This is a genomic window from Methanoculleus formosensis (assembly GCF_025384765.1).
Taxonomy (GTDB): domain Archaea; phylum Halobacteriota; class Methanomicrobia; order Methanomicrobiales; family Methanoculleaceae; genus Methanoculleus; species Methanoculleus formosensis.
On the sequence record NZ_VHLL01000002.1, the window covers coordinates 171,488 to 400,325 of the forward strand.

General features: G+C 61.7%; 214 protein-coding genes, 3 tRNA genes and 2 pseudogenes (2 of these 219 cut by a window edge). 113 read left to right on the forward strand and 106 right to left on the reverse strand.

Annotated elements, in window-relative coordinates; all coding sequences use genetic code 11:
- The 5 genes and pseudogenes from FKB36_RS04350 to ppsA form a co-directional block, all read right to left on the reverse strand.
- On the reverse strand, positions 1-27 hold the beginning of the coding sequence (locus FKB36_RS04350) for an METTL5 family protein (RefSeq protein WP_261596812.1). The gene continues 585 nt to the left of window position 1, outside the view; the window shows 27 of its 612 coding nt (coding positions 1-27); it begins with the start codon at positions 25-27; the stop codon falls past the left edge of the window.
- On the reverse strand, positions 24-977 hold the full coding sequence (gene dph2, locus FKB36_RS04355) for a diphthamide biosynthesis enzyme Dph2 (RefSeq protein WP_390895691.1): 954 nt from the start codon (positions 975-977) through the stop codon (positions 24-26). Before dph2 ends, FKB36_RS04350 begins: the two co-directional genes overlap by 4 nt.
- A pseudogene (hpt, locus tag FKB36_RS04360) lies at positions 958-1,419 on the reverse strand (hypoxanthine/guanine phosphoribosyltransferase); the annotation flags it as partial. The pseudogene hpt and the gene dph2, both read right to left, overlap by 20 nt.
- Positions 1,412-2,509, reverse strand: coding sequence for a tyrosine decarboxylase MfnA (gene mfnA, locus FKB36_RS04365; RefSeq protein ID WP_261596815.1), 1,098 nt, complete (start codon positions 2,507-2,509; stop codon positions 1,412-1,414). The pseudogene hpt and the gene mfnA, both read right to left, overlap by 8 nt.
- Complete coding sequence (gene ppsA / locus FKB36_RS04370; RefSeq protein WP_315901819.1) at positions 2,502-4,790, reverse strand: phosphoenolpyruvate synthase; 2,289 nt, start codon at positions 4,788-4,790, stop codon at positions 2,502-2,504. Before ppsA ends, mfnA begins: the two co-directional genes overlap by 8 nt.
- A 94-nt stretch (positions 4,791-4,884) precedes the next feature.
- Between ppsA and serA the strand changes: the two genes are divergently transcribed.
- The 4 genes from serA (at position 4,885) to FKB36_RS04390 (ending at position 9,084) form a co-directional block, all read left to right on the forward strand.
- Positions 4,885-6,468, forward strand: coding sequence for a phosphoglycerate dehydrogenase (gene serA, locus FKB36_RS04375; protein WP_261596816.1), 1,584 nt, complete (start codon positions 4,885-4,887; stop codon positions 6,466-6,468).
- Positions 6,469-6,602: 134 nt separating this feature from the next.
- A tRNA-Val gene (locus tag FKB36_RS04380) sits at positions 6,603-6,676 on the forward strand.
- 839 nt (positions 6,677-7,515) lie between these two features.
- Entirely contained in the window at positions 7,516-7,644 is a 129-nt protein-coding gene (locus tag FKB36_RS04385; protein ID WP_261596817.1) for a hypothetical protein, read from the forward strand.
- Between the two features lie 369 nt (positions 7,645-8,013).
- The gene (locus tag FKB36_RS04390) at positions 8,014-9,084 is read left to right on the forward strand and encodes a PDDEXK nuclease domain-containing protein (protein ID WP_261596818.1); all 1,071 of its coding nucleotides are present in this window, start codon (positions 8,014-8,016) and stop codon (positions 9,082-9,084) included.
- Between the two features lie 57 nt (positions 9,085-9,141).
- Here FKB36_RS04390 and FKB36_RS04395 read toward each other — a convergent pair whose 3' ends face one another.
- On the reverse strand, positions 9,142-9,324 hold the full coding sequence (locus FKB36_RS04395; RefSeq protein WP_261596819.1) for a hypothetical protein: 183 nt from the start codon (positions 9,322-9,324) through the stop codon (positions 9,142-9,144).
- A 658-nt stretch (positions 9,325-9,982) separates the two neighbouring features.
- On the opposite strand from FKB36_RS04395, the gene FKB36_RS13390 reads away from it, so the two are divergent.
- Together FKB36_RS13390 and FKB36_RS13395 are read left to right on the forward strand one after the other, a co-directional pair.
- Complete coding sequence (locus FKB36_RS13390) at positions 9,983-10,336, forward strand: glycoside hydrolase family 3 N-terminal domain-containing protein (protein WP_390895692.1); 354 nt, start codon at positions 9,983-9,985, stop codon at positions 10,334-10,336.
- A gap of 9 nt (positions 10,337-10,345) precedes the next feature.
- Positions 10,346-11,194, forward strand: coding sequence for a fibronectin type III-like domain-contianing protein (locus tag FKB36_RS13395; RefSeq protein ID WP_390895693.1), 849 nt, complete (start codon positions 10,346-10,348; stop codon positions 11,192-11,194).
- A 54-nt stretch (positions 11,195-11,248) separates the two neighbouring features.
- Here FKB36_RS13395 and FKB36_RS04410 read toward each other — a convergent pair whose 3' ends face one another.
- Together FKB36_RS04410 and FKB36_RS04415 are read right to left on the reverse strand one after the other, a co-directional pair.
- Complete coding sequence (locus FKB36_RS04410) at positions 11,249-11,812, reverse strand: SRPBCC family protein (RefSeq protein WP_261596820.1); 564 nt, start codon at positions 11,810-11,812, stop codon at positions 11,249-11,251.
- Between the two features lie 165 nt (positions 11,813-11,977).
- On the reverse strand, positions 11,978-13,096 hold the full coding sequence (locus FKB36_RS04415) for an acyltransferase (protein WP_261596821.1): 1,119 nt from the start codon (positions 13,094-13,096) through the stop codon (positions 11,978-11,980).
- 132 nt (positions 13,097-13,228) lie between these two features.
- On the opposite strand from FKB36_RS04415, the gene FKB36_RS04420 reads away from it, so the two are divergent.
- Positions 13,229-13,678 carry a PPC domain-containing DNA-binding protein gene (locus FKB36_RS04420; RefSeq protein ID WP_261596822.1) on the forward strand — a complete coding sequence of 150 codons (450 nt, stop codon included), beginning with the start codon at positions 13,229-13,231 and terminating at the stop codon, positions 13,676-13,678.
- The gene (locus tag FKB36_RS04425; protein ID WP_261596823.1) at positions 13,675-15,465 is read left to right on the forward strand and encodes a YgiQ family radical SAM protein; all 1,791 of its coding nucleotides are present in this window, start codon (positions 13,675-13,677) and stop codon (positions 15,463-15,465) included. The genes FKB36_RS04420 and FKB36_RS04425 overlap by 4 nt, the downstream gene beginning before the upstream one ends.
- A 5-nt stretch (positions 15,466-15,470) precedes the next feature.
- Here FKB36_RS04425 and FKB36_RS04430 read toward each other — a convergent pair whose 3' ends face one another.
- From FKB36_RS04430 to FKB36_RS04440, 3 genes are all read right to left on the reverse strand, one after another.
- A complete protein-coding gene (locus tag FKB36_RS04430) occupies positions 15,471-15,743 on the reverse strand; it encodes a hypothetical protein (protein ID WP_261596824.1) in 273 nt (90 codons plus the stop codon).
- Between the two features lie 25 nt (positions 15,744-15,768).
- Positions 15,769-16,056, reverse strand: coding sequence for an HNH endonuclease (locus FKB36_RS04435; RefSeq protein ID WP_261596825.1), 288 nt, complete (start codon positions 16,054-16,056; stop codon positions 15,769-15,771).
- Positions 16,057-16,170: 114 nt separating this feature from the next.
- The gene (locus FKB36_RS04440) at positions 16,171-16,458 is read right to left on the reverse strand and encodes a hypothetical protein (RefSeq protein ID WP_261596826.1); all 288 of its coding nucleotides are present in this window, start codon (positions 16,456-16,458) and stop codon (positions 16,171-16,173) included.
- Positions 16,459-16,638: 180 nt separating this feature from the next.
- Between FKB36_RS04440 and FKB36_RS04445 the strand changes: the two genes are divergently transcribed.
- Genes FKB36_RS04445 through FKB36_RS04455 form a run of 3 tightly spaced genes read left to right on the forward strand, consistent with a single transcriptional unit; the run spans position 16,639 to position 19,545 of the window.
- The gene (locus FKB36_RS04445; protein ID WP_261596827.1) at positions 16,639-17,328 is read left to right on the forward strand and encodes a TIGR00266 family protein; all 690 of its coding nucleotides are present in this window, start codon (positions 16,639-16,641) and stop codon (positions 17,326-17,328) included.
- Between the two features lie 31 nt (positions 17,329-17,359).
- A complete protein-coding gene (locus FKB36_RS04450) occupies positions 17,360-18,394 on the forward strand; it encodes a DUF2117 domain-containing protein (RefSeq protein ID WP_261596828.1) in 1,035 nt (344 codons plus the stop codon).
- 2 nt (positions 18,395-18,396) lie between these two features.
- Positions 18,397-19,545 (forward strand): hypothetical protein, encoded by a 1,149-nt coding sequence (locus tag FKB36_RS04455; RefSeq protein ID WP_261596829.1) that lies wholly within the window; start codon positions 18,397-18,399, stop codon positions 19,543-19,545.
- A 150-nt stretch (positions 19,546-19,695) separates the two neighbouring features.
- On the opposite strand, the gene FKB36_RS04460 is transcribed toward FKB36_RS04455, so the two are convergent.
- Positions 19,696-21,342 carry an ATP-dependent DNA ligase gene (locus FKB36_RS04460; RefSeq protein WP_261596830.1) on the reverse strand — a complete coding sequence of 549 codons (1,647 nt, stop codon included), beginning with the start codon at positions 21,340-21,342 and terminating at the stop codon, positions 19,696-19,698.
- A gap of 88 nt (positions 21,343-21,430) precedes the next feature.
- On the opposite strand from FKB36_RS04460, the gene FKB36_RS04465 reads away from it, so the two are divergent.
- Entirely contained in the window at positions 21,431-21,664 is a 234-nt protein-coding gene (locus FKB36_RS04465; RefSeq protein WP_261596831.1) for a hypothetical protein, read from the forward strand.
- Between the two features lie 16 nt (positions 21,665-21,680).
- Here FKB36_RS04465 and FKB36_RS04470 read toward each other — a convergent pair whose 3' ends face one another.
- Together FKB36_RS04470 and FKB36_RS04475 are read right to left on the reverse strand one after the other, a co-directional pair.
- Entirely contained in the window at positions 21,681-22,154 is a 474-nt protein-coding gene (locus tag FKB36_RS04470; RefSeq protein WP_261596832.1) for an SdrD B-like domain-containing protein, read from the reverse strand.
- Between the two features lie 340 nt (positions 22,155-22,494).
- Positions 22,495-25,020 carry an SdrD B-like domain-containing protein gene (locus tag FKB36_RS04475; protein ID WP_261596833.1) on the reverse strand — a complete coding sequence of 842 codons (2,526 nt, stop codon included), beginning with the start codon at positions 25,018-25,020 and terminating at the stop codon, positions 22,495-22,497.
- Positions 25,021-25,274: 254 nt separating this feature from the next.
- Between FKB36_RS04475 and FKB36_RS04480 the strand changes: the two genes are divergently transcribed.
- From FKB36_RS04480 to FKB36_RS04490, 3 genes are all read left to right on the forward strand, one after another.
- Positions 25,275-25,790, forward strand: coding sequence for a DJ-1/PfpI family protein (locus FKB36_RS04480; protein WP_261596834.1), 516 nt, complete (start codon positions 25,275-25,277; stop codon positions 25,788-25,790).
- Positions 25,784-26,497, forward strand: a complete 714-nt coding sequence (locus FKB36_RS04485) for a dolichyl-phosphate beta-glucosyltransferase (protein WP_261596835.1) — start codon at positions 25,784-25,786, stop codon at positions 26,495-26,497. Before FKB36_RS04480 ends, FKB36_RS04485 begins: the two co-directional genes overlap by 7 nt.
- A gap of 79 nt (positions 26,498-26,576) precedes the next feature.
- The gene (locus FKB36_RS04490; protein ID WP_261596836.1) at positions 26,577-27,530 is read left to right on the forward strand and encodes an HD domain-containing protein; all 954 of its coding nucleotides are present in this window, start codon (positions 26,577-26,579) and stop codon (positions 27,528-27,530) included.
- Between the two features lie 346 nt (positions 27,531-27,876).
- On the opposite strand, the gene FKB36_RS04495 is transcribed toward FKB36_RS04490, so the two are convergent.
- On the reverse strand, positions 27,877-28,026 hold the full coding sequence (locus FKB36_RS04495; protein ID WP_074368634.1) for a YHS domain-containing protein: 150 nt from the start codon (positions 28,024-28,026) through the stop codon (positions 27,877-27,879).
- Entirely contained in the window at positions 28,016-30,481 is a 2,466-nt protein-coding gene (locus FKB36_RS04500; RefSeq protein ID WP_261596837.1) for a heavy metal translocating P-type ATPase, read from the reverse strand. The genes FKB36_RS04495 and FKB36_RS04500 overlap by 11 nt, the downstream gene beginning before the upstream one ends.
- 166 nt (positions 30,482-30,647) lie before the next feature.
- Here FKB36_RS04500 and FKB36_RS04505 point away from each other — a divergent pair, with 166 nt between their 5' ends.
- On the forward strand, positions 30,648-31,406 hold the full coding sequence (locus tag FKB36_RS04505) for a HEAT repeat domain-containing protein (protein WP_261596838.1): 759 nt from the start codon (positions 30,648-30,650) through the stop codon (positions 31,404-31,406).
- Between the two features lie 774 nt (positions 31,407-32,180).
- Positions 32,181-33,092: a HEAT repeat domain-containing protein gene (locus FKB36_RS04510; RefSeq protein ID WP_261596839.1), complete on the forward strand. Its 912-nt coding sequence runs from the start codon at positions 32,181-32,183 to the stop codon at positions 33,090-33,092.
- Positions 33,093-33,116: 24 nt separating this feature from the next.
- On the opposite strand, the gene FKB36_RS04515 is transcribed toward FKB36_RS04510, so the two are convergent.
- Positions 33,117-35,051, reverse strand: coding sequence for a kelch repeat-containing protein (locus FKB36_RS04515; protein WP_261596840.1), 1,935 nt, complete (start codon positions 35,049-35,051; stop codon positions 33,117-33,119).
- A 177-nt stretch (positions 35,052-35,228) separates the two neighbouring features.
- A complete protein-coding gene (gene hisD, locus FKB36_RS04520) occupies positions 35,229-36,479 on the reverse strand; it encodes a histidinol dehydrogenase (protein WP_261596841.1) in 1,251 nt (416 codons plus the stop codon).
- A gap of 158 nt (positions 36,480-36,637) precedes the next feature.
- On the opposite strand from hisD, the gene FKB36_RS04525 reads away from it, so the two are divergent.
- From FKB36_RS04525 to FKB36_RS04555, 7 genes are all read left to right on the forward strand, one after another.
- Complete coding sequence (locus FKB36_RS04525; protein WP_261596842.1) at positions 36,638-37,573, forward strand: substrate-binding domain-containing protein; 936 nt, start codon at positions 36,638-36,640, stop codon at positions 37,571-37,573.
- Between the two features lie 179 nt (positions 37,574-37,752).
- The gene (locus FKB36_RS04530) at positions 37,753-38,718 is read left to right on the forward strand and encodes a substrate-binding domain-containing protein (RefSeq protein WP_261596843.1); all 966 of its coding nucleotides are present in this window, start codon (positions 37,753-37,755) and stop codon (positions 38,716-38,718) included.
- Positions 38,719-38,773: 55 nt separating this feature from the next.
- Positions 38,774-39,469 carry an ABC transporter permease gene (locus FKB36_RS04535; RefSeq protein WP_261596844.1) on the forward strand — a complete coding sequence of 232 codons (696 nt, stop codon included), beginning with the start codon at positions 38,774-38,776 and terminating at the stop codon, positions 39,467-39,469.
- A gap of 4 nt (positions 39,470-39,473) precedes the next feature.
- Entirely contained in the window at positions 39,474-40,559 is a 1,086-nt protein-coding gene (locus FKB36_RS04540) for an ABC transporter ATP-binding protein (RefSeq protein WP_261596845.1), read from the forward strand.
- 123 nt (positions 40,560-40,682) lie between these two features.
- Positions 40,683-41,750 (forward strand): tungstate ABC transporter substrate-binding protein WtpA, encoded by a 1,068-nt coding sequence (gene wtpA / locus FKB36_RS04545; protein WP_261596846.1) that lies wholly within the window; start codon positions 40,683-40,685, stop codon positions 41,748-41,750.
- Between the two features lie 37 nt (positions 41,751-41,787).
- Positions 41,788-42,699 carry an ABC transporter permease gene (locus FKB36_RS04550; protein ID WP_261596847.1) on the forward strand — a complete coding sequence of 304 codons (912 nt, stop codon included), beginning with the start codon at positions 41,788-41,790 and terminating at the stop codon, positions 42,697-42,699.
- Positions 42,686-43,753 (forward strand): ABC transporter ATP-binding protein, encoded by a 1,068-nt coding sequence (locus FKB36_RS04555; protein ID WP_261596848.1) that lies wholly within the window; start codon positions 42,686-42,688, stop codon positions 43,751-43,753. Before FKB36_RS04550 ends, FKB36_RS04555 begins: the two co-directional genes overlap by 14 nt.
- On the opposite strand, the gene FKB36_RS04560 is transcribed toward FKB36_RS04555, so the two are convergent.
- Positions 43,734-43,988: a SemiSWEET family sugar transporter gene (locus FKB36_RS04560; RefSeq protein WP_261596849.1), complete on the reverse strand. Its 255-nt coding sequence runs from the start codon at positions 43,986-43,988 to the stop codon at positions 43,734-43,736. The two genes, FKB36_RS04555 and FKB36_RS04560, sit on opposite strands and share 20 nt — an antisense overlap.
- A gap of 142 nt (positions 43,989-44,130) precedes the next feature.
- Positions 44,131-45,264 carry a putative sulfate/molybdate transporter gene (locus FKB36_RS04565; protein WP_261596850.1) on the reverse strand — a complete coding sequence of 378 codons (1,134 nt, stop codon included), beginning with the start codon at positions 45,262-45,264 and terminating at the stop codon, positions 44,131-44,133.
- Positions 45,265-45,567: 303 nt separating this feature from the next.
- Here FKB36_RS04565 and tsaA point away from each other — a divergent pair, with 303 nt between their 5' ends.
- Positions 45,568-46,080: a tRNA (N6-threonylcarbamoyladenosine(37)-N6)-methyltransferase TrmO gene (gene tsaA / locus FKB36_RS04570; protein WP_261596851.1), complete on the forward strand. Its 513-nt coding sequence runs from the start codon at positions 45,568-45,570 to the stop codon at positions 46,078-46,080.
- A gap of 29 nt (positions 46,081-46,109) precedes the next feature.
- On the opposite strand, the gene FKB36_RS04575 is transcribed toward tsaA, so the two are convergent.
- From FKB36_RS04575 to FKB36_RS04590, 4 genes are read right to left on the reverse strand one after another with little or no spacing between them, the layout of a single operon-like run.
- Positions 46,110-47,048: a mechanosensitive ion channel family protein gene (locus tag FKB36_RS04575; RefSeq protein ID WP_261596852.1), complete on the reverse strand. Its 939-nt coding sequence runs from the start codon at positions 47,046-47,048 to the stop codon at positions 46,110-46,112.
- A 39-nt stretch (positions 47,049-47,087) separates the two neighbouring features.
- Positions 47,088-47,972 carry a mechanosensitive ion channel family protein gene (locus FKB36_RS04580; RefSeq protein ID WP_261596853.1) on the reverse strand — a complete coding sequence of 295 codons (885 nt, stop codon included), beginning with the start codon at positions 47,970-47,972 and terminating at the stop codon, positions 47,088-47,090.
- A 27-nt stretch (positions 47,973-47,999) separates the two neighbouring features.
- Positions 48,000-48,353: a hypothetical protein gene (locus tag FKB36_RS04585; RefSeq protein WP_261596854.1), complete on the reverse strand. Its 354-nt coding sequence runs from the start codon at positions 48,351-48,353 to the stop codon at positions 48,000-48,002.
- 49 nt (positions 48,354-48,402) lie between these two features.
- Positions 48,403-48,639 (reverse strand): hypothetical protein, encoded by a 237-nt coding sequence (locus FKB36_RS04590; RefSeq protein WP_261596855.1) that lies wholly within the window; start codon positions 48,637-48,639, stop codon positions 48,403-48,405.
- A gap of 94 nt (positions 48,640-48,733) precedes the next feature.
- On the opposite strand from FKB36_RS04590, the gene FKB36_RS04595 reads away from it, so the two are divergent.
- From FKB36_RS04595 to FKB36_RS04620, 6 genes are all read left to right on the forward strand, one after another.
- Positions 48,734-49,540, forward strand: coding sequence for an amino acid kinase family protein (locus FKB36_RS04595; protein ID WP_261596856.1), 807 nt, complete (start codon positions 48,734-48,736; stop codon positions 49,538-49,540).
- Between the two features lie 80 nt (positions 49,541-49,620).
- Entirely contained in the window at positions 49,621-50,319 is a 699-nt protein-coding gene (locus FKB36_RS04600; protein ID WP_261596857.1) for an ABC transporter substrate-binding protein, read from the forward strand.
- A 125-nt stretch (positions 50,320-50,444) separates the two neighbouring features.
- Positions 50,445-51,368 (forward strand): substrate-binding domain-containing protein, encoded by a 924-nt coding sequence (locus tag FKB36_RS04605; RefSeq protein ID WP_261596858.1) that lies wholly within the window; start codon positions 50,445-50,447, stop codon positions 51,366-51,368.
- 57 nt (positions 51,369-51,425) lie between these two features.
- Positions 51,426-52,127 (forward strand): ABC transporter permease, encoded by a 702-nt coding sequence (locus FKB36_RS04610; protein WP_261596859.1) that lies wholly within the window; start codon positions 51,426-51,428, stop codon positions 52,125-52,127.
- Positions 52,128-52,131: 4 nt separating this feature from the next.
- The gene (locus tag FKB36_RS04615; RefSeq protein WP_261596860.1) at positions 52,132-53,208 is read left to right on the forward strand and encodes an ABC transporter ATP-binding protein; all 1,077 of its coding nucleotides are present in this window, start codon (positions 52,132-52,134) and stop codon (positions 53,206-53,208) included.
- A gap of 193 nt (positions 53,209-53,401) precedes the next feature.
- Complete coding sequence (locus FKB36_RS04620; RefSeq protein ID WP_261596861.1) at positions 53,402-54,187, forward strand: MBL fold metallo-hydrolase; 786 nt, start codon at positions 53,402-53,404, stop codon at positions 54,185-54,187.
- Positions 54,188-54,189: 2 nt separating this feature from the next.
- On the opposite strand, the gene FKB36_RS04625 is transcribed toward FKB36_RS04620, so the two are convergent.
- Together FKB36_RS04625 and FKB36_RS04630 are read right to left on the reverse strand one after the other, a co-directional pair.
- Positions 54,190-55,449, reverse strand: a complete 1,260-nt coding sequence (locus tag FKB36_RS04625; RefSeq protein WP_261596862.1) for a PAS domain S-box protein — start codon at positions 55,447-55,449, stop codon at positions 54,190-54,192.
- A 238-nt stretch (positions 55,450-55,687) separates the two neighbouring features.
- On the reverse strand, positions 55,688-56,863 hold the full coding sequence (locus FKB36_RS04630) for a hypothetical protein (RefSeq protein WP_261596863.1): 1,176 nt from the start codon (positions 56,861-56,863) through the stop codon (positions 55,688-55,690).
- Positions 56,864-57,170: 307 nt separating this feature from the next.
- On the opposite strand from FKB36_RS04630, the gene FKB36_RS04635 reads away from it, so the two are divergent.
- The 8 genes from FKB36_RS04635 to FKB36_RS04670 all read left to right on the forward strand — a co-directional run bounded on the left by FKB36_RS04635 (position 57,171) and on the right by FKB36_RS04670 (position 64,692).
- Complete coding sequence (locus FKB36_RS04635; RefSeq protein WP_261596864.1) at positions 57,171-58,268, forward strand: RNA-guided endonuclease InsQ/TnpB family protein; 1,098 nt, start codon at positions 57,171-57,173, stop codon at positions 58,266-58,268.
- A gap of 86 nt (positions 58,269-58,354) precedes the next feature.
- Complete coding sequence (locus tag FKB36_RS04640; RefSeq protein ID WP_261596865.1) at positions 58,355-58,765, forward strand: PaaI family thioesterase; 411 nt, start codon at positions 58,355-58,357, stop codon at positions 58,763-58,765.
- Positions 58,766-58,899: 134 nt separating this feature from the next.
- Entirely contained in the window at positions 58,900-60,486 is a 1,587-nt protein-coding gene (locus tag FKB36_RS04645; protein WP_261596867.1) for a CTP synthase, read from the forward strand.
- 6 nt (positions 60,487-60,492) lie between these two features.
- Entirely contained in the window at positions 60,493-61,410 is a 918-nt protein-coding gene (gene guaA / locus FKB36_RS04650) for a glutamine-hydrolyzing GMP synthase (protein WP_261596868.1), read from the forward strand.
- 4 nt (positions 61,411-61,414) lie between these two features.
- Entirely contained in the window at positions 61,415-62,539 is a 1,125-nt protein-coding gene (locus FKB36_RS04655; RefSeq protein ID WP_261596869.1) for an aspartate aminotransferase family protein, read from the forward strand.
- Positions 62,523-63,581: a histidinol-phosphate transaminase gene (gene hisC / locus FKB36_RS04660; RefSeq protein ID WP_261596870.1), complete on the forward strand. Its 1,059-nt coding sequence runs from the start codon at positions 62,523-62,525 to the stop codon at positions 63,579-63,581. The genes FKB36_RS04655 and hisC overlap by 17 nt, the downstream gene beginning before the upstream one ends.
- Positions 63,578-64,090, forward strand: a complete 513-nt coding sequence (locus FKB36_RS04665) for an adenylate kinase family protein (RefSeq protein WP_261596871.1) — start codon at positions 63,578-63,580, stop codon at positions 64,088-64,090. The genes hisC and FKB36_RS04665 overlap by 4 nt, the downstream gene beginning before the upstream one ends.
- Positions 64,087-64,692, forward strand: coding sequence for a CDP-alcohol phosphatidyltransferase family protein (locus FKB36_RS04670; protein ID WP_261596872.1), 606 nt, complete (start codon positions 64,087-64,089; stop codon positions 64,690-64,692). The genes FKB36_RS04665 and FKB36_RS04670 overlap by 4 nt, the downstream gene beginning before the upstream one ends.
- 272 nt (positions 64,693-64,964) lie before the next feature.
- Here the strand turns inward: FKB36_RS04670 and FKB36_RS04675 are convergent, their stop codons facing one another.
- Together FKB36_RS04675 and FKB36_RS04680 are read right to left on the reverse strand one after the other, a co-directional pair.
- Entirely contained in the window at positions 64,965-65,450 is a 486-nt protein-coding gene (locus tag FKB36_RS04675; protein WP_261596873.1) for a TspO/MBR family protein, read from the reverse strand.
- A 107-nt stretch (positions 65,451-65,557) separates the two neighbouring features.
- Complete coding sequence (locus FKB36_RS04680; protein WP_261596874.1) at positions 65,558-67,501, reverse strand: hybrid sensor histidine kinase/response regulator; 1,944 nt, start codon at positions 67,499-67,501, stop codon at positions 65,558-65,560.
- Positions 67,502-67,896: 395 nt separating this feature from the next.
- Between FKB36_RS04680 and FKB36_RS04685 the strand changes: the two genes are divergently transcribed.
- On the forward strand, positions 67,897-70,032 hold the full coding sequence (locus FKB36_RS04685) for a Kelch repeat-containing protein (protein WP_261596875.1): 2,136 nt from the start codon (positions 67,897-67,899) through the stop codon (positions 70,030-70,032).
- A gap of 411 nt (positions 70,033-70,443) precedes the next feature.
- Here the strand turns inward: FKB36_RS04685 and FKB36_RS04690 are convergent, their stop codons facing one another.
- The 6 genes from FKB36_RS04690 to nifS are packed head-to-tail and all read right to left on the reverse strand — an operon-like array spanning position 70,444 to position 73,895.
- Entirely contained in the window at positions 70,444-70,701 is a 258-nt protein-coding gene (locus tag FKB36_RS04690) for a DUF1894 domain-containing protein (protein WP_261596876.1), read from the reverse strand.
- The gene (locus tag FKB36_RS04695; protein WP_261596877.1) at positions 70,698-71,174 is read right to left on the reverse strand and encodes a DUF1890 domain-containing protein; all 477 of its coding nucleotides are present in this window, start codon (positions 71,172-71,174) and stop codon (positions 70,698-70,700) included. The genes FKB36_RS04690 and FKB36_RS04695 overlap by 4 nt, the downstream gene beginning before the upstream one ends.
- Positions 71,171-71,920, reverse strand: coding sequence for a formate dehydrogenase accessory sulfurtransferase FdhD (gene fdhD, locus FKB36_RS04700; RefSeq protein ID WP_261596878.1), 750 nt, complete (start codon positions 71,918-71,920; stop codon positions 71,171-71,173). Before fdhD ends, FKB36_RS04695 begins: the two co-directional genes overlap by 4 nt.
- Entirely contained in the window at positions 71,920-72,237 is a 318-nt protein-coding gene (cutA, locus tag FKB36_RS04705; protein ID WP_261596879.1) for a divalent-cation tolerance protein CutA, read from the reverse strand. Before cutA ends, fdhD begins: the two co-directional genes overlap by 1 nt.
- Positions 72,238-72,261: 24 nt before the next feature.
- Complete coding sequence (locus tag FKB36_RS04710; protein ID WP_261597227.1) at positions 72,262-72,696, reverse strand: iron-sulfur cluster assembly scaffold protein; 435 nt, start codon at positions 72,694-72,696, stop codon at positions 72,262-72,264.
- Positions 72,696-73,895 carry a cysteine desulfurase NifS gene (nifS, locus tag FKB36_RS04715; protein ID WP_315901820.1) on the reverse strand — a complete coding sequence of 400 codons (1,200 nt, stop codon included), beginning with the start codon at positions 73,893-73,895 and terminating at the stop codon, positions 72,696-72,698. Before nifS ends, FKB36_RS04710 begins: the two co-directional genes overlap by 1 nt.
- Positions 73,896-74,009: 114 nt before the next feature.
- On the opposite strand from nifS, the gene FKB36_RS04720 reads away from it, so the two are divergent.
- The 5 genes from FKB36_RS04720 (at position 74,010) to FKB36_RS04740 (ending at position 79,517) form a co-directional block, all read left to right on the forward strand.
- Positions 74,010-75,158 carry an LL-diaminopimelate aminotransferase gene (locus FKB36_RS04720; protein ID WP_315901825.1) on the forward strand — a complete coding sequence of 383 codons (1,149 nt, stop codon included), beginning with the start codon at positions 74,010-74,012 and terminating at the stop codon, positions 75,156-75,158.
- Positions 75,155-76,447, forward strand: a complete 1,293-nt coding sequence (gene lysA, locus FKB36_RS04725; RefSeq protein ID WP_261596881.1) for a diaminopimelate decarboxylase — start codon at positions 75,155-75,157, stop codon at positions 76,445-76,447. The genes FKB36_RS04720 and lysA overlap by 4 nt, the downstream gene beginning before the upstream one ends.
- A gap of 16 nt (positions 76,448-76,463) precedes the next feature.
- Positions 76,464-77,750 (forward strand): OB-fold nucleic acid binding domain-containing protein, encoded by a 1,287-nt coding sequence (locus FKB36_RS04730; protein WP_261596882.1) that lies wholly within the window; start codon positions 76,464-76,466, stop codon positions 77,748-77,750.
- A 94-nt stretch (positions 77,751-77,844) separates the two neighbouring features.
- Positions 77,845-78,819 (forward strand): DNA repair and recombination protein RadA, encoded by a 975-nt coding sequence (gene radA, locus FKB36_RS04735; RefSeq protein WP_261596883.1) that lies wholly within the window; start codon positions 77,845-77,847, stop codon positions 78,817-78,819.
- Entirely contained in the window at positions 78,813-79,517 is a 705-nt protein-coding gene (locus FKB36_RS04740; protein ID WP_261596884.1) for a phosphoglycolate phosphatase, read from the forward strand. Before radA ends, FKB36_RS04740 begins: the two co-directional genes overlap by 7 nt.
- Here FKB36_RS04740 and FKB36_RS04745 read toward each other — a convergent pair.
- From FKB36_RS04745 to FKB36_RS04755, 3 genes are all read right to left on the reverse strand, one after another.
- The gene (locus FKB36_RS04745) at positions 79,499-79,750 is read right to left on the reverse strand and encodes a PRC-barrel domain-containing protein (RefSeq protein WP_261596885.1); all 252 of its coding nucleotides are present in this window, start codon (positions 79,748-79,750) and stop codon (positions 79,499-79,501) included. The two genes, FKB36_RS04740 and FKB36_RS04745, sit on opposite strands and share 19 nt — an antisense overlap.
- Before the next feature lie 188 nt (positions 79,751-79,938).
- Positions 79,939-80,148: a histone family protein gene (locus FKB36_RS04750; RefSeq protein WP_011844756.1), complete on the reverse strand. Its 210-nt coding sequence runs from the start codon at positions 80,146-80,148 to the stop codon at positions 79,939-79,941.
- A gap of 144 nt (positions 80,149-80,292) precedes the next feature.
- Positions 80,293-81,174, reverse strand: coding sequence for a CBS domain-containing protein (locus tag FKB36_RS04755; protein ID WP_261596886.1), 882 nt, complete (start codon positions 81,172-81,174; stop codon positions 80,293-80,295).
- 48 nt (positions 81,175-81,222) lie between these two features.
- Here FKB36_RS04755 and FKB36_RS04760 point away from each other — a divergent pair, with 48 nt between their 5' ends.
- Positions 81,223-82,203 carry an NOG1 family protein gene (locus FKB36_RS04760; RefSeq protein ID WP_261596887.1) on the forward strand — a complete coding sequence of 327 codons (981 nt, stop codon included), beginning with the start codon at positions 81,223-81,225 and terminating at the stop codon, positions 82,201-82,203.
- On the opposite strand, the gene FKB36_RS04765 is transcribed toward FKB36_RS04760, so the two are convergent.
- Entirely contained in the window at positions 82,136-83,047 is a 912-nt protein-coding gene (locus FKB36_RS04765) for a presenilin family intramembrane aspartyl protease PSH (protein WP_261596888.1), read from the reverse strand. The genes FKB36_RS04760 and FKB36_RS04765 overlap by 68 nt on opposite strands.
- Positions 83,048-83,104: 57 nt before the next feature.
- Between FKB36_RS04765 and FKB36_RS04770 the strand changes: the two genes are divergently transcribed.
- The 5 genes from FKB36_RS04770 (at position 83,105) to FKB36_RS04790 (ending at position 87,355) form a co-directional block, all read left to right on the forward strand.
- Complete coding sequence (locus tag FKB36_RS04770; RefSeq protein ID WP_261596889.1) at positions 83,105-83,419, forward strand: hypothetical protein; 315 nt, start codon at positions 83,105-83,107, stop codon at positions 83,417-83,419.
- A gap of 48 nt (positions 83,420-83,467) precedes the next feature.
- Complete coding sequence (gene fen, locus FKB36_RS04775) at positions 83,468-84,469, forward strand: flap endonuclease-1 (RefSeq protein ID WP_261596890.1); 1,002 nt, start codon at positions 83,468-83,470, stop codon at positions 84,467-84,469.
- 354 nt (positions 84,470-84,823) lie between these two features.
- Complete coding sequence (locus FKB36_RS04780) at positions 84,824-86,323, forward strand: DUF2193 domain-containing protein (protein WP_261596892.1); 1,500 nt, start codon at positions 84,824-84,826, stop codon at positions 86,321-86,323.
- Between the two features lie 11 nt (positions 86,324-86,334).
- Positions 86,335-86,544: a DUF2180 family protein gene (locus FKB36_RS04785; protein ID WP_261596893.1), complete on the forward strand. Its 210-nt coding sequence runs from the start codon at positions 86,335-86,337 to the stop codon at positions 86,542-86,544.
- A gap of 67 nt (positions 86,545-86,611) precedes the next feature.
- Positions 86,612-87,355, forward strand: coding sequence for an MIP/aquaporin family protein (locus FKB36_RS04790; RefSeq protein ID WP_261596894.1), 744 nt, complete (start codon positions 86,612-86,614; stop codon positions 87,353-87,355).
- A 320-nt stretch (positions 87,356-87,675) separates the two neighbouring features.
- Here FKB36_RS04790 and FKB36_RS04795 read toward each other — a convergent pair whose 3' ends face one another.
- From FKB36_RS04795 to FKB36_RS04805, 3 genes are all read right to left on the reverse strand, one after another.
- Entirely contained in the window at positions 87,676-89,295 is a 1,620-nt protein-coding gene (locus FKB36_RS04795) for a thiamine pyrophosphate-binding protein (protein ID WP_261596896.1), read from the reverse strand.
- Complete coding sequence (locus tag FKB36_RS04800; protein ID WP_261596897.1) at positions 89,276-89,473, reverse strand: rubredoxin; 198 nt, start codon at positions 89,471-89,473, stop codon at positions 89,276-89,278. Before FKB36_RS04800 ends, FKB36_RS04795 begins: the two co-directional genes overlap by 20 nt.
- A 92-nt stretch (positions 89,474-89,565) precedes the next feature.
- Positions 89,566-90,522, reverse strand: coding sequence for a slipin family protein (locus FKB36_RS04805; RefSeq protein WP_261596898.1), 957 nt, complete (start codon positions 90,520-90,522; stop codon positions 89,566-89,568).
- An 86-nt stretch (positions 90,523-90,608) separates the two neighbouring features.
- On the opposite strand from FKB36_RS04805, the gene nfi reads away from it, so the two are divergent.
- The 4 genes from nfi to FKB36_RS04825 all read left to right on the forward strand — a co-directional run bounded on the left by nfi (position 90,609) and on the right by FKB36_RS04825 (position 95,332).
- Positions 90,609-91,319 (forward strand): deoxyribonuclease V, encoded by a 711-nt coding sequence (gene nfi / locus FKB36_RS04810; protein WP_261596899.1) that lies wholly within the window; start codon positions 90,609-90,611, stop codon positions 91,317-91,319.
- Between the two features lie 157 nt (positions 91,320-91,476).
- Entirely contained in the window at positions 91,477-92,667 is a 1,191-nt protein-coding gene (locus FKB36_RS04815) for an FprA family A-type flavoprotein (RefSeq protein ID WP_261596900.1), read from the forward strand.
- A 101-nt stretch (positions 92,668-92,768) separates the two neighbouring features.
- Complete coding sequence (locus tag FKB36_RS04820; RefSeq protein WP_261596901.1) at positions 92,769-93,794, forward strand: phosphoribulokinase; 1,026 nt, start codon at positions 92,769-92,771, stop codon at positions 93,792-93,794.
- A gap of 80 nt (positions 93,795-93,874) precedes the next feature.
- Positions 93,875-95,332 (forward strand): TrkH family potassium uptake protein, encoded by a 1,458-nt coding sequence (locus FKB36_RS04825; RefSeq protein ID WP_261596902.1) that lies wholly within the window; start codon positions 93,875-93,877, stop codon positions 95,330-95,332.
- Positions 95,333-95,667: 335 nt separating this feature from the next.
- Here the strand turns inward: FKB36_RS04825 and FKB36_RS04830 are convergent, their stop codons facing one another.
- Positions 95,668-96,288, reverse strand: a complete 621-nt coding sequence (locus FKB36_RS04830) for a hypothetical protein (protein ID WP_261596903.1) — start codon at positions 96,286-96,288, stop codon at positions 95,668-95,670.
- Positions 96,289-96,515: 227 nt separating this feature from the next.
- Between FKB36_RS04830 and cfbC the strand changes: the two genes are divergently transcribed.
- Positions 96,516-97,334: a Ni-sirohydrochlorin a,c-diamide reductive cyclase ATP-dependent reductase subunit gene (gene cfbC, locus FKB36_RS04835; protein ID WP_261596904.1), complete on the forward strand. Its 819-nt coding sequence runs from the start codon at positions 96,516-96,518 to the stop codon at positions 97,332-97,334.
- A complete protein-coding gene (locus FKB36_RS04840; protein WP_261596905.1) occupies positions 97,294-98,361 on the forward strand; it encodes a nitrogenase component 1 in 1,068 nt (355 codons plus the stop codon). Before cfbC ends, FKB36_RS04840 begins: the two co-directional genes overlap by 41 nt.
- A gap of 30 nt (positions 98,362-98,391) precedes the next feature.
- On the opposite strand, the gene FKB36_RS04845 is transcribed toward FKB36_RS04840, so the two are convergent.
- From FKB36_RS04845 to FKB36_RS04875, 7 genes are all read right to left on the reverse strand, one after another.
- Positions 98,392-99,117 carry a M48 family metallopeptidase gene (locus tag FKB36_RS04845; protein WP_261596906.1) on the reverse strand — a complete coding sequence of 242 codons (726 nt, stop codon included), beginning with the start codon at positions 99,115-99,117 and terminating at the stop codon, positions 98,392-98,394.
- Entirely contained in the window at positions 99,114-102,071 is a 2,958-nt protein-coding gene (locus tag FKB36_RS04850; protein ID WP_261596907.1) for a type I restriction endonuclease subunit R, read from the reverse strand. The genes FKB36_RS04845 and FKB36_RS04850 overlap by 4 nt, the downstream gene beginning before the upstream one ends.
- Positions 102,068-103,432: a restriction endonuclease subunit S gene (locus FKB36_RS04855; RefSeq protein WP_261596908.1), complete on the reverse strand. Its 1,365-nt coding sequence runs from the start codon at positions 103,430-103,432 to the stop codon at positions 102,068-102,070. The genes FKB36_RS04850 and FKB36_RS04855 overlap by 4 nt, the downstream gene beginning before the upstream one ends.
- Positions 103,432-105,339 (reverse strand): SIR2 family protein, encoded by a 1,908-nt coding sequence (locus tag FKB36_RS04860; RefSeq protein WP_261596909.1) that lies wholly within the window; start codon positions 105,337-105,339, stop codon positions 103,432-103,434. The genes FKB36_RS04855 and FKB36_RS04860 overlap by 1 nt, the downstream gene beginning before the upstream one ends.
- Positions 105,329-106,195 (reverse strand): DNA damage-inducible protein D, encoded by an 867-nt coding sequence (dinD, locus tag FKB36_RS04865; RefSeq protein WP_261596910.1) that lies wholly within the window; start codon positions 106,193-106,195, stop codon positions 105,329-105,331. The genes FKB36_RS04860 and dinD overlap by 11 nt, the downstream gene beginning before the upstream one ends.
- Before the next feature lie 100 nt (positions 106,196-106,295).
- Positions 106,296-107,801 carry a type I restriction-modification system subunit M gene (locus FKB36_RS04870; RefSeq protein WP_261596911.1) on the reverse strand — a complete coding sequence of 502 codons (1,506 nt, stop codon included), beginning with the start codon at positions 107,799-107,801 and terminating at the stop codon, positions 106,296-106,298.
- A gap of 10 nt (positions 107,802-107,811) precedes the next feature.
- Positions 107,812-108,426, reverse strand: coding sequence for a hypothetical protein (locus FKB36_RS04875; RefSeq protein WP_261596912.1), 615 nt, complete (start codon positions 108,424-108,426; stop codon positions 107,812-107,814).
- A 73-nt stretch (positions 108,427-108,499) separates the two neighbouring features.
- Between FKB36_RS04875 and FKB36_RS04880 the strand changes: the two genes are divergently transcribed.
- Together FKB36_RS04880 and FKB36_RS04885 are read left to right on the forward strand one after the other, a co-directional pair.
- Positions 108,500-108,961 carry a hypothetical protein gene (locus FKB36_RS04880; protein WP_261596913.1) on the forward strand — a complete coding sequence of 154 codons (462 nt, stop codon included), beginning with the start codon at positions 108,500-108,502 and terminating at the stop codon, positions 108,959-108,961.
- A 732-nt stretch (positions 108,962-109,693) separates the two neighbouring features.
- Complete coding sequence (locus tag FKB36_RS04885; protein ID WP_261596914.1) at positions 109,694-110,167, forward strand: universal stress protein; 474 nt, start codon at positions 109,694-109,696, stop codon at positions 110,165-110,167.
- A 31-nt stretch (positions 110,168-110,198) separates the two neighbouring features.
- Here FKB36_RS04885 and FKB36_RS04890 read toward each other — a convergent pair whose 3' ends face one another.
- The 7 genes from FKB36_RS04890 to FKB36_RS04920 all read right to left on the reverse strand — a co-directional run bounded on the left by FKB36_RS04890 (position 110,199) and on the right by FKB36_RS04920 (position 115,907).
- Positions 110,199-110,783, reverse strand: a complete 585-nt coding sequence (locus FKB36_RS04890; protein WP_261596915.1) for a PH domain-containing protein — start codon at positions 110,781-110,783, stop codon at positions 110,199-110,201.
- A gap of 9 nt (positions 110,784-110,792) precedes the next feature.
- Positions 110,793-111,278: a GNAT family N-acetyltransferase gene (locus FKB36_RS04895; RefSeq protein WP_261596916.1), complete on the reverse strand. Its 486-nt coding sequence runs from the start codon at positions 111,276-111,278 to the stop codon at positions 110,793-110,795.
- Between the two features lie 66 nt (positions 111,279-111,344).
- Positions 111,345-111,551: a hypothetical protein gene (locus FKB36_RS04900; RefSeq protein ID WP_261596917.1), complete on the reverse strand. Its 207-nt coding sequence runs from the start codon at positions 111,549-111,551 to the stop codon at positions 111,345-111,347.
- A gap of 88 nt (positions 111,552-111,639) precedes the next feature.
- The gene (locus FKB36_RS04905; protein WP_261596918.1) at positions 111,640-112,797 is read right to left on the reverse strand and encodes a nitrogenase component 1; all 1,158 of its coding nucleotides are present in this window, start codon (positions 112,795-112,797) and stop codon (positions 111,640-111,642) included.
- Between the two features lie 255 nt (positions 112,798-113,052).
- On the reverse strand, positions 113,053-114,174 hold the full coding sequence (locus tag FKB36_RS04910) for a 3-isopropylmalate dehydrogenase (protein ID WP_261596919.1): 1,122 nt from the start codon (positions 114,172-114,174) through the stop codon (positions 113,053-113,055).
- Positions 114,159-114,650 (reverse strand): 3-isopropylmalate dehydratase small subunit, encoded by a 492-nt coding sequence (locus FKB36_RS04915; protein ID WP_261596920.1) that lies wholly within the window; start codon positions 114,648-114,650, stop codon positions 114,159-114,161. Before FKB36_RS04915 ends, FKB36_RS04910 begins: the two co-directional genes overlap by 16 nt.
- 3 nt (positions 114,651-114,653) lie before the next feature.
- On the reverse strand, positions 114,654-115,907 hold the full coding sequence (locus FKB36_RS04920) for a 3-isopropylmalate dehydratase large subunit (protein ID WP_261596921.1): 1,254 nt from the start codon (positions 115,905-115,907) through the stop codon (positions 114,654-114,656).
- Positions 115,908-116,051: 144 nt separating this feature from the next.
- Between FKB36_RS04920 and mutS the strand changes: the two genes are divergently transcribed.
- Together mutS and mutL are read left to right on the forward strand one after the other, a co-directional pair.
- Positions 116,052-118,670, forward strand: a complete 2,619-nt coding sequence (gene mutS, locus FKB36_RS04925) for a DNA mismatch repair protein MutS (protein WP_261596922.1) — start codon at positions 116,052-116,054, stop codon at positions 118,668-118,670.
- Positions 118,667-120,418, forward strand: coding sequence for a DNA mismatch repair endonuclease MutL (mutL, locus tag FKB36_RS04930; protein WP_261596923.1), 1,752 nt, complete (start codon positions 118,667-118,669; stop codon positions 120,416-120,418). The genes mutS and mutL overlap by 4 nt, the downstream gene beginning before the upstream one ends.
- 765 nt (positions 120,419-121,183) lie before the next feature.
- Here the strand turns inward: mutL and FKB36_RS04935 are convergent.
- Positions 121,184-121,789 carry a hypothetical protein gene (locus FKB36_RS04935; protein WP_261596924.1) on the reverse strand — a complete coding sequence of 202 codons (606 nt, stop codon included), beginning with the start codon at positions 121,787-121,789 and terminating at the stop codon, positions 121,184-121,186.
- 465 nt (positions 121,790-122,254) lie between these two features.
- Between FKB36_RS04935 and FKB36_RS04940 the strand changes: the two genes are divergently transcribed.
- The 5 genes from FKB36_RS04940 to FKB36_RS04960 all read left to right on the forward strand — a co-directional run bounded on the left by FKB36_RS04940 (position 122,255) and on the right by FKB36_RS04960 (position 127,679).
- Positions 122,255-123,364 carry an ABC transporter substrate-binding protein gene (locus FKB36_RS04940; protein WP_261596925.1) on the forward strand — a complete coding sequence of 370 codons (1,110 nt, stop codon included), beginning with the start codon at positions 122,255-122,257 and terminating at the stop codon, positions 123,362-123,364.
- Positions 123,365-123,417: 53 nt separating this feature from the next.
- A complete protein-coding gene (locus FKB36_RS04945; protein ID WP_261596926.1) occupies positions 123,418-124,476 on the forward strand; it encodes a FecCD family ABC transporter permease in 1,059 nt (352 codons plus the stop codon).
- 2 nt (positions 124,477-124,478) lie between these two features.
- Positions 124,479-125,282, forward strand: a complete 804-nt coding sequence (locus FKB36_RS04950; RefSeq protein ID WP_261596927.1) for an ABC transporter ATP-binding protein — start codon at positions 124,479-124,481, stop codon at positions 125,280-125,282.
- Positions 125,283-125,326: 44 nt separating this feature from the next.
- Positions 125,327-125,920 carry a class I SAM-dependent methyltransferase gene (locus FKB36_RS04955; protein WP_261596928.1) on the forward strand — a complete coding sequence of 198 codons (594 nt, stop codon included), beginning with the start codon at positions 125,327-125,329 and terminating at the stop codon, positions 125,918-125,920.
- Positions 125,921-125,990: 70 nt separating this feature from the next.
- Positions 125,991-127,679, forward strand: coding sequence for a radical SAM protein (locus tag FKB36_RS04960; protein ID WP_261596929.1), 1,689 nt, complete (start codon positions 125,991-125,993; stop codon positions 127,677-127,679).
- A 63-nt stretch (positions 127,680-127,742) separates the two neighbouring features.
- On the opposite strand, the gene FKB36_RS04965 is transcribed toward FKB36_RS04960, so the two are convergent.
- Positions 127,743-128,597 (reverse strand): S16 family serine protease, encoded by an 855-nt coding sequence (locus tag FKB36_RS04965; RefSeq protein ID WP_261596930.1) that lies wholly within the window; start codon positions 128,595-128,597, stop codon positions 127,743-127,745.
- Between the two features lie 143 nt (positions 128,598-128,740).
- The gene (locus tag FKB36_RS04970) at positions 128,741-130,129 is read right to left on the reverse strand and encodes an MATE family efflux transporter (RefSeq protein WP_261596931.1); all 1,389 of its coding nucleotides are present in this window, start codon (positions 130,127-130,129) and stop codon (positions 128,741-128,743) included.
- Positions 130,130-130,917: 788 nt separating this feature from the next.
- Between FKB36_RS04970 and FKB36_RS04975 the strand changes: the two genes are divergently transcribed.
- Both FKB36_RS04975 and FKB36_RS04980 read left to right on the forward strand, forming a co-directional pair.
- Complete coding sequence (locus FKB36_RS04975; protein WP_261596932.1) at positions 130,918-131,421, forward strand: YkgJ family cysteine cluster protein; 504 nt, start codon at positions 130,918-130,920, stop codon at positions 131,419-131,421.
- Between the two features lie 202 nt (positions 131,422-131,623).
- Positions 131,624-133,534, forward strand: a complete 1,911-nt coding sequence (locus FKB36_RS04980; RefSeq protein ID WP_261596933.1) for an ATP-binding protein — start codon at positions 131,624-131,626, stop codon at positions 133,532-133,534.
- 155 nt (positions 133,535-133,689) lie between these two features.
- On the opposite strand, the gene FKB36_RS04985 is transcribed toward FKB36_RS04980, so the two are convergent.
- The 22 genes from FKB36_RS04985 to FKB36_RS05090 all read right to left on the reverse strand — a co-directional run bounded on the left by FKB36_RS04985 (position 133,690) and on the right by FKB36_RS05090 (position 147,200).
- On the reverse strand, positions 133,690-134,256 hold the full coding sequence (locus FKB36_RS04985) for a HemK2/MTQ2 family protein methyltransferase (RefSeq protein WP_261596934.1): 567 nt from the start codon (positions 134,254-134,256) through the stop codon (positions 133,690-133,692).
- A 2-nt stretch (positions 134,257-134,258) separates the two neighbouring features.
- Positions 134,259-135,032, reverse strand: a complete 774-nt coding sequence (rsmA, locus tag FKB36_RS04990; protein WP_261596935.1) for a 16S rRNA (adenine(1518)-N(6)/adenine(1519)-N(6))-dimethyltransferase RsmA — start codon at positions 135,030-135,032, stop codon at positions 134,259-134,261.
- A complete protein-coding gene (locus tag FKB36_RS04995; RefSeq protein ID WP_261596937.1) occupies positions 135,029-135,592 on the reverse strand; it encodes a DUF655 domain-containing protein in 564 nt (187 codons plus the stop codon). Before FKB36_RS04995 ends, rsmA begins: the two co-directional genes overlap by 4 nt.
- 17 nt (positions 135,593-135,609) lie before the next feature.
- Positions 135,610-135,960 carry an RNA polymerase Rpb4 family protein gene (locus tag FKB36_RS05000; protein ID WP_261596938.1) on the reverse strand — a complete coding sequence of 117 codons (351 nt, stop codon included), beginning with the start codon at positions 135,958-135,960 and terminating at the stop codon, positions 135,610-135,612.
- Positions 135,961-135,982: 22 nt separating this feature from the next.
- Positions 135,983-136,276, reverse strand: a complete 294-nt coding sequence (locus tag FKB36_RS05005) for a 50S ribosomal protein L21e (RefSeq protein ID WP_261596939.1) — start codon at positions 136,274-136,276, stop codon at positions 135,983-135,985.
- Between the two features lie 2 nt (positions 136,277-136,278).
- Positions 136,279-137,517: a tRNA pseudouridine(54/55) synthase Pus10 gene (locus tag FKB36_RS05010; protein ID WP_261596940.1), complete on the reverse strand. Its 1,239-nt coding sequence runs from the start codon at positions 137,515-137,517 to the stop codon at positions 136,279-136,281.
- Complete coding sequence (gene trmY, locus FKB36_RS05015; protein ID WP_048181664.1) at positions 137,517-138,086, reverse strand: tRNA (pseudouridine(54)-N(1))-methyltransferase TrmY; 570 nt, start codon at positions 138,084-138,086, stop codon at positions 137,517-137,519. The genes FKB36_RS05010 and trmY overlap by 1 nt, the downstream gene beginning before the upstream one ends.
- On the reverse strand, positions 138,083-139,414 hold the full coding sequence (locus tag FKB36_RS05020; RefSeq protein WP_261596941.1) for a signal recognition particle protein Srp54: 1,332 nt from the start codon (positions 139,412-139,414) through the stop codon (positions 138,083-138,085). The genes trmY and FKB36_RS05020 overlap by 4 nt, the downstream gene beginning before the upstream one ends.
- A complete protein-coding gene (ftsY, locus tag FKB36_RS05025; protein WP_261596943.1) occupies positions 139,414-140,505 on the reverse strand; it encodes a signal recognition particle-docking protein FtsY in 1,092 nt (363 codons plus the stop codon). Before ftsY ends, FKB36_RS05020 begins: the two co-directional genes overlap by 1 nt.
- Positions 140,505-140,954, reverse strand: a complete 450-nt coding sequence (gene pfdA, locus FKB36_RS05030) for a prefoldin subunit alpha (RefSeq protein WP_221058774.1) — start codon at positions 140,952-140,954, stop codon at positions 140,505-140,507. Before pfdA ends, ftsY begins: the two co-directional genes overlap by 1 nt.
- A gap of 1 nt (position 140,955) precedes the next feature.
- Positions 140,956-141,147, reverse strand: a complete 192-nt coding sequence (gene rpl18a / locus FKB36_RS05035) for a 50S ribosomal protein L18Ae (RefSeq protein WP_054848057.1) — start codon at positions 141,145-141,147, stop codon at positions 140,956-140,958.
- A gap of 6 nt (positions 141,148-141,153) precedes the next feature.
- Positions 141,154-141,816, reverse strand: coding sequence for a translation initiation factor IF-6 (locus FKB36_RS05040; RefSeq protein ID WP_261596945.1), 663 nt, complete (start codon positions 141,814-141,816; stop codon positions 141,154-141,156).
- A 1-nt stretch (position 141,817) separates the two neighbouring features.
- Entirely contained in the window at positions 141,818-142,081 is a 264-nt protein-coding gene (locus FKB36_RS05045; RefSeq protein WP_261596946.1) for a 50S ribosomal protein L31e, read from the reverse strand.
- Positions 142,082-142,085: 4 nt separating this feature from the next.
- A complete protein-coding gene (locus FKB36_RS05050) occupies positions 142,086-142,238 on the reverse strand; it encodes a 50S ribosomal protein L39e (protein WP_054848054.1) in 153 nt (50 codons plus the stop codon).
- Between the two features lie 20 nt (positions 142,239-142,258).
- Positions 142,259-142,849 (reverse strand): DUF7411 family protein, encoded by a 591-nt coding sequence (locus FKB36_RS05055; protein ID WP_261596947.1) that lies wholly within the window; start codon positions 142,847-142,849, stop codon positions 142,259-142,261.
- Positions 142,849-143,190, reverse strand: coding sequence for a DNA-binding protein (locus tag FKB36_RS05060; protein ID WP_261596948.1), 342 nt, complete (start codon positions 143,188-143,190; stop codon positions 142,849-142,851). The genes FKB36_RS05055 and FKB36_RS05060 overlap by 1 nt, the downstream gene beginning before the upstream one ends.
- 18 nt (positions 143,191-143,208) lie before the next feature.
- Positions 143,209-143,658 carry a 30S ribosomal protein S19e gene (locus tag FKB36_RS05065; RefSeq protein ID WP_261596949.1) on the reverse strand — a complete coding sequence of 150 codons (450 nt, stop codon included), beginning with the start codon at positions 143,656-143,658 and terminating at the stop codon, positions 143,209-143,211.
- A gap of 51 nt (positions 143,659-143,709) precedes the next feature.
- Positions 143,710-143,970, reverse strand: a complete 261-nt coding sequence (locus FKB36_RS05070) for a YhbY family RNA-binding protein (protein WP_261596950.1) — start codon at positions 143,968-143,970, stop codon at positions 143,710-143,712.
- Positions 143,967-144,284, reverse strand: a complete 318-nt coding sequence (locus FKB36_RS05075) for a ribonuclease P protein component 4 (protein WP_261596951.1) — start codon at positions 144,282-144,284, stop codon at positions 143,967-143,969. Before FKB36_RS05075 ends, FKB36_RS05070 begins: the two co-directional genes overlap by 4 nt.
- A gap of 71 nt (positions 144,285-144,355) precedes the next feature.
- Positions 144,356-144,982, reverse strand: coding sequence for a phosphoribosylglycinamide formyltransferase (purN, locus tag FKB36_RS05080; RefSeq protein WP_261596952.1), 627 nt, complete (start codon positions 144,980-144,982; stop codon positions 144,356-144,358).
- 14 nt (positions 144,983-144,996) lie between these two features.
- Entirely contained in the window at positions 144,997-146,280 is a 1,284-nt protein-coding gene (locus FKB36_RS05085; RefSeq protein WP_261596953.1) for a hemolysin family protein, read from the reverse strand.
- Positions 146,281-146,375: 95 nt separating this feature from the next.
- Entirely contained in the window at positions 146,376-147,200 is an 825-nt protein-coding gene (locus FKB36_RS05090; RefSeq protein ID WP_261596954.1) for a sugar phosphate isomerase/epimerase family protein, read from the reverse strand.
- 39 nt (positions 147,201-147,239) lie between these two features.
- Between FKB36_RS05090 and xseA the strand changes: the two genes are divergently transcribed.
- Entirely contained in the window at positions 147,240-148,487 is a 1,248-nt protein-coding gene (xseA, locus tag FKB36_RS05095) for an exodeoxyribonuclease VII large subunit (protein ID WP_261596955.1), read from the forward strand.
- Positions 148,471-148,656: an exodeoxyribonuclease VII small subunit gene (gene xseB / locus FKB36_RS05100; protein ID WP_261596956.1), complete on the forward strand. Its 186-nt coding sequence runs from the start codon at positions 148,471-148,473 to the stop codon at positions 148,654-148,656. Before xseA ends, xseB begins: the two co-directional genes overlap by 17 nt.
- A gap of 609 nt (positions 148,657-149,265) precedes the next feature.
- Here the strand turns inward: xseB and FKB36_RS05105 are convergent.
- Complete coding sequence (locus tag FKB36_RS05105) at positions 149,266-149,706, reverse strand: DUF371 domain-containing protein (RefSeq protein ID WP_261596957.1); 441 nt, start codon at positions 149,704-149,706, stop codon at positions 149,266-149,268.
- Between the two features lie 33 nt (positions 149,707-149,739).
- On the opposite strand from FKB36_RS05105, the gene FKB36_RS05110 reads away from it, so the two are divergent.
- On the forward strand, positions 149,740-150,327 hold the full coding sequence (locus FKB36_RS05110) for an HVO_0476 family zinc finger protein (protein WP_261596958.1): 588 nt from the start codon (positions 149,740-149,742) through the stop codon (positions 150,325-150,327).
- 217 nt (positions 150,328-150,544) lie between these two features.
- Here the strand turns inward: FKB36_RS05110 and FKB36_RS05115 are convergent, their stop codons facing one another.
- Positions 150,545-150,823, reverse strand: coding sequence for a thioredoxin family protein (locus FKB36_RS05115; protein ID WP_261596959.1), 279 nt, complete (start codon positions 150,821-150,823; stop codon positions 150,545-150,547).
- Positions 150,824-150,870: 47 nt separating this feature from the next.
- Positions 150,871-151,569, reverse strand: coding sequence for a hypothetical protein (locus FKB36_RS05120; RefSeq protein ID WP_261596960.1), 699 nt, complete (start codon positions 151,567-151,569; stop codon positions 150,871-150,873).
- Between the two features lie 156 nt (positions 151,570-151,725).
- Here FKB36_RS05120 and FKB36_RS05125 point away from each other — a divergent pair, with 156 nt between their 5' ends.
- Together FKB36_RS05125 and FKB36_RS05130 are read left to right on the forward strand one after the other, a co-directional pair.
- Entirely contained in the window at positions 151,726-152,196 is a 471-nt protein-coding gene (locus FKB36_RS05125) for an Hsp20/alpha crystallin family protein (RefSeq protein ID WP_261596961.1), read from the forward strand.
- A gap of 67 nt (positions 152,197-152,263) precedes the next feature.
- Entirely contained in the window at positions 152,264-153,052 is a 789-nt protein-coding gene (locus tag FKB36_RS05130; RefSeq protein WP_261597229.1) for a CBS domain-containing ParB/RepB/Spo0J family partition protein, read from the forward strand.
- Positions 153,053-153,355: 303 nt separating this feature from the next.
- Here FKB36_RS05130 and FKB36_RS05135 read toward each other — a convergent pair whose 3' ends face one another.
- Positions 153,356-154,534 carry an NDP-sugar synthase gene (locus tag FKB36_RS05135; RefSeq protein WP_261596962.1) on the reverse strand — a complete coding sequence of 393 codons (1,179 nt, stop codon included), beginning with the start codon at positions 154,532-154,534 and terminating at the stop codon, positions 153,356-153,358.
- A 93-nt stretch (positions 154,535-154,627) separates the two neighbouring features.
- Between FKB36_RS05135 and FKB36_RS05140 the strand changes: the two genes are divergently transcribed.
- Positions 154,628-155,125 carry a YkgJ family cysteine cluster protein gene (locus FKB36_RS05140; RefSeq protein WP_261596963.1) on the forward strand — a complete coding sequence of 166 codons (498 nt, stop codon included), beginning with the start codon at positions 154,628-154,630 and terminating at the stop codon, positions 155,123-155,125.
- Positions 155,118-155,378, forward strand: a complete 261-nt coding sequence (locus tag FKB36_RS05145) for a hypothetical protein (protein ID WP_261596964.1) — start codon at positions 155,118-155,120, stop codon at positions 155,376-155,378. The genes FKB36_RS05140 and FKB36_RS05145 overlap by 8 nt, the downstream gene beginning before the upstream one ends.
- A gap of 5 nt (positions 155,379-155,383) precedes the next feature.
- Here FKB36_RS05145 and FKB36_RS05150 read toward each other — a convergent pair whose 3' ends face one another.
- The 3 genes from FKB36_RS05150 to FKB36_RS05160 form a co-directional block, all read right to left on the reverse strand.
- Positions 155,384-155,719 carry a ribbon-helix-helix domain-containing protein gene (locus FKB36_RS05150; RefSeq protein WP_261596965.1) on the reverse strand — a complete coding sequence of 112 codons (336 nt, stop codon included), beginning with the start codon at positions 155,717-155,719 and terminating at the stop codon, positions 155,384-155,386.
- A 128-nt stretch (positions 155,720-155,847) separates the two neighbouring features.
- A complete protein-coding gene (yciH, locus tag FKB36_RS05155) occupies positions 155,848-156,153 on the reverse strand; it encodes a stress response translation initiation inhibitor YciH (protein WP_011844832.1) in 306 nt (101 codons plus the stop codon).
- Between the two features lie 41 nt (positions 156,154-156,194).
- Complete coding sequence (locus FKB36_RS05160; protein ID WP_261596966.1) at positions 156,195-157,841, reverse strand: adenosylcobalamin-dependent ribonucleoside-diphosphate reductase; 1,647 nt, start codon at positions 157,839-157,841, stop codon at positions 156,195-156,197.
- Between the two features lie 58 nt (positions 157,842-157,899).
- Between FKB36_RS05160 and FKB36_RS05165 the strand changes: the two genes are divergently transcribed.
- Entirely contained in the window at positions 157,900-159,384 is a 1,485-nt protein-coding gene (locus FKB36_RS05165; RefSeq protein WP_261596967.1) for a cobyric acid synthase, read from the forward strand.
- A 191-nt stretch (positions 159,385-159,575) separates the two neighbouring features.
- Here the strand turns inward: FKB36_RS05165 and FKB36_RS05170 are convergent, their stop codons facing one another.
- The 4 genes from FKB36_RS05170 to FKB36_RS05185 form a co-directional block, all read right to left on the reverse strand.
- On the reverse strand, positions 159,576-160,628 hold the full coding sequence (locus FKB36_RS05170; protein WP_261596968.1) for a type II secretion system F family protein: 1,053 nt from the start codon (positions 160,626-160,628) through the stop codon (positions 159,576-159,578).
- A 1-nt stretch (position 160,629) separates the two neighbouring features.
- Entirely contained in the window at positions 160,630-161,553 is a 924-nt protein-coding gene (locus tag FKB36_RS05175) for a type II secretion system F family protein (RefSeq protein ID WP_261596969.1), read from the reverse strand.
- Positions 161,550-163,763 carry a type II/IV secretion system ATPase subunit gene (locus FKB36_RS05180; RefSeq protein ID WP_261596971.1) on the reverse strand — a complete coding sequence of 738 codons (2,214 nt, stop codon included), beginning with the start codon at positions 163,761-163,763 and terminating at the stop codon, positions 161,550-161,552. Before FKB36_RS05180 ends, FKB36_RS05175 begins: the two co-directional genes overlap by 4 nt.
- 199 nt (positions 163,764-163,962) lie before the next feature.
- Positions 163,963-164,601, reverse strand: coding sequence for a hypothetical protein (locus tag FKB36_RS05185; protein ID WP_261596972.1), 639 nt, complete (start codon positions 164,599-164,601; stop codon positions 163,963-163,965).
- Between the two features lie 375 nt (positions 164,602-164,976).
- Here FKB36_RS05185 and FKB36_RS05190 point away from each other — a divergent pair, with 375 nt between their 5' ends.
- The 4 genes from FKB36_RS05190 to leuS are packed head-to-tail and all read left to right on the forward strand — an operon-like array spanning position 164,977 to position 170,889.
- Positions 164,977-165,780, forward strand: coding sequence for an A24 family peptidase C-terminal domain-containing protein (locus FKB36_RS05190; protein WP_261596973.1), 804 nt, complete (start codon positions 164,977-164,979; stop codon positions 165,778-165,780).
- Between the two features lie 5 nt (positions 165,781-165,785).
- Entirely contained in the window at positions 165,786-166,151 is a 366-nt protein-coding gene (gene hisI / locus FKB36_RS05195; protein ID WP_261596974.1) for a phosphoribosyl-AMP cyclohydrolase, read from the forward strand.
- Between the two features lie 23 nt (positions 166,152-166,174).
- Positions 166,175-168,073, forward strand: a complete 1,899-nt coding sequence (locus FKB36_RS05200) for a PINc/VapC family ATPase (protein WP_261596975.1) — start codon at positions 166,175-166,177, stop codon at positions 168,071-168,073.
- 53 nt (positions 168,074-168,126) lie between these two features.
- Positions 168,127-170,889, forward strand: coding sequence for a leucine--tRNA ligase (gene leuS / locus FKB36_RS05205; protein ID WP_261597230.1), 2,763 nt, complete (start codon positions 168,127-168,129; stop codon positions 170,887-170,889).
- Positions 170,890-171,441: 552 nt separating this feature from the next.
- Here the strand turns inward: leuS and FKB36_RS05210 are convergent.
- Positions 171,442-171,768 (reverse strand): DUF5611 family protein, encoded by a 327-nt coding sequence (locus tag FKB36_RS05210; RefSeq protein ID WP_261596976.1) that lies wholly within the window; start codon positions 171,766-171,768, stop codon positions 171,442-171,444.
- 59 nt (positions 171,769-171,827) lie between these two features.
- Between FKB36_RS05210 and FKB36_RS05215 the strand changes: the two genes are divergently transcribed.
- The 9 genes from FKB36_RS05215 (at position 171,828) to FKB36_RS05255 (ending at position 177,681) form a co-directional block, all read left to right on the forward strand.
- Positions 171,828-172,541 (forward strand): proteasome assembly chaperone family protein, encoded by a 714-nt coding sequence (locus tag FKB36_RS05215; protein WP_261596977.1) that lies wholly within the window; start codon positions 171,828-171,830, stop codon positions 172,539-172,541.
- A gap of 6 nt (positions 172,542-172,547) precedes the next feature.
- Positions 172,548-172,937, forward strand: coding sequence for a DUF473 domain-containing protein (locus FKB36_RS05220; RefSeq protein ID WP_261596978.1), 390 nt, complete (start codon positions 172,548-172,550; stop codon positions 172,935-172,937).
- 78 nt (positions 172,938-173,015) lie between these two features.
- Positions 173,016-173,090: transfer RNA gene (locus FKB36_RS05225), tRNA-Arg, on the forward strand.
- Between the two features lie 263 nt (positions 173,091-173,353).
- Complete coding sequence (locus FKB36_RS05230) at positions 173,354-174,154, forward strand: 4Fe-4S binding protein (protein WP_261596979.1); 801 nt, start codon at positions 173,354-173,356, stop codon at positions 174,152-174,154.
- A 60-nt stretch (positions 174,155-174,214) separates the two neighbouring features.
- The gene (nudC, locus tag FKB36_RS05235) at positions 174,215-175,051 is read left to right on the forward strand and encodes an NAD(+) diphosphatase (RefSeq protein WP_261596981.1); all 837 of its coding nucleotides are present in this window, start codon (positions 174,215-174,217) and stop codon (positions 175,049-175,051) included.
- A gap of 62 nt (positions 175,052-175,113) precedes the next feature.
- Complete coding sequence (locus tag FKB36_RS05240) at positions 175,114-175,698, forward strand: flavodoxin family protein (RefSeq protein ID WP_261596982.1); 585 nt, start codon at positions 175,114-175,116, stop codon at positions 175,696-175,698.
- Positions 175,699-175,720: 22 nt separating this feature from the next.
- The gene (locus FKB36_RS05245; RefSeq protein WP_261596983.1) at positions 175,721-176,398 is read left to right on the forward strand and encodes a TetR/AcrR family transcriptional regulator; all 678 of its coding nucleotides are present in this window, start codon (positions 175,721-175,723) and stop codon (positions 176,396-176,398) included.
- A 384-nt stretch (positions 176,399-176,782) separates the two neighbouring features.
- Positions 176,783-177,085: a YunC family protein gene (locus tag FKB36_RS05250; protein ID WP_261596984.1), complete on the forward strand. Its 303-nt coding sequence runs from the start codon at positions 176,783-176,785 to the stop codon at positions 177,083-177,085.
- Between the two features lie 95 nt (positions 177,086-177,180).
- Positions 177,181-177,681, forward strand: coding sequence for a hypothetical protein (locus FKB36_RS05255; protein WP_261596985.1), 501 nt, complete (start codon positions 177,181-177,183; stop codon positions 177,679-177,681).
- On the opposite strand, the gene metG is transcribed toward FKB36_RS05255, so the two are convergent.
- Positions 177,656-179,650 (reverse strand): methionine--tRNA ligase, encoded by a 1,995-nt coding sequence (gene metG, locus FKB36_RS05260; RefSeq protein ID WP_261596986.1) that lies wholly within the window; start codon positions 179,648-179,650, stop codon positions 177,656-177,658. The genes FKB36_RS05255 and metG overlap by 26 nt on opposite strands.
- A gap of 42 nt (positions 179,651-179,692) precedes the next feature.
- Between metG and FKB36_RS05265 the strand changes: the two genes are divergently transcribed.
- The gene (locus FKB36_RS05265; protein WP_261596987.1) at positions 179,693-180,478 is read left to right on the forward strand and encodes a hypothetical protein; all 786 of its coding nucleotides are present in this window, start codon (positions 179,693-179,695) and stop codon (positions 180,476-180,478) included.
- On the opposite strand, the gene FKB36_RS05270 is transcribed toward FKB36_RS05265, so the two are convergent.
- Positions 180,465-181,439 carry a DHH family phosphoesterase gene (locus FKB36_RS05270; protein ID WP_390895694.1) on the reverse strand — a complete coding sequence of 325 codons (975 nt, stop codon included), beginning with the start codon at positions 181,437-181,439 and terminating at the stop codon, positions 180,465-180,467. The two genes, FKB36_RS05265 and FKB36_RS05270, sit on opposite strands and share 14 nt — an antisense overlap.
- A gap of 108 nt (positions 181,440-181,547) precedes the next feature.
- Here FKB36_RS05270 and FKB36_RS05275 point away from each other — a divergent pair.
- The 5 genes from FKB36_RS05275 to FKB36_RS05295 all read left to right on the forward strand — a co-directional run bounded on the left by FKB36_RS05275 (position 181,548) and on the right by FKB36_RS05295 (position 186,050).
- Positions 181,548-181,621 (forward strand) — tRNA-Phe (locus FKB36_RS05275).
- Between the two features lie 581 nt (positions 181,622-182,202).
- Positions 182,203-182,505 carry a helix-turn-helix domain-containing protein gene (locus FKB36_RS05280; RefSeq protein ID WP_261596989.1) on the forward strand — a complete coding sequence of 101 codons (303 nt, stop codon included), beginning with the start codon at positions 182,203-182,205 and terminating at the stop codon, positions 182,503-182,505.
- 341 nt (positions 182,506-182,846) lie between these two features.
- Positions 182,847-183,173 carry a hypothetical protein gene (locus FKB36_RS05285; protein ID WP_261596990.1) on the forward strand — a complete coding sequence of 109 codons (327 nt, stop codon included), beginning with the start codon at positions 182,847-182,849 and terminating at the stop codon, positions 183,171-183,173.
- Between the two features lie 280 nt (positions 183,174-183,453).
- Positions 183,454-184,017, forward strand: coding sequence for a hypothetical protein (locus tag FKB36_RS05290; protein WP_261596991.1), 564 nt, complete (start codon positions 183,454-183,456; stop codon positions 184,015-184,017).
- Positions 184,014-186,050 carry a minichromosome maintenance protein MCM gene (locus FKB36_RS05295; protein ID WP_261596992.1) on the forward strand — a complete coding sequence of 679 codons (2,037 nt, stop codon included), beginning with the start codon at positions 184,014-184,016 and terminating at the stop codon, positions 186,048-186,050. Before FKB36_RS05290 ends, FKB36_RS05295 begins: the two co-directional genes overlap by 4 nt.
- A gap of 1,076 nt (positions 186,051-187,126) precedes the next feature.
- Here the strand turns inward: FKB36_RS05295 and FKB36_RS05300 are convergent.
- Positions 187,127-188,197, reverse strand: a complete 1,071-nt coding sequence (locus FKB36_RS05300) for a hypothetical protein (protein WP_261596993.1) — start codon at positions 188,195-188,197, stop codon at positions 187,127-187,129.
- 552 nt (positions 188,198-188,749) lie between these two features.
- Between FKB36_RS05300 and FKB36_RS05305 the strand changes: the two genes are divergently transcribed.
- Positions 188,750-192,229, forward strand: coding sequence for a helicase-related protein (locus FKB36_RS05305; protein WP_261596994.1), 3,480 nt, complete (start codon positions 188,750-188,752; stop codon positions 192,227-192,229).
- Here FKB36_RS05305 and FKB36_RS13400 read toward each other — a convergent pair.
- Entirely contained in the window at positions 192,175-192,579 is a 405-nt protein-coding gene (locus FKB36_RS13400) for a helix-turn-helix domain-containing protein (protein WP_390895695.1), read from the reverse strand. The two genes, FKB36_RS05305 and FKB36_RS13400, sit on opposite strands and share 55 nt — an antisense overlap.
- A 234-nt stretch (positions 192,580-192,813) precedes the next feature.
- Here FKB36_RS13400 and FKB36_RS05310 point away from each other — a divergent pair, with 234 nt between their 5' ends.
- Together FKB36_RS05310 and FKB36_RS05315 are read left to right on the forward strand one after the other, a co-directional pair.
- On the forward strand, positions 192,814-196,248 hold the full coding sequence (locus FKB36_RS05310) for an SIR2 family protein (RefSeq protein WP_261596995.1): 3,435 nt from the start codon (positions 192,814-192,816) through the stop codon (positions 196,246-196,248).
- A pseudogene (locus FKB36_RS05315) lies at positions 196,247-196,462 on the forward strand (IS66 family transposase); the annotation flags it as partial. The gene FKB36_RS05310 and the pseudogene FKB36_RS05315, both read left to right, overlap by 2 nt.
- A 62-nt stretch (positions 196,463-196,524) precedes the next feature.
- Here the strand turns inward: FKB36_RS05315 and FKB36_RS05320 are convergent.
- On the reverse strand, positions 196,525-197,277 hold the full coding sequence (locus tag FKB36_RS05320; RefSeq protein WP_261596996.1) for a hypothetical protein: 753 nt from the start codon (positions 197,275-197,277) through the stop codon (positions 196,525-196,527).
- A gap of 110 nt (positions 197,278-197,387) precedes the next feature.
- Here FKB36_RS05320 and FKB36_RS05325 point away from each other — a divergent pair, with 110 nt between their 5' ends.
- Together FKB36_RS05325 and FKB36_RS05330 are read left to right on the forward strand one after the other, a co-directional pair.
- Complete coding sequence (locus FKB36_RS05325; protein ID WP_261596997.1) at positions 197,388-200,270, forward strand: DUF1156 domain-containing protein; 2,883 nt, start codon at positions 197,388-197,390, stop codon at positions 200,268-200,270.
- Between the two features lie 70 nt (positions 200,271-200,340).
- Complete coding sequence (locus FKB36_RS05330) at positions 200,341-203,304, forward strand: ATP-binding protein (protein ID WP_261596998.1); 2,964 nt, start codon at positions 200,341-200,343, stop codon at positions 203,302-203,304.
- Positions 203,305-204,427: 1,123 nt separating this feature from the next.
- On the opposite strand, the gene FKB36_RS05335 is transcribed toward FKB36_RS05330, so the two are convergent.
- Complete coding sequence (locus FKB36_RS05335; RefSeq protein WP_261596999.1) at positions 204,428-204,598, reverse strand: hypothetical protein; 171 nt, start codon at positions 204,596-204,598, stop codon at positions 204,428-204,430.
- Positions 204,599-205,307: 709 nt separating this feature from the next.
- On the opposite strand from FKB36_RS05335, the gene FKB36_RS05340 reads away from it, so the two are divergent.
- The 3 genes from FKB36_RS05340 to FKB36_RS05345 all read left to right on the forward strand — a co-directional run bounded on the left by FKB36_RS05340 (position 205,308) and on the right by FKB36_RS05345 (position 207,554).
- Positions 205,308-205,910 (forward strand): site-specific integrase, encoded by a 603-nt coding sequence (locus FKB36_RS05340; RefSeq protein WP_261597000.1) that lies wholly within the window; start codon positions 205,308-205,310, stop codon positions 205,908-205,910.
- A gap of 542 nt (positions 205,911-206,452) precedes the next feature.
- The gene (locus FKB36_RS13405) at positions 206,453-206,824 is read left to right on the forward strand and encodes a PEGA domain-containing protein (protein ID WP_390895699.1); all 372 of its coding nucleotides are present in this window, start codon (positions 206,453-206,455) and stop codon (positions 206,822-206,824) included.
- A gap of 73 nt (positions 206,825-206,897) precedes the next feature.
- A complete protein-coding gene (locus FKB36_RS05345) occupies positions 206,898-207,554 on the forward strand; it encodes a CAP domain-containing protein (RefSeq protein WP_261597001.1) in 657 nt (218 codons plus the stop codon).
- A 978-nt stretch (positions 207,555-208,532) separates the two neighbouring features.
- Here FKB36_RS05345 and FKB36_RS05350 read toward each other — a convergent pair.
- Together FKB36_RS05350 and FKB36_RS05355 are read right to left on the reverse strand one after the other, a co-directional pair.
- Positions 208,533-209,516: a tetratricopeptide repeat protein gene (locus FKB36_RS05350; RefSeq protein WP_261597002.1), complete on the reverse strand. Its 984-nt coding sequence runs from the start codon at positions 209,514-209,516 to the stop codon at positions 208,533-208,535.
- A gap of 110 nt (positions 209,517-209,626) precedes the next feature.
- Positions 209,627-211,015, reverse strand: a complete 1,389-nt coding sequence (locus tag FKB36_RS05355) for a site-specific integrase (RefSeq protein WP_261597003.1) — start codon at positions 211,013-211,015, stop codon at positions 209,627-209,629.
- Positions 211,016-211,793: 778 nt separating this feature from the next.
- Here FKB36_RS05355 and FKB36_RS05360 point away from each other — a divergent pair.
- Positions 211,794-213,314 (forward strand): transglutaminase-like domain-containing protein, encoded by a 1,521-nt coding sequence (locus tag FKB36_RS05360; RefSeq protein ID WP_261597004.1) that lies wholly within the window; start codon positions 211,794-211,796, stop codon positions 213,312-213,314.
- 365 nt (positions 213,315-213,679) lie between these two features.
- A complete protein-coding gene (locus FKB36_RS05365; RefSeq protein WP_261597005.1) occupies positions 213,680-214,321 on the forward strand; it encodes a phosphoribosylanthranilate isomerase in 642 nt (213 codons plus the stop codon).
- 75 nt (positions 214,322-214,396) lie between these two features.
- Here FKB36_RS05365 and FKB36_RS05370 read toward each other — a convergent pair whose 3' ends face one another.
- Positions 214,397-215,641: a ferritin-like domain-containing protein gene (locus FKB36_RS05370; protein ID WP_261597006.1), complete on the reverse strand. Its 1,245-nt coding sequence runs from the start codon at positions 215,639-215,641 to the stop codon at positions 214,397-214,399.
- Positions 215,642-215,948: 307 nt separating this feature from the next.
- Here FKB36_RS05370 and FKB36_RS05375 point away from each other — a divergent pair, with 307 nt between their 5' ends.
- Entirely contained in the window at positions 215,949-216,386 is a 438-nt protein-coding gene (locus FKB36_RS05375; protein ID WP_261597007.1) for an Hsp20/alpha crystallin family protein, read from the forward strand.
- Positions 216,387-216,398: 12 nt separating this feature from the next.
- On the opposite strand, the gene FKB36_RS05380 is transcribed toward FKB36_RS05375, so the two are convergent.
- The 3 genes from FKB36_RS05380 to FKB36_RS05390 form a co-directional block, all read right to left on the reverse strand.
- Positions 216,399-217,727 carry a glycosyltransferase gene (locus FKB36_RS05380; protein ID WP_261597008.1) on the reverse strand — a complete coding sequence of 443 codons (1,329 nt, stop codon included), beginning with the start codon at positions 217,725-217,727 and terminating at the stop codon, positions 216,399-216,401.
- Positions 217,728-217,816: 89 nt separating this feature from the next.
- Entirely contained in the window at positions 217,817-218,242 is a 426-nt protein-coding gene (locus tag FKB36_RS05385) for a response regulator (RefSeq protein ID WP_261597009.1), read from the reverse strand.
- A gap of 3 nt (positions 218,243-218,245) precedes the next feature.
- Positions 218,246-220,042, reverse strand: coding sequence for a PAS domain-containing sensor histidine kinase (locus tag FKB36_RS05390; RefSeq protein WP_261597010.1), 1,797 nt, complete (start codon positions 220,040-220,042; stop codon positions 218,246-218,248).
- 221 nt (positions 220,043-220,263) lie between these two features.
- Here FKB36_RS05390 and FKB36_RS05395 point away from each other — a divergent pair, with 221 nt between their 5' ends.
- Positions 220,264-220,959, forward strand: coding sequence for a 2,5-diamino-6-(ribosylamino)-4(3H)-pyrimidinone 5'-phosphate reductase (locus FKB36_RS05395; protein ID WP_261597011.1), 696 nt, complete (start codon positions 220,264-220,266; stop codon positions 220,957-220,959).
- A 60-nt stretch (positions 220,960-221,019) separates the two neighbouring features.
- On the opposite strand, the gene FKB36_RS05400 is transcribed toward FKB36_RS05395, so the two are convergent.
- Positions 221,020-221,460 (reverse strand): hypothetical protein, encoded by a 441-nt coding sequence (locus tag FKB36_RS05400; RefSeq protein WP_261597012.1) that lies wholly within the window; start codon positions 221,458-221,460, stop codon positions 221,020-221,022.
- Between the two features lie 256 nt (positions 221,461-221,716).
- Here FKB36_RS05400 and FKB36_RS05405 point away from each other — a divergent pair, with 256 nt between their 5' ends.
- From FKB36_RS05405 to FKB36_RS05430, 6 genes are all read left to right on the forward strand, one after another.
- Positions 221,717-223,306 (forward strand): FMN-binding glutamate synthase family protein, encoded by a 1,590-nt coding sequence (locus FKB36_RS05405; RefSeq protein WP_261597013.1) that lies wholly within the window; start codon positions 221,717-221,719, stop codon positions 223,304-223,306.
- Between the two features lie 183 nt (positions 223,307-223,489).
- Positions 223,490-224,623 carry an NAD-dependent epimerase/dehydratase family protein gene (locus FKB36_RS05410; RefSeq protein WP_261597014.1) on the forward strand — a complete coding sequence of 378 codons (1,134 nt, stop codon included), beginning with the start codon at positions 223,490-223,492 and terminating at the stop codon, positions 224,621-224,623.
- A gap of 53 nt (positions 224,624-224,676) precedes the next feature.
- Positions 224,677-225,423 carry a hypothetical protein gene (locus tag FKB36_RS05415; RefSeq protein WP_261597015.1) on the forward strand — a complete coding sequence of 249 codons (747 nt, stop codon included), beginning with the start codon at positions 224,677-224,679 and terminating at the stop codon, positions 225,421-225,423.
- 222 nt (positions 225,424-225,645) lie between these two features.
- Positions 225,646-227,304: a 2-oxoacid:acceptor oxidoreductase subunit alpha gene (locus FKB36_RS05420; RefSeq protein WP_261597016.1), complete on the forward strand. Its 1,659-nt coding sequence runs from the start codon at positions 225,646-225,648 to the stop codon at positions 227,302-227,304.
- Positions 227,301-228,173: a thiamine pyrophosphate-dependent enzyme gene (locus FKB36_RS05425; RefSeq protein ID WP_261597017.1), complete on the forward strand. Its 873-nt coding sequence runs from the start codon at positions 227,301-227,303 to the stop codon at positions 228,171-228,173. The genes FKB36_RS05420 and FKB36_RS05425 overlap by 4 nt, the downstream gene beginning before the upstream one ends.
- 86 nt (positions 228,174-228,259) lie before the next feature.
- Positions 228,260-228,838: the 5' portion of a glucose 1-dehydrogenase gene (locus tag FKB36_RS05430; RefSeq protein ID WP_261597018.1), read on the forward strand. 225 nt of this gene lie beyond the right edge of the window; 579 of the gene's 804 nt are visible here — the first part of the coding sequence; its start codon is at positions 228,260-228,262; its stop codon lies off the right edge, out of view.

Here is a 228,838-nt window from a genome sequence, read left to right on the forward strand (position 1 = left end):
CCGCATCTCAAGGTGGCGCAGGTTCATGGCGCGAGGTACTCGTCGATGGCATAGTCGTCCCAGTCCCGGGCGCCGCAGAGGATCTCGAACTCCGGCGGGGTCAGCACCGGAACGGGGAACCTGACCTGGTCGTCGTAGGCGAGCCGGGGGCAGGCGGTGTTCACGTAGGCCCCAAACCCGAGGTCGAGCATCTCGGCAGGCGAGACCTCGCGCATCGCGACCAGGAACGCCCGGTCGGAGAGGGCGGCGAGCCTTCGGGCGAGGGCCATCCGCTGCTGCCCGCTCTTGGTGCTGACGAGGATCCCGTAGTTCGCGGCGTCCCGCGCCTTCTCCATCACCGCGGCGCGGCGGCGGACCAGGCGGTCGGCGTCCACCTCCTGCGCCTCGCCGGTGTAGGGGTCGAGCGCGACGACGCGGGCCCGGGTCGCGAGCCGGATCCCGATGGGGTGGAAGACCCCCGTCCCCACGAAGAGGATCTCCTCCGCTCCCGTCGCCCGTGCGGCGGCGAAGTTGCACCCGAGCACCTGCCCGGGGATCGGCGTCCGGCCGTCGCCGGGGGCGACGATCGCCTCGATGCCGCGATCGTGGAGATACGCCGCCATCGCGTCGAGGAGGTGGACGTGCTGGACGGTGGTGACGAGGCCGATCCGGCGGGCGGTCAGAAGAGGAAGGGCCATCTCAAGCACGGTTACGTCAAAGTCGAACCGGACGGGCTCGTAGATGACATTAGATCGCTCATCGACCGGGGCGTGGCCGAAGTGCACCAGGACGTCCGCGTACGCGAGGGTGTCGAGCGCGAGGTCGCAGGCCCCGTAGCAGGGGTCGCCACTGACGATCACCTCGAACCCCTCGCGGCGGAGGGCGGCGGCCGTCCCCGGCGCCTGCCGGGCGAGCCCGGCGGGGAACTGGAGGGCGACCGAGCGTGCCCCGCGTTCGCGGAGCCGCTCGATGAGATCAGAGACAGGTATCAACGACACGCACCTGTGTCTCGGCGCCCGTCATCTCGATCGCACTGATGAGGGCGCGGAGCGTCCCGCCGGTGCTGCAGACGTCGTCGATGATCACGACCCGGTCACCCGGATTGACGCCGTTTAAGTAGAGCTCGCCCTTCGAGTAACCGGTGGCCTGGTGGACCGCGACCTCGCCGGGGAGGCCGTAAGGGCGTTTCCTGACGACCACGAGGGGGATGTCCGTCATCATCGAGAATGCAACGCCGATGTGGATGCCCATAGCCTCGCAGACGACGATCTTGTCGACGTCCGCAAGGTCCAGGCTCCGCACCATGGCGCACCCGATCTCGCGGAGGAGCGCGGGCTCGAGGAGCGGCACCCCGTCGGTGATCGGGTTGATGAAGTAGTTGTACTCTCCCCGCTTCATGACCGGGGAGGTTTCCAGCGAATGAATCAGGCGTTCAAGCATCGATATCACCCATATCTACAAGGAACCGCTCGATGACGTCGCGGGTGACGTGGGGCATGCAGACGGTCCGCATATGCCCGCTCCGGGTCCTCGAGACCCGCCACCCGGGGGGCGTCCGGTCGCAGGAGAACGTCGCCACGTTGACGTCGGGGGAGACGGCTCTCGGGAAGCCGAGCGCCTCCATCCCCTCGATCAGCCTCCGGGTGTTCTCCATGCACCCGGCGACCACCGCCCGCATCCCGTCCATCCCCAGGTACTCGAGGACGGCGACCGCCGCGGCCACCGACGCCCCCGGCCGGGTGCCGGCAAGGGTGCACTCCCGCTTCACCGTCAGGTAGGGGGTGTCGACGTTGAGGCACGCGAACCAGTCCGGGTTGCGCGTAAGAAGGCAGCCCGCCGGGATGGTGCTCATCCCCATCTTGTGGGGGTCAATGGAGATGGAGGAGACGCCCGGGAGCCGGAAGTCGAACGGGATCGGTCGGTCGAGGAACGGGACGACCATCCCGCCGAACGCGGCGTCGACGTGGAGGAAGATATCCCGGTCGAGGGCGATCTCCGAGAGCCGGGCGATGGGGTCGACCATGCCGTACTCCGTCGTCCCGGCGACCCCGACGAGCGCGACTGTATCGTCGTCCACGAGGCAATCGACCGCCTCCGTGTCCATCCGGAACGCGTCGTCGAGCGGCACTGTCCGCATCTCAAGTGACAGGATGTCGCAGGCTTTCGTGAACGAAAAATGGCTCGATGCCGGGACGACGATGTTCGGGGACTTCACCGGCTTTTGTTTCTTTGCGATCCGGAGCGCCTGGATGTTCGACTCGGTTCCCCCGGAGGTCGCGTACCCCCCGGCGTCCGGGTGGTGCATCAGGGCGCCGAGTCTCCGGACAAGGAGATCCTCGAGCGCGGCCGTCCCCGGAAAGAGCCCGGGATCGCCGAGGTTGGTCTCAAGGAACATGGCATGCGCCCGCGCCGCGACCGGGTGCGGCGGCGTGCACATCGAACTCAGGATATTCCGGTAGCCGAGATCCTCCTGCCGCCGGGCGAGGAGGAAGGAGAAGAGATCCTCCTCGGGGCAACCAGTTTCACGCATTTCGTCTCGCCGCATCAAGGAGAATCTGGCGCTCTTTGCGCGCTACGGCCTCGCGGATGCGGGGAACCGCATCGATGTTCGCCGAGACGCTGGAGATACCGTGCTCGACGAGCCACGTGACCATCTCGGGGTCGGAGCCGGCCTGGCCGCATATGGAGCACTCGACGCCGTTCTCCCGGCAGACACCGATCGCGTAGTCGATCAGCCGGAGCACTGCAGGGTGCTTGGGCTGGTACATATCGGCGACGTTCTCGTTGTTCCGGTCGATCGCGAGCGTATACTGGATGAGGTCGTTCGTCCCGAACGAGGCGAACCGGATCCCGGCCTGGATGAACTCCTCGACCATGAGGGCACTGCCCGGGACCTCGATCATGACGCCGAGGGTCGCGTTCTCCACGTCGACGCCCCACTCCTTCATCATCGCCCGGGCCTGGGTGAACTCGTTCGGGTGGTTGACCATGGGGAACATCACGCCGAGGTTGTCGTAGCCCGCCGCCCAGAGCCGCTTGAACGCCTCCACCTGCAGGCGGAACTGCTCAGGGCTCCGGAGGTCGCGGCGGATGCCGCGCCAGCCGAGCATCGGGTTGTGCTCGAACGGTTCTTCCTCTCCGCCTTCCATGTTGCGGAACTCGTCGGTCGGGGCGTCGAGCGTCCTGACCCAGACGGGTTTACCCGGGAAGGCGTCGAGGACGGTCTTGATGCCGCCGTAGAGTTCGGCGATGAACTCCTCCTCAGCGTCGTGCTCGATGTACCAGCCCGGAGTCTTTGCGAGGCCGAGGATAAGGTGCTCGATCCGGAGAAGGCCGACCCCGTCCGCGCCGGTGGCGGCGGCACGCTGTGCGGCCTCGGGCAGGGAGACGTTCACCTTGACGAGGGTGCCGGTGATGACCGGAGTGGCCGCTGCCGCCGCCGGAGCGGCTGCCGGGGCTGCTGCCGCAGGCGCTGCGACCGCACCTTCGTAGATGATGCCCTTCTCGCCGTCGACGGTGACGACCTGACCGTCCCGCAGGAGTTTCGTCGCTTTCTTGGTTCCGACGACCGCGGGCGTCCCGAGTTCACGGCTCACGATCGCCGCGTGGCAGGTCATACCGCCTTCGTCGGTGACGATGGCGCTGACCCGGCGCATCGCCGGCACCATGTCGGGGTTGGTCATCTTCGTGACCATGATGTCGCCGTCCTTGACGGCGCTCGTGTCTTTGACGTCGCGCACGATGACGACCCGGCCGCTCACGACGCCGGGGGAAGCCCCCTGGCCTTCGACCAGCACCACGCCGAGAGAGCTTTTCTGCTGCTCTGCAGACCCGCCGTGGGGGATCTCAGGGCGCTTTATCGTCGTTATCGGCCGGGACTGGAGGATGAAGAAGACATCGCCGACGATCGCCCACTCGACATCCTGCGGGATGCCGTAGTGGTCTTCGGCGATCTTGCCGAGCGTGGCGAGGCGCGCCACCTCCGCGTCAGAGAGAACCGGCGCGGTGCGCTGTTTCGCAGAGAGGGTGACGGTCTTCGTCCCGCGCTTGCCCTCGGGAACGATCATGATCTCCTTTTCGGCGATCAGGCGGTCGACGACCCGTTCGGAGCGCAGGTCAAAGACATAGTTGTCGGGAGAGACGCTCCCCGAGACGACGGCCTCCCCGAGACCCCAGGATCCCTCGACGATCGTCAGGGGCTCGCCGGTGACGGGGTGGGAGGTGAACATGACGCCGGACTTCTCCGAGCGGATGAGTTCCTGGACGACGACGGCGATGTTCACGCTCCGGTCGTCGAACCCCTGCTTCGAGCGGTAGTAGATGGCGCGCGCGCCATACAGCGAGGCCCAGCATTGCTGGACTGCTTCGAGGAGGTCGGTCTCCCCAAGAATATTGAGGAAGGTATCCTGCTGGCCGGCGAAACTGGCATCCGGTAGATCCTCGGCGGTAGCACTCGAACGGACGGCGACGACCGTTCCATCCTCACCCATCCGGTCGTATGCCGCGACGATCTCCTCGCGGATCTGATCGGGCATCTCGACGCTGAGGACGAGGCCCTGCACATCCTTCGAGACCGATTCGAGCGCTCCGTTGTCGTCTACGTCCAGACGCTCCAGCCTGCGGAAGAGTTCCTCTTCGATCCCGGTTTCAATAAGAAACTTTCGGAATGCCTGGGCGGTCACCACAAACGCCTTCGGCACAGGAAGGCCGATGGCCGTCATCTCGCCCAGTGAGGCTCCCTTTCCACCTACAGAATTGATATCTTCCTTTTTTATTTCTTCGAGCCACAGAACGTTGGGCATTTCCTTCATGCTCGCACCACACATATACTTCTCACCATTACATAAAAGATTTCGGAGGAAAAAGCATCAATACATATGATGTTGAAATAGTATGGGTTGAACCGTGAAATATAGAGTGCTGGTCAGCGACCCGCTGGCAGAGGAAGGGATTGAGATCCTGAAGGAGTTTGCCGATGTGGATGTCAACACCGGGCTGACCGAGGATCAACTTGTTGCGAGTATCGGGAACTACGATGCCCTGCTGGTGCGCTCGGGGACCGAGGTGACGGCGCGGGTCATAGATGCGGGGGAGAGACTCAAGTTCATCGGCCGTGCCGGCGCCGGGGTCGACAATATCGATACGGAAGCCGCAACGCGCCGGGGCATCATCGTTGCGAACGCTCCCGAGGGAAACACCCTCGCGGCGACGGAGCACACGATGGCGATGATGCTCTCGCTCGCGCGCAATATCCCCCAGGCGACCGCATCCTTGAAGAAAGGCGAGTGGAAGCGCTCGAAGTTCATGGGCGTGGAACTGAACGACAAGGTCCTCGGCATCATGGGATTCGGACGTATCGGGCGCGAAGTGGCAAAACGGGCACAGGCACTGGAGATGAAGATCATCGCCTACGACCCGTTCATCACGCAGGAGAGGGCGGCGAGCCTCGGCGTGGAGATGGTGCCGCTCGACGAACTCTTCCGGAGGGCGGACGTTATCACCGTCCACACCCCGCTGATCAAGGAGACGCGCCACGTCATCAACGCGAAGACAATCGCGACGATGAAGGACGGCGTCCGGCTGATCAACTGCGCCCGCGGCGGGATTATCGACGAAGCGGCCCTCGCGGACGCGATCACGAGTGGCAAGGTCGCCGGCGCGGCGCTCGACGTCTTCGAGAGCGAACCGCCGACGGACTCGCCGGTCATCGGCCTCGATAAGGTGATCATCACCCCGCACCTCGGCGCAAGCACGGTCGAGGCGCAGCAGAACGTCGCGATATCGGTCGCGAACCAGTGCATCAGCGTCCTTTCAGGCGGCGCGGCGAAGTACGTGGTGAACGCGCCGATGATCCCGGCGGAGCAGCAGGCGCTGGTCGAGCCCTACGCGGTGCTCGCGCAGAAGATGGGGAGCCTCCTCATCCAGCTCACCGACGGAAGACTCGAGTCGATCAAGGTCACCTACGGCGGCGAGGCCGCAGCGCTCCCGAACACGAAGTTCATCACCCGCATCATCTTAAAGGGCATGCTCGACCCGATCCTGCAGGCGCCTGTCAATATCGTGAACGCGGAGTTCGTCGCGAAGGAGCGCGGCATCCGGCTGAGCGAGACGACGACCGAGGAGGCGCACGGGTTCAGGAACATCATCAGCATCACCGCGAAGACCGATAAGATGACCGAGTCAGTGAGTGGGAGCGTCTCGGCCCCGGACCACGCGCGGATCGTGAGCATCGGCGGCTATATGACCGACCTGACCCCGACCGGCCACGTGGTCATCTCCCGCCACACCGACAAGCCGGGCGTCATCGGCAAGGCCGCGACGATCCTCGGCCGGGTGAACGTGAACATCGCGGGGATGCAGGTCGGCCGTCACAAGCCCGGCGAGGAGGCCCTGATGGTCCTCACCGTCGATTCTGCGGTGCCGGCCGAGGCGATGGACGAGATCAAGAAGATCGACGGTATCCACACGGTCAAGCACGCCGAGATCTGATCGACCGGATCATCACCCCCTTTTTGCACCGCGTGCCGACCCCCGATGCGGCGGAGTCGGGACGGGGCAGATTCTGGTGGGTGACAATAATTTTATACCCGGAGAACCAACCTTATGGATCGTCGGGCAGACACGGGCTCGTGGTCTAGCTGGTTATGACGTCGCCTTGACATGGCGGAGGTCCTGAGTTCGAATCTCAGCGAGCCCATCACCGTTTTTCCTAAAATACTATTCTTACAAGGTTATTCCCAGAGATGTTACTCAAGACGATACTATCTATATGAACCGAGAGATGTCTCCCATACCTTCGTACAAATAATCATACACTTCCTGCAAGACGATAATATAAACCGGGGGCTTTTGCGCTTCTTTTTCAATTTACGCACCACTTTTATCATCACCACCTCCCCCTCAAGTGATGTCCAGATACTCGCGCCGGAGTCCGGACACTTCGATCTGTTGGCGATGCGTGGTAAGAGTTATAATAAGATTGGTAGTTGGCATGACCACAGTTGGGACCGCTGCCTCGATACTCTTTCATGATGTCGCATAGCGTGGCGACCTTTCAGTAACCCTACGGCGTGGCGTGCTTTCATGGAGCACAGCAGGCGACACGCATGTACGTGTATGAGCAAAACATATCTCAGGGACTGATTCGCACGGGATGTGGCAACGTGTTTAAGAAGGTATTGGGACGACTCAAACATCTGGTTCAAGCATTTAGTGCATTCATTCCAACATCTTAACGTTATACCCCAGTTGCGAGGACTGTCAAAACGAAAAGTATTTAATCATATCACAATATTTTAGGACATGGAAGTTATCGATATAAACTTTAGGACAGGATTATATCCAGAATGCTTTCGGTTGTCAAATAATAGAGTATTGAAAGTCCGAAGAAATTGCAAGTATTTCAAGATTGGAATAACGCATAATTATAATGAACGGAAAGATGGGTACCTAGACTCTCTTGCACTGGGCCGAGAATTTCCATACGATCGTATGGAAATTCTTTATCGAACAGGATCTCTACCCTTATGCAAAAAAATGGAGATCGAGCTTATAAAAAAATTCAGAGATGGCGGGGTTAAATGTAAAAACGTTAGGGATGGGGGGGAGGGAAAAATTGACAAGTATCCTGCGCCTTACTATGCCTATGTTGTTTGGAAAGACTAAGTTTAAGTTCCTCAACTATAGGAGATATCAATGAGATTAGGAATATTGTCCTTCTCCAGACATATGGATGATAATTAGTGTATTTATGATACGTATTCGTAGGATTACTGATCTCGTAAATAATGAAGGTGAGATTGTCCCAAAAGACCTTTGCCGGGCTTCGAATCTGCCCCAGATTAATGTCGGCAAGATGCAGGAAAGCCAAAGGATGAAATCATCGGAGCAGTTCGTCCGGGTACTGAAACAGGTCTGCCAACGCCGCACCGAGTAAAAGTAACAGGCAGCGAAGGTGTCCAGAATCCCTTAACCCCGAGAATCTAGATATTTACAGAGCACAAAGGGCACAGCCAAGCTGCCAGAGAAAAAGCAATGACGCATGATGAACGGAATACTGAGAAAACGGCACTGGTCACACCGTCTGTTCTTTTAAACGATCTCCGCAGCATCATCGAGGAGACCCGGCAGGGAGTCGCTGCTACAGTCAACGCTGCCCTGACCCTGCTATACTGGCGTGTTGGCAAGCGGATCAACGAAGAGATACTCCAGGGTGGACGGGCGGAATATGGAGAACAGATTCTTGCCACAGTGTCGCAAGAACTGATGCACGACTACGGCAGGGGTTTCAGTTATTCCGCGCTCACACGGATGGTGAAATTCAGTCAGGCGTTTCCGGACCCGAGGATTGTTGCCACGCTGTCGCAAACATTGAGTTGGTCGCATTTTCGGGAACTTCTCCCCCTTGAAAAGCCACTTCAGCGTGATTTCTATGCAGAGATGTGCCGCATTGAACGCTGGAGTGTCCGTACTCTGAGACAGAAGATTGCCTCCATGCTGTATGAGCGCACCGCTCTCTCAAGGAAGCCGGAGGAACTGGCTCGCGTTGAACTTGATGCACTCCGGAACGAGAATAAGCTCACCCCGGATCTGGTCTTCCATGACCCATACTTCCTCGATTTTCTGGGGCTTACCGGGGCATTTCAGGAAAAAGACCTAGAAACTGCCATTTTGCGTGAGATGGAGGCCTTCATACTGGAACTGGGTGTGGGATTTACCTTCGTCGCCCGTCAGAAGCGGATTACAATGGACGGGGATGACTTCTATATCGATCTGCTTTTCTTCCATCGTCGCCTGCGCCGTCTGGTTGCAGTTGAACTCAAACTGGACAAGTTCCGTCCTGAACACAAAGGACAGATGGAGCTGTATTTACGCTGGCTGGATAAATACGAACGCCAGCCGGGGGAGGACTCGCCTATCGGCATAATTCTCTGCGCAGGCAAAAAACAGGAGCAGATCGAACTGCTGGAACTTGGGAATTCCGGCATCCATGTTGCCGAATATCTTGTGGAACTGCCATCCAGGGAACTCCTGCGAAATAAACTGCACCGGGCAATTACGCTCGCACGGGAACGTCTCGGGGATGAGAATACGGCTGCCTCATGATGCCGTGTTGCACAATAAGCCCCGCAGTTTCCTTATCAGTGTCTGCTGCGCTCTCGCTCAGGCCACCGTAGCCATCGGCATATTGCAGCCGCTCACTTTCATCCGGAGCTCGCGAAACATCTCTACCCGGGACGTCGCCTGCACCCTTGCACCGAAGGTCCTTTCGAGGGCGGAGAAGAGGGCGCGTGGAGAGAAGCGCAGACCGGCACGGACCCACTGCCCGGCGAGCCCGGTTCGCACGGGTGGGGCCCCCATCCAGGCCTCGCAGGAAGGCAGAAGCGCACATTCGCTGGTGAAACGAAAGGAAAGCCGGCGATCGAGCCTTCGCGGAGCCCTCCGCCCCACGTGAGCGGGTGTACGGGGTTGTAGGCCCGGTCCTCGAACGGATGGCGGGGCTCAGACAGGCTGCTTCATCGACAATACCAGCGGCATCGCCAGGCTGTCCCGCCAGCAGGCCGGGTCTGCGGGGTTAACGGTGTCCGGAACGCCCGACGCTCATCAACCGGGACTGCCGGTTCTTTGGATCCGGAGACCGACCGGGGCATCCCTGCTCGCCCAACGTCCGGACGTCATCATCGCTGGATCCATGTCGAGGGCAAAGGCTTCGACCTCGTCGACCTCTCGGTGCCCGGGGCTAGGATGCCAGCACCGAGGTCGTGGTGCCGGAGACCAGCAACCCGGGTGCGATGCCGTGGCCGATAAGGTAAAGGCGTTGGGGAGGTCTACCAAGGATCTGGTATTCATGGGCGATACGCTTTTATCCGCGGGGCTGTTCGGGAGGTGACCGATCCCGGCAGGAGAGGATAATACGGTACAAAAGGTTATGACACCGGAAAAATCGGCAGAAGAAGCCGCCTCGCTCACCCCGATGCAGCGCGCGGATGAACTGCTCCGCTAGATGACCATCGAGGAGAAGGCGATGCAGCTCTCCGCCGTCATGCCCATGGGTCTGCTCGGCACCGGGGGCCCCATCCACAGCATGCTCGACGCCCGGCTGAAGCACGGCATCGGGCAGATCAGCGGGCTGGGCCTCTTCGGCCACAAGACGCCCGAGACGGTCGCGAAGACGGTCAACGCCATCCAGCGCTACCTGGTCACCGAGACCCGCCTCAAGATTCCGGCAATCTTCCATAACGAGGCACTGAACGGCGTGGCCTCGGCCAACTTCACCCACTTCCCCACCGCGATCGGGCTCGCGGCGACGTGGGACCTCGGAGCCGTCGAGGAGATGGCGGACCTTGTGCGCCGCTAGATGCGGTCGGTGGGCCTGCTCCAGGCACTCTCGCCCGTCATGGACGTCGCCCGCGACGCCCGGCCGGGGACGGGTCCACGAGACCTTCGGGGAGGGCCCCTACCTGGTCACCGCCATGAGCGTCGCGTTCACACGGAGGATGCAGGGGACGACCTGCGCGAGGGGGTGCTGGCGACCGCGAAGCACTTCCTCGGCTACGCGGTGACCGAAGCCGGCCAGAATATGGCTGCGACCGCTATCGGCGGCACGCGCGAGTTCTATGACGTCTACGCCCGTCTGTTCGAGGCTGCCATCCGGCTCGCCGGGCAGGTCCCGGTCCACCACGGCCAGAAGACCGGCAGCGGCTACCGGCGGACTGCCATCGACATCCACAAAGGCTACATCGACATGCCGTCGACGCCGCTCTTCGCCTTCGGCCACGGTCTCAGTTACACGACCTTCGACTACGGCCCGCTGCAGCTGGAGAGCGAGACCGTCGATGCGGGCGGCGAACTCCGGGTCTCGCTCACCGTCACCAACACGGGGAGCCGGCGCGGGACCGAGGTCGTGCAACTCTACGCCGCCGACACGGCCACCGGCGTGACCCTCCCCGCGCAGCAGCTCATCGGGTTCGCCCGGCTCGACCTGGAGCGCGGCGTGTCGAGGACCGTTGCGTTCACGGTGCCGATGAGCGTGCTCGGCTACACGGGGCTCTCCGGCGAGTTCGTCATCGAGCCCGGTCCGGTGGAGGTGAGCGCGGGCAGCAGTTCGAGCGACATCCGGTCCAGCGCCGGGTTCACCGTCACCGGGGAGACTCGCTCCATCCGCGGTGAGGACCGCGCGTTCCTCTCCGTTGCGACAGTCAGCCCGCCGGGGTGACCGGGAGCCGGGCTCATGAACGGGAGGGCGGGACTCTCCCCACCCCCGACGACCCTACTTCTGCAGCCGCTCCAGGAGTTCGTCCAGCCGTGAGTAGGAGTCTTTCATACCTTCTTCCATATCGGACCCCATCATCCCGTCGCGGTCCTCCACCGAGAGGAAGACCGACCGGCCGGTGAACCGTGTCCGGTTGCCGGGCAGTTCCTCGAACTTCGCCTCCTCGAGAATGACATGCCCGGACTCCGGGAGCCCCTCGTACTCGAAGGTCTGGATGATCCGCTCAGGAGGAGTCAGGTCGTGGTTCACCCCATGGAATCCGTACTCGTTCCCCTCCTCATCCGTCTGAACATACCGCCAGCGACCCCCGTTCCGCGCCTCGAACGTCTCTATCCTCGTAGAAAGACCTCGCGGCCCGATCCACCGCTTATAGAGTTCCGGGTCGGTGTGGGCCCGAAAGACCAGGTCTCGCGGAGCGTCGAACTCCCGGACGACGACCATCTCCTGCTTTCCGGGCTCTGCCGTGATCCGGGTGGGGTTCTTCTCTGCCGGGGCCTGCCCACCCTCAATCGTGCCGCGGCCGGCGGCCGGCTCTTTGCTCTTCTGGAGTTCCTGTGCCATTCTGTCCATCTCCTTTCGCATCCCCCCGGGACCCCCATCATTGTTATAGATTATCGGCCGTGCTGCGGAACACCACCGTGAGCGGTCGAGAACGATCGGGAGAATCCGTCCCGGGCGAGACTGTACAGCGAACCCGAACGGTGTCGGATTAACGGCAGAACTCCTTCACTGCAGCGGCCCTCGCCGCACCCGCGGTTCCCCGAGCAGCCACCCGGCGTACGGCACCACCGATAGCCCCCGCACCGCCGCGTAACTCCCGAGCACCGCCGCGATAAAGACCACCGGGTAGGTCGGCCAGTCCGCCCACGAGAGCCCGGTGAGAGAGAACCAGAGGGTCGCGGCGGCGGCGATGACGAGCGGGTGGACGAGGAAGATCCCGTAGGAGTGCTCCCCGAACGACCGGGTGGCGCCCGCTCCCCTCCAACCCGCTCCATCCAGCCGCCAGGCCGCGAGGACGAGGACGGCGATGACCGGGACGTAGTAGAGCGGCTCCAGGACCCGGTAGATGCAGAAGACCGCGAGCGTCGTGCCCGTGAGGCTCCCGTAATGGATCACGCTCGCAACCCAGACGCCGCCGAGGAGGAGAGCGCCCGCACCGGCCGCGACGAGAACCCACCCCGGCGGGACCGACCGGAACGCCGAGCGGCAGTCATCGGTATGCCGGGCGACGTGGATACCGAGGACGAAGTAGAGAAGGTGCGATGGAAAGAGGCGGATCAGGACGGTATACCACTCAGGGCCCAGATACGCCCCCGCAAGGTGGGCGCCGGCGTTCCAGAGGATCTGGATGAGGAAGAGCGAGAAGAGGAGGAAGAGTGCCGTCCCGGCCCGGTCAAAGAGGTCGTAGCCCCGGACGATCAGCGGGAAGAGGAGGTAGAGCTGGATGATCAGCGCGAAGAACCAGAGGTGGTAGGCCGCGGTTCCGAGGAGAAGGGCTTCCGCCACCCTCGCGAGAGAAGGCACCCCGGCAAACCCGATCGTCCCCTCCACGCGCACAACGAGGTAGAAGGCGGTGAAGAAGAGGTAGGGCGGGAGGATCGTCCGCGCCCGCCGGCGGTAGAACTCACCCGGGGAGCGATCGCCCCTATACCGCGCCGCGAGCACCCAGCCGGATACGAAGATGAAGACCGGGACCGCGAAGTGGGCGGCGATATAGATGAAGAGATCGAGGAGGGCGAGCAGGTTCACGGCGGGGATCCGGGTATAGTTCATCGAGACGTGAACGGCGATCACGGCGAGGGCGGCAAACCCCCGCATGTACTCGACCTCCCGGAACCAGACCACCGCAGCCACACCTCGCTCTTACCCGCAGGACTCTGTACCATGGCAGGCCGGGCATATAACTCTCCACCCGGGGGGCGGGTCAGGCACTAATAATACAGGAAGAGACCATCAATATCCAGGAGAGTTGAGTCCATGCAATACTCGGAAGGGCAGGTCGGCAGGGTCTTCACCGTCCGGATCGACGACGGAGAGGACTTCCTCCGGGAGATCCAGCGGTTTGTCGCGGCGATGAACATCAGGTGCGGGACGGTCCAGTTCCTTGGCGCCGTCCGGTCGGCAACGCTCGTGACGGGCCCGAAAACGCCGGTCATCCCGCCGTCCCCGCGGGCCGAGGAGATATTCGGGGGCTGGGAACTCCTCGGGTTCGCGACCATCTACCCCGGGGAGGACGGGCCGTCCATCCACCTCCACGCGGCGGCGGGGAAGGGGATACGGTCGCTCGCCGGGTGCCTCCGGGAGAAGGCGGAGGTCTACCTGGTGGTCGAGGCGATCGTGACGGAGTTCGTCGGCATCACCGCAAAACGGCTCCCGGACGAGAAGACCGGCGTCAACCTCCCGGTCTTCGACCGGATGCTCCCATGACCAGACAACCGGAATACCTCCCCATGACGATGGGGGAGGCGAGAAGGCTCGGTATCGACCAATTCGACATCGTCCTCGTCACCGGCGACGCCTACGTCGACCACCCCTCCTTCGGGACGGCACTGATCGGCCGGGTCCTCGTCGACGCCGGTTACTCGGTCGGGGTCATCGCCCAGCCCGACTGGAAGAGCGATGCCGACCTCCGGCGCCTCGGCGAGCCGCGTCTCTTCTTCTCGGTCTCGGCGGGAAACGTCGATTCACTGGTGAACGCCTTCACGCCGAACCTGAAACGCCGGAGCTCGGACGTCTACTCGCCGGGAGGGAGACTTCTCCGGCCTGACCGGGCGACCCTGGTCTACACCGACCGCATCCACGCCCTCTTCCCGGAGACGCCGATCGTCATCGGCGGGATCGAGGCGAGCCTCCGGCGGTTCGCCCACTATGACTACTGGTCCGACTCCATCCGGCAGGCCATCCTCGCCGACGCACCCGCCGATCTGCTTGTCTTCGGTATGGGCGAGCGCCAGGTGGTCACGATCGCCGACCGCCTCGCCGCGGGCGAAAGAGACCTCACCGGTATCCCCGGCACCGCCCGCCGGGTCGACCTGAAGACCTGGCGGAGCATGGACCAGTCCGGCTACGTCGTCCTTCCCGGCTACCCGGAGGTGAAGGAGGACCGATATGCTTACGCGAGAGCGTTCGCGCTCCACTACAACGAGCAGGACCCCGTCCGGGGGAGACCGGTGGCCCAGCCGCACCCGAAGACCGTCGTCGTCCAGAACCCGCCGGCGATGCCGCTCTCAGGCGTTGAACTCGACCGGGTCTACGAACTCCCCTATACGAGGCGGGCGCACCCCTCCTACACCGAACCCATCCCCGCCCTCGAACCCGTCAGGTTCTCGGTCGTCACCCACCGGGGCTGCTTCGGCGCCTGCTCGTTCTGCGCCCTCACCCACCACCAGGGGCGGATCATCCAGAGCCGGAGCGCCGACTCGATCGTCCGCGAGGTGGAGCGGATGGCGCGGATGCCGGAGTTCACCGGGGTCGTCCAGGACGTCGGGGGGCCGACGGCGAACATGTACGGCATCCACTGCGGCCGGTGGGAGAACGACGGCACCTGCCCCGAGCGCCGCTGCACCGACTGCCCCGCGCTCGACCGAAGCCACGAGGAGCAGGTCCGCCTGCTCCGTCGCATCCGGGATATCCCGGGGGTGAAACGGGTCTTCATCGCTTCAGGCATCCGTTATGACCTGATCCCTCCGGGGGAAGAGTACCTCGCGGAGATCTCACGCCACCACGTCTCCGGACACCTCAAGGTCGCGCCCGAACACGTCTCGGAACGCGTCCTCGCCTGCATGGGAAAACCCCCCCGCGAGACCTTCGACGCCTTCCGCGAACGGTTCGAGGCTCTCCAGGAGGGGAAGAAGAAACGGCAGTACCTCGTCCCCTACCTCATGTCCGGCCATCCCGGGTGCCGGATCGCCGATATGGTCGAACTTGCCGAGTACGTCCGGGACGCCGGCCTTTATACCGAGCAGGTCCAGGACTTCACGCCGACCCCGATGAGCATCTCGACGACGATCTACCATACCGGCCTCGACCCGTTCACCCTCAAAGAGGTCTACGTCTCGAAAGGCCGGGAGAAACGGGTCCAGCGGGCGCTCATGCACTACCGCGATCCGGCGAACTACGCTCTCGTCTGCGAGGGGCTCCGCGCCGCCGGGAGGGAGGACCTCATCGGGAGCGCGTGGCGGTGCCTCGTCCCGGCGAGACGAAAGAAGAAGTAAGGGTATCAGCGCAGGACCGAACCGACGGCGAACCCGGCGGCCATTGCGAGCACCGGGTTCGGGATCCGGGGGATCACGAGCGCCGTCACCGCGAGCGTGGCCGCACAGTTGGCTGCCGTTCCGCGGGTGAAGACGTCGCTTGCCATCCGCATCGTCGAGGAGCGCCATTCATGATGGGGCCCCGAAGGGAGCGCTACCCGCTCGACAAGGTCGCTCGCCGTCCGCATGGTAATCGAGCGCCATGAAGCCGTCTGCGACACGCTCTTTCTGCAGGGCATGGTAACCGGTGATGAGGAGCGGGGATTACTTATTTCTATGGTCGGCGAACTCCCCCCGGATCCGGCGCATGTGGTTCAGGTGGCAGGAGGGGCAGAGGGCCGCCAGGTTCCCGAGTGTATGGGGCCCGCCGCGGATCACCGGTTGCCGGAGGTCGAAGTATGTTGATACGGCATCGAGCGGGGTGCCGCACCCGGCGCACAGGTTATCCTGCCGCTCAAGAACGGCCTGGACAGCCTCGTGCGTGAGATACGCATCTCCGATAGGCATGTCGTCGAAATGCACCGCGGCATGAACCCCGCGCCCAGATGTCACGCGGAGAAATTATTTTTCCAGATGATATACCTTACGGTCCTGCACCGGGCTGCAGCATCCGAAAAGAGAGATCTGTACCGGCGAGCAAGATGCAGGCGTATTCCCGCTCCGAGTTCAGGGGGAAGGCGCGACCCGTTCGACCGCCCGGTTCACCAGGCTCATCCCCGACTCCGCCATGTCCATCAGGCGTTCGAGATCCTCGCCCCACGTTTCAAGCCATTCGGGGACGTCGCGGGCGAGCGAGAGCAGGTCGCCGCCAATTTGCGCGATCCCATCGATAAATTCCCCGAACGCTTCGGCCGTCTCGAAGACACGCTCCGTTGCGTCGGAGACAGCGGGCATCCAAGCGCTGGTAGCCATTACGACGACGGCGAGGAGCAGGACGAGAGCGGTCGTCCTCATGGCGCCGCCTCACCGGCCGGAACGCCAATGAAGCGGACGGGAGGCGATCCGTTCTGCATATGGATCGTTACGGTATCGAAGGATATTAAGCCGCCCGTTGTGTGGTTCTCAAAAAACTGCTGCCGGCATCCGGCGAAGAAAGAGAAAAGTCCAATTACCCAAAACGGAAGATAATCAGGCATGCAGTACGAGATCACGGGAGACAACCTGCAGATGGTGACCCTCCGCCTCGCCCCGGGCGAGAAAGTCTGCGCCGAGGCCGGCGCCATGGTCAACATGAGCGGGAACATGCAGATGACCACTAACATGAAGGGCGGGCTCTTCAAGGGGCTCAGACGGATGATGACCGGCGAGGGACTCTTCATGACCGAGTTCACCCCCGAGGGAGGGAACGGGTTCGTCTCGTTCGCCGGGAACGTCCCGGGAAAGATCTTCACCCTCGACCTTAACGGAAACGAGTTCATCGCCCAGAAAGACGCGTTCCTCTGCTCCGAGCAGGAGATCGACCTCGATATCGCGTTCACGAAACGCCTCCGTTCAGGTGCGTTCGGCGGCGAGGGGTTCGTCCTGCAACGCATCTCCGGTAGCGGGAAGGCGTTCCTCCACTGTTGCGGGGACATCATGGAGATGACGCTTGCACCGGGCGAGGTGGTCAAGGTCGAGACGGGGCTCGTCGTCGGGTTCGAGAGCACCGTCGATTACAGCATAGCGCTTGCCGGCGGCGTGAAGACCGTCTTCTTCGGCGGCGAAGGGCTCTTCCTCGCTACGCTGACCGGGCCGGGTAAGGTCGTCATGCAGTCGATGGACGTCGCGAAACTCGCGAACTCCCTGATACCCTTCCTCCCCATCCAGAACTCATCGGGGCAGTAACCTGATAGTCCGCGAGACCCAAGATCTGGGTATGAGATCCCCGACGGCGGACCCCGTCATGGTGGTGCACGGTCCCGAGGCGTTCGATGCCGGCGACGTGGGGCGGCTGATCGATCTCCTCTCGCCCCGGCAGGTGCTGGTCGCGGGAGTGATGGCCCGGACGGCCGCCGAGGAATCGGGGCTTATGGTCGTCTGCACGGACGAGCGGCCGAGCGTGGTGCTCGCCGCCCTCTCCGGGCGGGCCTTCCTGGTCAACCGGGGAAAGACCCCGGAGTCGGGCCGGATATTCGGCGAGCTTGTCGCCGGCAAACTTCCGGGGCTCGTCCATGTCGAGACATCGAGCGGGACCGTCTACTGCTGGAACCGCGGCGACGTCGTGCTCGCGGAGGAGATTGCCCGGCTGACGGGTTACGCCCTCGCCCCCGTAGCGAGCGACGAGACCCAGCGGGAAGACGTGCGGGAGATCCGGGGGTGCCTGCCCGGGGAGGCGGTCTTCGTGAACGGGATCGTCATCGGGACGGCGACGGCGGAGACGGTCGTCCTCGCGAGCGAGGACGGGAGCCTCCGTCCCGTCTCCGGCCTCGATCCGAAACCGCACGGGTTCGAGAAACTCCTCCGGGCGGGTCTTCCCGATATCCGGAGAGCCTGGTGCAAGAGCGGGGCGGTAAGGAGGGCGCCGCCCGGCCGGGGCGAGCGCGCCCGCTGCAGGGGGAGGATCGCGGTCATCGACCACTGCGGCCACACCCTCTATGGCGAGCTCGGGGAAGACGTCTGCGGCGTCCTCGCCGTCGGCGACGACACCACCGCCGTGTGCGGGCATATCTGCTCGCACTCCGGCATCCCCGTCTTCGGCGTGGTCGACGGGGATGGGGACGGGATCGTAGCGCCCGGGTACGCGTCCGGATCGGTGGTGGTTGAGGTCCAGATTGGCCGCGACGACGACGTTGGGCAGGAACTTGCGGCCGTCCGGGATCTCGAGACCGACTCGTGGGAGGAGTGGGTGGAAGAGACGCTCCGCGTTCTCGGTGGAAGGGTGCGGGTCGTCATCGACCTTCGTGGAGGATGAGCATGCAGTGCGCCGAGTGTAAGGGAAGAGGGTTCTGCGGACTCGAACGCTGCCCGATCATGAGCAGGTTCTACGCGCAGCTCCCGGTCCGGCAGAGCGACCGTTACCAGGGGGCTGCGCCGTCGGTCTTTGTGGGGAGTTACGGCTACCCGAAGGTCGCGGGCGGCCCGCTGATGATCGACGACGCCGACCACCCGCCGGACTGGGTGGCGCGGGGCCTCGGGATCGAGGAGATCGTGGGGCTCCGGGCCCGGACTATCCGCGGCGCCGGCGAGGCGAAGAACCTCTCCGGGAGCATCCAGGAGATCGCGCTCTCGAGCAGTCCGCTCGACGTCGAGGTGCGGTTCACGAAACCTGTCGCCTTCGACCTCCGGTTCGACGGGACGATCACCCCTGTCGGGCTCACCGGCGCCATCCAGAAAATGGACGTCCTCGAGAACGCCCGGGTGGACCGGGCGGTCGACCGGGTGACCTCCGACACCGATCTCGGCGCAACCGACGCCTGCGAGATCCTCAACGCCTCGGGAACCGACGTCTACCAGATCACCCAGCTCCTCACCGCCGGCCTCCTCGGGAGCGAGAAGAAGCGGCACGTCGTCCCCACCCGCTGGGCGATCACGGCGGTCGACGACACCGTCTCAAAGCAGCTCAAGAAGAAGATCGCCCGCTACCCCCCGCTCTCCGGGATAGAGGTCTTCTCCGCCGCGCTCTACGGCAACCACATCGTCTGCCTCCTCGTCCCGGGGGACTGGAAGTTCGAGATGATCGAGGTCTGGGGAAAACAGTCGCTCTGGGGCGGCGGGAACGAGTCGATCACCGTGGACGGCGAAGGACTCACCAAGTCCGGCTACTCCCCGATCGCAGGGGCCTACTACTCGGCACGCCTCGCGGTCGCGGAGTACCTGGAGAGCGTGCGCCGTTCGGCGCGGGTGCTCGTGCTCAGGAATGTCACCGGCGAGTACTGGGCGCCGCTCGGCACCTGGGTCGTGCGGGAGGCGACGCGGAAGGCCATGCAGGGCGAGAAGACGGTCTGCGCCGACCTCCGGCAGGCAATCGATCTCGCCTCCCGACTGATCGGGTTTGCCCACTGGCAGCCCCACAGCAGGCTCATCCCGGAACTCACGACGCAGAAGACGCTTTTTGACTTTTGAGTGAACACAGGGCGCGAGTTGAGGGGGCTTGGGGGGCCTCACGCGAAAAGCGCGAAGCCGCGAAGGGAAGTTGCACACCCATTTACCAATCTTCGCGTCCTTCGCGGCTTCGCGTGAGATTAGATCACTTTCTCTGCTGACACGAGATATCTACAGAGACTCCTGCCCGTTCCTCTGCCTTCCGTAGCGTTCCGCGAGGGAGTCGAGGGTCTCGGCCTCGTCGACGCTCTTGTCCTCGCGCACCCGGACAAAACGCGGGAACCGGAGCGCGTAGCCGCTCTCGTAGTTCGGGCTCGTCTGGATCTCGGAGTAGCCCACCTCGAAGACCACCTCCGGCTCGAGCGTCACTTCCTTTCCAGAGCGGGCGATCACCCGGTCCTTGAAGAGGGCATAGAGCTCCGCGAGCATCTCGTCGGTGATCCCGGTCGCCACCTTCCCGACGGTGAGGAGCCGGCCCTGGTCCTGCACCGCGAGCAGGAACGAGCCGAACGTCCCGGCCCGCCGGCCTTCGCCCCACTCCGCCCCGACGACCGCGAGGTCGAGCGTCTCGACGCCGGGTTTGACCTTCACCCAGATCCGGCCCCGGACACCGGGGGTGTAGGGCGCATCGAGGACCTTCACCATCACGCCTTCGTGCCCGAGGTCGAGGGCTGCGGCGTAGATCGACTCCGCCGCGGCCGCATCAGTGACCCGGAACTGGGAAGTGACGTGCTCGCGAAGCGCCCCCTCGAGGGCTTTGCGCCGCTCAGAAAAAGGGCGATCCATCAGCGTCTCGCCGTCCAGGTAGAGGATGTCGAAGACCCTCGGAACGAGCTCGATCTTCTCCATCATCGCATCGACCTCGTGCTTGCGCCGGAACCGCCGGATGACATACTGGAACGGCATCGGCCTCCCGTCGCGGACGGCGACCGCCTCCCCGTCCAGGATGACGTCGTGGTCGGTCGCCTCCCGGAGGAGGGTTACGATGTCGGGGAGGCTCTCCGTGACATCCTCCAGTCTTCGCGAGTAGATCCGGCAGACGCCTCCCACCTTGTGGAACTGGAACCGGCTCCCGTCGTACTTGTACTCGACCGCCACCTCACCGTGGTCCTCAATCTGGGCGGCGATGGTTCCCGCCTGCGCAAGCATCATCTTCACCGGCCGGAACGGCTCGATCGTCACCCGGGAGAGCGCGTCGGGGTCGCGCCGGGCAAGGAGGGCGACCGCCCCGAGATCGTTCATCGCCTGGTGGGCATGCTCGACCAGGCGGACGTCGACCTCGAAGGCCTTCGCGACGGCGTCGCGGACGTTTCCTTCCCCCACCCCGATCCGGAGCTCCTCGAGCATCAGCCGTGCGAGATACCGTCCTTCGAGCGGCAGGGCGTTGCCGAAGAGCCACTGCGCCACGCGGAGTTTCTCCCGCTGCGACCGCTGCCCCTCGGCGGCCGCAATCCGCTCGAACTCCCGGTAGACCCCGGTAAGGTCGAGTTCCTCGGTGAAGAACGACGTCTGCTCCTTCTTTGCAAGGAGGGCCTCGACGGCGAGACCCGCGTCGCCGGTCGTGTTGATCGCCTCGCGGACGGTCTCCCGCTTCGTCCCGACGACGTAGGCCACGGCGTCGTAGAGGAGGTTCGGGCCCACGCCAAGTTTTTTGCTGCTCCAGTCGGGGAAGACCCGGCCCATGACGAACCGGACGAAGACGGGGAGCTCCTCGTCGTCGAGCCCGGGGAGGACGGCGGCGACCTGCTCGATCATATCGAGGCGCCCGGGGGTCCCTTCGAGACGTTCGCAGACGCGGGCGAACTCCAGAAACTGCATACCCATAATCTCTGAAGTATTTCCCGGCGGGGCCAATCAACCCTTCTATTGAGCACGATTGATGTGGGAGAAGTGCCCATCTCTATCCATGCACCAGGACGAAGAAACGAAAGAGATGCTCCGTGACCTCCTCTGGCTCAACGCCCTGATAGCCACGGAGCTGATCCAGATCACCGAGAACACTTCCCGGATCCTTCGCAAGGCAGATCCACCGGAGTCCTGCATCGTGGAGCACGCGGCTCTCCGGGAGACGGCGCTCAAGATCGCCGACCGCTACAAACCCGACACGATGCTCCGAAAGCACGTCGCAGAGCACCAGTGAAAAAATGTGACCGCCGTCAGAGAGCGGCCGGCACCAGGCCGGCATCCCTGACGACAAGATCCGTCGTCGTGATCGCCTCTTCTGTCAGGTCGATGGGGGTGGTCGTCCCATTTGCCGCATCGACGGTGCTCGCCGTCTCCCCGGGTTCCCCCATGCCGGGGACGGTGAAGCCGTAGCCCTCCGGCGGGACGACCTCGACGGTGTAGTTCCCCGCGGGGACGCCGCTGAAGATGTAGAGCCCTTCACAGGCGTGGGCGAACGTCTCGGCCGTTGCTATCCGTTCCCCTGCGGTGTCGAGGAGGTGGACGACAACGCCGGTCGCACCCCGCTCACCGGGATCCTGGACGCCGTTCGCGTCGGCATCTAAAAAGACCGTCCCCCCGATCGTGCCGAGGGTCTTCTCTTCTCCCATACCCGGGACGGCGGCACCCGCCGTCGAACCGAAGACGAACGCTGCTATGATGATTCCAAGAACGCTGATATACCTCATCCGATTCACCTCACCTGCCCGGGCGCTCCCGGGCATCTAACCCCCGGCGATTGGTCACCGCCTGCATCGCGTTCCGGCGGCCGGGCAGGGCGAAATTTTTCCGGCCCGTTCTCTTCCCGGGGTTCAGGCTCAGAATAGCGTTTATAATATATTAATATTTTTATATGCTGTGCAAGGAGTTTTGCGAGGGCTGTGGCCGTATCCAGGCGATTCGATGCAAAATAGTGGATGATGTCGCGCCCCTCACACCGGAATAGCCGGAGCAAGAACCCGGGGTGGAGAGGCGGCCATAGAGGAGCCGCGCACCCCCCGCTGCCGTCAGGGACCTGTCCCGGGCCCGTCAATCATCCCGGTCGTCGTCCTCCTTATCGTCGTCCTCATTCGCACCACCGGCAGTCACCATACGAGCATCGTCCTGCTCCCTGCCAGATCCGTCATCGGTATCGTCCGTTGATACCTGAGTTGCATTCCCGGGGTTCTGCAATGCAGCGGTCATGGTGGGCATTTTCCGCTCGTCATCCCCCGCCCCACCGCCATCATTCTCCTGCTCATCACCCGCTCCGTCTGATGTGCCGCCCGTCTCATCATCGTCCGCACTTTCCTGCTCCCCGGCTCCCGGGGTCCGGGCAGGGGAGGCGGGGACCAGCCCCGCATCCCTGACGACCGTCTCACCGCCGCCGACCTGGAACCGGGTCGTCGCGCCGGTCACCGGGTCAGCATGGCTGTCCCCGCCGGTGCTCGTGAAAGCATAGCCGTCCGGCGCGGTGAACGCGACGGAGTACTCCCCGGGCGGGAGCGGGCCGAAGAGGTACAGGGAGAAGTAGCGGTCGTGATACCCGGTGCGGGCCGATGAAACCAGGTTCCCGCCCGCATCCAGGAGGCGGACCTCGACGCCCGTCAGGCCGGTCGTCTCCCCCTTCTTGAGCCCATCAGCGTCATCGTCGCTCCAGACCGTCCCGAGCACCCACCCGTAGGCCTCTGCCGGCGTCGCCGGGTGGTAGTTGCCGATGAAACCCGCGTTCAGGGTCTGCCGGTCAACCCCGCTCTCAGCGAACGCCACGATATCATCCAGGGAGCTCGCATCGCTGCCCTTACCGGAGACGGTGCAGGAATACCCGTCCGGGAGGACGAACTCCACACCGGCGTAACCGACGGAGGGGATGGTCCCGAACCGGTATGACCCGTCCGGGCCGGTGGCGGTATGATCGATCATGCTCCGCTTGCCGATCAGCCGCACGTTGATCTCGGGGATACCCGGCTCGCCGGGATCGCGGACGCCGTCACCGTTCAGGTCGTACCAGACCGTCCCCGAGAGCGATTCTGCCGCGCCGCCGGTCTGGTTATTCCCGTCGTCATCGTTGTCGTCGTCATCACCGTCGTCATCGTCGCCGACCGGTGTCATGGTCGGAGACGGCACGGCCGTCATGGTCGGTGAGGGCGTAGGCCCGGGCGTCCAGGTGGGCCCGGGTGTCGGGATCCCCGTCGGAACCGATGTCGGGGTCACCGACGGGGTCACCACCGGGGTCGGGATGGCAGTCGCCGTATCGGTCGGTACGGGCGGCGCCCTGGAGATTATCGGCGCTTTCGGGGGTTTTGATGGTGCCGTCGTGGGTGCGGGCGTCGGGGTCACGGTCGGCGTCGGCGTCGGTGCAGGCCCCAGTCTCACCGCCCAGGCGTCCGTATTCGCCGGCCCGTCTCTCTCTGTCGCGTTGAACTGCCCTGCGAAGACGTACTCGCCCGGCGCGGCCTCGATGAGCGATGCGGCCTTATCGCCGGGGTTCTCGCCGCCGAACGTCCTGCTCCACGCCACCGATCCGCCGGCGTTGGTCGCGACCAGCCAGGCGTCGGTGTCCGCCACCCCGGGGTAAGCCGTCTCCCCGGCGAAGAGGTAGCCGCCGTCCGCAGTCTCGATGACGGCTGCCGCCGTCTCGTTCACGCCGAAGTCACCGTAGATCCAGTTCCAGAGGGTATCCCCGTCAGGCGTGAACTTGATGAGGAGGGCGTCGGTATCGACCGTCGTGTTATCGGGCCGCTCCGTGAACGTCCCGGCGACGACCAGGTTGCCCTCAGAGGTGTTGATCACCGCCCGCCCGGCATCGTCATCGGGACTGCCGAACGTCCGGTTCCAGATCTCGTTACCGGACCCGTCCAGCCTGACCACCCAGACGTCGGCCATGCCCGCGCCCGAGGACTCGGTGCTCCCGACAACGACATAATCCCCGCCGGGAAGCCGGGTGACGGCGTTCGCGGCGTTCTCCCCCGCCCCGCCGAACGTCCGGTTCCAGGCCTCGTCCCCCGTCTCGTTCACCCTGGCCACCCAGGCCGAGGACCCATTGCCCTCCCGCGGCGCGATGGAGCCGACGACGACGTAACCCCCGCCTTCCGCCTCGATGACCGCGGTTGCCGTGGCGTTGTCGTCCGCTCCACCGTAGGTCCGGTTCCAGACCTCCTCGCCGGAGGGGTCTATTTCCATGAGCCAGGCATCGGTGTCCGCCTCAGTCCCGTTCGTGACGAACGTGAGGTTCCCGGCGAAGAGGAGGTTCCCTCCACCGGTCCGGATGATGGAGTGCGCAGCATCAGCCTCCTCTCCGCCGTATGTCCGGTTCCACTCCTCGCTGCCGTCCGGCGCGAGCCTGACCACCAGGGCGTCCGTCTTCCCATCAGCGGGAGATGCCGTCTCCCCGGCGAGGAAGAATCCGATCCCGCCGGGGCCGGGGACGATCGCATATGCCGCGTCGTAGGTGCCGGGTTCTCCGTACGTCCGATTCCAGATGACCACAGGATCTCCTGCCTGTGCTCCTGCGCCCGCGACGAGCGCGAGTGCCGAGAGCAGGACGATCCAGAAAAAGATACCGCGTCGCATCATGTCTCTCTCCTCATCTCCGCCCCGGGAACAGGCACGCGCCCCGTGCCGGGGACGGCCCGATCCGGATGAAACCGGGCCTCCGGCAGAGCCTTCGGGACTCACGCCGCCGCAGGGCCTGCACTTCAATGACACAATTAATATAATAATCTTATTTCAAACACGACCCGGACATTTCCCGGCATCCTGCCCGGGGACACGACCCTGCTCCACAACCATCAATACGCTTATCAACAAATCCTTGATAGAAGACGCGTATGAAACTCTTGCTTGCGATTGCACCTGAACAGTTCAGGGACGAGGAACTGGAGATCCCAAGACGGACCTTCGAGGAGGCGGGGATCGGCACCGACCTCGCCTCTACGGCCGCCGGCACGTGCACGGGGATGCTCGGGGGCACCGCGGAGGCGACCATGGCGTTCGAGGACGTGAACGACGAAGACTACGTCGGGATCGTGGTCGTCGGGGGAAGCGGCTCGGAGAAGCATCTCTGGGGAAGCGAGAGGCTCCGGGAGCTCGTCCTGTCGTTCTTCGAGCAGGGCAAGGTCGTCGGTGCCATCTGTCTCGCGCCGGTCGTCCTGGCACGGGCGGGCATCCTCGCCGGACGGCATGCGACGGTATACCCGAGTCCGGCGGCGGTCGCAGAGATGAAGAAGGCGGGAGCGAACCTCCTTGAGATCCCCGTCGTCGCCGATATGCAGGTCGTGACCGCGAACGGCCCTGCTGCCGCCGCACAGTTCGCCGATACCATCATCACGAAACTGGAATGTTAGACGATACCGACAACGGCGGCGTGAGCCCTGCGGACTGCACCCTGGTGGTTCCCGCATACAACGAAGAGCGGCGGATCCGGTCCGTCCTCGAGGACGTCTCGGGTTTTGGGGGCGATCTCGTCTTCGTCTGCGACGGGACGGATTCCACCGCCGCGATCATCGACGCGTTCGCGGCCGATCACCCGTCGCTCTCCATCCGGTGCCTGACCTACCCGACCCGGCTCGGAAAGGGGGGAGGCGTCGTCGCCGGGATGGAGGCGGCGGCGACCCGCTACGTCGGCTACATGGACGCGGACGGCTCGACCGCGCTAGCCGAGATGGAGCGGCTCTTCGGCCGCCTGACCGCCATGGACGGTGCTATCGGGTCGCGCTGGGTCGAGGGCTCCATCCTCCCCGTACGGCAGGGGTTCCGCCGCCGGGTCGAGAGCCGTCTCTTCAACTTCATGGTCAGGGCACTCTTCGGCCTCGACTACCGGGACACCCAGTGCGGCGCAAAGGCCTTCCGGAAAGATGCGCTCGAAGAGGTCCTCCCCTCGATCCAGTCGACCGGATTCGAGTTCGACGTCGAACTCCTATGGCGGCTCCGGCAGAGCGGCTGCCGGGTGGAGGAGGTCCCGATCACCTGGGAGAACCGGGACGAGTCGAAGGTGGCGACAACGGACGCAAAAGCAATGCTGCTCGGGATGATCCGGCTCCGGTTCGGGTAGTCCGCCTCCCCCTCTCCTCCTGGAACAGATCGCCGGGTTTTAAGCCTCTTTACGTGGATGGAATCTTGACGGTGATCCGGTGCTTGAGAAGACGGTCTTCGTGGAAGAACTGAGCGGGAGCGTCCAGGTCGACGCGCCCTTCGTGGTGGAGGCTGCAGAACTCCGGGATAAGCGGGGCGGCAAATACATCCAGCTCGCCATATCCGATAAGACCGGACGGGGGACCTGCAAGGTCTGGGGGACGCCGGACCTCAGCGCGGGAGAGATCGAGGCGTTCTGCCGGGCGATCCGGCCGGGCGAGGTCTACCGGATCCAGGGATACGCGAAGGAGTTCAACGGCACCTGCGAGGTGAACGTGAACGACGGGATAGCGAACCTGACCGACCCGATCCGGGGAGACCTCCTCGATCCCTCCTGGTTTGTCCATGCGCCCGCCGACGATGAAGGAGTCCGGCGGGGACTCGGGCGCATGACCGCCCGGATCGAGGATCCGGGCGTATTCTCCCTCGTCTCACGGGTGATGAACGACACACCCGGGTTCTTCGAGGCGCCCGCGGCCAAACGCCGGCACCACGACTATATCGGAGGGCTTGCGGAGCACACCCTCGAGACCGCGGAGATTGCGGCGAGCCTCGCGGGCAGCGTCTCGCGGGCAGAGATGGACACCGACGTCCTCCTCGCCGGAGCGCTCCTCCACGACGTCGGCAAAGCCTCCTGCTTCTGCCGCCGCGGGTTCTCGTTCGTCGCGCTCCCCGACTACACCCTGGTCGGGCATACGGCAATCGGGGCCGCAGCGCTCATGAAGTTCTCCGCAGGGGTCGATCCCGCGCGGTTCAGCCACATCCTCCATATCGTGATGTCGCACCACGGCCCCCACGGCGATGTCCAGCCCCGGACGCCCGAGGCCTGGGCGGTTCACTTCGCCGACAACGCGAGCGCCACCCTCCGGAGCGTCTGCGACGATGCGAGCGGCCTTGGCCCCGGAGAGGAGCGGCAGGGAGCACGGACGCGGCAGATGGTCTACCGGTTCTGAAGGACACCAGCACCTCGCTAATTTCAGCATTTGCAATCGAGCAAGTCACGCCCGGCGACCGGAAGCGGGATCAACGGCACCTGGATACCGGTCTTCGCGGCTTCGCGTGAGGCTCTGTCGACACCAACACTAATTCATTCACGCGAAGAACGCGAAGGGAAGCCGATGGGGTGTTCTCTTGAAAATTACCTCGACCATTTGAGCGGAGTACCGGGCACGCACCGGCGTAAACCATATGATGCTATATCAAAAATAACGATTTTTAGGAGTTAGATTCAAGAATACCCTATTATCCCTTGAGTATAAGGGCTTTGTGATCCTCGCGCGAGGGGGCACGGTGACAAACTCACGCCCCCTTCAGGTACGCCTCCGGGTCGCGCTCGAAGAGCTTCTTGCACCCCGGGGCGCAGAAGTAGTAGGTCTTCCCCTTATACTCGGACGTGAACTTCGCCGTCGCCTCATCGACGTCCATCTTGCATACCGGATCAACTGCCACGTGTACCAACCTCCGACATGATCCCCCTCTTCACCGGCGGTATATATGTCTTGAGCATCAGCGAGAGCGAGACGACCGTCACCGACGAGAGGGCCATCGCGAGGGCCGCATACTCCGGCCGGAAGGTGATGCCGAAGAAGGGGTAGAGCACGCCTGCCGCGAGGGGGATGAGAGCGGCGTTGTAGGCGAACGCCCAGAAGAGGTTCTGCTTGATCCGGCTCATCACCTTCCGGGAGAGTTCTATCGCCGCGACGGCATCAACGAGGTCGTCCCGGACGAGGACGATATCCCCGCTCTCGATCGCGACGTCCGTCCCGCTCCCTATCGCGATCCCGACGTCCGCCTGCGCGAGCGCCGGGGCGTCGTTGATCCCGTCGCCGACGAAGGCCACGACCTCGCCCCGCACCTGGAGGGCCCGGACCTCCTCGGCCTTCGCCTGCGGCAGCACCCCGGCGTGGACGTCATCGATCCCGACCTCGCGGGCGATGGCGTTCGCCGTCCGCTCGTTGTCGCCGGTGATCATCATGACGGAGAGGCCCATCCGTCTCAGTTCCGCGACGGCGGTCCGCGTCGTCGGTTTAAGGGTATCGGCGATGGCGAGGATGCCGGCGAGTTCGCCCCCTATGGCGACGAGGACCGCGGTCTTCCCCACGTCCTGAAACACGGTCACCCGCGTCCTGGCTTTTTCGGGGACGACGATGCCGTGCTCCTCAAGGAACGGCTGGTTCCCGATAAGGACCTCCTCCCCCTCCACGACGGCGCTGACCCCCAGGCCGCCGAAGGTGGTGAACCGCTCAGACACCGGGAGAGCGAGACCCGCGCTCTCCGCCCGCCGGACGACCGCCGCAGCGAGCGGGTGCTGCGAGTTATTCTCGACCGCCGCGGCGACCGAGAGCAGCCGGTCTTCCGGGATCCCGAAGGCGACGACGTCGGTGACGTCGGGTTTCCCCCGGGTGAGCGTCCCGGTCTTGTCGAAGACGATCGCGGTCAGTTTCTCCGAGACCTCGAGCGCCTCGCCGTTCCTTATCAGCAGCCCGAGTTCGGCGCCCCTCCCGATTCCGACGGTCACGGCGGTCGGGGTGGCAAGGCCGAGCGCGCAGGGGCAGGCGACGACCAGGACGGAGATGAGCACCGTGAGCGCAAAGAGGAGCGAGGAGCCGAGCCCCACGTACCAGGCGAGGAAGGCGGCGAACGCTATCAGGAGAATGACCGGGATGAAGTAGGAGACCGCGACGTCGGCGATCCGCTCCACCGGGGGGCGCGAGCCCTGGGCGTCCCGGACGAGGCGGATGATCTGCGACAACACCATATCCTTCCCGATCTTCTCGGCACGGATACGGAGCACGCCGTTCACGTTCAGGGTGCCGCCGACGACCCCGTCGCCCTCCCGCCTGTCGGCCGGGATGGGCTCGCCGGTGATCATCGACTCATCGACGGAACTCTCGCCGCCGACGACCGTCCCGTCCACCGGCACCTTCTCCCCCGGCCGGACCAGGAGGATGTCGCCGACGACGACCGCCTCGACCGGAACCTCGACCTCCCGGCCGTCCCGGATAACCGTCGCTGTCTTCGGCCGCAGGCCGATGAGGTTCTTGATCGCCTCAGACGTCCTTCCCTTCGCCCGGGCCTCGAGATAGCGGCCGAGCGTCAGGAACGCCGCAAGCATCACGGCGGTCTCGTAGAAGTTGAACTCCGGGGTGAGGACGATCTCAAACGTCCCGAGGACGCTCGCGCCGTAGGCGACGCCGATCCCCATCGCGTACATGACGTCCATCGTCAGCGTCCGGTTCCGGAGCGCGGCGGCCGCGGCCTTGAAGATGGGAGCGCTGACGTAGACGAAGACCGGCAGGGTGATGACAAGCATGACGAGGTTCACGGAAACCGGGAGGGCGGAGGCCCCCGGCATACCGAGGAGCATGTAGAAGAAGAGCGGGATGCTCACCGCAAACCCGACGACCATCCGCCGGAACTTGTCCCGGAGGTCTTCCTCGCGCATCCGGGTCTCGACGTCTCCGGTGACCTCCTCCTCGAGGCCGAGATACTGGTAGCCGGCATCCTCGACGGCGGCCCGGAACTCGGATGTCGTGACGAGCGCGGGGCTGTAGACGATCCGAACGCTCTCGGTCGCAAGGTTGACCCGGGCTTCGTAGACCCCGTCGAGATCGCCGAGCGATGCCTCGATCACCTGAGCGCAGGAGGCGCAGACCATCCCGCCGACCCTGACGGTGACTTCGTCCCTTACGACCTGGAAGCCGGCATCGGCGACCGTCCGTTCAAGATCCACGAGGGTTGCCTTCGCCGGGTCGTACTCGACGACGGCGGTCTCGGTTGCGAGGTTGACCCGGGCGTCATAGACGTCGTCCCGGCCCTGGAGAGCGCGTTCTACGTTGAGGGCGCAGGATGCGCAGTGCATCCCGGAGATCTTCAGTTCCGCCCTTCTCTTCTCCTCCGGCATGATACTCTCCTCGCTCTGCGCAGATAAAATACCTGCTCCTGCCCGCCCGGGCTCGTAGAACCGCTCCGGAGAGAGGCCGGATCGCCGTTACAGCGGACGGCAATTTTTATCCACAATATTATTATACTCCCGGCGGATTACATCGTCCCATCCTGAGGTGATTGTGATGCAGAGAAGGGAGATTCCAGCAGGGGAGAAGCAGTACGATATCGAGCATACGGCATCGAGAGAGGACGTCGACAGCCTGATCAGGACGCTGCAGAGCGGCGATCCGACCTCGCGCCGGACCGCCGCCCTCGGCCTCGGCGCGCTCGGGGAGTGGCGGGCGGTGGACCCCCTCATCCGGGCGCTCAACGATCCAATACAGGACGTCCGGGAGGGCGCGGCAAACGCGCTCGTCATGGTCGGAACACCGGCGGTCGAACCACTGATCGCCCTCCTCGACCGGCCCGGAGTCGGGGTGCCACGGGAGCCGACCGGCCATGGCCTCACCCAGATCGACCTCCTCGGCGGGCCCGAGGGGATACCACCCGAGAAGAGGAGGCTCCAGCACGGGAGCGAGATCACCCAGCACGATCTCTTCGGGGGGCCGGCGGATCTCGGGACGAGAAAGAGTCTCCGGCACCGCGAACTCGCCCAGCACGATCTCCTCGGCGGCCCGGAGGACGCAAGGGAGCACGAACGACTCTTCCCCGGAGCGAGGAGGGCCGGCGTCGTGCCGGAAGGGGTTACCCCCGGCACGGCGCTGCGTCGGGCCTACGCCGCCATCATCCTCGGGGAGATCGCCGACCCGCGGGCGGAAGGAGCGCTCGACCGGGCGCTCTCCGACAGCGATCCCCGGGTCCAGAGGGCAGCAGAGGACGGGATGGTGCGGTACCAGCAGAAGCGCGGGATGACCACGCAGGCCCCGCCGGCGCCCCGGTGATGCCGGAGCGACCCACTCATTCCTTTTGGCCGTCGGGAGCATCTTCGGACCTGAAGGGCCCTCGGCGAGGGGTAGAGCCGGGGGTATATATGGGTGAACCTCACATGTTAGACACCTTAGGCGCCCCGGGTGCAGCCATGACCCTGAACTCCAGGCATACCACCTCTTCGGAGTTACTCTGATGTGGGTCTTCACATTCTTGACTGTACAAGAGAGCACGCACCGGGCGTAGACCGACTCCGCGCGTGACGATACGCCGCGTAAGGCGGTCGGCCCGGACAGGCAGCCTCTACCACCCCGGGGAGACCGTCCCCATCGCTCTCTTACGAGTTTTGCCGATGCCGGCGGTTGCCTATCCAGGACAGCGAGCCCGGAGAAGACCCAGGAACACTCTGCCGGGTTCAAGAGAGTTATACCATGACAGCAAACACAACCGAAAACTACGCCTTCTATTACTGTGGCAAGTGCCATCACCGATGGACAGGAGAATCTACCAGCGGATCCGTCAAATGTCCGATATGCCGAAACTACAGCACCATCGGGCGCACGGAACCGAGAAATCGGCGGAGGTAGTGACGGGCGTTGCCTTGATCCCGGGAAGCCACGTGGCTTCCCGGGATCGCACGTCCCTTACCCCCGTTCTCTCTTTTGAAGACTGTCCCCGCCAGAGCAGATCGCCTCTCAGATTCAGGGTTTCCGGACGCCTCCCGAGACTGCCTTACGAAAGTTATTATATTGACCATTTGTCATACACCGGCCACGGAGGCGAAAAGATTGGCACAAGAGAGTCGGTTCAACATCGATCTGCTGAGAGCGGAGAAGGATATCGACGGCCTGGTCAAGGCTCTGCGGAGCGATGACGGCCTGATCCGCCAGCGGGCCGCCCTGGCGCTCGGGGACCTCGCCGGGCTCGAGGCAGTCGGCCCGCTCATCCGGGCGCTCGGCGACCCGGTGACGGCGGTGCGGGAGGCGGCGGTGGACTCGCTCACGCTGCTCGGGAGCCCGGCGGTCGGCCCGCTGATCGAACTCCTCGACAACCCGGAGGCGTCGGGGAGGTACGACGAGTCGGCGGCCGCTGCAGGCCCGGTGACCGTGACCGGCCCCGGAGGCCTGACCTGGGAGATCGAGGCCGGGAGGGATCTCCGGCGGGTCTACGCGGCCGCCATCCTCGGCGAGATCAACGATCCCGCCGCGATCGAGCCCCTTGTCCGGGCAGCCAGGGATGCGAACGACGACGTCCGGTGCCACGCGACCGGAGCCATAGCGAAGTTCGGGAGCAGGGCGGTCGAGCCGCTCGCGGGGCTGCTCGCCGACCCCGACCCCGAGATCCGGATCGTCGCGGCCGGCGTCCTCGGCGATACCGGCGATCCGGGTGCGGTGGAGCCGCTCATCGGGGCGCTCCGGGACAAGAACGACGACGTCCGGGGGGCGGCGGGAGGCGCCCTCATGCGGATGGGCGACGCCGCGGTCGGACCCCTCGCCGCGGCGACGAAGGACGCCGACAGAAACGTCAGGCTCTATGCGGCGGGGGCGCTCAAGTACATCGGCAACCCGCGGGCGATCGAAGCGCTCCAGGAGCTCGCCCGGAACGGGGATACGGAGGAGAGGAGCGTCGCGGAGGATGCGATAGAGGCGATCCGGATGGTCCGGGGCGAGGCCACGCTGTCGGCGCCGACATCGCGGTAGCCCGTCCCACTTTTTTTTGCCGGATCAATCGTAGTCCTTGAACAGCGCCGGGTTCTGTCTCCTGATCCACCAACGGCGGACCAGATAGCCGCCGGCAGCAAGCACCAGGACGGCCCCGGTGACGATAGCGATCGTCGGGAGCGGGAAGTCCGGTATCGTATCGCCGGCCGGTACGGCCGTGGTCTGCTCCGCGGTGGGCTCTGCCGTCGCCTGAGCGGTGGTCTCTGCCGTGGTCGGGGTCGTCACGGCTGTCGGCGTCGTCACCGGATCGGTCTGCTCGGCGCTGCTGATAGCAAAGAGGGAGAATCCGGGGCTCGTTGCCATGAAGGTGACCGTCGTCCCGGCGGTGTCCGTGACCGCCGTCGGGAGCGCTTCCCACACGGTGCCGTTGTAGCGGTAGAGCACGATCTGCCCGGGAGAGAGGCCATGTTCAGCAAGCCACGCGGCCGGGATGGTGAAGGTGATATTCGCGCCGGTGATCTCTTCGAACCGTGCCGGCGTCAGCTCGACGTACTGGTACGGGGTTCCCGGCGCCGGGGGGATGTCGGCTCCGGGGGAGGACTGCGTCCGGCCGGTGACGATGAACGTCTTGAGCCCGGTTCCGGTGACGGTGACCTTGCTCACGGCGGAGTTCCCGCCCACGTTATACCCGTCCGGCCCGCCCGTCGAGCCGCCGCCGCCACCGTTATGGACCGGCCCTGGGATCGGTTCTGGTTCCGTGACCGTGATGTAGTCGGGCATTCGCGTGACGCTGTAACCCTCGCTGTTGTGCGCCTGCAACGTCACCGGGTAGGTGCCCGGGGCGGTATAGGTGTGCGTGGGGTTCTGGAGCGAAGACCCGGTGGGCTGGAGCCGCCAGGTGTCATTCAGGGGGCCGTTATCATCCTGCCCGCCCATGAGCATGATATTCCCGTCAGGCAGCACGACGCCGGTGTGATCGCCTCTTGCCGTCCACCCGGCGTCGCGCAACTGCGTCCAGGTGGCTCCGCCGTCAGCCGACCGCCAGGTGTCGTTCAAGGGGTTCAAATCCCCGTCCTGCCCACCCATGAGTATGATGCTTCGGTCAGGCAGCGCGACGCTGATATGACCGCTTCTCGCCATCCACCCGGAACTCGCATTCACCTCGGTCCATGTTGTGCCGTTATCAATCGACCGCCAGGTGTCGTTCAGGAAGGTCCTGCCTGCCCCTACGCCGCCCATGAGGAGGATGCTCCCGTCCGGCAGTGCGACGCTGGTGTGACCGGATCTCGCCATCCACCCGGAACTCTCGTTCACGCACGTCCATGTGGTTCCGCCGTCGGTCGACCGCCAGGTGTCGTTCAGGCACCACCAGGGTGACGCAAACATGCCACCCATAAGTACAATGCTCCTGTCCGGCATCGTGACGGCGGTGTGACCGTCTCTTCTCGTCCACCCGGAGCTTGCGTTCACGCATGTCCAGGTGGCCCCGCCGTCGACCGACCGCCAGGTGTCGTTCAGAAACCCATCATCACTATGCCCGCCCATAAGGAGGATGCTTCCATCCGGCACCGCGACGCTGGTGTGGTAAATTCTTTCCGTCCACCCGGAACTCGCGTTCACCAGCTCCCAGGTTACGCCGTCGTCGACCGACCGCCAGGTGTCGTTCAGCCAGTCACCACCAGCCTGCCCGCCCATGAGCACGATGCTTCCGTCCGGCAGCGCGACGGTGGCGTGATAGGCTCGCGCCGTCCACCCAGAACTGTTGTTTACTGGCGTCCACGGCCCCTCATATGTCTCATCACCGAAGAACCAGGCCCACCCGGTCGGGCTGCTGTTCGACTGGTCGGTGAACTGTACGGCGAGCGGTGCGGACCCGGAGGTCGGGGTGCCGCTGAACGCTGCAGTAGGCGCCGCGGCACTCACCGTGCAGATAAGCAAGAAAACTACAAGGATCGTGCAGGATAGTATCCGGAGAACGCTCTTCGCGCAACCGTCCATGCGGTTAACTCAGCAAATTTGTACTTAAGGCTGCTGAATTCTCTCTGGCAAGATCCCGGAAAGATCGGTTATTCCCGGCCCCCGAACGGCCCGGAAAAGGATGAGAAACTCGAACTTCCCCGATCAGGGGGAGCTCTGTGCGGGGCGACGCCACATACCGCTAAAAAGAGTGTTCGATTAGCCCCTTCTCCGCACCCTTACCGACTCCGCGTGGGCGTGGAGCCCCTCCGCGTCGGCGATCGTCTCCACCACGTCGCCGATCGCGTCAAGCCCCTCCCGCGTGATCACCTGCACCGTCGAGCGCCGGCAGAAGTGGTTCACGTCGAGACCGGAGTAGAGACTGGCATAGCCCGCCGTCGGGAGGACGTGGTTCGTCCCCGATGCGTAGTCGCCGCAGGCCACCGCCGCGTAGGGGCCGACGAAGATCGACCCGGCGCTCCGGATGCGGTTCAGGACCGCAAGCGGGTCGGCGACCTGGATCGAGAGGTGCTCGGGGGCGACCCCGTTGACGGTCGCAACTGCCTCATCGAGGTCGGCGGCGACGATGTAGCCGGAGTGCTCAAGTGCCTTTGCGATGATATCGCGGCGCTGTGCAGTCGCCGCCATCCGCTTCACCTCGGCGCCGACCGCATCCGCGACGGCCGCGTCGGTCGTCACGAGGACACAGGCGGAGTTCGGGTCGTGCTCGGCCTGGGCGAGGACGTCGGCCGCGACGAACGTCGGGTTCGCCGTCTCGTCCGCGAGGATCGCGATCTCGCTCGGCCCCGCGGGGAAGTCGATCTCGGCCTCGTCCCGCAGAAGCATCTTCGCCGCGGTGACGTAGACGTTCCCCGGACCGACGATCTTCTCCACCCGCGGGATAGACTCCGTTCCGAGCGCCATCGCCGCGATCGCCTGGGCACCACCGACCCGGTAGATCTCGTCGATCCCGGCGATGTCGAGCGCGACGAGGGTGATCGGACTCGTCGGCGGCGGAGTGCAGCAGCAGATCTCAGCGACGCCCGCGACCTTCGCCGGGATCGTGCACATCAGCGCCGTCGAGGGGTATGCCGCCCGCCCGCCGGGGACGTAGGCGCCGATCCGCGACAGTGGCGTCGTCTTGACCCCGAGGGTGATCCCCGGCTCCACCTCCTGCAGCCAGAGGTCGCGACCGCGCTGCAGTTCATGGAACCGGCTGATCCGCTCTTCCGCCTCCACCAGGCTCGCGACGAGCTCTGCGTCCACCTCGTCGTAGGCCGCCTCCCGCTCCTCCTCGGTGACGGCGATCTCTGCCAGGTCGATCCCGTCGAACTTCTTCGTCAGGTCAAGCAGGGCGGCGTCTCCTTCCGCCCGCACCCTCCCGATGATCTCGGAGACCGGTCCCTTCACCCGGTCGAGGTCCGACCGCCGTCCCGCGAGCCAGGTCCCGATATCCAGCGCCTGCCACATGAGGAAGAGGGTCGGCGGGGAGGAGCGTTAAGGTTTCGCCACCCTCCGGGGGAATGCCTCTCCTCCGGAGGGCGGGTGTGCAGAAGAGATTGATATTTTCCACTTTGTAACTAATATAATAACATATAAATATAAATCCCGACTGAGTGCGGGCCCGTATGAGATCGAGAACGTGGGTGCCCCTGGTGGGCATCATGGTAGTGCTGCTTGTCTCCTGTGCCGTCTCCGTTACCGCACAGGAGGCAGCGGATCCGGGTACACTCCGGATAGCAACGACGACGAGCCTCTATGATACGGGGCTTCTCGACGAACTTGAACTGATGTACGAGAACACCTCCGACGTGGACGTGCAGATCACCGCCCAGGGCACCGGCCAGTCGCTCGATACCGCGCGACGCGGCGATGTCGACCTGGTCCTCGTCCATTCGCCGTCGCTTGAGCAGCAGTTCATCGACGAAGGCTACGGCATCAATGAGCGGTGCTTCGCCTACAACAACTTCATCATCGTCGGGCCCGCGTCCGACCCGGCGGGGATCGCGAACATGACCCCGGACGAAGCGTTCAGGGCAATCTACACCGCAGGCACGAACCAGACGCCGGGCGTCTCGTTTGTCTCCCGTGGTGACGATTCCGGGACTCACACCCGGGAGAAGGAGATCTGGGCGGCGGCCGGCTACAACTATACCACCGACATCCAGGACTCCGGGGACTGGTACCTCGAGACCGGGAGCGGCATGGGCGAGACCCTGACCATCACCAACCAGCGGGAAGCCTACACCCTCTCCGACATCGGGACTTACCTCGCCTTCCAGGACCAGTTGAACCTCGTGCAGCTGGTGACGGAGGGTGACGAGCTCATGAACCGCTACAGCGCAATCGCGGTCAACCCCGAGATGGCGCAGGGCGTCAATATCGATGAGGCGAACCGGTTCATCGACTGGATCACCACGAACGAGACCAAGGAGTTCATCGGGAACTTCGGCGTCGAGGAGTTCGGCCAGCCGCTCTTTACCCCACTGTACGCTCCCGAATGCACGGAACCGCCGTTCAACTGCACCACCTGCTCATCAGGAGAGACGAACACTACGGCGTGACGCGGGATACAGGCTCCCGTCACCGGTCTTCATCCGCCGGGCGGGGGAACTCATCCCCCAACCTTCTGCGGCCGCCCGGCCCCGGCGAACCCTCCGGCTTCCCCCGTAGTTGATCGAAATTCATTGACCCCACGGAAGAGATAACTATTTATGGGTGAGCTGCGTGCTAACGCGCTGTTATGAAGACGAACGTTGCCATTCTATCAACTCTCGCCATCGCGATCCTGCTCATTCTCGCCGCCTGTGCAGGATGCACGGGGACGGCGCCGGACGGGAACGCGACACCGAGTGCCACGACCGCTCCCGCCGGTGGGGCGAACCTCGTGCGGATCGCCACCACGACGAGCCTTGAGAACACCGGGCTCCTCGCGGAGCTCGAACGGGTCTATGAGAACGAGACCGGGGTCGACCTCCAGTTCATCTCCCAGGGCACCGGGCAGTCCATCGACTCCGGGAGGCGCGGCGACGTCGACCTGGTCCTCGTCCACGCCCCGGATCTTGAACAGCAGTTCATCGACGACGGCTTCGGGATCAACCCGCGGTGCATCGCCTACAACTACTTCATCATCGTCGGCCCCGAATCCGACCCGGCGGGGATCGCGAACATGAGCCCGATGGAGGCCTTCCAGGCGATCTATACCGCCGGCACGAACCAGACGCCAGGCGTCGCCTTCGTCTCCCGCGGCGACAACTCGGGCACCCACTCCCAGGAGAAGACGCTCTGGAAGGAGGCGGGCTACAACTACACGACCGATATCCTGGACTCCGGTGCCTGGTACGTCGAGGCCGGCAAGGGCATGGGCGACACCCTGATCCTCGCAAACGAGCAGCAGGCATACACGCTCTCCGATGAGGGAACCTATCTCTCGTTCGCAGACAGGCTCACCCTGGTCCCGGTCGTCGCCGAGGGCGCGGAACTCCTCAACCGCTACAGCGCGATCGCCGTCAACCCTGAAAAGCACGCGGGCGTGAACGCACAGGGGGCAGCGGACTTCATCAACTGGCTTACCACGAACGAGACGAAGCAGATGATCGGGGAGTTCGGCACCGAGGAGTTCGGTAAACCGCTCTTCACGCCACTCTACGCGCCCGAGTGCACCGAGCCACCGTTCAACTGCACCTGCGCGGAGCCGGTGACGCCGTAAGTCTCAGGAGCAGGATGGAGAGCGAGGTGACGGGGAGCCGGGAGGGTGAGTTCGCATGGTGAACGGGAACCCGATCATCGAGGGGTTCATCGAGGCGATCGAACTCATCATCGCCCTCGACCCCCAGGTGGTGGAGATTACCATCCGCTCGCTCTACGTCTCTCTCACCGCCACCTTCTTCGCGGCGCTGATCGCGCTTCCCATCGGCGCGTTCATCTACTTCTACGACTTCCGGGGGAAGCACGCGGTCGTCTCCCTCCTGCAGACTCTCTACGCCCTCCCGACAGTCATCGTGGGCCTGGTCATGTTCCTGATGCTCTCGAACATCGGCCCCTTCGGATTCCTCCGCCTCCTCTACACCCCCGGGGGCATGATCGTCACCCAGACGGTCCTGATCATACCCCTTCTGATGGGGCTGACGGTCTCGGCGCTCTCCGGGATCGACCGGGACAAGCGCTACACGATCACCGCCCTCGGTGCGAGCAGGCTCCAGACGATCATGACGATCATATCGGAGGCCCGGTTCGCGGTCATGGCCGGCGTCCTCCTGGGGTTCGGGCGGGCCATCGCTGAGGTGGGGTCGGTGATGATCGTCGGCGGGAACATCCGGGGCGCCACCCGCGTCCTCACCACGGCGATCACGCTCAACACGTCGATGGCGAACTACTCCCTCTCGATCGCACTCGGGATCATCCTCCTCTCGGTGGCGCTCGGGGTGAATATCGCGCTCTCCCTGGTGCAGAGGAGGTGATGGGATGGCGATCATAGAGGCACACGGCATACGGAAGTCCTACGGCAGCCTTCTCGCCCTGCACGACGTCGATCTCACGGTCGGAGAGGGGGAGATCCTGGCGCTCATCGGACCGAGCGGCTCCGGGAAGAGCACGCTTCTCCGCGTCCTCGACCTGATAGAGCCGGCAGACGAGGGAAGACTCTCGGTCTTCGGCATCGAAGTGGCCAGCGAGCGCGGCAGCTGGCTCGACCTCCGCCGCCGGATGGGGATGCTCTTTCAGAGGCCGATCGTCTTCAACGCGTCCGTCTACGACAACGTCGCGATGGGGCTCCGATACCGGCGGGCCTCCGGCGAGGAGATCGACCGGAGGGTGAAGGAAGCCCTCGAAGCCGTCGGACTCTCCCGCTACATCAAGAGCCGGGCGACCGACCTCTCCGGCGGTGAGCAGCAGCGGGTGGCGCTCTCAAGGGTGCTCGTGACCGACCCCGAGATCCTCTTCCTGGACGAACCGACCGCGAACCTGGACCCGACGTCGACCGCCACCATCGAGGAGATCGTGATGCGGCTCAACCGCGAGGCCGGGATGACCGTCCTCATAAGCACCCACGACCTCGCGCAGGGGCAGCGGCTCGCCCACCGGGTCGGGGTGATGATCGAGGGGACGATCGCCCAGACGGGAGCCTCCAGCGATGTATTCCGCGCACCGAAGGACCGGAGGATCGCCCGGTTCGTGGGCGTCCAGAACATCATCCCCGGCCGGGTCGTCTCCCGGACCGAGGGGCTCACCACGGTGGAGGCGGGCGGGAGGCAGATCCTCTCGGCGACCCCGCCGCCCGCCGACGAAGTCGAGATAGTCATCCGGGGCGAAGACGTCTCCCTGCACCGGAGGGAACCCATGCACGAGGAGGCGGAGAACCTCTTCCCGGCCATGGTCACCCGTATCGAACCTGCGGCGCCGTTTGTCAACGTGACCATCAGTTGCGGGTGCGATCTCGTCGCGCTCGTGACGGCGAGACGGGGGGATGCCCTCGGACTTCGTGAGGGGATGGGGGTCTGGATCTCCCTCCAGGCGAAGGCGGTTCACCTCATCCCCCTGACCGGACACTGAACAGGTATCAGGGCACCTTCCCGAGGCAAATACACTGAATTATCCCAAAATATTAACATATTTACTTTAATTTCTTGCAGGAAAGGATAGTTTTAACAATCGATTGCCCTAAAAAGTTATTTCATGAAAAAATCGAATTTAATGGCTTTTATCGCCCTCATCGTCGCTGTCGCGGTCCTGTTCTGCGGCTGCACGGGGACGACCGACGACCAGACGACGACCCCCACGCCGACGGCAACCGCCGCCGAAGACGTCCAGGTGAAGATCTTCCACGCCGGAAGCCTGACCGGACCGTTTGAGAAGGTGAAAGCAGAGTTCGAAGTTGAACATCCCGGCGTCACCGTGCTCCTCGAGCCCGCCGGCAGTGTCGACTGCATCAAGAAGATCACCGAGAACGGCAAACCCGCCGACGTCCTCGCCTCCGCCGACTACGCCCTCATCCCGGAGATGATGCTGCCCGATCACGCCGACTGGTACCTGACGTTTGCGAAGAACCGGATGGTGCTCACCTACACGAACGAGAGTAAGTACGCCGACGAGATTACCGCCGAGAACTGGTACGAGGTCCTCGACCGCGACGGCGTCCGGTGGGGCTTCTCCGACCCGAACTCCGATCCCTGCGGCTACCGCACCCCGATGGTGATCCAGCTCGCCGAGGCTTACTATGAAGACGACCAGATCTTCGAGACCCTTGTCAGCGAGCACAGCGCGATCACCGTCACCGAAGAGAACGGCACCTACACGATCCACGCCGCCGACCCGAAGCCCGACAGCACCACCCTGACGATCCGGCCTAAGAGCGTCGAGTTAGTCCAGATGGTTCAGGCCGGCGGACTTGACTACGCCTGGGAGTACCGGAGCGTTGCCGTCCAGAACGACCTTCAGTTCATCGAGCTCCCCGAGGAGATCGACCTCTCGGCCGTCGCATTTGCGGATAACTACGCGACCGTCCAGACCGAGGCGAAGAAGGGCGACGGCACGACGCTCTACGTGGGCTCGCCGATCGTCTACGGCGTGACCGTCCCGAAGATCGCGGAGCACCCCGACCTCGGCGTTGCGTTCGTCGAAATGTTGATCGGCGCTACCGGCCAGGAGATCCTCGAGCGCGACGGCCAGCCCCCGATCGTCCCCGCGGACGGTTACGGCACCGTTCCGGCCGAGCTCCAGTCGCTCGTTACGGTCAACCCCTGACCTCTCTCTTTTTCCCAAAACAGGCTTTCTGTGAAGCGTGCATAACCAGTACAACACGATCACGAAGATGAAGACCGAAACGCTCTCAACCGAACCCCTCCCGGCAGGCGAGGAGGCGAACGTTACCCGCTGGAACGAGTATCGGGGGCGGTATCTCGATTGGTGCATCGTCGGGTTCTGCATTATGGGCGCGGCGATCGTCGGGATAACGGTGCTTGCCATCGCCAACATCACGATGACGGAACTCGCCGACCCGGCCCATCTCCTCAAGGTCGCAGCGTCATCGGAGGTGATCGGGTCTATCCTCCTCACGTTCGGCGCGGGGGCGAGCGCCGTCCTCCTCCTTATCCTCTTCGGGACACCGCTTGCCTACGTTCTCGCCCGGGCCCGCCCCTCCCGGCTCAAGGGTGCCGTCGAGAGCATCGTCGACATCCCGCTCATCCTGCCGCACACGGTGGCGGGCCTGCTCGTCTACCTCCTCTTCATGCGCCGGGGATGGCTCGGCGCGCCGCTCTCGGAGATCGGGCTTGCGTTCGAGGACGCGCTCCCGGGGACGATCGTCGCGATGCTCTTCGTCGCCTCGCCGTTCTACGTCAACTCCATGCGGGAAGGGTTTGAGAAGGTGCCGGTCCACCTGGAGAACGTCGCCCGCACGCTCGGGGCGGGCACCTTCACGGCGTTCTGGACGGTCACCCTCCCCTTAAGCCTCCGGCACATGTACAGCGGGGCCATCCTCGCCTGGGGGAGGGCGATCGGCGAGTTCGCCGGCGTCATCATGATCGCCTACTACCCGTTCATCGTATCGACGCTGATCTACTACTCATTCACGACGGACGGCATCCACACGAGCAGGAGCATCGCGTTTACGGTCATCCTGGTCAGTTTCGGAGTATTCTACCTCCTGCGAAGGATGACCCGGTACTTAGGGAGGTACGATGATAGAGTTTGACCGTGTATCGCTCACACTCGGCTCGTTCCGCTTAAACGACGTCAGCCTGAGGATCGGGAAGGGCGACTACTACTTCATCGTCGGGCCGTCGGGGGCGGGAAAGACGGTGCTCCTCGAAGCGATCGCCGGGCTTCACCGGCCGGAGAGTGGCCGCGTCCTCCTCCGGGGCGAAGAGATCACCGCCCTCCCCCCGGAGATGCGGAAGGTCGCCCTCGTCTACCAGGACTACTCGCTCTTCCCGAACATGCGGGTCATCGAGAACGTTTCCTATGGTCTCCGGGTGCAGGGGATGCGGAAGAAGGAGGCCCGGGCCGAGGTCGCCCCTCTCCTCGAACGGTTCGGGATCGCTCACCTTGCGGACCGCTACCCGGGGACGCTCTCCGGCGGGGAGCAGCAGCGGGTGGCGCTTGCACGGGCCGTCGCGGTGAAACCCGACATCCTCCTCCTCGACGAACCGCTCTCGGCCCTCGATCCCATCACGCAGGAGAAGTTCATCGCCGACCTCAAGCGGCTTCACCGGGAGGACGGGCTCACCGTCGTCCAGGTGAGCCATTCGCGCCGGGAGGCGCATCTCCTCGCCACCCGGATGGCGGTGATCATCGACGGGGCGCTCGTGGACGAGGGAGAGGCCGGTGTCGTGCTGAACGCGCCGAGGAGCCGGGAGGTCGCGTCGTTCGTCGGGATCGAGAACATCCTGGACGGAACGGTGACGGCAAACGAGGATGGGCTCGCGACGGTGGACGTCGGCGGACTGGTCTTCGAGGCGGTGACGGACGCCGCCGCGGGTGAGGAGGTCACGCTCTGCATCCGGGCCGACGACGTCGTCCTCGCCGTCGGGAATGACCGGCGCACCAGCGCCCGAAACAGGATGTCCGGGACGGTCGTCTCGGTCGCGGAGAACGGTCCCGTCGCCGAGGTGCGGGTTGACGCGGGCGTCATGCTCACCGCGGTCCTGACCCGGCGGTCGGTGCAGGAACTCGGCCTCGTTCCGGGAACCCCCCTCACCCTCTCCGTGAAGGCGACGGCGATCCATGTCATCCATTCTTTTTCTTGAGCGAGAGGGTGAGCCCGACCAGAACGGCTGTCGCGGCGTTCGCCGCAACGATGGCAGGATCCCCTCTCACCACCCCGTAGGCAAGCCAGAGCAGAACGCCAGCGAGGAGGACGACGAGCATACCAAGCGAGAGGTCGCCGGTCGAGCGCGTGCGCCACGCCCGGACGGCCTGCGGCGCGAACGAGAGTGTCGTGAGCGTGCCGGCGAGAAGGCCGAGTGCGGTGACGGTGTCCATCTTTGCCCGGGTCTTACGCCGGATGAGATAAACCCTGGTCAGATCCTTCGCGCTCTTCGCGTGAGGCTGTACCGCTACCTACACCATACACCAATGAACTCACGTGGAAGCACGCGGGAGAACGAGAAGTTCAGTAGATAGGTCATGACCGGGGCGCCCCCACCTTTCCCCACCGCTCCAGCGCATATGCAAGGACCATCCCGACGATGAACGCGACGGTGAGACCGACCACGAGGGTGAGGACGGCGATGACCCCCGTGACCAGGTAAGACTCCGTCTTCGCGCTGTGCTTCCCGAGTTCGAGCGCCACGAAGACCAGGAGCCCCCCGAATACCCCGAACGGGATGAGGGTCAGGACCTCCGGCGGGGCGAAGGCGACGGCGAAGATGAGGATGAAGAGCCCGGCGATGATGTTCGCCCCGCCGGTCCTCGCGCCGAACCGGTACATCGCCGCGAGCCCCCCGGCGCCGTGGCACATCGGGAACCCGCCGAGCGGCGTCGAGACCAGGTTCATGGCGCCGATCGTCCGGGAGAGCCGGTCGGGATCGACGCCCTTCTTCGGGAAGAGGTCGTAGGTGAGGAGGGACGTCGCAAGGATGGCATTCGCGATCGTGAGCGGTATCTGTGGGAGGACGAGATCCCAGGTGCCAGCGATGAAGTCCGGCAGCGCCGGGATGATGAGTTCGGGAAGCGGCATCAGCCGGAACGGTGGCATCCCCTGGACGACGATCCCGGCGACAAGCCCGATGATGAGGACAAGGAGGGCGGAGATGTCCGGGATCCGGGTACGTTGCGACGCGATGAAGAAGGCAACGATGACCGCGATCGCGAGCACTGCAACGAGCGGGTCGGCGACGATGTAGCCGAGCGACGTCCGGAGGAGGAGGAGCGCGAGGCCTGCCTGGACACCGCGGATGACGCTTCTCGGGATCCGGCCCTCAAGCCAGGCCATCCCGCCGACGAGGCCGATCGCGAGGAAGAGCACCCCGACGATGATCCCCGAGGCCACGATCTCGCCGGCACAGAGGCCTTCCGCGATGACGACGGCGCCGATCGCCTTCATCGGCTCGATGGGGATGGGAAGGCGGTAGTAGAGCCCGGTGATGATGAACCAGGCGGCGACGAAGAGGAAGAAGTGGCTGACGTTCACGTCGGGGCAGACGATCGCGACGCCGAGCAGGATGGGGAAGATGGTGCCGAAGTCGCCGACGGCTCCTGCGATCTCTTCGAGGGTAAACCGGATGCCTCGCTCCTCCGTTCCAGTGCTCTCCGCCATACGTAATCTCCCTCTATGTCTCCTCTCCTTATTGGGGATTGTGGAAGGAGACCTCCCCATCATAAATGTTGCCGGTGTACCTTTTCCGTAGGTCTCTCAGGGTAAGCGATATGATTTATCATCGCGGCGAATGTAAACGCTTATTTTGACCTATCGGGTAATAATCTCTATGGAAACGCACCACCCTTCCGTTCTTCCGCTGGCATTTACGGCAACGTTCGCTACATCCTGCAGGTGTGCCGGACTGCTCGCCTCCATCACCCCGACGGGGATGAGACCCTGACGGGAGAGGAGCATGAGACCATGGAGACCGCCACCTACCGGGTCATCGGAACGATCCACTCGCCGTTCACCGACGGGGATACAACGCCCATCCAGAGCATCTTCTCTGAAGCAGAGGGGACGATCGAGGTCTCCCCCGGGTACGCCGACGGGCTGGAGGGGCTTGACGGGTTCTCCCACATCTACCTCCTCTACCACTTCCACCGGGTAAACGGGTTCTCCCTGCGCCAGCGCCCGTTCGCCGACGGCAGCAAGGAGCGCGGGATCTTTGCCATACGCCACTGCAACCGCCCGAACCCCATCGGGATCTCCCTCGTCGAGGTCATCGCCGTCGAGGGCAGCACCGTCCGGGTCCGCGGGATCGATGTGCTGGATGGAACGCCGCTCCTCGACATCAAGCCCTACGTCCGCCAGTTTGACCACCGTGACACGGTCAGGAGCGGGTGGGTTGACGCGCGGCGCATCGAGGAGATGAAGGGGCGGAGTTTCACGCCGGAGGATCTCCGGGAGGATGAGGAATCCTCGCGAACCTGATAATGCCTCCTGTTCAGGTTGCATGCCGCCTACCCGGTCGCGGCGCCCTTCTCCAGGCCCACGGCCTCCGGCCCGGCATCCCCCCACTTCTTTTCGTCGAGGAGGTCTTCGGCCTTCAGGTGCTCGACGACGGTATCGAGGTACTCGGAGACGATCCGGTCCCTCTCGGGGATCTCCCGGATCCAGACCCGCACCGCCAGCCGGACCCACTCCTCCTTGATCGACGTCACCTGCATCTTCGGCTCGAAGATAGCAAGGCCGGAACGGGGAAAGTCAGAGGAGAGGCGCCCGATGTAGGGGAGGTCGAAGAGACTCTGGACCGCCAGGTGCTCGGCCGGCCCGACGTGCGGCAGGATCCGGGGATGGTCGCGGGCCGCCGCGAGGGCTATCTCCTCCACCCGCCCGAGATCCGTGGTGACCGGGACGGAGAGCGGGATCGAGATCTCCTGGAGCCCAGCGCGGGAGTAGTTGATCACCTTCGAGGTGATGATGCTCGAGTTCGGGGTGAGGATCAGGCCGCCGTCGAGCCCTTTCAAGGTCGTCGTCGTGAAGGAGATGTCCTGCACCTTGCCGGGCCCGGTCTCCGGCCTTCCGCTGACGATCACCCATTCCTCGAGCTGGACCGGACGGTTGATCGTGATCAGGATGCCGGCGATGGCGTTCTGGATGATCTGGCGCGATGAGAAGGCCAGCGCGATACCGAAGATACCGAGCGATGCCGCAAAGGCTTTCGGGTCGAAGGCGAGGAAGTGCCGGGCGCTCGCATAGATCCCCCCGACGATGATCCCGTACTGCAGGATGGCCGCCATCCATTTGGCCGTCCCGCGGGAGACCCGGCCGTCGAGCGCCCGCCGGATGAGGAGGTAGGCAAGGTTGCCGAGGAAGAGAAAGGCGACAAAGGTGAGGATGAACGCGAGGAACGCGTCAAGGCTAACCCCCCCGATGAAGGCCGGGAAAATATCCTGCATGTAGAAAGGAGTGAGAGACGGGAGGATTAATCCCTTCCGTCACGACATCTCGGCCTTGACCGGGATCCCTTCGGCCTGCAGGCGGCCAAGGACTTCTCTGAGGTAACGTGACGCGATCTCGTCTTTCTGCGGGAATTTCTTGATCCAGACCCGGACGGTCAACTTGATCCAGCCGTCGGTGACCGAGACGAGCTGGACGGCAGGCTCCAGGTGCGCAAGGTCCGGGCGCTCGGAACGGAGGCGCCTGTTGTAGGGGAGGCCGAAGAGGTCCTGGACGGCGGAACGCCCGTTCCGATCGAGGTTCTGGATGATCCGCTGGTCGTCACGGGCTGCCGCAAGGGCGATCCCGCGCACCTGCGCGAGGTCTGCACTGACCGGGACGGAGAGCGAGACGCGGATCTCCTGGAGTTCGCCCCGGGAGTAGTTGATCACCTTCGAGGCGATGATGCTCGAGTTCGGCATCAAGACCAGCCCGCCGTCGAGCCCCTGGAGGATCGTCGTCGTGAAGGAGATGTCGCGTACCTTGCAGAGCCCCGTCGAAGGCAGTTCCCCGACGACGATCCACTCTTCGAGCTGGACCGGGCGGTTGATCGTGATCAGGATACCGGCAAGGACGTTCTGGATGATCTGGGTCGACGAGACGGCGACGATGATGCCGATGATACCGAGCGATGCGGCGACGGCCGTGAGATCGAAGGCGAGGAGGTAGCGCGCGCTCGCATACGCCCCGCCGATGATGACGGTATACTGCAGGATGGCCGCCGCCCACTTGGCCGTTCCCGGGGAGGCGCGCCCGTCGAGTGCCCGCCGCAGGAGCATGTAGGCGAGGTTGCCGAGGAAGAGGAAGGCGACAAGGGCGAGGAGGAACGTAAAGAATGCATCAAGGGGCACCCCACCGATGAGGACCGGATCACTCGTCTGCATGTGGAGGAGAGTAGGTGGGCGAGGGAGTTAACCCCTCTCATACCCTCTGCCCTGTCCCCGGAGCACCGAAAAGACCGCAGCGCCGAGGACCTCTTCTGCGCGCTCCGGGTAGTGCTCCGCCATGATCGAGAGGAGCCGCTCTGTCCCCGCCGCCGTGGTGGAGATCCCGACCCGCTCGATCCTGCGGATCAGTCCGTCGCGCTCCATCTCCCCGAACCGGGGGAGGACGTAGTAGTGCGGGATCCCGAGATGTTCGGCGAGCTTCCGGGTCGTCGGGAAGCGAAACGAGACGCCCTCCGGGGAGAAACTGAGGGTGATGCACCCGTCCTCCAGGAGGAGAATCCGGGCAGCCGCCTCAAAGATATCGTCGTGTCTGGACATCCGATCGTAACAGTAGTCGCGCCGGGCGCAAAAAAGGAGGTCGGTTTGGTTACGCCGCTTCCGCCGCCTTCATCTCGCCGCGCTCTTCATCGGGCATCCCCTCGAGGTAGACGATCTCGGCGCCGATGTCTTTTGCGATCTGTTCGAGTTCGACCTTCCTGAAGTGGGTTCCCTCAACCTTCAGGTGTTTCTCTTCGCCCTGCTCTTCGACGACGGCGACGACGCGAAACCTGGGTTGTTTCACGCCGGTACCGACTTTCTGGCGTTCTCGTGCGTAGATCTTCATTACTTCTTCACCCCATAACCAACTGATATACCAGCAGATATACCACGAAGATACTTAATACTTACGCCCGCATACGCTATGTAGGAGATTAACCATGGCAGAGCGTTTTGAGATGGGATCGAGACTCAAGGGTGAGAGCCTGGTTCGGCGGAGCCTGCTCCGCGCGACCGGGGAGGTCCGGCAGATCCGGATCATGCCGGATTTAAACGTGGTCAAGATCGGCGGCCACGGCGTCATCGATTACGGGCGGGCGGTCGTTCACCCGCTGATGGAGGAGATCGGCGAACTCTCCCGGGACCACAAGATCGTGGTCGCCACCGGCGGCGGCGCCCGGGTCCGGCACATCCTCGATGTCGGGATCGACCTCGGGATGCCAACGGGGGTGCTCGCGGAACTCGCGGGCAAGATCAGCGAGCAGAACGCTACCATGATCTCGCTTCTCCTCTCGAAGTACAACGGCGTCCGGATCAGCACCGGCGAACTCCTGAACCTCCCCTCGCTCATATCCCTTGGTATGCTCCCGGTCGTCCAGGGCACCCCGCCCTACGGCCTCTACGAGCACCCGCCGAAACTCGGCAGCATCCCGCCGCACCGGACGGATACCGGCGCCTTCCTGATGGCGGAGGTCGTCGGCGGAAAGAACTGCATCCTCGGGAAGAACGTGAACGGCCTCTATACCGAGAACCCGTTCCTGAACCCCGACGCCGAGTTCATCGCGGATATCACGGCCGATGAGCTCCTTGAGATGCAGCTCGAAGATATGGTCCTCGAACCGATGGCGGTCGAACTCCTCCGCGACGCCGTCCATATCAGAGAGATCAAAGTGGTGAACGCCCATGTCCCCGGCAACATCACGAAGGCCGTCAACGGGGAGCGGGTCGGCACCATCATCCGGGCCTGAACCCTCCATCAACTTCTTTTCCTTAACTCCGGAGGAGCCTTATTTAGTCTTGTGGGCGGATCAGTACAGCAAGCGATCCCATGACCATCTATCTCGGCATCGACGACACCGACACCCTCGAGTCCCGGGGCACCGGACGGCTCGCCCGTGCAATTGCAGCAGAACTCGCCCGATCGTATACGGTTACGGGGGTGACCCGGCACCAGCTCTTTGTTCATCCTGCCGTCCCGTATACCTCCCACAACAGTTCCGCGGTCATCCATATCCGGGATACCGAAAACGTGATCGCAGGCGACGTCTTCGCGACGGCAAAGGAGATGATGCTCGCCGACTTCATCGAGGGGAGCGACCCGGGCATCTGTGTCGCTGCCGGCCCCGAGATCAACGGCGACCTCTCTCGCTTCGGGTTTGCCGCGAAGACGAGCATCGTGACGCAGAAAGAAGCGCGCACGCTCGCCCGCGATGCCGGAATCCTCCTCGAAGGGCTCGGCGGGACAGAGGACGGCGTCATCGGCGCGCTTGCCGGGGTCGGGCTTGCGGCATCGGGGAACGACGGCCGGTTCGTCCAGAAGGGGACGACCCGGGACCTCCGCGGCAGCCAGACCATCGCCGCGATCCTGGCCTCCGGTGTCGACCGGGTCGAGACCCGCGAGGGGGCGGCGGTCGGCGAGGGCACCATCAACTTGCGGAAGTTCCCGAAGCCCGCGTTCATCGGGGGAAAGGCGATCCTCTACGTCGAGGCGGACGGCGACGGCTACCGCGATATCGTGATGGGCTGAGGAACTTATCAATAATATCCCTTTTACCGTAACGCGATGTAAAATGAATTAACCACATTATGTTTCCATTAACCCAAACCACATCTATTTTAATGCATGTATTACGATACTTCTGTCTGATAACTATGCACAGACGAATTATTTTTGCCGTTGCGACCATCATGGTCGCCCTCATGCTTATTTGCGGCTGTACCGGGACGACAACCGACCCGACGCCCGTAGAGAAGCAGCAACTCCGTATCGCCACGACGACGAGCCTCTATGACACCAAGCTCCTCGACCACCTCACCCCGATCTTTGAGGAGAAGTACAACGCCGAGGTGCTGGTCGTCTCCGCCGGGACCGGCAAGGCGCTCGAGTATGGGCAGCGCGGCGACGTGGACGTCATGATGGTGCACGACCGTGCCCGTGAAGACACCTTCATCGCCGACGGCTACGGCATCGACCGGCGCGTCTTCGCTTACAACTACTTCGTCCTCGTCGGGCCCGAGTCCGACCCGGCAGGCGTCAAGGCGATGGCTCCTGAAGCAGCGTTCACCGCCATCCGCGAGAAGGGAATGGCCGACAAGAACGTCGTCTTCGTCTCACGCGGCGACGCGTCCGGCACGCACTCCAAGGAGAAGGCCATCTGGAAGGCCGCCGGGTTCAACTACTCTGCGGACGTGCAGGGCTCCGGCGACTGGTACCAGGAGGCCGGGACAGGCATGGGCGCGACCCTGACGATGACAAACGAGAAAGAGGCCTACACCCTCTCCGACATCGGGACGTATCTTGCCTACAAGGGCGATCTCAAACTCGTGACGCTCGTGGATGAGGGCGACATCCTGCTCAACGTCTATTCCGTGATGCAGATCAACCCCGAGAAGTTCCCCGAGACCAACAGCACCATCGCGAAGGACTGGATCAACTTCCTCATCTCCGACGACATCCAGAAGGAGATCGGCTCCTTCGGCGTCGACAAGTATGGCCAGCCGCTCTTCTACGCCGCCCAGAACGACTGGGAGAAGATTGGCGTGGCCGAGGCTGAAGTGAAGAACCCGGTCGCCTGAACGGGCCATAAACCCCACTCATTTTTGCCTCCGCGAGATCAGAGATAGGTGCAGAAGATGTACGAGATCGTTGAGGGGGTCCTGGAGGCGCTCAGGCTCATCGTCACGCTCGACCCCGACGTGATGGCCATCGCCGTGCGGAGCATTGTCATATCGCTCACCGCAACGATCATCGCCTCGATCTTCGCCATTCCGCTCGGGGCCGCGATCAACTTCGGAACGTTTCCGGGCAGGAAGAGCCTCATCAACCTGATCCAGACGCTCTACTCTCTTCCGACAGTCATCGTCGGGCTGCTGATATTCCTGCTCATCTCCCGTGTCGGGCCGTTCGGCTTCATGCGGCTGCTCTTCACCCCGACCGCGATGATCATCGCCCAGACGATCCTGATCCTCCCGATCATGACCGGCCTCACGATCTCCGCGCTCTCGGCTGTCGACCCGGTGATCAGGGATACCCTCCGGTCGCTCGGAGCTACAAGGCTCCAGTTCCTGGTGAACGTCTTAAAGGAGGCCCGGTTCGCGATCCTTGCGACCGTCGCGGTCGGGTTCGGGCGGGCGATATCGGAGGTCGGGGCGGCGATCCTCGTCGGCGGCAACATCGCGGCGTCGTCGTTTGCGAGTTCGACCCGGGTCCTGACGACCGCGATATCGCTCGAGACCTCGATGGGCAACATCTCCCAGTCGATCGCGCTCGGGATCGTCCTGCTTGTGATCGCCCTCGGCGTGAATCTCGCCATAACCACGGTGCAGCACCGGTGATACCATGATCGAACTCGATAACGTCTCAAAGTATTTCGGCGATACCCGGGTGCTCGACGGCGTCACCGGGAAGGTGAACCGGGGCGAGATCTTCGCCATCATCGGCCCCTCCGGGTCGGGGAAGTCGACCCTGCTGCGCCTCATCGATCTCCTCGATACCCCGACGGGAGGGGCGATCCGGATCAGCGGAACCGAGATCCACGCGCAGCACGAGAAGGATCTCTCCATCCGCAGGATGATGGGGATGGTCTTCCAGAAACCCGCCGTCTTCAACGCGACGGTCGCGGAGAACGTCGCCGTCGGCCTCCGGTTCCGCGGCGCGAGCAAGAGCGAGATCGATGCCCGTATCGGGGAGGCCCTCGATACGGTCGGACTTGCGAGCTACCGGGAGCGGCGGGCAAGGACGCTCTCGGGCGGGGAGATGCAGCGGGTGGCGCTTGCCCGGGCGATGGTGATCGAGCCCGAGATCCTCCTCCTCGACGAACCGACCGCGAACCTCGACCCGGTCTCGGTGGCGATGATCGAGAATCTGGTGGTGCGGATCAACCGCGACCTCGGGACGACGATCGTCTTCTCCACCCACGACATGTACCAGGGCCAGCGGCTCGCCCACCGGATAGGGGTGCTGATGAACGGGGTGTTTTCGCAGGTGGGGACGCCGCGGGAGGTCTTCACTCTCCCGGCAAGCCGCGAGGTCGCCCGGTTCGTCGGTATCGAGAACATCGTCGAGGGCGTCGTCGTCAGCGAGAACGGCACCTCGGCCGTCGATGCGGGAGGTATCCGCATCCGGGCACGGTCGCCGTTCGGGGCGGGGGAGGCGGTCAGCCTCTGCATCCGCTCTGAGGATATCCGAATCGCCCCGGCGATCCGGGGGAGGAGGGTCTTTGACGGGAACATCCTCCCCGGCACCGTGACGTCCGTCGTCCCCCGCGGCCCGTTCAGCAGGGTGACGGTCGATTGCGGGTTCGCGCTCTCGTCCATCCTCTCCTGGAAGAAGGTGGATGACCTGGATATCCGGGAGGGGAGCCAGGTCGTGGTCTCGTTCTCGCCGGAGTCGGTTCACGTCGTCCGGCGGGAGTGAGGGGGCGGCAGCGGACTTCGCGGCAACGCGTTCTTCGCGTGAGAGCATATTGCTATCTTCGCCCATTAACTCACGCGAAACCGCGAAGAGAGGTCGATGGGTTGACCTCTCAAAGATTACCTCAACCATTTTAGCAAGTACTGGGGACCGGTATCCCCGGTCTTAAATACCCATACGGCCCACAATTTCTATAATGCAACTGACCGTCCTCGCCAGCGGGAGCAAAGGAAACTGCACCTATATCCGGGGGGAGCGGGGTGCGCTGCTCATCGACGCGGGGCTCTCTGCTAAGGAGACCCTCCGGCGCCTCTCGGAGGCCGGAGGAGATCCGTCGCTCGTCGAGGCGATACTCGTCACACACGAGCATATTGACCATATCCGGGGCGTCGACGTCCTGGCACGGAGGCTCGGGGTGCCGGTCTACGCGACCGGCGGAACGCTCGATGCCTTCACCGCGAAGTGCGGGGGAACCACCGCGGAGATCCGGCGGTGCCGGTGCGGCGAGACATTCTCTGTAGGCGACTTCGCGATCGAGCCGTTTGCCGCGTCCCACGACGCCCGGGAACCCTGCGGGTTCTCCGTCGCCGAAGGCGATCTCCGGATCGGGTGTTGCACCGACACCGGCACCGTCACCACCTCGATCTTCGACACCCTCGCGTCCTGCGACGCCGTCCTCCTCGAGAGCAACCACTGCCCGGATATGCTTGAGAACGGCCCGTATCCCGCCTACTTAAAGAGCCGGATACGGTCGAAACGCGGCCACCTCTCGAACCCCGACGCCGCCCGCTGCCTGCAGATGCTCGCTGACCGCATCCACATGGCGATGCTCGCCCACGTGAGCGAGATCAACAACACGCCGGAAAAAGTGCTCCTCTCCGCGCTCGAAGGGCTCGGGTTCTACTCCGACCAGGTCGGAGTCACCGTTGCGCCTCAGGACCCGGGAGCGGTGCACCCGGAGTCCTACGGCTTCCGGCTCTAGGTTCACGCACGATAGAAGGTGCAGACCATCCCGAGCACGGTGCCTGAACCGTCGACGATCGGGTCGCCGGAGACGCGGACGGTCTCTTTCGACCCGTCTTTTCTCACGAGCTCCGCGACCTCTTCGCACTCTGCCGACCGGCCCTGCTCCAGCACCTCACGGGAGAGATGTTCCCGGAGATCGCCGCCCGTAAAGAGCGACCAGACCGACTTCCCGGCCATTTCGTCCCCCGTATAGCCGGTAAGACGTTCAGCCGCCATATCCACGATGACGATCGTTCCGGCGGCATCGGTGGTGATCCTCGCCTCCCCGGACTCGTCCAGCCACGGAGATTCCAGTTCGACCGGTGAGTCCAGCCACTCCTCCGCGGCCTTGCGCTCGGTCATCTCGATGTGGTAGAGCAACTGCTCCAGTTGCGCGTTCGCGCGCTCAAGTTCAGTGGTCCGTGCGGCGACGAGTTCCTCCAGGTGCTCGCGGTGGCGGTGCAACTCCTCCTCCGCCCTCTTGCGCTCCGTTATCTCCCTGATGATGAGCATCAGGTGCAGCTCCCGGAGCGGCATGACGCGGGCTTCGTAGTGCCGGATCTCTCCGGCTTTCGTGCGCCGGAACTCAAGGGGTGCTGCAGGCAGATTCGTGCTGACGACCTCCTGCAACGCACCCGAAAGCGCTTCGCCCACCCCGGCGGGGAGGAGATCCTGCATCCGCCGCCCGAGGTGCGCCCGGGAGATGGATGTCGCCGCCGCAAGCCTCCCCGCCCTGACATCGAGGATCGTGCCGTCGGCGTTCAACCGGACGAAGAGGTCGGGAAACGCCTCGATCACCGCGGTCAACTCCGACGTCGCCTGCCTGAGGTCCTCCTCGACCAGGGCTTGATCGGTGACGTCCCGGACGGCGAGCAGAACATAGCCGCCCTCGATCGCCGCCCGCCGGAGTTCGATCTCGCGCACCCTGCCGTCCCGGCAGACCACGCTGGCGACCAGGAGGTTCCGGACGCCTGAAAACAGTTCCTCACCCTGCCCCTGCACCTTCTGCCGGTATGCGGGGTTCGGGTGAGCGCGCTCGAACCACCGGGCGAGGGTGGGAAGATCCTCCAGGGCATACCCGGTGATCCGGGTGAACGCCGGGTTCAGGTACCGGCATCTCCCCTCGCCGTCCAGCAGAACGAGGCCGTCCGGCGTCTCACTGAGGATCGAGAGGCAGGTATCCGCTCCAAGGTCCGGCAATCCACAAGCGCCGTCCGGGGCTGTCTTCTTTCCCGTCATTGTAACCGATCCTTCACGGCATATCTGGTTATTTTGGCCCGTAAGCGCCGCTCACAGGAGGTTTTGCCTTGCGAGATAGATATATGCATCGTTCTGCCTCTCCTCGTTATTTTAGCGATGGGACGATTTAGCCCGGTTTTTCGAGGAGAATCGGCATCCCGGCACCGGTTTAGAGCAACGGACGGCCCCGGGGTCTCCCACCCGAAAGAGAGTCTTTGCAGCATGACGGCCATCTCCGTCACCCCCTGATCTTCAGGGCCTGCATGCAGTACTGGTCCACGGACATGAAGAGTGCAGACCTCGCGCGTTTCGACCGTTCTTCATCCCCTTCGATGAAGTCGCGAAGGATGTACTCCAGCGCCGTGGTGAAGTAATCCCGTCCGGGAGAGGTTTTCTTTGCCTCCTCGAAGCAGACATAACTCTCCGTTTTGCGGTTGCTCATCACCTCGAAGACGGTATCGAGCATCAGGAGCAGGGATCGGGGGAACTCCTTTAAGAGCGCCAGTTTCCGGAACGTCGCGTAGGATCTTGGTTGGGCTCCGAGGATCGCGAGTTTCATCCCGTAGTAGAGCGGTTCGAGGTCGTCAGGATACTGCTGCATCATCTGTTTGACGACAGCGGCGGCACCACCCCCGTTGCGCAACTCCACACGGGTGTTGAACGCCTCTGCAAGGAAGAACCGATCGTCCGAGAACCGCTCCGTTGCATGAGCGAGAAGAGTGTTCCGGCGCTCGATATTGCCATCCTCCTTCGTTTTGGCGATGCCTATGCGGTAAAACTCCGGTTCGCTGGGAAACCAGGTGAACGCCAGGTCCAGCATGAACCAGAAGATCGTGTCCAGCCGGCTGTCCTTGCGCTTGAAGATCGTGAGACGGTTGAGCGGGGCCCGGAGACGGGAGACGTTCAGCATCTCCTCGCGGGCGTGCAGTTCCAGGTCATCGGGGCGAATCTTCGACTTCTGGTTCTTTGCGAGGGAGAGGGCGTAGTAGCAGTAGGCGACCGCAGCGTTGATACGGCCGTCGAAACTCCGGTGGGGCATGAGGTACTCGATAGCCTGATAGTAGTTGCCGGAGTCGATCAGCTTCAGGGCCACGGCCGTGTCGAGCGTCGCCCGCCCCTTGCGGCGCCGCTTGTTCCCCATTGCGTGGCGTAGAAACTTCTCGAGATATTCCGTCGTAGGGGCCTCGCGCGTGACGTTGAGGAGCGTAAAAGCGGTCGCATCGATGAAGTCGTCGTATGTTCTGTCGTCGAGATCGGGAAACGTCTTATCGAGCGTGGCAGCAACGTGGCCGAAGAAGACCGGGAGGTTCTCCTCGACCTGTCCGGCGTTCTTTACGATGTAATCGTCCATGGTAGCCCGGAGCTGTTCGAGCCGCCGGTTCCGGAGCGCCTCGGGCTGCCACGACTCTTCCATATCACTACAGATGGAAGGATGGGATGATATTTGTTTTCATATCGTTTCCGGTCATTCTCAACAAGGAGAGAGCGCTAAATCCTGAATATCCGGAGGTACAGGGAGATACAACTGAGAGAAATATATCTCCGGGACGGCGGCGCGGGGATGGGGCCTGACGGTGAACGAACAGGGCAGGCAAATCGAATCCTGTTTCCGACGCCGTTTTTCATCTGAATTGGGCAAGGAGACCCCCGCCTTTAGGTCGGGGAGGAATTGCCCTGTCACCTCCGATATCTCTTTCTCCTAACCTCGTCATTATATGAATGTGATTAGGACAATCACGTTCAAACTTCAGTTGCCCGATGGCGGGTCCACGGCTCTCCTCGATACGATGCGAGCCTATTCCATGGCGTTCTCTGCTTCCGCACTGTGGGGGTTCGAGAACCATACCTGGAACAAGGTGGAGAACCATAAGGCAACCTACCAGGCTGTTCGCGAGGCTGTTCCTGATCTTCCGTCCTCTTTGGTGCAGGGTGCGCGCGATTGCGCGTGTGAAGCCCTGAAAGCCTCCCGGTGTAAGAGTCTGCCGGAACAGAAACCGCTCGCTGCTATGCGGTACAACCAGCGGGTCATCACGGTGAATCTGATCCACGGCATCGCCACCATTGCATCGGTACAAGGACGGATCAAAGCGACGTTCCCCATCTCGGAGTATCATCGCCAGTACCTTTCCTGGACCGTCACTTCTTCGACCGTCTCGTATGATCGAAGGAAGGGAGTGTTCTATCTCCACATCTCGATGGACCATCCTGATGTCGAACCGGTACAGGAGGTCAGAGTGCTTGGTATCGACCGAGGGATCGTGAACGTCGCGGTCTGCTCCGATAACTCCTTTTTCAACTCCCGGCGCGTCAAGAATGTGCGGGCAAAATACGCTCATCTTCGCACGGAGTTGCAGTCCAAAGGCACCCGGTCGGCAACGCGGAAACTCCGCAGGATTGCCGGACGGGAAAGACGGTTTGTGACTGACACCAACCATTGTATCGCGAAGCAGATTACCAATTCGGACTTTACGGTCTTCGCTCTCGAGGATTTGAGCAAGATCCGTGTCCAGAAACGGCGCAGCAAATCGTTCAACCGGAAGTTGAACACCTGGTCGTTCCACGAACTGGAGCAGTTCCTCCGGTACAAGGCCGAGGCACTCGGGAAGCAAATTCTCCAGATGGATGCCCGGTACACTTCGCAGAAGTGTTCGGTGTGCGGGCATACCTACAAGGGGAACCGGGAAGGGTCGTCGTTCCAATGCCGAAAGTGCGGGTTCCAGCTCCATGCTGACCTCAATGCTGCTCGTAACATTGCTCAAGCAGGTATATCTTGCCTGAGTAGGCTGCCCGTCAACCAGCCGAATGTAGCGTGTCGCTGACATGGTTACAAGCCCCGCCCTTCAGGGCGGGGTAGTTGACAACGTTTATCCCGGCAGACTCCGTATCCTCCGGGAGGTAAGGTCGCGTGGGCTACATTGACGAATTGGAACGGGTCGGAAGGGATGCAAACCCCTTCTTCAAACTGATGGGGATAGATGTGGACGAGTACGGCGACGGACGCGCCCGCCTCACGATGGAGGTCCGGCCGGATATGCTGAACGGCGCCGGGTGGCTCCAGGGCGGGATCTATGTGGCGCTCGCCGACGAGGCGATTGCGCTTGCACTGTATACGCTTCTCGCCGAGAACGAGCGGATCGCCACGATCGACGAACATACCAGTTTCCTGAAAGGCGTCAGCATGGGGGCGATCGTCGCCACGGGGCAGGTTGTCAGGAAAGGCCGGCGGGTGGCGTTTGCAGACGGGGAGGTCAGAAGCGCGGCGGACGGCACCCTTCTTTCCCGGACATCGACATCGTTCGCGGTCATTGAAGGGTAGCCCGGACACCCCGCTGGAAGACCGCGTTACCCCGGCGGGGATTTCCCGGTGGATTGCCGAAACAATACATTCTCAATACCCGAGATCACATACATAAGATAGAGCATCCGGCAGAACCGGAGGGGAAAGAGACCTTGAAGTATATCGTTGTAACCGGCGGCGTCATGAGCGGGCTCGGGAAAGGCATCACCACCGCATCCATCGGCCGCCTCCTGAAAAATCGCGGCTATGAGGTGACGGCGGTCAAGATCGATCCGTACCTGAACATCGATGCCGGAACCATGAACCCCGCCCAGCACGGTGAAGTCTTCGTCCTCTCCGACGGAGGGGAAGTCGACCTCGATCTCGGCAACTACGAGCGGTTCCTAGACATCAACCTCAAGTCGATCCACAACATCACGACGGGCAAGGTCTACCGGAACGTCATCGAGAAAGAGCGGCGCGGGGACTTCCTCGGCGCGACCGTCCAGATCATCCCCCACATCACCGACGAGATCAAGCACTGCATCAGCCGTGCGGCCGAAGAGGCGGTCAACGGCGGCAGGGTTGCCGACATCTGTCTGGTCGAGGTCGGCGGCACGGTGGGCGACATCGAGAGCATGCCGTTTCTCGAAGCCGTGCGGCAAATGCACGGCGAACACGCGCCGGAAGATATGATCCTGGTTCATGTCACCCTGGTCCCGATGGACACGATGGGAGACTTCAAGACCAAACCCACACAGCACTCGGTGAAGGCGCTCAGGGAACTCGGGCTGCAGCCCGACATCATCGTCGCGAGGAGCAGCGACGTGATCGGGCCGCAGACGAAGAAGAAGATATCCACCTTCACCGACGTCCCGGTGAAAGCCGTCGTCTCCGCAAAGGACGCGCCGGACATCTACCAGATCCCGATGGAACTGGAGAAGGAAGGGCTCGCGGACGTTGTCTGCAGTTACCTCGGCCTTGAGAACCGGGAACCGGATCCTGCGTGGTACCGGGTCGTCTCGCAGGAGTACACGAACCGGGTGACGGTCGCCGTCATCAGCAAGTACGGGATCGAGGACGTCTACATGTCCATCAAGGAGTCGCTCAAGCACGCCGGGCGGACGCTCTCCACCGAGGTGAAGATCCGCTGGCTGGACGCGGAGACGTTCGAGGATCGCGATCTCGCCGATGTCGACGGCATCCTGATCCCGGGCGGGTTCGGGAAGCGTGGTATTGAGGGAAAGATCCGGGCAATCCGATACGCCCGCGAGAACCAAAAACCCTACCTTGGCCTCTGCCTCGGGTTCCAGCTCGCGGTGATCGAGTATGCCCGGCACGTCCTCGGCATCCCCGGCGCCACGAGCGAGGAGATGGGTGAGGGGGCGCACGTCATCGCCATCCTCCCCGAACAGGAAGGGGTCAGCGACCTCGGCGGCACGATGCGCCTCGGGAACTGCGACGTCGTCTTGAAGGAAGGGACGATGGTGGCCGGCCTTTACGGCAGAACTGCGATCGTGGAGCGGCACCGTCACCGCTACGAGGTGAACCCGGAGTTCATCGCCGACCTCGAAGGAGCCGGGCTCGTCTTCTCGGGTGCCTGCGGGCCGCGGATGGAGGTCTGCGAGATCCCGGACCACCCCTTCTACCTCGCGACGCAGTTCCACCCCGAGTTCAGATCGAGCCCGACAAAACCCTCCCCGCCGTACATCGGCTTTGTGGAGGCATGCAAGAAGAATAAGTCATCCGGGACCAGGTGAATGAGTATGGTAAACGTCGAGAAGTTCATCGACCGGGCGGTCAGGGAGATACGCGATGCCGCCGGTGTAGAGAAGGTCGTGATGGCGCTATCCGGCGGGGTGGACTCGTCGGTCTGCGCGGCGCTCGCGACCCGCGCGATAGGCGACCGTCTCGTTCCGATATACGTGGATACCGGCCTCATGCGCAAGGGCGAGACCGAACAGATCCGGTCGCTCTTTGCCGACGCAGACCTCCGCGTCGTGGACGCCGCAGACGAGTTCTTCGAGGCTCTCGCGGGCATCACCGACCCCGAGGAGAAGCGCAAGGCTATCGGCGCGAAGTTCGTGCGGATCTTCGAGCGTGAAGCGAAACGGACCGGGGCGACGATGCTCCTGCAGGGGACGATCTACCCCGACCGGATCGAGAGCGAAGGGGGCATCAAGAGCCACCACAACGTCGGCGGGATGCCCCTCGATATCGAGTTTAAAGGTGTCATCGAGCCGATCGCCGACCTCTACAAGGACGAGGTCCGCGAGGTCGCCGGCGGGCTCGGCCTCCCGGCGGAGATCCAGCACCGGATGCCCTTCCCCGGCCCCGGGCTCGCCGTCCGGGTGCTCGGCGAGGTGACGAAGGAGAAGGTTGCAGTCGTCCGGGAGGCGAACGCCATCGTCGAGGAGTGCCTGGTGGAGGAGTTCGGCCCCTGGCAGTGTTTCGCGGCTCTCATCGGGCTTGGAACCGGGGTGAAGGGAGACGTCCGGCTCCACGGCTGGATCGTCGCCGTCCGAGCAGTCCAGTCGCGGGACGGGATGACCGCCGAACCCCTGCTCCTCCCCTACGAGACACTTGCGCGGATGGCGGCCCGGATCACCGGCGAGATCCCCGGCGTCGCCCGGGTCGTCTACGACGTCACCCCCAAACCCCCCGCGACGATCGAATACGAGTGATATCATGGCGGAAGACTCACGCGTGCTTGATGCGCGCTACTACATGCCCGCGTTCTCCCGGACGATGAAGATCGTCCGCGGCGCGGGATCGCACGTCTGGGACGACCAGGGGCGCGAGTATATCGACTGCGTGGCGGGTATTGCGGTCTGCAGCACCGGCCACTGCCACCCGCTGGTCGTCAAGGCGATCTGTGACCAGGCCCACGAGTTGATCCACTGCTCGAACCTCTACTACATCCCGAACCAGGCGGAACTCGCGGAGAGGCTCGTCGGGATCTCGGGGCTCGCGAAGGCGTTCTTCTCGAACTCCGGCGCGGAGGCGAACGACGGCGCGATCAAACTCGCCCGCGTCCGGACGGGGAGGAAGAACTTCGTCGCGTTCACCCACGGGTTCCACGGTCGGACCTGCGGGTCGCTTGCGGTCACCCACAAGCCCGCGATCCGGGAGACGTTCGAGCCGCTCTCGGTCCCCTGCAGATTCGTCGACTATGGCGACCTCGACGCGCTCGCGGGGGCGGTCGATAAAGAGACCGCCGGGGTCTTCGTCGAGCCGATCCAGGGCGAGGCCGGGGTGCTGATCCCGCCCGACGAGTTCCTCCGGGGCATCCGGGATATCTGCGATGACACCGGCGCGCTGATGATCGTCGACGAGGTGCAGACGGGGATGGGCCGGACGGGCAGATGGTTCGCCTTCCAGCACTCGGGCGTCACCCCCGACATCGTCACGACTGCAAAGGGGCTCGCGAGCGGGTTCCCCATCGGTGCGCTCGTCGCCCGCGAGGGACTCGAGTTCAAGAAGAGCGAGCACGGGAGCACGTTTGCCGGAGGCCCGCTCGCCTGCGCGGCGGCGCTCGCGACGATCGGCGTCATCGAGGAGATCCTCCCCGACGTTCTCCGGAAGGGCGAGCGGTTCATGAAGGGCCTCGCGCGCCACAACCCCCGCGGCCGCGGCCTGATCATCGGCATATCGGTCGGCGACCGGTGCCCGGAGGTGCAGCAGACCTGCGCCGAGAACGGGGTGCTCGTCAACTGCGCCGCCGACGGGAACCTACGGCTGATCCCGCCGCTGGTGATCACGGACGAGGAGATCGACGCGGCTGTCGGTGTCATCGATGCGGCGCTTGATTAGAGCGTGTTATACGGGTGCGGGCGGCTACTCCTACGCGAAGAAGGCCGGGGACGTCGCGCGGGAGCACGGGTTTGACCGGGTGGCCCGGCTCGCGAGCAACGAGAACCCCCGCCCGCCCTCGCCCGCCGCGCTGGAGGCGGCGATAGCGGCTCTCCGAGAGGGGAACCGTTACCCCGATGAGCGGATGTCTGCCCTCGTCGAGGCCCTCCGCCGCTACCACGGCGACTACCGGTTCGTCACCGGCGCCGGGATGGACGGGGTCATCGAGACGGTGATCCGGACGGTCGTCGAGCCCGGCGAGAGGGTGGCCGTCTCGACCCCGACCTTCTCCTTCTACGGGATCGCGGCCGCGGCGCACGGCGCAGAGGTCGTGGATGTCCCGCGGGAGGAAGACTTCTCGGTCGACCCGGGGAAGTTCGTCGAGGGGGCCCGGGGCGCAAAACTCGCCTTCCTCTGCACCCCGAACAACCCCACGGGGAACTCCGTCCCGCCGGAGGCGGTCGAGGATATCCTCGATGGGATGGACGGGCTGCTCTTCCTCGACAACGCCTACGTCGATTTTGCGGATATCGATTACCGGCCGCTGATGCGGCGCTACGAGAACCTGGTCATCGGGCGGACGATGTCGAAGATCTTCGCCCTCGCGGGGTTCCGGGTCGGCTACGCGTTCGTCCCTGCATGGTTCGAGCCGTACTACAACCGGGCCGCGACACCGTTCGCGCTGAACTCCGTCTCGGCGGCCGCGGCCGCAGGGGCGCTCGCCGACGCCGACCGGGTGAGGGAGACCCGCGACCATGTCCGGGAGTGGCGGCGGCGGTTCACCGCGGAGGTCCCGTTCAGGGTGTACCCAACGGACGCGAACTTCGTCATGATCGACGTCGCGCCCCACACCGGCGACGACGTGACGGAACGCCTCGCGGAGAAGGGCGTCCTCGTGCGGTCCTGCACCAGTTTCCCGGGGCTCGGGGATCATTTCATCAGGGTCAGCATCGGTGAAGACTGGGAGAACATCCGATTCCTCGAGGCGATGAGAGACCTATGATGACGGGCATCACCGGCACGCCGGGGACCGGGAAGACATCGGTCGCCCGCGAACTCGAACGGCGCGGCCATACCGTCGTCCGCCTGACGGATACGGTACGGCCCTACGTCATCGAGGAGGACTCTCGCCGCCGGACGATGGTGGTGGACGTCGACCGGTGGGTGGAGGAGTTCGAGCCCGTCGACGGGATCGTCGAAGGCCACCTCGCCCATCTCCTCCCCTGCGACCGGGTGGTGGTGCTCCGGTGCCGCCCGGACGTCCTCCGGGAGCGCCTCGCACCGCGCGACTACCCGGAGGAGAAGATCGCGGAGAACGCCGAGGCGGAGGCGCTCGACGTCATCCTGATCGAGACGCTCGAAGAGCACCCGGACGAGCGCGTCCTCGAGGTGGATACGACCGATCTCCCCATCGGCGAGTGTGCCGACCGGATCGAGCGGTTCATCTGCGGCGAGTTCCCGCCATCCTACGGCTCCATCGACTGGACGGGGTACCTGGAGGTCGGGCGATGACGCTCGACCAGTTCCGGCCGCACGTGCAGGGGATCATCCAGCCCATGGTGAACCTGATGCGGAGGATCGGGGTCACCCCGAACGCGCTGACGATAGCGTCGTTCTTCGTCTCGGTGCTTGCGGGTATCGCGTTCTACGCCGGGGGGGTCGTCCTCGGCACCATCATGGTCGCGTTCAACGCCGTCTTCGACGCGCTCGACGGGGCGCTCGCACGGGATATAGGGGTCGCGGGGCTTCGCGGGGACTTCCTCGACCACGTCATCGACCGTTACGCCGATATATTCATCATCACCGGGATATTTGCGGGCGGGGCTGCACCCTGGCAGATCGGCGTCCTTGCGCTGACGGGTGTCCTGATGTCGTCCTACCTCGGCACCCAGGCGCAGGCCGTCGGGGTGGGCAGGATCTACGGCGGGATCCTCGGCCGGGCTGACCGCCTGGTGCTGATCATCATCGCAGGCGCCCTCACGGTGCTGATACCAGGAGAGATCTACGGGCTGAACTATCTCGGGTGGCTCCTCGTCATATTCGGCGTCCTCGGGCACTACACCGCGTTCCAGCGATTCGCTCACGCCTGGCGGCAGATCGAAGAACAGCAATAGGGGGATTATCTCCCCGTCATTTTTACATCCCTGATACTTCGCTCAAATGACCGGAGTAATTTTCAAGAGATCACCCCACTGACTTCCCTTCGCGTGAATGAACTAGTGTTGGTGTCGACAGAGCCTCACGCGAAGAGCGCGAAGCCGCGAAGACCGGTATCGGGGTGCTGCTGATCCCGCTTCCGGTCGCCAGAGGGGTGACTTGCTCGATTGAAGATGCTGAAATTGGCGAGGTACTGATCCTGCGAGCGGAGACGATCTCTGCAGCGTCCCTACGGGTTGAGGGCGTAGATCCCGTAGTTGAGGTAGGCCGCGAAACTCACCCAGAGGAAGTACGGGACGAGCAGAATCGCCGCGGGCACCGAGACCCGGTCGAAGGCGACTATCGTCATGAGGATCGCAGCCCAGAGGATCAGGATCACGATGAACGCGAAGAACGGCTCCTGCATCCCGAAGAAGACGAACGACCAGAGGACGTTCAAGACCAGTTGTACGCCGAAGATCGCCGTCGCAACCTGCACGTTCTTATGTCCCAACCCCTTGCTCCAGACGAGGTAGAGCGCGATGCCCATGAGGATGTAGAGCACCGTCCAGACGGGGCCGAAGACCCACGCCGGGGGACTGAACGCGGGCATTGTAAGACCGGCATACCAGGTGGGGATGGCCGGCATCGTGAAGATCGAGCCGATCCACCCGGCTGCGAGACTGACCCCTATCGCCACGATGAACTGAACGATTCGGACGTAGGTTGGTGTCACGCTGGGGAATAAGGCTTCCCGCATCCTTAAGCCTTTTGATCCGGGTAGCAGTCGTCAGCCCGATCTCCGACAGAAAGCCGACAGCGTGCAGTTCTCGACGCAGAATGTTATTCGCTGTCCGGGCACTCGTCGTCACCGGCAGGGAGAACCTCGCGGAGGGTGAACCGGAACGCCGTACCGAGATCCGGCCGTCCTTCCACCCGGTCCTCCACACGGATGGTGCCGCCGTACTTCTCCACCAGCGTCCGGACGACGAAGAGGTCGAGGCCGTCGCCGTATCCCCCAACCCATCCCCGCTCGAACCGGTGAAAGATCACCTCCTTCGCGGGGTCGGGTATGCCCGGCCCGGTATCCTCGACGGAGACGAGCACGCTCTCGCCGTCGTAGTCCTCCACCCGGATGGCGATCCTGACCTCCGGGCCGCCGAACTTGACGGCGTTCCGGATGAGGTTCGTGAAGATCTCGGGGAGGAGGTCGTCCGCCCAGACCCGGGCGGGAGTGCCCTCTGCAACCTCTATCGCGACGTCGGGGAAGGCGGCGGCCTCCTCCCTGATGACGGCGGAAAGATCGACCGGCGCGACGTCGGGCGAGTCGTGGTGGACGCGGCGGATGGTGGTGACGTTGCCGAGGATCTCCGCGCTCCGGTGGATGCTGCTCCGGATCTTCCTCGCGTAGAGCGCGGCTTCTCCCTCCAGGACCTCGAGGAGGAGGTCGGTGTAGAGGTTCGAGACGTTCTCGGCGTTCTTGATCTCGTGCGTCATGATGTCGAGGTAGAGGTTCGCCTCCCGGTTGGCCGCCTCGAGTTTCTTGTGCAGCATCCCTTTCAGGATCCCCGACCCGATCTCCTGGCCTATCGTCTCGAGGAGCGCCCTCTCGTCGCGGGAGAAGGACGTCTTCGTTCGGCTCCCCGCGTATACCGCCCCGACGACGACCGATTCCGCGACGAGGGGGATGCAGGCGAGCGCGGAGACCTCGAGTTCCCGGAGTATGCCCGCCTCGATGGAGTTCAAGTCCGCCTGCTGCTCGATGTAGCGGGGCTGGCCGGCGATGAAGATGAAGTTGAACGGCCAGTGGTGGACCTTGATCAGGCGGTGCCGGGCGAGAGAAGATTCGGGGAGTCCGTTCTGGTGCTGCAGCAGCGCCCGCTTCCGTTCGGAGTCAAGCATGTAGACGATGCCGACGTCGAGCCTCATCAGTTCGAGCGTCTTTTCGAGCGACTCCTCCAGGAGCCCGGCAAGGGAGAGGGAGGCGGCCGTGACGCCGGTGACCTGGTTGATCACCATGAGATGCTCGTTCCGGATCCGGATCTCCTCTTCGGCGCGTTTGCGCTCGGTGATATCCATGATGCCGGCGATCGAGCCCTGGAACCTGCCGGTCTCGTCGGTGACCGGCGACGTGACCACGAGCGCGTGGACGTGTCCACCGTCGCAGTGGAGGAGATCCAGTTCGAATTCCTGCCGTTCGTCGGTCGTCCGGCAGAAGAGGTTCGCGTCACGGCTGCCGGGATCGATGAACCAGGCAACCGGCGATCCGACCAGGCGTTCCACGGGGCAGCCGAGGATCTCCTCCATCGCCGGGTTCGCAAAGGTGATGAGGCCGGTCTCGTCGACGGCGATGACGCCTTCGTTGAGGTTCTCGACGAGCCTCCGGTACATCGTCTCCGAGTGCCGGAGCGCGGCCTCCACCCTTGTGCGCTCGAGTGCGTGCCGGATCGCCCGGTTGAGGAGTTCCGCATCGGTCTTCCCCTTTACCAGGTAGTCCTGCGCGCCGTTCTGCATCGCGTGGAGCGCGGCGGGGTCGTCTTTTGCCGCAACAAGGATGATGACCGGGACGCCGGGGGCCGCCCGGCGCAGGCGGCCGAGGGTCGCCGTCCCCCTGCGGCCGGAGATATCGAGGAGCACCACGTCGACTCCGCCCCCCGATACCCGGGTAAGCCCGTCCCGGGACCGCTCGCAGTGGATCAACTCGACGTCGCGCCCGCACTCGCAGAGCATCGCCCGGAGATCGCCGGGGCTCTTCCCGATCAGCAGCACGTTCAGGGGTTCGCTCATGGTCTCACTCGCATCCGGGGCCCATACCCGCCGGTGTGGGTTCAGGTCTCCCGGTCGGGCTCTCACTACTGTAGTACCACTCTTCGGGGATTTATACCTCGTTCATTTGGCGCGGCCGGGGGGGCGGGAGGGGGGCGGCGGGGGCGGCGGTGTCGTGCGGGGCAGAACCCGGCGCTCTCCGGCGGCTGCGAGTGATGCAGTGAGATACGGAAAACGTTCATCCCCTCTCGATCCGGATCCGGCGTGAAACAGGGGACGCATGCCCGATATAGCCCGATAACCCCGATCTATTTAAAAGGATATATGACCAGATCCCTGGTAAAAAAACCGAAAACTTATAGATTCTCACATACGTTTAATAGCATATGGGGATTCCTTCGAAAAGCATTCCATTGATGGCGCTGTGCCTGATCGCTGCAACCCTGCTGCTGATCGGCACCGCAAGCGCCGCCGCACCGCAGGCGGCGTTCAGCAGCGACACGACTTCCGGGGCAGCGCCCCTGACTGTAGAGTTCACCGACGCCTCGGCCGGCGGCCCGGACGGGTGGGCGTGGTTCTTCGGCGACGAGACGTATAACGGGACGTGGACAGAGGCGAACGGGAGCGCCGGGTGGTCGGCATACGATCACACCAGCGTCGTGCTGCCGAACGGAAGCATCATACTCATGGGCGGCTCCGGGAATGCCGACGTCTGGCGATCGGCCGATAACGGCATCACGTGGGACAGGATTGCGACCACTCCCTTCGGTGGGTTGGGGCGGCAAGGTCACACCAGCGTCGTGATGCCGAACGGAAGCATCATACTCATGGGAGGGAAGAATTCTTGGCCCGATGTGTATCGTGACGTCCGCCAGTCGACCGACGGCGGTGCAACCTGGACGAGGGTTATAAACAATGCCCCCTGGTCGGCAAGATATGACCACACCAGCGTCGTGATGCCGAACGGGAGCATCATACTCATGGGCGGTAGTAACAGCGACGGCAGCGGCTTGAACGACGTCTGGCAGTCAGACAATTACGGTGCAACCTGGACGCAGTTGCCCGATGCCCCCTGGGGGGCAAGATATGACCACTCCAGCGTCGTGCTGCCGGACGGGAGCATCGTACTCATGGGCCGCAACGGGGATAACGACGTCTGGCGATCAGACAATTACGGCGTAACCTGGACGCGGGTGGCCGAGCACGCCGAATGGTCGAACCGGCAGGGCCACACCAGCGTCGCGATGCCGGACGGAAGCATCGTACTCATGGGCGGGTATGACAACAACCCGAGGAACGACGTCTGGCGATCGACCGACAACGGCACGACATGGACGCAGGTGACCGAGCACGCCGGGTGGCCGGCACGGCACCATCACACCAGCGTCGCGATGCCGGACGGGAGTATCGTAATCATGGGCGGGCTGGGCGGCACGAACGAGGTCTGGCGCCTTGAAACCGCAGGATCAAACACCCGGAACCCCACGCACACCTACACCGAGCCTGGCACCTACCCGGTAGCGCTGCAGGCGTTCAACGCCGACGGCTACAGCGCCACGCGACAGATCGGTTACATCACCGTCACCGCCGCACCGGTCGCCCCGACGGCAAACTTCACCGGCACCCCGACCTCCGGCACCGCGCCGCTCGCCGTGCAGTTCAATGACACCTCCACCGGTTCGCCCACCGTCTGGAACTGGTCGTTCGGGGACGGCGCGTGGCACAACACCACAGACGCGGCGGCGAGGAACGCCACGCACACTTACGCCGCCGCCGGAACCTACACCGTCAGTCTGACGGCCAGTAATGCGGGAGGGAGCGACACGCACACCGAGACCGACTACATCACGGTCTCCGCCGCGCCGACTCCAACAGCAACCCCGACCAGTAGGCCGGTCTACAGCGGCGGCGGCGGTGGCGGCGGCTCGACGGCCGGGCCGGACGGCGGCTATAACGTCGGCGGCGACTCCGCCGTGAGCAAGGTCACCGTCACCGGAACCGGGCTCAAGACATTCATCGTCACCGGCCGGACGCAGTCCTCCCCGGGAGCCGGGATCCCCCCGGCACCGGGCACCCCGTACCAGTACGTCGACCTGGTACCGGCCCGGTTCGAGGAGATCACCGGCGCGAACATCACCTTCTCCGTCCCGGCCGCGTGGCTGGAGGAGCACGGGTTCACCCCGGGTGAGATCGTGATGTACCACTACAACGGCACAGCGTGGGAGGCCCTCCCGACGTGGGTCGTGGACGACAGCGGTTCAACGGTCACCTTCACGGCGACGACCCCCGGGTTCTCGCTTTTTGCGATCAGCGGGGTCGAGAAAGCCGGTGAGGCCATAACGACCCCGACAGCGACAACGCCGCCGGCGACGGCAGAACCCACCGCGACAGAGACCACGGCCGCGCCGGCCAGTGGGACGGCACCCGAGTTCCCGCTCGGGACGGTCGCCCTTGTCGGAGGGGCCATCCTGGTGCTCGCCGGGGCCGGCTACCTGGTCCGCCGCTGGTGGATCATACGGCAGAACCCGGCGCTCTTCCAGAAATACAATTGACTCCGCGATCGATGAGACGGGGCAGATCGCTCCCATTTTTTCTGAGGGATTCCCCAGGAGTCTCTATCAATATACTCTTTTAAGGAAAAAAACCGGCTTTGTTGAAATCCTTCCCCGGAGGACGAATCACCTCCAAATTGTGCATCACCCCTGCATAGTTGCCTCACGCGAAGGCGCGAAGCCGCGAACTCCGGCATCCAGTTTGTGGCGACCCTTCACGTTCTTCGCGGCTTCGCGTGCGCCGTGGGGATATAGCCTCACCCCGGGTGTGATGGTTTGTGAGTGCGACTACCGTCCTGGCAGGAACTCGAACACTATCAGGCGCGAAGATGCCACTAGTCTTATGGGTTCCGCACAAAGCAACGGTGCAACTGAACGGCCGGGACAAACACAGCGGGTTCTAAAAAAGGGCTACTTCTTCCCCGCCCGCAGCCGCGCGATCTCCTCGCCGCCGGCGACCTTCACCACGAACGTCCCGTGGCAGGGCTTGGTGTAGGGGAAGATGAGGTCCTCGCCCTCTACGCCGACATAGAGCGGCGGAACGCCTATGATATGGACGTCGAAGATCTTGTAGCCCGGCTCGACCTCGTGGTACTCCCGGACGTTCTTCTTGATGTACTCCCGTGCATCCTTGAATGTCGTCCGCGAGAGGATGATCTCGGGTTTCATCGCTTCGAGACAGCCGCCCACTGCATCACCTCGTCGAGTCTCCGCTTCAGCGGCATCGGGTTGTGGGTGGCTTTCGCCGCCACGATCTCGCAGGGGAACTCGATCTCCTCCGCGAGCTCTTCCGCGTGCTCCCCGAAGATGAGCGCATAGACCCACGCCTTCGATATGTAAGCCATCGTCCCGGCATACGCGATCCCGGAATCATTGTGGATGAAGACGAAGCAGAGGTCAAAGTCCCGCTTCTTCTCCGTGATCTCGTCGATTGTCGCGTCGAGATCGTTCATCTCATCGAGGTAGTGCCGGCCCGGGTCGGCCACCTCCATAAGTTTCCGTGCCGCCGTCGTCCCGGCGATCACCGGCCGGATTCCCCGCTCTGAGAGGCCGTGCGCCAGGTAGAGCACCATGCTCGTCTGGACGGGCACCTGCGGGCACCCGAGCAGGAGCAGTGCGGTCTGTTCGTTCTTCTCCGTCATATCCTGGTCTTCTCCAGTTCTTCGAGGACTTCGGGCACCCGCTCGGGGTGCGTGTAGATCGTGAACCGCTCCCCCCGCGAGAACCCGACCAGGGTGAGCCCTGCGTTCTCCGCCGTCAGGATGCCGCGGTCGGTCGTGGCGGCGCGGGAGACGACGACCGGGATACCCGCGTTCGCCGCCTTCGCGACCATCCCCGCCGGCTGCCTGCCCGTGCAGCCGAGGATGCAGGTCGACCGGTCGAGCCCCCGGAGGGCCGCGTAGCCCACGACCTTGTCGACGGTGTTGTGCCTCCCCACATCGCACGCACGGGTGACGAGTTCGCCGCCGCAGAAGAGCACCGAGCAGTGGACGCCGCCGGTCTTTTGCCAGGTCTCGGACTCGATCGCCGCCGTGACCGCACGGATGCCGTCCGCCGTGATGGTGATCGACGACTCGACCGTCCTCGGCTCGCCGAGCGCGCAGGAGCCCCCGGACGACTCCGTCGCGAGTTCGGGGTTCCGCCGGGCCGGGGCGGTGATATGGACGTCGCTTCCCGATACGCTCACCGAGTCGACCTCATCGACGATCCCCTCGCTGATGACGAACCCCGCCCCGAGGTCGTCGAGACGGTCGTGGCTCGCCACCAGGGTCGTCAGGAGGTTGCCGTTCAGGAAGAGCCGGACGCGCCCCTCGACGATGATCGAGTCGCTGACCTCGTGCGCCCCCTCGCCCGTCACCTGGATACCGGTACGGCGGACGATCTCCATCAGGACGTCTCACCCCGGATCCAGTCGAGGTACTCGGCGGAGCCGCCGATGATGGGCATGGCGATGACCTCGGGGGTTTCGTAACTGTGAAGTTCCTTGATCCGGGCAACAAGCAGGTCGAGCAGGCGGTGCTGCGTCTTGATGATCAGGAGTTGTTCGGGCTCGTTTGAGACCGTGCCCTCCCACCGGAAGCAGGACTGCACGCCGGTGATGCTCACGCAGGCGGCCAGCCGTGTATCCACAAGCGCTTTCGCGAGCCGCTCCGCCTCTTCGACAGGGGCCGTGCAGAAGACCACGATATATTCCGGGAGATCCATGATTTACCTTCGTAGCGTCCGTATTTAACTTTTCTTGGGGCAGGAAGCGCAGTCGCCACCCCAGGAGCAGGACTTCCTCTCCCAGGGCTCAAGCCCCCGGCGGACGCGGTAATCGTTGATCGCAACCCGGATGGCGTCGGGGGCGAGGAGCGAGCAGTGCACCTTCGGCTCCGGAAGGCCGCCGAGGGCGTCCAGCACCTCGGCGTTCGAGAGGCTCCACGCCTCGGACAGCGTCATCCCCAGGATCATCCGGGTGGCCACCGAACTCGAGGCAATCGCCGCCGCGCACCCGAACGTCCGGAACCGGGCGTCGGTGATCCGGTCGTCCTCGATCTTCAGGTAAATCCTCATGATATCCCCGCAGCTCGGGCTCCCCACCTCGCCGAAACCATCGGCGTCGGTGAGTTCGCCGACGTTCTGGGGGTTCGTGAACTCTTCAATCACTCTATCGGTATACATCATTCGGCCTCCGGCGCCCCCGGAGATGGCGGCGTCAACGGAGATATATCCCGCAGCCGCCCGATCACCTCCGGCAGCACTTCAAGGATATAATCAACGTCGTCTTCCGTGTTCGCATCGCCGAGGGTGAGCCGGAGCGACCCGTGCGCCTCCTCGTGGGAGAGGCCGATCGCGAGCAGGACGTGCGAGGGGTCGAGCGACCCCGAGGAGCAGGCGCTCCCGGTGGATGCGGCTATCCCACGTCCGTCGAGCAGCAGCAGGATCGACTCCCCCTCGACGTAGCGGAAACTGAAGTTCGCGTTGTTCGCGAGCCGCTCGGTCGGGTGGCCGTTCAGGCGGGCGTCGGGAATCGCGTCCAGGACGCCGCGGACCAGCCGGTCGCGCATCGCGGCTATCCGGCGGTTGTGTCCCGCGATATCGGCGGTCGCGAGTTCGATCGCGCGCCCGAGTCCCACGATGCCGGGGACGTTCTCCGTCCCGGCGCGCCTTCGCTGTTCCTGCCCGCCACCGTGGATCAGGGTCTCGATCCGGGTCCCCCGCCGGATATAGAGCGCCCCCGTCCCCTTCGGCCCGTAGAACTTGTGCCCGGAGAGGGAGAGGAGATCGACGTTCATCACGTCGACGTCGATCGGCACCGCACCGATCGCCTGGACAGCGTCGGTGTGAAAGAGCACGCCGTGGTCGTGCGCGACGCGGCCGATCTCTGCGACCGGCTGGACTGTCCCGATCTCGTTGTTTGCCGTCATCACCGAGACGAGGATCGTCGCGTCCGTGATCGCCGCTTCGACGTCGCCCGGGTCCACCCGCCCGAACCCGTCGACGGGGAGGTAGGTGACCGAGAACCCCTGCTTCTCCAGCCACTCGCAGGTGTGGAGGACGGCGTGGTGCTCGATCGCGGAGGTGACGATATGGTTGCCGCGCGCCCGGTTCGCAAGAGCGACACCTTTGATCGCCCAGTTGTCAGCCTCCGTGCCTCCCGCAGTGAAGAAGATCTCCTGGGGCGTAGCGCCGATCGCCACCGCCACCTGCCGGCGCGCCGCCTCGATGCCTTCCCGGGGCTCGCGGGAGAACCGGTACAGGGAGGAGGGGTTGCCGAAGTACTCCGAGAGGTACGGGACCATCGCCGCGACGACCTCGGGCTTCATGAATGTCGTCGCCGCATGATCCATATACACGGGACGCTCTACCTGGTCGTTCATGTCCGGGTACAACGTTCGCTCCGGTAGCGTATCAGCGTTGCCGGTCGCGGGGCGGCCCGGGGACACAAAATGGGAGTGAGAAAATACATAGGCTCCCGTGCGCAATAGTTGGTGATGTATTCGAGACGGATGGATAACCTTCCCCCTTACCTTTTTGCCCGCATCGACGAGATGAAAGAGGAGAAACGGCGCCAGGGTGTCGACGTCATCGACCTCGGGGTCGGCGACCCCGACCTCCCCACCCCGCCGCATATCGTGGAGGCGCTCTGCACCGCGGCACGCGACCCGAAGAACCACCACTACCCCTCCTACACCGGGATGCTCGCCTACCGCGAGGCGGTGGCGGAGTGGTACCGGAACCGGTTCGGGGTCGACCTCGATGCGAAGAAGGAGACCCTCGCGCTCATCGGCTCAAAAGAGGGTATCGCGCACATCGCCGAGGCCTTCGTCAACCCGGGCGAGGTCGTCCTCGCCGCCGACCCGGGCTACCCCGTCTACAAGACCTCCACGCTCTTTGCCGAAGGGAAGGTCCACGAACTCCCCATCCGTGCGGAGAACGACTTCCTCCCGGTGCTCGAGGATATCCCCGCCGACGTCGTGAAGCAGGCGAAACTCATGTTCATCAACTACCCGAACAACCCGACGGCGGCCATCGCGCCCCTCTCGTTCTTTGAGGAGGTCGTCGAGTTCGCGCGGGAGCACAAGATCGTCGTCGTCCACGACAACGCCTACTCCGAGATCACCTTCGACGGCTACAAGGCACCCTCGTTCCTCGAGGCCGACGGCGCGATGGAGGTCGGGATCGAGATGCACTCGCTCTCGAAGACCTACAACATGACCGGGTGGCGGATCGGGATGGCCTGCGGCAACCCCGAGATCGTCGCAGGGCTCGGCCGGGTCAAGACCAACGTCGACTCGGGCGCCTTCGACGCCATCCAGCACGCGGCGATCGCGGCGCTGACCGGCCCGCAGGACTGCGTGGCGAAGGCCTGCTCGATCTACCAGGAGCGCCGGGACGTACTCGTGAAGGGACTCACCGAACTCGGGCTCGACGTCACGGCGCCGAAGGCCACCTTCTACGTCTGGGCGCCGGTCGACGACTGCATGGCGTTCTCTGCACAGCTCCTCGATAAGGCCGGGATCGTCGCGACGCCGGGCGTCGGGTTCGGGAAGAACGGCGAAGGGTTCGTCCGGTTCGCGATCACCCGGTCGATCGAGCGGATCAACGAGGCGGTCGACCGGATGCGGGGGATCGATCTGTGATCCTCCCCTCGCACATCACGGTCAGGGACGGCCGCCTCCGGATCGGGGAGCACGACACGGTGAGCCTCGCGGAACGATTCGGCACCCCGCTCTACGTCACGAGCGAGGACCGGATCCGCGAGAACTTCGGACGGCTCTCCGGCGCGCTCACCGCCCACTACCCCAAAATCCGCATCCTCTACGCCGCAAAGGCGAACGGCAACCTCGCGGTCTTTAAGACCCTCGCATCCATGGGCGCCGGAGCCGACGTCTTCTCCGCCGGTGAGGTCGCGCTCGCCCTCGCCGCCGGTATGCGGCCGGAGTCGCTCCTCTTCAACGGGAGTTCAAAGACCCCCGCCGACCTCGCCCTCGCGGTCGAGAAGGGTATCCGGGTCTCGGTCGACTCCCCCGACGAACTCCGGCAACTCGATGCCGCGGCCGGCAAAGAGGGAAGAACCGTCGATATCGCCTTCCGGGTCAACCCGGCGATCGAGGTCCCCACCCACCCGAAGATCGCGACCGGGCTTGCCACGAGCAAGTTCGGCATCCCGGCGGGAGCGATCCTCGACGCCTACCGCGAAGCGCTCGCACTCGAGCACGTGAACCCCGTCGGCATCCACTGCCACATCGGCTCACAGATCCTCGCCGTGGAACCCTTCGCCCGTGAGGTCGAGGTGCTGATCGATGTTGCGGGCGATCTGCGCGATATCGGGGTCGATCTATCGTTCATCGATATCGGGGGCGGCCTCGGGATCCCCTACCGGCGGGAGACCGATCAGGCGCCGACGCCCGAAGAATACGCGGGAGCAATCATGCCGGTCTTCCTCAGGGGTATCAAAGACCTCGGGATCGAGCCCGAACTCTGGGTCGAGCCCGGCCGGTGGCTCGTCGGCGACTCGACGATCCTCCTCTCCCGGGTCAACTCCGTCAAGACCGCTCATAAGACGTTTGCGAACGTCGACGCCGGGTTCAACCTCCTCGTCCGGCCGACGATGTACGACTCCTACCACGAAGTCGTCGCGGCGAACAAGGCCGACGCTCCCGCCGTGCGGGAGTACTCCGTCACCGGGCCGATATGCGAGACCGGCGACATCCTCGCGAAAGACCGGATGCTCCCGGAACTCGCCGCCGGCGACATCATCGCGGTGCTGGACGCCGGGGCGTACGGGTTTGCGATGTCGTCGCAGTACAACAGCCGTCCCCGGTGTGCCGAGGTCCTCCTCGCGGGGAAGGAGGCCGCCCTGATGCGCCGGACCGAGACGATCGACGACCTGACGGCCGCGATGGTGACACCACCCTGGCAGGAGTAGGAGCGGAGCCCCGACCGTGAAGTTCCACTACCTCCTGGTCGACGACCTCCTCGAAAAGGGGGAGTTCGAGCGGCGGGTGGAGGAGAAGGTGGCGGAGTCGGGCGACCTCCTCGACGAACGGGCGGCGGCGATGCTGGTCGTCAGGGATCTGGGCCGCTCGCACATCCGTATACGCGACCTCGCGGCCGCCCCGAGCCTCGCCTGCTTCTTTGCAAAGGTGCTTGCCGTCGAGGAGCCCCGGGAGTTCGAACGGCCCGACGGCGCCCCCGGCATCGTCGCGAACGTGACGGTGGGCGACGAGACGGGGAGAGCCCGGCTGACCCTCTGGGACGAGAAGGCCGCTGCGGTCTCGGAGATCGCGGTCGGCGACGTCCTCGAGATCCTCGGCCGGCCGAAGGGCAGAGGGAAGGTTCCCGACGTCACCGCCGTCGCCGTCCAGGAGGCGGCCTGCGAGATCACCTGCGAGGAGACTGCGACCTCCGGGGGGCCCGGGCCCGCGGGGGACCTCGAGGTCCGGCTGATCGCGGTCGAGAGCCCGCGGACGTTCAAGCGCCGCGACGGAACGGAGGGCGAGATGGTCGAGGCGGTGGTCGGGAACGAGGACGGCGTCTTCCGGCTCGTCGCCTGGGCGCCGGACGTCCTCCTCGGGGTGGAGCCGGGGGAGAGCGTCGTCATCCGCGGCGCGACCGCCCGCGAGAACGACACTGCGATCGAGTACAGCCTCGGCGAGTCCGCGTCCGTCACGCCCTCCGACCACGAGATTGATATCCCGATGGACGCCGTCGCCGATCTCAAGGAGGGGGGGCGATACTCTCTTGCCGGGACGGTGATCTCCGTCCAGCCCCCGCACTCCTTCGTCACGCGGAACGGGCGGCAGTCCTCGGTCAGGAACCTGGTCATCGCCGATCCGACCGGCGAGACCCCGGTTGTCATCTGGGGAGAGAAGGCAGACGAGCACCTGGCGCCCGGCGACCGACTCTCACTCTACAACGCGACCGCACGCCGGGGACGTTACGGCGATCTCGAGGTGCACCTCTCGTGGGGGAGCGCGCTCGTCGTCCACGGCGAGGAGGAGGAGATCGAGGTGACAGGGACGGTCATCGCCACCCGGCAAGGGACCGCTCTCGAGACCGGCGACGCCTGTTACCTTCTCCGTGACCCGCTGCCCGTCGGATATACCGTGCGCGTCCGGGGAATCGTGCACAGGGGCGTGATCAGCCCGGGCAGTATCGAGGCCGTAGAGCCAGATCTCGATGCTCTGCAGCGCCGCCTGGATCGGTTCTCCAGGCAACAGCGATCCTGATCTTCACTTTCACCCCGCACGGCAAGCGACCTTTATGTCTCCGGCTAAAGACTCTAGTGTATCAAACATACCTAGAGATCAAGTGAGGAATGAGATGTCAGAGATTGATCTTGAAGACTTACCAGGCGTTGGACCAACCACCGCCGAAAAACTCCGGGAAGCCGGATACGGAACCGTCGAGAGCGTTGCGACGGCCACCACATCGGACCTCGCCGAGGCGGCGGAGATCGGTGAGGCCACGGCAAAGAAGGTGATCCTCGCCGCCCGGAAGATGGCGGATATCGGCGGGTTCAAGACCGGCAGGGATATCCTCGACAAGAGGAAGGACATCAAGAAACTCCGGACGCTGGTGCCCGAGTTCGACGAACTGGTCGGCGGCGGCCTCGAGACGCAGGCGATAACGGAGGTCTACGGCGAGTTCGGGTCGGGGAAGAGCCAGATCGTCCACCAGATGGCCGTGAACGTCCAGCTCCCTGAAGAACTCGGCGGCCTCGGCGGCTCGGCCATCTACGTCGACACCGAGAACACCTTCCGGCCGGAACGGATAGAGCAGATGCTTGCCGGCCTCCCCGAAGAGGCGGAACTCGGGGATATCGAGAATGTCCTCGAACGGATCCACGTCGCGCGGGCGCACAGCTCCGACCATCAGATGCTGCTCCTCGAGACAGCACGGGAACTCGCAAACGAGCTGCGGAACTCCGACTACCCGGTGAGGCTCTTCATCATCGACTCGCTGACGTCGCTCTTCCGTTCGGAGTACGCGGGACGGGGCACCCTTGCCCCCCGGCAGCAGAAACTGAACCGCCACATGCACGATCTCCTGAAACTGCTCGACGACCACAACGCCGTCGGCCTCGTGACCAACCAGGTGATGTCGAACCCCGGCATCCTCTTCGGCGACCCCACGAAACCGATCGGCGGCAACATCGTAGGGCACACCGCAACCTTCCGGCTCTACCTCCGTAAGAGCAAGGGCGGCAAGAGAGTTGCCCGCCTGGTGGACAGCCCGAACCTCCCCGAGGGCGAGGCGGCGTTCATGGTCGAGCAGGCAGGACTCAAGCAGTGCTGAAAGCGCTCGTAACGGACGTCGACGGCACCATCACCGACCGGCGGCGGCGGATCAACACCCCCGCCGTCGAGGCCGTCCGGACGCTCATCGACGCCGGGGTTGAGGTGGTCTTCGCGAGCGGCAACACCGTCTGCTTCATGGACGGGCTCTGCAAGATGGTCGGGACGGACGGGACGATCATCGGCGAGAACGGCGGCGTCTACCGGAGGGGGTTTTCCGGCACCCTCCGTGTCCCCGGCGACAAAAAGGCCTGCCTTGCGGCGTTCGAGGTTCTCAACGACTATTTTGCCGGGAAAGGCGTGGAACTCGAGCTCTTCGGAGAGCAGTACCGGTTCGCCGACGTCGCCTTCGCCCGGAACATCGACCCCGACGAGGCAAGAGCGGTCATCCGCGACCACGATCTCTCCGTCCGGGTGCTCGACACCGGGTTTGCAATCCACCTCCAGACCCCCGGCGTGAGCAAGGGGGCAGCGCTCACGGCACTTGCCCGCGAGATGGGGGTCTCAACCGACGATATGATGGCCGTCGGCGACTCCGAGAACGACATCGAGATGCTTGAGGCCGCCGGTATCGGTGTTGCGGTGCGAAACGCCCCCCCCGCGGTGCAGGCGGCGGCGGACCGAGTCACCGAAGGAGCCTACGGGGACGGGTTCGTGGAAGCGGTAAAAAAGTATTATCCCTATCTTTTCAGCAGGTAGCGGTCGACGACGACATAATCTTTTATATCCTTCACCGCCTCGAACGGCACGAGCATCTTGTCCCCGTCCGTCCTGTAGCCGTCGGTCTTGAACGTCTCGTCCGGTTTGACGAGCAGGTCGACGACCTGCCCCGTGTTGAGGTCGACGATGATATTCTTGATGATTCCGATGAGCATGCCATCATTACTCATCAATCTTTTCCTCGCAAGGGAACGGCAGAAGGTTTTGGTCATATAAAACCGTGGGGCGTTTGTACTATTTATAATTTCTAAATCCGATGAAATCACGGAAAAGAGCGTTACAGGGAATTGTCAGAGATGCATGCGCCGCCGTTGCCCGGAGCAGAGAGTCGGAGAGAGAGGCGCTCTCAACCGGAGGAATGCATACCGGATCGATAGGGTTCCAAAAAGAGGTTTTCGGGTTATTTCACGGTTTCAGCCGCCATCCTGACATCGGTTGCCTTGACCGTCTTCCTGCCGGCGTGACCCGCCAGCTTGATCGCCTCTTTCGCAATCCGTGACGCGTACTGCTCCATCAGCTTCGCAAGTTCTTCATTGGCGTCGGAACTCACGCGCTCCGCGCCGGATTTTTTCACGATTCTGCCAACAGGTGCCAGCGGTATATCAGTCATGATCCATTTTCCCCCTTTTCATTGAGTTCTGTGAAATGTACTCACACACAGAACTCGTTTGACAGAAGCACCATAGGTATCCTCATATAAATACTTATCCCCCATTAGAGGGGTTGAAGCGCAAAATTTCGAACGGGGAGGGGATCAAAGTGAGGGAAAGACCCGAATTATATCGGTCTGGGTAACGATCCCGACGGGCTTGTCGTCCTCGACCACAATCAGTCTCCCGATCTCCCGTTCCTTGAACCGGCCCACGAGCTCATAGAGCCGGATCGACGACGGCGCCTCGACCACATCGGCCGTCATGACTCCGGCAACCGGCGTATCCAGCGTCAGCCCCTCGTCCAGGGCGCGGGCGACATCGCTCAGTGTCACGATGCCCACGAGTTCTTCGCCGTCCTTCATCACCGGCGCGCCGTGGATATGGTGGGTATTGAAGAGGCGCACGGCATCGCGGAGGGTGGCGGTGGACGGCAGGGTCAGGAGCGGGGTGCTCATATAGTGCTTGATGGGCTGTTTCGGGAGGGATATCATCTCGGAGACGCTGATGAGGAGTGCCTGCAGGTTCTCGTCCATCCCGAAGACCTCGCCGCGGACGAGGAGTTTATTCACCGGCGTGGGACCGATCGAGACCATATCCCCAATGCGGAAGAGTTTCACGCTTCCGATGATCCGTACCATCGCCTGGCAGAGGTCGGGGTGGCAGAGGGTGGTGAACCCGAGCTCCGTGACGCGGACGCCCCTCACCTTCTCGCCGTCGCGGAAGATCGGTACCTCGGACTGGTGCTCGAGATCCCCGAGATTCAGTTCCCGGTAGGCTTCTGCAGTCGGGCTGTATCCTCCTTTCGGGCCGGGGACGCCTTCGACCAGCCCGAGAGCCTTCAAAGCCTGCATCTGGTTGCGGACGGTCCCGGGGTTGCGCTTCAGCACCTCTGCGATCTCCTCACCTTTTATAGAGTGGGAAGACTGATGATATAGGGTAATCAGGGTTATCAGGATATCCTTCTGAATCGGAGAGAGCTCCATAATTATCAGTGATTATACGTTGTTTAAATACATTAGGTTGTGCGTACCGTGGAATTTGAAACCATCCCGACCGTTCCGACGGCTGACGAGGTGCTCGACCGCAGTCTCCGGAGAGCGGCAGCCAAAAAGAAACTGAAGACCAACATCGATACCGCGAACGAGGAATTCGTGCGGGCGGTCGGGAGCGCCATCCACGACAAACTCAAAAGCGTGGTCAGTTCGTTCCCGAGTTTCGAGCGGCTCTCCCCCTTCTACCAGGAGGCGGCCGACATCCTGGTCTCGCTCGACCGGCTGAAGAAGTCCCTCGGCGCCGTCACCTGGGCGGCCGACCAGGTCAGGGCCATCGGCTCCGGCTACGCCCGCAGCATGCGCAAGGCCGAGGAGACCGACCGGAAACGGAAGCAGGCCGTCGCCCGCATGGCCTCGATCGTTCACCAGGTGGGAGACGACCTCCTCTACCTCAACGAAGCGAGGAACGTCCTGCGAAAACTCCCGCACGTAAGCGAGGACGAGTTCACCGTAGTGGTGGCGGGGTTCCCGAACGTCGGGAAGTCCTCGTTCATCAGGCTCGTCTCGACGGCGGAGCCCGAGATCGCCGCCTACCCCTTCACCACCAAGGGGATCATCGTCGGTCACCGCGAGATCGGGAAGCGCGACCGGATCCAGTTCATCGATACGCCCGGCGTCCTCGAACGCCCGGCAGAGGAGAGGAACCCCATCGAGCGGCAGGCGGTCAGCGCCATCACCAACACGGCCGACGTCGTCCTCTTCATCCTGGACGCAAGCGAACACTGCGGCTACTCGCTCGACGACCAGAAGAGGCTTCTTCTGGAGATCGAAAGTCTCCTCGACGTGCCGGTGGTGACGGTCGCAAACAAGGCGGACATCCAGGGGCTCGAGGGCTATCCGGCGATGTCCACGCTCACCGGCGAAGGGGTGGAGGAGGCGCTCGATATCCTGCTCAAACACCGAAAAGAAGCCACGAAAACGAGCCTGCGAGAGCCGCCCCAACCAGAAACCCAAGAATAGCCCCACCGTTCAGTGACGGGAGCCCCGCCTGGGGGTTGCCCTTGTTGACGAAGTAGAGGAGCACCCCGAGCCCTGCAAGCGATCCCACCATCGCACCGAGTGTCGGGGCGGAGAGGGTCCAGATGACCGCGGGCGCGTCCACGAAGACGTGCGACGAGACGACAAGGATCGAGGGCATGATCAGGTCGCCCATGCCCATGACGAACGCGCCGCGCTCCTCCCCGCCACCGATGTTGAGCCCCTCTTTTCTGAACGAGTAGTCCGCCCTCTTCGGGACCACGACCATGATGGGCGCCTTCGTCTCGAGGACGCCTTCGGCGAGGGTGATCATGTGTTTTGTCCGGTAGACCGATATGGCATCGTAGATCGCGAGCAGCACGAGCAGCACGATCACCGGCAGGACGGCGAGGGATATCCCGAAGATGGACGCAATCCCGGCGGAGATCAGCACGCCGAGGATATCGATGACGTACCACTCCGGGTAGAGGTAGAGGAGCGCCGTCGCCGCTACGGCGCCGATGAGCGTCCCTGCCGCGGCGGCGGCGGTCGACCCGAACAGGAGGAGGGAGAGCGCGCCGAATATGTAGAGGAACGTCATGAAGAGCGCGAACCCGATGAAGACGGCGATGAACCGCCGCCCCCCTTTCCGGATCAGGAAGAGCAGAACCAGCGTAAAGGCGAGCAGCATCCCTATGAATATCAGGGAATTCGCCACCGATTCGGGATCTTCAAATGCAATAAGCCCCGCCGCCTGCATGGGCGTGACGAGGATGACGGCGATGATCTGGACGAACAAAAGCATCAGGGCCATTCCGAGAATTGGCAGCCAGTCGCGTATCTGCATCACAAAACTCCACCCATGATAGGTAGGTTAATTAATGCATCCTCATCATTTTAAATTATGGAGATTCGCGAACTCATCGGCGATATCGTTCTCACCATCGTGATGGTTGTCTCCACCGTCGTGCTGGTGATGCGGTTCTGGCAGGACCTGACCATAGCGATTGCTGCAACGCTCATGATGCTCTCCCTCGGGGGGCTGCTTATCTCTCTCGGCATGAAGATCGTGAGCCTTGAGCAGAGCGTCGTGCAACGGGAGCGCACCATGCGCGTGAACATGGAAGAGATGAGCAATGCGATGGCCGCCCGGTACGACAACACGGTGAGCCACATGGAGGAGATCGTCGACGGCCTCTCCCGGCGGATGTACCGGTGAACCGGATCGCCACCTTAATGGCATCTCCCTCTCTCATGAATAGGTAGCATGGGCGTTGCAATCCGGGATATCCTGACAGACAGTAAAGAGGCGTTGACGTGGGACGATCTATCCGGTATCGCGGCACTGGACGCCCATAACGCGCTCTACCAGTTCCTCTCCATCATCCGGCAGCCGGACGGAACCCCACTGATGAACGGTGCGGGGAGGGTCACCTCGCACCTCTCCGGCATCCTCTTTCGAACGGTGAACTTCCTGGAGAAGGGGATCCGTCCGGTCTTTGTCTTCGACGGAAAGCCCCCCGAGTTCAAGCAGGAGACGATCGACGAGCGGCGCGAAATCCGCGCCAGGGCCGACGAGGCCTGGAAGACGGCGCTCCGGGAGGGTGACATGGAGGAGGCCTACAAGCAGGCGAGCGCGTCCGCCCGCATCGACAGCCACATCATCGCATCGTCCCGTGAACTCCTCGACCTGCTCGGCATCCCCTGGGTGCAGGCGCCGAGCGAGGGCGAAGCGCAGGCGGCCCATATGGCGCGGCAGGGAAAGGTCACCTACGCCGTCTCCCAGGACTACGACTCGCTCCTCTTCGGTTCTCCGGTGCTGGTGCGAAACCTCACCGTCAGCGGCCGGCGTAAGATGCGGGGACGGACGATCACCGTGAACCCCGAACGGATCGTCCTCTCCTCCCTCCTCGACTGCCTCGCCGTCACGAGGGAGGAACTCGTCGAGATCGGCATTCTGGTGGGGACGGACTTCAACCCGGGCATCCGGGGCGTCGGCGGCAAGACCGCCCTGAAGATCGTCCAGAAAGGCGGGTTCGAGGAGACGATCGCCGAGAAGCAGCCCGGGTTCGACCCGGCTCCCGTCCGGGAGTTCTTCCTCGACCCGCCGGTCACCGACGACTACACCCTCGAATGGGGGACGCCGGACGTCGACGGGGTTATCGAGATGCTCTCCGGCCGCTACGACTTCTCTGAGGAGCGGGTCAGGGGCGCCCTCGCCAAGGTCTCGGTGAAGGCGACGCAGAAGACGCTGGATGCCTGGTTCTGATACGCCGCCTCCCGGGAGAAAATCTCAAATTGGCGCTCGATCCTGGAAACCGAAGGTCTCCTTTTTTGAATGGCGCATCGGAAGACGACACAACAGATATATGCCAGAACGACCAAGTAAGCCAATTGATAAAGAACTCCCAGGCCTTCAAGACAGGATGGGGAGTGCAGGGACCGAAAGCGGACAGGCACAATCTCTGATTACCGTTCAGTCTCCCGGACTATTATCGACCTTTCGTTCTCCCGGCTCATCCGGGCTATTCCCCGGAACCTCCCCCCTGTCTTCCAGCGTCGCCCTATAACCACGGTGGCCCTGCCGGACCGCCGTTAAACGCTACCCTGACAGGTGATTGATATGAAAGAACTCTACGAGAAGATGATAAACGAGGCCATGACCGCCCAGCGGGCGGACGTGGATACGTTAAAGGTGAAACGCGGCCAGAAGTTCGTGATCGAGGACACAAAACCCTACGTCGACGCGGTGAAGACGATGACGGCGATCGGCAACCAGAGCCAGGCGGTCATCGACCTCCACAAAAACTCGGTGGTCTCGCATTACGAGATTCTGAAAGGCCTTACAACGACTGTCCGCCCCGAAGACGACCCGTTCGTCGAGCACTACCAGACCCCCGTGGTGCTCGAGATCCTGAAGGAACAGGACGAAGCGTTCGCAAAGAGCGTCGATGCCTTTGCGCAGGCGATCGCGGACGCGGAAGCCCTGATCAGCCTTGAGGCGGTGCGGCACTACGGCGGGTTCTACGGCCCTACCTGCGTCGTCGACTTTGCGCTAATCCCGGGGAGCACTAGCAACGTCGTGAACCAGGTGCTCCTGAAGACCGATATCCCGGTCGAGCACAAACGGGCGATCCTCGCCGCCAAATCATGGGGCATGAACACCTCCTATGGATTTGGCGAGCACTTCTCCCATGCCCTCGAGGCAGGAGCCACCAACGCCGAGGCGACGGCAAAAGAGATCGCGACCATGCAGAAACTCTACCTTGAGCCGGTCAACGCCCAGGCGGAGCTGATGGATGATGCCGGGATGACCTCCTTTGACCAGCGGAAGTACATGAGCGAGTATCGGCGGCGGATGGAAGGGACGATCAAGGCCGCGATCGACGACGGCGTCCACTACGGCAACATCCTGACCGTCCCGGCCTACAGCGTCGGAGACGTCTCCCACCACATCGCGCAGTCGACCTTCAACATGTGCAAGGACGACGTCGTCATGGCGACGATCGAGGCGGTCACCGACGTGATGGAGTCGTCGCTGCGGAAATCGCTCGACTCCTACAAGAGTTACTGGGACATCCTCTCGGTCGCGACCGGGTCGTCTGCCGCCGCAACCGAGTACCTCCTCCAGCTCGATGGGTTCAACGCTCCCATGGTCGTCGACCTGCTCACGAGGCGGTTCCACAACTACGTCCAGCTCTACCCGTCCCGGGGCGCGGCGGCGGAACTCCACAACTGCGACTTCATGGACATGATCTACCGCGGGTGGAAGATCCTCGACAAGGCACAGCGGATGCGGAACGGTTCCGGTGAGGAACTGGTCCCCATGATCGGCAAGTACCCCGTCGATCTCTCGCCCATCAGCAAGAATGAGGTGTTGATGAACCCGCAGTGGTATGTCTACCCGGCCTGCGCCATAACTGTCCGGTTCGCCGCCCTGATGAGTCTTGCCGACTACCCGTGCCTCCTGACGAGCGAGCCGGTGACGGCGACGATGATGACGAACATCATCGCTCTCGAGAAGGAGACGGCGGCCGCCCCGGTGCGGGCCTGCAAGAACTGTGCCTCTGCGTGCCTGGTCGACATGCGGCACCAGTACTGCCAGTGGAGAGAAGCGGTATAGAAGGAGCGATCATGAAGTGCTACTACTGCGCCCTCGAGGGCAAGGATAGCGAGGCGGTGGCGATCTGCATCGTCTGCGGGATGGGGCTCTGCATGGAGCACGCGATCAGAAAGGACGTCGACGTCTGGGAGGGGGGCTACCCGCTCCCCAGCAAGCGTGTGAAGGCTCCGCTGCCGAGGATCCTCTGTCCCGAGTGCTATAACGCCCTGTATGGAAAGTAAGATCACTCCCAAGCCTTTTTTTGGCTGAAGTCGCTTAACAAGAAGTATACTCAGTATTGGTGTAATCATGACCACATCTCTTGGAAAACGATGCGTCGCCGAAGCCGTCGGGACATTCATCCTGGTCTTCTTCGGTGCCGGCGCCGCGGTCGTCACGCTGATGCTCGCCGCGGGAACGACCCCGGCGACCCCCTTCAACATAGGGATCGGGGCGCTCGGGGGGCTCGGCGACTGGCTCGCCATAGGTCTTGCCTTCGGTATCGCCATCGCAGGGGCGATCTACGCCTTCGGGAGGATATCGGGCTGCCACATCAACCCGGCGGTGACGATAGCCCTCTTTGCAACCCGCCGGCTCCCCGGACGCGACGTCGCCCCGTACATCGCCGCACAGCTCGTCGGCGCGGCCGCCGCGAGCCTCCTCTTTGCCTGGGCGGTCGGCCCGGACGCCGTCACGATCGGAGGGCTCGGGGCGACGGCCCCCTTCGCCGGCATCGGCTACCTGCAGGCGATCGTCATCGAGGCGGTCGGGACGTTCCTTCTGATGCTCGTCATCATGGGAGTCGCCGTCGACGAGCGGGCCACACCGGGTTTTGCCGGGCTTATGGTGGGCCTCGCGGTCGCGGGCATCATCACGACGACCGGGAACCTGACCGGCGCGTCGTTGAATCCTGCCCGTACGTTCGGGCCCTACCTCGGGGACTGGCTGCTTGGCGGGTCGAACCTCTGGGCATTCTTCCCTATCTACATCATCGGCCCCATCGTCGGTGCGCTGCTCGCTGCGTTCCTTTACGACTACCTCTGCAAAGAATAACCCCAACCCCTCTTTTGGAGTGGCAAAAAAGTCCGGCCGATTACGGCCGCAAGAACGGTGAACCGGAGCGGATCCGGCTCGCCGAAGTCTACCCCGGGCGCCTGCTCGCTTCGCAGGTTCCCGGGGACCCTCAGCGTGGAGCGAAGAACGAATTACCGATCCTCCCACCCGGATCAACATCCGGAGATCCGCGCATTCCCGTAACGGGCATCGCAGACTGCGCTGCCCTGGACGGGATGTTCACACTACCCTCGGCCCTTCATTCCCTTGCACGGACTTATAAATTTCGGCTGAGCGCTGTGACGCGGCCACCCGGCCCCTTACTCGAACCGCACCGGATCGGTCTCGATATCGATGACGACGGGTTTCTCCATCGATACCGCCCTGAGAACGGCGTCCCGGAGGTCACCCGGCCGCGTCACCCATATCCCGACACCGCCGCATGCCTCTGCATACGCCGCGAAGTCCGGGTTCGTGAGATCGGTGCCGTAGACCGGATAGTTCGCCTCCCGCTGCTCCTCGCTGATCATAGCAAGGTGGTGGTTGTTTAAGACCGCGACGACGATGGGGAGGTCGTACCTGACCGCCGTGACGAAGTCGCCCATGACCATAGAGAACCCTCCGTCGCCGGTGATGCAGACGACGGTCGCATCAGGGTAGGCCAGTTTCGCCGCAATCGCCCCGGGGAGCCCGAACCCCATCGTCCCGAGGTAGCCCGACATCGCGAACCGCTGCCGCTTCATCCGGAAACTCCTCCCGAACCACCACTGGTTCTCCCCGACGTCGAGGGAGATAACCGCGTCCTCCGGGAGCGTCTCGGAGAGGACCTTCATGATGTAGGGGGGGCGGATCGGGACCGCCTCCGGGTCGGCCTCCCGGTCGAGGCGCTCCGACCACTCCCGCTTCTGCTCCCTGAGCCATGCCCCCGTCCCCGTATCCTCCCGCGGCCTGACCCGTTCCCGGATCAGGGGTACGGCAACGGTGCAGTCGCCATAGACCCCTGCCGCGAGCGGGTGTTTGCCGAGCTGGAGCGGGTCGATGTCGATATGGACCGCCCGTATCTCCCGGGGAATCCCGGTGAAGTCGGAGAAACTCGCCCCGCAGGCGATCACGAGGTCGGACTCCTCGACGATCCTTTGGGCATGCGGCGTCCCGAGCGGGCCGTGCACCCCGGCGACCCACTCGTTCTCGTCGGGGAGGATCCCCTTCGCCCGGAAGGTGGTGACGATAGGCGCCCGGAGCGTTTCCGCAAGGTCGAGGACCGCTTCCGCCGCACGCATGGCGCCGAAACCGGCAAGGATGACCGGGCGGGCGGCACCGTCGATCGCCTCCGCCGCCGCACGGACGGCCTCGTCGGTCGGGGCCGTCGTGACCGCCGAGAGGCAGGTCTCGCGTTCGCAGTAGGCGGCCTCGAGCGGTTCTCTCTGTATATCGTTCGGGAGCGACAACTGGGCGACGCCGCGGCCGACGATCGCGTACCGGAGCGCCCGGGTGAGGAGTTTGACCGCCGTCGAGGGGTCGGCGACGGTGTTGTTGAAGACCGCGATCGGGCGGAAGAACGCGTCCTGGTCGATCTCCTGGACGCCGCCGGGGCCGGCATACTGCGCCTGCACCTGCCCGTTCAGGGAGAGCACGCTCGCCCGGTCTTCTTTCGCGTCATACAGGCCGGTCGCGAGGTTCGTCGCCCCCGGCCCGGCGATCGTCAGGCAGACGGCGACCTTCCCCGTGAACTTGTTGTAGGCCGAGGCGGCGAGGGCCGCGGTCTGCTCGTGCCGGACGACGATATACTGTGCGTCCGGGTTCCTCCTGACCGCGTCCACGAGCGGGAGCGACGACGAACCGGGGATGCCGAAGTAGAGGGTGATCCCCCAGGCCGCGAGCTCCGCGACCAGCACGTCGGCCACGGTCGTGGTGGCTCCTTCAGAGGTAGTCTTCGTCATTCGTCCCCACCTCTTCTTCGCCGGCCCGCACGAACGCCTCCTTTCCCACGCTGCAGCGGGGGCACCGCCAGTCCCCGGGAAGTTCCTCGAAGGGCGTTCCCGGCGGTATCCCGGTAGCCGGGTCTCCCGCCTCCTCAACATACTCGTAATCACAGACACTGCAGACCCATCGTGCCATATCATCCACGCTCCGAGAGTGACTCTCCGCGCCGTACCCAATCTTCACGTATAAAAATGCCTCGCCGCCCGGTGACCGGGTCGGGGTTCCGGTCAGGGAACCCCGGGTTCTCCCGCCGCAGGCGGATTGGCTGTCTCGTCGCCGGCCGGGGTTCCCCGGCGGTTCCCGTTGTCTTCCGTCACGGTCTTCGCAAGCGCCGAGAGACCGAGGGTCGTTCCGAGGTTCATCGTATCGAGCACCGATGCGGGGACGAGGACAAGCGTCGCCTTCTCTTTGAGCCCTTCGTAGAGCATGTTCATCGCCCGGAGGTGGAGAGCGGTCGGGTTGTCCTGGTAGGTTCTCGCCGCCTCCTCGAACTTCTTTGCGACCTGCAGTTCGGAGTCGCCGAGGATCACCCGGGCCTGCCGCTCCCGCTCCGCCTGCGCCTGCATGGACATCGCGTCCTGCAGTTCTCGGGGGATCAGGATGTCGCGAATCTCAACAGAACTGACGTGGATACCCCACTGTTCGGTTCTGACGTCGATGATCCGCTGCAACTCCGCGTCCAGCCTCTCCCGGCCTTCGAGCATGTTTGCGAGATCGGACTTCCCGATAACCTCCCGGAGTGCTGTCTGCGCCGCCCAGCTGATGGCCGAACGGTAGTCCTCGACCTCCAGCGCCGCCCTCTCCGGATCCCTCACGCGCCAGAAGAGGACGGCCTCGACGTCGACTGGGACGGTGTCCCGGGTGAGTGTCTTCTCCGCCCGAAACGACGTCGTGATCGTCCGAAGATCGATCCAGTAGGCCACCGTATCGATGAGCGGCACGATGGCAAAGACTCCCGGCCCCCTGAGACCCGAGAACCGGCCCAGGCGCAGCACGAGCGCTTTCTCCCACTGGTCGGCGATCTGCACCGAGGCGGCGGCGACCACCCCCGCAAGGACGACGGCGGCGGCAGCCCAGAGAAGAGGAGAGAGACCGGGAGTCGTGAGAGCGGCGTAGGCGATCAGCACTCCGAGGAGCGCGATCAGGAGAGCAATCGCATAACGAAGCGGGTTATTGCGGCTCATAGGATGTTACCCGTGGTGTGCTGCATGCGCCAAGCATATAATAGTAGGTATACAACACCACCCATACTGGGTAGCAGGAGACGACCATGGATATCAGAGAGACCCACCCCTTCGACCTGGCCCCAGCAGAGGCGATCCGCCTCCAGGAGAGGCTCCGAAAGCAGGTCAAGCCTTCCGGCGACGCAGGGGAGGTATCCCTCGTGGCCGGCGCCGATGCCTCTTACGCGAGGGGCTCGGACGTCATCCACGCGGTCGTCGTCGTCCTCCGCTACCCCGACCTCAGCGTCGTCGAGCGGGCCAGCGCCGCCACCGCGACCGCCTTCCCCTACATCCCCGGCCTCCTCACCTTCCGGGAAGGCCCCGCCATCATCGAGGCGTTCCAGCAGCTCGCCTCCGAGCCGGACGTGATCTTCTTCGACGGGCAGGGGATCGCCCACCCCCGGGGGCTCGGGATCGCGAGCCACATGGGCGTCCTCTTCGACCGCCCCGCCGTCGGGGTTGCAAAGAGCCTCCTCGTCGGCACGGCGACCGAACCCGGTCCCGGCAGGGGATCGACTGCTCCCATCCTCCAGGACGGCGAGACGATCGGGATGGCGGTGCGGACAAAAGAGCGGGTGAAACCCGTCTACGTCTCGGTGGGCCACCGGATCGATCTATCGCAGGCGGTCGATCTCGTCCTCGCGACCGGCCGGGGTTACCGGCTCCCGGAACCGACCCGACAGGCCCACCTCTTTGCAAACACCGTCCGGAGGGAGGAGGGGCGGGACGACAGGCAGACCGGCCTCCCCGCCCGGTAAGGAAGAGAAACCGTTATCAAGGTTCGGACTGAATTAGCGTTCACCGACCGGCACGGTGGAAGATCGCGGCCGGTTGCAGTTTATGGAGCGTGAATATGTCAGAAAACCACTCACATACACTGTATCGCCACCGGAATGCACCCGCGGGGGGCAGCACATGACCCCGCGTGAGGTTGTGCCTGGTGTCTTCTCCGTCGGGGCCATCGACTGGGACCTCCGTCTCTTCGATGAGTTGATCCCAACGCCTGACGGCACCTCCTACAACAGTTACCTCATACGGGGCAGCGAGAAGACGGCGCTGATCGATACCGTCAACCCGCCAAAGTTCACGGACCTCACGACGAACCTGGACCGGCTCGGCGTCGAGAAGATCGACTACATCATCGCCAACCACGCCGAGCAGGATCACTCGGGCTCGATACCGGCGATGCTTGAGAGGTTCAGCGGGGCGAAGGTGGTGACGAACGCAAAGTGCCGCGATTTCCTGGTCGACCTCCTCCAGATCTCCGCCGATCAGGTCATCGTCATCGAGGACGGCGATACGCTCGCCCTCGGGGACAAGACGCTTGAGTTCATCATCGCCCCCTGGGTCCACTGGCCGGAGACGATGCTGACCTACCTCCAGGAAGACCGGATTCTCTTCTCCTGCGACCTCTTCGGCTCGCACTACGCGACAAGTTCCCTCTATGTCCCCGATGAAGCGACGATCTACGAGTCCGCGAAGCGCTACTACGCCGAGATCATGATGCCCTTCCGGTCAAGCATCACGGCGCACCTCTCAAAACTGGAACCACGCGAGATCGCCATGATCGCCCCGAGCCACGGCCCCATCTACGACCGCCCGGCGTTCATCATGGACGCCTACCGCGACTGGACGGGCGACGCCGTGACGAACATGGTGCTGCTTCCTTTCGTCTCCATGCACGGGAGCACCCAGGCGATGGTCGACCACTTCGTCGGCGCCCTGATGGAGCGCGGTGTCCAGGTCCAGCCGTTCAACCTCTCGAAGACCGACATCGGCGAACTGGCAAAAGGTATGGTGGACGCTGCGACGATCGTGATCGGGACCCCGACGCTCATCTTCGGCCCCCACCCGCAGGCAGTCTACGCCGCCTACCTTGCAAACCTCCTCCGCCCGAAGACCCGGTATGTCTCGGTGATCGGGTCCTACGGCTGGGGCGGGAAGACGGTCGATACCCTGGCGGGCATGCTCGGCCGGCTCAAGATCGAGGTGATCGACCCGGTCTATATCAAGGGCTACCCGAAGGAGGAGGACTTCGCGGCGCTCGACCGGCTCGCGGACGAGATCAAGAAGAAGCACGAGGAGGCGGGGGCCCTCTCCCCATAGACACCCAATCCATTTTTCACGGTCGCCGCCCGCCCCCGGATCTCTCGGCCTGTACCGAAATCTTAACGCGCTGTGGTGCCGATCAACCTCTGAGCTGCATCATGCCCCCATCCGACTTCAAGAGCGTCATTGCCGAATCACCCTACGTCTTCATAATCGGCGTAGCGGGAGACAGCGGATCCGGAAAGACGACCTTCACCCGGGCGATCCGGGAGATCTTTGGAGGAGAACTCGTCTCCACGATCACCATCGACGACTACCACCGGTACGACCGCCGGGAGCGCAAGGCTCTCGGGATAACTCCGCTCGTCCCCGAGGCGAACCGGTTCGACCTGCTCGAAGAGCATCTTCTCGCCCTCAAGGCAGGGGAGACGATCGAAAAACCGGTCTACAACCACGACAACGGGCAGTTCGATCCCCCGGTGCCCTTCAGCCCCACGAAGATCCTGATCCTCGAAGGGCTGCACCCCTTCGTCACGGGGACGCTGCGTGACCTGATCGACTTCAAACTCTACGTGGACCCCGACCCCGACGTCAAGCGCGCCTGGAAGATCAAGCGCGACGTGGAGAAGCGGGGCTACGCGGTCGATACGGTCATCAAAGAGATGGAGGTGCGTAAACCCGACTACGAGCAGTACGTCGCGCCGCAGTGCCTCTTTGCGGATGCGGTCATCCGGATAGCCTTCTCGAAGTACGGCCGGGAGGTGAGCGAGGAGCGCAACGTCTATCGCGTCACCCTCTGCCAGAGCAGGCTTGAGAAGAGCATCGGCGACGTCGACCTCTCGATCGACCTCTTCGGGCTCCTCTCGCTCTCCGAGCGCGACTTCATGGTCGAGTTCACCACCGAGGACGTCGGCGGGGAGGCGATGGGGGCGCTCACGTTCGACGGGGAGTTGAATGACACCGTTGCACGAAAACTGGAGCGGAACATCGAGATCCAGACACAGGTGGAGCCGATCGACCTCAGCCAGGGCGGTGACTACCTGACGGCCGGGGATATGGCCCAGCTCATCCTCGCCTGGCGGATCATCAACCGGCGGATCTTCATCGAGAGCGCGCCGGGGACGGACGGCGGGAGAAAGGAGATGCCGGGCGGGAGCAGCGGGTGCGGATGCGGCCGGCGGTGATTTTATCGCTCGTCGGCGCCTGGAACCCCGAACGGTCGTGTGAGAGAAGATAGATAAGAGCGCCCGGAGAACGTGTAACGATGGACAGGATCGAGCGGTTCTCGACCATCGCGCCCGATATCGGCAATATCTTCCGGTATATGAGCGTCGCCACAGCGGCGCCGCTTCTTGTGGCGGTGATCTACCGGGAGTGGGATATGATCCTGCCCATGGCCTCCGTCCCGGTCGTCCTCCTCCTCCTCGGCATGCTCCTCCGCCGGGTGCCCCGCGATGACCGCGAGGCGCCCCTCTCCGCCGCCCTCATGGCGGTCGCCCTGATCTGGCTCGTCATCGCGATGGTGAGCGCGCTCCCGTTCTGCCTCGGGCTCGGCGTCCCGTACCTCGACGCCGTCTTCGAGGCGATGTCGGGATGGACGGACACCGGGCTGACGATGATGCGGTCGGTCGAAGACCTGCCCCGGACGCTCCTCTTCTGGCGGTCGCTGATGCAGTGGCTCGGTGGTCTCGGGATCGTCGCCTTCACCATCGCGATGGCATCGAGGACCGGGCTGACTCAGTTCCGCCTCTACCGCTCAGAGGGGCGCTCAGAGGCGCTGATGCCGAGCGTCGTCGCAACGGGCATGGAGATGTGGAAGATCTACCTGGTGCTGACCGCCGCCTCGATCGCCCTTATCCTCCTCTCGGGGGTACCCCTCTGGGACGCGGTGAACATCGCCCTCGTCGCGATCTCTACCGGGGGGTTCACCGTCCACTCGGCCGGGATCCCGTTCTACAACAACCCGCTGCTCGAAGTTCTCATCGTCCCGGTGATGATCGCAGGCGCCCTCCCGTTCAAACTCTACTATCTCCTCTACCGGGGGAAAGGCACGCGGTTCTTTGACGACCAGCAGGCACGACTCCTCTTCATGCTCGTCGCGCTCGGGATCGTCGTGATAGCGTGGGATCTCGTCACGCTCACCGCGGCCGATCTCCCGACAGCCATCCGTCAGGCGCTCTTCATGTCGGCGGCGGCCGTCACCTCTACCGGGTTTCAGACCGGCTCCCCGAACGAGTGGGCAAGCGTGACCGTCCTCTTCCTCGCGATGCTGATGGTGATCGGCGGAGCATCCGGGAGCACCGCCGGCGGCATCAAACTTTCCCGGGTGGTTCTCGGGTTCCAGAGCCTGGTCTGGTGGTTCCGGCGGATGTTCGTCTCGGGGAATGTGCTCGTGCCCTTCAAGTACGACGGCAGGGTGATCCCGAAGAACGTCGCCGACCTCGAGGTCTCCCGGAACATGCTGACGATCATGCTCTACTTTTTGATCATCTTCGTCGCCACGATACTGGTGATGCACCTGCAGCCGACGGCCTTCGACTCGAGCAACGTGATCTTCGAGGTCGTCTCTGCGATGTGCAACAGCGGCATATCCACCGGGTTCGTCTCGCCCGATATGGCCGATTCGGGAAAACTCCTCTTCATCCTGATCATGTGGATCGGGCGTCTCGAGGTCATCCCGGTGATCATGCTCGTCATGGGCCTCTTCAGGAAGTCCGACTGAGGGATCGCCCACCAGGGGCGGGCGGTGCCCTGCTATCTTAATCAAAGGTCATCCCGAAGAGATCCTGAACCTCTCCGGCACCCCCTGATCGGAACACTCACCTCAGAGGTTTCTCCCCTTCTGTTCGATATCGCCGGCAAGGGGGTGAAACGGCTTCCCATCGGGTATCGCCACTCGGGGGAGGGGCCGGAGTGGGACACTCCCTCCCGGCAAAAGCACCCCGGGATCTCCTCAAAGACTGAAGAACCGGGACATCCAGGACCCGAGCACCGAAGAACAGCGTTCCCCGGGGGTCAACCGGCCCGGTTCTCCCGGAAAAAAAGGAACCGGCCGGATCACTCCGGCTGGTGGTGCAGGTACAGGTCGTCCACTGCCGCCCTGTTCCCGCCGTTCTTGACGAGCATGTCCATGTAGGTGTGAACCTCCGGGGCATACTTCTTCAGGACCTCAGGCGAGGTGTGGTAGAGCATGAAGGCCTCGGCGAAGATCGCCGCCTCCCGCTCCTCACCGGCGGGTGCGGTTATCCGGGCCAGGTAGGTGCCCGGGTCTTCGGCAAGCGCCGCAAACGCCTTGCTCTCGCCAACACCCGTCGTGTGGTAGACGCGGTAGCCCACCTGCTGGACAAAGACCTCGTCGGCTCGCGCCGGGTCCCTGTCCGATCGGATGTAGACGGCGTTCTCCTCCGGGACGTAGACCCCGCCCACGTCCCCGCTCACACCCTCCCGCTTGAACGCATCATTTCTGCTGTCGATATAGACGGTGAGGTTCTCGATGAACTCTTCCCGGATCTTGGTGCTCTGCTGCAGCACCAGGGCCTCCGCAAGCGCAGCTTCAGTGCCGCTCCCATCCCTGTTCTCAAGGTGGAAACCGGCGACCGGGCTGACTGAGAAGACCGAACAGACGACGAAGATGAGGATCGTCGCCGCAACCAGCCGTGATCGGAATCGTGGATCCATAGTCTGTTTCCCCTGCCTGACAAGAGTTTCAAATTGTTTATTATATATTTTTCTAATTTTAAAAGACGAATTATAAATGTCCAATTATTAAAAAAGGCCGGGAAGAGAACTGATCCAGGAGAAGAGACCCCCCAGGACGTCGATCGGTCTGCAACAAAGCATATATAGTTCCGCCGTGCGAACCGCATCCGACACCTAATTACCCATGCGAGCGCATAGTAGATACAATGAAACAGATCGCCCTCTACGGGAAGGGGGGAATCGGAAAATCCACCACCGCAGCGAACCTCTCGGCAGCACTCGCGGGGGAGAATCTCGATATCCTGCAGATCGGCTGCGATCCGAAGCACGACAGCACCCGCATGCTGATGCACGGGACCTGGATCCCGACCGTCCTCGACCTCATCCGGGAGCGCGGAGACGAGAACATCACCGTCGACGACGTGGTCCACCGGGGCTTTGGCGGCGTGCGCTGCGTGGAGGCGGGAGGGCCCGAGCCCGGGATCGGGTGTGCCGGCCGGGGGATCATCGCGACGTTCCAACTCCTGGAACGCCTCGACGCCCTCAAGGGCGATGTGATCGTCTACGACGTCCTCGGCGACGTCGTCTGCGGCGGGTTTGCGATGCCGATGCGCGAGGGGTACGCGCAGGAGGTCTACCTGGTCACCTCCGGCGAACTGATGTCCATCTACGCGGCAAACAACATCGCAAAAGCCATTGCGCGCCTCTCGCGCCGGGTGCGGAGCAGGTGTACCCTCGGGGGCGTCATCTGCAACGCAAAGAACATCGAGGGCGAGCAGGAACTCGTGGAGGAGTTCGCCCGCCGGATCAACTCCCGGCTCATCGCCTACATCCCCCGCTCCCGGGTCGTCCAGGTCGCGGAACTGCAGAAGCAGACGGTCGTCGAGTACGCCCCGGAGTCCGATCAGGCCGCGGTCTACCAGGAGCTGGCACGCACGATCCAGAGAAACGAGACGACAAGCATCCCCACACCCCTCGAGATGGATGAACTCGAATCTTTCGCCCTCGAATTCGTCCAGGTTTGAGGGGTGCACCCTGACCGGGGCGCTCTCGGTACTCACGGAGGTACGGGACGCCATCGCCGTCATCCACGGCCCTGCGGGGTGCACGCACCATAACTTCTCCCTCCTGCACGCTACCCACCTCGCAAACGACCGGCTGGAGGCTCCCCGCCTCCTCTCCACCCGCCTGACAGAGAACGGCATCATCTTCGGGGGCGAAGACGCACTGGAGGAGACCCTCGCGCGGGCGGTCTCGCTCTCGCCCGCCGCCGTCTTCGTCCTCTCGACCTGCATCGTCGAGACGATCGGAGACGACGTCGCGGCGATCTGCGCGAAACACCAGGAAGTCCCGGTGATCCCTGTCCCGACCGCCGGGTTCCTCGGCGGGGTCTTCGAGACGGGGGTGAGAAACGCCCTCTCCTCGGTCGCATCGCTCGCCGGTCCCGCGGACGAAGAAACCCTCTCGGCAAACCTGGTCGGCGAGAAGAACCTTGAATACGGCGTCGAGGAGAACGCAGCCGAGATCGTGCGCCTTCTCTCCCGGATCGGCATAGGGGTCAACCTCCGGTTCGTGCGGGGGATCGAGACGCGGGATATCGGGCGGCTCGGATCGGCCGCCGTCAACATCCTCCGGGAACCGGCGCTCCGCCCGGTCGCCGAAGACCTCCAGCGGAGGTTCGGTACGCCGTACGTGGACTCGTTCCCGGCGGGCCTCGCCGGGACGTGCCGCTTCCTCGAAGAGGTCGGCCGGATCTGCGGCATCGACGCCGACGCCGCCGTCGAGGAGGAGCGGGCCTACCAGGCGGAGATGCTCGGGGCGTTCGACGACATCGCCGGGAGCCGGGTATCGTTCCAGTCGCCCCACCCGATGCTCAGGGGCGATCCGGGCGCGGAAGCCATCTGCACCGAATGCGCCGGGGCTCTCGATCTTGCGGTCGAAGAGGACGGGGCGGCGATCCCGCTCCCCTACCCGGCGCCCGTCGGGACCGCCGGCCTGCGGCGGATGCTGAACCGGTGGCGGGTGCTGATCCGGGAGAAGCAGCGCGGGTGAGACAACAATTTCAAGCGAGATCTTGAGCATTCACAGCACATACCTCCATCCTTCCTTCCGCAACCTCTCTTTTCGGATCTCATAGTCCGGCATTAACAATCTGAGAAGGTCCCAGAACTCGGCGGAGTGATCCTTGTGCCGAAGATGGCAGAGTTCATGGGCCACCACATACTCCACCTGGGACATGGGCGCCATGATAATCAGGAAATTGATGTTGAGCACACCGTCTTTCGTGCAACTCCCCCATCGTTTCAACTGGCGCCGGATTGTTATCTTCGGGGGATCAAGACGAAGTCGTTGAGCATAGACTCGCACCGCCTCACGCGCTTTCTGCAGGGCGTGCTCTTTGTACCAGGCGCAGAGAGCATGCCTGACCGGGTCAACCTCAGGGCACACGTCATCAGGTATCGTCACCTCAAAATACCCTCCCACAAGTTTTACAGATAATTCCTCCCCCCTGACGGCGATCTTCAGTCGATACTGCCGTCCCAGGTAGAGAAATGTCTCACCGCTGACATACCTCTTCGTGGCGTCGAACATAGCGAGGTGCTCAAAGCCCCCAATCTGCTCCAGGATCCAGGGAGCCTTTTTCTGGACGAGTTCGCGCACCGAGTCGTGAGTCGTGCCGGTCGGGACCGTCACGGCCACACTTGTATCTGGGTAGACCGCAATCGCCGCCTTCTTTCGCCGGGAGCTGAACGAGACGGTATACCGGATCGTTGTTGTCCCGAACAGTATGGCTCCAGTCCCGGTCATCCTCGATACCTCCGTGCGGCCAATTCGATGAGACGGGCCGCCATATCCTGGACCTTGTCCTGCGGGTATCCGACCGATCGGAGCACCCTCTTGACATTCTGGCGCATCATTCGCTTGGTATTCTCTTTCTGCTGCCAGTCGATCACTGTGTGCCCCCTGATAACCGCGCAGATATCCGACGCTGCCTCTTTGAAACGCTCCGGATTCTCGATTTCCGCTGCCATCACCAGATAGAAGGGTGCGACTTCAGGGTCGAGGCCAAGGGTTTCGGCGTGCCGTTGCGGGTTCTTGGCATCGTCGAGGACTGCAGTGAGGCAGGCGAGGCGTTCTGCGCTGCTGATCTGCTGCTGTTCATACTCCTGTAATATCCTGTTCAGGCGGTCCAGCAAAGACTCGTAAAAGATCGGATCCTCTTCGAGCTTAAGATGGATCTCCCGTTTGACAGCGTGCTCGATCATGCTCGCCTTGGCATCGTCCGAGCTGAGCCTTCCCACTTCGGCCTTAAAGTCCGTCGAATAGATGGATACCGGCTCAAAGACGCTGATAACACCATCAGCCCGGACGTGCTCGTCGATGAACGTCCGTACCTTTGCTTCAATATCTTCGATGGGATCGTCGTCCTCGCTGAACATGTTCCGCGCCCCGATACGGATGTCGGCGAGCCATCTGAGGTCAGACACATAGCGCAACGCTTCGGGGTCGGGGAGGAGCATGTCGAGATACTGCGAGAACTGCTTGAATACCTGATCAAAGGCGATCCGGTAGTCCTCAGGTTTAAGGTAGAGGATGCAGGCCTGTTTGTAGTCGTCCTTCCGACTTACTCTTGGCACGGGTGCAAAGAAGTTTATGGCGGCACGGTGGGCTGCCTGGAGGTGGGGGAGGATCTCCCTCTTGAAGTCGGTGTGGACCAGGCCCTCGATGTCGTTGTCGTCATACATGCTGAGAGCATCCCGGAGAGCGCCACCAAGACCCCAGTAATCGACCACAAGGCCGTAACTCTTGCCTTTATACCGTCGATTCACCCGGCCCATAGCCTGGAGGAGAGTATGCTCTTTGAGGGGGCTATCGAGGTACATCACCTGCTCTCGCGGTGCATCGAAGCCGGTGAGGAGCTTGTCGCAGACAATAATGATCTTCGGGTCGTCCTCCTCTTTATACCGGCGGATGATCTCCTGCTCCTCTGTCCTAGAGATGTGATAGGGTCTGTAGTGCTCCTCGTCGTTGTGCATCTTGGAGATGAGGACTGCAGAGTCGTGTCTGCCAAGGGCGTCGAGCGCCTCCTTATACCGGACAGCCCCGAGCCGGTTGGGAGCAACTATCTGGGCCTTGAAACCGTTGGGCTCGATCCGGGTCCGGTAGTGTTCGAGCAGGTCCTCACTGATCCGCCTGACCCGTTCCGGGGCGATGGCGATGGCGGTTTTAGTGACATACTTCCTCATGAACTTCGCCCGCTGTTCCTCGGAGTAGCCGGCAAAGAGGCGCTCTGAAAGATCTTTGAGATTGTTCCCGGCGATGGAGAGCTTCGACATCCTGCCTTCGTAGTAGATCGGGACGGTGATCCCGTCTTTGACCGACTGCCGGTGATCGTATCGGTCGATGCAGGGACCAAACTCGGCGAAGGTGTCACGCTTCTTCTGGGAGATGGGGGTGCCGGTGAACCCGATGAAGCAGGCGTTCGGGAGGGCCTTGCGCATGTTGGCAGCGAGGATGGTGTACTGGCTGCGATGTGCCTCGTCGACGAGGACAAAGATGTTCCTTTCCTCGGTGAGGGTTGGGTAGACTTCAGCGGCGTCCTGGAACTTCTGGATGGTGGTCATGACGGTCTGGCCGACGGGGCGGGAGAGGGCCTCCTTGAGGTCGGCGGCGCTCGCGGCGTTGACGGGGTTGGGGAAGCCGCAGTGGAGGAAGGTGCCGTGGATCTGCTGGTCGAGATCAGTCCTGTCGGTGACGACGACGATGGTCGGGTTGGCGAGGGCTCTGTTCCGCCGGAGTTTGACGGCGGTGAACTCCATGGTGAGACTCTTGCCACTCCCCTGCCAGTGCCAGACGAAGCCGCCCCTGCGCTCAGGGGCGGTGACCTGCGCGAGGATCTTGTTGGCAGCCCGGAACTGCGGGTACTTGGCCACCTTCTTGACCACCCGGCCGTCTTCGCGCTCGAAGACGATGCAGTTCTGGATGAGATCGAGGAGATTGTTCTTCGAGCAGGTGCCGAAGAGCAGGGCGTCCTGGGAGGTGGGGAGCCTGCCGAGGGTGAGGGTGAGATCCTCAAGGGTCAACGGCCAGGGGTCTTTCCACTCCGCCCAGTGGCGCAGGGGGGTGTAGTTCGTCCCAAATCTGGCAACCGTGCCGTGCGTGGCGATGAGGAACTGAGCGGTCCTGAAGAGCTGCGGGCAGCCCTGGTTCCTGAACCCGGAGCCGTTCTCCTGGTAGCGGTTGAGTTGCTTGAGAGCCTCGGCCATCGCCCGGACTATGTAGGGGCTCTTGCACTCGACGATGCCGATGGGGATCCCATTGACAAAGAGGGCGATGTCAGGGATACACTCGGTGTAGTGTTCGATGGAATACTGCCTGACGACGGTGAAGTCGTTGTTCTCGATCGTATCGTAGTCGATGAGCCGGACGGTCCGGCTCCGCTCGCCCCAGCCGTCACCGAGGTCCTGCAGGACTGTGGTGCCGAGGTCGAGCATGACATGGATCTTCTCGTTGGCTTCGAGAACCGAGGAGGCCGGGATGCTGGTGAGCTGGTAGACAGCCCGGTCGATGTTCTCCTCCGAGATCCAGGGGTTGAGGTCCCGGATCTTCTCCTTGAGGAGACCGACGAGGACTGGCTCTTTACGCGAGGGCCGGAGGGCGTCGGCCTCGCGGGCCGTACGTTCGGTCCAGCCGAGGTGGCGGGTGAGCACCTCGACGGCCGGGTTCTCTACTTCCGTCAGTTCCTTGGGATCGCGGGTCATGGGCGGTCCTCCGGGGGAGTATTGCACGACATTACGCTTTGAGAACCGGGGTCGGCCATCCTGCCAGCGCCGTTGAGCGGCACCCGCTTCCGCCCGGTGAGGAGATCCCGCATCAGGCCCTTCTTGAGGGTCAGGAGGTGGGCGCGGTGGGCGCGCTCGGCAGCGAGGTCGCGGTCGACGGTGGAGAGGATGGCGGCGATGCGGTGCTGTTCGGGGAGGGGAGGGAGAGGCAGATACAAATTTCCGATAATCTTCTGGTCGATCTTCTTCATGCTTCCGGAGGTTCCCTTCGCAGAGCGCCGGAAATATGTCCGACTCCTAGGATGCAATATGCTTTCGAGGAGAATCTTTGGCAAGATCATCTCGCGGTTTGCTCTTGCCCGGACCAGGAGATCCGGGTAGATAGCAAAGGGTTCGTCCCCTTCGTATAGTGCAGCAAGACCGACCAATGCTAACGTGTTTGACCGCTCGATGAAAATGTCATTTCTTCTGATGAAGAGATCCTTCACTCGTTCATGGTCCGCTTTGATGTACTTTGTATTGCTGACGTCTATCCTGTTTTCTGTCACCGCGGTAAGTGTTAGTGCTCTTATTCCGTCACTCTCGCCAGTCTCGTATCCGGAGTATCCGCTTTGCAGTTTTTCGGAGATCACATCTTTCAACTGAGCAACTTCCCACCCCACCGGCACTCGCATTCTCTGTACCTCACAGAACTCATGTATCTCCTCGGATCGAATACGTCCATTCTCATCGATACCCTTCGTGAGGAGGTCTTGCACAAGGCCTCGTTTCAGTTCTTCAATCTTTGCGATGACCTCGCCGGTGGCGGTGATGCCGACGTCGACGGTGGAGAGGACGGCGGCGATGCAGTGTTGTTCGGGAAGAGGGGGGAGGGGGAGGGGATATTCGCCGATGGTATTGAAAGATGTCCTCGGCATCTTTGTTCCAAATGCGTGAGAGACATTATGTCCAACGAAGTCGTCCGAGTGGATGTGATAGATGAGAAATTGATTCAGTGAATTTTCTTTAGCATCCATTACAACGATTTCTGTTGAACATATTCCGTCAAAAGGTGCAATTATGGCCTTATCGAGATACGGCCGCAACTTGCCGTAGAGAATATCACCCGCTTTAAACGCTGAGCAGGTACTTTGCACGAGGGATGGGTCTCCGCACCCGCTAGCGTCCATTTCACCCGAATCCAGATGTTCAAGCCCAAGATATGGCACTTCGGGGTGTGGGGGATAGGACTTATCTTTAATTTCGCGAAGGCAGTTCTTCATCCTTGTTAGGTGCCATTCCTCCGGGATTACTTCCGCCATTTTCTGCCTGTATCCCGGCGAAACATCCGTGTCCTTCATCACCTGCTCACCGTTGTGAATGCAAATGATGGCCTAGAAGCCTGCGATGTCTTGATTCCGAACCCTTTTGCATATTTCCGGCTTGCCGCTTCGAACACAGGACAATTCCCTTCGAAGAAAGTCGAGATTCTAACCCTTTGTCTGAGAACTGCAAGGCAGTCGATGACATGGGGGGGGAGAGACAGAAATGGTTGAGTCGGATCGAGCATTGCATGACGGCACAGATACAGGTTCCGGGATCGTAAGGGTCCAGGTATCTTTGAACGAAGGAATGCCCCTTCATCGACATTTCCTTCGATGTCTGCAAGATATGCAAGCCCGAAGATGTACTCAAAGACATCGAGCGATTCAAAGAAGGCATCCTGGTTAGGGAGCAGGATCTTCATGAACTCGTATATGGCCCGGTATGGATAATCCCGATAACTTATTTCGTCTCCGAACCGCTTGTGCGTGAGAGCGGCAAGCCACTCATGATCTAATCCAATGGCGTCCCAGACGTTTACATACTCATAGTAAGGCACCTTCTCCCGCAACAGACCATTGTACCGAGACTTCATCGGCCTCCGGACAATCGCCTCCAGAGTGTTGAAATGTCCGGTACGGATGGCAGCGATACCTGATGCATAGATCACAAGGATAGCTGAGTAGTATCGTAACTGAAGCAACCCCTCGACATAATCGCTCACTGCCATTTGCCTTCGGTTTTGGATCTCCGAGAACTCCGGAGTAACAGGAGGCACGTTGATCAGCCGCTCGATCGTGTCCGAGACGAGGTCTACAAACACCTCATCGTCGTACTGTGCCACCGTAGCGACCATCGCTGCCAGGGGTGCGGCGGTACCTTCCAATCCCATGAGCATCGCTGTGTAGAACTCCCTGCCATCAATAGTGTCGGCCTGGTATCGACTCTTGTCTGTGAGGAACGCAAGGACTCGATCCGTCTCTTCATTGATGAGATCGGGAAGAACAAGTTCGGGTTTGTCTTGCCGGAGGGCGTCCTTGACTTTCCTCACCGCCGGAGCGGCGGTTAGAGTAGTCCTCGGCTCAAACCGCGCAAACCTTTCAATCACCACTTCGAGCGTCGTGAAGAACTCGTCTGCGTCGTCGATATCGATCCCGTTTGGTAAGAGGGACTTGCACACCTCGGAGGGGTCGCTCCCCCCATTCCTCCGGCACCAGAAGACCGGATACCGGCGAGGAGTATCCGTAGCGCAGAGGATCTCTACGAGGTGTGTGTCGTAATTCCCGGACCATCCGCAGGTCACGAGGCCGTACTCCCCGAAGATCCGTCTCAGGTAGTCCTCCATCGCCGGAGGATACTGCCTGAGGTCTTCCGGAGTGATCCGGAGCGTCCCCCGCTCGAAATCGCCGTTGACCTTCAGGACCCGGCACCGGTCCGGGAATACCGACATCTGCCTGACGTCCGACTCCTCGGTGATGACCTCGTAGGGAACCCTCTCTACCTTCAGCGCCTCCTCCATCAGCGTGTCGAAATTCGTGGTGATGATGAGGGAGATCCTTCCGGACTTCACCAGCCTCGCAATGACGCGGTGAGCCTCGGTAGGGGTTCCAGGGGCGGGACCGCCGTTCACGTCGGTCCGATAAATGAACTTTTTCAGCCCGTCTTTCCGGTTCGCCTCGGAAATCCCGAGTTCCTTCATGAGGTGCTGGAATGTCGCAGGTTCCCCAAACGCCTCCTCGAACCACGCAAGACAGACCTCATTATTCTCCCCTCTCTCCACCTTCTCGCCCCGCCCTTCGGCGACGGCAAGGATCATATTCCCGGAGACGTCGCTTGCCGTCGGAAGGGCCGCAGCAACCGAGATCCCCGCCCCAAGCAACAGGGCGTAGCGTTTCGGGGAGGCCTGCATCGCGTATGCGACCGGCACAACAGCATCAGCCTTCATCGTCGGTCTTCTCCGCGTTTGTCAGCCGTCCGGCAGTGCCGGCGATCTTCTTCTCCTGCGACCTCGTCCGTCGTTCGAGTTTCTTCAGGTCCTCCTCCGGAGGGAGGGACTCGGGCTTGATCCCGCGCCGCACGAGGAGGTCTCTGACATCTGTGTTATTCTGGACATGTTCGTCCGTGATCGCACGCTCGCCCTGGAGATCCTCTTTAGCCACGTTGAAGTTCGTGATCTCGGTGGCGAGGTTCTTCGCCGTGATCGTCACCGTCGGGAGGAAATCAGCAAGGGGACGATTTTGGGGCGTCCCAAGCCGCTCCTTCATCGCCTGGGTGGTATATCCGCCGAAAAGCGCCATATCACCTCTGCTGCGGATCCGCCCGAACCCTGCCTCATCCACGCCGCGCTCGTAGATATTCCGCGAAAGTTCGGACTCTGATTCTCGCAGCCGTTCCCGGGCTTTCAGGCGTTCGGTGAGATGGATGTGCTCCTCGATGAGCTCCTGCTTGCGGGTCTGCACGGCGAAGTAACTCTGGGCAAACGCGATCTCCTCTTTCCTGGGATCCCCGTTCTGGGCGATGAGGTAACAGGCATACCGGGTCAGCATGATGTCAGAGATCTCCCGCTCCGACCCCGACCCGAGGGAAACCATTTTGTTGACGTCAACAAAATGGTCTGAAATCTCGTGTTTCGTAGTTTGGCAGGATTCTTTAGCCTTTACAACAACTTTGACGAAATTCCGCCACTCCTTGTAACCCAGCAACACCTGAAGGTCCCGGGCATACCAGAACTCGACCCCGCCTGCATCGTGGACGTAATCCTCGAAATGTCGGTGAAGCCGGTGCACAACTTCGGGTTTCATCGGAAGTCTCCACGCCGAACAATTCGGAATTCCCGAATAGTTGCCTCAGGATCGAGTATCCGGGCCACAATACGGTTAGCCGCACCCGGCATCTCCTCGCTCACGCCGACCGCCCCGTATAGCCCAGTTCATCCAGGTACCGGTCCATCTCCGCCTCAACCACTGCCCGGCGCTCCCGCAGGTCGTGCAGTTCTCTGGCAACCGCCGCGACATCCACAACCTCTTCCTCGGGCGTCGTGTCCACGTAGCGGGTGATGTTCAGGTTGTAGTCATTCTCCGCGATCTCCTCCATCGGAACAACTCGGCAGAGCTTCTCTATATCCTGGTAATCCCGGTAGGCCGTCACGATCTTCTCGACGTCCTCCCGGCGCAGGCAGTTCTGGTTCTTCCCCTCCAGGAACTCCGCCGAGGCCTCGATGAAGAGGACCTTCTCCTTCCGCTCGGCGGGCTTGTCCTTGTTGACGATCAGAACCCCGGCCGGGATCGATGTGCCGAAGAAGAGATTCGGCGCAAGCCCGATCACCGCCTCCACCAGGTCATCCTTAAGGACGTTCGTCCGGATCCTCCCCTCGGCACCGCCGCGGAAGAGCACTCCATGCGGCACGATGACTGCAAGTTTCCCGATCTCGTTGAGGATGTTGATCATGTGGAGCACAAAGGCCCAGTCCCCTTTCGTCGCCGGGGGTATGCCGTAGCCGAACCTGCCGAACGGATCTTTCTCCGCCATCTCCTGGCCCCACTTGTCGAGCGAGAACGGTGGATTGCTGATAACCCGGTCAAACTGCATAAGGTGGTTGTCAAGCAAGAACTGCGGCTCCCGGATCGTGTCCCCAGCCCTGATATCGGCATCGATGTAACCGTGGAGGAGCATGTTCATCTTACAGAGACCCCAGGTTCCGATATTCTTCTCCTGCCCGGTCAGGGTGAGGTTTGCCGGGTTGCCCCCTTCCTCCTTCACGAGCCTCGCGCACTGGATCACTGCGCCACCTGACCCGCAACACGGGTCGTGAATGCGCATACCCTCCTTTGGGTCGAGGATCCGGGCCAGCAGATCAGCGACCTGATAGGGCGTGAAGAACTCTCCCCCCTTCTTCCCGCCATCATCGGCAAACCGCTCGATGAGATACATGTAGACATCTCCGAGCATATCCGGGCTTTCGAGGTCGGCGTTCCTCATCGGGATTGCAGAGAAATTCCTGATAAGCGCAGACAGGTTGGTATCCCGCTGCTTGAGATCACCGAGTTTATACGAGTTGAAATCGATGTTCCCGAGAACTTTTTCCATCACCGGGTTCTGATCCTCAATCTTCTGCGTGATCGTGTTCAGGGAGTCACCGATCTTCTGGGTAAGCTTCTGAATGTCCTTCCACAGGCATCCTTCGGGGAGATAATACAGATGTTCATCGGGATCGTTCCAGGCAAGATCGTGATCCCCCGTCTCGCGCTCGACCCGCTCCGCTTCCTCTTCAAATACATCGGAGAGGCGCTTCAGGAAGAGCATCCCCAGAATATAGTCTTTGTAATCAGCCGAACTGATAGACCCACGGAGAATATCCGCTGCCTCCCAGGTCTTCTTCTTCATTTCTTCGAATGTAATTGTCGCCATTGTCATCACATTAAAGGGAATTTATTATCGAGTCAACAATAGAGTCCAAGAGTTTCTGCTCCTCTTTGAGGATCCTGGTATGCTCGGTTGCTAGTGCAAGATACCTGCTCAAGAGATCCTGTTGCTCACGGGGAGGTACCGGAACCTCTACCTGCAACAACTCTTTAAGGGAGATGCCTACCAGAGTGGATATACCAGCTCGTGGAACAAGGATGCGCTGGCCTGCAGAACTATTGAACCAGGCCGCAAGAATTTCCGGTTTAATCAGGTCCGAGCATCGTAGTCCTACAAGATTAGCGCTGAGTGCCGCACCGGCAACATCCGGACCTGCGATCGCGGCACGGAAGGGTTGGGCACGAAGAGTAAGGATAACATCACCAGGCAAGATAGTGTCGCTCTCTAATTTTCCGGTTCTTCTGACAGTTGCCCTTTTGACTGTTCCAGTGTTGATAACGCCGTCAACAATATCGCCCATATTGACAAGAGGAATGTCGACGGTAGGATCGCCCTTATCTGGTTTTAGATAGTACGAAGATAACCCCGTGATTTTTGTTTCCAGAAGAAATTTGAGGGGAACTACCACTGCACCACATCGTGCCTTGGAGTCCATGTTTGTGGAGTGCATCTAGTCACGTCCTGTGCGAGGGAGCAAGACCCTCATGTCTGTTCAATCCGGTGCCGACAAAAAACAGGGACATATGAGCATCATGTTCCACCCCATGATCAGAGATCGGAATGGGCCCGAGTTTTCGGACGTTCATCGGAGAACGCAGCTGACAACCAGTGGTAGGTGTTCGAACTGGAAGGTTGAAGATCCTCCGCACTCTAGAGACCTGGAAATATTCGTCTACTTGAGCGGTGAATACTATAACGTCACCCTCTTGGATCTCTCCAATCACATCGAATTCAGGAGTGTGGTTGACCCAAGCATGGGCGGTAAAAAACTTACCACGCGCGTCCCAGATATTCTGGAGATGGACGGATCTCCGCATTATGCCTTTTTCCCGATACGTGCCATATCCACCGAAAGTTGCGATGAATCGAGCTCTCTTACCCCGGAGGGGTTGCAGTTTGACTTTCATTCATTCCTATACTTGGAGAGGGGTTTTGAGCCTCCCAACCTCATGTTCGGATTCAATACGCCCGAACCCAAAACTTGATGATGAGAGGAAGCAACTTATCTACGTCAGAGATTGTGTGCCGTCATCACCGACCTTTGGGTTAGGTCTCGACAAAAGGAGATTCTTGTCGAGGATGAGCCCACAATTTTCGTATCGCACTCGTCAATATTACCGTGCGTCGTACCCATACTTATGGTTTCCGATCCTGGGCATCGTCAAGCAGTGTTTTATGGATGCATAGTGCCTCTGCCGCCATTCTAACAATGAGTTTATGCTCACAGGCTTCGCTACACTTTACATGGATATATGATACCAGAGGCGATTCGAAACAAACTCCCCATGAACTATTACCCAAGCTTTCATTCGCCTCATGGCATGAAAGCACATGCCATCGGCACCACATATGATCCCACCCATACGTTTCTACCCCAAGATCATCCCTACCACAAACGTGATATCCACCACGGCTCAGGTACAGGGTTTTGTCATCATTCTGTGATGCCACTCGATGCAACATCTAGCAAAACGTCACATATAAGATTATGTGATTGAAAGAAGCAGGAAGGATCTGCAATAGATGCTATAATCCAAGTATTTTAAAAAAAAAAACGATTGAAAACTGAGTTCTCAGATCAAACCCTCATCCGCTGACACCACTCTCCCACCACCTCCCGTCCCCAGCAGTATCGAGACCTCCGCTCATCAAATGAAATCAATACAATCTCATTTATATCCTCTCCGCAGAAAGGACTCATCGGAGTGAGTGTCAGAATGTTCAAACGCATCCTGGTTCCAACGGACTTCTCGGAGCCGTCCATGAAGGTGCTGGACTATATCCCCGTGCTGCACGAGGCGGGAACCCGGGAGGTGGTCCTCGTCCACGTCCTCGATCCCAGGGAGACCCCGCTCGCCGCTTCAGGCGGGCAGGGATTCCTCGGAACCGTGCCCGACCGGGAGAGCGAGGTCCAGCGGCAATACCGCGAAAAGGCCCGGCACCGGATCATCGATATCCGCCGGACGCTCGAAAAACAGGGCATGCAGGTGATCGTCCGCACACCCGTCGGAACGCCGGGAGCGGGGATCGTGGCCGCGGCGGATGCAGATGGGGTCTCGCTCATCGTCATCGGCTCCCACGGCAGCTCGAACCTCCGCGACCGCCTGCTCGGGACGGTCTCGGAGTACGTGATCAAGAACGCCCGCCAGCCGGTCCTGGTCATCAAGCGCGACACGGTCATCGGAGGGTGAAGGCTCCCCCCGACAGACCAGACGAACCCCCTTATTTTTCCTGTCGGCTCTCCAGCAGGACCCGGATCGCCCGTAACTCTTCCACGACCGCATCGGCGGTCAGCGGTTCTTCCGGCGCACCCTCGACCGCAACCGGCCCGGTCCTCCGCACGAAGTTCATGATCTTCTCCTGGAGATCCCTTGGGTCGGCTATCCCGTTGATGACGATCTCCGCCTGCGCCTGGGCGGAGTAGCCCGCGGTCTGCACCCTGACCGCCGAGAAGGAGAAGAACCGCATCAGGGGCCCCTGGGAGATATCGACGTTCGTGATCCGGTTGTAGGGGACGATCCCCGTCTGCCGGAACCAGACCCCGCGCTGCCAGGTCACCTCGGTGACGCTGAGCCGGTAGACGATGCTCTCGTGGTAGAGCGGTATCCAGTAGGCGACGAAGGCGATGACGGCGAGCGACGGGATGGCGATGGCGAGAGCGACGGGCGGCGGGCTGAAGATGACGGCGGGAGCAAGCCACGGCAGAACGAGGAAGACGACGGCCAGGACCAGGGACGCGTAGAGGTACGACCGGAACTGCGGCACCGGTTTGAACGCTTCTCCTATGCGAAAGGTGATGAGGGGCATGGTATCGCATCATTCTCTGCCGGAGCAGATTAAATCTTCCCGGTCGGTGAGGTCTCTTCGGAGGATGCAGCGATCGCCTCCCTCGCCGAAGTAGGCCGGGCAGAACTCCGTCTCCAGAAAGCCGTGCCGCGCGTAGAGCGCACGGGCGGCGCGGTTCTCCGGCGCGACCGAGAGATAGACCTCATACGCGCCCCGCTCCCGGAGGGCGGCGATGACGGCGGAAACGAGCCTCTCCCCGAACCCCCTGCGCTGGTACCGCTCCGCCACCACCAGCCGGACGATCCATCCTGTCGTCTGCCGGTGCTGGACGAGAGCGCCGATGGTGTAGCCGGCGACCTCCCCGCCGGACTCCGCGACGAGGAAGGTCCCGGCGAAGAGGACGCCGGCCTGCCGGATGAAGACCTCGGGTTTGCACCCACTCGGGCTGTTCTCCCGCTCCAGATCACAGACCGCCAAAAAATCCGTATCACGGTATCCCCTGATCGTCGGTTCCATGCCGATATATATGCCGTGAGGTAAAAAAGAGGAGACGATCCCCGGCGAAAGGCCATCCCGGGGTGCTCACTTCTTCATGCCCTTCTGGAGCATGTCGCGTGCCATCTTGTAGGTCTCGATCTTGTACTGCATCATCTCGACGCGCTGCTCCTTCATCTTGATGCGGGACTCGAGCATCCGCACCATCAACTGCCGCATCTCGTCCTCGTCGAGGAGATCGTACATCTTCCCGAGAAGCATATCGTGGGCGCCGTATCCGCCGTGATGTGTCATACCATAACCCCCCCTGTACCGGCCCGCCCTGCGGGCGAACCGGCTCCCCGGTAGGAGCCGGGTTATAAATATCTTGCGGCGGGCCGGGTTACCGGGAAGACGTAAAGAGACCGCCGCGCTCTGCCCGGTTCCGGTCGATGCAGGCGTTGAGGACCTCTTCCATCAGCCGGAGCGCCCCTTCCACCCCGGCGACCGCGTGGGAGGAGAGGGCGACCCTGTTCCGGAGCGGCAGCGTCAACCCGACGAATGCGGCGCCGGGGGCGATCGACGCTTCGTAGGAGGAACCGAGGATCAGGTCGGGTTCGGCGCCCCGGATCATATCCCGGATGACGGAGAAGTCGGTCGTATTCGTGGCGCCGGGCGCGCTGTTCCGGGCGGTGACGCAGGCGATATCGGCGCCGAGGTAGCGGTCGAGGAGGTCGGCGGCGAACGAGGCGTATGCGGCGGTGCCGGCGATCGCGACCCGTGGAGGGTCAAACCTCCTGAGGTATTTGTCGCAGGCCTTCCTGATCCGGGCATCGGCCCACGCGACTTCTTCCATGACCGGCCGGGGGTCCACCCTGTCGATCTCGACGGTAAGCCGCTCGAAGGTCTCGGTGACACCATCGAGGCCGAGGATCGAGCCGCAGGAGATCCCGACGCCGCTTGCGATGTCCGGGTTCGTCCCGACGGTGAACGGCGCCGCCCGGCGGGTCGCGGCGTAACGGTCGAGGCAGAAGGTAGTGGCGACCGGCGCCCCGGCTAGGTTGAGCAGACGCCGCGCCTCGAGGGCGTTTCCCCGGCAGAAAGGGTCGGTGCGGCAGATGCCGTCGATGTTGACGCCGGGGGCGCCAGGGTCGACCTCCGGCGCGATCGTCTCGAGCGCACGGCGGTAGCCGGCCTCGAGGTCGCCGAGGAACCCGGGGCTGTCGACGACGAGGATCTGCCCGTCGCCGGCAAGGTCGCCGATATCCTCCCCCATGATCGCGGGGACGCAGGTGTTGACCACGGCTATCCGGGCGTAGCGGCCGTCGAGTTCCCGGATCACCTCCGCGAGACGGGACTCCGTTCCGAAGATGACCTCGTTCTCGACGAGGAACGTCCCGTGGATGGGGACCCCGACGAGCGACGCGGGGTAGAAGTAGCACCCGCTCGAACCATGGACGACGACGGCGAGGTCCTCGAATCCCGCGAGGCAGGCGACCGCCCCGGTCATCGCACAGGGCCAGAGCGGGTTCTCGCACGGTGTATGCTGGTCGTTTTGCATCGATCTAGAAGATCATGGCGGTGCGGGGATATAAAAGACGGGTTCCGGGGGGAGGCGCTCGCGAGACATCTTTAGGTACCGGTGGCGCGGCTTCGCGTCCTTCGCGGCTTCGCGTGAGGTTGTAGTAGGAAAAGCAATCGGGTCTCACGCGAAGGACGCGAAGCCGCGAAGGAAAGGAGTTAACAACGCCCGGACTTCGCTCGAAACCCGGTTAGGGTGTGAAGATAGAAATAGAGGGAGAAAAGGCGGCAGGTCCTATACTGTCTTCACAAGCCCCGCGAGGTACCGCCCGACCTCGCTCGTCTTCTTCGCGCCGCCCATATCCCGGGTTACGTACCCGTCGAGGATACTCCTCTCGATCGCCCGGAGAACCGCCGCCGCTGCCTCGTGCTCGCCGAGGTGGTCGAGGAGCATCGAGCCCGCCCAGACGGTTGCAAGCGGGTTTGCAACGTCCTGGCCGCGGTACTTCGGCGCGGAGCCGTGGATCGGCTCGAACATCGAGGTCCCGGTCGGGTTGATGTTCCCGCCGGGGGCGAGCCCGAGCCCGCCCTGGATCATGGCGCCAAGGTCGGTGATGATGTCGCCGAACATGTTCGGGGTGACGACGACGTCGAACCACTCGGGGTTCTTGACGAACCACATCGTGACGGCGTCGACGAAGTTGAACTCCGTTGCAACGCCCGGGTAGCCGGCGGCGACCTCGGTGAAGACGTCACGCCAGAGGCCGTAGACGTCGGAGAGGACGTTTGCCTTGTCGACCGACGTGACCTTCTTCTCCCTCCGTTCCGCGAGATCGAAGGCGTAGCGGATCGCCCGCTCGGCACCCGGCCGGGTGATGATACCGATCTGGTAGGCGAGTTCGTCGGCGTCGGTCTCGACGTCGAGGCCGAATTTGACGTTGTAGAGGTCGCGGACGACCTCGAGGGTCTTCTCCTCGCGCCGGCCGGCAAATCGCGAGCCGATCCCGACGTAGAAGTCCTCGGTGTTCTCCCTGACGACGACGAAGTCGATATCCTCGGGACGCTTGTTTGCGAGCGGCGTTGCAACCCCGTCGAGGAGTTTGATCGGTCTGAGATTGATGAACTGGTCGAAGTGGAACCGGATGGCAAGGAGGATGCCCTTCTCCAGGATCCCGGGCTTCACCCGGTCGTCGCCGATGGCGCCGAAGTAGATCGCGGAGAACTTCGAGAGTTCCCGGATATCCTCCTCGGTCAGGAGTTCGCCCGTCTCAAGATAGCGTTCCGCTCCGATATCGAAGTCAGTCCACGCGACATCGAATCCATACCGCTCGCCCGCGGCGTCGATGACCTCTCTTCCTGCCGCGACGATCTCAGGGCCGATCCCGTCCCCGCCGATCGCGGCTACTCTGTGTTGCATGTCTTCACCTCATCCAGGTCTTTCGCGTAGGCCACAAGCCCGCCGGCATCAACGATCTCTTTCATGAACCCGGGCACCGGCTCGACGGGGAGCCGCTTCCCGTTCACATCGATATAGCCTCCGGCGATATTCACGGTCACGGCATCCCCGTCACGGACAGAGTCCGTCCCGGCAGAGATCAGGGGCAGGAGTCCCGTGTTGACGGCGTTCCGGTAGAAGATCCGCGCAAACGACTTCGCGACCACGACCTTCACCCCGGCGCCGAGGAGCGCGAGCGGCGCGTGCTCGCGGGAGGAGCCGCACCCGAAGTTGGTGCCGCCGACGACGACGTCGCCGTCCCGCACCTCTTGTGCAAACTCGTCCCTCGTCCCCTCGAACGCGTGCTTCGCGAGCTCCGCCGGGTCATAGATCGTGAGGAACCTGCCCGGTATGATTGCATCCGTATCGATATCGTTGCCGAACTTCCAGACTCGCATGATTCACACCTCCCTCGGGTCGGTGATCTCACCGTAGAGGGCGCTCGCCGCCGCCGTCGCCGGCGAGGAGAGGTAGACCGATGCCTGAGCGCTCCCCTGCCTCCCCCGGAAGTTCCGGTTCGACGTCGAGAGCGAGACCTCTCCCGGAGCGAGGAGGCCGAACGCCCCGCCCATGCAGGGGCCGCAGCAGGGCGCTTCCACGAGCGCGCCCGCCTCGACGAACCGCTCGATCAGCCCCGCCCGGAGGGCCTTCAAGTACTCCGTCCGCGAGGCCGGGATGACGATCACCCGGACCCCGTCGGCGAAGCGGTCGGCGTTTCCGAGCACCTCGGCCGCCTCGGCGAGATCCTCGTAGCGGCCGTTCGTGCAGGAGCCGATGAAGACCTGGTCGACCTTCGTCCCGGCGACATCCGTCACGTCCACGACGTTGTCAACGTTGTGCGGGACGGCGACCTGCGGGGCGAGGTCGGTGACGTCGTAGTGCCGGCGCTCCCGATAGCTCGCATCCGCATCGCCCTCGAGATCGAACGGCTTGATATCGCGGCGGGCGGTGACGTAGTCCCAGGTGGCCGCATCGGGCGCCACGATCCCCGCTTTTGCCCCCATCTCGATCGCCATGTTCGCGCAGGTCATCCGGCCCGCCATATTCATCTCGCGCATCGCCCGGCCGGCGAACTCGAGCGCCATGTAGGTCGCCCCATCCGCGCCTATATCCCCGGCGAGGGAGAGGATCAGGTCTTTTGCTCCCACCCTCCTACCGAACGCACCCTCGACCTCGACCCGAATGCTCTCGGGCACCCGGAAGTAGAGCGCCCCGAACTTCAGGACGAACCCCATATCGGTCGAACCGATCCCGGTCGCGAACGCCCCCGCCGCGCCGTAGGTGCAGGTGTGGGAGTCGGTGCCGACGACGATCTCGCCCGGCGCCGCCCGCCCCTTCTCCATCACGACCTGGTGGCAGACGCCCTCCAGGAGGTCGTAGTTGTGGATCCCCTGCTCTTTTGCGAACTCCCGCATGAAGACGTGGTTCTCGGCGGCGGGAATCGAGTCGGCGGGAATCTGGTGGTCGAAGAGCATGATGATCCGCTCCGGATCGAATACGCGTTCTCCACCCATCTCGCGAAAGACCCTGACCGCAAGCGGGCCGGTGATGTCGTGGATCATCGCTGCATCCACGGGTGCCATCACTACCTCTCCTGCGCGGACGGATCTTCCGCACCGTTGCGAAAATATCTTCTCTGCGATAGTCGCCGACATACAGTATCGTGTTCTGTTACGCGTTCCGGACGTATCTAACTTGTCCGGGCGCGCCACATGGTGCAGTGAATCAGAGCCTGTTTCGGTCGATTCCAGAGGACATCATCCTTATGTGACTCCGTGTGGATTCTATAAGGAGAAGCGATGACCGATGGACCGACTCCGGCAATGCGGCAGTATTACTCAGCGAAAGCCCAATACCCCGATGCCGTCATCTTCTTCCGGATGGGGGACTTCTTCGAGACCTTCGGCGAGGACGCCGGCGTGGTGGCCCGGGAACTCGACATCACCCTGACGGCCCGGGGCAAGGACAAGAACGGCGACCGGATGCCGCTCGCGGGCGTTCCCCACCACGCCGCCGACGGCTACATCGCCCGCCTGGTGGCGAGAGGCTACAAGGTGGTGATCTGCGACCAGGTGGAGGACCCCAAGACCGCGAAAGGCGTCGTGAAGCGGGAGGTGACGAGGGTGATCACCCCGGGAACCCTGATCGACTCATCGATGCTCGCCTCGGCCGGCGCCCACTACCTGATGGCGGTCGCCCCCGACCGGAAAGAGACCTTCGGGCTCGCGTTCCTCGACGTCTCGACCGGCGAGTTCTTCGTCTCCTCCGGGAGCGGCGGGCGCGACTACGCCGATCTCGTCTCGGAGGTCGTGCGCTACCGCCCGACGGAGGCGATCGTCCCCGAAAGCCTTGCAGGTGCGCTCCCCGCCCGGCTCGAAGCCCTCGGGGTGACGGTGAGCCGCTACCGCGACGACGCCTTCGAGACCGACGCGGCATACGAGCACCTCCGCGGGCAGTTCGGGACGGCGACGCTCGACGGCTACGGGTGCGCGGGGATACCCGGCGCGATAGCCGCGGCCGGAGCGGCCCTCCTCTACGCCCAGGAGACCCAGCAGTCGCCGCTCTCCCACATCTCGGGGCTCGCGACACGGGTGCCGTCGGGGAACATGGCGCTCGACGCGATCACCCTCAGAAACCTCGAGATCACGGCGGGCATCCGGGGCGAGGGCGACGCAACCACCCTGCTGGCCGCGCTCGACGTCACGGAGACGTCGATGGGGAGCCGGACGATGCGGTCGTTCCTGATCGCCCCCCTGCTCGGGAAGGAGGCGATCGAGGCGCGGCTCGATGCCGTTGAGTGGTTCGTTCTGCACGCGATCGAGAGGCAGGCGCTCCGCGCGACCCTCGGCGACTTCGCCGACATCGAGCGTATAGCAGGAAGAATCGCCTACGGGAACGCCGGCCCCCGGGACCTCGCGACGCTCGGGGACTCGCTCGCCGCCGTCCCGGACGTAAAGGAACTCTTCGGCGCCGATGCCCCGGCCCTGGTTCGCGAGGCCCTCGACGCAATGAGCGACCACGCCGCCGTCGTCGACCTCATCGGCCGGGCGATCGTCGACGAGCCGCCGGCACGCGCGGTGGCCGGCGGGATGATCCGGGAAGGGTTCAACGCGAAACTTGACGAACTCCGGCACCTCGCGACGTCCGGGAAGGACTGGATCGCGGAGTTCCAGCAGCAGGAACGGGAGAGAACCGGGATCAAGTCGCTCAAGGTCGGCTACAACCGGGTCTTCGGCTACTACATCGAGGTGACGAGACCGAACCTCTCCCTGGTGCCGCCGGAGTACGAGCGGCGGCAGACGACCGCGAACGGCGAACGCTACACGATACCCGAACTCCGGGAGAAGGAGGCGATGATCGCGACCGCCGAAGAGCGCCTTACCGCCCTCGAAGCGGAGATCTACGCAGAACTCGTCCGGACGCTCGCGGCGGAGGTCGCCGCCCTCCAGGCGACCGCCCGGGCGGTGGGGCTCCTCGACGTCTATGCGGCGCTTGCCGAGGTCGCCGCCCGCTACGGCTACACCCGCCCGGTGATCGAGGAGAACGGCCGGATCGTCATCCGCGACGGCCGCCACCCGGTGGTGGAGCGGCACCTCCCTGTCCCGTTCGTCCCGAACGACACCGAACTCGACTCCGCCGGCGACCAGATCATGATCATCACCGGGGCGAACATGGCCGGCAAGTCCACCTACATGCGGGCGGTGGCGCTCTGCTGCATCATGGCCCAGATGGGGAGTTTCGTCCCGGCCCGGCACGCGACCGTCGGGATCGTGGACCGCGTCTTCACCCGGGTGGGAGCGTTCGACGACCTCGCCTCCGGGCAGTCGACGTTCATGGTCGAGATGCTCGAACTCGCGAACATCTTAAACAACGCGACGGCACGAAGCCTCGTCATCCTCGACGAGATCGGGCGGGGGACGAGCACCCTCGACGGGTGCTCGATCGCCCGGGCGGTGGTGGAGTTCCTGCACGGGAAGGCGGTCGCGGGGCCGAGGACACTCTTTGCGACCCACTTCCACGACCTGGTCGACCTCGAAGGAACGCTCAAACGGGTGAAGAACTTCCACTTCGCGGTGAAGGATACCGGAACCGATGTCGTCTTCCTCAGAAAAATCATCCCCGGCGCGACCGACCGGAGCTACGGCGTCCACGTCGCCCACCTTGCCGGCATCCCGAAGAAGGTGACCGACCGGGCGATGGAACTCCTGAAGGAGGCGTCGACCCGGGAACTCCCGGCCGGGGTGCGGGCGCCCCGCTACACCCAGATGCTCCTCGTCGACCCGGGTGAGGGGGTCGTAGAGGAGAACCCGGCGGTCGGGGAACTCAAGAGGCTCAACCCCGACGAGATGACGCCAATCGAGGCGCTGAACGCCCTCTGCAGGCTCCAGAGGCTCGCGAACGGAGAGCGGGAGCGATGACGAAGATCCGCGTCCTCGACACCGGGACCGTGAACCAGATCGCCGCCGGCGAGGTCGTGGAGCGGCCGGCATCGGTGGTGAAGGAACTCCTGGAGAACGCTATCGATGCGGGGGCGACGAGCATCCTCCTCGACGTCGGATCAGACATGGCGGGGATCACGAAGATCCGGGTGACCGACAACGGCGAGGGGATGACGGCGGACGAGGCGATCCTCGCGTTCCACCCCCACGCGACGAGCAAGATCCGGGATATCGCCGACCTCTCCGCCATCCGCACCCTCGGGTTCCGGGGGGAGGCGCTCGCGAACATCGCCGCCGTCGCGGAGGTGACCATCGTCACCCGCCCCCGGGGAGGGGAAGCCCTCGCCGGGACGCGGATTGTCGTCAGGGGCGGCGAGGTCGTGGAGAAGAGCGAGGTGGGAGCACCGGAGGGGACGACGATCGTGGTGGAGCGCCTCTTCTACAACACCCCCGCCCGCCGGAAGTTCTTAAAAAGCAGGAACACCGAGCTCGCCCACATCTACGCGGTCGCAGAAAGTCTCGCCCTCGCCCACGGCGAGGTCGCCTTCCGGGTGGTGCAGAACGGCAAAGAGCGGATGGCGACCCAGCGGTCGGGCGGGGTCCTGACCACCGTCGCAGGGCTCTACGGCGCCGACCTCGCCCGGTCGCTCATCCCGGTCGAGGGACGGCTCCCGTTCATCCGTATCGGGGGCTACATCTCCCGGCCGTCGGAGAACCGGGGGAACCTCTCGCAGATCTCCGTCAGCATCAACGGGCGGAGCATCTCCTCCCGGCCGATCGCCGCCGCCGTCCGGGAGGGCTACGGCACCCTCCTCCCGAAGGACCGCTACCCGGTGGCGTTCCTCGAACTCTCGATCGATACCGGTCTCGTGGACGTCAACGTCCACCCGACCAAACGGGAGGTTCGCCTCTCCCGGGAGCGGGAGATCACGGGGGCGATCGCGGCCGCGGTGGAGGAGGCGCTCGCCGGGCACGACCTCGCGCGCGAGACCCCGGCCGAGCCGGTGCAGCAGCAGATCGTCCCGGGCGAGGCCGAACCGTCCCCGCCGCCGGTCGCCGAGGCCGGGGCGGCCTACACGGTCGGCCACCGGGAACTCATCCTCTCCGAGAGGCAGCTCCGCCGGACGGAGGCAGAGGGCAAAGAGAACCTCCTCCCCGCGATGGAGCCGATCGGGCAGGTGGCCGCGACCTACATCGTGGCGGAGGGAGACGACGGCACCCTCTACCTCGTCGACCAGCACGCGGCCCACGAGCGGGTCCTCTACGACCAGGTCGTGGAGAGGCGCGATAAGGCGGCCGGGTCGCAGGAACTGATCGTGCCCGTCACTCTCTCGCTCCCCCCGAAGGAGTTCGCCGCGCTCCGGGACGCGATCCCCCTCCTCACGGATGAGGGGTTCGCCGTCGAGGAGTTCGGCCGGGACACCTTCGCCGTCCGTGCGGTGCCGGCCGCCCTCGGCGCGGTCGAGAACCCCGAAACCATCCGGGAGACGATCGCCGACCTCCTCGCCGATGAGTCCCGGACTGCCCCGGACCGGCGCGAGGCGGTCACCTGCATCGTCGCCTGCCGGGGAGCGGTGAAGGCCGGCGCCCTCCTCACGCACGACCAGCAGAAGCGCCTCCTTGCCCAGCTCGCCCGGACGAAGACCCCCTGGACGTGCCCCCACGGGAGGCCGACGGTCGTGGCGTTTGATAAGCGCAAACTTGATGTGATGTTCAGGCGGGGGTGAGAACGCCCGACCGCCGATACCTATAGAATAACGATTTTTCCCGGAATAACTGATTTAGAACAGCCGATACAGCAAAATACAGTATCATAATGGCTTTATTCAGGGAAGTCAGACAATTATATGTCGCAGCGGTATCCCGTTGCAGACGAAATGGATTGAACGATACAAGATCAGTCCGGCAGATCCGCCTCCGCAGGAGAGGAACCGGGGACCCGGGTCTCGAACTGCACATCAAGACCCTCGCTCCAGGCCATCCCTGCGGTCACCCGCGATCGTCTGCCGGGAAAGAACAGGTGACGGGGAAACACCCCTCTAAACGTCCTGCCGGAGATGATTGTCTCTCGACAACTCCATCTCCCCGCCACCTTTTTTCGATGCAATTTTTCCGATACGACCCCCCGGACACGAGAGGCGTTCGTCCCCAGTGTTTCGCTAAGAACAGCCTCTGCAATCGACCCATGCAGCCTCGCAGAGCGACCTACAACGGGATCGGCAGCACCCGGGCACCGGACTTCGCGGCTTCGCGTGAGAGCATATTGTTATCTCCGCCCATGAACTCACGCTGAAGCACGCGAAGAGAGGTCGATGGATTGACCTCTTGAAGATACGAGGTCATCCCAAAAAGATCTCCGAACCCCCGGTATACCCTGATCGGAGCCCTTAATTCTCAGGTGTCCGCCATCTGAGCCACATCCTGAGCCAGGGGGGTGAAACGGCTTTCCACTGGATATCGCCACGCGGGGGGTTCGGGAGATTCAAAAAAAGTTAGAGGAACCGGAACGACTCCGCCGTCGAGGCCGCGTCGACGTTGTAGACGTCGTACTCGGGCGGGAAGACCGTGTGCATGACCGAGTAGATGACGTCGTCTTTGACGGCGTAACGGACGACGAAGGTGTAGCGGTCCTCCTCAACGATAGGGACGGAGAAGACCGACTCATACCCCGGAACACCGTCGAGGGAGATCCTCTCCGTCGAGACCCATTCGGCACCGATCCCGGCGCGAAGATCCTCGGCGTAGGTCGCGTTCAGCGCTTCAAGAACCTTCTCCGTATCAACCTCCCCCTGGGCCGAGAGCGGGTTCGTGTTCACGCGGACCTCCTCGTGTTTGTCCGGCGAGGAGAACCAGACGCTCTCGCCGGACTCGGTGTAAAACCACCCCTCGGGGCTGGTGACGGCATACCCGTAGGTAGTGTTGACGTAGGTGCCGTTCCCGGGAACGAGCGCCGGGGTCGGGGTCGGAGCAGGGGTGGGCGGTTGGGTCGAGCCGGGGTCGGGCGGCTCTGGCGCCAAGAGCCCCGGGAGCGTGACCGCGAGGACCGCGATCAGCGCGACCGCAAGAACCCCGGTGAGCAGGAGTCTCTGTGACTTCATGGTTATCCGGGTAGGTGGCTCGGGCGATCATAAATACTCTTCAGTCACGCCGCATTGACGATCGCGATCCCTCTCTCGACCACCGGGCCCCGGCCCCTCTTCTGTATGCCCATACGCTGCTCGCATTAGCATCCAGCCTGACAAATCTTTCGAAGCAGAATGCCCGTACCTCGATGTGGCCAGCGCGGCGTTCCGGATCCGGCGCTCGCATGAGTCCCCTCACCAGCCCGACCGAGGACGGCCGGAGGTTTCCAGACCCGGGCAGGAGATGAAAGGGGAGGGGGGCGATACAATCATTGTAATCATTTTCGATCCATTATCAAGAAGGATAAGCCAAATTAACTTATTTCAATTAACCCAGACCCGGAAAGCAATGATTTTCTCCATGAGGATGAAATTTCTCAATAATTCGGCGGGCCGTCCAGAAGAACGACTTGTTCCGCCGAACGCTAGCATACAGGTGTAATGATGACGAAGACCCGTTACGTGCTCTGTGCACTCATCATCGCAGCCGGCATTCTCTGTTGTGGCTGCACGACGACAACACCGGCCTCCACGGCCGAAACACGGACGATCACCGATATGGCAGGAAACCAGATCACACTCCCCGCCAGCGGAGCAACCTTTGGTATCTTCGGCGGCCCCATCAGCCAGGTGCCCTACCTCCTTGGAGCGAACGAGAGCGTCACTGCAGTCACGAAAGGGCCGCAGATGATGGAGATGATGCAGCAGATGGACCCGGGCATTGCCAGCAAACCAGCGCCGCGGACGACAAACGGCAACGTGAACATCGAGCAACTCCTGGTCACCAACCCCGACTGCGTCATTGCCTTCGACGTCGACGGCGAGATTGTGGAGTCGCAAACAGGCATCCCGGTCATCTATCTCTCCGGGACCATGAGCGACGGGTTCAAAGAGATGCGCCAGGAGATCATCTTCATGGGTGAGGTCTTCCAGAGACCTGAACGGGCACAGGCCTACATCGATTACCTGGATGAGACTCTCGCGTTCCTCGAGAACCGTACCGCGGACATCCCTGAAGACGAGCGGGTCACCGTCTTCCTGGGCGAAGGCGTGAGCCACCTCCAGACGCTCGGGGGCGACACGTTCTTCACCGAGTGGACCGAGGCCGCGGGATGCAGAAACGCCGTCGCCGCAATCGAGACCACCCAGGGACAGCAGGAAGGGATGCACACCGGCATCAATGAGGTCTCGATGGAGCAGGTCCTTGCCGTCGACCCCGGCCTCATCATCATCGATACCGGCGGCCCCGCCGATCTCGCGAAGGACAACCGCTGGAAGGAACTCACCGCCGTCAAAGAAGGCAGGGTCTACAAGCAGCCCACCGGGCTCTTCCTCTGGAGCCGTCCGTCCGCCGAGTCTGCCGTCCTCTACCCGGTCTGGATTGCATATATGGCCTATCCCGACCGCTTCGCCGACGTCCCGCTCACCGACCGGGTGAAGGACTTCTACACCGAGATCTTCGATTTCCCCATCACTGATGCGCAGGCGCAGAAGGTCATCGACGGTGCGTACGGAAGCGTGACGTTCGGTCAGGTGCAGCAGTCCGGATGAGACCGAAGACAATAGGCACCAAAAGTGCGTATGCTGACGTTGGAGGAGCACCGGTGACCGGGACGGCAACGACCGAACCGGGTCAGGTTGACGGCCGGGGCTGGGGAGAGCGGCACCCGGGGACCGTCCTGGTGCTTCTCCTCGCCGTGCTCGGGATCGTTGCGTTTGCCGCCCTGATGCTCGGGCGGTATATCATCCAGCCAGAGACGGTGGTAGCGGTGATCCTGAGTTCGGTCCTCCCGATCGAGGAGACCTGGTCTTCGACGGCAGCCAGTGCCGTCGTGAACGTCCGGATCCCCCGGATCATCGCCGGACTGCTCGTCGGAGCCGGCCTCGCTATCAGCGGAGCCTCGTTCCAGGGGATGTTCCGAAACCCCCTTGTCTCTTCGCAGATCCTTGGCGTGGCCGCCGGAGCGGGTTTCGGGGCGGCGATCGGCATCCTCCTCTTCGACAGCCTTGTCGTCGTCCAGATCCTCTCGTTCGCCTTCGGTCTCCTCGCCGTGGGGATGGCCTACGGCCTCAGCCGGGTCAGGAGCTCGACTCCGATCCTGATGCTGGTTCTCTCAGGCATCGTGATCGCGTCACTCTTCTCGGCTCTCACCTCGATGGTGAAGTACGTGGCTGACCCGATGAACAAGATGCCGGCGATCGTCTTCTGGCTGCTGGGGTCGCTCAACCACGTCTCGACACCGGACCTGCTGGTCCTCGGTCCGATCATAGCGGTCTCGGTCCTGGGACTACTTGCCGTCCGGTGGCGGATAAACGTCCTCACCATGGGCGATGAAGAGGCGCGGGCGCTCGGGGTGAACACCGAGCGCCTGAAAGTCATTATCATCCTCCTCGCAACGATAATCACCGCTGCGGCGGTCTGCATGAGCGGGATCATAGGGTGGATCGGGCTCGTCATCCCGCATATGGGCCGGATGCTTGTCGGGCCGGACAACCGCTACCTCCTGCCGGTCTCAGTGCTCCTTGGCGGAGCATTCCTGATCGCCGTCGACACCGTTGCGAGGACGGCAGCTCCCGCCGAGATACCCATCGGCATCCTGACCGCGATCATTGGAGCGCCGATCTTTGCGCTACTCCTCCGGCGCAACAACCCGGGGTGGTGAGCATGAGCCGTATCAGCGTAGAAGGTATAACATTCAATTATCCAGGCAGAAGAGCAGTCTTTACGGAGATCACGCTTGCGGTGGAGGAGGGGGACGTATACTCCCTCCTCGGCCCGAACGGCACCGGGAAGTCCACGTTCCTCAAGTGCATGGCCGGACTCATCTCCCCCTCACACGGCCGCATCCTCCTCGACGGAAAGGAGATCAACGGGATGCAGCCATACGAGATCGCCCGGCGGGTTGGGTTTGTTCCCCAGACACAGGTCTCGCCGTTCCCGTTCCGGGTCAGGGATATCGTCCTGATGGGCAGGGCATCGCACCTCAATGCTTTTGCAACCCCATCGGCAAAAGACGATGCCATCGCTGCCGACGCCCTTGCGCACGTCGGGATCTCTCACCTTGCCGACCGGGCATGCACCGCGATCAGCGGGGGCGAGTGGCAACTGGTCCTGATCGCCCGGGCAATTGCACAGCGCCCGGGGACCCTTCTTCTCGACGAACCGACGTCGCACCTGGACCTCGGCAACCAGATGCGGGTGCTCGACGTCATCAGGGGGCTCGCAGAAGGGGGGATGACCATTGTTGTTGCGACGCATTTCCCCGATCATGCGCTTTTGACATCAAGCAAGGTCGCAATCCTGAAAGATCAAAGAATCATCGCCACAGGGCCTCCAGAAGAGGTTATCCGCGAAGACACCATGCGCCAGGCCTATGGGACGGACGTCAGAATCATGCACCTTGGCGACCCGATCAACCGGCGGGTCTGCGTGCCGGTGGTTGAGACGTTCCGGAGAGGAGTATTATGACAGAACAACCACACGAACCGTTTACCGGCAGAGGAGCCGGAAGAATGGATGCCATTGCGAAAGGGCCGTTTGCACCGATATATCCGGTCATCGCCCGGCAGATCATCGATACCTGCAACATCACCGAGGGCAGATGTGTCGATATCGGGTGCGGGCCCGGACACCTCGCAATGGCGCTCGGCGCCGCAAGCAACCTCAGTATCGACGCTCTTGACTCATCAAACGATATGCTTGCCATTGCACGGCAGAATATCCAGGAAGCCGGGCTCACCGACCGGGTACACACGGTCTGTGGCGATGTTCACGACCTCCCCTACGATGACAACTCCATCGACCTGATCGTGAGCCGTGGCTCGTTCTTCTTCTGGGATGACCGGGTCCGGGCATTCCAGGAGATCTACCGGGTGCTCAGGCCGGGAGGGAGGACGTTCGTCGGCGGCGGGTTCGGGACTCCGGCTCTGAAGGCGGAGATTACGGAGAAGATGCGGGTCATCGACCCCGAGTGGGAGGTAAAGGCCGCAGAACGGCTTGCCCCGAAGAACAGGGACGCCATCCGCCGTGACCTGGAGAAGACAGGAATCCCGGTCTATGAGATCCACGAGGGCGAGGCCGGATTCTGGGTCATCATGCGGAAGTGATCGAAGGATGCGATGTACCATATGTGAGGTGGGGTGCGAGATCTCACCCGGAGGAACGGGGAGATGCCGGATGTACCGAAACGACGGGACCACAATCGTCGAACGGTTCCCGGATGCCTTTCTCGCCGCCTTCCCCGTCGCCGTCGAGACGCTCCCGGTGCTCCATTTCTTCCCCGGCGCGAAGCTCCTACAGGTCTGCACGGTCGGATGCAACCTCGCATGCGGTGGGTGCGTCTCTGAGATCCTCGTCGGGCATGCCGATTCGCTTGCAGCCACCGGAGAGGCCCTCGGCCCCGATGACCTGCTCCGCCTCGCGACCGAGAACGCCTGTACCGGGATTGCCTTCGCCCTGAACGACCCGATCGCCTCCTTACCGACCTTCTGCCGTCTCGCAGAGAGGGCAAGGGAAGAAGGCCTCCTCGTCGGCTGCTCCACGAACGGCTACATGACCGAATCGTCCGCCCTGCGCCTCCGCGACCGGGTGGACTTCGTCAATATCGGGCTCAAGGGGGCGACCGACGCGAGTTACCATGCTTGCGGGGCAAAGAGCGCAGCACCGGTATTCCGGACGGTCCGGCTGCTTCACGAGGGAGGGGTGCACGTCGAGGCCTCCGTCGTCTACCGGCGGGGTGGTGAGGACGAGGTGATCGACGCAGCACGGATGCTTGCGGCGATCTCCCCTGATATCCCCCTGCAGGTGATGCGGTTCGTCCCCTTCGGCGATGCGGGGCTCGGTGAGGAGCCGACGATCTACGCGAGCGAGGAACTCTGCGACCGCCTCCGCGATATCCTCCCCTGGGTCTACCTCTTCAACTCACCGGGAACAACGCACCTGACGACCTTCTGCCCGGCATGCGGGATGCCCTGCATCGAGCGTGAGTTCTTCGGCCCGATGGGGTCGCACCTCGTCAGTCGGGCGCAGACGGTCTGTGAATGCGGCCGCGCCCTCCCGGTTCGGGGTGCCGTGAGCCCCACAGTCTTTTACGAACCCGGGATGATGGGCGGATACCGGGTCACCCGGGGGCTCGAGATGGTCTGGGCAATCCTCGCCTGCCTCGGTGTGGAGGAACAGGCGGTCCTCGCCCGTGTCTGGGGCGAAGTTCTCCGGACCGGGATGCTCGGGAAGGAACTGCACGACCGGATGAACAACATCGACGCCTACCTCGAACTCGTCATGGACTTCGCCCGCCGGACCGGCCGCGAGGAGGCGGGAAGGGAGCTCACTACCTACATCCGGGACCGGCTGGAGTTCATCCGGGAACGGGTGGCGGGTGCGCCACGGCCCCGGGTCTACTACGCCATGGGCCACCCACTCTTCGCCCTCAATCCCGGCCGGTTCGAGGGGAAACTGGTGGAGGCGGCCGGCGGCACCTACGTCAACCGGGCGATAGACAGGGAGGGGAAACCGGGGGTTTCCCTATCCCGGGAGGAGTTCGTCGCACTCGCGCCGGAGTACCTCTTCACGTCAGGTTTTCTCACCTCCACGGTCGAAGATACCCTCCGCTACTGCGCGGAGCACGACCTCAACGTGCCGGCAGTCCGAGACGGTCAGGTCTACTCGATGCGCCCATCGTGGGACTTCGGGAGCCCCCGATGGATCCTTGGCCTGATGACGATCACAAACACGCTCCACCCCGATCTCTTCGCCTTCGATATCGAGGAGGAGGCAGACAGGTTCTATCGTCGGTTCTATGGGGTGCCGTATCGGGCGGCCGATGCCAACCGTTCGTTTGCGCATCCCGGGATGGAGTGGCGGTAACGGGGCGTCTGACCTCGACTCTCCCCGCTACCGGCCGAGAGAGCAATCCCGGTTGTGAAGCGGTCAGGAAACCGCCGCGGAGAGACGGACATAAGCGAGCAGATCGTCGAGAGTATCCGCGTACTCAACCTCGATACCGTAGTTCTCCTCGATGTACTCCTTTGAGTCCACGAACGGCGGCCATTGCCGCGAGATTCTCAGCCGCCCGAGCGACCGGGACTCTTCAGGCTGATCGAGGATCTGGTCGTTTCCAGCGGGGAGGATGAGAAGCGTCTTTTCTCCGTGGCGAGCGGCCTCGGCTTTCTCAAGGATCCCGCCGACCGGCCCAATCTTCCCGTCCTCGCCGATGGTTCCCGTCACGGTCACGCTCTCGTTGAGCGGGATATCCTCCAGCACCGAGAGGAGGAGCACGGCCATCAGCGCCCCCGCACTGGGGCCGTCGATCTCGGAAATGTCCTCCGGGCCCTGGATGCTGAAGATGATGTCGCTCCCCGTGAGGTCGACATGGGAGTGGTTGGCGGCTACGACGACCGCGAGGTTCGCAGCGTCCTGAAACGCTATCCCCATCAGGGGCGTCGTCTGGACGAGCACCCTCCCCCTCCCATCCACGACCTCGACCGAGACGTTCACCATCGCCCCCTCTTCGGTCACCTCCTCGTAGGCGAACGGGCCGCCCCGGTCGACCTCGATCTTCTGGAGGATGACCGGGGCCTGCAACGATGCGGCGCTCCCGTTTTCGCCCGCCTCCATAGCGAGGAGAGGAGCGGCGGTCGCAGCCGGAAGAGTCTCAGTATCCCCGGGTTCGGAGAGCGACGGAGAGAGGTCGCTTTCCGGCACGAGGACGAAGGCCAGGAGGAAGACGTTTGCAACAAGCGAGAGAACAAGCAGAATTGTCAGGGTCCTCTCCCGTATCCACATATGGTGCCCGAATATCCTGCGCCCGGATATATACCTTTCCGAGAGCGATGTACGGAGCGTCCGGAGATCAAAGACCGCAGGGTGCGAACGGATGCCGAGGGTCCGGCTCCCTGAGGATCGCATCGGCCGGTAAAAAAAAGATCTCAGGCCGGCCCCGGTTCCTCCCCGCCGAGGTTCAGTTTCTTCATCTTCCAGGCTCCCCGCCGGTAGAAGAACAGGTCAACCAGGAAGACCACCACGGAGCCGCAGACCACCGCGTACCAGATGTACTGTAGCGGCATACCCATCAGAACAAAGATCGCGGCAAGACCCACCTGCACGATCAGCTGTCCTATGATCGCCGCGTACATGCCGGGTTTTGTCATCCCCGCGCCGTTCATCGCAAACCCCATCGTCATCGCCATGGCTATTACGAAGTACGACGTCGGGACGATCTGCATGAACGGGATGCCGTCCGCAAGCGACTCGCCTGTCGCGCCGAAGAACGCCAGGAGGTGCTCCGCAAACCGCAGGTAGAAGAGACCCACGATCACCATGAACGACGCGTTCGCGACGAGCGCAATCCTGACCGCCTTCTCCGCTCGCTCCACCTTCTGCGCCCCCAGGTTCTGCCCGACCATCACCGCGACTCCCGTGCAGAGACCCATCACGACGATCAGGCCCAGCATATCCAGACGCTGGCAGATACCATATGCCGCCACCGCCGCCGTGCCATACAGTGCCACGATGGCAGTCATCCCCAGGAACGCAAAACTCCGAATGCCGCTCTGCACCGCCGATGGGATCGTGACCCTCAGGATATCCATGACCAGTCGCGGTTCAAACGTCCACTTCTTCGGGAACCTGACCGGCCCGCTCTTTTTGGACGGGAGGAGGTACATCGCGCCGACCAGCAGGAGCACGCCGATCACACGCGACGCAAGGGACGCATACGCCGACCCGGCTATCCCGAGTGCCGGAAGACCGCCAAGGCCCTGGATCAGCGTCGGGTTCAGGACGACGTTCACGATGTTCACCGCAATCATCACAAACATCGGTGTCCGCGAATCTCCCGTGCTCTGGAAGGTTGTCGTCAGGATCATCAGGGTGACAAAGATAAACGCTCCCATCAGCATCGGGGAGAGGAAGCGCCCCCCCTCCGCTGCAACCGCGGCATCCGCTCCAAGGAGCAGGAGGAGATCCTGCGACCAGAAGAGGCCGATGACAGCAAGGACCGCCGAGAAGGAGAGCGCCAGATAGAGCGAGTGCGAGAGGATCACCTGGATACGCTCAAACCGTTCCGATCCGTACGCACGCGAGACGAATGCAGCGGTTGCCGTCACGACCCCGAAGATCACGGTCGTGAGCACCATGATGATGGATATACTCATCGCTCCCCCGGCGATCGAGACGTCGCCAAGTTTGCCGATGAAATACATATCCACCACCTCCACGATGCTCGCGAGGAAATTGCTGACGATGATCGGGAGAGCCACCATCAAGAGGCCTTTTCCGACCGGTCCCTCGGTGAGGATGTTATTGGAAGAGCTCATTGTCAAGTGATCATATATAAACGGGGTGAAAGAAGATAAAGGTTCACTGCAAGTTCAGTGCAATTTATCCGCGAATTTTCCAGGGGCGGCCGATTCGGCGTTAAACCGGGGTGCTGGATGGATCCGGATCTCCGGAGGGAGGCAGGGAATAATTTCATCTGTTTGTTGGTCAGGGCGGGTGGAAGATTCGGTAGTGCCCCGGTATGCAAGAGGCCACCCCAAAAAGATCTACGAACCTCCCGTACACCCTGATCGGAACACTCCCCTCCGAGGTTTCTCTCCTCTGAACTATATCCGGGGCAGAAAGGATGAAACGGTTTCCCATCGAGTATACGCCTGGACGGGGGAGGGATCGAGAGGGGGTGTCCCCCTCCCGGCAACCAACTGATGACCGAACTCGGTGGATCCAACCTGAATTTTTCCCATTACTGACCTCCGGTTAAGCCTTATTCAAGGCGCCATTCTTCCCTGACGAGGTTCGTGCCCGACCGGGTCGTTCTCGCGCAAGTACCTCTTCACGCTGTGGACCGTGGCGGCTCGCGGGGAGGAGGGGGCCTTCCTCCCCCGTTCACCTCCGATGATACCTGTAGCCCCACCCCACCCCACCCGCGCTTCGCGCTCCTCCCCCGCCCACAAGGGGCGGGGGCAGTCATGGTGATACCCCGGGAAAAGCCGTATCCCGGGACCGGCATGCGAGCGGGAAGGCCCGGGGATCTCAGACTACCCGTAGTATCGTAGAGTGTTACTGCAACATCTCCCCTTCATTCAAATAGGTTCATCCACTAACGGTGATCGGGAAGAGGTGTCCCCTGTCATTTGAATGCAGTCAGTGCGGCGAATGCTGCAGCCACCTGGGCCTGGTCCATACGATCCATACCGATTATGGGAATCACCGCTTCCTGATCCGCAACCAGTACACGGGCGAGACGACAGAGGTCTCGATCGATCCGGACAAGATCTCCCTGTTTGCCGACAGGAGCATCTTCTCCGAGCGGCCGGAGGCGTGCCCGTTCTTACGGTACGATGCGGCGGCCGCGAAGGGATACTGCACCGTCCACCTGACGCGCCCCGAGATCTGCCGGGACTACGGCTGCTGGCGCCTGCTCATCCTCGACAACTCGGGGAGAAGAGCGGGAAGGATCATGGGCCAGCGTCACCTGGCCACAGAGGACGCTCTGTTGATCCGGCTCTTTGAAGAACGAATCAACCACCGGGCCGAACCCGACGATGCCGCATGGGATCGGCGGGTGATTGAGGTGCTGGCCGAGGCGGGCTACACGGTGCGGACCTGATCCAGGCTGCCACGGATGCGTGAAGGGAACTCCCACCATTTTCACCCGTGGCATGCTGTTGGAGATGACAAGTCAGTAAGACATTAAATGATAGTTATCTCCGTGAGCGTAACACCCTGATCTATGGAAAGATAATATGAATTTACAAGCATAATATATGCTAGTGAATTCCAGCCTAGAATCTGGTCCCAGGAGATACAATATGAATATTAACAAATTATGGGAACAACTTCTACAAAGAGACGAGCATATCTGGCTAGAGGTGAAACTCGGCAACGAGATCGGAAATTCTGTGATGCAGACAGTTTGTGCCTATGCAAATACGATTGGACTTGGTGGAGGGTATCTTCTCCTTGGCATCAAAGAGGATAAAAACGCCAGCCCAAAATATACCGTCGTGGGTGTTGGTAATCCGGATAAACTTCAGAGTGATTTAGCAACCCAATGTTCGTCTAAGTTTAATGAAATTATCCGCCCAAACATTCAAAGTGGGATTTTGGAAGGGAAAACTGTGGTTTGTGTGCATGTTCCTGAAGCAGAAGCACGGTTAAAACCAATATTCATGAAGAAACAGGGGCTAGATAAGGGAACGTACATCAGGGTTGGGCCAACTGACCAGGTATGCACGCCAGATGATTTAGCCCAGCTATTCCAACTGCGGAATATCCGACCGTATGATGAGACGGTGCTTCCCCAAACGTCAGTGTCGGACATAAACCCCAATGCATTAAACGAGTATCGGAAACTGCGGGCAAAAAAGCATCCTAATGCATCGGAGCTGCGTTATAATGATGAGGAGTTGCTTGATGCCCTCCATTGTATCGAGAAGGTAGACGGGATTTCAAGACCAACTATCGCGGGATTGCTCCTGTTCGGGAATGAAAATGTGTTAAGACGTTATTTTTCAATGATGAGGTTTGATTATGTCCGGGTCAAAGGAAGAGATTGGGGAGGCGAAATGGATGATACATACTACTCAATTGAGTTGAGAGAAGCTTTATTGACACTTCTTCCAAAAGCGGAAGCTGCAATTATGGATAGTATGGAGCGAGAGTTTTCATTCCCGAAAGGAAGTTTAACACGTGAGGAAAAACCTGCAATTCCATACGATGCAATTCGTGAAGTTCTTGTGAATGCGGTTATGCACCGTGACTATCAGGTAGCCGGACCTACTTTAGTGGTTCGATTTACTGATAGAATTGAGTTCCATAACCCTGGATACTCATTGAAACCAATTGATCGTATCGGTACGCCGGGTTCACAGAGCCGGAATCAGACGATTGCAAGCGTTCTACATGAAACAGAATATGCGGAAAATAAGGGTTCCGGTATCGCAAAAGTCCAGAAAAGGATGCAAGAAGCCCAACTTCCCCCGCCCCACTTCATGTCATCGAAAACAGACAATACCTTTGTTGCAACACTTTCGCTTCACCAGTTAATGGATGAGGCAGCACTTGCCTGGTTAAATCAGTTTAACCGGTTTGGTCTCTCCGGAGAAGAAGCCCGTACTTTGGTCTTTGCAAGAAATACGGGCTCTGTTTCAAACGAGGAGTGTAGAAAACTGACGGGGTATGATACGCCAAAGGCGAGTAACCTCCTTACGAAACTCCGAGGATGCGGTATTTTAGAACAGCACTCACACGGATCCGGAACATATTATACACTGTCCAGTAGTTGCTTGGAAAAGGAGCCAAAAACAGGCTTAGATACCCAAATAAGAGTGCAAGATATCCAGATCGAAACTGAAAATAAGTCCGAATTAGACTTAGTTACCCAGTTAAGAACACAAGATACCCAGATAGAATCGGAGAGAGATCGTATATTATCACTACTTCCGGATAGTCTCCAAGACGAGATTCAAAACCTTGGACAGAGAATTACACCGGAGAAACGAGAGGAACTGATATTCAAGGTATGCAAAGTCTGCCCATTTACTGCTACGGAGATCAGTTTCTTGTTTAGAAAGACACGAACATGGGCCAAAAACTGCTTAAGGGAACTTGTCAATGCGGAAAGGGTGTTTCTGACAATTCCTGACAAGCCAAACAGTAGAAATCAGGCATACTATGTGCCTAGATCTGATGGACAACGAAATATATCTGAGTGGAAATAACTCTCGATAAAATTCAAAAGAACTCTGAAAATAGAAAGGTTTCAGAAAGAATTTATCTCAGCGGTGAGGGAAGGTGGGAAAGGGGGAGCACCTGCACCAATACTTCTCGATCCGCCTCGCTTCACCCCCGCAAATTAAAACCTTCCAGGGGAGCCTCACGCCCCCATCCGGCAGAGATCACGCATCGCCCGGATCACGTAGAGGGTCTCGTCCTCGACCCTCTCCTCGTCAACGACGAACGAAATGAACCCCGCCCGTGCGAAGAGTTCCCGGACTGCGTCAAGCCCGGTCAGCGACGAGACAAGGAGGAGGACTCGCCCGAAGGGCGCAAGCACCCGGCCGATCTCCGCGGCGAACCGTTCTATGACGACCCTCCCCGTCGGCCCGCCGTCGAGGGCATACTCCATCCAGTCATCCATCCGCTCTTCTGGAGCCGTCGGGAGATAGGGGGGGTTGAAGAGGATGAGGTCGAACGGGCCACAGAGTCCCGCGGCGAGGTCGGTCCAGACCGCCGCCACGCCCCGGGCGCGGGCGCACCCCACCGCGAAGGGGTTGATATCGGTCGCGGTCACCATCGCCGCCCGGCCGAGCATCCCGGCCGCGACGTAGCCGCTCCCGGTCCCAACCTCGAGCACCCGGTCGGTCTCCCGGACCTCGGCGAGCGCCGCCCGGAGGAGGAGGTGCGAGTCCTCGGCGGGAGAATAGACCTGGTCGGGGAGCATCCTCAGCACCCGGCGAGCCGGTTCGCGATCAGCGCGAACTCTTCGAGCGCCAGGTCCTCAGGCCGGCGCTGCAGGAGATCGTCCGGGAGCTCCGCGATTGCCCGTTCGATCGACCCGGGCGAGAACGTATCTTTGCCGCTCCGAAGGCCCTTCCTTATGGTCTTACGCCGGTGGGAGAAGAGCACCCGGACGACGTCGGCGTAGACCTGCCTGTCCGCTATCGGATACGGCGGGTCGCGCGGCGTGATCCGGACGACCCAGGAGCGGACCTGGGGCCTCGGGCGGAACGAAGTGGGCGAGAGGTCAAGCAGCGGCTTCACCGATGCATACGTCTGCACCATCACCGAGAGCCGCCCGACGTTCGACGTCCCCGGCGGCGCGATCATCCGCTGGGCGAACTCCTTCTGGTACATCAGAACGGCGACCTCGAAGCCGATCGCAAGCAGCCGGAACGTCAACTGCGAAGAAACAGAGTAGGGAAGGTTCGCGACGACGATATCGAACGGCGGGATATCCACCTTCTTCGCGTCACCCGGGACGATCTCGAGGCGCCCTTCATCGATCTCGTCGGCGAAGGCGATCTCGAGCTCCTCCACGAGAGCCGGATCGATCTCTACCGCGATGACGGTTGCGCCCCGGTCGAGGAGGGCGCGGGTGAGGATCCCCTCGCCGGGCCCGATCTCAAGCACCCTCCTGCCGGAGACCTCGACAAAACCGGCAATCTTCTCGACGGCCCAGTGGTCGACGAGGAAATGCTGATCCCGCGGAGCGCTCATCTCGATGTAAAGACGTGATACTTCTCGTCCGGGTCCTCGATCTCGCGCAGGATCCGGCTGATGATCATCCGGCTCGGGTGCGGAAGCGACCTGATCCGCCCTGAGATGTCGGCAAAACTCTCGAACGGCTTCTTTTCCCGCTGTTCGAGGACCTCCCAGAGCAGTTTCTTCCCGATGCCGGGGAGCAGGTGCAGCATGTGGAACTTCGGCGTGATGGAGACGGACTTGTTGAAGAACTCGACGAACCGCTGTTCGTTCTCGCCGACGATCTGCTCGACCACGAACGGCAACTCGAGTTTCGCGGTCGCCGTCAGGTCCTCGTAACCGATCCGCCGCTTGACACGCTCGACCTTCTCTCGCTCCGCATCGCCGATATAGACGCGATCGTAGATCTGAATGTCCGCACCCTGCTTCGGGATGAGCTCGAGCAACTTGAACTGGTCCACGCCGACCGCCTGGACGATCGGTTCGCGCTTGTAGGCCTGACGCTGCTCGCTCATGTACCCCATGGGAAGGACATCGATGACTATCGCGTTCTCCTCTTTCCTTTCGGTCTTCATTGGCACCACCCCTTCGATCAGAAGTGGGTCATTACCAGGTCGAGGATCTCGTCAAGCTCTTCCGTTGTAAGATTGAACCGTTCTTTGGCGTAGATTGCCCGCAGTTCGTCCCGGGTTCGCGGCATCAGGTTCGCGATGCGGTAGGCGATCTCCTCTTTCATCTTCTCGAGTTTCAGGAGCTCGTCGACAAGGGCGCGACCCTTCTCCGAAGACGCCTTTGTAAGCTGGTTGGCATGCTCGATACTCTTACGAAACTCATACGACATCTCCTCTCCGGACTCAAGCCGGGCTGCCTCCACCGAGAGAAGGGTATCCCGCAACTCGGGGAGCAGCATCCGCTCTTCACTCACAATTCGTTTTACCGTCATGCCAACCACTACCTGTTGAGGATTATACTTTCTGCGCTTTTAGATGTTGCGGTCTCGCAATCACCTGCTTTACCGAATCGCCATCGCTGACCTCGACCACCCATGCGCGTCCGCGCTGTCCGATGACCGTGCCGGTCTTCCCGTGGAACCTCCGGTGGGGCATGCCCTTCTGGACACTCGGCTCGACCACGACGTGCACCTTCTGCCCGATCTCGTAGTTCTGAATCACCGAGGTGACCGGGGTGATACCGCGTTTTCTGAGGTCCTTCTTGAACTTATACCGCGTCTTCTTGCGTGGTCCATTGTGATGTGCCATGATTACTCACCATACTCGTTTGCAGTTTTGACCAGCACCACATCGAGGCTGACAACACTTGCGGTGCGCCCCAGGATCTGGGCAAGGCTGGGCTGGGTTCTCCCGCCGTCTCCCGATACCAGTTCTTTGATGTAGAGGCCCGCTTCGCCGACGACTTCAACCCAGTATCTGTCGCCTTCCGTGCCCGTGCATCCGATATCGAGGACACGCCGTTCCCGAACTTTATCTGCCCGTCGGTGTGACACCCGCAGGGGGGTGCGCTGTCGTATCGTTACACCTTTTAACTGATCGAGGGCTGTCCTGAACTCATCTGGGGTTGCAGAACCGTCTATCTCGACCAGGATCCTGTATTTTTTATGCGCTTTGTCGGATTTAAGGCTTTGCACCATCTTCCGATCCGTCCATCCGTCGAGATGGACCGCCACCCGGCCGTCGGCCGCCTGGTTGATCTCCGCCTCAAGCGCCGCGAGATCCAGCGACCGCTTCCGCGGTGCCTCGATCTCCATCACGAAGGGGCGGCCCGATCCGAGCATCCGGGCATCGATATCCTCTCTTCCGGCACCGTGCAAGACGGCGTTCTCCGCGTCGAAGGCCTCGATCGCCGGCCTCCCGATCAGTTCCTCGACGGAGTCGGCGTACTGCTTGCCCGTGAAGTCGCACTTCTCGCACCCGGCCCCCCTGCACGCCCGGCAATCCCAGTGGGTCTGGGGGATGCCGCGCTCGTACTTCATGTAGCGGCCGGAGAAGAAGACGGGGTTCACCTGCACCTCGACAGTGCCTTCCCCGAGATCGAGGATCGCGACGACGTCGGGTTTCTTCAGGTCGGCCGTCTTCCCCGTGAGGGCCGAGACGGCTTTTCCGACCTCCCGGTTCATCTCGGCCTTCAGCGGTTCGGGGTCGCGGAGCGAGAGATCGCTCCAGACCATCTCCTCGCTCTCCGCGACGAGCGGCGGCACCTTCGTCCCGATAAGGAACGTTGAAAACTCGATACCGTCCAGTGCCTCGATCACCCTCTTCGCCCAGTCTTCGGTGCGGGAGAGTTCGCCGGCGCATACCCAGCAGGAATCCGGGTCCGGTTCATGGTGCGGCTCGTTTGCCGCAATCTCGTGCGCGATCCGAAGAGCCCTGCCCCGCTCCTCGTTCGTAAGCGAAAACGACCGCTTGCCGAAGAACCGCCCGAGGCAGTGGTTGCAGGTATCGCCGTATCCAAGAATTGCTTCTACCTCTTGTATGATATCCATCAGGATTCCCTCCGGTCCATCTCGTTTAAGAGGACGGTGATCGTGTGATCGGCGTGCAGCGACCGCGGCCCGACCGAGTAGCGGGGGTAGCCCGCGATCGAAGCCTCCTCCTCCGCGGTGAAGTTATGGTGATCCGAGAGGAGATAGTTCTCCGGGAGATCGGGTGCCGCCCTGACGTCCTCGCCCGCCTCGTCGAGCACCGCGAACGGGATCTCGGCAAGCAGCCGGGAGAGCCCGCCGCGGCGGACGTAGACGCCCGGGGTCGACTCCCGGAACTCGTCCCCGCAGGGGATCGAGAGCGCCTTCTTGATCAGGGCGGCGCTGCTCCGCTCGTCCGGCGAGAGATGCCTGACCCCGGCGCCGCGAAAGAGGACGGTCTTCTCGGGCCCGGGCTCGCCGCAGAGGATGAGGTAGCACTCGACGTCGCGGCGCAGATCGTGAGAGAGGAAGAACGAGGAGTTGACGGAGCGGCAGAGGACGTCCATCCTCCCGCCGCTCCCGGGCAGATCGTTGAGGCTGAAGGTGCCGCTCGTCACGGCAAGGTGGCCCACGACGGCAAACCGTTTCATCTACTAGGTCCGCCGAACTTCTTCATCATGCGCTGCATGTTGAACTTGCCGCCGCCCATGCCCCGCATGCCCTTCAGGGCACGCTGCATGATCTTGTAGTACTTGATGAGGTCGCGGACGTCGTCGGGCGTCACGCCGGCGCCCCGGGCGATCCGCTGGATCCGGGAGCTCCCGATCATCGACGGGTCGTCGAGCTCGGGAGACGTCATCGAGTCCATGATCACCTTGTAGCGCTGCATCTTCGTGCTGGTGATGTCGTAGGCGTCGTCGGGGATCTGCATCCCGCCGAGAGGGAGCATGCTCATGATCTGCTTCAGGGGCCCCATCTTGTTGAGCGCCTCGAGCTGCTTGTACATGTCCCGGAGCGTGAACTTCCCCTTGAGCATCGCGTTGACGTCGAGATCCTCGGTCGAGACCGCTTCCTCCGCCCGCTCGACGAGCGCTTTTAAGTCGCCCATCCCGAGCAGCCGGGATATGAACCCGTCCGGGTCGAACCTCTCAAGGTCCTCGATCGTCTCGCCGCTCCCGATGAAGACGATCCCGCTCTGCGTCTCGGCTACCGCCGAGAGAGCGCCTCCGCCCTTCGCCGTGCCGTCCATCTTCGTGACCAGGACACCGTCGATCCCGATCGCCTCGTGGAATCTCCGGGCCTGCTCGCTCGCCTGCTGACCGAGCGCCGCGTCGATGACGAGCCACCGGTGGTCCGGGTGCGCGATCTCGTTGATGTTGACGATCTCCTCGATCAGGTTCTCCTCGAGGGCGTGCCGTCCCTGGGTGTCGATGATGATGACTTCGTACTGTTTGCGGTACTTCGGGAGGCCTTCCCGGACGATCTTGAGCGCATCCTTCTCGTTCGGGTCTCCGAAGCATGGGACGGCTATCCGGTCGCAGAGGGTCTTCAACTGCTGATAGGCGCCCGGCCGGAAGGTATCGGCGCAGATCACCCCGACCCGCAGCCCCTTGCGCTGGAAGTAGCGGGCGAGTTTCGCGGTCGTCGTGGTCTTCCCGCTCCCCTGCAGCCCCGCCATCAGGATCGTCTGGGGCCCGAGAGCCACCTCGCCGGGCGTTCCCATCAGCCGGACGAGTTCCTGGTAGACGATCCGGAGAACGTGCTCCCGGACACCCATCCCCTTCAGGGGCTCCTCATCGAGAGCGCGCTGCTTGATCGCCTGGGAGAGGTGCATCACGAGTTTGACGTTGACGTCCGACTGGAGGAGCGCACGCTGCAGGTCGCGCACCAGTTCGTCGACCGCCGCACGGTCGATCACCGTCTTGCCGGCGAGCTTCTTGACGGCGTCTTTCAAGGACGTGCCGAGGTTATCGAGCATCAGGCATCATCTCCAAGGAGTTCGTTCACCACGGCGCGGGGTTCAAACGGCATGATGTCGTCGTAGCCCTGGCCGGTACCGAGGAAGAGGATCGGTTTTCCAACGGTGTGAGCGACCGATATCGCCGCGCCTCCCTTCGGATCCATATCCGCCTTCGTCAGAACGACCGCATCGGTGCCGACGGCCTTGTTGAACTCGTCGGCCCGGATGACCGCGTCGTTTCCTGCGACCGCCTCGTCGACGTAGACGACGAGATCGGGCTTCATGACCCGCCGGATCTTATCGAGCTGGTTCATGAGGTTCGCCCGGTTGTGGAACCTTCCCGCCGTATCGGCGAGGACGACGTCGATATCGTGCGCCTTTGCGTACTGGACGGCGTCGAAGAGGACCGCAGAGGGGTCGGCGCCCGCCTGGTGCTGGATCGTCTTGATCCCGAGGCGGTCGGCGTGAACCCGTATCTGCTCGATCGCACCCGCACGGAAGGTGTCGCCTGCACCGATCACGACCGTAAAACCGTTCTTCTGCAGGTATTGCCCGACCTTCGCGACGGTCGTCGTCTTGCCGGTCCCGTTCACGCCCGTAAAGAGGATCTTCACCGGCCGCTCGTGCTCGCGGATGTAGGTGGCAAGGTCGAGACCGTCGCCCAGCACCCCGCAGAGCGCGGAGCGCAGGGTCGATACGACCAGGTCGTCGACCGATGCGCCGATCTTACGGCGCCTGCCCACCAGGTCGCGGCGCATGCGGGCGATGATCTCGTCCGTGACCGGGAGCGCGACGTCGTTTTCAAGGAGAACCATCTCGAGTTCGAAGAGCGGCTCCTCGACGTCCTTTTCCTGGAGGAGGACCTCCCGGTCCCGGACAAGGACTTTCACCTTCTCAAAAAACGTGGGGTTCTCCCGGGCCTCCTGCACCTTCTTTTCCGTGATGGAAGGTTCGGATCGGGTGGTCGGGGTGGGGACAGGTGCTTGAACCTCCGCGGCCTCCGGCAGTTCTGCAACCTGCGGCTCCGGTTCCGGCCCGGCAGCCTCCTCGATATTCGAGGCGAATTTCGTCCTGATATTCTGAAGTTTTTTCTTTAAGGAATCAAACATTATGAACTTCCGCCCTGGCCTGCCTGAGCCTGCCGGGCCCCCCGATACGCCGCCTCGAGACGCCGGGAGATCTCCGTTGCCTGGCCCTGAAGGTGTTCGACCGAGCCCGAGACCTTCTTTGCCACGGCCTCAAGTTCGGTTAGCCGATCCCCCAGATACTCCACCGCGTCTGCGGTGGCCCTCTCGACGGAGACATCTGAACCGATGTTCACGAGAACGTGGCCGGCGTCGAGCACCTTCACCCGGAGGTACGCGCCTCCCCCGACAGGGAGAAGGACGACTCCGTCCGCGTTCTCCTGGATCGCGCGGAGGGTCTCGATGGCGGCGGTGCCCTCAAGCCGCTGCTGCTCGATCATCGCGAGTTGCTGCGTCATGAGTTCGATCTGCTGCCCGTACTCGTTCAGGTACATCTGGAGGGTCTGTATCTCGCGGGGATCTGCCTGGTTCACGTCATTCACCAGCTACTACGTTAACCGATTCGATCGAGATATAACTTCTCTTCAGGCGGTGTTTGCTCCCGATATCGGCAAGAACCTTCTCTTTTGCCAGGTTCTCGTTCAGAGCGCCGATGACCTTGCGGTACGGTTTCCACTCGTTGTTGATCTTGCACGCGCCTACAACTTCAAACATCTGGTTCTCCATGTTGTATCACTCCAAAAATCCAAAGACTTCTTCTATCCGTCCCAGCTCGAACCCGGTCGTGGCGGATCCTGCGACGTACCCCTTGCTGTTTGCAAGGAGCCCGGTACCCACGAGACCGCCGCCCATGTTGACCGACCCGAGGCCGATCGGGAGATCGACCACCCGCTCGAGGTTCGCGATCTCCGTATCGTTGGCCCTCGGGTGGACAAGGATACCCTTGTTCGTCGCAAACCCGGCCATGCCGACGGTCTTGATGCCGCCGAGCGTCAGCCGGACCACCGGCACCCCGAGGAACGATCCGATCTCTTCGGCAACATCGAACTCCATCTCGGGGTGGACGGCGGCAACGTAATCGTTTGCAAGAATGACGTTGCCGGCCGCGTTCATGGCTCCCTCGAGCAGGAAAATGTCCCGGTACTCGCTCAGGACCGAGAGCTCAGCGTCGGTGGCAAGGCCGCTGACGACCAGGCCCCGGCTGTTACCGGCAACGAGCGAACCGATGATGCTGCTTCCCTGGATGAAGGTACTCACGATCTCGATATCGAGTTCCTGTGCAAGGGTCGCGGTGAACCCCTCGGGCGCCCCCGGGTAGACGATCGCTATATCCTCAAATACCCGGGCATAAACGCCGATGTTCGGATCGCCGGTGAGATCGATCGTCCCTGTCATTTCACTCCTCGGCGAGCTCGGCCTGGACCTGCCCGTCCTCGAACTTCATCGCGCGGACGCGAATCTTTCTCGGGGGCTTGGAACTGCCGTTCTCCCAGACCTTCTCGTTGATGCTTTGGTCGAGTTTGACGTCCTCGCTCTTCATGTGCCGCTCGAGAAACGCCCTGATGTCCTTGATCGCAGTGTTCCCCCGCTTCCACCGGGGAGAACGCTTCACCTCACGCAGAGGGATGATATAGATATGCTCCTTCAATGCTTCTGCCATAGCCTTACACCTTCAGGGAACTCCGGCGCCAGTTGCGCCGCCTCGGATGGGACGCAACCGCACGGTTGGTCTTGATCATCACCCATGCCGGCACGCGGCGGTTCTGCTCGCATGCCTTTGCCAGCCGGATCTTCCGGCCCTTCATCAATTTACTCATAGTTTCCACACTCGTAATATTCAGGTATCTCTCAGAGCAACCACCAGCGACTGCAGGTGACCGGAGGGAAAGAACGGCGCCGGGTCGATACCGCGGGCGCAAAGGGCGCTCCTGATCTCCCCTTCGTAGTCGCCGTTCCCGATGCTGCCCGTCTCCCCGTACCGCACCACGAGCAATCGCTTACAGAGCCGCTCCACCTCGGTCTTCCCGTAGCCGAGGAGCGGCCGGACGTAAGAGCAGCCGGTGGTCATCTCCAGGTGCTGGACCTCGGGGCGTTCGAGCCGGGGGACCCGGTCCTCCCGGCGGGTGCCGTCGCCGACCACCGCATACTCGGCCGCAAGGGTCTCGACCGCCGTCCGGTGAACCAGGTCGATCGCGTCGTTTGGATATCCGCACGAGAGGAGCAGGTCGACGGCCTCAGAAAGCAGGTCCCTTCCGAGCACCCTTCTCCTGAAGGGAAGGCCCAGGGCAGCCGCTGCGGCCCGCACCTCCGGGACCTCACGGTCGGGATCGAATACACAGGTATTCAGTTCCACGCCGTAATCGCGCGCGAGCATGATCGCCGCGAGCGCGCTGTCTTTCCCACCCGAGAAGAGCACACCTGCTTCCATTATTTCCGCGTAATCCTGAACTCTCTCTTCGCCGGCGTCACCTGGGCAAGCAGGGCTTTCAGCTGCTCGTCGGTGATCCGCTGCCGGACACGGCCGCTCTGGGCCAGCATCACCAGCTGCTGCTCAACCGCTTTTGCAAACTCCGGCCGGGTCAACTTGATGGTATTGAGCCGCTCCCTCGCTTCAGGTTCCAGGATCTCCAGGAGCGCGGCGCGGATCTGTGCATCCATCTGCTGCTGGCGTGCGGCCTCTTCCTCCAGAGCCTGCTGATCCATCCCCTGCTGCCGCTGCATCTGTTCCAGTCTGCGGCGGCGCAGTTCAGCGAGTTCGTCGTCTACCATCAGTCATGCCTCCGGAGATCAGTACTTCGCAAGGCCGGGGGCAGCTTTCGCGGCCTCGGATTTGAGGCCGTTTGCTACGTTGTCGAGGAAGGATCTGCCTGCCGGGGTCACCGTCCGTCCCCCAACACCGTGAGCGACGTATCCGGCCGCTTCGAGCTGCTGGAAGATCTTCCTGACGATCGACCCGCCTCCACGTTTGAACCGGTTCGGAGCCGAACCGCGGTTGGCACTGCCGCCGTAGGCGGAACGCATCCTCTGGATGCCGACAGGGCCGTCGGTGTAGATTCTCCGGAAGACCGCCGCCGTACGCACGTACCACCAGTCGTCATTCTCGGGGGGCATCTCTTTGTATACCCCCGTCTTTGCAAAAGCGGCCCAGTCGGGGGGCTGAATCTGCGAATTTTTCTTGAGTTCTTCTGCCACCTGCCGGATGAGCATATCGGCAGGGATGTCATATACAGTCGTCATAGATGAACCTCACTCTCGCTAACAGTCTTTACATATTCGTCCAGTGATGTTTTATATATTTCGAGGATTGTGCCCGGGCGATCGGTTCCGGCGCTCCGCAAGGACGAGCGTCCGCCCCCTGACCTCGACCAGAACCGCCCCGGCCGATGCCGCTATCTCCTCGGGATCGACCTCGGTGTTCCTGAGCCATCTCACCTTGACGACCTTCCGGTCCTTGAGCTGCCGCCGGATCTCGTCGATCATGACGTTCGTGATGCCGCGTTTCCCGACCCAGATGGTGGGCTTGAGATCCTGGTATGACTCTCTGCTCATTCTTGCGGCCTCCCGACCGGGAACCGTGACCGGTGCCCGCAGGCAAGACAGGTGACGACCACACGGCCCCGGTGAACCCGGACACGCGCGTTCGACCCCGGGACGAGGTAGGCGTAACACCGGCGGCAGAAACGGCGCTTCAGCGGCCGCTCTATCCGGACCCGGTGGCGCATGCCGATCCTGCGGGCCAGCTCCACGCACCGGTTGCTCCAGCCGGGATTCTCCGGGTAGAACTCCGCGGCACGCGCAAAGAGGACGGCGATCCTCTCGCGAGCAAGTCTCCGGGAGCCTGATCTTCGTGTAGTGTCTGCCATGGTGCGATCCGTCTCAGTGGTGGGTCTTGAGATTGGAGGCGCGAGAATATATAGCAGGTAGATAGTCGCGGTCAGCGGACCCGCACCCGGCGGCCATCGACTTCGAGGCGCCCCTCGCAGAAGAGTTTCACCGCAAGCGGGAGGGCTTCGTGCTCCTCGGCGAGGATCCGGTCGGCGAGCGCCGTCTCGTCGTCGTCCGGGAGGACCGGCACGCACCTCTGGACGACGATGGGGCCGGTATCCAGCCCCTCGTCGACCAGGTGGACGGTGCAGCCCGCGACCTTCACCCCGTACTCGATCGCCTGCCGCTGCGCGTGCAGGCCGGAGAACGCCGGGAGCAGGGCGGGATGGATGTTCATCATCCGGCCCGAGAACTCGCGGACGATACCGGGCCCGAGGATCCGCATGTAGCCCGCGAGGACGAAGAGGTCTGCCCGGCAGCCCCGCATCGCGGCGATGAGCGCCTCCTCGTAGGCGGCCTTCGTTGGGAACCGCGCATAGTCGACGACCGTCACCGGGACACCGGCACGTCTCGCCCGCTCTATCGCGTAGGCCTTCGGGTTGTCGGTGACGAGGCCCACGCAGATCCCGGGGATATCCCCGGCCGCGACGGCATCGGCCACCGCCTGAAAGTTTGATCCTCTCCCCGAGACGAGGAACGCAATCCGTTTCTTATCAACAGACATCTCTCGACGCATATGTATCGACTCCTCTACCGGGCCTCGCCCTGCCCGTTCCGGGGGGCGACGATCAGTTTCACCTTGACGAGCCGCCGGCCCCGCACCTGCATCACCACCAGCGTGATGTTGCTCTCCTCGATCTTGACCACCTCGCCGCGGCGGGGGATGTGGCCCAGCCGTTCGATGACGAGGCCGCCGATGCTCTCGTAGGCGTCCGTCAGCGGGAGGGACAACTCCAGGTCATCGTTGATGTGCTCCACCCACGTCCGCGCATCGACCAGGTAGACGCCGTCCTCGATCTGCTGCACCTCAGGGTCCTCCTCGTCGAACTCGTCCATGATCTCGCCGACCAGTTCCTCGAGCATGTCTTCGACCGTCACGATCCCGGCAAACGACCCGTATTCGTCGAGAACGACCGCCATGTGCTGTTTCTTCACCTGGAGTTCCTTCAAGAGCTCGTCGATCTTCTTGCTCTCGGGGATGAAGTAGGGTTCATACATCAGGTTCGCGATCGTCGCGCTCGTCTGCTGCCGGAAGACCGCCGAGAAGACGTCCTTCACGTTCAGGAGCCCGACGATGTTGTCGATACGCTCATGGTAGACGGGGATCCGGGAGAACCCCGTCTCGTTGAGGATGGCAAGGGCACCCTCGAGCGTGGCGACGTCCTCGACCATGACGACGTCCACCCGGGGCGTCATCACCTCGCGAACCGTCGTGTCTCCAAAGCGCAGCACCGAGTAGAGCATGTCGCGCTCCTCCTCCTCGATCGTCCCCTCCTCCTCGCCGACGTCGATCCACTCCTTGATCTCCGCCTCGGTGACGGTCGGATCGGTCACGCCGGGCCTGAAGGCGAACTGCCCCTTGATCCGGTCCGAGACCCAGAGCACCGGGTAGAGAACCTTCGAGAAGTAGAGGATCGGCCGGGCGACGCGGAGCGCGACGTCTTCGGTGTGGCGGGACGCGTACATCTTCGGCCCGATCTCACCGAAGACCAGAAGCAGGAGCACCGTGACGACGGCCGCTATCGCGATGCCGGTGGCGGTGCCGTAGAGAGTGACGGCGATCGCGGTCGCGAGCACCGCTACCGCGACGTTCGCAATGATGTTCCCGATCAGGGTGGTGAGGGCTATAGTATCGTTCGATCGTTTCAGCGCATCGAGTGCTTCCGCTCCTTTTCGACCCTGGTTTACGAGAGCGCGGACTTTCGTCCGGGTTATCGATATGAGGGCGACTTCCGAACTCGAGAAGAAGCCCGAAAGGAGCAGACAAACAATGAATAAAATGATCCCTATGGTGAGAAAGTCTACGACTACCATTGACTCCACGCCGCATCAAGCGGCAACATCCGGGATTGATTGATCACCGGGATTATATGAACTATGTCGTAGGCAGATGATATAAAACCAGCGCATCACGAGAACGCCTCTCGTAGCGCCTCCGATTCCCGGGAAAGAAGCACGACCTTCTCTTCGGACGAGAGCGCTCCGGGAAAGACCAGGTCCTCGAGTTCCAGGGTGAGGTATCCGTCGTAGCCCCGGTCGGCGAGGTCCTCAAGCACCCGGGTCGCAGGCAGGTCGCCGTGGATGGGGTGGTGGGGCCGCCCGTTGCCGCCGAGCGCACTGACGTGGACGTTCACCATCCGCTCGATGCAGAGATCGATGAACCGGGTCGCCTCCACCGATGACGTCATCATGGCATGCCCCATATCCAGCGTGAACCAGAGCCAGGGTTCCCGCTCGAGCACCTCGGCCGCATCCTCCGCCGTGGAGAGGAGAGCGTTGACCCGAGGCTCCAGGTTCTCGATCGCCACTTTCACCCGCGTCCCCTCGGCGGCTTCGCGGAGCCGGGCGATGTACGCCTCGAACCGCCGGTAGTCGTAGGCGCTCGGGTGCCGTTTTGCCGTCCTCTTCCCGGGGTGGACGGTGACGACCGCTGCACCCATCCGTTCCGCCATCTGGATGGCCTCGATGGTGTACTCGACCGATATATCGGCGACTCGCGGGTTGATGGAGCAGGGGTTCAGGTCCAGCGTCGGGGCATGGACGGTGATCGGCGAGAGTTCCGGGTGGGCGGCGATACAACCGGCGAGTTCGTCTTCAGGGCGGTCGCGGAGCCAGAAGTGGGGCGTCTCGACCCAGAATTCGAGGCCGCCGAGGCCGGATTCAGCGACGTAGTCGAAGATATAGTCGCAGGGGTACTCGTGGAAGAACATGGTCGAGACGGCGAAACGGCCCATAACACTACTTGATATAACCGATCGGCCTAATAGATTGTGATGATGATCGGCGGTCATTCCACCGGCCCGGAACAGTTCGGAACCCCGATCTTCGGGGTCTCGGAGGTCTCGGGGCTCATCTGCGACCTCCTCGACGACGCCCGGCTGCACCAGATCTGGGTGCGGGGGGAGGTGACCAACTACAAGAACCACGCCTCCGGCCACCGCTACTTCTCGCTCTCGGAGAGAGACGGGCGGGACTCTGCCCTGATCAACTGCGCCATGTGGCGCTCTTACGCCGCGGGGCTCACGTTCGCGCCGGGGGATGGGATGGACGTCCTTGCCCTGGGGACCGTGGAGGTCTACGAGCCCCACGGGAAGTATCAGCTGATCGTCAGGGAACTCCGTCAGGCAGGTGCCGGTCCCCGGCACCTCATGGTCGAGCGCTGGAAGAAGGAACTCGATGCGGAGGGGCTCTTTGCCCCGGAGCGGAGACGGGCGCTGCCCGCCTTCCCGCAGCGGATCGGCGTGGTCACCTCCCCGACCGGCGCGGCGCTCGCGGACATCCGCTCGGTCATCTCCCGGCGCTACCCGGCGGAGGTGATCCTCTCCCCGACGGCCGTCCAGGGCGAGGGGGCGCACGCCGAGATCGCGGAGGCGATCCGGCGGATCGACGGGCTGGTGGACGTGATCATCGTCGGGCGCGGGGGCGGGAGTTTCGAGGACCTCTTCCCCTTCAACCATCCCGACGTCGTGCGGGCGGTCGCGGGGTGCAGGACGCCGGTGATCAGCGCCGTCGGGCACGAGGTGGACACCGCCCTCTGCGACTTCGCCGCGGACCTCCGGGCGCCGACGCCCTCCGCAGCGGCGGAACGGGCGGTGCCGGAGCGCCGGGAGGTGCTCCGGGAACTCGCCGGGTTCGAGGAGAGGATGCGCTCGCTCCTCCTCCACCGCGTCGCCGCCGCGGCGGGCGAGGTCGAGGACCTCCGGGAGCGCATGCACCCCCGGCGGCTTTCGCGCCGCATCAACGAACGGATGCAGCGCCTCGCCGAGCACGAGGAACTGCTCAGGCGGGCGGCGGCCGGACGGGTGCAGCGGGAACGGGCCGCCCTCGCGGAGGTCCGGGCGAGCCTTAGCGGGCAGAACCCGCTTGCGATCCTGGAGCGGGGATACTGCATCGTCGAGGCGGACGGGAGAATTGCAAGAAGTGCCGCGAGCCTCGCGCCGGGCGAGCGGGTGACGATCAGGATGATGGACGGCCGGGCGGTCGCCGTCGTGGAGGAGATAACGTATGACGAAGACCTTTGAAGAGAACCTGGAAGAACTGCGGGGGATTGTCCGGAAACTCGAGGGTGGTGAGACGAGCCTTGAGGAGAGCATCGTCATCTACGAGCGGGGCGCGCTCCTCGTCAAACAGTGCGAGGACTTCCTTGAGGCGGCCGAGATGAAACTCACCGAACTCGGTCGCGACCGGTAAAGCGGTAGAACCCACCGCGCAGCCGGTGGAGAGTTGTATCCGGGAGCATACACTATTTTTCCCGGCATCTCCCCGTGCAGTGAACCGTGGGGGTATCGCCACTGGGGGAGGGGCCGATGGGGAGGGGCATACCCCCTCCCCTGTCTCTATCTTTTACGCGGGCACCTGTAGCCCCCACCCCGCCCGGCCTTCGGCCTCCTCCCCCGCCCACGAGGGGCGGGGCAGTGCGTGGCGATAGCCGGTGGAAAGCCGTGTTCCGGGAGCCAGCCGAATAACAGCCCTTTTCCGATTACTACCCATACAGTGGACCATGGGGGCATCGCCACTGGGGGAGGGGCCGACGGGGAGGGGGCATGCCCCCTCCCCTGTCTCTACCAATCCCGGATAACTATAGCCCCCACCCCGCCCGGCCTTCGGCCTCCTCCCCCGCCCACAAGGGGCGGGGGCAGTCCGTGGCGATAGCCGGTGGAAAGCCGTGCCGGGTTCTTCCCCTGGGCCTTCCCATGCAGTGGACCGTGGGGATATCGCCATTGGGGGTGGGGCCGACGGGGAGGGGGGCATGCCCCCCCCGTCTCTATCGCGTAAGGTCCTCCCTTCGGAGCCCCAACCCTACTCCCCGTCGTCCTCCGGCACCTCCGCTTCGAGTTCGACGACCAGTTCCTCTTCCCGGCGGAGCGCCTCGATGAACTCCCGGGGGAGGGTCGCCGCGGTGCGGTCGGAGCGGATGCCCACCGTCCGGTCGGAGACGAAGTCGCTCCGCCGCCAGACGAGATCGGCGGGGTGATCCAGGGTGAACGCCGCGCTGCCCCTTGAGCGGACCTCGACGGTCTCGCCCCCCGCGGTAAGACGGGTAGTCAGCACCGTCCGGTCGTCGCAGAGCAGCGCCCTGAGGTTGGAATCGAGATCGGCGGCGCCCTTGTCGGCCCCGACGGCGATGATGCAGTCCCCAGTCTCGGTCAGCGTCTCGTCTCTTGTCACCTCGAACGTCGTCCGGTGGCTACCCTGAACAAGCGGGTGCCCCCGCGCCCGCACTACATCCCGTGCCTTCATGCTTAATTAGGAGAGGGACGCTATTGCTAATGAATGATCGACATCGTTTGCCCCGTCTGTAAAGAGGAGTGCGAACACCAGGTTCTCCGGGAAGCCGCCGAACTGGTGGTGCAGTGCAGCGAGTGCGGCCAGGTCCACCGGGTACCGAGGCCGCCCGAACCCGAGATCCTTACCATCAAGGCCATCGTGAGCCAGGAGACGGAGTCGACGGTCTGCAGCGTTGAGATGTTCGACGACGAGACGGTCTCCATCGGCGACCGGATCGCCGCGGAGTGCGGCGACGAGGTCTTCGGCGTCGAGGTCACCGGCATCGAGGTCGGACCGAAACGGGTCCGCAAAGCGGCGGCCTCTGAGGTGACGACCATCTGGACGCGGGGGATCGAGCAGGTCGTGGTGAAGGCGTCGGTCCATACCGGACGCACGACCATCCCGCTCTACCAGGCCGCCGACGGCGAGGACGAGTTCATCGTCGGGGAGACCTACACCCTCGGCGGCCGGCGGGTCAGGATCTCGCACATCAAACTCCGCGACGGCCCGGTCATACGAAAAGAAGGGTGGAAGACGTTTGCCCGCAGGGTGAAGCGGATCTACGGGTATCTCGAAGGCCGCACCCGGAGGTGACCCGACCGGAGAGGGCTGCCGGCTGAGAATCATAACGGCAGACCCGGTACTTCGCTAACGTTTTGAGGAGAGAGACCCGGGGTCAAACAACCGACCTCCTTTCATAACCTGACAGTTGCTTAAACTCCGTTCCCTACGAGAAACGCCCCTTCGCGGCTTCGCGTTCTTCGCGCGAGGCCGTATCGTTGTCTGCACCTTTTCAATCTTTACCGGCCCCTCAACGGGGCAGGGGTTCGGGGAGGTGACGCCGGACCGCCGCCTCAAGGTCTTCCCGGTGGACGAGCCCCTCCATCCGTTCTCTGACCTCGTCGCCGTCGAGGACGATGATCGTCGGCGTCACCCGGAGACGGTACTTCTGGATAAACTCCGGGTTCTTCACGGCATCGATCTCTTCTATCTCGATTCCGAGTTCCTTCTCGGCCTCGCGAAGGATCGGGGTCTGCTCATCGCACCCCATGCATCCTTCCTGGTAAAAACTGATCACCTTTACCGCCATGTAGGCGAGGTCGCAGGGAGATTATAAAAAACTGTGGGGGGGTGCCGTCACCCGGTTATTGCGCCGAGCGTGACCCGGGCGCTGCCGTAGCGGTGCGCGATCGTCATCGAGTCGGGGTTCTTGGCGATGACCTTGCCGAAGCGCAGCGCAGGCGTCTCGTTGCTCTCGTTGCCGAGGGAGATATCCGGCGTCGTCGTCAGCCCGAGCGGAACAAGGTCGCCCACCGCCGCCTCCGTGAAGTTGAGGCCGATGCCGGTGGCGTCCTCTTCGCTCAGGTTCATGGCGAGGTCGTTTTCCCCGTAGGAGAAACTGATCGTCTTCGTCTCGCCGGCCCGCATCCCGACGAGCCCGACGGAGATTGCGTTGGTTTCAAACCCGAGCAGGCCGAATCCCGAGAAGCCGCTGATCTGTGGGTGCAGCACCGGGATGACGGCGATATTCTCGCCCGAGACCTGGCCGCCGACGGGCATCTCCAGGCGTTGGGTCAGGAGGACAACGTTCCCCTTCTGGTACTCGCTCTCAAGGAGACTCTGGTCGGTCGTGATGAGCGGGCGCCCGTCCTCACCGAGAACCGTATAGTCAATCACCGCCGTGTTTCCTACCTGGGCAGCCGGTTTACTCTCGAACATCGGGGCGAGGTAGGTGCCGACCATGGCAACCGCAACCAGAAGGGCAATACCCACGTAGCCCCATTTCATCCACGGGGAGTTGTCGTCCTTCGAGGTATTCTGCTGTGTCTTTTTCATTATGAGTACAATCGCCGTTTGGTGAAATAAAATGGTATCTTCCGGGAGGGGATCGGGGCCTCACCAGATACATTTATAGTATATCACCACTACCTAAAGGTTAGGCCCGGACAACCCGGTCATCCGGGGCGATCCGGGTTTACAGAAGTGATTACAATGGCAAGAATAGACCGAGGACCATACCGCACAATATGGCAGGACTTCGACGACCTGATGGCCGAGATGGAGGGGAGGTTCCAGTCCATGCTCGGCGGGATCGGCGCGCGTGGAGAAGAGGTCCGGGGCCGGGTCGTCCCGGCGGTCCGTGACTTCCGCGTGGACGTCCGCGACCATGAGGACGAGGTGATCGTCGTTGCCGATCTCCCCGGCGTCGAGAAAGAGGACGTCGCCGTCCGGCTCGCCGATCCCCATCACCTGGAGATCAGCAGCAAGCGGACGGAAGAGACCGGGGATGAGGGGCGCGATTTCTTCATGCGGGAGCGGATCTACGGCCAGATGAGCCGCATGGTGCTGCTTCCGGCGGAAGTGACCGAGGAAGGCTCCGCCGCGTCGTTCAAGAACGGGGTTCTCGAAGTCCGGCTGAAGAAAGCGCCGACCGAGACCGGGACCACGATCCCCATTGAGTAACCATTTTTTGGTGTACGGTCCGGGTTCGACCGAACATTTCATCTCAGACCAGCGTGACACTATCATGATGGATAGGAAGCAGGTCAAGGATTACATGACCTACGACGTCGTCACCGTCAACGCCCACGGGACGGTCCGGGATGTCATCGAAGCCATTAAGCGGACGCACCACGACGGTTTTCCGGTCTTGGGGGACTCAAAAGAGGTGGTGGGCTACATATCGGCACGGGACCTCCTCTTTGCCCATCCGTCGACGCCGGTGGAGCAGGTGATGTCCCGCCACCTCATCGTCGCCGACCCGGAGATGAGCGTGAACGACGCCGCCCGGGTCATCTTCCGCTCCGGCATACAGAAACTCCCGGTCGTCAACGAGAAGAACGAGCTCATCGGGATCATGTCGAACGCCGATGTCATCCGGTCGCAGATCGAGCACGTCTCGCCGGAGAAGGTCTTCAAGTTCATCGAGACCCTGAAGAAACTCTACGGGGTCGAGCCGGCCTTGAGAAGGGGTTCCGTCCCGATCAACGACCTCCTGCCCACCCAGTCGAAGATCTACGAGGACGAACTGGAGGGGCGGATGTACGAGATCAAGAAGGGGCTTGCCGAACCCCTGATCGTGGTCAGGCGACCGGGCCGCTGGATCCTGGTCGACGGGCACCACCGTGCGATCGCGGCCAAACGGCTCGGGATCGCGAACCTCGACGCCTACATCATCGAGGTCAGGGAGAACATCGAGCTCGGGATGGAGCGGACGGCTAAGACGCTGAACTTAAAGACGCTCGACGACATCAAGGTGCTCGATTACGCCCGCCATCCCCTCGTCGCGCTGACCCACCGGCTTGTGCGGCACGGGTGAGGGGGCCCTCCGCGAAGGGAGGGGATTTCAGCCCTGTTGAAACGCTTTCCCCAGCCTCTGGATAACACCCGGTTGCCGGTATAGGTCGGTGATGTGGTCTCGCGCGAAGGAGCGAAGTCTGGATGGGTATTGACAGTCTCCCCTCGCGACTTTGCGGCTTCGCGTGAGTCGTCGAGGTATGAATCACCCGGAGATGATTCGTCCTCCGGGAGAGGATTTCAACAAAGCCGGGATTTCAGTCTTTTTCAGCCCGGAGATCGGGTCAGGGCATCGCCGATACGGTAACCCGCGGGTGCCCGGACTCTACGACCCTTCCGTCCGGGTATCGTAGTCCTCGTTCAGGACATGCTCTTTGACGACCGTCCCCTCGGGGATGATCACCTCCGGCCAGAGCCGGGTTCCCGAGTGGACGACGACGTTGCTCTTCAGGACCGCATGCGGCCCGATGACCGTGTCGTGCTCGATGTTGCACCCGCTGCCGATGAGGGTATCGTTGTCGATGATGCTCCCGCTCACCGTGCTGTCGCTGCCGACGATCACCCGGTTGTAGATCGACGAGGAGAAGATCTTCGCGTTCTTCTTGACGATGCAGCCCTCCCCGATGCTCGTATACGGGCCGATGATGACGTTCTCCTCGATGATCGTTCCGGCGCCGATCGCGACCGGCCCGATCACCCGGGAGTTCGCCGCAACCGAGACGCAGCTCCCCACCTGCACCGGGCCGAGGACCCGGGCGCCCTTGATGTAGAGGTCGCCGGAGATGTTCGTGAACCCGATATCCTGCAGTTTCCATCGTTCGGCTTCGCGAAGCGACCGGGGGCTGCCCACGTCCGACCAGTTGCCGCGGGCAAGCCAGGCTTTGAGGGGATAGCCCTTCTCCATCAGTTCGGGGAAGAGGTTGCGGGCGAAGTCGAACTTCTCGCCGGTCGGTATGTGATCGAAGATCTCCGGGTCGCAGACATACATCCCGGTGCTCGCGAGGTTCGAGAAGATCTCGCCCGGGCTCGGCTTCTCCTTGAACCGTTTGATCTGGTAGTCCGCATCGATCTCGGCGATCCCGTACTCCGTCGGGTCGTCGATGCTGATGAGGCCGATGGTGGTGATCGTGTCGTTGTTGAGGTGCTCGCGGTAGAACTCAAGCAGGTCGAGGCCCACCACGTGGTCGCCGCCGACGACCAGGAACGGCTGCTCCTCAAGGTATTTCTGGGCGTTCTTGACACTTCCCGCCGTCCCGAGTTTCGTCTTTTCGTGGACGTAGGTGACGTTGACCCCAAAGAGCGACCCGTCCCCGAGGGCCGCCTCGATGGCGTCGCTCATGTAGCCGAGGGTGATCACCACATCGTTGAACCCGAGGTTCGCAAGGTGTGAGACCAGGTGCTGGATGGAGGGTTTGTTGACGATCGGAATACACGGTTTTGGACGCCCGAATGTGAGGGGGCGGAGCCGTGTGCCCTCCCCTCCGCACATTATGCACACCTTCATAGCTCTTCCTTGTGCGCGTATCGATTTAACCCTTGGGATGAATATGCCCTCTCCCGCGAACCTTTATTCTCTGCTGCAGAGAGGATCTACAGGATGACGGCGTTTGAATGTAACCTCTGTGGGAAGTGCTGCATGCACGCAGGCGATGCGCTCATCGAGGTCGAGAAGAGGCTCACGAGCCGCGACTTCCTCTGCCGGCAGAAGATCGTCGGCGGCACGTTCCGTGCCCGGGTGGAGGAGCGGTTCCTCGACGCCTTCAGGGATACCACTGAAAACGAGAAGCACCGCTCCTGGTGCCCGTTCCTCCGGCCCCTCCCGGAGGAGAGGGGGAAATACGTCTGCACCATCCACAACAGCCGCCCGCTGATCTGTCGGTCGTACTCCTGCTGCACCATGCGGATCTTTGATCCCGCCGGCCAGGAGGTCGGGAGGGTGAAGGGGAGGAGGAGCCTCGAGACCGCCGATGCCGCCCTCCGCCGGTGCTGGGAGGAGGGGGTCGCAGGGCTCGCGACCGACGACGATACCGCCTGGAAGAGCGAGGTCGGCGCGATCCTCGGCCGGGCGGGATACCGGGTCGAGGCCTATGAGTGAATCGCGGCGCCTTACGGTCGTCCGGGGCCGGGTCCGGTGCACGGAGAAAGAGAGCGTTCCCGTCGAGCAGTGCCGGCTCTGCGTCCACTCTTCCCGCGTCGTGGTCAGAGGAAAGGAACTGCCGTCGCCGGCACGGGCCTACTGCAGCCGGTGCCGCGACGCACCCGATATCGATATGACGAAGGTCGAGGCGGTTCTCTGCGACGATACCGGAGGAGAAGGGTTTCGGAGCATCGCAACCATCATCAGCTGACCGGGCTACTTCCGCCAGAATTCCCAGGGATGTTTCGTCTGGAACGGAACGCCCTTCGCCTCGTTGTTCCAGTCGGTCTCGATCGTGTGGTGGACCAGCCGGACTTCGTTCCTGAGCTCGGTAAGGACAGCTTTGACGCCCTCAAGCTCCTGCTGGAGCCGGTTCAACTCCTCGGACGTCCGCGGCTGCCGGACCGTCGCCGCCCCCGCCTCCCTGGAGGCGAGACCGGCCTCGATCAACTCGAGGATCGCCTCGTTTCTCTCGAACGCGTGATCTCTGGCGAACTGATCGATCTGCTCCATCAGGTCGGGATCGAGCGCAAACGAACATCTCATCACCATAGGTCGTCCACCTCCTGTATTGTACCTATCCGCTGATTATAGTGTCTCCCACCCGGAGAAGGGCGAGCCTCATCCGATGCAGTGTCTTTCAAAAAAAGTGTCCGGGTCCTCTGCCGAGGAGAGCCCGGTCAACTGATATTTTCCATGTTGTATCCTTTCTGGGCGAGCAGGTCCTTCACCCGTTCGCGATGGTTGCCCTGCAGTTCGATCGAGGAGTCCTTGACCGTGCCGCCGCAGGCCAGTTTCGCCTTCAGGAACTTGGAGAGGTCTTCGAGATCGATGTCGTAGGGGTCGAGACCTTCGATGACCGTGACTTCCTTTCCATACCGGCGCCTGTTTATCTTTACGCTGATTCTCTGCTGTTCTTTTGCTACTTCTTCACAGATACACAGTTCTTTTGGCAGTCCGCAAGTCGGACATATCCCACCGTTCATTGCATGTACCTTTTAGCTCTCGTTATATATTGTTTGGCATGTCATCCGTCAATCCGGCAGAGATCGCACCCTAGCGAGTATATCTGGTCAGGCCTGCTCCGGTAGCGGTAGACGGTTGTGCCCTTGCACCCGAGGTCGTGGGCGAGGGAAAAGACGCTGGCGATCTCATCGACGGTTGCGCTCTGTGGCAGGTTCACGGTCTTGGAGACGGCGTTGTCCACGTGCTTCTGGAACGCCGCCTGCATCCGGACGTGGTGCTCCGGTGCGATCTCGGTCGCCGTCCTGAAGAGGTCGCGGGCATGATCGTCGAGGGGGAGGCCGGCGACCGTGCCGTGGCGGCGGACGTGATCCGCCACGTCTCTCCCGCCGACCCTCTTCGGCAGAAACCCGGCGACGAGGTCGCTCGCGACGCTGACCCGCCGGCCGTCGATCGTCCGGTCGTAGGCGAGCGAGAAGACCGGTTCGATGCCGCTCGTTGTGCCGGCGATGAGGTGGATCGAGCCTGTGGGGGCGATGGTGGTGACAGTGGCGTTTCGCATCTCCCCTGAGAAGACCGAGCCTTCGACTGCTGGAAACGATCCAAGTTCCCTCCCGAGCTCCTCCGAGCGTTCCCGGGCGGTCATCTGGATGCGCTCCATCAGGCTCCCCGCGAACCGGAGCGCCTCATCCGACTCGTAGGGTATCCCGAGGCGTATGAGCGCCCCGGCGAACCCCATGACCCCGAGGCCAATCTTGCGGGTCGACAGGGTCTTCTCCCGGATCTCGGGGAGAGGAAAGCGGTTCACGTCGATGACCGCGTCCAGGAAGTCGACGCCGCAACGGACGACCTTCGCGAGCAGGTCTTCGTCGAGGTCATTCTTTCTCACGCACCGGGCGAGGTTGACGCTCCCGAGGTTGCAGCTCTCGTAGGGGTGGAGCGGCTGCTCGCCGCAGGGGTTCGTCGCCTCGATGCGGCCGAGGTGCGGGGTGGTGCTCCTGCGGTTGATCTCGTCGAGGAAGAGCACCCCGGGCTCGCCGGTAGCCCAGGCGGACGCGGCGATGAGACGCCAGAGCGCTCGGGCGTCGATGCTCTTCCACACTGTGCCGTCGCGGGGGTTCGTGAGGTCATACGCCTTCCCCGCCGCAAGGCACGAGAAGAACCGCTCGTCGACGCCGACCGAGATGTTGAAGTTCGAGAGCCCCCCGTCCTGCTTCGCAGCGACGAACTCCTCGATGTCGGGGTGGGAGGCCGCGAGCACCCCCATGTTCGCCCCCCGCCGCCGGCCGCCCTGCCTGACCGCCCCGGTCGCCGCATCGAAGACCCGCATGAACGAGACCGGCCCGGTTGCGGCGCCCCTGACGGCGTTGACAGCGTCGCCCCGGGGCCGGAGGCGGGAGAACGAGAACCCGGTCCCTCCCCCGGACTGGTGGATGAGCGCCATGTGGCCGAGCGTCCCGAAGATCCCTTCGAGCGTGTCCTCCACGGGAAGGACGAAGCAGGCCGAGAGCTGCCCGGCGGGGGTGCCCGCGTTCATCAGGGTCGGGGAGTTCGGGAGGAAGAGGAGAGACGAGAGGAGCGAGAAGAACTCACGCGACCGTCCCGTCCCGCCCACGGCGCCGGCGACCCGGGAGAAGAGATCGTGCGGCGTCTCGCCGGGGAGGAGGTAGCGGCTCTCCAGGAGGAGGCGACCTTGCGCTGAGATCTCCATACGCTACAGATAAAACCCCGCCCTTAATAACCCGTCGTGTCCAACTCTTCTGCCGTTAATGTCTCTTATTGTGCTTGGAACTGCATCCCATGTCGGCAAGAGCGTGACCGTCGCGGCGCTCTGCCGTGCGCTCTACCGCCGCGGGATCCCGGTTGCGCCGTTCAAATCCCAGAACATGAGCCTCAACTCCTACGTCACGGCCGACGGGAGCGAGATCGGGATCGCCCAGGCAGTCCAGGCCTTCGCGGCCGGAGTCGAGCCGGAGGCCGACATGAACCCGGTCCTCCTCAAGCCCAGGGGAGATTCGGTCTCGCAGGTGGTGCTCCTCGGCCGACCGTATAAGGATGTGCAGATCCGGGACTACTACAGAGAGACCGATACGCTTCTCACCGAGGCCGTCGCCGCGTTCGAGCGGTTGCAGGGACGGTTCGGGAACGTGGTGGTGGAAGGTGCCGGGGGAGCGGCGGAGGTGAACCTCTACGACCGCGACATCGCGAACATCAGGCTCGCCCGCTCGCTCCGCCTCCCCATCCTCCTGGTCGCCGATATCGAGCGGGGCGGGGTCTTCGCCCAGGTCTACGGGACGCTCGCCCTCCTCCCGGAGGATATCCGGCCGCTCGTCGCCGGCGTGATCGTCAACAAGTTCCGGGGAGATCCCGGCCTCTTCGCCTCGGGCGTCACGAAACTCGAGGAACTCACGGGCGTCCCGGTGCTCGGGGTGGTTCCTTTCGCCGACATCCCCCTCCCGAGTGAGGACTCACTCTCGATCGCCGATAAAGGCGAGAGGGGGACCGCCAGCCCGGTCAGGATCGCCGTCCTCCGCCTCCCCCGGATATCGAACTTCACCGACTTCGAACTCCTCGAAGAGCACGCGGCGGTGGATTACGTCCCGGCCGGCGCGCCGCTCTCCGGCTACGACTGCATCATCCTTCCCGGGACGAAGAACACTGTCGAGGATCTCGACGTGCTGAACCGCCATGGCGTCGGGGAAGAACTCCGGGACGCCCGGGAGCGGGGCGTCCCGATCATCGGGATCTGCGGCGGCTACCAGATGCTCGGGAGCCGGATCGTTGATTCCGGGATCGAGTCGGAGACCCCCGCGGAGTACCGTGGGTTTGGGCTCCTCGACGTCGTGACGGCGTTTACCGGCTACCGCAAGACGACGGTGCAGGTCAGACGCCGGGCGACCGGCCCCGGCCCCATCCTCCCGGCGATGGGGGAGGTGGAGGGCTACGAGATCCACATGGGCGAGACGGAGCGCGGAGATCTCCCCGAGGCGTTCGTCGGGGAGGGGGTCGCGACCCCCGACGGCCTGGTCTTCGGGACGTATATGCACGGCCTCTTCCGAAACACCGGCGCCGTAAACGCCCTCCTCGCCTACCTCTCGGAGCGCCGGGGTATAGCCTTCCGGCCGGTCGCGGAGGCGAGCGGAGGCGCCCTCGGGGCCGCGGATGCGTATGATGAACTCGCCCGGCATTTCGAGGAGCACGTGGATATGGAGGCGATTATGGCGTGGTTCCGGGATGGGGAGCGGGCGGGGTAGGGGTCACCACTTCTCCTTTGTGGAAAGCCTCATCCGCACCCCGGGGCAAGGGCAGTGCCCGGGCATTGTCGGGGGAAAACCGTGCTCCGGGAAGTGCCGGGATTGCGCCTTTTCCTCCACTCCCGGTGGAGAACTGCACCTCAAACGCCGGCAACCCGGCCGTCAAAAAGAGAGAACCCGCTCCGGCCCATTCAGATAAAGAACCGGAACGCAATCCAGGCAATAAGCACCATGATCGCCGAGTACTTCAGCCCCGCGACCACCCGGCCTTCGCCCATGATGCCCGCTGCAAGCCCCGAGAAGAACCCCTGGATCAGAGCCGAGTGGCTGAAGATCCGGTTGTAGAGGAAGAGGTCGACGTTGCCCATGAACGACTGGGCCGAGCTTGAGCCCGACGCAGCCACCGCCTCGCCCGCCTCCGCCATCGTGGTGAGGAATGTGCCCGAGAGCACCCCGATGACGAAGAGGAAGACGAAGAACGACATCACGACGATGATCATGTAGATCATCATCCCGCTCTTGCGCTCCGACTGCAGGTTGAAGAACTCGTAGGCGTCGTGTGCCGCCGCCCGCAGCACCTCGCTCACGTCGCCGCCGGCGGAACTCGCGTGGGCGATCAGGTCGACGCTCCGTTCCGCGAGCGGGGTCTTCACGGTCTCCCCGAACCGCTTGATGGCCTCCACGAACGGGACGCCCCAGGACATCTCGGTATCCAGTTTACGGATATGCGGCGTGAGCGCCCCATACTCGCCTTCCGAGACGATATGGATGGCATGCGGAAGCGTCATACCTGAGTCGTTCATCCCGGCAACATCGCGGAAGAAGTTCGGGAGCGATGCTTCGACGCTCGATATGCGCCACGATTCCTTGAAGTCCAGGAGAGCAAGCGGCACGATGGCGATGAGGAGCGCAAAGACAAAGTAGTCGTCGATGACCGTCGTCGTGAAGAGGGCGCCGATACCGTAGGACGCGACGGTGCTCACGAACCCGCCGATGAAGAGGAGAAGCGCGAGCGGAACGGATATGAAGAGGGCGGTGTAGGGCTCCTCGATCATCACCTGGAGCGGGTGTTTGAGGAACCGGTAAAACCCTTCCTGGTACTTCCGCCGGTTCTCAACCCTGCCGAAGATCTCCTGGTCCTGCTCTACGAACCGCTCGGAGTCCGGGCCGTCGTCCACCGGAGCCACCTCTCCATCCGTGGGTTTCCGGTTTAAGAAATCGTTGAAAAGGTCTTTAAATCCCATATCACACCTCCGGGGTCATAGAACTGATCAGGATGATGAACATCATGCTCCCGAACGGGACGATCAGGTAGATGATGATGTAGAGGAAGAACGGATTCGAGTCGCCGGAGATGAGCGTCATGATCGACTGCAGGATGATCAGAAAGAGCATACCGGCAACCATCGCAGTGACGTAAGACTCCGCGATCAGCCCGAGCGTCTCTAAAAACGTCTTCTGCTGCTGATTGTTCTCAAGCGTATACTGGTGAGCCTTGGTGCGGAAGTACTCCGTGAGGTTGCTCCCGCTGGAGATGCTCGCAATCGCCCCCTGCAGGAACTCCCGCATCCGTTCGCTCGGCGTCGCCTGCGAGACCGAACGCAGGGCCTCGAGGAGATCCTTCCCGAAAAAGTCGGTCTCCCGGGAGACGTAGCGCGCCTCGACAGCGCTCTCGCCGTAGATCGTGCTCTGGCCAAGCAGCCGGAAGACCTCGTCGGGGGTGATCCCGGCCGAAGACATGGCGGTGACGTAGTTGATGGCGTACGGGAGGGTGGCGTCGATGTTGCGGCGGCGCTCTCCCGCCTGTATACCGGGATAGAGGAGGAAGATCAGGTAGGTTGCCCCACCGAAGATCAGGAGCGAGATGGCCGTGATGGCGACGGTGCCGAGCAGCATCTTGTGGTCGTTCAACGCGTACAGGAACTGCGGGACCGCCCCGCGGTAGACGATCATCTCCGGGACGCGCAGGAGGTAGGTCAGAAGCCCGATCAGCACGGCAGCGGCCAGCCCCACGATGATCGAGGAGACGTACGCAGTCGAGATATATGCCTCGAACGGGGTTGTCATCCGGGCCCCCATCATATCGTTTCTGAGGCTGATGTAGTCCCCCCGCTTCTCCTTCATGCTGTGTCCGATCAGGTTGAAGCAGAACCGTTCGTAACCGTTCATACGGAACCACCCTCCCCGTAGAGGTCTGAGCGCACCCGCTGGACGACCGTCTCCGGATCGCGGAAGTAGGAGACCAGGACCTTGCTCACGTCCTTGAAGTAGCGGATCTTCTTGATGCGCATCCATTCAAGGACTTCCTGCCGTCGTTTCAGCTCTTCACGCATCCGCTCCTCGCTCCAGCCCCGGTCTTCCATGATCTGTTCGAGGATGTAGGATTTGCCAGAATACCGGATCTCATCGGTTGCCGGGTGCCACCGGAATACCTCGTTCGTGATCAGTTCGTTCGTCCGGGGATCGATGTCCAGGATCTCGATGAGCTGCTTGTTGCGCCGGATCCGCTGGCCGCCGATACGGGCCTGCACCTGGATGGACATCAGGGAGAGGGCGGAGAGCATGTTTCTCGGCACGTCGATCGGCGGGTTCTCCAGACGGTGGACGGCGCTCGCCACCGAGTCGGCGTGCATCGTCGCGTAGGTGACGTGGCCGGTGCTCATCGCCTGGAAGAGGGTCAGGGCCTCCTTGCCACGGACCTCACCGACCAGGATGTACTCCGGACGCTGCCGGAGAGCGGCGCGCAGGAGTTCGTACATATCGATCTCGCCCCGCCCGTCCTGCGAGAACGAGTCGCGGGTGATGCTCGGGATCCAGTTCGGGTGAGGGAGTTTCAGTTCACGGGTATCCTCGAGGGTGACGATCTTCGCGAGCGGCGGGATGAAGAGCGATATGGCGTTCAGGGTCGTCGTCTTCCCGGACGCCGTCCCGCCGGCGAAGATGCAGGACTTGGCGTTCTCGACCGCAAGCCAGATGAACGCGATCCCGAGCGGCGAGAAGGTGTGCCACTCGATGAGGTCCGTCGGCGTGATCGGCTCCTCCCGGAACTTACGGATCGTGAACGTCGAGCCGTGTGCGGTCACTTCCTCCCCGAGCGTCATCTGGATACGCGATCCGTCGCTCATCGTGGCGTCCAGCATCGGCTCGGCGATGGAGATGTATTTCCCGGCCCGCTGGGCAAGTTTCGTGACGAACGAGTCGAGTTCCACATGATCGTGATAGACAAGGCTCGTCTTCATCGATTCGTACGTCGTGTGATAGACGAATATGGGGCTGTTCACGCCGTCGCAGGAGATATCCTCGATGTACTTGTCGTGCATCACCGGGTCGATCAGCCCGTCGCCGAGGAACTCCTTCTCGATATGATAGAGGATCTTCTCGCGCCCGAGCGGGTCGAGCCGGATCCCGTAGTCGGCGATGATCGTGTTCGCCGCATCGCGGAGCGCGACGCGGGCTTCTTCGCGGGTGAGGTCACGAGAACTGATGGTGAGCGTCTCGAAGAGTCGTTCTTTGATCTCCGCGAAGAGCACCTGCTCCCCGGGTGTGAGTATGGGCTCGATGACGTGGTAGGTATACTCGTGCGTCGTGCCGTCATAGGTCACCCGGACGTAGGCATATGGTTCGTTCACCGGGTAGAGTTCGATCTCCTCAAGTCCCGGTGACGGTCGCATAACGAGATCGACGAGCGGGCCGTGGAATGCAGGGTTATATTCCTCGACCACGGCGCCGGTCTTCGGCACCTGGAGTTTGCTGAGGAACCCGAACCGCGACCGGGGAGCCTCTTCGACCGGGGTCACCACCTGTGCGGCGGCCGCAGCAACCGAAGTGGAGGAGAAGGAATGAGAGAAGATGTCGTCAAACTCCGATACGACCCGGGCGCTATCGGCAAAATCAAACCGGTTCTCGCCACGGTTGATGCTCAGTTCTTCGATCGTGAACGTCGCGCTCTTCGGGAGGATCAGGTCCGCCAGGGTCCCGAGCTCCTCGACCGTGACCACACCGTCGGAGACCTCTTCTTCGGGGTCATCGACCGCCTCCACGATGGGGGGGTTCTCTTTCGGGGTCTCGGATTCCACGCTTTCCCGCCATCCTTTCACCCGATCGAGGATTCCCGCGGGGACATGAAACCGCGGGGCGGAACCCGGCGCGTCCGGTTTTGCAGCGAGCACCTCGGCCGCCGCCGGCGGGTCGGCCGGCATCTCCGGACTTAGAGGGAGCTCGTCCGTCTCTACGGCCGGGGCGGAGACGGCTTCTTCGGCGCCGCCCGGATCGCTCCGGCCGATCCGCTCGAGGAGCGCACGGACGGGATCGTTCTCGGCGGAGTTGTCCGACCTCGCCGCCGCGTCGATGAGCGAACGGATATCCGTGCTCTGTTGCACGGGGGGCGGCTCCGGTTGCTCATCAACGATTGGCCTTCGAACCTCCAGGACCGTCTCTTTCTGCACATCCTCCCCCGAAGACCGGGGCGGCAAGCCCGCATCGACGGTCTCCGTCGTGGTTCTTCCGTCACTAACCCCCAGATTCCCGGGTTGTGAGAGAAGGCCCCTGACTGCTGCTATCAATTCACGTTCTTCATCTTCACCTGAACTCATCCTCTGTGCCCCCAATATCAACGTACGCTTCTACCTGAGGTTCATAGATCTCAACGATGCGCCGTGCCCGCTCTCCAATCCTATCCGAGACCACGCACATGTAGCGTCCGTTGAGCAGCCGAAAACAGACCTTTCCTTCGGAATCCGTCACGTCGCTCGTCATGACGAGTTTGCCTTTCCGGATCGCGACGTGGGCGCCTGCAAGCGGCATCCGGCCGTCGCGCACGATCAGGGAGAGCATTCCTATCCGCTGCTGAGTAGCGGTGCCGACGGTCGGGATCTCGAGGCGGCCATTCTTCTTCAGGTGGCTTTTGTCGAAGATCCTGCACCGTGAGACCAGCGCATCGACGATCGACGGTGCCACCGTGAAGAGCTCGAACTCCTCCTCCCCGGTCAGGCGCAGGATGGCCGAGTCTCCAAAGAGTGTTCCCTTCGCATCGACAAACATGGCGCCGTCCGGTTCGCCCCCGGAGATGAACAGGAAGAACGAGTGTTCCTTCTCCTCGAAGACCCCTATTCCAGTCATGGGACTGCTGTTGGTGTAGCGCAACAGCTCATCAAGCGTGAAGTGTCCGTCGCTCGTTGACTGTCGAAGGATCTCGCCCATAAGGTCGTGTATTTCCATGCAGATCTTCAGGTACGGTATTTTGTAGATTATATGCCGGAAAGGGGTTTTTTACCCCCTACCACAATATATCACATCAGTATGCTATTATTAATACCTTGTGATAATTGAATCTGGATTCTAACAGATATCCTTGAGAAAAAAGCGTATCCGGAAGATGGAATGAGAGCGTTTGGGCTCAGTAACCTCCGGTGGATCTTCGATACATAAAGGGCGCCGGGCTGGAGAACCCAGGCCTCCCGCGGGCCGCCCCGGCGGGCGAGGACTGCCCGTAGCGCGCCTTATTCTCCGGGAAAATGCATCGAAACAGCAGCGATCCTCTGCAAAGAAAGATCGCCAGAAATAAGAGATAACAGATGAATACGGTACCTGCCCATGATTCTTCCGCTCGTGATAAGTGTTCCCCTCATGATTGCAGCGGCTGCAATAGGGATTACGCTCATATACGCGTCCATCCTGGACGCAAGGGAGCGGCGGGTGCCCCACAAGACCTGGCGTCCCGCACTCGCGATAGCGATCCCGGCAGCCTTCTGGGTGTACGGGCTGACCATCCTCGCGGACTGGCGGGCGGCGGTGGGATACCTCATCCTGGTCGCGGTCTTCTGCGGATTTTTTTACCTCTTCCAGGCGGTAAACCTCTTCGGGGGGGCGGACGCGTACGCCCTCATCATCATCACCGCATGCATCCCGTTCTACCCGATCGAGCCGTACTTCGGCGCATCGCCGCTCGGGTTCTTCCCGTTCAGCGTGCTGACAAACGCCGTGCTCATCAATATCGCGGCACCCGTCGCAATCTTCGCGAAGAACATCCTGGAGGGGAACCGGGGCCCGCTGCCCTGCCTCTTCCTCGGCTTTCCCGTCGATGGAAAGAGTATCCAGAACGAGTTCGGTTTCGTCATGGAAGATATCGAGGAGGAGGACGGCAGACTGGTCAGGCGGTTCGTCGGGTTTACGGAATCGCTCAGGCGCATCGTGCGGGGGGAGCGGCGACTGTATACAAAAGATCTCAGGCTGCACCCCGAAGACTACCGGAGGGAACTTGCCCTCTACCGGAAGGCCGGCAAGGTCTGGATATCCTACGGCATTCCATTCATTATACCGATCGCGGCGGGGTTCCTGACCGCACTGTTCATGGGAGATATCCTCTTTGTAATCATGAAGGCAATCGCGGGAATGTGAATAGTATGGAGATACGGTTCAAGGACGGATTGGTGCCTGTCATCGTGCAGGAACGACGGACTCGTGATGTCCTGATGCTCGCCTATGCGAACGCGGAGGCGCTGGAACTCACCAGGACCACAGGATATGCACATTATTACAGCAGGAGCAGACAGAAACTCTGGAAGAAAGGGGAGGAGAGCGGGCACGTTCAACGAATCTCGCGCATCCTCGTCGACTGTGACGAGGATGCCATCCTTTACGAGGTGGAGCAGATCGGTGCCGCCTGCCATACCGGCCACGCATCGTGCTTCTACCGGACGGCCGAGGGTGAGGAGATCGCTGGAAAGGTCTTCGATCCGGAGAAGGTATACGCTAATAAGGGTGAGTAACCTCATTACTATGGTGATTTTTTATGAAAATTGTACCCGATACGAGCGTCGTAATAGACGGACGCATAACATCGCTGATAAAAACCGGAGAATATAAGGGCGCAACAATAATCATACCGGAAGCCGTCGTCGCCGAGCTGGAGGCCCAGGCGAACCAGGGGCGGGAGATTGGGTTTTCCGGTCTGAACGAACTTCAGGAGCTCTTCCAGATGTCGGGGGAGAACGTCATCGAACTCCAGTATTCCGGAGAGCGCCCGAGTCTCGACCAGGTGAAACTCTCCAGCGGAGGCGAGATCGACGCCCTTATCCGGAACGTTGCGATCGACCACGACGCCCGGTTCATCACGAGCGATCTCGTGCAGGCGGAGGTGGCGAAGGCAAAAGGGCTCGACGTCACCTACCTGCGGCCGCAGATCGGCGACTTCTCGCCGCTCTCGATCGACCAGTACCTCGATGAGGAGACGATCGCGATCACGCTCAAAGAGCGGGCGCCGCCGGTGGCAAAGATCGGAAAACTCCAGGAGACCCGCCTGGTCACCCTCCGGGATGCGCCGATGACCGAGTACGAGCTCAAGGCCATGGCGCAGGAACTCCTTGAGCGGGCGAAACGCGACCCGGACGGCTTCATCGAGCTCGAGAAGCGGGGGATCACGGTCGTCCAGATCGGATCGCTCCGGATCTCGATTGCCCGGCGACCGTTCTCGGACGGGATGGAGATCACGGCCGTCCGGCCGCTTGTGGATCTGGCGCTCGACGACTACGCCATGGCGCCCGAGATCAAGCAGCGGATCCTCGGGAACCGCCGCGGCGTCCTGATCGCGGGACCCCCCGGAGCGGGGAAGACCACCCTCGCCCAGAGCCTCGCGACGTTCCTCGCCGACAACAACTTCATCGTGAAGACAATGGAGGCCCCGCGCGACCTGCAGGTGCCCGACCACATCACCCAGTACACGGCGCTCGAGGGGAGCATGGCGAACACCGCCGAAGCCCTCCTGCTCGTCCGGCCGGACTACGTGATCTTCGATGAAGTCCGCAAGAACGAGGACTTCACCGTCTATGCGGATATGCGCCTCGCCGGGATGGGCATGGTCGGCGTGGTCCACGCTATGGAGGTGCACGACTGCCTCCGGCGGTTCTGCGACCGCGTGGACTACAGCATCCTGCCGCAGATCATCAACACCGTCATCTATGTCGTCAAGGGCGCTATCGCGAAGATTTACGACCTCGAACTGACGATCAAAGCACCGGAGGGCATGCCCGGCGACGTGCATATCCGCCCGGTGATCGTCGTCCGCGAGCACGACCGGCAGGAGCCCGAGATCGAGATCTTCCGCTACGAGGGTGAGACCCTGGTGATGCCGCTCGCGAAAAAGAGAGACGCCGGAGAGCCGATCGCAGCACCGGCGGAGCATCCGGTCGTCGTGTCGAAGACGGCGGCGGAACCCGAGGAGAACGTCACCTGGAAGGTTGCGGGAAAAGAGGTCCAGCGCGAGATCGGGCGGTATACGAGCGGCCCGGTCGAGGTCAGGATCATCAGCGACAACAAGGCGGTCGTCTACATCGATGACAAGGATGTCCCGGCGGCGATCGGGAAGGGCGGCAAGAACGTCTCGGCGATCGTGAACAAACTCGGTATCGGTATCGACATCCGGCCGAGGAGTGAACTCGAGGCGCAGAAACCCGTCGAGGAGGAGATGCAGCTCGCCGGCGGCATCAAGATCCGGCTTGACCGGAAGCAGCTGACGATCGTCTCACCCGAGAACAGCGGTAAGATCGTGGATGTCTTCGCCGGGAAGGAGTATCTCTTCACGGCGACGGTGAACGATGAGGGGGACATCCTCCTCGCGAAGAACAGCACGATCGCCCAGGAGATGATCAAGCGCTACAACGAGGGCGAGACGATCCGGCTGCGGCCGGTATGATGGGGCAACTATGAGGAACCAGAATCTGGAGGCTTAGAGTGGGCGGACTTGATATGCAGGAGAGCGAACGGGAGTGCATCACCCGGTGGGAGCACGCGTTCGAGGCCGATCCGGCAGAGAAGGAGAAGTATTACCTGACCGTGGCGTACCCGTATCCGAGCGGGGCGATGCACGTCGGGCACGGGCGGACCTACATCGTCCCGGATGTCCTCGCCCGGTACCAGCGGATGCGGGGGAAGCAGGTCCTCTTCCCGATGGCGTTCCACGTCACCGGCACCCCGGTCATCGGGATATCAAAGAGGATCTCGAACGGCGACGCGAAGACGATCGGGCTCTACCGCGACCTCTACCGGGTGCCGCAGGACATCCTGGACCGGTTCATCGACCCGATGGAGATCGTCCGCTACTTCTCGGAGGAGTACCGGCGGGTGATGCAGAAGTGCGGGCTCTCGATCGACTGGCGGCGGCGGTTCATCACCGTCGATCCCCAGTACAGCAAGTTCATCGAGTGGCAGTACAAGCACCTGCACGAGGACGAGCACGCCGTCAAGGGCGCTCACCCGGTCAAATACTGCCCACAGTGCGAGAACCCGGTCGGCGATCACGACCTCCTCGAGGGCGACAAGGCCGAGATCATCAAATTCACCCTGGTGATCTTCTCCTGGGACGGCGCGAAGGTTCCGTGCGCCACCCTCCGGCCCGAGACGGTCTACGGGGTGACGAACCTCTGGGTGAACCCGGACGTCACCTACGTCCGGACGACGGTCGACGGCGAGGAGTGGATCCTGAGCCGGGAGGCGGCAGGGAAACTCGCCCTGCAGGATCATGAGGTCGTTGTGGGAGAGGAGATCCCCGGGACGGCGCTCGTCGACCGGACGGTCTCCCACCCCCTCTCCGGCGAGGTTCCGGTTCTGCCGGCCTCGTTCGTCGACCCGGAGATGGGAACCGGGATCGTGATGAGCGTTCCCGCCCACGCGCCGTTCGACTACATCGCCCTCCGCGACCTGCAGCAGCAGGGGAAGTATACGGCCATCCGGCCGGTCCCGCTCATATCCGTCGAGGGCTACGGCGAGATCCCGGCAGAGGACGCGGTCGAGCGCTCGGGCATCCGCGACCAGAACGACCCGGGGATGGAGGCGCTCACCCAGGAGGTCTACAGCGCGGAGTTCTCCCGCGGGAAGGTCTTTGAGAAGTACGGCGGTAAGCCCGTCCGCGAGGCCCGGGACGATGTTGCGGCGCTGATGATGGAGCGCTACGGCTCGATCCCGATGTACGAGTTTGACAACCGCCAGGTGATCTGCCGCTGCGGCGGGAGGGTCTATGTGAAGATCCTGCACGACCAGTGGTTCCTGGAGTACAGCGACCCGTGCTGGAAGGAGCAGGTGAAGACCCAGCTCGAGAGGATGGCGCTCGTCCCGCCCGAGGTCCGGACAGAGTTCGACCGGACGGTCGACTGGCTGAAGGACTGGGCCTGCACCCGCCGGGTGGGGCTCGGGACGAAACTCCCCTGGGACCCGACCTGGATCATCGAGCCGCTCTCCGACTCGACGATCTACATGGCCTACTACACGATCGCCCATCACCTGAAGGCGATCCCGCCGGAGAACCTGACGCCGGAGGTCTTCGATTACATCTTCAAGGGCGAAGGGAACCCCGAGACCGTCGACCGGGAGACGCTTGACCGGCTCCGAAGCGAGTTCCTCTACTGGTACCCCTACGACTACCGGTTCTCGGCAAAGGATCTCATCTCGAACCACCTCACCTTCCAGCTCTTCCACCACCGGGCGATCTTCCCGCAGGAACTGCAGCCGAAGGGCATGGTGATCTTCGGGATGGGCCTCCTGAACGGGGCGAAGATGTCGTCGAGCAAGGGCAACGTCTTCCTGCTCGAGGACGCCGTGGAGGAGTTCGGCGCCGATACGGTCCGGATGTTCCTTGTCGGGAGCGCGGAGCCCTGGCAGGACTTCGACTGGAGGAACGAGCTCGTCTCTTCGACGAGGAAGCAGATCGAGCGGTTCTGGAACACGGTCGAGGGTGCAAAAGAGGCGGAGGGCGCTTACGACATCGACGCCTGGCTCGCGAGCAGACTCCAGCGCCGTATCGAGAGCACCACTGCGGCGCTCGACGGGTTCCAGACCCGGCAGGCGTTGCAGGAGGCGTTCTTCGGGGTGGAGGCCGACCTGAAGTGGTACCGCCGCCGCCTGCCCGAGGGCGCAACCGGCGGGGCGGTGATGCTGGACTTCTGCCGCACCTGGGTGCGGCTGCTCGCCCCGGTCGTCCCCTTCACCTGCGAGGCGCTCTGGAAGAGCGTCGGCGGGGAGGGCATGATCTCCTTCGCCCCCTGGCCTGAGGTGGACGAGAGCAGGGTCAGACCGGAGATCGAACTCGCCGAGGAACTTCTCGCGAGGACGGTCGAAGATATCGAGTCGATCAGGAGACTCATCCCGATGGAGCCGGAGTCGATCAGCCTCTTCGTCGCCCCGGCATGGAAGCACGAGGCCTTCCGGATCATCGCGGCATCGGCCGACAAGACGAGGGTTATGCGCGAGATCATGCAGAACGAGGGGATGCGCAAGCGCGGCCGCGAGGCGACGGACGCCGCAAAGCAGATCACGAAACTTGTCCTGAAACTCCCGCCCGAACTCGTGAGACAGCTCACGGCGTCGCAACTCGACGAGCAGGCGATCCTCGAGGGCGCACGGGCGTTCCTGGAGCACGAGTTCGGCGTGCCGGTGAAGGTCCTCGCCGCCGAGGCGAGTGCTCACCCGAAGGCCTCGGGGGCGCTCCCGTTCAAGCCGGCGATCGTGATCGAGTAAGGACGCCCACTCTTTTTTACGCTTGTTTTTCGAGAATAGTTCTTTAAGCGTTCATCCCCCACGCCTCTCGTATCTCCATGGAGATTCGGCGGTGGAGCCGGGGCAGAGGGTCTGGTATACAATAAGGATGAAGGCCACTGTCCGTCACATGCCTCTTGAACAACCAAAGCGAGGGAAAAGCTCGTTACGGTGGACCGTTGGGGTATCGCCATTGGGGGTGGGGCCCACGGGGAGGGGGGCAACCCCCCTCCCCTGTCTCCGAAACCCATCTCAGGTGCTTCGGAGCTGATTGAGAGACCCCTCCCGGCCTCCGGCCTCCTCCCCCGCCCCTGAGGGGCGGGGGCAGTGCGTGGCGATAGCCAATGAAAAGCCGCGCATGGGTTTGTGTACCCAGTTAGAGAACTGAAGCGGGAGAAGGTCCTACGTGCAAGTGACAAGCAACGACATCAGAACGGCAGGAGCACTCTACCTCACTGCACCGAAAATCAGAATGAAGAACGCGGATTTACAGCCCGCAAAAGAGAAGCGATACCGGGTCGAAGAAAAATCCGGTTACTCTTTCCCCTTCACGGCCTGCTGGGCCTTCTTCGCCCGCTCTTTCGCCGTGTACCCGGTCACCTGCTGGAGGTAGTTCCTGAACCGGCGGTTGGTGTCGATGATCGTCTCGTCGTCGACGGTCTTGTCCGCCTCGGTATCGACGACCAGGGTCTTTCCGCCTGCACCCAAAGAGACCTCAAGACGCAGGAGCGCTCCGTAGGAGATAATATAATGGCCGTCCTCCGCCGCACGGGGTTCGGTCTCGAACTGGTCGCGGAGTCCCTGGATCATCGATTCTGCGAGTTGTTTCGTGTATCCGCGCTTGATCGGGTATTCCTGCATAATATTTTTAAGGGACACTCAGCTATGTTAAACTAATCCAGGAGTGAGTGATTGATCCCATGGACGATATAAAGGTTACATCCAGAGCGCTCGAGGGCGCCGGAAAAACGGTCCTGATCGGCTTTCCCGGGAGCGGACTCGTCGGGAGTATTGCCCTGCAGTATCTCGTCGAGCAGATGGAGTTCGAACAGATAGGGGCGATCACGAGCAAATACTTCCCGCCGGTCGCCCTCATGACGAAAGGCGTCATCAATGCTCCCGTACGCCTCTACGAGAAGGATGGCCTCGTCGCGGTCATCTCCGACGTCCCCATCCACCCGGCGATCAGCTACGAGGTGGCGAACGGCATCATGGACTGGCTCACCCAGTTCGATATCAGGGAGATCGTCACGATCGCAGGGATCATCACGAACGAACCGGAGAAGAGGGTCTTCGGGGTCGCGACCAGCAGCGAAGTGCTGCAGCGCGTCGAGGAGAAGACGATCATCCTTCCGATGGGGAGCATCTCCGGCGTCGCGGCAAGCCTCCTCACGGAGTGCAAGACGCGGGGCATCCCGGGGATAGGGCTCCTCGGCGAGACGGTGAACACCCCCGACCCGCGGTCGTCGGCGGCCACGATCGAGGTCCTGAACCAGATCTACGACCTCAACCTGGACATCCAGCCGCTGCTCGAACAGGCGGTGGAGATCGAGGCGGCAATGTCCGAGATCGCCGAGCAGGTGCAGAAGACGGAGGCTACGCCCCGGAGAGAGCAACTGCCGATGTATGGGTGAGGAAGCATGAAGCACGCAGCGTTAACCGGAATTTCGCCGGCGGTCATTGCCGAACTCAAGAACGGCAGGGCCCGCACCCTCGAACTGACCAGCGCCCACAACATCATCACGCTGACCGAGGCCGCTCCCGGCGAGTGCATCTTCGTGACGTCGGTGAACGAGGAAGACCTCTCGCCCGGCGATCCGGGGATCATGGTCGATCTCCTCGCCCTCAACATCGGCATGAGGCGGATCGAGGTCGCCAACTCGTTCTTCTACGAGGAGCGGGAGCGGATGTCCGCCCGGATCAAGGTCCAGTTCCGGGGGATAACCCTCACGCGCGACGTGGAGGGGCGGAAGTGGGGAGACCCGACCAAAGTCGAGATCGTCCGTTCGGCATGTTACCGGGCCGGATGATCCGCTCCTCCATTTTGGCGTCAGAACCCTCAAAGGGTTAATATCCCCGTGCGACCAAAATGTATGGGAATACCACAGGGGTCTGTGGCTTAGCCAGGACATAGCGCCGGGCTTCTAACCCGGATGCCGAGGGTTCGAATCCCTCCAGGCCCGTCATTTTTATCCTCAGTTGCGAGTGTCAGGAGATAGGCGCCGCCATACCCCGTTCTCCGGCATGAACGTTCAAAACCTCATCCCGGTCAGGTATGAGCCTTATTCAACGCGGAACCTGTACCGCGATGGATCTAACTAATAGTTATTAAGTAACCGATAGTTATATTACAACCGATAGATATACACATCTGACGTGACTCTCTCCCGATAGGAGGGAGGTGCGAGCGGGTTCTGAAGGCCCCTGCCTTCATGGAGTGAGCGAGATGGAAGTAGAGTCTGTCATACTGGTTTACTTTTCACCAACCAGGACGACGAAAGCGGTCGTCCAGGGTATCGCACGCGGACTGAACCGCGGCAACGTGGAGATGCTCGACATCACCCGGCCGGATGCAAGAAGAGAGCCCTTACGAACCTCGGAGAACGAGCTCCTCATCATCGGCGTGCCGGTCTACATGGGAAGGGTGCCGGCACTCCTGAACGAGTGGCTGCACACGATCTCCGCCCGGAATACGCCTGCGGTACCTGTCGTCGTCTACGGTAACCGCGTCTATGACGATGCGCTCATCGAACTCGGCGATATCCTGCTTCAACGCGGATGCAGGCCGATCGCCGGTGCGGCCTACATCGGGGAGCACTCGTTCTCCACCGACGAGACCCCGACGGCGGGAGGACGTCCGGATGCAGGCGACCTCTCCCACGCAGAGTCGTTCGGGCGAACGATCCGGGAGAAACTCGCTGCCGTCCCCTCCGCCGACCGTATCGCCGATCTCTCCCTGCCCGGCACCCGCCCGTACCGGGGAGATTCGAGGCTGTGGACCGTCGATTTCATCGCGGGCGGCGATGCGTGTGTCCGGTGCGGGATCTGTGCGGAGGGATGCCCTGTCGGCGCCATCGATCCGGAGGACTATGCCCTGGTCGACACGACGACGTGCATCACCTGCTGCGCGTGCATCAAGAACTGCCCGGAGAACGCCCGAACGATGAAGCCCGGGCCGGTTAGTGACGCATCGATGCGCCTCCATACGCTGTATCGCGAGCGAAAGGAGCCGGAACATTTCCTGTAACGGATAGGTTCGTGCCGGCAATCGGGAGATATTTCAGGGTTGCAGACTGAGGATATACGTATGGAGCACCGTCCGTTCTATTCAGTCCGCCCCCTCTTCCCCGTCTACCCGGAGGATCCGTCGCCGCACGAGAGGCGCTGGGTCCTGGTTCAGGGGAACTCCGTGCTCTTCACGGGCAACCCGGCACCCGGCACCGTCCTGATGCCGGACCCGCTCCCCGCCGGTCTCTCGTGCGGCGCGCCGGTCTACCTCGGCACCCGCGACGCCGCCGCCTACTACGCTTGCGAGGTCGCTGCCGGAGCCGCGCTCCCCACCGGCTGGCAGCCGTCGCCCGTCCGGGAACTTCTCGGCAGGGTCCCGGAGAGCAATATGGCCGTCGCCGCCTACGCAGTGCGGATCCTCGACTTTGACCGGTCGACCGCCTTCTGCGGCAGGTGCGGCGCAACGACCCGTCCGCTCACGACTGAGAGGGCACGGGCCTGCACGGCCTGCAACCGCATCGTCTACCCCCGGATCTCCCCCGCCATCATCGTGCTGATCAAGAGAGGGGAGGAGATCCTCCTCGCCCGTTCCCCCCGCTTCACGCCGGGGCTCTTCTCGGTCATCGCCGGATTCAACGAGCCCGGGGAGAACCTCGAACAGACCGTCCACCGCGAGGTCGCGGAAGAGGTCGGGATTACGGTGCGAAACATCCGCTACTTCGGGAGCGAGCCCTGGCCGTTCCCCGACTCGCTCATGATCGGCTTCGTCGCGGAGCATGCCGGCGGGGAGATCCGGGTCGACAACCAGGAGATCGAGGCCGCCGGCTGGTTTTCCCGCGAGACCCTGCCCTCCGTTCCAACGGGGGCAAGCATATCGCGGGCGCTGATCGAGGCCTGGCGCCGGCGGGAGATTTAACGAGATGGGCCGGTGCGCCCTCTCCATGGGAACACTGCATGGACAACACTGAGTGGTGAACGATGACAAAGGTAGTCGCGATCAACGCCAGCCCCCGGAAAAAGGGAAATACTTCCATTCTTCTGGGGCATATCCTGGAAGAGCTTGAGAACGCCGGTATCGACACTGAAGAGGTGAGCCTCGGCGGAGGCGAGGTGCGGGGCTGTACCGCCTGCATGAGGTGCCGGGAGAACCAGGACGGGCACTGCGCCTTAGACGACGATATCGTCAACACCTGCATCGATAAGATGGTCGAGGCGGACGGGATCGTCCTCGGTTCGCCGGTATACTTCCTCGACGTCACGGCCGGGATGAAAGGACTGATCGACCGGGCAGGGTTTGTCGCGATGGTCAACAACGACCTCTTCCGGCGCAAGGTCGGCGTCGCAGTGACCGTCATGCGCAGGGCCGGAGCCACCACCGCCCTGAACACGATGATCAACTTCATGGTATACTCCGGCATGATCGTTCCGGGGAAACCCGTCATCGGTCTCGGGAGAGAGATCGGGGCTGTTAGCGGGGATGATGAGGGGATCGGGCGCGCTCGCGATGCCGGCAAAAACATGGCATGGCTGCTTGAGGCGCTCGCGACCCCGCGGGGATCGTGAGAGGAAAGGCCGGAGAGTCGGGATGGGCATAGCCGAGAGAAGACAACGGGAGAAGGAACAGCGAAAGACCGAGATCGCCGATGCAGCGGAGCGCCTCTTCTTCGCCCGGGGTTACGAAGACGTCTCGATGGAAGATATCGCCCGCGAGGTCGAACTGAACAAGGCAACCATCTATCTCTACTTCAAAAACAAGGAGGCGCTCTTTGCCACCATCGTCCTGCGGGGCATCGAGATCCTCAAGGAGAAGTACCGGGAGTGCATGGAGAGAGATGTCCCCGGCATCGTCAGGGTGGCCCTGATGGGCCGGGCCTACTACCGGTTCTCAGAGGAGCACCCGGAGTATCTCCGGCTGATCCACTTCTACGGCTCCGAACGGTTCTCCCGGGAGAACCCCTACACCGCAGAGATCGGGAAGGGATACGGCACCTGCCGCGGGATGCTCGCGGACGCGGTCAGGGAGGGCATCGACGACGGCACCATCCGGGCCGACCTCGATCCCTTCCTGACCTCGATGTACCTCATGACATCCTTCATGGGCATCCTCTCCATGGAGCAGAAGTGGAGGCTGGCGATCGAGGCGGAGGGGTTCAGTTACGACCGGTTTGCCGACGAGTTCTTCCGGTTCATCATGCCGGCGATTGCTGCCGGCGGTGGATCTCAGGATATCGGCGATCAGCCCGAAGAGAGGAAGAGAGCATAGCGCCGGAAAGATAACGCCTCCCCGGCCGCCGGGTTTCAAGGAATTTCCCGGCGCACCCCCGCCCCAGTAATTCGCTAGTTTCGGCACCCGACACTGAGCAATGCGGCCTCGTACAATACGGTAACGGGGAGTTGGCAGCACCCGGGGACCGGACGTCGCACCTGATGGTGCTCACGCTCCTGCCTTTCGGCCAGTCGCGCTTCGCGGCTTCGCGATCTTCGCGTGAGACCGTATTGGTATCTTCGCTCATCAACTCACGCGAAGGCGCGAAGAACGCGAAGGGAAGTCGATGGTTTGACCCCTTGAAAACTATCTCGGCCAATTTAGCGAAGTACTGTGCCCCGAACCGCGGGGTTGATGACGATGGACGGCTCACCACATCTCATGCAGCACGAAACGGTCAGATTGGCCGGAAGAGAGGCCGACGGCTACGTCATTCCCCTCGGCCCGGTGAACCTCGTCGCGGTGGTGACGGATGCCGGGATGGTCGGTTGCGGCGCGTTCGACGTCGATGCGCTCGAGAAGTTCGGTTACCCCGCGGCACGTGTCAAGCCCGCGGGAGGCGCATCCTCGATCGAGACGGTCGACGACCTCCTCCGCGGCGAGATCAAGGGGGCGAACCGGCATGCAGGGGAGCGTGGGGTTGTGGTCGGGATGACCGGGCGGGAAGCGCTCGAGCGGCTTTAGGGCTCCCCCGCTATCTCCCTATGTTTCCAGACCCCTTCTCAGGTCCCCGCTCCATCCCATAGGTTCAAATACAGGCTGAGCTACAGAGGCGGCTCATGGGACGTGGGCCCATCTCCACCGGAACAGCGACAGTCTTTGCCGTCGTCATCGCCGCAGTGATGATGACCGCCGTAGCCGCGGTTCTCCTCCCGCCCGGCGATGGGCCGGGGCTCTCGCTTCCGGATACCGCATCCCCGGTGGAGGTCGTCGCCGGCCACAACGGGACGGCGGTGATCCGCGTCGCGATGGGAGCCGCGAACCTCACGGAGTGCCGGGTCTACCTCACCGACCCGGAGGGAGGGCTCCACAATGTCGAGACCGCGGTCCTCACGGATAGTGCGGACGGGCGGGCCGCATACATCTTCTGCTTCCCCGCCCCCGATCGCTCCGGCTACTGGATAACCGACGAGCCGAAGATGGTCTTTACGACGGCCTACCACCCCGGCGTCCAGGCGTTCTCGCCTGGCGACTGGCGGGTCGTCGTCTACGATCAGACGCTCCGGAAAAACAGGATCGACCGGGTTGTCCCGGTCAACGGACCTTCGTCCCCGGCCTGACCGGGCGGAGGGGAACGAGGAGCGAGGCCTCGTCGCCGGCGGCGAGGATCATCCCCCGGCTCTCGACGCCGAAGATCTTCGCGGGCGCAAGGTTCACGATCATCGCGACGTCCTTCCCCACCAGTTCGTCGGGGGAGTAGAACTGCGCGATCCCGCTGACCACCTGCCGCTTCTCGCCGCCGAGGTCGACGACGAGTTTGTAGAGTTTCTTCGACCCCTTGATCGGCTCGGCCGAGACGACCCTGGCAACCCTGATATCGAGGTTGCCGAACTCCTCGATCGAGACGGTGGGCATCTTCGGTGCGGCGGCCGCCTTTGCCTTCTCGACCTGCGCATCGAGGGTCGCCTCGAGGGCAGCGACCTGCTCCTTCTCGACCTTCGTAAAGAGCGTGGCGGGTTTTTCAAGCGGCCGCGCCCCGACCGGCTCCGTGGCCTCGGCGATCGGGTGATCCGCGATATTGTCCTCGTAGCCGAGCATCGCCCAGGCCCGCTGCATCGCCTCAGGCATCAGGGGCTGGAAAACCAGGACGAGCGCCTTCACGATCTGGAGGCAGTCGGCGATCACTTGCTGTGCCGCCGCCCGGTCCTCCTTGATCAGTTTCCAGGGGGCGTTGTTCTGGATGTAGCCGTTCCCGTACGACGCGAGCGCCATCATCGTATCGACGGCGTTCTTGAAGTCGTAGTCCCGCATCAGACCGTCGACGGCAACAAGCGACCGCTCGATCTCCTCGACGACCTCCGGGCGGGGGGCGAGGTCGGGGACGCCGGCGAACTCCTTCTCGGCGAAGTACATCGTCCGGTAGATGAAGTTCCCGAGCGTCCCGACGATCTCGTTGTTCACCCGCTCGGCGTAGACCTTCCAGGAGAAGTCGAGCTCCTTTGTGTGGTTCGTGTAGGAGAGGAGGTAGTAGCGGAGGTAGTCCGCCGGGAGGCCCACATCAAGGTAGTCGTCGTTCGTCCAGACGACGTAGCCGCGGGACTTCGAGAACTTCTTCCCCTCGATCGTGACCATGCCGCTCGCGACCACCGCGTGCGGGAGGCCGTAGCCCGCCCCTTTGAGGAGCGCCGGCCAGAAGATACAGTGGTGGTAGATGATGTCCCCGCCGATGAAGTGCGCAACACGGGTGTCGTCGCCGCACCAGTAGTCCTTCCAGTCGGTTCCCGCCTTCTGTGCCCACTCCTTCGTGAAGGAGATGTAGCCGATCGGCGCGTCGACCCAGACGTAGACGACGAGGTCGTCGCGGCCGGGGAACGGAACGCCCCAGTCCAGCGTCCGGGTGATGCACCAGTCGTGCAGGGCCTCCTTCACCCACCCGAGGGCATAGTTCCGGGCGGTCGAGGTGCCTTTGAGGTCCGGGAGGTAGTCGAGGAGGAACTCGCGGAAGGCCGAGAGCTTGAAGAAGTAGTGTTCCTGCTCGCGGTACTCCGCCCTGGCGCCGCAGACCTTGCAGACCGCGTCCTTGATCTCGCCGGGCTCCAGGTGCTGCCCGCATCCCTGGTCGCACTCGTCACCCCGGGCGACGGCGCCGCAGTGGGGGCAGATCCCCTCCACGTAGCGGTCGGGGAGGAACCGCTCGCACTCCGGGCAGTAACTCTGGCTGACGGTCTCTGCGTAGACGTAGCCGTTCTCGATGAGCCGTTCGACGATCGATCGGGTGGTCTCGCGGTTCATGGCGTCGTCGGTCATACCGAACCGGTCAAAGACGACGCCCATCCGCCGGAACGTCTCGTAGAAGTGCTCGTGATACCGCTCCGAGAGGGCGCGGGGGGTCGAACCCTCCTGCTCGGCGCTGATCACGATCGGCGTCCCGTGGTTGTCGGAACCGCATATGAAGACAACCTCCTCCCCGGACCGGCGCATATACCGGACGTAAAAGTCCGCCGGAACGTAGGTCCGCAGGTGCCCGATATGGCAGGGGCCGTTCGTGTACGGGAGCCCGCACGTCACCAGCAACGGCTTATCACTCATCCTTATCTACTCTGGTTGCGATGCTAATAAAGATACCAGCGCATGGCACGAAGGATTACAATACCCGTGAGAGCGTTCGGCTCCGAGGTCGGGATGCCCGCGGTTCCGGAACTCGCGAAGTGGCTGAAGGGGAAGCGAGGAGTGGAAGCGGACCTCACCACCTACCGGCTCGACCGCTCGCTCGACGGACAGGAGGAGGTGGCGGTCCCCACCGCCGGCGGCCTCTTCTACGGTGAACGGTTGAGCGGGGCCTTCCTCGGCATGGAGGACGGGGTGCTCGTCGGCGAGCCGGGGATCGATCCGGCCGCCGTCGCCGCCGATGCCCGCTCAGTCACGGCACGGCGCAAGGACGCATGGTTCTCCCTCCCCGCCCCGCACGTGCTCGGGTTCTCTGATGCGAGCATCGGGGATGATGAGGAGTTTTCCGAGACGATCGCGGACCTGTATGCCCGCCTCGCGCGGGAGATGCGGGATCTCGGCGTGCGGGGGCACGTCCTGGTCGCAGAGGAGGCGGACGCGATCGAACTCGAGGTGCTGGCCGGCCGGAAGATGCTCTTCTTCCCGAAAGACCCGGAGACGTTCGACCTGGAACTGCTGCTCGAGTACCAGGGCGAACTCATCCTCCCGGCAAAGGCCCTCTCCCGGGCTCCCGACCTGATGGAGCGGTTCCGCGTCAGGAAACTCATCCTCCTCGATGCGGAGGAGGCGGATCTCCGGGCGGCGGCCGAGTTCGCCGACCCGGATATGCTCGAGTCCGGCGGCTACTGCGAGGAGGCCTGCCCGGGCTACTGGAAGAGCCTCGTCGAGCGGGCGTCTATTCCCCGATAGACTCCGCCTTCTCCGCAAGGCGGCGGTAGTGGCGGTTCCGCTTTATGAGCCAGAAGAGGAGCCGGTCGAGGAGGGTGAAGGGGAACGTTCCCCCGGCAGCGTGGGGATGGCCGCCGCCGGAGAACTCCCGGGCGATGAGGTGGCTGACCGGGGGGACGGAGCGGATGGATATGCGGCCGTTAGAGGAGACGACCACCTCGACGTCGGTCTTCAATTCGTCGCGGATGGCGTGGGCGGTCTCGCTCGGGTAGCCATAGAGGGGCGCGAACGCGATCCGGTAACGGCCGCTACCGATGATCGTGGTGTGCCGGATGCTCTTTCTGATGTCCCGCTCCATCTCCCGGACGATCCGGTCGTACTCGCCCTCGATCTTTTCATCGGTGATGACGCCGCGGACCAGGTTGTCGCGGACGTACTCCCGGAAGCCCTTCTGCATCACCACCTGGCCGAGGACCTTCGAGCGGGGGTCCTGGTGCTTCCAGAGGTCGTAGTCGCAGACGACCCGCGCGATCTCGATCGCCACCGGATCGTCGGGGGCGAGGTCGCGTGCGACGATCCCGGTCGCGCAGGTGGTGACGTCGACGTGGAGGAGGCTCGTCTTCTTCTCGACGGCGCGGATCTCCTCGTCCTTCCAGCGGTGGTGGTCGCGCCACTCGATCCGCCACCCGTTGGAGCGGGCTTTCGCGAGGCGCTGCTCGACACCCTGCTGGTAGCCGATATCCGATATGCTGAGGAGGTCGCCCCGGCCGGGAGAGCCGGCGACGGCGTCGAAGAGGGAGAGGAACTTGCCGACCGAAGCCCAGACGGTGAAAACGTCCCCGTACTTCCGGCGGTGGATGGCATCGCTCCCGGCGGCGTCGAGGTCGTTGTGCGTGAGGTGCACGACGTGCTCCGTCCTCCCGGTGAGAGCCTTCATAAAATTCGTGTCCCGGGTATCCGGCTTTCGATCGCTTCCAGCCATTCTTCTCTATATCGGTGTACGACGTGATAAACAGGCGGTTATGACTCCGTTCCCACCCCGGGAAACACAGTATTTATTAGGAACAACCGATAACATTGTAGGGCAGAAGCCCCTGTAGCTCAGACTGGGAGAGCGCCAGACTGAAGATCTGGTTGTCCCCGGTTCAAATCCGGGCGGGGGCATATTTTAACCTCTGTTTCAATTCCTGAGCCCGCATTTTTGCCGTTTTTGCCTCTCGCGCATCCCAACCTACCCTCCTGCGGCAGGGCCTAATCCGGGCCCACAACCCGGATCTGAGATTGTCGATAATTCCCCAGTAGTGGAAACAAACCGTTTTTCCGTGAGGAAATGGGAATCCCGGGGAATAGAGCGTAACAAATCGTAACGAACCAGTTTTGTCCGGTTCCCAACGATTCTAAACCGAACGTGGGTATGTCGCCGCAACTAGGCGGGCGCCCGAAAAGTAAAATTTATATGCAAGTTGTTCAAAAAACCACCTTTAATTTGATGTGTTAATATTCCAAACGTAAACCGTGTTTTCAACACCTCCTGTGACAATAGAGCGATTAATAGCATTAAATTTATGCGTAATAACTGTTGCAGAATTCACGAAGGTGACGACAGAGAAAAGAATCTGCACGTGCATTTTTTTTGGCAATCTATTGACGGTTTCGGGATTGATACTGTTTTGAGGGTTTAAAAAAACACAGGCAAATTATATATGGGGGTGTATCGACACTGTTTTGTAACAAACGCACAGGAGTTGATAGAAACGCCAAACACAGCAGAATTTACGCGGTTCCTCTCAGTCGCGGTCGTAGCGGCGATTCTGGGGATTTCCCGCCCGTCTGTTCTGACGCTGGTTCGCGACGGCGAACTGCCCGGGATCTGGGTCGGTCACCGGGTCAGGATCCCGGCGGCGGGACTAGAAACGTTTTTAATTGCCCAGGGGCTCAAACCGAGCGCAATCTACCGGGGAACGGGGCAGACCGCCACAGCCAGCCCGTCCCCGGCGACCATCACCAACGCCAGCCGAACGGCCGACGCGGGGGCGATCACCCGTTGACCGCCGTACACCAAAAAACTGTCGAGCGCCGACCGGATCCGATCCGACTGACCCAGGCAGAATTAGGGGCGTTGCCCGAACTGCACCGCCTCGTGGCGCAAATTTACCTGAACCGGGGTTCTGGAGAGGTTCTTTTAGTAGAATAACCGTAGTATGAGCACATTTATTAAGGAGGAATTAAAACGTCTCAAATTTGGAAAACGGCCGCCCTCACCACAGGGCAGCCCAAAACTCAGTTCTCCAGCCCCCCCAGGGCACTGGTAGGTAATAGTAGGGCAGCAACCGTAATAACGTTTCCGGTTTCCGAGCCGCGCTACGTTGATGCGCGGGCGGGGCGGGCTTTGATCAGGTACCTGTCCGATCCCCGGGCAAACGCTGGGACGCCGGGGCTCTGGCGGACGGTCAGCAACGACCCGCGGGAACTGATCTCACCGTTCGCCCTAACCCGAATCGAAACTGGGCGGGGGTCTAACGTCGAGATTGCGGCGATCCGCCCCGGGACCGAGGACGAGCGGCTCTACGAGGGTGACCTGGACGTCGCCGCAACCCTCCTCTGGCGGGCCGGGCAGCGGTTCGGGTGCCGGGCGGAGCGAAAAACGCTTTACTGGGCGTTGTTTGAGTTTTGCGCCCTGGCCCGGCGGCAGGCGGCGGCGCGGGGGGAGCTGTGATGGCCCCCCTCACCCATCTTTGTAGCTACTGTAGCTACGTGATTATGGTCCTGCTCTGCTGTAGCTGCTGTAGCTACTGTAGTTACAGTATCAGAGACTCGTTGACTCAGATTGGTGGAGCAACGGGGGCAGTAGCGAGGGATTTGAGCGGGAGTTTTAGGAGAGATTATATAGGAGAACTCAGGCTCCCTGTATTGTATAGAGACGAAATCCTTTGTAGCTACATGCATGTAGTTACAATAAGATCCGCACTACCTCTTTTCGATGGGGGGTGGGGGTGATGGCTACAGGCAAGTCGGCCGTCCTTCAAGCTCGGTACCCGGAGGATCTCAGGGTGGTTGGGCGTGCCCTCGGTGTGAACCTGAGCGAGGCGGCTGTACGGGGCGTGGTCCAGGCAATCTGCACTGCAGCCGGTATCGCCGGGCATGATTCGCTATCGCCTGATCTAGAAATCGCCCTTCTCGCGACCCTACGGTCACGGCGGGACGAGCTCACCTTGGAACTCGAGGAGCTCACCGAGTACATTACTCGGGTCGAAGGACTTGAGGAGGCTCGAAAACAACAGGTAGCCGAGCGACAAAACGAGGCACGGCGCCAGCAGGAACGGGTGGCAACGTATGAGGCCATTGCGACGGCTAAGTGTCAATTCGACGCCGCGCTAAACTCTCTCTCAGATCAGACCCTCTCAGCACTTCGGGCATCCCTTGAGACTGATAATCTCGGAGACGTGGCTGCGACGGTGGCAGAGGATCTGGTGGCCCGGAACGGCCTGTCGATGCCTCCTGGTGCGGATCCCGCTCAGTGGCTCGTAGATCACCTGGTCGCTATGAGGGGGTCCGCATGACAGAGCCCACAGCGACCATCACTGATCGCGTTGGTGATTGGGCCGGGGTTCTCTCCCGGAAGTACACGATTGAGCTGGCTGAACTGAAGCGGCTCTGGCCGCACCAGCACTCCTTTGTCATTGACACCGACCGGCTGGCTCATTCTGGGGCGCTCGGCCTAACCCTCCTCACGGAACTGGAGAGGTCCCCGGATCGGAGTATCAGTGACATTAGGGATGCTCTGATTCAGCGGTGTCAGTATGAAGTGAGTTCCGGGCGGATTGACCCCGCACTCATAGAGGTCCGGCCCGCGAACCACAACTACACCACCCCTATAGGCCGGATCCGGTCTGGGCACGCAAACACGCTGGTTTCACTTGATGGCATCATCCGGAGGGCTACGCAACCCATCGCGCACATGACCCGGGCGGTATATCGGTGCCGCTCCTGTGGAGCCCTCACCGACCCGATCCCACAGGGTCGGCGCCAGGCCGAGGAGCCCGATATTTGCCCCAGGTGCGAGCGGAAGGCGAGAATGGACCTCATAAAAGAGAGGTCATCGTTCATCGACTACCAACGGCTACAACTAGCTGAGAACCCAGAGGGTGCCTCGTCTCAACCACAGGCCATCGATGTGGATGTGGTCGGGGACGTCGTCGGGGCGGTTCAGCCTGGGGACCGGGTTAGGATAACCGGGATACTCCGGACCCAACAGGAGAGGGCTGGAGTTCAAAATCTCCCGGACTTCAAGTATTATCTCGAATGCCTTTCGATTCGGACGGAGGAATTATCGTTTGAGGAGGTACGGATCGATGAGGCGGACGAGCGGAAGATCCGGGAACTGGCCGCACAGCCGAACGTATGTCACGTAGTGGGGCGATCGATAAGCCCCTCGGTGTATGGTCATGAGAGAGTGAAACGGGCGATCGGCCTTCAGCTGTTTGGAGGGGTGCGGAAGACGATGGCAGACGGAACCCCTCGGAGAGGGGACGTGCATGTCCTTCTGGTAGGGGATCCGGGTATTGCCAAATCAGTTCTTCTCCGGTATGCGGTGAAGGTCGCGCCCCGTGGGATCTACACGAGCGGTCAGGGAACCACAAAGGCGGGTCTCACCGCAGCAGCCGTGAAGGATGACTTCAGCGACGGCCGATGGATGTTGGAGGCTGGCGCCCTGGTGCTCGCCGACACCGGGATGGCCGCAGTGGACGAACTCGACAAAATGAGCGACACCGACCGATCCGGGCTGCATGAAGCGATGGAGCAACAGTCTGTGAGCTTGGCCAAGGCAGGGATAACCGCCACCCTCCGGTCTCGGTGCGCCCTCCTCGGAGCAGCGAACCCGAAAAAAGGGAGATTTGATATGTTCGTTCCTCTCGCGGAACAGATCAACATGCCCCCGTCACTCCTCTCACGCTTCGACCTCATCTTCGTCCTGCAGGACGTAGCTGACCCGGAGGCCGATGCAAGGTTGTCACGGCACCTCCTTGGCAACCACCGGCAGCAGGCAGCAGACGCTAATGAGGATGTGATCCCTCCGGAGCTCCTCCGCAAGTGGGTCAAAATGGGAAGGGATCTCAACCCGGTTCTCACAGATGCGGCAGAGGAGGCTATCCATGCCTTCTACCTCGGTATGCGAAGTGGGGCGCAACGGAAGGGGGCCCCCCTGCCGATAACCCCTCGGCAGGAAGAGGGTGTGATCCGGCTGGCTGAAGGAGCAGCTCGGATGCGGCTCAGCGAAACGGTGTCTGCAGATGATGTTCGCGTAGCTATGACTTTAATGGATTCGTGCCTCCGCGACGTTGCCTACGACGCCGAAACTGGGCAGTTCGATATCGACCGGCTGTATTCGGGCGCGAGTCAAAAGGATCGAGGCCTTGAGCGCGAGATCGAGGCCATGATCCAAGATGCAGAGGGTAAGATGAGAGTGAGTGCAATCTTTGAGTCGTTCATGGGTCGCGGTCACGGCCTCGACCAAATTGAGCGCAATCTGGCCCGGATGGAAAGATCTGGGTACTCTATTGCAAACGGAATGGTGTACCGAAACGAGAACTGATCTCAGGGAAGAAGAAGGCGCCATGCCTCTCAAAAACCACCTCTCCCCTGCCTTCCCCAATATCAGATAACGGGGGCATCGTTTCAGGATGTCTCGAAAGGTGAAAGTTAGTGTTCACTCATCAAAGACAGGTCATCCGGGGATTAAAATCGCCAGTTTAAAGCATTGAAGCGATAAGGTGTTTCCTATGGGTAAAAGGAAATATTATTCGCATCCCCATAGTTCGCACCGTGGTGAGTATCAGCCTCACAGTTATCGCCCTCACGACCGGCATAAGGATAACCGGCAACCGAAGCAGAACCGGTCAACCCTTACAACAATATACCGAAGATTTGAGCGTTTCTCCTGGCGTCATCCAATTGCATCTGTCGGGTTGTACCTATTTGTTGCCCTTGTCCTGTTCCGAATCGCGTTCCTCGACGCCTCGTTCGCGCCTTACACCCACCTTGACGAGATTCGTTTCTGGGTCGCTGTAATCGCTACGATAATGGTCGGCGTCGCGCTTTTATCAGCCCGTGCCTGGTGGAAACGGAATGTCCCAGACGTCAATATCCGGGGAACCGCGGACGTTACGTGGAGAAATAGGTAGCAAACCCATATTTTTCCAGTTGAATTTTGGAGTTATATCAAAGGAGCCACTGAAAGACGGTCAGAAACTCCGCCAATCGCGCTGTTCCGTCCACAAATTGCATTCGGTTGGAGTGCCAAAGATGCACCCATCACAACGACCTGTTTTGCTAGGACATAACGATCCGTTCCACACAAATGTGGGGATGTCTTTGCCCTCCATTTTTGTGCCTGTGCCTAGTACCATGGTGGGGGATATTCTGTTAATATATTTTAATGTTTTGTATTCTGGGCGGGGGCGGAGCCCAGATGTCAAGAGTTAGCAGGGGCTCGCGGGGACACGCGGGAGCAGCGAGGCCGCCCCCGGTTTCAATCTCCAGAGGAAATTAGGTTCGCCTAAACTCAACTCAGATCAAAAGATAATATAGGGCCTGAACATGATATCTGTCTCTTTGCGTATAGTTTCCTAAGGAAATTTGGGGTTATATAAAGGCCCCACCGAAAGAAGGTCAATGACACCAGGCCGAGGCCACAAACGCCGCCAGCATCCCGTCCGCCACATCGGTTCCTCCCTGAGTCTCCAGAGCAAACAGGATTGTTCGATCTGTGCGATCGCAATACCATCCTCCAAGATATCCTGCAATATGAACCTCATCTGGAGAGATCTCCTCATACACGGTGTCATACATGATCGGGATATAGGTGACCGTGTGTCCGGTATCAAGAGCCCGCGTGTACTTCACACCAACGGCAAGGTTGGAGAATGTGGGATCCTTATTCAGATCGTTGATCCAGGTTGATAGGGCATCTGAGATCTCTGGGGTTTCTGTGCCCGAATACCACCAAGTAGCCATGATCGATTCGTGGACCCCAGAGTCCTGCACCGTCACCATACCGTCGTCGTAGGTATTCCAACCCGTTTCCGATTCGTCATCGTAAAGCCAGAGCCCTTTCGGGTACGAAAACGAGATACCATGCTTAGCATACGTATCCGTCGGGGAGTTTGCAGTTGAGTAGGTGTAATCGGACCATGCGGCAGAGGCCGTTGTGTATGAAGGGGTCTCTCTAGGAGATAGGGTGGGATCCATAACTACAAATGCAGCAACGGAAGCAGCAACGAAAACCATTGCGAGGGTCAGGGCCAGCATTCCCAAGATCATCGGAGGATACCCCGGGGTGTCTGGCTTTGGGATCGGATCAACCTTGAGGATATGCCGTTTGACTAGTTTTTTTATCCAGACCCAGAATAGAATGCCGATCACCGAGAAGATCAGGATCCCAAAACATTCGCCCATGAACCTTGCGGGATTGGTCGCGGGGAGCGATCCTACCGCTGCAATGACCAGGGAGGGGATGGTCCAAAATGCAATTGCCGCAAGCTCCGCTCCGGACTCCCAGAAGCGGAGGACATTTAAGAGGTAGGCCACGTAGAGCCCACAAAAGCAGAGGAGCAACAGGGCAAGCCCAAGACCCCCGATCACCTCTGATCCGGCAAAACTTCCGATAGTGGCTATCAGGATTCCCGCCCCGCCTAGAACTAGCGACCCCAGGGCAACATTCTTTGGAGAGAATTGTGTCATTTAATTGTGCGAGGTATTAATGTATTATATATTTTGTGTTTTGCATATATTCGTGTAAAGAGCGCTATATTGATAGTATAACTCAAAAATCCTCACCCTCCGCAGAGAGAGTTTGTGGTATCTTACTCATACCTGGCAGGGTGTCTACGGTGGGTGGCAGCGGGTGCCCAGAGTTGGTCTGGATATACCTTGCCCTGCAACGCACCTCAGTGCAGGCGAAACCCCCTCGATCCTATTCCTTGGTCGATTCTAAAAAGATCCGCGGCCATATCCCCATAGCGAGGCCACCCCTCGGCCGCATTTCCTGCTCCACAGGTAGAAGACAATCAATGAGCATCTGGGAGAGCGTCAGCAGATAAGAAGGTGCAAAAATCTTCCGGTCTACTGCCCAGAGCGGAAATCGTTGCCAGCCTCCCACCTTCCAATGTATTGGGCCACAGGTTTGCTCTCAGAAACTATTGTTCTGCATATGCAACATAATTCACTCCAGGGAAGATTCGAAAGACTCTTCTTACACAAGTTGAACCTTCCATCTGTTGTATTATGGCAGACATGCATGCGAATGACATTTTCAGCATAATAAAACCACGGGCAATCATAAAGGAGGGATCTCTTTTCCCCGAAGACGTTGAAGTTCTGACCGTAAGGTCGATTGGGGTATCCCTGAAGATAGAGGGCAAGGGTCGCAATTCCGGGCAGTCTTATACACGGTTTCTCAGCCCCCAACTCTTCGGCCAGATCGAGGTGTTCCCGGAGCATGAATCATTCAATGGTGACGCACACAAATTTCGGCTTGGAATTGAAGCACGGCGGCTGGGTCTTGCTTACGAATATGATCCATTTTTTTCCCTCTCAATAGCACGGATCGATCCTCTCCCCCACCAGCTGGAAGCAGTCTATGACTATTTCCTGAAGTTGCCCCGCATACGATTCCTCCTTGCCGATGATCCGGGTGCAGGAAAGACGATCATGGCAGGTCTGCTCATCAAGGAGCTGAAGATCCGGGGTCTTGTCAAGCGTATCTTGATCGTCACGCCCGCGAATCTCACCTTCCAGTGGATGCGCGAACTCAAGGAAAAATTCCGGGAGGATTTCAGTGTCGTGCGAGGTGAGATCCTCCGTGCGGCGTATGGATCGAATCCCTGGGATGAGCGAGATCAGGTTGTCACCTCGCTTCCCTGGATTGCGCGCATTGAAGATGCACAGCAGAGTTTGTTGAAGTCAAAGCGGTGGGATCTCATCATCGTGGACGAGGCACACAAAATGAGTGCCTCCTCAGAAGACAACAAAACGCTTGCCTACCGGATTGGGGAGGAACTCTCCAAGATGACGGATCACTACCTGCTCATGACAGCGACGCCTCATAAAGGGGACAAAGAGAACTTCCGTCTCTTCCTTTCACTGCTCGATAAGGACGTTTATGGGGACATTGAGAGCCTGGAGCGGGCGGTAAAGACACGGGAAGCACCGTTCTATCTCAGAAGAGTGAAAGAAGCGCTTGTCAACTTCCCGGATCCGGAGACGGGGAAAGTTACCAGTCTCTTCAGGAAGCGGAATGTGTACACCGTTCCCTTTGATATCGATGCCGATGAGATCGAATTCTACGACCATCTGACTGCATACGTTGAGAAGCAATCCGTCAGGGCAGCGGCTGACGGTACCATCCGTGGCAGGGCGCTTGGGTTTACGATGGCAATGCTCCAGCGCCGTTTTGCCTCAAGCATCTATGCGGTACGCTGCACACTTGAGCGGATGTGCAACAAGCGCGAAGAAATCCTCCGTGATCCTGAAGCATACCGGAAGAAGGAGATCGACCGGCGTCTCCAGCGAGAACTGGACAAGCGTTTTGGTGGTGAAGAGGAGGTTATAGCCGATCTTTATGATGATGAACGGGAGCGGTTGCTGCTTGAATTCGAGGAGGCAGTCATCTCGTACAGGCCGGAGGACCTTCGGGAAGAGATATCTGACCTCTCCCTGCTTGTCGTAATGGCCAAACGCCTCGAAGAACGAGAAATCGAGACCAAGCTCGTCAAGCTCAAGGAGCAGCTGACCACCGAGGGCATCTTCACCGATCCCAAGATGAAGTTGCTCATCTTCACCGAGCACAAGGACACGCTGGTGTATCTGACCGAGAAGCTCCGTTCATGGGGGCTTACGGTCACGCAGATCCACGGCGGCATGAAGATCGGCGACCGCAATACGCCGGGCTCCCGGTTGTGCGCGGAGAAGGAGTTCCGGGACGATTGCCAGGTGTTGGTCGCGACCGAGGCGGCGGGCGAGGGTATCAACCTCCAGTTCTGCTGGTTTATGATCAACTATGATATCCCCTGGAACCCGGTCCGGCTCGAGCAGCGGATGGGGCGTATTCACCGTTACGGACAGGAGAAGGACTGTCTGATTTACAACTTCGTGGCTCAGAACACCCGGGAGGGCAGGGTGATGGATAAACTCTTCACCCGGATCAGCCTGATCGAGGACGATCTCGACCCCGAGAGGACTGGGAAGATCTTTAACGTACTCGGCGATGTCTTCCCGGCAAACCAGATCGAGCGCAAGCTCCGGGAGATGTATGCCCAGAGCCTTGAGGTACAGGAGATCATCTCCTGGATCACTGACGAAACTGAGGCAGAGCGGTTCAAGCATATCACAAGTTCGACACTCGAAGGACTCGCCAAGACCCATCTCAACCTCTCTGCCATCATCGGCAAGCGGGAGGAGGCAAAAGAGCGCCGCCTTGTCCCTGAAGTGGTTGCAGATTTCTTTACCGCCGGCGGGAAGCTCTGCGGCCTCAGTCTACGGGAGATGAAGAACCCATCGGGGATATTCCGTCTGGGGCAGGTCCCGCGCCTGCTCGTCCCCATCGGCGAGACGCTCGCACCACAGTTCGGGACGCTGGGGCATGAGTACAAGGAGATCTGTTTCGACAAGGAGGTGCTCAAGGCCTATCCGAATATTGAGTGGGTCACTCCCGGCCACCCACTCTTCGAGACCGTCCGCCACTTTGTGCTCCGCGAGACGGAGAACGATCTTCGTTCCGGAGCGGTCTTCTACGATCTGCACCGTGACATTCCGGCAGTCCTTGACGTCTTCTCGGCGGCGGTCACCGACGGTCTGAGCAATACGATGCACGAGCGTCTCTTCGTCCTGGAGCACGACGGGGGCGAGCATGCAAAAGTCCGCCAGCCGACGGTGTTCCTGGATGTTATCCCGGCAGATGAACCCGTCGCAGTTCCCGATGTCCCGCTGCCCGACTACGAGGAGGTGGAAGCCCTGCTCTATGAGCGTGCCCTCATCCCCTTTCAGGAGGAGGTAGCGAACGAACGCAGGCGTGAGGTGGCGATCATTCGCGCTCACCTGGAGACAAGCCTGCAGGAGCTGCTCATGCGGGAGAACTCCCGTAACATGGATCTGCACAACCGGGAGCGTGCAGGGGACTCCGACCCGACGCTCCAGGCGCAGATTGCGAACTCCGATCGTCGTCTCGACGAACTCAATCGCCGCCTGAACGTCCGCAGAGCCGAACTTTCCAAGGAAGAAAGCCTCACGATCGGTGCCATCCGGCACTACGGGCGGGCGTGGGTGCTCCCCCATCCCGAGCGTAACGCGAACGGAATCCGGCGCATGCGCCGCGACGATGCGATCGAGCGGATTGCCGTCGATGCCGTGATCGCCTATGAGAATGCGCGTGGCTATGAGGTGGAGAGCGTTGAGGATCAGAACTGCGGCTATGACCTGAAATCCCGGAGGTTCGATCCCGACAATCCCGATACCGCGGTGGATCTCCGGTTTATCGAGGTGAAGGGGCGATCCGGCGTGGACGACGTCTTCCTCTCCGTCAATGAGTACAGGACGGCGGTGCGGCAGAAGGAGGACTACTGGCTCTACGTCGTCTACAACTGCGCGACACCCAACCCCGAGGTCTACCCGATCCGCAATCCCGCGACGATGGGATGGGAGCCGGTGGTGAAGGTGGAGCACTACCATGCGAACGCACGGGACATTCTGGGTGCAAGTGAAAAACTAAAGAAATAATTACAGACCTCCACTCGTCCATGCTCAAGCAGGATCCGATAGATCGTATTGTGGGGAATATGCATCCTATACTCCTCTTCGATCTTCTTCTCGAGATGTGTGGGGCCGAGAGAATACTGGTCCTGAGCGGCCAGGACGAGAGTTTCAGTCTCGTGCGGGATCTGAGCAGGCTTTCTTCCCGGCGCTTGTGGATAGGGATACAAGCCGGTCTGCCGATACGCTGCGATAATCTGGTAGATTCTTTGCCTGCTGACGTGATGATAGTCCGCAAGGTCACGAATAGGCCGCCCTCTCTTCCACTGACGAGTGATACTTCGGATATCCCGGTCGGAGAGTTTGCTCACAGCCATATATAAATCTGGTGTCAAATGATTTCGGGGTACTACACCTCAAATTCCAATCAGAAAACCATAACAAGGAAATGATATCATCTGGATTATGAGAATTGAAATATCGTGAGCATCAATTCATCATCGATCACCGAAGAAATGTCTGGAAAAGGATGCCTGTAGTTGTGAGTTCTCACGACGATGTCGTCGTTTGGGGGATAAATAATATCACGGGTGTCTAGGGGGGCGGATGCCGTGCTTATTTCTGAAGATCTGAAAGCGCGAATTGACATCGTCAGCCGGCATCTGTCCCTCGGTGCGGTAGTTGTGGTCGGAGCGGGACTCTCGATATCCAACCGGTTTCCGGACACTGCAGGGCTCACGTCGCTGCTGTGGGATGCGCTCGACTTTGACATGGCCACCCGCAAAGAATTCGCTCAAGCGCTTGGACAAGCGGATGCCTCAGCGAAAGAGTTAGTTGGGGATAATAAGATAAATATCCTGGCAGCGTGGGCTGCGATTGCGTCCAGCATCCCGGCTAGAGCGAGATTCCAAAAGCAGTTCGCCGCCTTGGACGCACAACGGAGCGCCCAGCCGTCACGCGCTCACGAGGCTCTGGCCTGTCTAATTCACGCGGGAGTTGTTGAGTGTGTCGTCTCGTTGAACTGGGATACAGCCCTCGAAAGCGCGTACAAGAGGCTGTACGGAACCTCGCTCCCGGAAAACCTTCTGTTCAAACCACATGGAGATGCCGCCAAGCCCGACGATCCGTGGATACTCCCTCACGAGCCCGGTCTTATCCCACCAGAGGTCACTACTAAGGTGACACTCCTCGCTAGCGAACACGCCCGCACATTACTCGTCATCGGATTCTCGGGGAGTGACCGTGTGGTCGTCGACGAGCTCATCAAACCACTGGATAGATCGTGGCGGACCGTGCGGGTTGGCCCCAACGCGACAGGATTGGATGATCTCACAGCCGGAGCGGAAACCGTGATCCCGCTACTCGCCGAACCATACGAGAATAGGGAGGATCACTCGTCTTGGTGCGCTATGTCTTTCTCAGGTCGGCGTGACATCGAGGCTGCGCTCCGGGGAGAGCGCCTCGGGCCGCAAGACATATTCTCCTGTCCTGAGTTGGACGAGGTGGAAGTGCTCGCCCGATCACTCCGCATGGATAAGGCGGTCGTCCTCAATGGTCAGACCGGCTCGGGCAAATCGATCACTGCATACCAAGCCTTATACCGCCTGACCCGAGAAGGCTTCGAGATACTGCGTTTACGTGATAACGCCCGCACATGTAGTCTGCGCACGTTGTTGAATGACCTTGCGCAGTTTCCCCACAAGAAAGTGCTCCTTGTGGACGATGCCCAGGATATGTCCCCGGACACTGTGCGCGAGCTCGCCGAAGCCGCCGCCGCCGATTTACTCATCCTCATTGTCGGCATCGACCATGTAGCAGGGGGTGTGCGGACGGTGCATCTCAGCGCACGCCTGGCAGTAGTCCGTCTTTCCCGGTTCGTCCGCGAGGAACGCGCGACTCTTTTCCCCCGCATCCGCGATCTCGACAACAGTGTTGGCACTTTCCCTAACGACGTGTTCTTCGACCGTCGCATCGACGTTGCCGAGCGGCAGCTCACTTCCTGGCAGTTCTTCTACATCCTCACAGGTGGTTGGCGACGCGTCCGTCGCGATGCCATCGAACTGCGCGACAACAACCGTGCTGACGTGGCTCTCCTGGCAATCGCAGTCGCACAAATCGCCGGAGTTGATGCCGGTGTTAAGCGGGACGAGTTGTTGGCGATGCTGAACGTACTCGGAAGGGACAATGTGTGGCTGGACAGCAGTCTGGACACGCTACGCGCCAGAAAGCTCGTGACTGAGGCTGACGGTCGGCTGCGGTGCACCCACCTGGAAGCCGCCCTTCACATGGTCGCCTGGATGCTCCATCCACCTGAATCTCATTGCACGCTATCAAGCCCACGAGTCGAGATTCCACCCATCCCCTCGGCAACAGGCTCAGTAAAATCGGAACAAACCGCTGTCCCCTCGCCAAAAAAACCCCGGCAGGCTCCGCTCCTCTCCAAAGAGGAGATGGATGAGGATCGTGGCACAGCCTGCGCTCTTATAGAACTCGCCCTCGACTCTCCTAACACACCCCTGCGAGGCTGCACGTGGCTCTCCGGCCAGAGGTTTATCGAGGACACTCACTGGATTCTCGTCTCTAAAGGCGTCCTGGCACCAGATCGTTACGATAGGCTTGCCCATCGCGCTCTCTTAACCCCAACCGATGGCGATCTGGCTGCCGCCGCTCAACTCCTCTCAGAGATTGTCAAATATTCGTGCAGTTCCGTGATGGACACGGTGAAAGCGCACGCGTCCCGCCTTTCGGACTGGTACGGTGTCATTTCACCGGAGAATGGTTGGGCGCTTGGCGATCTAGCCAATACCATACACAATGTCGACAAGAGCTTTGCGGCCGAACTTGCCGGATACACAGATCCCCAACGACTCGCGAATCTCGTCCTCGACGGGGGGTGGCCGCATATCTACTCGACGTCTCACGCCCTTGATCGGATATGTACCGCCGACGGTATACCCGTCCGTGGGGCGGTTGCTGCGGAGTTAGATGAAGATGCGTATAAGCATATGCTCTCAACCGGCAACCCGAACCTGAGTGACGCGGCCCTTCTCATCGAAAACATTGCCTCGGCGGATCCCGACCTGTCCCTCCGTCTTTTTGAGTATGCAGCCCCGATGCTTGCTCACCAATTCGTCGACAACCCAGTACGCCAATGGAGCGAGATATCGGAATGTGTAATGTTCGTGCTGGGCTATGCACCGGATTTCTTACGCGTCCGTAAACGCCCTCTAGCTAACTGCCGGAGAGTCGCACAGTCGTTCATCAGAGCGCTCGACCGTAATAGGGTCGCCGAAACGATCGCCGGTCCGAGCGACCAGTGGGCGCAGATGAACTTCCACGAATTCATCCGTTTCCTATCTGAAGCCGATCCCACTACTTTTGCGGATATCGTCGACCGCGTTGATATGACCGCATTTGAGAAGTCCCTCCGATCTCATCCTGAGAAACCCTGCAAAACAGCGTTATACGTATGCGCCTGTCTGTGGGAGAACAGGCCCGACCCAATCCATGACCTTCTCGACCGGCTCGAACCTGACCTTGCTCATCTGGATTCGCTTTTCGTATATATGGCGCCCGACGTAGCATGCCGTGCCCTGCTGCGCGGGTTGCCACTCGATCTCGAACTTGACCACGACCGCTGGGGCTGGGCTGCAAGTGTTCTCGCGAGGCTCCACCAGCACAACCCCCAGGTGGCACGAGAGGTCGCCCACGCTAATCGCGAAGGAATTAAGGCAGGACTTATTATTAGTAAAAAGTCCGATCCATTAGAAGGGCTGAATAAGTGGGTCTCCGAGTGCGATCGGATCGCCCCCGGACTGATCGACTCCGTCATCAGCGACCTTCCGAAAGGGGCGGTTACTGCGTGGGGGGGCGTTATCACGCGATCAGTGAAGCACCGCCGCACCCGACGCAAGGAGATCGCCCCGCTCGTGCATCGAGCAGCACGCGCGAGCGGACACGTTCAGATGGAGGCCAAAGCGCTGCTAGTGAGGTTCCCAGCTCTCGCACACGAAGGACCTACCGGCACGACCGCACCCTCACCTTGAGCGAGAAATCCTGGCACTCTTGAGAGATTTCACCATGCCCTTCACCAATAATCAGGCCGAACGCGATCTCCGAATGATGAAACTGCAGCAGAAGATCTCCGGAACATTCCGGAGTGAAGAAGGCGCTCGGAACTTCCGTAGGGTCAGAGGATTCATAGCAACCGTCAAGAAGCACGACCGCCCGGTATTATCGGAACTGGGGGAGGGTATTCGAAGGGATGCCCTTCGTCCCGAAGACGGCTCACCTGATACACTGAACAGTTACGAAATAATTGCCTATTCTTTATTTTTTATAGGTGGATTCTCACGGCAATCCTTGAAATACTCGCGTATTGTCGACCTGAGATCATCACGAGACCGTTTGAATTCTTTGTATGCAAGGAAGATGCGTGCAGCATCACCGAGCGCACGATGCGGTTTGATCTTTGATTCATATGTTTTTTGGATGGAATAGTCAAAATTTTTCGATCTGAAGCAATTGTTGCTGACGTCAATGCCCAGAGCATACGAAACCCGGTCGAGTGACAAGAGTTTTTCCATCTTCAGTGCATCCTTGATTTTATCCTGGATGTCAAGGAACTGGAGATTTTTCGTATCGAATTTTGCCCGTGCGATGGCCGCCATCTCCATTCGTTTAGAGAAAAACACCATCGTCTGGATATGGTGCTCCCTGGTGAGCTTCGTAAGATAGGTATTCAGGTCAGCGTATGCAGACCACGTGACCTCAAGTGCAGGTTGGAGATCCTCCATTTCGAGGGTGTACTCCTTATCGTAGGGTAACTGGTACTGTTCCTTTGCGACGTTTGCGCAGGTGGTGGTGGATCCTGCCGTTCGTTTAAGGTCGTCGGTAGTATTTTTCCACATTTCAACGACGATATCTTTCTTGATCTTCCTTTGAGACGTTGATATCGAATCTTTTTGGCGATCATAGAGCAGGACGCCGACTTCAATCGGCATATAGATGAGTTTCTTCGTTCCATAGACGTGACCGAACTCCATATCGATGAATGCCATTTCCTGGACAACCATTTTAGCGCCAGGGGAGTTATCAGGGCTCCGTTTACAAAAATGAATTCATTTGATTGTAGCAATCATGGTAATTCACAGCAGTTATAAGCTGACGCACACATGTTTTTACAATGGATGCCTACCCCAAACGACTCATCGAAGTCGATCTTCCAATAAAGCAGATATCCGAACATGCCCGGCGCGAGAAATCCATCCGCCACGGCCACATATCCACGCTCCATATCTGGTGGGCGCGCCGGCCGCTCGCCGCCTGCCGGGCGGTGCTCTGTGCAGCGCTCTGGCCGGACCCTGCCGATCCACTCTGCCCGAAGGAGTTCATCATCACCGCGACGGAACAGATGGACCGGTTCTGGAACACGCTTGATGCGACCAACTACGATCTCTCCGACCTCACCGTGCTCCGGCGGGCGCTCCTGGACTTCATCGCTGACTTTGCAAACTGGGATAACACCACCGACGAGCGCTACCTCTCGACTGCCCGGACCCTGACCGGATCCGCCCATGTCGCCCTCGGGGGCCAGCCTGGCACCCGGCCGCTCGTGGTGGATCCCTTCGCCGGCGGCGGTGCGATCCCGCTCGAGGCGCTGCGGGTCGGTGCGGATGCGTTCGCCTCCGATCTCAACCCGGTCGCGGTGCTGCTCAACAAGGTGGTGCTCGAGTACATCCCGAAGTACGGTCAGGAGCTCGCCGATGAGGTGAGGAAGTGGGGACAGTGGGTAAAGGAGGAGATGGAGAAGGATCTAGCCGAGTTCTACCCGAAAGATCCGGACGGGGCGACGCCGATTGCATATCTCTGGGCACGGACGATCACCTGTGAGAATCCGGCGTGTGGGGCGGAGGTGCCGCTCATCCGGTCGCTGTGGCTCGCGAAGAAGAAGGGGCGTTCGGTGGCGCTGAAGTTGATCCCAAATAAAGATGAGAAGCGAGTGGACTTCGAGATCGTGGAGAATCCGAAGGCATCCGAAGTTCAGGACGGGACAGTAGCACGTGGATCTGCCACCTGCCCAGTCTGTGGATATACAACTCCAGTGGAGTCAATACGGGCTCAATTTAAGACGAGACGTGGGGGAGCCGCGGATGCGCGGCTGTTCTGTGTAGTGACGACGCGGCCCGGGCAGCAGGGGCGGTTCTATCGACTACCAAATAAAAGAGATTTAGAGGGTGTGGAAAAAGCCTCGGAGATGATAAAGCGGCGAAAGGAAGAATGGACTGGCAAATTAAGTCTTGTGCCAGATGAGCCTTTACCGCCCCAAGGCACACTTGGATTCCGCGTTCAGGGGTATGGCATGAAAGAGTGGGGTGATCTCTTCACGCCAAGACAAATTCTAGCATTGACATCTCTGATTCAGCTATTGAATGACCTCTATGAGACAAATAAAGAAGAAAATCTATTTAGAGCAATATGCACTTGCTTGAGCCTTGCTATAGATAAGCAAGTAGATAGTAACTCCTCTCTTTGTGCTTGGCGGGCCGTAAGTGAGGATATAGGGCACACATTTGGGCGCCAAGCTCTCCCCATGGTTTGGGATTTTGTTGAGGCAAATGTAGTTAGTGGGTCTACAAGGGATTGGGGTAACGCGGTTGAGGGTGTTTTAAAGGCACTCGAATGTTTGGATGACGGAATCAATGTAGGACATGCCGAAAAAGCATCGGCAACAAAATTACTGTTGCCTGATGATTCAGCGCATTCATTCTTTACGGATCCGCCTTACTATGATGCCATTCCATATTCAGACTTGTCTGATTTTTTCTATGTTTGGTTAAAGCGATCCGTCCCTCTGTCCTCATTAAACATGTTCAATGAAACCAGAGCACCAAAAGATGAGGAATGCATCGTTGATCCCATAAAAGGAAAAGACAAGCAATATTTTGAAAGAACAATGACAGATGCAATGGCAGAAGGGCGCCGAATTCTGGTTCCTAATGGAATTGGGTGCATCGTTTTTGCCCATAAGTCAACTGCTGGGTGGGAGGCAATGCTAAACTCTATGGTAGAAGCGGGTTGGATCGTCACTGGTTCATGGCCAATTGACACCGAATTGGCAAACAGATTGCGTGGCTTGAACTCCGCCGCCCTCGCCTCCTCCATCCACCTCGTCTGCCGTCCCCGCGAGAATCCCGACGGTTCGCTCCGCACAGAAGACGTGGGCGACTGGGGCGCCGTGCTCAAAGAACTCCCGCCACGGATCCATGAGTGGATGGAGCGCCTCTCCTCCGAGAACGTCGTCGGTGCCGACGCGATCTTTGCCTGCCTTGGTCCGGCGCTCGAAATTTACTCACGCTACTCGAGGGTCGAGAAGGTCTCCGGTGAAGAGGTGACGCTCGGGGAATACCTCGAGCATGTCTGGGCAACAGTCTCCCGGGAGGCACTCTCAACGATCTTCCAGGGCGCCGATACCGAGGGGTTCGAACCCGACGCCCGGCTCACGGCGATGTGGCTCTGGACGCTCTCCGCCGGGAACGGGAACGGGAACGGCAACGGAGATGGGGAAGATGCCCAGAAGAGCACCGGCTACTCGCTTGAGTACGACACCGCCCGCAAGATCGCCCAGGGTCTCGGGGCGCACCTCGACCAGCTGCCCGGTCTGGTCGGAATCAAGGGCAGCGAAGCCCACCTGCTGCCGGTAAGGGAGAGAGGGGACTATCTCTTCGGCCGCGGTGGCCTGTCCGCCCCGCAGAAGGCGAAACCGATCGGCAAGCAGCTCACCCTCGGAGGCGAATCGGTGGGCGGCGCCTACGAGGCGGTAAGCATCAGGGATGCGGCGACGCTCGAGTTCACCGGCGAGACCACGCTCGACCAGGTGCACCAGGCCATGCTCCTCTTCGCCGCAGGCCGGGGCGATGCACTCGGACGATTCCTGAGAGAGGACATCGGTCGTGACCAGAAGTTTGCGAAACTCGCCCAGGCACTCTCCGCCCTCTACCCTGCCACCTCTGAGGAGCGGCGGTGGGTTGACGGCGTGCTCGCGAGGAAGAAGTCGCTTGGCCTGTGAAAATACAAATCAGTCATTTTATGGAACGATTTATACGATCTCTATCGTAACAAGAAAGAGGGAATGTTGGATGGCAATGAAACCCTGGTATAAAGTGGTCACGCCGCGGGAAGATCTGCGGGAAGGAAGGCCACAGGACGCATCGGAATTCGCCGTGCACCTCGATAAGGTGCGGGAGGGCTCGGCGCCCCGCGACTATCAGGACCCGCGCCGGTTCTTCGAGCGGACGTATCTCACCGAGACGCTCTGCTCGTTCGCAGCAGATGTCGTCGCCCGCCTCTCCGGCAAGACGGTCGAGACGAGCGCCGTATACAACCTGACGACACAGTTCGGAGGCGGAAAGACCCACGCGCTCACCCTCGCGTACCACCTTGCCCGTGCCGGATCGAAGGCATATGCCTGGCCGGGTGTCATGGAGATTGCAAATAAGGCCGGTGTATCCACCCTCCCCGAAGCTGCCACTGCCATCTTCGTCGGCACCGAGTTTGACTCGCTCACCGGCAGGGGTGGCGAGGATGGCACGCCGCTCCGCAAGACTCCGTGGGGCGAGATCGCCTTCCAGCTTGGTGGATCCGAGGCCTTCGAGAAAGTCCGTGAGCACGACGAGCGGATGGTTGCACCGGGCGGAGATGTCATCCGCTCTATCCTCCCGAAGGATAAGCCAAGCCTCATCCTCATGGACGAGATCGTCAACTACACCAACCGCTCCCGCAAGCTCAAGAACGGCATGGCAGAACAACTCTACGTCTTCATCCACAACCTCTCCGAAACGGCTCGAAGCACTCAGGGAATTGTTCTTGCCATCTCCGTCCCTGCTTCTGAACTCGAGATGACCACCGATGACCAGGGCGACTACATTAAACTCGAAAAACTTCTTGAGCGGGTCGGGAAAGCCTATATTATGTCCGCGCGGTCCGAGACCGCCGAGATCATCCGCCGTCGCCTCTTCGAGTGGGAGGGGGTCCCCTCTGACGCAAAGACCACCATCGCCGAGTACGCCGACTGGGTCCGGGAGTACCGCCATACGATCCCGAACTGGTTCCCTGTCGACCAGCCTTACGAACCGTTCGAAGCGACCTACCCCTTCCACCCCATGGCGCTCTCGGTTTTTGAGCGTAAATGGCAGGCGTTGCCCACGTTCCAGCAGACACGCGGCGTATTGAAACTCCTCGCCCTCTGGGTCTCGTACGCTTACCAGAAGAGTTACCGCAAGGGCGAGAAGGCACCGCTCATCACGCTCGGCTCAGCACCACTTGAGGACCCCCTCTTCCGGGCTGCTGCCCTCAAGCAGATCGGTGAAGGCAGGTTTGAAGGTGTCATCACCACGGATATCTGTGGCAACGCCAATTCCCATGCGACCCGCCTGGACGATGAAGCAGGGGAACCCATCCGGTCGCATCATCTCCACCAGAGCGTGGCCACCACCATCTTCTTCGAGTCGATCAGTGGGGGTGCAGGCCGGACCGCTGCCACACTACCCGAGGTCCGGCTGGCAGTCGGGGGTCCCGGTGTGGACACCGCCAACATCGACACCGTTCTGGAAGGACTCGCACCCCCTACTGGAAACTGCTTTTTCCTCAACGCCGAAAATAACATCTACCGGTTCGGGGTCAAGACGAACCTTATCAAGATCCATGCGGACCGAAAAGCCAGCATCGACGAGAGGGAAATCCACACCCTCGTCAAGGAGAACGTCAGGAAGGTGTTCGACCAGGCGTCTACAGTCGAACGGGTCTACTTCCCGAAACGGAGCGGCGATGTGATGGACAAGCCAGCCATTATGCTGGCTGTGATGGCACCGAACAGGGAGACCACCAGCGAAGAAACCAGAACGATGGTGCTTGAGTTCTCCAAGCATCATGGCGAAGCAGGCAGAACCTACAAGAGCGCGCTCATCTGGTCGATGGCGTCCGATTCGAGCAGTCTCTACGAAGCAGCACGTGATCACCTCGCTTGGAAGGAGATTTCAGATGAGGCAGATGCCCTCAACCTCGATGAAGGGCAGCGTAAACAGGTGCGGCAATACACTGAATCCTCAAAGCGGGCCATCAAGGAGAAGGTCTGGGAAGCTTACAACATGATCGGTCTCTACACTGAGAGAGATGACATCGAGTTTATCGATCTCGGCCGGATCAATTCCAGTGCATCTGAGTCGATCACACGCCTCATCACCACCAGATTGAACCAACTGGAGAAGCTTACTGGCACCGTCGGTTCGAACTTCCTTGTGCGCAACTGGTCACGAGTCTCTGCTGAATGGAGCACCCGCCAGATCCGGGATGCCTTCTTTGCGTCGCCACATTTCCCCCGCGTGCAGAATCAGGAAGTCATCAAGAAGACCATTGAGCGAGGTGTATCCGAAGGGGCATTTGCCTATGTAGGTCGGGCTTCAGATGGTGGGTATGATCCGTTCTACTACCGCGAACCCCTCAGCACCCTTCAGATTGAGTTTTCCGACGACGTGTTTCTCGTCCCAAAAGAAGAAGCCGAAAAAGAGATTGAAAGAAGAAGTAAGGATAACCGGATCGTTCGATTCGTAATCGAGGCTCCGGCCCAGGAAGTTGCCGCAGGCCAGCGTTGTACCTTCACTGCCCGTGCGTATAACAAAGACGGAGAACAGATCACGGGGAAGGAGATAACATGGCATACCGACGGGGGAGAGATCAGCGATCTGGGTGAATTTTGTGCAGATGAAGCCCCCGGCACCTACTGTGTCACGGCGGTCTGCGACAACGTTCCTGCTGAAGTACAGATTCAGGTCAAGAAGGAAGTGATCCGGGAAAAAGACGAAATACAGACAAGAATCACCTCTCTCCACTGGGATGGAAAGGTTGATCCGTTTAAGTGGTCGAACTTCTACAACCGTCTTATCATTAAGCTTATGAAGTCCGGAAAGCTCGATCTCTCCATCAATCTTTCAGTGAATAATAGGGGGGGTATTTCTCAAGAGATGATCGACGAGATCCGCGTCGCATTGAAGGAATTGGAGCTTGATGAGGATATTCAGATGAACAAGTCCGTATACGACTACTAATACTCTTTTTAGAATATTTTTTGAATACCCTATGGATCTCGTTCCACAATTGAGTCCCCAGACAGTCCAGACGCCCTCTTGCAGACTCTCGCTTGCACTATTGCTTCCAGAGGCCCCGGCTGTGACTCTGACTTCGCCTCCTGTCCGAGGGCCAGAGCCGGGTGGAGGTTCGTCTGGAAACCGTCGACAACGGCAAACTCCGGCTCCGGCAGACTAACCCTCACACAGCGCTGGATCCGGCCCTGCGTCCCCGTGCCCATCCGCTCGCTGTAGCCGGTCAGATACTCAGCTCAGCCAAGAGCAGGTTGCCTGGCACTGACCCGTGGGCCTGCCACAGCTTCTCCAGGGTCCGGGACGGTGGGAGCGTGCGCGGATTCCGAACCTCCTATAGTCGAAAACAGTACCACCTGTCGCTGCCGTTACTGGTGGAATCGTGGCGGGCAACGGCATTGATGATGGCCTCATCACCATCTCTTTAGGGTTCTCATAGCGCACTGGCGCCTGCGGGCCAGCCTCACGGGTACCCACCGAGAGGGCGAGTAAGAAGGTTTCGCCAACGCACTTCCTGGTAACACCATAATACAAGCGCTATATTATCTCACCCTGCTTCGGTGTTGGGGAATGTGACGACTCTTTCACCTACACGCGTACATGCGCATTAGAGGGCCAAAATTTGAGCGACCAAGGCGCGCATGCGTGCCTCATGATGACGAGCGCGTTCATTGAGATCACCCACACAGCACCTACGCTCCTACACACGTGAGGTGCCAGAGAATAAGCCCGCCCCGATTCACTATAAAGTAGCTGTAGCCGTTGATTTCTAGTGATTGGTTTGCCCATGTAAGTGACCCAATTGTAGTGCCTAGAACCCTTATGACTATAGACATAGGGGTCTCCCTATAGGGTATCCTTAAGCAGCGAATTTTCCTGTGAAATGAGGCTAATTGAAACCCGCAAACTGCCTATTCGGCGTGTAAACGCTGTCGGACCATACCGATACGCTCCGGTTGAACGGGGATCAACAACAGGACTGAGATGGTTTGGCCCCCTCGTAGTGCCGGCAAGGGGACCCAGAACACCACCGAGGCCGGGGTCGAGCAGGGGACGGCTGAAGGTCGGGGAGTTATACTACCTCACAGACGTCAATCCCGGCGAGGTACACCACTTGGCCCACGTCTCGAATGCCCACGGCACCGTCGCGGACGCGGCCCGGGTCCACGACCCTCACCCCGCTCACGACCGTCCTCTTCTTCCTCGCGATTGAAGTGCTCCTGGCCCTCTTCGTGATCCTCACCCTCTACAACTTACTGTCAAGAAGCGTTGACCTGGGGGTGGGGACAGAAGCCCTACCATGCACACTCACTGTGGCTTTGTAACGGGCGATCTCATCGCAGGTGGTATCCCAAATCATCCTCGGAAATGCCCTGCCTTAAATCGCTAATATGTCTATGCTAAAAATTGAGATATAAGGCTATAATCGTCTTAATGCCGGGCTTTTAGTTCTAAGTAATTTTCTGGGGACCTTGCACCGCTTCGCTCTGATTCCCTTCTTATCTCCCATATATTATGCATATGCAACTTTTCTAGTAGGGAATTTTGGGACCAGTACTCGGGTCCCCCCACCGAAGGTGATATAGGGGGGCTGATCATCAACCTCCCAAATGCAAGGGAGGGGGCGCTGAAGATCAGTTCCCCCCTCTCGGCAAGTCCAGGGGCCGGGCTGAGTCCTCAATGATCCTTCAATATCTGTCTCTTCCACCTCTTCCGCACTTTGAGGGGAATATGTGTAACCTACGGAAGGTAGGTACTGGGGAACTGCATGTGCAACTGGGTTAATCCCCACCTGTCACACCATGCACTACGACAGGTGATCATCCACTTGATTTGAGGATCGGTGTAGGGATCTCCCCTGTTCTGGCTCCCCTTCGGGCGTCTGCCTGTCGTCTTACAATAGGACGACAACATAGGCATTCCTTATAGCCCCACACCCCGATCATTATCCAATGCTCCCAGAGCCCATTCTTAAGCAAAGCACCCGAATCCTCTACCCATCAGAGTACAGGGCGATCAGAAGCCACCTGAACTTCAAAGACCAATTAATTCTCGACGGCCTCCTTTTCTCGGGGACGCGGGGAGTCGAGTTTTGTCGGTTCTTAGAGAATCCCGGCTGGTACAAACCAAGCCGCCGAGCAATCGACCTCCCGAAGGGAAGTGTCCTGAAGAAGAAGGCAAAACAGGCTGAAAGGACTGTCCTCTTGAGCAATGCGGGAGTTCAAGCCATCGAGACCCTCATCTCCTATCGCAAACAAAACCCCAACGAGCTCAGGCCGGTGTCCAGGCAGGCTTGGACAGAGACCCTCACCCGGGCCGCAGGAAAGGCGGTCGTGGAGGGGCGGCTGGCGAGTCTTGTGGGGATTGCCCCGAAGATGACGAGAAAAACGTGGTCGTCTTGGCTGATCGCGACCCATTCCCACCGGGAAGGGTCGGTTAGTCTCTCAATGGGCCACGATATCCGGACGATGCTCCGGCACTATGCCGGATTGGGATGGCCGCCGGAGGCCCGGCAGGAGATCCGGCAGTATACCGCCGGGTGGGGCGACGAGTAGACGTTCATACATGACCGCCATGACCGCCATTGTGAGTTAGGAGTGATCTGGAGAAGGGATTTAAATAATTAGAACCATATGGGGCACTAATGTAACTGGTGAGTTTTAATATGGTGAAATGTTTTCGCCTTTTGGCGGCAGTTGTACTTATATTCTGTATCGTATACCCAGTAACATCCGTTGTTATCAATCCTCCAGTACGTTCCGCTCCGCCAGGAGGACCGGGCGCTTCTCACTCGGGCCCAGTATACATTTATGTGACGCCGACCCAAAGACCAGTGAATTACCTGACTATTGAAGTCTCGCCTGATGAGGCCACAATATTTATTGACGGGGGGTCTAGCTCCAGCCCCCCTGTGGGGTCTCCTCTAACTGATTCGAGATCTCACATCAAGAGAGTAACATACCCAATTTCTCCCGGCACTCACACGATCCGGGCCACCGCACCCGGGTATCAAACGCATACTGAGCAGGTCCAGGTGAATAGTGGAGATAAATCGTACATATCCATCGCCTTAGACAGAGATCCCAGCTATGTTGAGATGACCGAGTTTAACGTGAAGACACGGCCTGTTGGGGCGTCGGTATACGTGGACGGCAGACTTAATGGGACATCCCCTTGCACTGTCTCCGCGAGCGTTGGAACTCATACAGTGACCCTACGACTGGAGGGGTATCGAGAGCAGACGTATACGATGGATCTGAACAGTACCCGATCAATATCGGCGCAATTAATCCGAGAGATAGGAGCCCCCTCGGAGCCGGTGTCGGTGCAGACTGAAACCGTAATACGTGCGGCGGCAATCACATCGCCACCAATAGTCACAACAACGGCCAATGCCCAACAGAGTGAGCCGGTGGATCTTTTCCAGTATATCATTTTCTTCTTCAGGGGAGTATTTGGGGGGGATTAAGGGGTCTTCAAAGTTTATGGACTATTTGTGGTGGCATATTAGCATCTTGCTCATGGACATAGAGGTGACGTGATTGGGTAAGGCAAGAAAATGGGAGAACCGAGGGTACTATCAGGTTAAGAGGCGTTCTCCTCGGGCAAAGGACTACGCTCTGAAAGTACTCGTGGGTCTACTCATTTTAGGGGGCCTTATCTGGGTATCACACTTTGGAATACCGGTGGAACTGTCTGAGACGGTCGCAGAGGTATCTTCATCGTTCGAAGTAAAACCAGTTAACACAGGCGACATTGAAAAGGCAATTCTCTACTATACGAACAAAGAAAGGAAAAATCATGGTGTATCAGCCTTAAATTGGGATGATGGGCTGGCAGTGGTTGCACGGGACCATAGTCAGGACATGGCGGAGAACAACTTCTTCGCTCATGACAATCTGCGAGGAGAAGACCCCACCGCGCGGGCAAAGTGTCACGGATATCCCACTCATAAGGAACTTGGCGGAGGTTGGTATTCCGACGGTATTGCGGAGAATATTGGTAAAATGCCTACAGGCAACGTCGTGGGGATCGGGCACGTGGCGAGGGACGCTGATGAGATAGCACGAGTTCAAGTGACCTCATGGATGCAAAGTCCAGGTCATATGAGGAACATACTTGACCCTGATTATAGCAGATTGGGAGTGGGTGTGGCATATGACGGGGTTTACTACATTTCTACTCAGAATTTTTGGTAGTTCGGTCATTGTTGACCGCAATCTCTTTTAGCAAAGTATATCACCCCTCTTGCGATCAATTGGAACAATGGCTCTGTCAGACTCTCTGAAATCAGTTTACCAGCGTATCTTCTATAAGCAATGTCCGATCTGCAAAAAGTACCACCCGAAACATGAGTTATGTGAAACTTGCGGCGGTTCCTACAGCGAGAACTGCCGGGACAAATGCGATCTCCATAATCATAGTCATATGAGTGAGACGTATCAAGCATACCGCCAGGAATCCCCACTTTGCCCCACGTGCAATGATCGCGGCTCTACAACGTCCCAGACCCAATATGGCCTACTAAATAGTCCGAAGTACCAATGCGACGGATGCGGGAAGTACTATGAAACATTGGTGCCTTGTGAAACGTGCGGCGGTTTCTACTGTGAGAATTGCTTGGGTAGATACGATCTCCACGAGCCCGGTCACTGGTGCGATATTTGTCAGACATACCATCAGGAAACTTCGCTTTGCGCTGTATGCAATGCCCATTGCTGTACGACGTGCCGAACTCAGTATGACCTCCATGGCCCGATGCACCAGTGTAACGGATGTGGAGAGTTCTCTGAAATATTGGTGTACTGTGAAGTTTGCAAAGCATACTATTGTTTCAGATGCTCTTCAGATTACGCACTGCATGTTGAAAAGCACCAATGTGATAGGTGTGGGGAGTCTGTTGCCGTCTTAAAATCGATTGATGGGAAGAGGGTTTGCAGCCACTGTTTCACAGTATTACTTCGAGCCTCTATTGGATCAGCGAAAACAGGAAAAGTGATCTCAACAGGGGATGGCGGTGCAAGGCATCCCTCATTTAAGTAAAACATTTCATAAGGATCCTCAGAACGGGTTATACACCGACAAGGAAGGGATTGGTGGGTACCTCTCAAACTACACAGTTCTGGACCCCTTCAATGTTATAACAGCACAGACCCTCTTCTCTCTGAAATATCACTTTAATCGACCACCCTTTCTTGAAGCGTCTTAAGCTCAAACATAGGGATTATGTCCGAACTTTCTCCAGGTGAGAGTTGGTAAACGACCTCAAGTGAATATCCCTGCACCTTATATCCATGCCTATTAAAAACTGCTTTTGCATCATCGATCACATGGTTAAAAATAGTCGAGTATATCTGTTCTATTTGATCCATTTGGTTTACTAAGGTGAATTTTGCACTGGGGCAGAATAGTTTAACCCACATCCCATCTTTCTCTTTATCATGGCCACTAACATAAACTGGGTGGAAGTGCTTGGTAATTATCTCTAGTTGTCCAACCTCCTTTAGTGGCTTATCGTCTTTTAAGGGGGGTGAAATGAAGTAAAACACTTTGATTCCCCTGCCCAAATACACTTGATTCCTCTGGGCTCTAATCTGCTTCAAGGTCTGAATCCAGTCCTGTTTAGACGACTCGTCAGACTCAAGTTCAATTGCACGCAAGTAATCGTTCTCTGCGCTGTCAAGATCCTTAAATATCAAATGACAACTTCCACGTTCCATATAGGCATCTGGAAAATCGGGATATGTGGTTAGTACCTGGTTTAACACGCTGAGGGCCTCTTCTACTTTAGTAACATCGCCCGTAACGCGCCCTATATCACACAATGTTCTACCGAGCATATAAAGGAGGTATGCGTCATTCGGGTACTGAGCGAGTCCATCTAAGCAGACAGAAACTGTTTTGTCATATTCCCCAAGCATTGATGACCGAAGTGACATGGATCTATACACATACTGGTGAGGATCAGTGATGTGTTTATACATCCAGTGTGTGGGTGCTTGTCTTTCCATTGATTTAATGGAATCTAGGGAAGGTGTAAATTCGGATACCCATGCGTCAGGGATCCTCTTCTGTATATCTAAAAGAGCCTCATGCTGTTCATCTGAATAAGGCTGTTCATATACTCTCCCTTTCTTAAAGAGTCTGTCAAATAAGCCCATTTTTATCCCGTATGTCGGCGATGGGTCATATCTGATTAAAATGTTTTCTCTTTGTTTCCAGCCTCATGGCAACCCAATTAACGAAGCAAAGGGCATTTCTCTTTGAATGTTCACCACACATGCCCGGCGTCTGCCTTTCTGATCCCCATCATCTTCAGCCGCTCTAACAGTAGCTGGTCGAAGTTTTTGAGGAACGAGTCAAATAACTCCGGTCGATCACGCATTGCCTCAAGCATCTGGTACGCATCCAGATTCTCAATCTGCTCCTTGAGATCGCTTGTCCGGGCAATCGCTTCGGGTGACAGAGCCCACCCACACTTATAGCAATGATCAAATGTTGGGGCGTTCGTGGTGTGGCAGTTCGGGCACGGCCTGGCCTTGAGCTCGTCGGCAGTGTCCTTCTTCATAACGACCCCGGCCTTCTCCAGGTACTCCGCATCGATGTCGCCTTCGCCAAGCTTCACGTAGGTCTCGAACATATCGGTCTTCAGATTCCCCCACATCGACTGCTTGATGACGCTCTCCTGATAGTTTTGTGAGACCATATGCGTGATCCGTGACGATCGGAGGATGTGGGGATGCACGTTCTTTGGTATCCCAGCAGCCTTCCCAGTTCGCTGGAGTATGCGGAGGAAAGCGTTATACTCCAGCCGGGTCCTCTGCTGGGAGATAAAAACAAGATTTTCCCCCGAAGGTGAGCCTGGGTACTCGACTCTCCAGGCAGCGAGGTAGGAGGCTGCAAGCGTTAACCTCGAATACCTTCGCTTTTTGGTTTTATTGTCAGTGAGATACAACTTAGTGCCGTATTCATCGAATATAACATCCTTCCACTGGAGGCGCCCGAGTTCGCCTATCCGGCACCCCGACTCGTAAAGGACTCCAATAATTGCCCGGTTCCGGAGGTCCTTAGAGGCTTCGAGGAGTTGCTCAACCTCCTTCACGGTGAGAAGGTCATCCGGGCACTTAGTATCTCGATCCACCGGTGGGGACTGTATCTTCCGGATTTTAGTGATATTGAGCTCGTTATGCCCTTCCTCATTCAGCCAATGGAGAAAGGGCTTCAAGACGCGGATATAATCGTGGACGGTATTCTGAGAAAATGGCTTCCCTTTGAGACTCTTCCCCTCCTTGAGCGCATTGACAGCCGAATATATGTCCCCAATGGAGGCATCAGAGAAGGGCACTCTTAAAAACCTCCTCCATCCCACGAGGTGCGACACGATCTTGTTTATCCTCGCAACAGAGAGCCCCTTAGTGACCTTCCGCTCCTCTACGTACTCGAGGATGAGTTTCCGGTCGTGGTCGGTGATGACCCCATCCTGTAGCCCAGACTCGAGGGACACCTGATATCCATATCTTATCTGGCCGTTGTAGAAGGGTTTGTTTGGCTGTGGCATAGTCACATATGCGCGCCCACCCGTAATAAGGATTTGGAACGCTCCTGGTTCAAATCCGGGCGGGGGCACTCTTTCTTTAGGTTTAAATTCTTCAACAGACACGTTTATGCCTCGATCCTGACCTCCGTTCACGGCACCAGCCGGGACCGGCAGGGCGTTTTATCGTGCCCGGGAGGGCTGCGCAACCTATCACCGGCCGGGGGAGCGGTGCCCTCGACCAGTGCCCAGTCTGTAAGACCATCGGCGCCCCGCGCGCGAACTACTGCCCGCCTGCGGCCGGCCGGGTCCGATCGTTGTGGGTCATGGGTGACCCATAACCCCCCGGGCATGGTTTTCAGATACTCTGGTATACACAACGAACTTTGTGTATATCGGATAGGGGTTTTGATATACACAAAACCGTTTGCAGATATCTGGGTATTCACAACCGGTTCCCCTCGGTGATGGCGAGCAGGCGCGGGAAGGCATACATGCTCGCTCTTCGGCCCGCTTCGCAAAGAGGGAACAACCGGGCCGGGTGTGCGCTACTCGTTGACGTATGTAGCGAGGAATAGATCATAGAAGTACCACAATGGGATCATAATAGGATCATAACGCCCATCCGGAACATAGTTCAACAAATTTTCTGCCTTAGATTCTTAAAATATTCCCATTTCGTATTTTGTAATGGGATCATAACCTCCGCTGCTCGGCGCCACCACCCCCCGGGTGAGCAGACTCCGCTCCCATAGAACGTCGTTTCGGTGCCTTCTGCTCTGCTCATGGTACAACCGGGGCGGCATCCGGCGTAACGGCAGAATGCGAGAAATCTCCGGTACCATGTAGAGAAAAGCCCGAACAAAGAGAAAGGCTTTTTTTCGATCCGTATGCATTCTCACGTATGACTCATCGAGCACTCACCGCTCTCCTGGTTACATCCGTCCTGCTCCTCATCGCTGCAGCAGGATGCACCGCCACAACAGACGAGAAGAACGAACCGGTTGCACCGGCCGACGAGGCCTACGCCCGGGGGCTCGCCGCATACGGAGCCGCCGACTACCGGGTCGCCGAAGAACGGTTTACCGAGGCCTACACCCTCTACACCGATGCCGGCGATACGGATAAGGCGCTGAAAGCCCGGAACGCCATCTTCCGGGCGAACCGGACGTATATGGAGTACCCGTTCGACCGTAGCGCTGCAGAGGCGGCGATGCGGGAGCGGGTCCCCTGGATCGCCGATGCGGCGATAGCCGAATGGCTGGACACCCGGGCCCAGACGATCGTCTCGGAGAACGAGACGCTCTACTTCTACGACGTCGCCGGGAACTACCTCTACGCGCACCCGGCCGAGATACAGAAGCAGAACGAGAGAGGCGTGGACTTCGACTACCTCGGCCGGTTCGCCTGGGCGGAAGATCAGCCCGAAGGGATCGGGCCGTACGTGAACCCGGTCCGCTACGTGGGCGTCGAGCGGCTCGAGATCCCGCACGAGGCACTCCCGTCGACGGGAATCCTGAAGATCTGGCTCCCGCTCCCGGTCGAGACGGACGCGCAGAGGAACGTCACCGTCACGAACCTCTCGGCTCCCGACTACATCGTCGCCGGCCCGTTCACTACAGGAAGTATCGGCTACGTCTACTATGAAGTCCCGGCCGGGGCGGTCAACGGCGACCTCGTCATCACGGCGGATATCGCGTTCACCTCCTACGAGCAGAACTTCGAGGATATCGACCCGGCGCTGGTCGGGGAGTACAACACGAGCGATCCTGAGTACCTGCTCTACACGAAGTCCGAGCGAAACATCGAACTCACGGACGCCGTTCGGGCGAAGGCGCGAGAGATAGTCGGGAACGAGACGAACCCGCATCTCCAGGCGCAGATGATCTACTACCACATCATCGAGACCTACCCCTACAGCCACGTCCCGCACGGCTCGATCGATGCCCGGGAGCCCAAAGCGGCCGAGTCCACCTACATGTTCGAGACCGGCCACGGCGACTGCGGCACCCAGAGCACGCTCTTCTCCGCATTCTGCCGGTCGCTCGGGATCCCGGCCCGCACCCTCGGCGGCTACCAGATGATCATGGCCGAGACGCCCGGCGGCCACTTCTGGTCGGAGTACTACCTCCCCGGCTACGGCTGGGTCCCGAACGACGTGACGGTTGCCGAGGCAGCCGACTGGGTCGCCATCCCCGAGGAGAAGCGGACGGCGTTCAAGGACTACTACGCCACGAACCTCGACTCCGCACGCCTCGTCATCCAGAAGAACATCGACGCCCCGATGGACCCGGCCCTGCCCGACGACGCCGCCATCTTCAGGTGTGTCCGGCAGTCCCCGGCGATCGTCTCCGATACGGCAGACTACGACATCGATCTCTTCTGCATGGGGTGTTTCGGCATCAGCCTTGAGGCCGTCGACTGATCCCACCCATTTTTTTTGGCACGGGTCGCTCTTCCCCGTGGGTATCCCGGAAACGAGATGGATTGCCGGTTGCTCTTGATGACGATCGGTTCACTCATGTCTCCGGGCGTATCATTCATCAGGAGAAAGGCCTTCTTCACGTTTGTCGAAGCCCTTGAAGAAATGCGGGAGGGGTCCATGCGCCCTATCATACCTCAACTCCGTCTCGCCGCATCCCGGCAGACCCGCACGTCTTCCTGCTCCCGGGATATGCCCGTCACGGCAGAGGATGGGACCCCGCAATGGCACGACCGAACATACGTGTAGGTCTTTTGGCGGCCATCCCCGGGAATACCCTCTTCTCCCCGGACGACAGAGTTGATCCGATGCGTATCAAATTCTGCGGAACCACGAGCCTTGCCGACATGCGGTGCGCAGTCGCCGCCGGTTGCGACGCCGTGGGGTTCATCATGGGAGTGACCCACCCAACAAGCGACGCCGTAGCGCCGGCCCGGGCCGCTGAGATGATCCGCCGCCTCCCGCCGTTCATCGAACCGGTCGCAGTCACCCACCTCCACGAGACAGAAGACCTCATCAGGCTCGTGAGGGAGTCGCACTGCACGACGTTGCAGGTCCAGGATACCGTCGAGCCGGCCGAACTGGACGACGTCCGCGATGCTCTCCCGTATGTAAAGATCATAAAAGCCGTGCACGTCATGGACAGATCAGCGATCGCGACGGCGAAACGCTACGAGCCTTACGCCGACGCGCTCATCCTCGACACCAGAACCGCAGAAAGGCTCGGGGGGACAGGGATCCCGCACGACTGGAATATCAGCGCGGAGATCGTGGCGGGCTCGGAGATCCCCGTCATACTCGCAGGAGGGCTCACCCCGGAGAATGTGGCGGAGGCGATACGGAAAGTCCGTCCCTACGCGGTCGATGTGCATACCGGCGTCAAGAAAGACGGCGCCCGCAACCCGGAAAGGACGCTTGCGTTTGCCCGCGAAGCGCGAGGCGCCGGATAAGACGAATGTCCTGATCTCGCCGTGTCGGGGGTAAACGCCCCCGGCACCCGCACGGCACACATAAAAAAAGAGAATTCACCGGGCAGGCACCGCCGCCATACCCCTTTCGACCCGGCGGGCCATCTCCTGCTTGACCTTCTGGATCCTCTCCGCCTGGTCGCGCTCGGCAAGACCCGGGCCCGCTTTAGAGACGACCTCCTCGCTCGGGACGCCCTTTGCGTTCATGACGCGCTGGTAGCCGAAACTCGCCCAGTCGTCCGGAAGCTCGCGCATCCGCACGTACTCCATGTTGTTCGGTGCAAGATCCAGCTGAGCATCGAGGACGCTGTTGACGTAGTCCTTGTTCGACTCGAAGACGACCAGGGGCTCGATGACGTCGGCCTTCATGATATCCCGGATATCCCGGCCCTCGTACTGCTCGATGAGCCGGGCGCACTCGTTGAAGTGCGTGACCTCCATCTTCATGAAGTTCTCCCAGATCCCCTTGATCCTGGGGTCGCTCTCCTGCTCTGCAAAGGAGTGATAGAGGTACGCCTCGTTGAGCTCCATCATCGCCATCTTCTCAAGCATCGTCTCGTTCGGGTCACCGAGCAGGCCGTACTGGGTGACGTGCTGCTCCTCGATCTCCGCGATCTCGGCATACAACTGCCGCGCGATATCGTCGGGATACATGAACCCGTGCGAGCGGTAGTAGAGCATCGTCTGCTGCTCCCCGGCGGTGATCGTGATGTAGTTCATCTTCGTCTTGATGTCGGCCGTATCCTTGTCGTAGTGCTTGCGCATCGAGTCGTCGGGATGGCGGTGCTCGATGCTCGTCGGCCGGCCGGGCTTCACCTCGGTCCTGCCCTGGACGATCGAGTCAGGGTCGCCGCCCTCGATGTAGTCATAGAGGCAACTGTAGCGGTAGAGGTGATCGAAGTCCTCCAGCAAGGCAAAGTCCAGCGTCTGCTTCACGTAAGGATCCGGCTCGTTCTGTGCCAGGTTCGCGGTGAGGTCGACCGCCACCTGTTCATAGCCGAGTGTGGTCTCGATGATCGACTGGTCGGCCGGGTTGAGCCAGTTGATCGTCTCCTGCTGCTGGGAGTCGATCCGCCGCATCAGGGCCATCGACTTCTTCACCGCCGGATCCGGGTGCATCCGCTCGATCGCGTGCGACATCAGGACGGCGTTGTTCTCGATCCCGTTCATGAGGATGATCCGGGTCCGGGTGTAGGCGTCGACCGCCTTTTTGTCGTACGGGGCCGGAACCATATCCTTCCAGTTTATGGGCTGCTCTTCGATAGGCATGCCCTCCATCTCGAATGGTCTGAATTGCGCCATCTCGTCTCCCTCCATACCCCACGGATTCACCGGCACGGGCGGCGAACCCTTCGCCGATCGCACCCGCACTGCAAAAGACCCGGGGGTCGCTCCCCATACCGGTCACGTCATAAAAACATAACGACCGGTTGAAGATGACGGTTCTCCGACCCGTTCTTCGGCAAGACCGCCCCAGTGGGCGCGGCGTATACGGGACTGCTTGTACGGGAAGGCGACCGCTCCCGGGTACGAAATGTTAAGTATCCCCGCCCAAGAGGAGATGGCCGGTCGCCATCTGAGGGCAACCAGACTGCAGGAGGCATGGATCATGACAGGGAGAGAAGACGACCCCCCCGGTGCCGGGCGGCGGCAGGATGGGGAGCAGAGAGCGAACAACCGGGAGGGCGCCGTGAGAAGCAGCCGCGATTTTTTCGGCCTGTCTACGGAGTTCCGGGTCGATATCCTCGAACACGGCGACGAGGTGATCGTCGTCGCGGAACTGCCCGGCGTAGAGCCGGGTGATACCCGGATCAACCTGCTAAATCCCCAGACGCTGCGGATAACGGCGAGGCGTGCCGGGCCGGTCGAGGAGGAGTATTACATCCACGAGCGCGGAGACGGGACCCTGAGCCGGACGGTATACCTGCCCGCGAGCGTGGTGGGGGGAGGCGCCCGGACCGGGTTCAGGAACGGCGTCCTCGAAGTCCGCCTGAAGAAGATGGGGAGAGCGTCTGAGCCCAGCGGCAGGATGATCCCGATCGAGTGACAGGAAGCGGGATCACTGCCAGGCAGCGTACCCGGCCATCCGGGTCGTCACCACCTGCGGGTGGTAACAGATGACGCTGTCCCGGGCGGTGATCCTCCCGTTGACCACCTGGTCGATGGCCGTGAGGTGATCCTGCACCCCCCGGGTGAGGAGATAGTACTCCCGCACGAACTCCTTGCCCCGTGCGCCCATCTCTCGCGCCGTATCCGGGTTCCTGAGGAGGTGGAGGACCCGGTCGGCGGTCTCCCGGATCGTCGAGACCAGGTAGCCGTTCCAGCCGTCCCGGATCTGGAGCGGTATCCCGCCGACGCTCCCGGCGACGACCGGTTTCTCCTTCCAGAGCCCTTCGGTCACCGTCAGCCCGAACCCTTCTTTGATGGACTTCTGGACGATCACGTCGGACGCACGCTGGATCGCGTTGATCTCCCGGTGGCTGTCCGGTGGGAGGTCGAGGATATGGATGTCGGGATCGTCCTCGGCCGTCTCGCGGACCTCGCGCAGGACGATGAAACACTCCGGGTCGTCGCACGCCCGCCCGCCGACGAGGACGAGCTGGCAGGGCGTCTTCCGGCGGACCATCTTGAACGCCTGGATGACGCCGACCGGGTCTTTGAAGACGTCGTACCGCGAGACCTGGGTGACGATCGGTTTCTCCGGGTCGATGCCGTACTTCGCGAGGGTTGCGTCGGTCTCCGCCGGAGGAAGCTCGCGGTTCTTCTCGGAGAGGGGATCGATGAACGGCGGGATGATGAAACTCGGCACGTTCCAGAGGGGGAGATACTGGAAACTGGAGAAGATGCCGGCGTGGTACTTCTCGACCAGCCTGCGTAAGATGCTCCCCATGCTCCCGACGGCCGTGGTGGGCACTGTCTCCAGCTGGACGTGGCACCGCCAGAGCAGCCTCTTTCGCTCGAGTTCCCGGTTCGTCAGGAACTCGATGAGACCGAGCGGCTGGGGGTCGTGGATGGTCACGACATCGGAATCGTCCTCGATCAGCCCTTCATTTTGCCGCTGGGCCTCCCAGTAGGTCTCGATCATCTCCGGCGAGAACCCGCCTTCCCTCCCCTGGAGGAAGTTATGCAGCGTCTTCGTCACGTCGAAGAACGCCGGTTCGGCCTCCATGACGCTCCACGTCGTCTCAAGGCCGAGCGCGTTGAGGAACGGGACATATGAGATCAGGATCTCCGAGACGCCGCCGCCGTGGCGGGTCGAGTTGATCTCCTGGAGCCTGACATCCGAGAGACGCCCGCCGAGCTCCTCGATCGCCGAGAACTGCTCTTCACCCACGATCCGCTGATATTCCCTGAGAGAGGGAACCCCGGGGAGATCCGTAACAATCATGCGAGGAACACTACCGGGCAATACGCACCCACCCGCTAAAATGCCTTTCGGTAAGGGAGAGGAACTCGTGGGGCGCGCCTAAAATCCGGTCACCAGCTTCTGACCGGCAGGGTGCGGTGGGTGTCGTCGTCCGTGCGAGAAGAGGCAGCCGGGGGAAGGGCCTTCTCCAGGGCAGCCTTCAACTCGGCAAGAGAGATGGGTTTTTCCAGGACACCGATGATATCATTCTCATACCTCGAGTATTCCTCCGGCCAGACGTGTTTCGCGGTGAAGAGCAGGACAGGGATATCCTTGTATTCGTCGTTACGTTTGAGTTCTTCCAGGAACTGCCATCCGTCTATGGGAGACATCATCACGTCAAGAATAATGAGTGCGGGCTTCTCTTTCTTGATCGCCCGGAGAGCGTCCCACCCGTTGTGAACAAGGAGCGGTTCGCGGTCGATCTTCTTGAGCAGCAGTTCCATAACTTCCAGTGTCGGCAGGTCGTCGTCAACGACCATGATCTTCTTTCCCAAAGTTCATACCTCCCTCGGTAGCCGGATGGTGAAGGTGCTCCCTTCGCCCACCTCGCTCGTAACCGTTATGTCTCCCCCGTGCAACCGGACATATTTGTCCGCGATCGAGAGCTCAAGGCCGGTACTGCCGCCTTTGCAGGCCGGGTCTCCGGCGCCCCCTATGTAGAACGGCTCAAAGATCGATTCGATGATATTTTTGGGGATACCGATGCCATTATCACACACCATAATATAATGGTTTTCATTCGATCTCGTATACCGGATCCAGACCTTCTCTGGTGGTTCATTATACTTAACGGCATTCGACACCAGCCCCATCATCACCATGGATAGGCGGTCGGGATCTCCCGGGATGCGGACGGTATCGGGGATTTCGTTATAAATCAGGGCACTTCCTTCGTATTCGCCTCGAGAGACGACGCCGTCCACAAACTCGCGGAGGGGTATCTCCTGGATGGTCAGGTCGACGTAGTCCATCGTGAGCAGACTGAGTTCGACCGCCCGCTCCACCACCGCCAGCTCCTGATCGGCGCACGCAAGGCAGGTCCTGAGGAGGTTCTCGGTATCCTTCGTGATGCCGTAATAACCGGGATCTTCGACGATCATCCGCAGGTAGCCAAGAAGCGGCTGCAGCGGGGTGCGCAACTCGTGGGCCAGTTTGGTGACGAGTCCCTGCCACTGCTCGACCTCCCAGGAGAGCTGCCTGCACGCGAGCCTCTGCCGCCGCACCTCGGTGATATCCCGCGCCGACCCCACGACGCCGGTGAACTTACCGTCTGCTCCGGTATACGGCGCGATCGAGACGGCGAAGGTATGCCGGGTGCCTGCGATATCCAGGTCGAGATTGTAACAGACACTCTTCTGCTCCTCGATCACCTCCTGGATCCGTCCCATGCTCTGTGCGGCGATCTCGCCGCGCAGGAGAGCATCCACACTCTTTCCGACGAGATCTTCGGGAGAGACCCTGTACTCGGGCGCACGAGTCCAGGTGAAGTGCACGAAGCAGCCCGTGGCGTCCAGCACGAAGAAGATCTCATTTGCCTGCCGGATGAGGTCCAGCAGCCGCCCGTTCGACGGGATGGGGTCGTCGTTCTCGCCGGGCAGCCTGCCGGTGTCGACGACCGTGCACTCGAAGAGGTTCTCGGCGGGGAGGACCCTGCAGGAGAGGAGAACCCTCCTCGCATCGCCGCCACGTGCGTAGAACGCCATCTCTGCGTTTCCGACGTAGCCTTCCCGCTCCATCTCCTCGATGAACCATGCTTTGCCGGTCTCGTCCGCCCAGAACGTCTCTGCCGGGATGCCGACGAACTTTCCGGGAGTGTAACCGAAGATCTCGGCACACTTTCTGCTGGCGCAGACGATACGGAGGGTCGCGGGGTCGCAGAGGAATCGCGCATTCCGGGTATCCTCCATGATCCGCCTGCACCGGGAGGCAGCCATGTGTGAATCCTGCGAAAAGAGTGTCGTGGCCCCGAAGACCCAGAAGAAGATCATCGTGTGCAGCCCCGTCATCACGGGGTCGACGGCAAAACCGAAGTTCGAGAGGTAGACACGGATGATCACGAACCCGGCAACCAGGAACGCTGTCGTCCCGAAGGCCTGCCGGGGAAACCAGAGAGCAACGAGGAGGATCGGGATGCAATACACCAGAGGAGAGAGGAGCTGGGCGTTCACCGGAGTGGCCGCGGTGAGCATGAGGGATATCGCCGAGAACGAGACCACCACGATCATTTTGACGAGATCCGTCCCGGTAAAGAGATCCTCACGAATGCAGCTTACGAAACTCCGGTTCGAGGACATAGATAATAGAGAAAAATATCACCAGAGGATATATAAAATACATTCGAAATCATCCGACCACTAAACAGTTGTTTTCAGGAAAAGGAGTGCGATTTTATGAAATCCCGGGGAGGAACCCGAATATTTTTCAACTCTCAAACGAGAGAGACGGCAGGAGAGCCGGCATGCCCGATACCGCCCAAAAAGGAGATTATATGAAGATCAGCGTGTAACCCTAGATTATGCGCCCGTTTGTCTTCGTCAACATCGCGATGAGCGCTGACGGAAAGATCTCGACGAGAGAGCGGCGACAGGTGAGGATCTCGGGTAGCGAGGACTACCTCCGGGTCGACCGGATCAAAGCGGAGAGCGATGCCATCATGGTCGGCATAGGGACGGTGCTCGCCGACAACCCTTCGCTCACCGTCAAGTCCCCGGAACTCCGGGAGCAGCGGAGGGCGGCCGGAAGGGATGAGAACCCCATCCGCATCGTGGTGGACGGCAGGGGGAGGACGCCCCCGGATGCGGATATCCTTCAGAAGGGAAGCGGGAAGCGTATCGTCGCGGTTTCAAGGAAGGCACCCGAAAGTGCCGTAGATGCCCTCCGGCAGCACGCCGCCGTCATCGTCGCGGGAGATGAGACCGTCGATCTCCCCGCCCTGCTCGAAGAACTGCACCAACAGGGCGTCCGGCGCCTGATGGTCGAGGGAGGGGGGACACTCATCTGGACGCTCTTTAGGCAGGGGCTCGTCGACGAACTCCAGGTCTTCGTCGGCAACATCGTCATCGGCGGGAAGGACGCTCCCACGCCGGCGGACGGCACAGGATTTCTCCGGGAGGAAGAGTTCGCCCGGCTGCGGATCATCGAGGCCGTCCGGCTCGACGACGGCCTCCTCATGCGGTGGGAAGTAGAGCGGCGAGAAAGACCCGCTCGATAGTTTTTTTAGAGAGAATCAACGACTGATCGCACTCCGGTCGGCCGAAAAAAGGTGTTTTGATCAGGGCACTACAACGATCTGGTCCTTGACCTTGTAGGTGCCTCCCGTGACGAGGGAGACGGATATCTCGACCCGGTTCTCGCCTTTCGCATTCTGGATGATGATATCGTCACCGCGAACCGGCTGCAGGGTGTCGGTGATGACCTCACCGGTCGCCTTGGTCACGCGCACGTCGATCTTCGTTATGAAGTCCTGTCCTTTACCTCCGCTGAACGCGATGTAGAGATCGTTCGTGATCCGCGAGGGGTAACCGCCCTGGAGCTGGAAGTCAATCTCTTTTCCCGGCGGCACCGTCTGCGTCGGGCCGGGTGTAAGCGAGGCCGGCGTCGCCGTGGCTGCGGGAGCCTGGGTGATCGTCGCCGTCGCCCTCGGGGTTGTGGGGTCAGCATCGCCGCCCGTGCCGGTGCAGCCGGCGCAGAGCAGGAATGCGAGCAGAAGCACAGTCAGAGCTGATAACAACCTGAAGTTCATAATGCATCATACACATCAATGTATTTCACCCTTTCGTCACGCCCGCGGCATACCGTGAATACGAGGGCATAAATAGCCCGCGATGCAGCGAGGGTTCCGCGATCTCACCCGGTCGGAAGAGAGGGGAGTGGGATCCGGGCGGGGCTCTCGGGGAGCGGGGCCACCTATAGAAAAATTTATATTAGTAGGAAGGAACCTTCTACCTGTAATTGTAGAGGTGCAACCGATGAACCTGCGAAGACCGAACGCCAACGATGCGACGGGTACAGCCAACCGCTCCCGCGATGTCGTTCCCATGTCCGGCATCTGCAGCCGGTGCGTCGACGGGTGCAAGGGGTCCTGCGAGATCTGGCTCTCCTCGTTTCGGGGGAGAGAGGTGCTCTACCCCGGCCCGTTCGGCGAGATCACGGCCGGCGCAGATAAGGACTACCCGGTCGACTACTCGCACCTGAACATCCAGGGCTACGCCCGGGGCGCAAAAGGGCTGCCGGAAGGTGTTGAGGGCAATCCCGACACCGCGGTCTTCTCCGCCGTCGATACCCGGACGGAGTACGGGTGGGAGAGCAAGGTGCCGATGCGGGTGCCGGTCTTCACCGGGGCGCTCGGCTCGACCGAGATTGCGCAGGCGAACTGGGAACACTTCGCCGTCGGAGCAGCCATAGCGGGCATCACGCTCGTCTGCGGGGAGAACGTCTGCGGCGTCGACCCGGGGCTGGTGCTCGATCACGACGGCAGGGTCGCCCGGTCGCCCGAGATGGATCGCCGGATCGAGTCCTACCGGAAGTTCCGGGACAGCTACGGGGAACTCCTGGTGCAACTGAACGTGGAGGATACAAGGCTCGGGACCGCCGAGTACGTCTCCTCGAAGCACAACCTGGAGACGATCGAGCTGAAGTGGGGCCAGGGGGCGAAGTGCATCGGCGGCGAGATCAAGGTCGACAACCTCGACCGGGCGAACCAGCTCAAAGGTCGCGGCTACATCGTCCTCCCCGACCCGGGGGTTCACGAAGTCCGGGCGGCCTTCGAGGGCGGCGCCACAAAGGAGTTTGAGCGGCACTCCCGTCTCGGCTTTGTCACCCGGGAGGGATTCCTCGAAGAGGTCGACCGGCTTCGCGATATCGGCTTTAAGCGGGTCACCCTCAAGACCGGCGCCTACTCGGCCGTCGAACTCGCGATGGCAATCCGCTACGGGGCCGAAGCGAAGATAGACCTCCTCACCATCGACGGCGCACCCGGCGGCACGGGGATGAGCCCCTGGCCGATGATGAACGAGTGGGGCATCCCGACGTTCTACATCGAGTCGCTTGCCTACCGGTTCGCCGAGAGGCTCCGGGAGCGGGGCATCCGGGTCCCGGACATCGCCATCGCAGGCGGGTTCGCGGACGAGGCCAACGTCTTCAAGGGGCTGGCCATGGGAAGTCCCTACGTCAGGGCGGTCTGTATGGGCCGCGCTCTGATGATCCCCGGCATGGTCGGGAAGAACATCAGGAAGTGGCTTGAGGCGGGCGATCTCCCGAGAACCGTCTCGAAGTACGGCAGCACCGCCGCGGAGATCTTCGTCTGCTACGAGGAACTTAAAGAGCGATACCCCGGCCGGATGGACGAGATCCCGCTCGGAGCAATCGGGATCTACACCTACGCCCAGAAATTCAGAACCGGGCTCCAGCAGATCATGGCCGGAACCCGGAACTTCAGCCTCAAGACCGTGGGCAGGAGTGACCTGATGGCCCTGACCGAAGAGGCGGAGGCGGTCTCCGGCATCCCCTACGTGATGCGGGCTTACCGCGACGCCGCCGAGGCGATCCTCGACTCGTGAGACGGAGCGCATCGAACGGCGAAGAGCTCCCCGCCGGCCGCAGACCATGCGCCCCCGACACTGGGCCGGGAGAGGTTAAACAACCCCGGAAGATGCAGATGTCCCAAATAAACAATTTTTAATAATATTTTGCATTCACGATAATATTTAATGCAAAGAGTGTGTCAGGAATGCCTGATACACATGCATACGGATACCAGTCCGACCGTTCTCATCACCGGGGGAGCGGGATTCATCGGGTCGCACCTCGCGACAGAACTGTTGCAGCACGGCTATGAGGTCCGCATCCTCGATAACCTGATGCCGCAGGTGCACGGGTCGGAGCGACACCGGCCCGGGCACCTCGACCGGCGCGCAACGGTCATCGTCGGGGATATCCGGGACTCGCACCAGTTCAAGGAGGCTCTCGACGGGGTCGACGCCGTCATCCACCTGGCGGCGGTCGTCGGGGACCGGTCGAGCATGTACCAGATCGAGAAGTACGTGAGCGTCAACGCTTCCGGAACCGCCGTGCTCCTGGAGGCGCTCCTCGATCACCCTATCGAGCGGCTCATCGTCGCCTCGAGCAGCACCGTCTACGGGGAGGGGCTGTACTGCTCGTACAACGGCACCACCTACCCGAAGATCCACCGTTCCCGGGGAGAGACAGCAAGGGGCAGGTGGGAGCCCCGGAGCCCTGAGGGGGAGGTGGTCTACCCCCTCCCCACGCCGGAGACGAAGGAGACGTCGCCGCGCTCGGTCTACGCCATCTCCAAGCACGACCAGGAGGAGATGTGCCGGCTGATCGGGGAGGCATACGGCATCCCAACGACCGTTCTCCGGCTCTTCTCTGTCTACGGCCCGCACCAGGGATACGCGAACCCCTACTCCGGCATGCTCACCGAGTACGCGTCCCGCCTGTTGCAGGGACTCCCCATCCGGCTCTTTGAGGACGGCTACCAGCAGCGCGACTTCGTGAGCGTCTACGACGCGGCCCGGGCCTTCCGCCTGGCACTCGAGTCGCAGGGTGCCGCCGGCGAGACGTTCAACATCGGGAGCGGCCGGCCCTGCACGTTCACGACCGCCGCCGGCATCCTTGCGATGATAACCGGGCGGCAGGACCTCCCGGTGGAGATCACGGAGATCGGGCGAACCGGCGAGATCCGCCACTGTTTCGCAGAGATCAGCCGTGCGCGGGAGGTTCTCGGCTACGAGCCGGAAGTCCCGCTCGATGCCGGCCTGCTCGACCTGGTCTCCTGGGTCGAAGCGGATATCGCAGCACAGAAGAAGGTTCCTGCACCTGTCAGGGCGCTCGGGTCGTCACGCCTGCGGGTCTGAGGGGCACCCGACGCCCAACCTTTATTTCTCCGCCGGAAGTATGTGACCGCATCATGCGCATCGGCCTTCGGACCTGGGAGGTCCGCCTCGGGATCGTCCTGGTCGCCTCCTCGATCGCCATCTACAGCGTGAAGTACCTCCTCCTCGGCGATCCCGAGAACACCTACCAGTACATCTTCAACGCTCTCGGGTTTCTGCCGATAAACGTCCTCCTGGTGACGTTGATCCTGAATCAACTCCTAAGCATCCGGGCAAAGCGCGACCGACTGGAGAAACTGAACATGGTCATCGGGACATTCTTCTCGGAGGTCGGCACCGCGCTCCTCGCCTACATCTCCGCACGCGACCCGGACCTCAGGGGAGCCCACCAGGGCCTCGTCGTGACGGACGCCTGGAGACCCGAGACCTTCGGCGCAGTCCGCGACCGCCTCAAAGACCACACCTGCCGGGTCGCCGTCGATCCGGGAGACCTGCAGGAACTCTGCGGTTACCTGAAGGAACGGCGGGACTTCCTCCTCCGCCTGCTTGAAAACCCCGTCCTCCTGGAGCACGAATCGTTCACCGACCTCCTCCGGGCGGTCTTCCACCTCACCGAGGAGCTCGAGCGCAGGAAGGACTTCGCGAGCCTTCCCGAGAGCGACATCGCGCATCTCACCAGGGACGTCGAACGGGTGTACGGCCGGCTCATCGTGGAATGGCTCGCCTACATGGAGCACCTGAAGTGCAACTACCCCTACCTCTTCTCGCTTGCGATGCGCACCAATCCCTTCGACGAGACGGCGTCGACGGTAGTACGATGAGAGTGCTGCAGGGATCGCATCGCCAATTGCACGCCGCAGATCCACGCGAAGAACGCGAAGTTCGGCAGATGGTTGCTGGCGCTCCTCTTCGCGCCTTCGCGTGAGACTTCGCTATCCTGTATCACGAACATATGAGAGATCACGTCGCGGGTTGGACTGGCCGGGTCACGCTCGTGGCACAATGTATATACCCGCCGGCGGGCTACGCCAGGTCTGATCACCATGGCCGAATACTCCATCCTGATCGGCGGCAAGGCGGGGGAGGGGATCAACACGGCGGGCCTCTCCATCGCCGGCCTCTTCTCCCGCCTTGGTTACCGCACCTACATGTACTTCGATTACCCCTCGCTCATCCGGGGCGGGCACAACTTCGCGATCATCCGGGCCTCGGAGAGGACGATCGGGGCGCACCGCACAGAGGTCGATATCCTCCTCGCCTTCGACCAGAACAGCATCGAGAACCACCGGGAGCGTATCCACGACCGCACGACGGTCGTCTACGATGCCTCGCAGGTGGTGCGGGGCGAAGGCTACGGCCTCCCGCTCGATACGATCGTCAAAGAGGAGAAAGCGCCCCCGATCACCAAGAACTCCGCGATGCTCGGGGCGCTCGCCCGGGTGGCGGGGATCGGGCGTGACGTGCTCGATGAAGTCCTCCATAAAAGCGTCCCCGCGAAGCACCTGGACTCGAACCTCCGGGTTGCCGGGCGGGGCTACGACGCCGTGGAGGGCGTCTTCACCGTCGAGCCACTCGAGGGGCCGGAACTCCCGGTCCTGACCGGAAACGAGGTGACAGGGCTCGGGCTCGTGCACGGCGGGCTTGAGTCCTATGTCGCCTACCCGATGACCCCGACATCGAACATCCTCCACTTCCTCGCGAACCGCGCCGAAGACCTCTCGATCAAGGTCCTCCACCCGGAGAACGAGATCAGCGTCATCCTGATGGCGCTCGGCCTCGCATACGCCGGGGAGAAGGCAGCGGTCGGAACCGCGGGCGGGGGGTTCTGCCTGATGACCGAGGCCCTCTCCCTTGCCGGGAGCTCAGAGATCCCCGTGACGATCGTCGTGGGGCAGCGGCCCGGCCCGAGCACCGGCATGCCGACCTACACCGCCCAGACCGACCTGCACTTCGTCCTGAACGCGGGTCAGGGCGAGTTCCCGCGGTTCGTCGTTGCTCCCGGCGACCTTGCCGAGACCTACTCCTGGTCGGCGACCGCCCTGATGCTCTCCTGGAAATACCAGGTGCCCTCGATCGTCCTGACCGACAAGACGCTCGCGGAGGGGGCCTACTCGTTCGATATCGGGGCCGTCACGGAGCCCCCCGACCGGGAGCCGGAACTCTGGGATGGGAACGGCGAGTACCGCCGGTATACCGGGACGGAGAGCGGGGTGTCGCCGCTCGCCTTCCCGGGGAGGAAGGGAGCGATCGTCAAGGCGAGCAGTTACGCCCACGACGAGGCCGGGTTCACGACGGAAGAGGCGAACGAGACGAGGGAACTCCAGGAGAAGATGCTCAGGAAAGGCAAGAGCCTCAAGGAGGAACTCGCCACCTACCCGACGGTGAAGACCTACGGCACGCGGGATGCCGGGAAGACGATCGTCTGCTGGGGCTCGGAGAAGTGGGCCTGCATCGAGGCCGCCGAGAGGCTCGGGGCGCAGGTCGTCCAGCCGCTCGTGCTTGCGCCGTTCCCCGTCCGCGCCTGGAAAGAGGCGATGATCGGGGCGGGGGACGTCGCCTGCGTCGAGAACAACGCCACCGGACAGCTCGCCCGCCTCCTCCGCCAGCACGACTTCGATCCGGGAAGATCCGTCCTGAAGTACGACGGGCGCCCGTTCGCGGTCGACGAACTGGAGGCACGCCTCAGGGAGGTCTTCGCATGACTCCGCCAAAACCGGCCGGCGACCTCATCAGCCCGGCGCAGAACACCTGGTGCCCCGGGTGCGGCAACTTCTCGATAGAGCACATGATGAAGTCGGCGATCGCGGAACTCTCGGAGGAGGAGGGGATACCCATCGAGAACTTCGTCCTCCTCGGCGGGATCGGATGCCACGGGAAACTGGTCGACTACCTGAACGTCAACACCCTCTACGGCATCCACGGCCGGTCGGTCCCGGCGGCCACCGGGATACGGCTCGCAAATCCGGACTTAAAGGTGATCTGCCACGTCGGGGACGGGGACATCTACGCCGAGGGGCTTGCCCACCTCCTCTTCGCAGCCAAACGGAACAGCGATATCACGGTCGTCGTCCACGACAACCGGGTCTATGGGCTGACGACCGGGCAGTACACCCCGACGTCGCCCTCCGGGTTCAAGGGCCGTTCCACCCCGGGCGGGATCACGGAGCACCCCTTGAACCCGCTCGAAGTCATGCTCGCCGCCGGGGCGACCCACATCGCACGCGGCTACACCAGGAAGGTCCAGCACCTGAAGGGCCTCTTCAAGGAGGCGATCATGCACCGCGGGTTCTCGCTCATCGACGTCCTCCAGATCTGCGCGACCTACTTCAACCTGACCGACTACTACAATGAACACACCTACGAGATGCAGGAGGGGGAGGTCGAGACCGGCCGGTTCGAGAGCGCCCTTGGTAAGATCCGGGAGTGGGACTACGACCGGGAGGCACCGATCCCGCTCGGGACGTTCTACTCGGTGAAAAAGCCGGTCTACGAGGAGCATTTCCAGGCACTGACTGCCGGAAAGCCCGATCGGAGGGCACTTGTCCGGAAGGTCATCGAGGAGTGGCGGTGAGACCCACCCGAGGGTTCATAACCCACCCGCCCCACCGGGGGGGGCGGGACGGGCCGGGTGCCCGGACCACCAGAAGGTGAGGCGATATGAGACGGCTGGAAGGCAAGAACGCCCTCATCACCGGTGGTTCGACCGGGATCGGCCGGGCAACGGCGATCCGGTTCGCGGAGGAGGGCGCAAGCGTCGCCATCAACTACCGCTCAAGCGCGAGAGAGGCGGAGATCACGCTTGACGGGGTGCGGGACGCCCATAAGAGCGGCCCCGGGAAAGGGATGCTGGTCCAGGGGGACGTCGCGAGCGAAGAGGACGTCAGACGCATCTTCGCGGAGGTTCTCACGGCGTGGGGGCGGCTTGATATCCTGGTCAACAACGCAGGGATCCAGGCTGCAAACCCGAGCCACGATGTGACGATGGACGACTACGACCGGGTTCTCGGGGTGAATCTCCGTGGCGCGTTCCTCTGCTCCCGAGAGGCGTTGCGCCACTTCCTTGACCGCGGGGGCGGAGGGGTCATCCTCAACAACTCCTCGGTTCACGAGAGGATCCCGAAACCGCAGTACGCCTCCTACGCCGCGAGCAAGGCGGGGCTCGCGGCCCTCTCGAGGACACTCGCACTCGAGTACGCCGGAGAGGGCATCCGGATCAATATGGTCGCCCCCGGTGCG

What these genes read in the sequence shown, in the direction of transcription:
- mfnA (WP_261596815.1), bottom strand. Translation starts at nt 2,509, where the DNA reads ATGCGTGAAACTGGTTGCCCCGAGGAGGATCTCTTCTCCTTCCTCCTC.
- ppsA (WP_315901819.1), bottom strand. Translation starts at nt 4,790, where the DNA reads ATGAAGGAAATGCCCAACGTTCTGTGGCTCGAAGAAATAAAAAAGGAA.
- FKB36_RS04385 (WP_261596817.1), top strand. Translation starts at nt 7,516, where the DNA reads ATGGAGATCGAGCTTATAAAAAAATTCAGAGATGGCGGGGTTAAATGT.
- FKB36_RS04390 (WP_261596818.1), top strand. Translation starts at nt 8,014, where the DNA reads ATGACGCATGATGAACGGAATACTGAGAAAACGGCACTGGTCACACCG.
- FKB36_RS13390 (WP_390895692.1), top strand. Translation starts at nt 9,983, where the DNA reads ATGACCATCGAGGAGAAGGCGATGCAGCTCTCCGCCGTCATGCCCATG.
- FKB36_RS04410 (WP_261596820.1), bottom strand. Translation starts at nt 11,812, where the DNA reads ATGGCACAGGAACTCCAGAAGAGCAAAGAGCCGGCCGCCGGCCGCGGC.
- FKB36_RS04420 (WP_261596822.1), top strand. Translation starts at nt 13,229, where the DNA reads ATGCAATACTCGGAAGGGCAGGTCGGCAGGGTCTTCACCGTCCGGATC.
- FKB36_RS04425 (WP_261596823.1), top strand. Translation starts at nt 13,675, where the DNA reads ATGACCAGACAACCGGAATACCTCCCCATGACGATGGGGGAGGCGAGA.
- FKB36_RS04430 (WP_261596824.1), bottom strand. Translation starts at nt 15,743, where the DNA reads ATGCCCTGCAGAAAGAGCGTGTCGCAGACGGCTTCATGGCGCTCGATT.
- FKB36_RS04440 (WP_261596826.1), bottom strand. Translation starts at nt 16,458, where the DNA reads ATGAGGACGACCGCTCTCGTCCTGCTCCTCGCCGTCGTCGTAATGGCT.
- FKB36_RS04445 (WP_261596827.1), top strand. Translation starts at nt 16,639, where the DNA reads ATGCAGTACGAGATCACGGGAGACAACCTGCAGATGGTGACCCTCCGC.
- FKB36_RS04450 (WP_261596828.1), top strand. Translation starts at nt 17,360, where the DNA reads ATGAGATCCCCGACGGCGGACCCCGTCATGGTGGTGCACGGTCCCGAG.
- FKB36_RS04455 (WP_261596829.1), top strand. Translation starts at nt 18,397, where the DNA reads ATGCAGTGCGCCGAGTGTAAGGGAAGAGGGTTCTGCGGACTCGAACGC.
- FKB36_RS04460 (WP_261596830.1), bottom strand. Translation starts at nt 21,342, where the DNA reads ATGCAGTTTCTGGAGTTCGCCCGCGTCTGCGAACGTCTCGAAGGGACC.
- FKB36_RS04465 (WP_261596831.1), top strand. Translation starts at nt 21,431, where the DNA reads ATGCACCAGGACGAAGAAACGAAAGAGATGCTCCGTGACCTCCTCTGG.
- FKB36_RS04470 (WP_261596832.1), bottom strand. Translation starts at nt 22,154, where the DNA reads ATGAGGTATATCAGCGTTCTTGGAATCATCATAGCAGCGTTCGTCTTC.
- FKB36_RS04475 (WP_261596833.1), bottom strand. Translation starts at nt 25,020, where the DNA reads ATGATGCGACGCGGTATCTTTTTCTGGATCGTCCTGCTCTCGGCACTC.
- FKB36_RS04480 (WP_261596834.1), top strand. Translation starts at nt 25,275, where the DNA reads ATGAAACTCTTGCTTGCGATTGCACCTGAACAGTTCAGGGACGAGGAA.
- FKB36_RS04485 (WP_261596835.1), top strand. Translation starts at nt 25,784, where the DNA reads ATGTTAGACGATACCGACAACGGCGGCGTGAGCCCTGCGGACTGCACC.
- FKB36_RS04500 (WP_261596837.1), bottom strand. Translation starts at nt 30,481, where the DNA reads ATGCCGGAGGAGAAGAGAAGGGCGGAACTGAAGATCTCCGGGATGCAC.
- FKB36_RS04505 (WP_261596838.1), top strand. Translation starts at nt 30,648, where the DNA reads ATGCAGAGAAGGGAGATTCCAGCAGGGGAGAAGCAGTACGATATCGAG.
- FKB36_RS04515 (WP_261596840.1), bottom strand. Translation starts at nt 35,051, where the DNA reads ATGGACGGTTGCGCGAAGAGCGTTCTCCGGATACTATCCTGCACGATC.
- hisD (WP_261596841.1), bottom strand. Translation starts at nt 36,479, where the DNA reads ATGTGGCAGGCGCTGGATATCGGGACCTGGCTCGCGGGACGGCGGTCG.
- FKB36_RS04525 (WP_261596842.1), top strand. Translation starts at nt 36,638, where the DNA reads ATGAGATCGAGAACGTGGGTGCCCCTGGTGGGCATCATGGTAGTGCTG.
- FKB36_RS04530 (WP_261596843.1), top strand. Translation starts at nt 37,753, where the DNA reads ATGAAGACGAACGTTGCCATTCTATCAACTCTCGCCATCGCGATCCTG.
- FKB36_RS04535 (WP_261596844.1), top strand. Translation starts at nt 38,774, where the DNA reads ATGGTGAACGGGAACCCGATCATCGAGGGGTTCATCGAGGCGATCGAA.
- FKB36_RS04540 (WP_261596845.1), top strand. Translation starts at nt 39,474, where the DNA reads ATGGCGATCATAGAGGCACACGGCATACGGAAGTCCTACGGCAGCCTT.
- wtpA (WP_261596846.1), top strand. Translation starts at nt 40,683, where the DNA reads ATGAAAAAATCGAATTTAATGGCTTTTATCGCCCTCATCGTCGCTGTC.
- FKB36_RS04555 (WP_261596848.1), top strand. Translation starts at nt 42,686, where the DNA reads ATGATAGAGTTTGACCGTGTATCGCTCACACTCGGCTCGTTCCGCTTA.
- FKB36_RS04560 (WP_261596849.1), bottom strand. Translation starts at nt 43,988, where the DNA reads ATGGACACCGTCACCGCACTCGGCCTTCTCGCCGGCACGCTCACGACA.
- FKB36_RS04565 (WP_261596850.1), bottom strand. Translation starts at nt 45,264, where the DNA reads ATGGCGGAGAGCACTGGAACGGAGGAGCGAGGCATCCGGTTTACCCTC.
- tsaA (WP_261596851.1), top strand. Translation starts at nt 45,568, where the DNA reads ATGGAGACCGCCACCTACCGGGTCATCGGAACGATCCACTCGCCGTTC.
- FKB36_RS04575 (WP_261596852.1), bottom strand. Translation starts at nt 47,048, where the DNA reads ATGCAGGATATTTTCCCGGCCTTCATCGGGGGGGTTAGCCTTGACGCG.
- FKB36_RS04580 (WP_261596853.1), bottom strand. Translation starts at nt 47,972, where the DNA reads ATGCAGACGAGTGATCCGGTCCTCATCGGTGGGGTGCCCCTTGATGCA.
- FKB36_RS04585 (WP_261596854.1), bottom strand. Translation starts at nt 48,353, where the DNA reads ATGTCCAGACACGACGATATCTTTGAGGCGGCTGCCCGGATTCTCCTC.
- FKB36_RS04590 (WP_261596855.1), bottom strand. Translation starts at nt 48,639, where the DNA reads ATGAAGATCTACGCACGAGAACGCCAGAAAGTCGGTACCGGCGTGAAA.
- FKB36_RS04595 (WP_261596856.1), top strand. Translation starts at nt 48,734, where the DNA reads ATGGCAGAGCGTTTTGAGATGGGATCGAGACTCAAGGGTGAGAGCCTG.
- FKB36_RS04600 (WP_261596857.1), top strand. Translation starts at nt 49,621, where the DNA reads ATGACCATCTATCTCGGCATCGACGACACCGACACCCTCGAGTCCCGG.
- FKB36_RS04605 (WP_261596858.1), top strand. Translation starts at nt 50,445, where the DNA reads ATGCACAGACGAATTATTTTTGCCGTTGCGACCATCATGGTCGCCCTC.
- FKB36_RS04610 (WP_261596859.1), top strand. Translation starts at nt 51,426, where the DNA reads ATGTACGAGATCGTTGAGGGGGTCCTGGAGGCGCTCAGGCTCATCGTC.
- FKB36_RS04615 (WP_261596860.1), top strand. Translation starts at nt 52,132, where the DNA reads ATGATCGAACTCGATAACGTCTCAAAGTATTTCGGCGATACCCGGGTG.
- FKB36_RS04620 (WP_261596861.1), top strand. Translation starts at nt 53,402, where the DNA reads ATGCAACTGACCGTCCTCGCCAGCGGGAGCAAAGGAAACTGCACCTAT.
- FKB36_RS04625 (WP_261596862.1), bottom strand. Translation starts at nt 55,449, where the DNA reads ATGACGGGAAAGAAGACAGCCCCGGACGGCGCTTGTGGATTGCCGGAC.
- FKB36_RS04630 (WP_261596863.1), bottom strand. Translation starts at nt 56,863, where the DNA reads ATGGAAGAGTCGTGGCAGCCCGAGGCGCTCCGGAACCGGCGGCTCGAA.
- guaA (WP_261596868.1), top strand. Translation starts at nt 60,493, where the DNA reads ATGGTAAACGTCGAGAAGTTCATCGACCGGGCGGTCAGGGAGATACGC.
- FKB36_RS04655 (WP_261596869.1), top strand. Translation starts at nt 61,415, where the DNA reads ATGGCGGAAGACTCACGCGTGCTTGATGCGCGCTACTACATGCCCGCG.
- hisC (WP_261596870.1), top strand. Translation starts at nt 62,523, where the DNA reads ATGCGGCGCTTGATTAGAGCGTGTTATACGGGTGCGGGCGGCTACTCC.
- FKB36_RS04665 (WP_261596871.1), top strand. Translation starts at nt 63,578, where the DNA reads ATGATGACGGGCATCACCGGCACGCCGGGGACCGGGAAGACATCGGTC.
- FKB36_RS04670 (WP_261596872.1), top strand. Translation starts at nt 64,087, where the DNA reads ATGACGCTCGACCAGTTCCGGCCGCACGTGCAGGGGATCATCCAGCCC.
- FKB36_RS04680 (WP_261596874.1), bottom strand. Translation starts at nt 67,501, where the DNA reads ATGAGCGAACCCCTGAACGTGCTGCTGATCGGGAAGAGCCCCGGCGAT.
- FKB36_RS04685 (WP_261596875.1), top strand. Translation starts at nt 67,897, where the DNA reads ATGGCGCTGTGCCTGATCGCTGCAACCCTGCTGCTGATCGGCACCGCA.
- FKB36_RS04690 (WP_261596876.1), bottom strand. Translation starts at nt 70,701, where the DNA reads ATGAAACCCGAGATCATCCTCTCGCGGACGACATTCAAGGATGCACGG.
- FKB36_RS04695 (WP_261596877.1), bottom strand. Translation starts at nt 71,174, where the DNA reads ATGACGGAGAAGAACGAACAGACCGCACTGCTCCTGCTCGGGTGCCCG.
- fdhD (WP_261596878.1), bottom strand. Translation starts at nt 71,920, where the DNA reads ATGGAGATCGTCCGCCGTACCGGTATCCAGGTGACGGGCGAGGGGGCG.
- cutA (WP_261596879.1), bottom strand. Translation starts at nt 72,237, where the DNA reads ATGGATCTCCCGGAATATATCGTGGTCTTCTGCACGGCCCCTGTCGAA.
- FKB36_RS04710 (WP_261597227.1), bottom strand. Translation starts at nt 72,696, where the DNA reads ATGTATACCGATAGAGTGATTGAAGAGTTCACGAACCCCCAGAACGTC.
- nifS (WP_315901820.1), bottom strand. Translation starts at nt 73,895, where the DNA reads ATGAACGACCAGGTAGAGCGTCCCGTGTATATGGATCATGCGGCGACG.
- FKB36_RS04720 (WP_315901825.1), top strand. Translation starts at nt 74,010, where the DNA reads ATGTATTCGAGACGGATGGATAACCTTCCCCCTTACCTTTTTGCCCGC.
- radA (WP_261596883.1), top strand. Translation starts at nt 77,845, where the DNA reads ATGTCAGAGATTGATCTTGAAGACTTACCAGGCGTTGGACCAACCACC.
- FKB36_RS04745 (WP_261596885.1), bottom strand. Translation starts at nt 79,750, where the DNA reads ATGACCAAAACCTTCTGCCGTTCCCTTGCGAGGAAAAGATTGATGAGT.
- FKB36_RS04750 (WP_011844756.1), bottom strand. Translation starts at nt 80,148, where the DNA reads ATGACTGATATACCGCTGGCACCTGTTGGCAGAATCGTGAAAAAATCC.
- FKB36_RS04755 (WP_261596886.1), bottom strand. Translation starts at nt 81,174, where the DNA reads ATGGAGCTCTCTCCGATTCAGAAGGATATCCTGATAACCCTGATTACC.
- FKB36_RS04765 (WP_261596888.1), bottom strand. Translation starts at nt 83,047, where the DNA reads ATGCAGATACGCGACTGGCTGCCAATTCTCGGAATGGCCCTGATGCTT.
- FKB36_RS04770 (WP_261596889.1), top strand. Translation starts at nt 83,105, where the DNA reads ATGGAGATTCGCGAACTCATCGGCGATATCGTTCTCACCATCGTGATG.
- fen (WP_261596890.1), top strand. Translation starts at nt 83,468, where the DNA reads ATGGGCGTTGCAATCCGGGATATCCTGACAGACAGTAAAGAGGCGTTG.
- FKB36_RS04780 (WP_261596892.1), top strand. Translation starts at nt 84,824, where the DNA reads ATGAAAGAACTCTACGAGAAGATGATAAACGAGGCCATGACCGCCCAG.
- FKB36_RS04785 (WP_261596893.1), top strand. Translation starts at nt 86,335, where the DNA reads ATGAAGTGCTACTACTGCGCCCTCGAGGGCAAGGATAGCGAGGCGGTG.
- FKB36_RS04790 (WP_261596894.1), top strand. Translation starts at nt 86,612, where the DNA reads ATGACCACATCTCTTGGAAAACGATGCGTCGCCGAAGCCGTCGGGACA.
- FKB36_RS04795 (WP_261596896.1), bottom strand. Translation starts at nt 89,295, where the DNA reads ATGACGAAGACTACCTCTGAAGGAGCCACCACGACCGTGGCCGACGTG.
- FKB36_RS04800 (WP_261596897.1), bottom strand. Translation starts at nt 89,473, where the DNA reads ATGGCACGATGGGTCTGCAGTGTCTGTGATTACGAGTATGTTGAGGAG.
- FKB36_RS04805 (WP_261596898.1), bottom strand. Translation starts at nt 90,522, where the DNA reads ATGAGCCGCAATAACCCGCTTCGTTATGCGATTGCTCTCCTGATCGCG.
- nfi (WP_261596899.1), top strand. Translation starts at nt 90,609, where the DNA reads ATGGATATCAGAGAGACCCACCCCTTCGACCTGGCCCCAGCAGAGGCG.
- FKB36_RS04815 (WP_261596900.1), top strand. Translation starts at nt 91,477, where the DNA reads ATGACCCCGCGTGAGGTTGTGCCTGGTGTCTTCTCCGTCGGGGCCATC.
- FKB36_RS04820 (WP_261596901.1), top strand. Translation starts at nt 92,769, where the DNA reads ATGCCCCCATCCGACTTCAAGAGCGTCATTGCCGAATCACCCTACGTC.
- FKB36_RS04825 (WP_261596902.1), top strand. Translation starts at nt 93,875, where the DNA reads ATGGACAGGATCGAGCGGTTCTCGACCATCGCGCCCGATATCGGCAAT.
- FKB36_RS04830 (WP_261596903.1), bottom strand. Translation starts at nt 96,288, where the DNA reads ATGGATCCACGATTCCGATCACGGCTGGTTGCGGCGACGATCCTCATC.
- cfbC (WP_261596904.1), top strand. Translation starts at nt 96,516, where the DNA reads ATGAAACAGATCGCCCTCTACGGGAAGGGGGGAATCGGAAAATCCACC.
- FKB36_RS04840 (WP_261596905.1), top strand. Translation starts at nt 97,294, where the DNA reads ATGAACTCGAATCTTTCGCCCTCGAATTCGTCCAGGTTTGAGGGGTGC.
- FKB36_RS04845 (WP_261596906.1), bottom strand. Translation starts at nt 99,117, where the DNA reads ATGACCGGGACTGGAGCCATACTGTTCGGGACAACAACGATCCGGTAT.
- FKB36_RS04850 (WP_261596907.1), bottom strand. Translation starts at nt 102,071, where the DNA reads ATGACCCGCGATCCCAAGGAACTGACGGAAGTAGAGAACCCGGCCGTC.
- FKB36_RS04855 (WP_261596908.1), bottom strand. Translation starts at nt 103,432, where the DNA reads ATGAAGGACACGGATGTTTCGCCGGGATACAGGCAGAAAATGGCGGAA.
- FKB36_RS04860 (WP_261596909.1), bottom strand. Translation starts at nt 105,339, where the DNA reads ATGAAGGCTGATGCTGTTGTGCCGGTCGCATACGCGATGCAGGCCTCC.
- dinD (WP_261596910.1), bottom strand. Translation starts at nt 106,195, where the DNA reads ATGAAACCCGAAGTTGTGCACCGGCTTCACCGACATTTCGAGGATTAC.
- FKB36_RS04870 (WP_261596911.1), bottom strand. Translation starts at nt 107,801, where the DNA reads ATGGCGACAATTACATTCGAAGAAATGAAGAAGAAGACCTGGGAGGCA.
- FKB36_RS04875 (WP_261596912.1), bottom strand. Translation starts at nt 108,426, where the DNA reads ATGCACTCCACAAACATGGACTCCAAGGCACGATGTGGTGCAGTGGTA.
- FKB36_RS04880 (WP_261596913.1), top strand. Translation starts at nt 108,500, where the DNA reads ATGAGCATCATGTTCCACCCCATGATCAGAGATCGGAATGGGCCCGAG.
- FKB36_RS04885 (WP_261596914.1), top strand. Translation starts at nt 109,694, where the DNA reads ATGTTCAAACGCATCCTGGTTCCAACGGACTTCTCGGAGCCGTCCATG.
- FKB36_RS04890 (WP_261596915.1), bottom strand. Translation starts at nt 110,783, where the DNA reads ATGCCCCTCATCACCTTTCGCATAGGAGAAGCGTTCAAACCGGTGCCG.
- FKB36_RS04895 (WP_261596916.1), bottom strand. Translation starts at nt 111,278, where the DNA reads ATGGAACCGACGATCAGGGGATACCGTGATACGGATTTTTTGGCGGTC.
- FKB36_RS04900 (WP_261596917.1), bottom strand. Translation starts at nt 111,551, where the DNA reads ATGACACATCACGGCGGATACGGCGCCCACGATATGCTTCTCGGGAAG.
- FKB36_RS04905 (WP_261596918.1), bottom strand. Translation starts at nt 112,797, where the DNA reads ATGCAAAACGACCAGCATACACCGTGCGAGAACCCGCTCTGGCCCTGT.
- FKB36_RS04910 (WP_261596919.1), bottom strand. Translation starts at nt 114,174, where the DNA reads ATGCAACACAGAGTAGCCGCGATCGGCGGGGACGGGATCGGCCCTGAG.
- FKB36_RS04915 (WP_261596920.1), bottom strand. Translation starts at nt 114,650, where the DNA reads ATGCGAGTCTGGAAGTTCGGCAACGATATCGATACGGATGCAATCATA.
- FKB36_RS04920 (WP_261596921.1), bottom strand. Translation starts at nt 115,907, where the DNA reads ATGTCGGCGACTATCGCAGAGAAGATATTTTCGCAACGGTGCGGAAGA.
- mutS (WP_261596922.1), top strand. Translation starts at nt 116,052, where the DNA reads ATGACCGATGGACCGACTCCGGCAATGCGGCAGTATTACTCAGCGAAA.
- mutL (WP_261596923.1), top strand. Translation starts at nt 118,667, where the DNA reads ATGACGAAGATCCGCGTCCTCGACACCGGGACCGTGAACCAGATCGCC.
- FKB36_RS04935 (WP_261596924.1), bottom strand. Translation starts at nt 121,789, where the DNA reads ATGAAGTCACAGAGACTCCTGCTCACCGGGGTTCTTGCGGTCGCGCTG.
- FKB36_RS04940 (WP_261596925.1), top strand. Translation starts at nt 122,255, where the DNA reads ATGATGACGAAGACCCGTTACGTGCTCTGTGCACTCATCATCGCAGCC.
- FKB36_RS04950 (WP_261596927.1), top strand. Translation starts at nt 124,479, where the DNA reads ATGAGCCGTATCAGCGTAGAAGGTATAACATTCAATTATCCAGGCAGA.
- FKB36_RS04955 (WP_261596928.1), top strand. Translation starts at nt 125,327, where the DNA reads ATGGATGCCATTGCGAAAGGGCCGTTTGCACCGATATATCCGGTCATC.
- FKB36_RS04960 (WP_261596929.1), top strand. Translation starts at nt 125,991, where the DNA reads ATGTACCGAAACGACGGGACCACAATCGTCGAACGGTTCCCGGATGCC.
- FKB36_RS04965 (WP_261596930.1), bottom strand. Translation starts at nt 128,597, where the DNA reads ATGTGGATACGGGAGAGGACCCTGACAATTCTGCTTGTTCTCTCGCTT.
- FKB36_RS04970 (WP_261596931.1), bottom strand. Translation starts at nt 130,129, where the DNA reads ATGAGCTCTTCCAATAACATCCTCACCGAGGGACCGGTCGGAAAAGGC.
- FKB36_RS04980 (WP_261596933.1), top strand. Translation starts at nt 131,624, where the DNA reads ATGAATATTAACAAATTATGGGAACAACTTCTACAAAGAGACGAGCAT.
- FKB36_RS04985 (WP_261596934.1), bottom strand. Translation starts at nt 134,256, where the DNA reads ATGCTCCCCGACCAGGTCTATTCTCCCGCCGAGGACTCGCACCTCCTC.
- rsmA (WP_261596935.1), bottom strand. Translation starts at nt 135,032, where the DNA reads ATGAGCGCTCCGCGGGATCAGCATTTCCTCGTCGACCACTGGGCCGTC.
- FKB36_RS04995 (WP_261596937.1), bottom strand. Translation starts at nt 135,592, where the DNA reads ATGAAGACCGAAAGGAAAGAGGAGAACGCGATAGTCATCGATGTCCTT.
- FKB36_RS05000 (WP_261596938.1), bottom strand. Translation starts at nt 135,960, where the DNA reads ATGACGGTAAAACGAATTGTGAGTGAAGAGCGGATGCTGCTCCCCGAG.
- FKB36_RS05005 (WP_261596939.1), bottom strand. Translation starts at nt 136,276, where the DNA reads ATGGCACATCACAATGGACCACGCAAGAAGACGCGGTATAAGTTCAAG.
- FKB36_RS05010 (WP_261596940.1), bottom strand. Translation starts at nt 137,517, where the DNA reads ATGGATATCATACAAGAGGTAGAAGCAATTCTTGGATACGGCGATACC.
- trmY (WP_048181664.1), bottom strand. Translation starts at nt 138,086, where the DNA reads ATGAAACGGTTTGCCGTCGTGGGCCACCTTGCCGTGACGAGCGGCACC.
- FKB36_RS05020 (WP_261596941.1), bottom strand. Translation starts at nt 139,414, where the DNA reads ATGCTCGATAACCTCGGCACGTCCTTGAAAGACGCCGTCAAGAAGCTC.
- ftsY (WP_261596943.1), bottom strand. Translation starts at nt 140,505, where the DNA reads ATGTTTGATTCCTTAAAGAAAAAACTTCAGAATATCAGGACGAAATTC.
- rpl18a (WP_054848057.1), bottom strand. Translation starts at nt 141,147, where the DNA reads ATGGAGAACCAGATGTTTGAAGTTGTAGGCGCGTGCAAGATCAACAAC.
- FKB36_RS05040 (WP_261596945.1), bottom strand. Translation starts at nt 141,816, where the DNA reads ATGACAGGGACGATCGATCTCACCGGCGATCCGAACATCGGCGTTTAT.
- FKB36_RS05045 (WP_261596946.1), bottom strand. Translation starts at nt 142,081, where the DNA reads ATGGCAGAAGCATTGAAGGAGCATATCTATATCATCCCTCTGCGTGAG.
- FKB36_RS05050 (WP_054848054.1), bottom strand. Translation starts at nt 142,238, where the DNA reads ATGAGTAAATTGATGAAGGGCCGGAAGATCCGGCTGGCAAAGGCATGC.
- FKB36_RS05055 (WP_261596947.1), bottom strand. Translation starts at nt 142,849, where the DNA reads ATGGAAGCAGGTGTGCTCTTCTCGGGTGGGAAAGACAGCGCGCTCGCG.
- FKB36_RS05060 (WP_261596948.1), bottom strand. Translation starts at nt 143,190, where the DNA reads ATGGTAGACGACGAACTCGCTGAACTGCGCCGCCGCAGACTGGAACAG.
- FKB36_RS05065 (WP_261596949.1), bottom strand. Translation starts at nt 143,658, where the DNA reads ATGACGACTGTATATGACATCCCTGCCGATATGCTCATCCGGCAGGTG.
- FKB36_RS05070 (WP_261596950.1), bottom strand. Translation starts at nt 143,970, where the DNA reads ATGAGCAGAGAGTCATACCAGGATCTCAAGCCCACCATCTGGGTCGGG.
- FKB36_RS05075 (WP_261596951.1), bottom strand. Translation starts at nt 144,284, where the DNA reads ATGGCAGACACTACACGAAGATCAGGCTCCCGGAGACTTGCTCGCGAG.
- purN (WP_261596952.1), bottom strand. Translation starts at nt 144,982, where the DNA reads ATGCGTCGAGAGATGTCTGTTGATAAGAAACGGATTGCGTTCCTCGTC.
- FKB36_RS05085 (WP_261596953.1), bottom strand. Translation starts at nt 146,280, where the DNA reads ATGGTAGTCGTAGACTTTCTCACCATAGGGATCATTTTATTCATTGTT.
- FKB36_RS05090 (WP_261596954.1), bottom strand. Translation starts at nt 147,200, where the DNA reads ATGGGCCGTTTCGCCGTCTCGACCATGTTCTTCCACGAGTACCCCTGC.
- xseA (WP_261596955.1), top strand. Translation starts at nt 147,240, where the DNA reads ATGATGATCGGCGGTCATTCCACCGGCCCGGAACAGTTCGGAACCCCG.
- xseB (WP_261596956.1), top strand. Translation starts at nt 148,471, where the DNA reads ATGACGAAGACCTTTGAAGAGAACCTGGAAGAACTGCGGGGGATTGTC.
- FKB36_RS05105 (WP_261596957.1), bottom strand. Translation starts at nt 149,706, where the DNA reads ATGAAGGCACGGGATGTAGTGCGGGCGCGGGGGCACCCGCTTGTTCAG.
- FKB36_RS05110 (WP_261596958.1), top strand. Translation starts at nt 149,740, where the DNA reads ATGATCGACATCGTTTGCCCCGTCTGTAAAGAGGAGTGCGAACACCAG.
- FKB36_RS05115 (WP_261596959.1), bottom strand. Translation starts at nt 150,823, where the DNA reads ATGGCGGTAAAGGTGATCAGTTTTTACCAGGAAGGATGCATGGGGTGC.
- FKB36_RS05120 (WP_261596960.1), bottom strand. Translation starts at nt 151,569, where the DNA reads ATGAAAAAGACACAGCAGAATACCTCGAAGGACGACAACTCCCCGTGG.
- FKB36_RS05125 (WP_261596961.1), top strand. Translation starts at nt 151,726, where the DNA reads ATGGCAAGAATAGACCGAGGACCATACCGCACAATATGGCAGGACTTC.
- FKB36_RS05130 (WP_261597229.1), top strand. Translation starts at nt 152,264, where the DNA reads ATGGATAGGAAGCAGGTCAAGGATTACATGACCTACGACGTCGTCACC.
- FKB36_RS05135 (WP_261596962.1), bottom strand. Translation starts at nt 154,534, where the DNA reads ATGAAGGTGTGCATAATGTGCGGAGGGGAGGGCACACGGCTCCGCCCC.
- FKB36_RS05140 (WP_261596963.1), top strand. Translation starts at nt 154,628, where the DNA reads ATGACGGCGTTTGAATGTAACCTCTGTGGGAAGTGCTGCATGCACGCA.
- FKB36_RS05145 (WP_261596964.1), top strand. Translation starts at nt 155,118, where the DNA reads ATGAGTGAATCGCGGCGCCTTACGGTCGTCCGGGGCCGGGTCCGGTGC.
- FKB36_RS05150 (WP_261596965.1), bottom strand. Translation starts at nt 155,719, where the DNA reads ATGGTGATGAGATGTTCGTTTGCGCTCGATCCCGACCTGATGGAGCAG.
- yciH (WP_011844832.1), bottom strand. Translation starts at nt 156,153, where the DNA reads ATGAACGGTGGGATATGTCCGACTTGCGGACTGCCAAAAGAACTGTGT.
- FKB36_RS05160 (WP_261596966.1), bottom strand. Translation starts at nt 157,841, where the DNA reads ATGGAGATCTCAGCGCAAGGTCGCCTCCTCCTGGAGAGCCGCTACCTC.
- FKB36_RS05165 (WP_261596967.1), top strand. Translation starts at nt 157,900, where the DNA reads ATGTCTCTTATTGTGCTTGGAACTGCATCCCATGTCGGCAAGAGCGTG.
- FKB36_RS05170 (WP_261596968.1), bottom strand. Translation starts at nt 160,628, where the DNA reads ATGGGATTTAAAGACCTTTTCAACGATTTCTTAAACCGGAAACCCACG.
- FKB36_RS05175 (WP_261596969.1), bottom strand. Translation starts at nt 161,553, where the DNA reads ATGAACGGTTACGAACGGTTCTGCTTCAACCTGATCGGACACAGCATG.
- FKB36_RS05185 (WP_261596972.1), bottom strand. Translation starts at nt 164,601, where the DNA reads ATGGAAATACACGACCTTATGGGCGAGATCCTTCGACAGTCAACGAGC.
- FKB36_RS05190 (WP_261596973.1), top strand. Translation starts at nt 164,977, where the DNA reads ATGATTCTTCCGCTCGTGATAAGTGTTCCCCTCATGATTGCAGCGGCT.
- hisI (WP_261596974.1), top strand. Translation starts at nt 165,786, where the DNA reads ATGGAGATACGGTTCAAGGACGGATTGGTGCCTGTCATCGTGCAGGAA.
- FKB36_RS05200 (WP_261596975.1), top strand. Translation starts at nt 166,175, where the DNA reads ATGAAAATTGTACCCGATACGAGCGTCGTAATAGACGGACGCATAACA.
- leuS (WP_261597230.1), top strand. Translation starts at nt 168,127, where the DNA reads ATGCAGGAGAGCGAACGGGAGTGCATCACCCGGTGGGAGCACGCGTTC.
- FKB36_RS05210 (WP_261596976.1), bottom strand. Translation starts at nt 171,768, where the DNA reads ATGCAGGAATACCCGATCAAGCGCGGATACACGAAACAACTCGCAGAA.
- FKB36_RS05215 (WP_261596977.1), top strand. Translation starts at nt 171,828, where the DNA reads ATGGACGATATAAAGGTTACATCCAGAGCGCTCGAGGGCGCCGGAAAA.
- FKB36_RS05220 (WP_261596978.1), top strand. Translation starts at nt 172,548, where the DNA reads ATGAAGCACGCAGCGTTAACCGGAATTTCGCCGGCGGTCATTGCCGAA.
- FKB36_RS05230 (WP_261596979.1), top strand. Translation starts at nt 173,354, where the DNA reads ATGGAAGTAGAGTCTGTCATACTGGTTTACTTTTCACCAACCAGGACG.
- nudC (WP_261596981.1), top strand. Translation starts at nt 174,215, where the DNA reads ATGGAGCACCGTCCGTTCTATTCAGTCCGCCCCCTCTTCCCCGTCTAC.
- FKB36_RS05240 (WP_261596982.1), top strand. Translation starts at nt 175,114, where the DNA reads ATGACAAAGGTAGTCGCGATCAACGCCAGCCCCCGGAAAAAGGGAAAT.
- FKB36_RS05245 (WP_261596983.1), top strand. Translation starts at nt 175,721, where the DNA reads ATGGGCATAGCCGAGAGAAGACAACGGGAGAAGGAACAGCGAAAGACC.
- FKB36_RS05250 (WP_261596984.1), top strand. Translation starts at nt 176,783, where the DNA reads ATGCAGCACGAAACGGTCAGATTGGCCGGAAGAGAGGCCGACGGCTAC.
- FKB36_RS05255 (WP_261596985.1), top strand. Translation starts at nt 177,181, where the DNA reads ATGGGACGTGGGCCCATCTCCACCGGAACAGCGACAGTCTTTGCCGTC.
- metG (WP_261596986.1), bottom strand. Translation starts at nt 179,650, where the DNA reads ATGAGTGATAAGCCGTTGCTGGTGACGTGCGGGCTCCCGTACACGAAC.
- FKB36_RS05265 (WP_261596987.1), top strand. Translation starts at nt 179,693, where the DNA reads ATGGCACGAAGGATTACAATACCCGTGAGAGCGTTCGGCTCCGAGGTC.
- FKB36_RS05270 (WP_390895694.1), bottom strand. Translation starts at nt 181,439, where the DNA reads ATGGCTGGAAGCGATCGAAAGCCGGATACCCGGGACACGAATTTTATG.
- FKB36_RS05290 (WP_261596991.1), top strand. Translation starts at nt 183,454, where the DNA reads ATGGCTACAGGCAAGTCGGCCGTCCTTCAAGCTCGGTACCCGGAGGAT.
- FKB36_RS05295 (WP_261596992.1), top strand. Translation starts at nt 184,014, where the DNA reads ATGACAGAGCCCACAGCGACCATCACTGATCGCGTTGGTGATTGGGCC.
- FKB36_RS05300 (WP_261596993.1), bottom strand. Translation starts at nt 188,197, where the DNA reads ATGACACAATTCTCTCCAAAGAATGTTGCCCTGGGGTCGCTAGTTCTA.
- FKB36_RS05305 (WP_261596994.1), top strand. Translation starts at nt 188,750, where the DNA reads ATGCATGCGAATGACATTTTCAGCATAATAAAACCACGGGCAATCATA.
- FKB36_RS13400 (WP_390895695.1), bottom strand. Translation starts at nt 192,579, where the DNA reads ATGGCTGTGAGCAAACTCTCCGACCGGGATATCCGAAGTATCACTCGT.
- FKB36_RS05320 (WP_261596996.1), bottom strand. Translation starts at nt 197,277, where the DNA reads ATGGTTGTCCAGGAAATGGCATTCATCGATATGGAGTTCGGTCACGTC.
- FKB36_RS05325 (WP_261596997.1), top strand. Translation starts at nt 197,388, where the DNA reads ATGGATGCCTACCCCAAACGACTCATCGAAGTCGATCTTCCAATAAAG.
- FKB36_RS05330 (WP_261596998.1), top strand. Translation starts at nt 200,341, where the DNA reads ATGGCAATGAAACCCTGGTATAAAGTGGTCACGCCGCGGGAAGATCTG.
- FKB36_RS05340 (WP_261597000.1), top strand. Translation starts at nt 205,308, where the DNA reads ATGCTCCCAGAGCCCATTCTTAAGCAAAGCACCCGAATCCTCTACCCA.
- FKB36_RS13405 (WP_390895699.1), top strand. Translation starts at nt 206,453, where the DNA reads ATGACCGAGTTTAACGTGAAGACACGGCCTGTTGGGGCGTCGGTATAC.
- FKB36_RS05350 (WP_261597002.1), bottom strand. Translation starts at nt 209,516, where the DNA reads ATGGGCTTATTTGACAGACTCTTTAAGAAAGGGAGAGTATATGAACAG.
- FKB36_RS05360 (WP_261597004.1), top strand. Translation starts at nt 211,794, where the DNA reads ATGACTCATCGAGCACTCACCGCTCTCCTGGTTACATCCGTCCTGCTC.
- FKB36_RS05365 (WP_261597005.1), top strand. Translation starts at nt 213,680, where the DNA reads ATGCGTATCAAATTCTGCGGAACCACGAGCCTTGCCGACATGCGGTGC.
- FKB36_RS05370 (WP_261597006.1), bottom strand. Translation starts at nt 215,641, where the DNA reads ATGGCGCAATTCAGACCATTCGAGATGGAGGGCATGCCTATCGAAGAG.
- FKB36_RS05375 (WP_261597007.1), top strand. Translation starts at nt 215,949, where the DNA reads ATGACAGGGAGAGAAGACGACCCCCCCGGTGCCGGGCGGCGGCAGGAT.
- FKB36_RS05380 (WP_261597008.1), bottom strand. Translation starts at nt 217,727, where the DNA reads ATGATTGTTACGGATCTCCCCGGGGTTCCCTCTCTCAGGGAATATCAG.
- FKB36_RS05390 (WP_261597010.1), bottom strand. Translation starts at nt 220,042, where the DNA reads ATGTCCTCGAACCGGAGTTTCGTAAGCTGCATTCGTGAGGATCTCTTT.
- FKB36_RS05395 (WP_261597011.1), top strand. Translation starts at nt 220,264, where the DNA reads ATGCGCCCGTTTGTCTTCGTCAACATCGCGATGAGCGCTGACGGAAAG.
- FKB36_RS05405 (WP_261597013.1), top strand. Translation starts at nt 221,717, where the DNA reads ATGAACCTGCGAAGACCGAACGCCAACGATGCGACGGGTACAGCCAAC.
- FKB36_RS05410 (WP_261597014.1), top strand. Translation starts at nt 223,490, where the DNA reads ATGCATACGGATACCAGTCCGACCGTTCTCATCACCGGGGGAGCGGGA.
- FKB36_RS05415 (WP_261597015.1), top strand. Translation starts at nt 224,677, where the DNA reads ATGCGCATCGGCCTTCGGACCTGGGAGGTCCGCCTCGGGATCGTCCTG.
- FKB36_RS05420 (WP_261597016.1), top strand. Translation starts at nt 225,646, where the DNA reads ATGGCCGAATACTCCATCCTGATCGGCGGCAAGGCGGGGGAGGGGATC.
- FKB36_RS05425 (WP_261597017.1), top strand. Translation starts at nt 227,301, where the DNA reads ATGACTCCGCCAAAACCGGCCGGCGACCTCATCAGCCCGGCGCAGAAC.